Origin of the sequence: Flavobacterium sp. JAS, assembly GCF_020991455.1 — a bacterium.
Taxonomy (GTDB): domain Bacteria; phylum Bacteroidota; class Bacteroidia; order Flavobacteriales; family Flavobacteriaceae; genus Flavobacterium.
Map to the genome: position 1 here is coordinate 115344 of NZ_JAJMOX010000002.1, position 230686 is coordinate 346029.

A 230686-nucleotide genomic window follows, 5' to 3' on the forward strand; every position below is an offset into this window, starting at 1 on the left:
CCAATTCGGCATAATCCCAGCCTTTAACTCTAAAAATGTCATAACCTTTAGCGTCTTCGTCGCGTTGGTATCCTTTTAGAATTTCAGAGATGTTTTCTTTAGTAGTTTGATGTTTAGCGTGAACCGAAATTCCGTATTCATCATCCCAAACACTCATAACCATCGGAACTTGTAAAACTCCGGCAGCATTTATGGTTTCAAAAAACAAACCTTCAGAGGTACTTGCGTTTCCTATAGTTCCCCAGGCAACTTCATTTCCATTTACAGAGAATTTGTCTTTGGTTGTGATACCATCAACATTTCTGTAAATTTTTGAAGCCTGAGCCAATCCCAATAATCTTGGCATTTGTCCTGCTGTTGGAGATATATCTGCGCTTGAATTTTTTTGTTTTGTTAGGTCTTTCCAGGATCCGTCTTGGTTTAAACTGTGCGTTACAAAGTGTCCGCCCATTTGTCTTCCTGCAGACATTGGATCAAAATCTAAATCAGTATGACCGTATAAACCTGCGAAAAATTGTTTTGGAGTCAATTCGCCAATTGCCATCATAAAAGTTTGATCGCGATAGTATCCGGAACGGAAATCTCCGTTTTTAAAGGCCTTTGCCATAGCAAGCTGTGGCACCTCTTTTCCGTCTCCAAATATTCCAAATTTGGCTTTCCCGGTTAATACTTCTTTACGACCTAATAAACTACATTCGCGGCTTGTCACTGCAATTCTGTAGTCATTCAATACCTCAGTTTTGAAATCTTCAAATGTTAATGTAGTATTGTTTTTTTCTTTTATCATAATCTTGAAGAGTCATGTTTAGACTGCGAAATTACTTAAAAACAATCAATAATCATAATTCTTTAAAATAAATATAATTCAATTATTTGTATTTAAATTCAAAAAACTACGTACTTTTTTTATGGTATTTTTATATAAAATTTGATTTTAATGATAATTACGCATGTTTTTATTTAAAATTCATTCGATTAGAACCATTTTCTGGTGAAAAGATTGACTAATGTTTTTGGTGATAAAGTCATTACGAATCGTATTTTTTCGTCATAATTTTTTTGCGAAATCTCCCAACCATTATTTGAATAAACCGGAAAATAGAGTTCAAAGTAGTCAGGAACCAGATTTAAACGTATACCACTATCATAAACAAATTTCTCACTTTGATGTTTATTTTTCATAAAACCAATATCACCATACAATTCAATCCAATTCCAGATCGAATAACTTGCATTCAAAGTTGTCATCCATTGATTGGCATATCCTGGTGCTATTTTTGACTTAAAACCTCCTTCGGCCATAATAAATTGCTGACTAAAGAAACCGGTACTTTCGGATCTTCCATAAAAATTATGATCAAACAAATAATCCGTTGGTCTGTCCAGGCTAAAACTAAAATAATCTGAGTTTGTTGTGTTGTATAAAAAGCTTCCGGCGTATAATCTTAAATTTAATTTATGATTGTTCTCAAACAATCTTCTGTATTCAATTTCTCCAGCTAGTTTTCCAAAATCTCCTGCAAACTGAACTTCATTCATATAACTAAAATGATTGATTAATTCGGTTTTTGTATTAGAATAACGTGCATTGAAAACCGAATAATTTGGTTTTGAATTATCTGTTATATATGTACTCGCTTCACGATTTACAATAACCTGACGAAACATGATCAACTGTTTTCTATTGTCTCTAAAGTTTTCTTCACGAATTCGAAACTGAACCATTGGGTTTAATCTCAAATAAGTGGCATCAGGAGCATAGTGAAAATAATTTTGACTTATTGAATATCTTACATTATACAAAGTGCTGTTTCTATAATATTCGCTCCACGAAAATGCTGAAGAACCAGAAAATGTTCCCGCATTTATAGAATAAGCAGGCGTAATATCGAACGTAAAAGGTTTGTCGAGAATGGTTTTATTGTGAAAACGAATTCCCGGTGTTAAACCGTCGTATAAATTATAAGTAAGTGTAGGAATGTATAAAATCTGATTGTAATATGGATCTTCTAAATCTTTGGCAAAATTAAATTTTATCGGACGATTTGTTATCACTAAACTTTTCAATGATTTCCAGTTGTTTCTCTGGTTGTATTCCGGAACTTCATTATCGTAGTTTATAACTATTTTGTCAGCATTTTTTCGATCAAATTTATAAATCGAGTCATTATTTTTTGGTTCAATCCATTTTTTGAATACGACTTCATTTTTCTTAATTCCGTAAATCGGAATCGGAACAAAATTATCCGTTTTATTTTTTACTTGAAACTGTACACTGTCTTTAGTTCTTGAAACATTCGTGAACTTATAATCGATAATATCGCGCGAATCTATAATAGTATTGAAAAACCAATCAATCTTTTTCGGACTATTTTTGATCAGTATTTTTTCAAAATCACATCGATTCGTTTGTTCTTTTTTGTTCAGATTATAGAATTCCTGCACACTTTTGGGAACAATATTATGGTTTAAATAATCATCCAGATAACTCAAACTTAAACCAGCGCGATATTTGCTGGCAATTTGTTCGTTGAATTTTATCAAAGTATTTTTTGGGTCACCAAGTGGCTGATCCAGATTTTTTCTGGCCATTAACATATAATAATAGCTGTATTGCTCGTTAAAAGTCAGATTGGTAATGTTATAACTGTCAAAGAGTTTCATCTCTGAAAGTCGTCCAAGCATCTTTTGATCCAAATGATTTTCTTCCATGTATTTCATCATGGCATAAATCTGAATTCCGTCATAAACCCAATTGTCTTTTCGGGGATCTAAACGCAAACTGGTCTTTAGATAATTGTTCAGATACGTTTTCAAAAAGGTAATTTCGAATATAAAATCATCAGAAAACGGACTTATAAACGACGGTAATTGGTTTAATCCATAAAAAGGATTCCTGTCATAATCTGCCTGAGAAACCGTTATTCTTTCATGCGGATATTTCCCGATGAAATCATCTGCAAAATTAGAAACTCTATTGATGATAAGTGCTCTTTGAATCTCGTCCAGTTTCTTGGTTTTTAAATCCGAAAGCACTTCTACAACGCCATTAGTATAGCTTCTGAAACTGTTTTGCTTTTCGATAAAAAAGTTAAAATCTGTTCTGTTATTTCCAGCAAAAAAATAAGTGCTAAAAGTAGTATTAGAACTATCTTTTGAAACCGAATTTAAATCGGTTGTAATTGCGTAATTGCTCGGGATTTTTACCTCGACTTCATAATCAGTGCCTGCATTGGCAATATCATCCAGATTGAAATTGTTGTTTTTTATAAAGCTGTGATTTTCAAATCTCGAAGGGCTTAAAAACCAATTTTTTAAACTCATTCCGCCATTTTGATCATAGCCATAATGCGTGAATTTATTGCTCGGAATTTTAGAGATATAAGTAATATGCAAGTCTGTTTTTTCGCCTGGAAGTAATTTACGACTTAGTTTAACCACAATAAAATCAGGGTTTTTATCGGTTCTTTCCCATTCGAGCGCCATATTATCAGAATCTGTAAGATTCAAAATCGTAGTATTTCCTCTTTCTGCAGGTTTAGCCAAATGAAAACCTCTATAGAATTCATCCGAAAAACGTTTGGCCAGCGGCGTATTTTTATCCGAGAAAGCATTATTCCAATCGTTCAGAACAATCGAATTCAATGTATCGTTTGAGGTATTGTAATATACGATATCCTGTTTAACATTCAAGGTTTTAAGTTCGAGATTAACCGCCACTTCCATCTTAGATTGATGTTGTGCGTATTGTTTTATCGAGCTTAATAAAACGAAAACAAATAATATAATTCTATAAATTGATTTCAAGGATATTTCAGATGTTTATGGATATAACTTAAGTTACGAGCTTATACTTGTTTTGGTTTTTTGTAAAAATAGCATAAAAAAAGCTGTTTTAAAAACAGCTTTCAATTTTTACGGTATTTAGTACAATTTAGCCATATAACAAATAAAAGAAAATTTCAACTTTTAATCCCGAAGCCTCGGGACCAAATTCCAAAAAATCCGTTTTTATCAGCGTTTTTGCTTTAACAAATCAGTTTAATCTGCGTCAACTTATATTTTCTTATATAATTTATATGGTGAAAAATATATTAGAAATTCGGACTTAAATCGTATTTTTTGTAGAATTTATCCAGAACATCAACGACTTCATCCTCAGTGTCTACTATTTTAAATAAGTTCAGATCTTCAGGACTTACTGTGTGCATTTTTTCAACCAAAACAGTTTTTACCCAGTCGATCAATCCAGACCAAAATTCAACACCAACCAGAATAATTGGGAATTTTCCAATTTTCTTAGTCTGAATCAAAGTAATCGCCTCAAACATTTCGTCTAGCGTTCCAAAACCTCCAGGCATAACCACAAAACCTTGCGAATATTTAACGAACATTACTTTTCTCACAAAGAAATAATCGAAATTCAGGTTTTTATCGTGATCGATATAAGGGTTAAAATGCTGCTCAAATGGCAATTCGATATTCAATCCAACCGAAGTTCCGCCACCTAAATGCGCACCTTTATTACCAGCTTCCATAATTCCGGGACCACCTCCTGTGATTACACCGTAACCTGCCTTACTGATTTTATAGGCAATTTTTTCAGCCAATAAATAATATTTATCCTCTGGTTTTGTTCTTGCCGAACCAAAAATAGATACACACGGACCAATACGTCCCATGCTTTCATATCCATTTACAAATTCAGCCATGATTTTAAAAATCGCCCAGCTGTCATTGGTTCTGATTTCATTCCACGTTTTTTGTTTTAAACGGTCCTGAATTACTTTGTCCTCATCATTATCAAAATCTTCTAATCTCATTTTAGGTATTTTAATTATTTATATTTTTATTTCTAGCTGTGTCGTTTTAATTATTGTCATCCTTATTATAGTTAAAATAAGGAGCTATTTCCTGCTGTCCACTATATCTTTTATGGTGAACCCCACCATAAAAGGATGCCGTTTCCATCAGGGCTAGGGCATCAGTTTCCAATTGAATCATTATTTCTCGCCCAAAAAAGCATTGTCAAAGTTTGAAATTTTGACAAAAAGGCTAGCTAAATTAAGGCTTTTTTTGAGAATTGTTACAAAAATGCTGATTTATTAATTTAATTGTAACGTTTAAAATAGAAGTATTCTTGTGTTGTTATTCATTATCAACAGATTGGGAGTGTGTAATGAATTGTTTTATTTTCGAACGGAATAATTAGTCACTTTATATTTTTTGAATATTCTTATTTCTTAGTTAAAATGTATAAAATCAGTGTATCTATTTATATTATATTTTGTTTTAAATTTTTGTAATTCTGTATAATCCAATAATGGTATAATTATACTTTCATCTTTAATTCTCTTGGATACATATAATTTTGGTAAAATTATTTTTTCAAAATAATCCCATAATAAATTAAACTCTTTAGGAGTATCAATGTAAAATAGATGTTTATGAGTTACGTCTTGAAAAGCAAATGATATATAATTTTCAATTCCGTGATATTTACCATCTTCATCCTTCCATTTACCCTTAAATGCAATTATGTTTATTTTTATGTTTTCTAAATCATTCCAATTGTATGAAACATATTCTTCATCTTCCCAAATTTCTACTTCATGCTCACTAAAACATATGAATTTGTTTTTTTGAATTATTTTTAAGGTTGTGAATTTATAATCTGTAAAATGATTAAATGTCATCATTCCAAAAAAACCGAATGGTAGACTTAGGCAATAGAATCCTTGTGAGGTGAAAATACCGTAAGAAAATGGAATAAAGATAAAAGCAATTAAAAACAAGCTTAAAAACTGTTCTGATTTTGTTGGATTTGCATGAATTACAAGTGGAAACGTTAATTTATCAGTCATTAAAAAATCTGTTTTTTATTTCTTCATTTTTATGCGTTTCAAATCTTTGTCAAAGTTTTAAACTTTGATAAAGATGTTCTGATTCTAATTCTCTAGTTCCTTTTTCAAAAACTTAGCTGTATAGCTTTTTTTGTTTTTTGCTACTTCTTCAGGAGTTCCTTTGGCGATTAATTGTCCTCCGCCTTTTCCGCCTTCAGGACCAATATCTATAATATAATCGGCAAGTTTAATCACGTCCATATTATGTTCGATAACTAAGATTGTATTTCCTTTATCGACCAATTTGTTAATTACATCCATTAAAACTCTGATATCTTCAAAATGCAGTCCGGTTGTAGGTTCATCTAAGATATAAAACGTATTTCCGGTATCTTTTTTAGACAATTCTCCTGCAAGTTTAATACGTTGCGCTTCGCCACCGGAAAGCGTTGTGCTTTGCTGACCAAGTGTAATATAGCCTAAACCAACATCCTGAATAGTTTTTACTTTTCTGTAGATCTTCGGAATCATTTCAAAAAACGGAACCGCTTCATCAACGGTCATATTCAATACATCCGAAATTGATTTTCCTTTGTAACGAATCTCTAAAGTTTCTCTGTTAAAACGTTTTCCCTGACAAGTTTCGCATTCAACGTAAACATCCGGTAAAAAGTTCATTTCAATAGTTCTAACACCAGAACCTTCGCAGGTTTCGCAACGTCCGCCTTTTACATTGAAGCTAAAACGTCCCGCTTTATAACCACGAATCATACTTTCAGAAGTCATTGTAAACAGGTTTCTAATTTCGGTGAAAACCTCCGTATAAGTCGCCGGATTTGAACGAGGCGTTCTTCCAATCGGACTTTGGTCAATATCAATTACTTTGTCAATATGTTCTAAACCTTCAATCTTTTTATAAGGCTGTGGTTTTTTTACGCCATTAAAATAATAAGCATTCAAAATAGGGTAGAGCGTTTCGTTTATCAAAGTCGATTTTCCACTTCCTGAAACTCCTGTAACGCAAATCAATTGTCCTAAAGGCAATTCGATCGAAACATTTTTTAAGTTGTTTCCTGTTGCTCCAGTAAGTTTTAAGAATTTTTGATTTCCCTTACGGCGCTCTTTTGGAATCTCTAATTTCATTGTACCGTTTAAATATTGAGCGGTAATTGTGTTAGATTTTAGAGTTTCTGCCGGAGTTCCAATACTGATGATTTCTCCGCCATATTTCCCCGCTTTCGGACCTATATCAATTACATAATCGGCGCGTTCGATCATGTCTTTGTCGTGTTCAACGACAATAACCGAGTTTCCTATATCACGTAGTTGCTCTAAAGAATGAATTAGTTTTTCATTGTCTCTTTGGTGCAAACCAATACTTGGCTCATCCAGAATATATAAAACACCCACTAATTGCGAACCAATTTGTGTGGCTAAACGAATACGCTGTGCTTCACCGCCCGAAAGTGATTTTGAACTTCGGCTTAAAGCCAAATAATTCAAACCAACATTCATCAGGAAGTTCAAACGGTCTTTTATTTCTTTAACCACTTCTGATGCAATCAAAAGTTGTTTGTCTGTTAAATGCGAATTTAAATCCTGAAACCAAGTTGTTAAATCAGAAATATCCATATCACATAATTCGGTGATATTTTTTCCATTTACTCTAAAAAACTGAGCTTCTTTTTTCAAACGGGAACCTTCGCAAACCGGACAGTTAATCTCGTCCATAAAATCTTTTGCCCAACGTTTTATGGTTGTTGATGCACTTTCGTCATATTGATTTTTGATGAAATGTGAAATCCCTTCAAAATCTATTTTATAGTCGCGCGTAACGCCTAAATCTTTTGAGTTTACAGTAAATTTTTCTTTTCCACCATGTAAAATCATGTTCATGGCTTCTTCGGGAATCTTCTCGATTGGATCTGTCAGTTTGAAGCCGAATTTCTCTCCAATAACTTCTAATTGTTTAAAAATCCAAGACGATTTATATTCGCCAAGTGGAGCAAAACCGCCTGCCTTTATCGATAATTTAGGATTCGGAATAATCTTTTTGACATTGATTTCATGAACCGTTCCTAATCCATTACAATGCGGGCAAGCTCCTTTTGGAGAGTTGAAAGAGAATAAATTAGGTTCTGGATTTTGATAGGAAATTCCCGTTGTAGGACACATTAAATTTCTACTGAAATAACGTACTTCGTTTGTATCCTGATCTAAAATCATCAAAACATTTTCGCCATGATGCATTGCTGTATTGATACTTTCGGCCAATCGTTTTTGATTGTCTTCGGTATTTTCGATCAGCATTCTGTCAACTACAATTTCAATGTCGTGAGTTTTGTAACGGTCTAATTTCATTCCTGAAACTAAATCCTGAACTTCGCCATTCACACGAACTTTCAAAAATCCTTGTTTGGTAATTTGTTGGAATAACTCGGCATAATGCCCTTTTCTGGCTCTAATAATTGGAGCCAAAATATTGATACGTTTTCCGTTGAAATCCTGAATAATCAAATCTTTAATTTGATCATCAGAATAAGAAACCATTTTCTCGCCGGTGTTGTAACTGTAAGCATCGGCACCACGAGCGTAAAGAAGTCTCAGGAAATCATATATTTCAGTAATAGTTCCAACGGTAGAACGCGGACTTTTACTGGTTGTTTTTTGTTCAATTGCGATAACAGGTGAGAGTCCGTCAATTTTGTCGACATCGGGACGTTCTAAACCGCCAAGAAACTGTCTGGCATAAGCAGAGAAAGTTTCCACATAACGACGTTGTCCTTCGGCATAAATGGTATCAAACGCCAACGATGATTTTCCCGAACCTGAAAGACCGGTAATTACAACCAGTTTTTCACGCGGAATGGAAATATCGATATTTTTCAGATTATGAACTCTTGCACCAAGAACTTCAATAGTATTGTCTTTTTCTAACATAAATTCGAGCAAAACGCAAAGTTACCACTTTGATTTGTTCTTTTAGTACTAGAGAACAAAACTTTATGTTACAAATAGTAACAAATTTTTAGTTTGAATTAAGATGATTTACTTTTAAAATTTCATTAAATTTTTCCTCTTTTCCATTCTTTTTCATATCAGCATAAATCATCTGAATTATTTTTTCGGCATCAGTTCTATAGGGAGATTTTTGTTCAACATACAAGTTATAAGCTTTGCACATGTTGTCAAGTCCTTTTTCGTTATCATTTAAATGAAGTGCATAGATTTGTCCAATTCCGTAAAAAACTTCTGGATTATTAGGTTCTATTTTTGCTATTTTTTCATAAGTTTTTACCGCGTTTTTATATTCTTTTTTATAAGAATAAACAACTGCAATATTTTGCAATGGCATTAATCCATTGGGGTCTATTTTAAGTGACTTCTCGTAAGATTCAAGTGCTAAATCGTATTGTTCCAAACGTCTGTAACATATTCCCATATTATCATATGCAAATGCAAAATTTGGATCAATTTTGACTGCCTTTTTGTAATATTCTATAGCTCCTTTATAATTTTCTTTTTTAGTTTCATCAATAGCTGAATTGTAATAATCTAATGCTTTTTTATTGGATGACATTGAATTGTTATTTACCAGATTATTGGCTGCAACTTTATCCTTTAAAACAGAACAATTATCCATTAGGTATTTCTCCATTTTATAGTATATGTCTTTGTATTCTTTTGAATTTTTGTCAAAATTCATCGTAATTTTGATCTCTTTTTTTTCGTCTGTTGGATTTGATAAATCAATACTGGTAAATTTTTCGGCTAATTGGTAAGCTCCAACTTTATCATCAATACATGAGCTAATATTAGCGGTGATAGAATCTTTAATTCGATCGTAAGTTGGTATTGAATCAATACATGAGCAAGCCTGATCAGTTAGTTCTTTGAATAATTTTTTAGTGTCAATTTTTTCGTTAGTAGTATCTGACCCTTGTGAGTGAATTTTTGTAAATCCTAAAATTAGCAATAGACTAAAAAAAAAATTTTTTTTCATTTTTTGGGTTTGGTTTATTGGTTGGTAGTATCTAAGATAATAATTTACTAATTACTAAGCTTACTCAATTGTCATAGAACGCAACTTAGTTCTATAGGCTTCAAGTGCTATAGATTTTGAAATGAAACCGTAATATTTATCATTTCGGATAACCGGTAGAAAGGCTGTTTTTGATTTTTCGAATTTACTCATTACAATTTCCATACTATCAAAAGAAGAAATAGTGGCAGCGGGAGTTTTCATGACATCTTTGATCACCGTATATTTTACACGATAAGTGTTAAAAATAATTTCGCGGATATCATTAAAATGAACTATACCAACCAATTCTTTTTCATTGTTTACGACAGCAAAAACAACTTGATTGGAGTGCGAAATCAAATCGACTAACTTGCTTAAATTATCATCAGGATGTACCGTTAAATAATCGCATTGAATTATGGTATCGATATCTAATGTAGAGAGAATGTTTGAATCTTTATTGCTTGTAAAAGCATGACCTTTTTTAGCCAGACCTTTTACATCGAGAGAATATTTTTCGAAACGTTTAGAAATTGCAAAACTTATAGAGGAAACAATCATAAGCGGAATCATCAGACTGTAACCTCCGGTAATTTCGGCAATTAAGAAGATTGCAGTAAGTGGCGCATGAAATAATCCGCTCAAAATACCAGCCATTCCCACCATTGTGAAGTTAGTTATTGGCAATTTTGCTAAACCAATTAGTGTGATGAATTTCGAGAAGAAGTATCCCAAATAAGATCCTAAAAATAGGGAAGGAGCAAAGTTACCTCCGTTTCCGCCACTTCCAATTGTTAGCCCCGAAGCAAATACTTTTACCATCATGGTACAACCCACAAAAAGTAGTAAAACCCATTGATTGTTTCTGAAATCTCCAAACAAAGTATTGTCTAAGATTTTCCCCGGATCTGATTCAGATAAGGTTTTGATACTTTCATAACCTTCCCCAAAAAGCGTTGGAAAAATAAAAATCAGCAATGCTAATAATGAAGAACCAATTAAAGCTTTTTTGTAGGCTCCCATTTTCAGATTAGCAAAATAATGTTCTATTCTTTGAAAGTTGCGGGCATAATAAACGGCCATAAAACCGGTTAATAATCCTAGAAGCACGTAAAATGGAATATTGTGATAATTAAAAGCTTCTTGTTTTTTGAAGGATAATAAAATCGTTTCGTCCAGAACAATAGCAGAAACCAAAGCTCCGGTGGCTGCCGAAATCATAATAGGAGTAAAGGCAGAAATACTAACATCTACCAATAAAACTTCAATAGCAAATAGAACTCCGGCAATTGGTGCGTTAAAAGCTGCGGAAATTCCTGCCGCAACACCACAACCAATAAGTAAAGTTCGGTCTTTATAAGGTAATTTATAATTTTGAGCAAAGTTTGATCCAAATGCGGCTCCTGTAACCACAATTGGGCTTTCCAAACCTGCAGAACCTCCTAAACCAACAGTTAAGGAACTCGTTACAATTTGAGCATACATTTGTTTTCTCGGAATGATACTGGCTTTTTTTGCAACAGCATATAAAATTTGAGAAGTTCCTTTTTCTATACTTCCGTTTAAAACTCTTTTGATGACAAAAACAGTAAGTGTAATACCAATAATTGGTAAAATACTGTTGATGAAACTTAATTTTAAGATTGCATTAATAGATGTTGCAAAAGAGAAAACACTATGGGCAAAAGTTTTCAAAACAATTACAGCCAAAGAACAAGAAATACCAATTAAAACACTTGATAAAAAAATAAATTGCTTTGGTGTCATCAATGATTGTCCCAAAGCGATAACGCTTTCTAGTTTTCTAAAATATTTTTTTAGCATTCTGTTTGTAAAAAGTTAGGGAAACTACAAATTTAGCTCATAGTATTCGATTTTGTGTTGTTTTTACAGAAAAATCTGTTTTTAATTTAAAATCCAACTGCTGTGTCATCTCCACGAAAATCGGCACCGCCTTCAAGATTTTTGTTTGGCAGAACCAAAATACAATCTAATTTACCAATAACCGGTGTCGTTTTTTCGTTGATTAAATATCCTTTTGTTTTTAGCTTATCAATAGTAGTAGTGTCAAAAGCATTTGGCTCAAAAGTAATTAAATCAGGCAGCCATTGGTGGTGAAAACGTGGTGCATTTACCGCTTCCTGCATGCTTAAATTGTACTCGTAAACATTTAGAATTGCCTGTAAAACAGTTGTGATAATAGTTGAACCTCCAGGAGAACCTACAACCATAAACAAGTTTCCGTTTTTCTCCACAATAGTTGGAGTCATTGAACTTAACATTCTCTTTTTTGGAGCAATACTGTTGGCTTCATTTCCTACTAAACCAAACATATTTGGAGATCCCGGTTTTGCACTAAAATCGTCCATTTCGTTGTTTAAAAAGAAACCCAATTCATCACAATAATATTTAGATCCAAAACCGTCATTTATTGTCGTCGTTGCCGCAACAGCATTCCCTTGTGCGTCGACGATCGAATAATGTGTAGTTTCGGTGCTTTCATTATAAGTTACTTTTCCTTCTTTTATATCCGATGATAAACTGGCTTTGTTTACATCAAAACTTGACATTCTCTCTTTTAAATAAGAATCGGCCAATAAAGCGTTGATCGGAATTTTTACAAAATCAGGATCGCCTAAAAACTGACTTCTGTCGGCGTAAGCTCTTCTTTCTGCTTCAACAATTACCTGAATCGATTCTTCAGAATTATGTCCCATTTTTGATAAATCATAAGGAGCAATCATTTTCATGATTTGCGCCAGACAGATTCCGCCACTGCTTGGAGGCGACATCGAAGTTATTTTTAAATCTTTATAATTAAACTGTAATGGTTTTCTCCATTTCGCTTCATAAGTAGCTAAATCTTTAAGGGTAATAATTCCGCCTCTTTTTTGAAGATAATCTACTAAAATTTTAGCTGTTTTACCTTTATAGAACTCGTCTTGTCCGTTTTTTAGAATACGTTTCAAAGTATTGGCTAAAGCGGGATATTTAATAGTGTCATTTTCTTTAAATTTTCCAGCCATAAGCGTATTTGGTCCGTTGGCTTTGACAATAGCATCATGATAATTTTCGAGTTGCTTTTGTTGTTTTTGAGTCACAATTACACCTCTTTCCGCAAGAGCGATAACGGGTTTTAAAATTTCGGACATTGGTAATGAACCTAGTTTTTTATGAACAGCAAAAACTCCGGCCACAGTTCCCGGAACGCCAATTGCCAAAGGTGTTTCGGTGCTTTTTCCTTTTATTACATTTCCGTCTTTATCCAGAAACATGTCTTTTGTTGCTGCCAACGGAGCTTTCTCACGATAGTCTAAAGAGCCAACTTCACCATTAGCTTTTCGGTAGACCATAAATCCGCCGCCGCCAATATTTCCTGCATACGGAAAAGCAACTGCAAGTGCCAATTCGGTGGCAACCATAGCGTCAAAAGCATTTCCGCCTTTTTTCATAATGTCGGCTCCAATTTTTGAAGCTTCCTGACGTGCCGAAACGACCATGGCTTTTGTTGCGACTAAACCAGTTGGTTTAACAACTTGCTGAGCAGAACAATAAAAAGAAATAAAGCTGAGTAAAAGGGTAATTTTTTTCATAAGAGAGTATTGTAGTATTATTTTATAGAATCTGTAAGATCCTATAATGAAAGTAATTTTTGATTGGCTTGCTGTTTTATATCTTCAAAGAAAAGACCAAATTCGTGTTCAAATTCCGGATAGAATTCTTTGAGTTCCTGAGTGGCAAATTGCATTTTGGATTGATTTTTTGATCTTCGGTCCATTTGTGTTAAAATATGCTGAATGCCGTCTACACTATGATAACTCCAAAGCCAGTTTTCCCGAATCATAGTTGGCATTAAGTCCTGTGTTCTTTCTGTAAGAATTGAATAGTTTTCATGCAAAGCTCTGTAAAATCGATTAACAAAACGATCCAATTTTTCATCGGAATATTTTTCCCAGTTTTTGGCTAAAAAGTGGTCATACAGAATATCTACAATTACACCGGCATAATGATGGTATTTGTCATGTAAACGCTTGGTACTTTGTCTAAAAATATCATGAGAATCGGTATAAGTATCAATAAAACGATGTAAAACAATTCCTTTTTGGACATCTTCAGGAAAATGTTCAAATTGTTTTCCGCGAATTCCATCGGCCATAAAATTGCCAATTTTTATCAGATCATTTTCACCGGAAAGATATATATGGGCTAGGAAATTCATTTTTTTTGTGAGTTGCTAAGGTTCTTTTTTTAGAGGTGCTAAGTATCTGAGATGCTAAGTAGCTAAGTTTTTTAGTTATTATACCTAAGCTTTTGACCTAAGTTTCTAAGTTCTCTCTTGTAAAAGTATGAAAACTTTTTTAGATGAGTTTTACAATAAGACTTTGCAGTATAAACTTAACATTTTAGTTTATTTAAAATCTTAGAACCTTAGGAACTTAGCCACTCAGTAACTTTTTTTAAAATTCTTAGCAACTTAGCAACTTAGAACCTCAGTAACTTTTTTATATTTGTAACTGGTAACCATAACTCACAAAAATGACTTTAATAAAATCAATTTCAGGTATACGAGGAACAATCGGTGGAAAAGTAGGAGATAACCTGACTCCAGTTGATGCTGTAAAATTTGCATCGGCATATGGTACTTTTCTGAAAAACAATACTTCAAAAGAAAAATTAACGGTTGTAATTGGTCGCGATGCCAGAATCTCCGGACCAATGATTCACAATCTTGTTGTAAATACTTTAGTAGGTTTAGGAATTAATGTAATTGATCTTGGACTTTCTACAACACCAACTGTTGAAGTTGCTGTGCCTTTGGAAAAAGCAGATGGCGGAATTATCTTGACTGCTTCTCACAATCCAAAACAATGGAATGCTTTGAAGTTGCTAAATGAAAAAGGGGAGTTTTTAAGCGGTGCAGAAGGAGCAAAAATTCTTGAAATTGCAGAAGCTGAAGCTTTCGATTTCTCTGATGTGGATAGTTTAGGCGAAATCACGATAAATGATGCTTATATGGATATTCATATCGACGAGGTTTTAAATTTACCTTTAGTAGATGTTGAAGCTGTAAAAGCGGCGAAATTTAAAGTTGTTGTTGATGGTGTAAATTCTTCTGGAGGAATTATTATTCCAAAATTATTAGAATTAATGGGCGTTGAAGTAGTAAAATTATATTGCGAACCAAACGGACATTTTCCTCACAATCCAGAACCTTTAAAAGAACATTTAACGGACATTTCAGAATTGGTTGTTAAAGAAAAAGCGCACTTAGGAGTTGTTGTTGATCCGGATGTTGATCGTTTGGCTTTTATTTGCGAAGACGGAGAAATGTTTGGCGAAGAGTATACTTTGGTGGCTTGCGCCGATTATGTTTTGAGTAAAACTCCAGGAAATACAGTTTCGAATATGTCATCGTCTCGTGCTTTGCGTGATGTAACTGTTGCTCACGGCGGGAAATACGAAGCAAGCGCAGTTGGAGAAGTGAATGTTGTGGAGTTAATGAAAAAAAATAACGCTATTATTGGTGGTGAAGGAAACGGTGGAATTATTTATCCGGAATCTCATTACGGACGTGATAGTTTAGTGGGAGTTGCTTTATTTCTAACGCATTTGGCAAATAAAAAAATGTCAGTTTCGGCATTGAGAGCTTCATATCCTGAATATTATATGAGCAAAAACAAAATTGAATTAACGCCTCAAATTGATGTTGATGCGATTTTGGTTGCAATGACTGAAAAGTATAAAAACGAAGATATTACAACTATTGATGGTGTAAAAATTGATTTTGCTACAGAATGGGTTCATTTAAGAAAATCAAACACAGAACCAATTATCCGAATCTATACGGAAGCTCCTTCTCAGGAAAAAGCAGATGTTTTGGCTCTTCGAATTATTGATGAAATAAAAGCAATTGCTGGAATTTAACTTTTAGCAATTTAGCATAAAAAAACACCTTTTTCATTTATTTGAAAAAGGTGTTTTTTATTTAAAACGGTCTTAATATTTAACCGCAAAGTGCACAAAGGTTTATTATTTTGGATTGCGCATAGTAAACGCAAAGTTCACAAAGCTTTGTGCACTTTGTGGTAAAATTTAAATCTTAATTTTTAATAATCTTAATTGATTTTTTAATTGAACCATAAGTAGCAGTTACGATATAAACTCCACTCGAAAGTTTGTCTCCAATTTTAATATCTTCATTGGTATAATAAGAATCTGAAGAAAAGCAAATTGTTCCTTTCATGTCGACAATTTTTAATGTCAACGGTTCTGTATCTGCAGATTTTATATGAAGTACAGATTGGCTTTTAATAGGATTAGGATAAACTGTGAAGAAATCTTTTTCGAGCTTTGGATCGTTTACGCCCAAATTCGCTGCAGTAACATCAATATAATTAAAATTCATATCGTTTGATTTGAATTTAATCTTCAAATAAACTTCTCCCTGAGGCAATGTGACTCCGTTTACTGTTTTATCAGCAAAGGTTTGATATCCGCCAGTTGCAGGAAAAGTTTCGTCAGTTTTTACAATTACATCATTTACAAGAATATCAAATTTCCCTGGATTTGTAGGCGACGCTACTCTAAAAGTCAGATTATAAGTTCCGGCATTAGCAACATTTAGCAGGAACTCGTTCCAATCTCCATTGTCTATAAGAGATACATTTTGAGCGGTTCCAGAGTCTGTTGTGTTTTGTAAACCTGTACCTTTTCTGCGATAATGTTTGTTGGCAGTAATTCTTCCAGGTACATTTATTTTTTTAGAAGTATAAGAAACATTTATATATTCAGTACCAATTGGTTTTAAAACACCGCTTTTAGGATCTAATAATTGTCCTTCAAGCATATCTGTCCATGTAGGATTGACTCTTCCAGTAAACCATGAATAGCGATAAATGTCCGGATCGTTTTCAAAACTAGTTACAATGTCTTTCATAAACGCTGTTTTTTCGGCAGCAGTCTGAATCACTCTGTTTGCAAATTCAGTTACCCAAATTGGGCGATTGTATTTTTTTAAAAGTCCTGTTACACCAATAACAGAACCTGAAGAGCTATCATAAGTATGAAAAGCAATATAGTCGACTTTGCAATTTGGGCATAAGGCAAAAAACTGATCATGCCACGCGGTCGGGCTGCTATAACCACCATAATTATTGTTCGGGTCATTAAAAGCAGGTGATGCACTAACTATTTCTAAATTTTTGGCTGCTGCTATTTTTTCAATATTTTTCCATGCGTTTACGACTTCCTGAGGTGTTAATCTGGCACCATCGTTAAAGTTAGGTTCATTAAAAGCCAGTAAATATTTAGCGCCGGGTTTTATCCTGTTTATAAAAGCTTGTACATCTGCATCGTTTACCTGATTCCACGCCATCGGAACATATTCTACGCTAATAGATTCATAATTTGTATTTGTATCATTTTCGGGCAAAGAACCCCAGTTGTACCACCATGAAACTCCGGGTTTTAAAGCTAATAAATCTGCCGTTGAGTTATTGCCGTAAGCAATTCCACGTTTTGGACTCTGGGCAAAGGAGACATTTGTGAGGTGTAATATTAAAAAAGTAAAAAGTAGGTTTTTTATCATAACAGATGATTTTGTGTGGGGTTTTGGGAGATAAATTTGTTAACTCCAAATTTATACTGTTTGTGTAATTTTTCATTTTGATTGCATCAGAAAAAAATATTACAAAAACCCATCAAAATCAGTTTTTAGGAGATAAAATAGCGTGTTTAATAGTTTTGAAAGCTTTTCTAAATAAAAAGTCCAAAGAAGTATGTTACTTTTTTGGACTTTAATCTTTTATTATAGAATTATTATTGAACGCGATGTTTCCATCTTTTATGCGTCCACAAATAATACTCCGGAGCTTCAAGAATTTGTTTTTCTACTTCTCTTAAGTATATTTCGGTAATTTCAAAATTCTCGTATTCTTTAGGATTGTCTGCAATAGGTACAATTGTAGCTTCATAGTAACCACGTCCAACCTTTTTTACTTTTATAAAAATAACACTTAGGTCGTATTTTTTAGCAAGCATTTCGGCTCCTGTGTGTACAGGAACTTCAATTCCCATGAATTTCATTGAGTGAAAAATTCGATCTAATTTAGGCGACTGATCACTGGCCAACCCGTAAAGGCTTAAAATTCCGTTACGCTGATTTTGCGCCATCAACGGAATCGCTTTTCTGGTCTCCACCAATTCGGCGTCGTATTTACCTCTAATTCTTCGAACTAATTTATCAAAATAAGGATTTGCAATCTTTTTATAAACCCCCACACCATTAAATAACATTCTTTTGTTAAGAGTCAAAAGCCATTCCCAGCTTGCATAATGCGAAGCGACCAAAATTACACTCTTGCCTTTTCTTTCATATTCATGAAAAAGATCCATATTAGTAATGGTAAATCTTCTTTCCATTTCTTCCGGCGAAATACTCATGGTTTTAATCATTTCCAGGAACATATCACACATGTGCTGATAGAATTTCTTTTCGATATCTTTTCTTTCAGCATCACTTAAATGTGGCAAAGTAAGAGCTAAGTTCTGGCGAACCACTTTTTTGCGGTAACCTACAACGCGATAAATTAGAAAATATACGAAATCGGAAAACCAATAAAACAATCGAAACGGAAGTATAGAGATAAGCCAAAGAAACGGGTAGGCTAATATATAAGCGAGAAATTGCATGTAACTTTTTTTTGCAAATATAAAGTAAAAATGGATAACCAGTGATATTTTGGATTGGCGCTAACATATGTTTAAGAATGACTATATTTACAATTCACAATAAATGTTTTTTATGAATACCATTTTGATTGGAATTATAGTTGCCAATGTTTTGATTAGTTACAAAGGTTTTAATGATCTTTCTTTTTTTAGAAAATACGAATTTCATGTAGGAAGTATTCGTTCAGGAGAGCAAATCAGAATGCTTTCGTCAGGGTTTTTGCATGTAGATATGATGCACTTGATCTTTAATATGCTGACACTGTGGTTTTTTGCGCCGGTTGTAATGCAATGGTTGGGAGTTTTTTCTTTCGTTTTGGTTTATTTTGGAAGTTTAATCTTCGGGAGTTTACTAACAATGTTGTTTCATAAAAATGATTATAGCTATCGTGCAGTTGGAGCTTCGGGAGCGGTTACAGGAGTTTTATACTCTGCAATATTGCTTCAACCGGATATGATGTTGGGAATTTTCTTTGTGATTCCAATACCGGCCTATTTATTCGGAATTTTATATTTATTGTATTCAATTTATGGAATGCGTGCCAAAAACGATAATATTGGACATACGGCACATTTTGGAGGTGCTATGGGTGGTTATTTGATAACTTTGTTAAAAGAACCTTCATTATTTGTTGATCATACTTTAATGGTTATTCTTTTAGCAATTCCTATTTTTATACTTTTTGTAATGGCAAAATTGGGGAAGCTGTAATACTGGCACAACTTTTGAAAAGTCATTATCAAATAACTTAAATATAACAAAAATGAAGAAAGTAGTATTATTTTTAACAATCATGTTTATGACTATGTCTTACGCTCAAGAAACCAAACAAATTCCTCAAATCAATGTAAATGGTGAAGGAAAAGTAAAAGTAGCACCTGATCAAGTTTGTATTTCGGCAACTGTTGAAACAAAAGGGAATAATGCTAAAGATGTAAAAAAGCAAAATGACGAAAAAATGGATGCTGTTTTAAAATTCATTAAAAAAATGAATGTTCCTACAGCAGACTTTAAAACGAAACAAGTTGCTCTTAATCCACAATACGATTACGAAAAAAAGAAAACCAGTTACAACGCTACTCAAACTGTTGAAATCGTATTAAAAGATTTATCTAAATACGATGAATTAATGGAAGGTTTGGTTCAACAAGGAATCAATCGTATCGATAGAGTTTCTTTTGAAACTTCTAAATTAGCTCAACTTGAGACAGAAGCTCGCAAATTGGCTATTAAAGATGCTAAATTAAAAGCAGAAGATTACGTTTCAGTTTTGGGACAAAAAGTTGGTAAAGCTTATACAATTTCTGATAATACTCAGGTTTATCACCCACAACCAATGTATGCTGGTATGAAATCTATGGCGATGGATTCAGCCGGAGCTTCAAACGAAACTTTAGCAATTGGTGAGATCGAAGTTACAGCAAACGTAAGTGTTAGTTTTATTTTAGACTAAATACCCGATAAATTTCAATATTAAAAATTCCAAATTCCAATTTCACGATTGGGATTTGGATTTTTTTGTTTTGTTATTTTAGTAAAAAGCGAAATAATGCTGATTATAATGACTTAAGTTTTGTAGTAAACTTCGTTTGGGTAATGATTCGTAAAAATGAAATAAAAAAGATAGTTTTAAATTTTACATATTGATTGATTTCTTAAATTTGTATATGCACCAAAAACCTTTTTATCATGCCTATAATTGAACAATCAGAATATGATTTGCCTTCTATTATTCATCGCAACAGGCATATTTCTACTATTTATGCTGCTTTGTTTAAAAGGTTTGACGCTCCGGGATACACGAGAGAGAAAATCGAGTTAAGTGACGGAGATTTTATCAATATCGATTTTATTCTAAATGATTCTAAAAAGGCAGTTATTTTATGTCATGGTTTAGAAGGAGATTCCCGCAGAACCTACAATAATAGCTGTGCGGCTTATTTTCAGCAGAAAGGTTTTTCAGTTTTTGCCTGGAATAATCGCACTTGCGGAGGAGAAATGAACCGTCTTCCCAGGCTTTATCATCACGGTGCAGTTGATGATCTGGAGGCAGTAGTGCAGTTTGTTTTGCAAAAAGGATTCAAAGATGTTTATATGATTGGATATTCAATGGGAGGAGTTCAGCTATTGAATTATTTAGGCTGGACAAAAATCGATAAGCGCATAAAGGCAGCAGTCTCGATTTCAACACCAACCCATATCGCCACAAGTGCAGCGGTACTTAAACAAGGCTTTAACAGAGTTTATTTAAAGAATTTTACAATAGATATTAAAAAAAAGCTGAAATACAAAGCGGCGCAGTTTCCTGATTTTATAAACCGTGATCTGATTGATGAAATTACATCTTTTGATGAAGTTGATCAGTATTTTACAGCACCATTGCATGGCTTTGCCAGCCGGGATGACTATTATCAACGCGTCTCTCCGGAATTTTCTCTTAAAGATATTACCACTCCTGTTTTAATTATTAATTCTCTTGATGATCCTTTTTTAAGTGAAAGATGTTATCCCAGAGCGATAGCGCAAGACAGCGAGTATGTTTATCTGGAAACTCCAATGTATGGTGGACACTGCGCTTTTCCGTTGCGCAATTCAATGCATTCCTATGCAGAGAAAAGAGCTTATAAGTTTTTTAAATCCTATAGTTCTGTAGAGATTTTTAAGGTTTAGTAATTGAATATGGAATTTTCAATACTAATGAACACAGAAAAAAGGGTAAATTAGAAAAAACTTATCACATGAGAAAGATCTCGATAATGAAAGTTAAAGATATTTTTTTTAATTTGAAGAATTTAAAATTCGTTGTTTTACCTGATCCATATAAGATCTGCCAATGGCGTATCTAAGACCTTCAATTTCTATACTATTTCCTTCAACAGCGTCAATCTTATCAATGGCTATAGTATAGGATCTATGTATTCTTAGGAAGTTTTTTTCAGGCAGTAAATCTGTAAAGCTTGATAATGTGCTATGTATAATGTATTTGCCCGTTAGGGTGCTTATTTTTAAATAATCTTTTAGGCTTTCTATGACAAGAATTTCATTTAAGAAAACCTTCTTCATTCTTTTTTTGTCAATTTTTATAAAAATAAAAGGATTTTCTGTACTGCTTTCCTGAGATGAATTGTTTTTATTTTCAAGCCTTTTACTTACCTTATTTAGCGTTTTCATCAGCCTCGGAAATTCGATAGGTTTTACCAGATAATCTAAAACATCTAATTCGTAAGTCTGTATTGCAAATTCGCTGTATGCGCTGGTAATAATAACTAAAGGTGGATTTTCGAGACTTTTTATAAAATTGATTCCATCAAGAACAGGCATGTTAATGTCAAGAAAAATTACATCAACATTGTTGCTTTTTAAAAATAGTAATCCTTCTATTGGATTCGTAAAAGTGTTTATTACCTCAAAATTTTCAATTGGCTCTAAAAATTTTTTAATAACATTGATTGCCAATGGCTCATCATCTATAATCAAACAAGTTGTTTTCATTTTGTAATTATTATTTTTTGAGCGAAATAATTTAGTGGCAAATCAAAAAAAAGATAAGTTATATTAAGAAACTTTAATCACAAGCTTAGCCACAAAAATATTCTTTTTATTTTTAAAAGAAAGATTGTAGTCCTTTTTATTGTAACCTAACTCAAGTCTTTTTTTAACGTTTTCTATACCTATGCCACTTGACTTGTTAAAATTGTCTTTGTGGTCTGTAATTTCTGGCGTTGGGTTTGACACCGTAAAATGAAGAAAATCATCTTTTACCTTAAAACTAATATTGATGATAACTTTTCCGGTGTTTTTGTTTACGCCATGTTTAAACGCATTTTCAATAAATGTCAATAATATTATAGGAGATATTTCCTTATCATGAATATCTCCGGAAATAGACATATTAATTTCTAAGCGATCATTATTTCTGATTCTCTCAAGATCAAGATAATTCTCAATGCAGAGTATTTCGTTTTCTAAAGTTTGTCTTTTATTTTTTGTTTCATATAGCATGTAACGCATTAATTCAGAAAGTTTTAGAACAACTTTTGGTGTTTTGTTTGATTTCTCTACAGATAAAGAATAAATATTATTGAGTGTATTAAAGAGAAAATGCGGAGAAATTTGAGATTTTAAGAAAAGCAATTCTGTTTCTAATTGAGATTTTTCAAGATCAGTTACTCTTTTTTGTTCTTTCAGGAAATCTAAAGTTATCTTAATTGCGGTAACAAAAGTGATCACATAAAGCTCACCGATCATCATATCGATGGTATAGTTTAGTGTTAGTTTATCGATGGTTTGAGGTCCTTCAGGCCAAACCTTATGACTGATCAATAAGTAAGTAAGATTGAATTTAATGATAACCATTATAAATATCGACGATAAAACAGCGAGTATGTATAGAAGATATTTTTTTCGATAAACCAGATAGGGCATAAACACCAAAATATTTAAATAACATAATGTCATGTGAATCGGAAAACCTAATAGATTAGTTTTGAGTGAATAACCATAATCATTAAAATAGATTCCCCAACGAAATGTGTTAAATAAAAAGTAAGTAAGCCAAAAAAAGATATGATACTGTAATGGTACACGATAAAGTTTGCCAGAATTGAAATTCATAATAATAGTGTTTTTTGTGACTTTTTTTGATGTTTATCTTAGTTTATATGTCGTCTGTCTAAATTAGTTTTAATAAAAATCAAATTTGTTTAAGTTTAAAGCTAAATTAAGGTTGTTTAATGAGGAGAATTTTAGCTTTTTTATTTCACTAGCAATTCTGATTGCAAGTTGTAAAATAAAAAGGTATGAAAATAATAGTCAGCAAGATTTTTTAAGACCAAAAAACAACTTCTTGAAATTAATTTTCAAACAAAATAAATTATGTTAACAAAAAAACAATATCAGATTATAAATAAGTTTTTCTTGAAAATTCTAAAATCAATTTAGGATTTACGTCATCATAAACTAGCAGCTTTTCCTTAATATACACTGGTAAAAATTAGGAATAGCATTCTGTATTTATCGATTTTGACTTTGTTATTGACCGAAACAAAGCGCTGAAAACAGAAATTACAATTTAACTAACCAATAAATAAATAATAAAATTAATGAATATCATTGACGTATCAATCATCGTAGTTTATATTCTACTATCAGTAGGTATTGGAATCTGGATTTCAAGAAAAGCATCAAAAGGATTAGATGATTATTTCCTTGGCGGAAAAACAATCAAATGGTATTTTTTAGGTTTGAGCAACGGATCAGGAATGTTTGATGTTTCGGGAACTTCCTGGATGATTGGAGTGCTGTTTTTATACGGAGTAAAAAGTTTCATGTTTATGTGGCTTTGGCCTATTTGGAATCAGATTTTTGTGATGATGTTCCTGGCCGTCTGGATCAGAAGATCAAAAGTAATGACAGGTTCTGAATGGATTTTAACCCGTTTTGGAAATGACAAAGCCGGAAGAGCATCTCATATTATTGTAGCAATTTTTGCTATTATTTCCACAATTGGTTTTATTGCCTATTTTTTTGAAGGAATTGGGAAATTTATAACCATCATTCTTCCCTGGGATTTAACGCTTCATTACGGAGATTTAATTTTACTGACCTCTGAGCGATCTTATGCTTTAATAATCATATTTTTAACTACAATTTATACAGTCAAAGGAGGTATGTTTTCTGTTGTTGCGACAGAGGTTGTACAATATTTGATCATGATTGTAGCCAGCGTTCTAATTGCCGGTTATGCGTTTATAAATTATACCGATATTCAGATTAATGCTGTAATTACCGAAGAATGGAAAAATGTTTTCTTCGGATGGCAATTTGAAACCCAATGGAGCGAAAAGTTTCAGACCTTCAATAATTTAATTGATTCTGAAGGTTACAAAATGTTTGGCGCTTTTATAGGAATGACATTATTCAAAGGTTTCTTCGCCAGTGTTGCAGGCCCAACGCCGAGTTATGATTTGCAAAGAATTCTTTCTACAAAATCAGTAAAAGAAGCCGCATACATGAGTGGTTTTACCAACCTGATTTTGTTCATTCCAAGATATTTATTAATTACAGGAATTGTCGTAATTGCTTTGGTAAATATAGCACCGGAACTGAATGCCAATACAGGTTTAACAGGAGCCGATTTAGAATTGTTAATGCCCAAGGTGGTTAATTTATATCTTCCCGTTGGGATAAAAGGGCTTTTACTGGCAGGTTTATTGGCGGCATTTATGTCCGGATTCTCCGCTTTTGTAAACGCGGGACCAGCCTATATTGTAAATGATATTTATAAAAAATACTTCAAACCGGTTGCAACAAATGCACATTATATAAAAGTTAGTCAGATTTCATCTTTTGTGGTTGTTGGTTTGGGTGTTTTTATGGGATTCTTTGCAGATTCCATTAATTCCTTAACCTTATGGATTACAAGTGCCTTGTACGGCGGTTATGTCGCTGCCAATTTTTTAAAATGGATTTGGTGGAGATTTAACGGTTGGGGTTATTTTTGGGGAATGTTTGCCGGATTAATTGTGGCTTCATTACAATTTATTTTAGGGCAAAATAAAGGAAACTTAACAGAAGGATCATTTTTATATGAGTTATCACAAGTGCAGGCAATTTATCTGTTTCCTGTAATATTTGGTTTTTCAATTTTGGGATGTCTTTTGGGAACTTTCTTAAGTAAACCAACAGATATAGAAGTTTTAAAATCCTTTTATGCAAACGTAAGACCTTGGGGTTGGTGGAAACCAGTTGCCAATTTATTAAAAGCAGAAGATCAAACTTTCGAAAAAAATAATGATTTCTGGAAAGATATGTTAAATTGTGCAATCGGAATTGTATGGCAGTCCAGTATGATTTTGCTTCCGATATTTTTTGTCATCAGAGATTATCCAAAGGCAATTATAGCTTTAATCGTCTTTTTAGTGACAACAACAATATTGAAATTTACCTGGTTAGATAAAGTTCGAAAAATAGAAGATTAATTAGATAATTTGTCAATTAGAAAATTAGATAATAGAAAAATATTAAACGCATAGGACATAGATTTCAATTGTTAAAAGAAACTAGTTTCCCACACATAGCTATGTTTTTTTGAACAAGTTAAACACCTTTTTAGGTTTTCAACAACTATGTTTCTATGTGTTTTTTTTTTTTTAAACAAAAAAACAAAAAATAATAAAAAACATGACTACAATTCCTTGGCAAGACAGACCCGTAAATAGTAATGATGTAATGTGGAGATATTCTGAAAATCCTATTATAGAAAGATACGCTATACCATCGTCAAACAGTATTTTTAACAGTGCTGTTGTTCCACTTGGCGATGGATTTGCGGGCGTTTTCAGATGTGATAACAAAGCGGTTCAAATGAATATTTTTGCCGGTTTTAGTAAAAACGGAATCGATTGGGACATTAATCATGAGCCAATTGTAATGCAGTCGGGCAATACCGAAATGATCGAATCAGCATACAAATATGATCCTCGCGTTGTTTTTATCGAAGATCGTTATTGGATTACTTGGTGTAATGGTTATAATGGACCAACAATTGGTATTGGTTACACATTTGATTTTAAGGAATTTTTTCAATGCGAAAATGCCTTTTTACCTTTCAATAGAAATGGAGTTTTATTTCCAGAGAAAATAAACGGAAAATACGCGATGTTAAGCCGTCCAAGTGATAATGGTCATACGCCTTTTGGAGATATTTGGATCAGTTATAGTCCGGATATGAAATATTGGGGAGAACATCGTTTAGTAATGAAACCAACTCCTTTTGAAGACAGTGCCTGGCAATGTACCAAAATTGGAGCAGGACCAATTCCGATTCTTACAGACGAAGGCTGGTTAATGTTATATCACGGTGTAATTAATACTTGTAATGGTTTCCGTTATGCAATGGGAGCAGCTATTCTGGATACAGCTGCGCCAGATCAGGTAAAATACAGAACACAGCCTTATTTATTAGGCCCGGCAGAACTTTACGAGCAAGTAGGAGATGTACCAAATGTGGTTTTCCCTTGTGCTGCTTTACATAGTATTGAAGAAGATAAATTAGCCGTTTATTATGGCGCGGCCGATACAGTTGTGGCTATAGCATTTGGGAAATTAAGTGAAGTAGTTCAGTTTACAAAAGATAATAGTTTATAGAAAAGATGAGTTTAAAATTAAAAGGATTAACAGTCGCTTTAGGATTTCTGTCAATAATAGGATATTCACAATCAAAAAATACGATTGTGCCTAAAACTTATGTGGCCGCTAAAACTACAACGCCAATTGTAATTGATGGAGATCAATCTGACGTTTCCTGGAATAAAGTAGATTGGACTGATCTTTTTGAAGATATCGAAAATGATGTAAAACCCAAATATGCAACCAAAGTAAAAATGCTCTGGGATGAAAACAATTTTTATATATTGGCAAAAATGGAAGAGCCGCATGTTTGGGCAAATTTAAAACAACGCGATACCATTATTTTTTATAACAATGACTTTGAAGTTTTTATAGATCCCGACAGCGATACTTTTAACTATTACGAATTAGAAATAAACGCCTTGAACACTGCTTGGGATCTATTCTTATCAAAACCGTATAGAGAAGAGGATAAAGTTGTTTTAAATGACTGGAATATTCCGGGTCTAAAATCGGCTGTAAAAATCAACGGAACACTAAACAATCCTAATGATACTGATGAAGGCTGGGTATTAGAAATGGCGATTCCGTGGGCATCTTATAAAACATCTTATTTTGACCAAAATGTTCCCGTAGATAAATTCTGGAGGGTCAATTTTTCGAGAGTAAACTGGCAGCACGATATTAAAAATGGCAGTTACGAACGTAAAAAAGATGCGCAAGGAAAGTTTTTGCCGGAGTACAATTGGGTTTGGTCGCCAATGGGCGTAATCGATATGCATGAGCCTGAAAAATGGGGGTATGTTTATTTTTCTTCTAAAGAAGGAAAAGACAGTTTTACAATTCCACAGGATGAAAAAGTAAAATGGGAATTGTACAGTCTTTACAGAGCGCAAAAAGGATATTATCAGAAAAATAAAAAATGGGCAAAATCTATAACAGATCTTACCAAGAAACCAATTAATGTTGAGGGTAAAATTTTAAATCCAATAGTAGAAAACCACTCGTCAGGATATAATATTTCAGTAAAAAGTCCTTTTTCTAATCAAACCTTTATTATAAGGCAAGACGGTAAAATAATATCAAAATAAACCACTATGAAACTACCAAAACTATTACTTTTTTTACTTGCATTTAGTATTTTTTCATGTAGTAAAAAAGAAGGACAAACCACTTTTAAATTTGGAGTATGGACAACGGCCGATGCTAAAAAGTCGGATGCAGATTATACAAAAGAATTCAAAAAATATAAAGACGGAGGAATCGATGAGGTATTAATAAATACGGGAACAGATCCAAAACTTTTAAAAAGACTAGTTCCTTTAGCCACAAAAGAAGGTTTAAAAGTGCATGCCTGGATTATGGCCATGAACAGACCCGGAGATTCAATTGCTTTACAGCATCCGGATTGGTATCAGGTGAGTAAAGAGGGAAAATCTTGCTTTGATAATCGACCTTATGTAGATTATTATCAGTGGTTATGTCCCACAAGAAAAGAGTCTAGAAATCACGTTTTAGGTTTGGTTGAAGAATTGGCAAAAGTAGAGGGAATCGAAAGTGTTCATTTAGATTATATTCGTTTCCCGGACATTTTTTTACCAATAAGTTTATTGCCAAAATACAATTTAGTTCAGGACGTAGAATTGCCTCAATTCGACTTTTGTTATTGTGACGAATGTGTTAAAGCGTTCGAGAAAATCCATCATAAAAATCCAAAAACAAGCCACAATACTTCTATCGATATGGAGTGGAAAAACTTCAGACTAAATGCGATACAAGCCGTAGTTAATGATGCTTATAAAATTGCGCACAAACACAATAAACAACTTACAGCAGCAGTATTTCCTTATCCTGAAATGGCAGATCACATGGTGCGCCAGCGTTGGGATAAATGGAATATTGATGAGGTATATCCAATGATTTATCACAGTTTTTATGATGAAGAAATTGACTGGGTTGGTTACGCTACAAAACAAGGTGTTGCTGATTTAGAAGGAAAACAAACTAAAATAAATACCGGTATTTATGTTCCGGGATTAAAATCAGATAAAGAATTAAAAGAAGCTATTTTATTGGCAAAAGAAAATGGAGCTGTTGGAGTTTCTTTTTTTGATGGAAATGCGTTGTCTGAAAGTAATTTAAAAACAATTAGAGAAACAAAAGCCAGTTTAAAGTAGAGCAAATATCTCTTATAAGATTCAACTATCCAGGAGTGGTTATTACAAATATTAATCTGGATTGAGAAAGAAAAGTAACTTTAAATACTTCGAATATAAACCATAATACTATTATGGTTTTGTTTGTTTTTGGTAAGTTATACCAATCAATAGTTGAAACGTGCCGTTAGACACTAAATATTGGTAGAAAACCAAAGCGATCATTAGCAATTTAAAATTTTATCATTTTTAAAATAATAAAGCATGAGAATACTAAAACCAATTGTTATCGTACTTTTTTTGACTGTTTTAAGTAATGTTTACAGCCAAAAAGGATATACAGAAAAGGATATTCAAATAATTCCCAAACCAAAGCAATTAGTTATTAAACCAGGAAAATTTCAGTTTTCTGCAGCGACCGTATTTGTTGTAAATGGTGATTCCCAAAAAGAAATTGCTACAGTTTTAATACACAAATTTGAAACCGCAGCTGGATTTCGCCCTGAAATTTCAAGTAAGATTCCGAAAAAGAATTATATCCAATTTAAAGCCGATCCAACTTTAAATAAAGAAGCTTATATAGTAGATGTAAATGAAAAAAACATCACAATTATGGCAAAAGGAAATGCAGGTTTTATTTACGCCTTAGAAAGCATCCGACAATTACTTCCTGAAGCTATTGAAAGTAAAAGTATGATAACATCTGCAAAATGGGAGATTCCCAATGTTACCATTACTGATGAACCTCGTTTTCAATGGAGAGGATTAATGTTGGATTTATCGCGTCATTTTTTTGATAAAAACTACGTAATCGAAACCATCGATCGTTTGGCAATGCTTAAAATGAATGTTTTGCATTTGCATTTGGTTGATGATCAGGGTTGGAGGATAGTGATAAAAAAACACCCAAAACTTACCGAAGTTGGAGCCTGGAGAGTAGATCAGGAAAATGCGGCCTGGAATGCAAGACTTGTTACAAATCCAGATGAAAAAGGAACTTACGGAGGTTTTTTAACTCAGGAAGAATTAAAAGAAATAGTAAAATATGCAGCAGCAAAAAACATAGAAATTATTCCCGAAATCGAAATGCCGGCGCACGTAAGTTCTGCCATTGCAGCTTATCCTGAACTGGCTTGTTTTAATCAGAGAATTGGAGTTCCGTCAGGCGGATTATGGCCAATTACAGATATTTATTGTGCCGGAAAAGAAACTACTTTTGAGTTTTTGCAGAATGTAATAGATGAAGTCATCACTATTTTTCCTTCAAAATACATTCATATTGGTGGCGATGAAGCAACCAAAACCAATTGGGAAAAATGCCCTAATTGCCAAAAAAGAATGAAAGATGAAGGACTGAAAGATGCACATGAATTACAGAGTTATTTTGTGAAAAGAATGGAGAAATACATCAACTCCAAAGGCAAGAAAATAATTGGCTGGGACGAAATACTCGAAGGCGGTTTAGCTCCCGATGCCACTGTCATGAGCTGGAGAGGAACAAAAGGCGGAACTGAGGCAGCAAAGCAAGGTCATGACGTAATCATGTCGCCGGAATCTCCTTGTTATTTTAATTTTTATCAAGGGCCGCAAAACGAAGAACCATTGGCTTTTGATGCTTATAATCCATTAAATAAAGTTTACGAATTTGATCCTGTTGTAGATACAATGACGCCAGAGGAAGCCAAGCATGTTTTAGGCGGACAAGCAAATTTATGGGCAGAACATATTGCAAATCCAAAAGCATCAGAGTATATGATTTTTCCAAGATTAGCGGCTTTATCTGAAGTTTTATGGAGTTCAAAAGAAAATCGCAATTGGAATAATTTTACCACCAGATTACCTTCTTTATTGAAACGTTACGATTATTTAGGCATCAATTATGCCAAAAGCGCTTATTTGGTTATGGCTTCTGCTGTGGCCGATTTAGACAAAAAAGTGATTAATGTGACTCTTAAAAATGAATTTCAAAATCCTGATATTCGTTATGTTTTAGGAGATAAAAACATAGATCATCAAGCAATAAAATATGTAAATCCTATTCCGTTTAAGGAGACAACAATTCTAAAAGCTTCTTTGTTTCAAAATGATAAACCTGTTGGAAAAACATTTACAGATACAATTGTATTTCATAAAGCAGTTGGACATAAGGTGAGTTATTTAACGCCATATAGCGAGAGTTATAAAGGGGATGGTCCTTTTGGAATGGTAAATACAATTAGAGGTTCTAAAAATTTTCATGATGGTCAATGGCAGGCATGGCTGGTCAATGATATGGAAATTGTTATCGATCTTGAAAAAGAACAAAGTATAGAAAAAATAACCATTGGAACTTTAGAAAGTCAGGGGGCAGGGATTTATTTTCCAACACAACTAAAAGTTTTAGTATCTAAGGATAGTATTAATTATAAAGAAGTTGGAAAAATTATGCGTCCATTTGCTGGTAATGTAAATTCTGAGTTGAAAGAATTTAAAATCAATTTCGAAAAACGAGATGCAAGATTTATAAAAGTAATCGCAACTAATTTAAGAAAGAGCCCAAGAGGTGACAGTTCGTGGTTGTTTGTAGACGAGATTTTAGTGAATTAAACCAATTGAGTGAACTTTGTCAAAGTTCTAAATTTTGACAAAGTTTGGCGCATGTATATTATAACCAAAAACCAAAAAAAGAGTAAATATGAAAAGAGGAATATTTATAATCGCAATTTTATTTTCAGTTCAAATGTTTTCTCAAGCCATTTATGAAGATGAGCGCTATGTACCGGAAACAGATCCATTAGTGCTGAAAAATTTGGAAGAATGGCAAGGTAAAAAGTTTGGTTTATTAATGCATTGGGGAACTTATAGTCAATGGGGAATTGTAGAATCCTGGTCAATTTGTCCGGAAGATTATGGATGGTGCGAACGCAAAAAAGGAAGCAATCCGGGTAATTACAATCAATATGTAAAAGAATACGAAGGCTTGAAAAAAACGTTCAATCCAGTAAATTTTGATCCTGAAAAATGGGCAAAAGCGGCAAAAGCAGCCGGAATGAAATACATGGTTTTTACCACAAAACATCATGACGGATTTTCTATGTTCGATTCAAAATACACAGATTATAAGGTAACAGATAAGGAATGTGCTTTTAGTACTAATCCGAAAGCCAATATTGCAAAAGAAGTTTTTAATGCTTTTAGAAAAGAAAATTTATCAGTAGGTGCTTATTTTTCTAAACCAGACTGGCATAACGAAAACTATTGGGATCCTTATTTTCCTCCTTTTGACAGAAATGTAAATTATGATCCGTCATTATATCCTGAAAAATGGCAGAAGTATGTTGATTTTACACAGAACCAAATTTTAGAATTATTGACAGATTATGGTAAAGTTGATATTCTATGGTTAGATGGTGGATGGGTAAAGAAAAGAGATCAACAAAATATTAATGAGAATTATAAAGAGAAGTTTGCCGAGAACGTATCTAAAAACGGGTTTATAAAACATAGAGTTGTTGACCAGGATATTAAAATGGATGAATTGGTTGTAAAAGCACGTCAAAAACAACCTGGATTAATAGTTGTCGACAGAGCAGTTCACGGGAAAAACCAAAATTATTTAACTCCTGAAAACCGTGTTCCTGAGAAAACATTGCCTTATCCTTGGGAGTCTTGTATTACTTCAGGCGGTGGATGGTCTTATACTCCTGATGCTAAATATTTGACAGGCAGAGAAGGTATTCACATGCTTATTGATGTTGTAGCCAAAGGCGGAAATCTATTATTGAATGTTGCTCCAAGTCCTGAAGGAGATTGGCAACAAGGAGCTTATGATTTATTGGCAGCTTATGGCGATTGGATGAAAGTAAATAGTACAGCGATTTATAATACAAAACCAATTGCTCCTTACAAAGAAAATAATATTTGTATGACTCAAAATAAAGCAGGAAACGTATTTTTGTTTTATTTAGCAAAACAAGGAGAAGATAAAATAGCATCAGAGATTATTGTAAAATCTATTACTCCTAAAAAAGGAACAAAAATTACGATATTAGGTTCCAAAACACAATTGAAATGGACTAAATTTGCACAAGGATTTAAAGTGACAATTCCGGAAAGCTTAAGAAATAATTTGCCATGTAAGGAAGCCTGGACTTTAAAGATTGAAGCCATTAAAACATAGGAAATTAATTATGATTTTTAATATGAGAATAACATTACAAACAGCATGTATTTTTTGCATGCTGTTTTTTAGCATAAATACTTTTGCACAACAGCCCGCAGATTTTGTAAATCCATTTATTGGGACTTCAAATTATGGTGCTGCCTTTCCGGGGCCAATTGCACCAAGAGGGATGGCAAGTATTAGTCCGTTTAATGTAGCGGGACCTCAAAATCGGCCTTTAGAAAAAGACAGCCAATGGTTGTCTAATCCTTATGTAAATGAAAATACATTTTTAACAGGATTTAGTCAGGTGAATTTAAGTGGTGTTGGCTGTCCTGATTTAGGCGTGATTTTACTAATGCCAACAACCGGAGAGGTCGAAACCAATCATTTAAAATATGGTTCAACTTATTCTAAAGAAGTTGCCAAAACAGCTTATTACAGCGTAGATATTGATAAATATAAAGTTAAGGGAGAATTTACGGCTTCGAAGCGAGTAGGAGTAAGCAGATTCACTTTTCCTAAAGGAAAATCTAATATTTTATTGAATCTTGGTTTAGGATTAACAAACGAAGAAGGCGCTATGGTAAAAGTAGTTTCTTCAACAGAAATAGAAGGAATGCGTTCTGTGGGTTCGTTTTGTTATAATAGCCCTGAAGATGCTTATCCGGTTTATTTTGTAGCAAAATTTTCTAAACCGGCAGATCATTATGGAGTTTGGAAAAAAACACCAAAATACGAAGGCGTAGAAGCACAATGGATGGGCTACAATGGTAAAACCAGAATGATGAAAAATACCATTAAAACAGTCGTTGGAGATAGCATCGGAACTTATTTTACCTACCAATTTAATAAAAAAGAAACAGTTGAGGTTAAAATTGGAGTTTCGTATGTAAGTATCGAAAATGCCCGTGAGAATTTAGAAAAAGAAACAGGAGATAAACCATTTGACACCGTTTATAAAGAAACGTATGACGAATGGAACAAGGAGCTTTCTAAAATTTTAGTCGAAGGTGGCTCCTATCAGGATAAAGTTATTTTTTATACAGCATTGTATCATACTTTAATTCATCCTAATACTTTAAATGATATTAATGGAGAATATCCCCGAATAAAAAGAACCAAGATCGGAAAAACCGCAGACACGCGTTATACGGTATTTTCTTTGTGGGACACGTACCGAAACATGCATCCTTTAACGTCTTTGGTTTATCCTAAGCAACAATCGGATATGATAAAAAGCATGTTGGAAATGTATGATGAAAACAGCTGGTTGCCAAAATGGGAATTGAATTCGACAGAAACATTTACAATGGTTGGAGATCCTGCAAGTATAGTTATTGTAGATGCCTGTTTAAAAGGAATTCAGGATTTTGATATTTACAAAGCCTACCATGCAATGTTAAAAGGTGCAGATCAAGTTGAGGATAATCCATTGCGTCCAGGACTTAAAGAATATCTCGACAAAGGATATTTATCAACCAATTACCCTGGACCTGTTTCTACAACGTTAGAATATAATACTTCAGATTATGCGATTTCACTTTTAGCCAAGGCTTTGGGTGAAAAAGAAGATTATAAGCGTTTTACCAAACGTTCCTTATCGTACCGAAAATTATATGACAAAGATTTAAAATTACTTCGACCAAGAACAGCTACCGACAATTGGTACGAACCTTTTGATCCTATAGCAGGAGCTAATTTTCAGGCAAATGTTGGGTTTATCGAAGGAAATGCGTGGCAATATGCTTTTATGGTTCCACATGATATCAGGGGATTGATAAAATTAATGGGGGGTGATAAACCTTTCTCTGATCAATTGCAAAAAGTTTTTGACATCAAACAGTTTGATATGGCAAACGAGCCGGATATTGCTTATCCTTATTTATTCAATTATATAAAAGGTGAGGAGTGGAAGAGTCAGGAAATGGTGAAGAAATTAGTGAGAGAACATTTCAAAAATGAACCAAAGGGATTACCAGGAAATGATGATACAGGAACCATGTCGGCCTGGCTGGTGTATTCTATGATGGGATTTTATCCAATATCACCTGGAGATCCAATTTATACCATTACAACACCAATGTTTGATAAAATAACGATTCAATTAGATCCAAGATATTACAAGAAAGAAAATATCGTAATTCAACGAGAAATCAATACTGACGGGAAAATCAAAGACATTCAGTTAAATGGGAAAAGCCTGAATAGTTTCTTTATGTCACATGATGATTTTGTAAACGGAACAACGCTGAAAGTGATTCAGGAATAGGAAGAATAGAGAGAAAAGAGTAAAGATTATAGAGAAAAGACAATAAAAAAAATGCCATTCGCTGCAGCGAATGGCATTTTTTTTATTGTAATCTATCTGAAAAAAGACAGGATTATTTTGTTTTTACCCCAATTTCAGCAACAGAAATATATCTTCCATCCACACTGGTTTTCCCAACAAATTTAAGATATCTGGCTTTCGCCGATGTTCTTAATGTGATGTTTTGCTCAACAGGATTACTTTTTATATTGGCAAATTCACCTTCGGCAACAGTTCTCCAGTTTATACCGTCAGTACTTATTTCCCATTGGTAGTTTTTCACAATTCCGCCCGTTCCGTTATGACGTGGCAAATAGGATAAAGATGTGATTTCCATTTCTTGCCCCATATCAATAACCATGAATTGTGGTAAAGGTGTTAAGGATGTATTATCAGCGGTACTCCAAAAAGTTTCGGCATTTTCATCAATAGCATTTATGGCTTGTTCCTTTTGTTCATTTTCAAAAGAGGCGGTAACTATTTTCCAGTTTTTTTTGTAAAGATTGAAGGATTGAATTGCAGTTTCACCAGATTTCATATCTGTTCCAAAAGATTTGACTCTTAGATCACCTGAGGTTAAAAATGGAAATGGGTTTACATAAATTGGAGATGTTACAGTAGGTTCTGTTCCGTCAATTGTATAGCGAATTTGATTTACAGTTGTTTCGGTAGTGATCGAAATATTTCCGTCTTTGTCTCTTTTAATTTTTGGAATTGGCAATAGTTCTGGCTCGCTAAAAACACCAACATCGCTTAAAGCAATACAAACGGGAGATTCTTTAATAGAAATTCTCAATTTTGAAGTTGTGATATAATTTGGCAAACGTATTAATCGGTTAGCGCCAATACTGGTTGCTTCGCCTACTTTTTTCCATATTCCAGCGATAAAAGCATCAATTTCGATTTTTTCAATGCGCTGGCCTAATTTGATATTTTCTCTTAAACGAATGATATTAAAGGTTTGTTCCTTATGCCATTCTAAAGTTAGGGCCGCTTTTTTTACTTCATCACTGGTTGCCCAGTACGAATAGCGATCATTATCAGTAAGATTTTTAGTTCCGAAAAATATTTGATTTTCACCTCGAACTTCCGAAGCAGTAATCACGGCCGATTGTGCAAGATTATCAGCAAACAGTTTTTTTAAAAAAGCGCCAAAATCTTTCAAAGACTTAACATCATTTTGGTGCAATAAACCCTCTGTATTTGGTGCAATTCCAATATCCATACCAGCGCCTCTTCCAACAGATTTCAAGTAAATTTCAAATAACTCCGAAACTGATTTTACATTATTGTCTTCATTGGCATGATAAAACCAGCCATTTCTAAGAGGTACATCGCATTCAGCCGGTTTCCAGAATTTACCATTTCGTGTTCCGCTCTGAGCTTTATCCGAATCAGTTTCTCCGGGAACAGCTATCGTTTTGCCCGCTATTGGTTCTGGTGTAAAAGTTTCCCAAGAAGTTTCATTTGCAAAACCTCTTTCATTTCCTACCCAGCGTACATCACCATTATCAGCAAAAATAGCAGCTCCGGGTTGTAGTTCGCGAGATATTCCCCAAGTAGTATCCCAGCCGTAATAGGTAGATCGGTCTATATTTCTTTTTTCATTTTTACCACCATAATAACCATCTCCGCCATTTGCACCATCAAACCAGGTAATGAATAGATTGCCATAATTAGAATACAATTCTTTTAACTGATTGCGGTATTTTTCTACATATTCAGGTTTTCCATAATCTTCATTATTTCGATCCCAAGGCGAACAATAAAGACCGAATTTCATTCCGGCCTTGCGCGCAGCAACTTCAAATTCTTTCACCATATCGCCTTTTCCATCACGAAAAGGACTTGCGCTAATGTTGTAAGAAGTTGTTTTGGTTGGCCATAAACAAAATCCGTCATGATGTTTGGCCACAAAAATTACCCCTTTAAAACCGCCATCTTTAGCAGCATTCACAATTTGACTCGCATCAAATTTCGCAGGATTGAAAATTTTAGGATTGGCATCTCCATATCCCCATTCTTTATTCTGAAAAGTCGTTGGCGTAAAATGCACCAAAACATATTGTTCCAATTCCTGCCACTGCAATTGCGGTTCAGTTGGTAAAGCTCCATAAGGAGCTGGTGGACCAATTTTCTGCGCCGTCATTGACAAAAAGATGAAACATCCTAAAATGGTTAATAATTGTTTTTTCATTGTTTATTAGAATGAATTATTTACTTAATTTAATTACCACCGCTTCCTGATTGGCTAGAGAAGTTCTCAGCTCTTGTGGAATGGTAACGATAATTCCGCCGTCTGTTTTTTTACTGGTCAATTTTTGTTTATTGGCTAATAAAGTGACTTTTAAATTGTCTTTTGTGTTGGTTTTGATGATTATTTCGGCAGGCAATTCTTTTTCGTCTTTTGCAGGCATGTAAATTCCGTAAATTGCATTTCCTTTTTGAGTATAACCCACTTTTCCATCTAAATATGGAGCAACAGGTTTAGTGTCATAAATAGCTTCGCCGTTTACAGATAACCATTTCCCTACGTTGGCTAAAGTTGTTTCAATTTTAGGATCAAATTCTCCTTTAGCATCGGGTCCAACTCCCAGTAATAGGTTTCCGCCTTTTACCACAATATTAGTCATTAATTGTATTACTTCTTTAGATGATTTATAGTGATCATTTGGTACCCATCCCCAAGCTCCGCCAAGAGTAATACAACTTTCCCAAGGCACGGCTAAAGGTTTTTCAGGTGTTTTTTGCTCAGGCGTCAAATAATTTTCATATTCGCTGGGAACCCAACGATCTACAACCAACATTCCAGGTTGTTTTTTGCGAGCCGTTTCCGAAATTAATTTCATATTGATATCCATATCATAAGGATATTTGCAAAATTCTTCTACTTTTTTGTTAATGGTAGAAAGCGGTCGTACCCAACATCCGTCAAGCCAAAGAATATCAACTTTTCCGTAATTGGTAGTCAGTTCGTTCAACTGATCTTGTGTGTATTGTACATAACTTTGCCATCTCTCTGGAAATTTTTTGATGTCATAAGTAGGGTTTCTGTCTTTTGGCGGATAATAAGACCACCAAAAGGTTTCTGTACTCCAGTCTGGTTTTGAGTAATAAACACCCACTGCCAATCCTTCTTTTCTTGAAGCATCTAAGACGTCTTTTAATACATCCGCTTTTGGATTTTTAGCATAAGGCAATTCCGGATTGGTAATTTTAAAATCGGTATATTTTGAATCATACATGCAGAATCCATCATGATGTTTAGAGGTGAAAATCATATATTTTGCACCCGCATTTTTGAACATTTTCGCCCATTTTTCAGAATTCAGATTCGTAGGATTCAATTTGTATTTTGTATTTCTATAATCAGTAGCGTATTTATAATAATCGTCGTAACCGTCTCTGGTTACCCAATCCTCCGGAGCCAACCCCCACGATTCTACGGTTCCCAACTGCGTATAAAGTCCCATATGGATTAATACACCAAATTTGTAACCTTGCCATTTTTCAAGATTTGCTTTTACCAATGGATCTTTTGGTGCAACATAGCCAGCTTCTTCTGATTTGTTAGCTTCCATGCTAAAATCACCTTGTGCATGAGCAGAAAACGTAACGATGCAGACAAATGTCGTAAATATTAACTTGAATTTATTTTTCATTTTGGTTTTTTGTTAAGTCCTTTTTTTGCTTTAGTGATCAACTATTTTATATAAAACTCAGGATTAATCAATCTGTTTCCGGTTTGGTCATAAACAGCATAGTTAAAACCGCTCTGAACACAATAAGAACCATAATCGCCTTTTTTATTTAAAGCAATAAATCCAACCTGAATATCTTTTAAATTTTTATTTCTGTTTTTCATCAGTTTCACGACTCTCAAAACAGCTTCTTCACACGCTTTTTGAGGAGATTTCCCTTGACGCATCAATTCAACAACCAAGTGACTTCCTGAGATTCTAATTACTTCTTCACCATGACCAGTTGCGGTTGCGGCTCCAATTTCGTTGTCAACATACAAACCAGCGCCGATTATTGGAGAATCTCCTAAACGTCCGTGCATTTTGAACGCCATTCCACTTGTAGTACAAGCTCCAGAAAGATTTCCATCAGCATCTAAAGCGATCATTCCGATAGTGTCGTGATTTTCGATATTAGCAATTGGTTTATATTCAGAAGTTTTTAACCATTCTTTCCACTCTTTTTCAGAATCAGGAACCAGTAGATTTTCTTTTGGAAAACCTTGTGATAACGCAAATTGAAGCGCTCCATCGCCAACTAACATAACGTGAGGCGTTTTTTCCATCACAGCACGCGCAACAGAAATAGGGTGTTTAATAAATTCAAGACAACCCACAGAACCAATATTTGACATTTCGTCCATGATGCAAGCATCTAATGTTACCCGGCCGTCTCTATCGGGTCTTCCGCCATAACCTACACTTCTTTCTGTTGGATCACCTTCCGGGATTTTTACTCCTGCCTCTACAGCATCTAAGGCACGACCTCCTTTTTTCAATACTTCCCAGGCAGCTTCATTGGCCTTCAGACCAAAATTCCAGGTAGAAAGCACAATAGGTTTTCTTATTTTTCCATCAGAAAGGTTGTCAACATGATCTTCATTCTCTTCTGGTTTCCCAGTGAAAGAACTTAATGCTACAGCAACCGAGGCCATTGCAGTTGTTTTTAGAAAATTTCTACGATTTGTCATATCCTTTTTATTTTAAATCGATTCTTATATTTTTAAACTATTTCATTGTTAAGCCTTGTAAAGTAAGCTGGCAGCTCCTAATAAAGCAGTAGTTTCATTGTCAGTTGAGATTACCAGTTCAATTTCAATTCCTGCATTTTTTACTTTTTCTCTAAAAATATTCAGAAATAAGTCTTCTGCGTTTGATACTTTTCCTCCAATAAACAACATATTAGCATTAAAGCTTTTTAACCACGGAAGTACAATCTCGGCCAGATCTTCTCCAAATTTATGAAAAGCTTGTATTGCTTTTTGATCTCCATCAATTGCCAAAAGGTATAATTCAAGACCGTTGTTCAATTGAATACCGCTTAATTTTTGATAATTAGAAAGTAATCCTCTTAGTGATACAGAATCTTCAGCCATACCATTTTTGTAGGGAAGATTCCAGATTTCACCATTTTCAGGAACATTATTGCCAGTGCTTACAATTTTTCCATTTTCGATAAAACAAGCACCAAGGCCTGTTCCTAAGGTAATTGCCATTACTTTTTTAGGAAGGTTTTTTATGTTTTTGTAAAGTTCACCTTTTCCAAAACTTTTAGCATCATTTTCGAAAACAATAGGGAAGTCCAGATCAAAATCGAAACGCTCTCTTAGTAGATCTTTTATATTCAGTCCATAAAAATTATCGTATTTATCCTGATCTTTAATCCAGCAGGTTCCATTTTCGTAATCAAATGGTCCGGGAACAGCCAAGGCGATTCCGGATAATTTTTCCACTTGAGATTTCCCCCATAAAGTACGAATAGCATTTTCCCAATAATCCATTACCTCTTTACAAGGTAAATTAGAATCGAAAGAAACCTTAAAAAAGGAGTTTTCAAAAACTTTCATCTCACTTAGATCAACAATTGCGGTCGTAATATGCGAACCTCCAACATCCATTGCTATTGCAAATCTTTTTTCCATCTTTTTATTATTTATCCTTTTATTATTTTTTATGTTGTAGCCTAATTATGATTGTAGCTAAAAGAATATGTTTTATTTATTAAACTAATGTTATTTGTTTTATCGTTTTTACTTTTGATGTTAAAAGTATGTGTTTTTGTTTAATTGCTAAATCGTATTAGTAATTTAATATCGACCACTCTGTTTTGAGTAAAAAAGGATGATTTTTAGTCTTTATAGCTGTTTTTTGCTCAATTATAGACGATTTTTTGCTTTTTAAGGATAAAAATTCTAATGTTTTGGTAGTTCAGTCATTAGCAAATAAATGACTTATTTCCCACTTTTTTTAGCTATTTTGATCTTAATAAAACGATTTAGTTCCCTGCTAAACATTTTTTGTTATTTTTGTTTTTTTAGGAAATATAAAATTATATTTAAATCAATTTAGTAATTACTTCAATTTTATCATTATTTAATTATTAATTATCATTAGTATTCTTAAAATGAAAATTGTAAAAACAAATATCGCTTCTTACACGAATACATCACTGTCTATATTTTCTCGTGAAGAATCTTTCTTTCAATCTCCTTTTCATTCGCATCCGGAATTTGAGTTGGTTTATATTTTAGAGAGTCATGGAAAACGAATTATCGGAAATTCAGTCGAATCGTTTGAGGCTGGTGATATGGTTTTTCTTGGAGATAATATTCCGCATGTTTGGCTTAATGATGAAATTTTTTACAAAGGAATTAATAGTTTAAAAGCTAAGGCGATGGTGATTTATTTTAGCAGAGATCTTTTTGGAAACTCGTTTTTTGAGTTACCGGAAGCTCAGGAGGTTAAAAAATTTCTTGCTCAGGCCGTAAAAGGAGTGTCGATTAGCGGGCAGACAAACGCATTGGTTTCGAAAAAAATGGAAAAATTGCTCAAAAAGAAAGGTTTTGAAGTTATCATGGGACTCATTGAAATTTTGTTTCTTTTGTCGAAAAGCAAAGACCTGAGGTATATTAATGATGACTCGTATGTCTCAGTTAGTGAGGATAATAAAAACGACCGACTTGCTGAGGTTTTTCAATATGTGAAGTCGAATTATAAAGAGGAAATATCGCTTGATGAAATCTCTAAAATTGCGAATCTGACACCTACATCTTTTTGTAGAATGTTTAAAGCTAAAACCAAAAAACCTTTTGTAGAATATCTCAATGAAATCAGAGTGTCAAATGCTTGTAAGTATCTTATTGAAACTGATTTGGGTATTTCGGAAATTGCCTATGAATGTGGCTATAAAACAGCTTCAAACTTCAATAAGCTGTTCAAAAAATTAATGGGAACAACTCCTAAAGAATATAGAAAAAAAGCTATAGTGTAAACTTTGTGCTTCTTTTTTGCAAATTAATATTTGCTGTGACTACCAATATTTAGTGCCTGGCGGTATATTTCGATTCTTGATTGGGATATATCACTAATATTATTAATAGTATAAAAGCTGTGATTTGGAACTTTTTTTTATTGAATCTGTTTTATTTCTTATAAATTACAGCTAAGTTTTTTAGAGTCTTTATTCTATAAATTAGATTTATTTTTTATAATTGATTAAAATAATACTAAAATAGCTACTTATTTTGTTATTTTTTGTGAAATTATATGTAAAGATAATAAATGCTTAATTAATGATAATTTTGAACTAAAATAAAACGTAATAATGCAATAATTTTATTTTTTTAAGATTGTATTAAAAAAGTGTACTCGTCAACATAAAACGATTTAGTAAAAGTGCCTGTTTTAATTAAAGTTAAGAGGTATTGAGTTCTTAATAATGAGGTATTATATAAAAGCAGAAAACGAAAAGATATCAATAGTTTCATCTGAGTCTTTAGTTTGAATTGTTTTTTAATTGATAATCAATAGTTTTAGGTTTTTAAATCTAAAACTTTAAATAAAATAATATGGTAACTCAAAAATATTGTCTTGCATTAGATTTGAATGAAGACCCAATATTAATGGCTGAGTACAAGAAATATCATGAAAAGATTTGGCCGGAAATCACAGAAAGTATTACCAATTCGGGGATTGAAAATCTTGATATTTATTGTATTGGTAATAGAATGTTTATGATTATCGAGGCCAATGAAACTTTTACTTTTCAAAGAAAAGGAGAGATGGATGCTAATAATCTAGTGGTTCAGAAATGGGAAGAACTGATGTGGAAATATCAAAAAGCGCTTCCTTGGGCAAAAGAGGGTGAAAAATGGATGCTGATGGATAAAATATTTGATTTACATGAAAATAGATAGCCATCAACATTTTTGGAAATATCATCCTGTAAAAGATGCCTGGATCAATGAAGAAATGAAAGTGATCAAACGAGATTTTTTGCCCTCGGATTTAGAACCATTATTATTAGAAAATCATTTTGAAGGATGTGTAGCTGTTCAGGCGGATCAGAGTGAAGATGAAACTCACTTTCTTTTGGATTTAGCCAAAGACAATAATTTCATCAAAGGTATTGTAGGTTGGGTTGATTTGTGTGCTGAAAATATCGAAGATCGTTTGGAATATTATAACAAATATGAAAAGCTAAAAGGATTCAGACATATCATTCAGGCAGAAGCGGGTATTGATTTTATGTTGATGGAAAATTTTCAGAACGGAATTTCAAAATTAGGAAAATACAATTTCACGTATGATATTTTGGTTTTTCCAAAACATTTAGAGAATGTAGCAAAACTAGTGGCAAAATTTCCGGAACAAAAATTTGTTATAGATCATTTGGCGAAACCGGATTTCAAAAATAAGGATTTCAGCGAGTGGGAAAGAGGGATTAGAACCATTGCACAATATCCTAACGTCATGTGTAAGGTTTCCGGTTTAGCCACCGAAGCCGACTGGAATAATTGGACAGCTACTGATTTTACCTATTGTTTAGATGTGGTTACTGAGGTATTTGGAATTGATCGACTAATGTTTGGCAGTGATTGGCCAGTGAGTTTACTCGCAGCATCTTATGCCGAATCATGTGAGATTGTAGAGCAGTATTTTTCGAAATTTTTAAAAGTAGATCAAGATAAATTCTGGAGTAAAAATGCAAGTAATTTTTATCATTTAAAAGAGTAATTATTAAACTCATCTGTGTTTTAGAAAAAAAATAACTATCCAACTTAAATAGAGAGCAAATGAATCTTAACCTTAATGACAAAATAATTATCGTAACCGGTGGAGCAAAAGGAATAGGACTTGGGATCTGTAAAGTTTTGGCCTCTGAAGGAGCAATTCCTGTGATTGTAGGAAGAGCTGATGCCGATAATCAAATTGCAATTAAAGAAATAGAAGCTGAAGGAGGAAAAGCATTATCAGTCGTGGCCGAATTGACTAATCCAGAGGCTTGCAAAATTGCCGTAAATCAAGTAATTGAGCTTTGTGGTCGTATAGATGGATTAATCAATAATGCGGGTGTCAATGATGGTGTTGGACTAGAAAGTGGGGATTACGAAAAATTTATGGCATCGATTCATAAAAATTTAGTTCATTATTATTTAATGGCCCAATATGCTTTGCCTGAGTTGAAAAAAACAAAAGGTGCAATTGTAAATATTGGTTCAAAAACTGCCGATACCGGACAAGGAAACACTTCGGCTTATGCAGCTTCAAACGGTGGACGTAATGCTTTAACCCGCGAATGGGCTGTTGAATTATTGAAATACGGAATACGTGTAAATTCGGTTATAGTGGCAGAATGTTACACGCCATTATATGATGTCTGGATTAAAACACTCGAAAATCCAGAGCAAAAATTAAAAGAAATCACGGCCAGAATTCCGTTCGAAAATAGAATGACAACTGCAGAGGAAATCGCCAATATGGCTGTCTTTTTATTGTCTGACAAATCAAGTCATACAACAGGTCAGTTGATTTATGTAGATGGAGGATATACACATTTAGACCGTTCCCTGTAGTTAAACAGAAGCTGAAATTCAGAATCATGATGTTCAAAATAACCAAGGAACAAATTAAAATAGTAATAAATAGAGATGAATATTGAATAAAAGATAATTGACCGCAATGCCGTTCGTTTTGCGAACAGAACCAAACCAAACCAAACCAGAATAATTACATAAGATGAACCAGAATAAAAAGATATTTTCACTGAACAATAGACTTGTTTTACTATTCTTCTTTTTGATGATTGGACTATCTGCATTTTCGCAGAATACGGCCATAGTGAGAATGGGCTCGACCGATACTCAGTCATTTGATGATAATTGGCTTTTTTCAAGATACGGATCTCAGGCTGATGGATTGGTTAAAGAAGAGCCGAAAAACTTAGAAGCTGTTTCTATAAGTGAAGCCAATTGGGAAAAATTAAATTTACCACATGATTGGGCTATCAAAGGGCCTTTTAGAATTGAATTAAGAGGAGAAACCGGGAAATTACCATGGAAAGGAATAGGTTGGTACCGCAAACATTTTACTGTTCCCGCTTCAGACTCTGGCAAAGAGATTTTTGTTGATTTTGATGGTGCTATGGCCAATGCCAAAATTTATTTGAATGGAAATTATGTGGGAACCTGGCCTTATGGTTACAATTCTTTCCGAATGAATTTGACTCCATTTTTAAAATTTGGACAGGAAAATATTTTAGCCGTTCGTTTAGATACTGAAAACTGGGATTCTCGTTGGTATCCCGGAGCAGGAATCTATCGCCATGTTTGGTTGGTAAAAACCAATTCGGTACATGTTGGGCATTGGGGAACTTATGTAACAACTCCAAATGTTACCAAAGAAACAGCTAATATCAGAGTATTGGTAAAAGTTGACAATGCAACAAATAAAAACGTAAAAGCAGTTGTTACAACCGACTTATACGAAATGGACATCAATAACACGCCCAAAGTAAAAGTAGGTTCCTTAATTCCTTCAACTATTGAAATCAAAGCCAACGGAACGGAAGAAGCAGAAACACATTCGGTTTTAAACAATCCTAAATTATGGGATTTAAAAACGCCAAATCGTTATGTGGCGCAAACTAAAGTTAGTGTTGACGGAAAAGTAGTGGATACTTATAACACTCCTTTTGGTGTTCGAACTATCGAATTTACACCAAGAAACGGATTTCTTTTAAACGGAAAAAGAGTCGAAATCTTCGGGACTTGTAACCATCATGATTTAGGTGCTTTAGGAGCTGCTATCAATACTTCGGCATTGAAAAGGCAATTGGTGATGCTAAAAGAAATGGGGTGTAATTCTTTGCGTACTTCTCATAATCCTCCTGCTCCGGAATTGTTAGAATTGGCAGATAAAATGGGATTCCTGGTTTGGGATGAAGCTTTCGACGCATGGAAAATTGGTAAGAAAAAATTAGATTACAACGTGATTTTTGATGAGTGGCATGAAAAAGATTTAGCAGCATTAGTACATAGAGACAGAAATAATCCTTCGGTATTTATTTGGTCCATTGGGAATGAAGTTCCAGATCAGCAAAACGTAAAACTGACCAAAGAATTGGCATATATTATGCGTCGGGAAGATCCAACACGCCCAGTTTCAAATGGATATAATGATCCAGATGGAGGAAGAGGCTCTGGAGCGGCCGTTGCACTGGATATTATGGGAGTGAATTACTTTTTCGACCAACAGCCAAAATGGGATGTTGATCCAAGATATGCAAATAAACCAACACTTGGCAGTGAAACAGCTTCAACTGTAAGTTCTCGAGGAGAATATTTCTTTGACGATAAATACAACAAAATGTCTTGGCAAATTTCGTCTTACGATGATGCATTCCCGGGATGGGGTTGTTCGCCTGATACGCAATTTCGTACCAATGCAAAGTATCCGCATTTATTAGGAGAATATGTTTGGACAGGTTTTGACTATTTAGGAGAACCAACACCTTACAATTCAGATGAAACAAACTTATTGAATTTTAGAACTGATCCTTCAAAACAAGCAGAATTAGAAGCGAAATTGGCAGAATTGCAAAAAAGTAATCCACCATCAAGAAGTAGTTATTTCGGAATTATCGATTTGGCTGGTTTCCCCAAAGACCGCTATTATATTTACAAATCACATTGGAGACCAGATGTTCCAACAGCTCATATTTTGCCACATTGGAATTGGAGCGAACGTGTTGGGAAAATAGTTCCGGTACACGTTTACACTTCGGGAGATGAGGGAGAGTTGTTTCTTAACGGAAAAAGTCTCGGAAGAAAGAAAATGACAGCAGGAAAAGATTTCCGTTTGACTTGGGATGATGTGATTTATACTCCCGGCGAACTAAAAGTTGTCTGTTACAAAAATGGTAAAAATTGGGCGACTGATATTGTTAAAACTACTGGAACGGCAACAAAATTAAAAATGTCAGCAGATAGAACAGAAGCCCTTGCAGACGATGTTGATTTGGTTTTTGTAACGGTTGATGTTACTGATTCTAATGGTTTGATGGTTCCTCGTGCAAACCCATTAGTTAAATTTTCGATTGAAGGTGCTGGAGAAATCGTAGCAACTGATAATGGAGATGCAACGAGTTTTGTGCCTTTTCAAAGTGCCGAAAGACCTGCTTATAACGGAAAAGTTTTAGTAATAGTTAAAGCGAAAAAAGGAGAAAAAGGACAATTTACGGTAAAAGCGCAAAGTGAAGGATTACAATCGGCAGCAACGACGATCAGAATAAAATAATAAATATTAAAAAAAACAGAAATGATTAAGAAAATAATTTTAGCAGCTTTAGTCGTTGGAACTACTATCACAGGTTTTGCGCAGAACAAAATTGCTGCAAAAGATATCGCTGAAAAAATGAAATGGTTTGAAGATGCTAAATTAGGAATCTTCATTCATGCGGGAATTTATTCAGTTGCTGATGTTTCTGAATCCTGGAGTTTTCACAACGGAAAAATTTCTGTTGAGGATTATATGAAACAACAAAAAAGCTATACTTTGAGTAAATATGATCCTGCTGCTTGGGCAGATATGATCAAAGATTCAGGGGCAAAATATGCGGTAATTACAACAAAACATCATGATGGTGTGGCGATGTATGATACCAAATTAGGAAAATTGAGTTCGGTAAAAACCTGTGCAGCTAAAAAAGATATGGTGAAACCCTTTTTTGAAGAATTGCGTAAAAGAGATATTAAATGTGGCGCTTATTTTTCCTTAATCGACTGGACACACAATGATTATCCCGGTTTTTTGAAAGATAAATCACGTTATGATATCAAAAAAGAACCAGCTCGTTGGGAACGTTTCCAAAAGTTTTACCAAGGACAAATCAAAGAAATTTCAGATTGGTATAATCCGGATTTGTGGTGGTTCGATGGGGATTGGGAGCATAGTGCAGAGGAATGGCAAGCCGAAAAAACACGTAAGATATTGTTAGACAGAAACCCAAATACAATTATCAACGGACGTTTGCAAGGATATGGAGATTATGATACTCCTGAACAAAATTTTCCTGTGGTGCGTCCTGCGTTCAAATGGTGGGAGTTATGTATGACGATGAACGAAAACTGGGGATATCGTGTGAGTGATACGAATTGGAAAACACCTTATGAAATCATCACAATTTTTGTGGATGCGGTTTCAAACGGAGGAAATTTATTATTAGACATAGGACCTAAACCTGACGGAACATATCCTGAAACCGTTGTTTCTACCCTGAAAGAGCTTGGTGATTGGAACAGAAGAAACGGTGAAGGGATTTTTGGAACTATTCCGGGAATTCCATTGGGACATTTCTATGGGCCAACTACACTTTCTAAAGATTCAAAAACGCTTTATTTATTTGTTCATGGAAAAACTTCCGGAGAACTGATGCTAAAAGGGCTTGATAATAAAATTACGGATATTACTGTTTTGGGATCAAATACAAAGCTGACTCATAAAGTAGTTGGGAAGATTTCCTGGAGTGCTGTTCCGGGACTAGTTTACATTAATTTACCAGAGAATGTTGCAGATAAATATGTGACTTGTATTAAAGTTACATTAGACGCGCCAATTAAATTATACAGAGGCCAGGGTGGTTTTCTGACTAACTAATTGAGCTTAAAAATATCATTTTAAAGTCTTTATTCTGATACGTTATTTTAAAAACTAAAGAAAAACTAAAGAAAAATTAGATAAATAATTAGTCAGCTTTTGTTTTTTTTTGTTGCGAAAAAAATAATTGTAAAAAAACAATTACATTTTTCAAAATTGATAAAAAAACGTGTAATAGAAGTGAAAATGATTTGTCTAATGAGTTTCAAAATAAAGAAAAAATAAGAAATGATTCTTGATGGAAATTTTGAAACGAAACGGAAAGATAATTTATTAGATAAATTTTAGTTAACATATATTTATGTTAAACTTATGGTAGTTTTTAAGGTTTTTGAGTGTCTTTTTTTACGATTTTAATTTTTCTCAAATTTAGAGCTGTTTTTGCTGTTTGACAGAAAAACATTACTCATTTATTTGGGGCTATCTATTTTGTTTACAGACTATTGTGTGGAAATTTTGCGTTATTATTTTTAACTGTTAAAAATAATAATTGTTGCTAAAAAAAACACTAAAACGTTTTTGTAAATCGTTTTATTAAATATATATTTGTCAATAACAAATTAACTTAATTTTAAGATTATATTAACTTTTAATGAAAAAAAAGATCACTATTAAAGATATCGCCAAAGCAGCAAATGTATCGGTTACTACCGTTTCGTTTGTTTTGAATGATAAAGGGGAGAAGATGGGGATCAGTAAAGAAGTGATCAAGAAAGTTTTCAAGGTTACTGAAGAAATGAAGTTCAAACTTAATATGATCGCGAGTAGTTTGAGGACTGGTAAAACAAGATCTATAGGGCTTATTGTTGAAGATATTTCAAATCATTTTTTTGCTGATTTGGCAAGAGTAATTGAGAGAGAGGCAATAGGTTTAAATTATAGAGTATTTTATTGTAGTACTGGCGGAAATGATGATCGGGCGGTTGAGTTAGTTAATAGTTTATTACAGGCTAATGTTGATGGTTTTATTATAACGCCTACTGAGAATATGAAAACAACTATCGATCGATTGTTAGAGCTTCAATGTCCGGTTGTTTTACTTGATAGGTATTTTGAAGGACAAGAAGTGAGCCATGTAGTTCTGGATAATTTTGAAGCAGCACAAAGGGCTACTAATTATTTTTTGGAAAAAGGATTCAAAAAAATTGCATTCGTGACAAATGCCTCGCAGTTGATTCAGATGGATTTGAGAAAACAAGGATACATTAGTTTGTTGAAAGAAAAAGGGCTGTATGATGAGACTAAAATTCTTGATTTGGAATATAAAATCAGTGAAGAGCAACGAATAGAAAAGATCTCTGAATTCTTGAGCAGTAATGCAGAAATTGACGCTGTTTTGTTTGGAGCAAATTATTTATTGCTTGCAGGCTTGCAGTCATTTAGAAGATTAGGGCTAAAAATTCCTAGTGATAAAGCAGTAATTAGTTTTGATGATCATGACAGTTTTAGGTTGCATTCTCCTTCTATAACTGTTTTATCTCAGCCAATTGAAGAGATAGGAAAAAAAACTGTACTGTTATTGATGAAGCAAATGAATGACGGGACTAACTATAAAATTGAGAAAGAAAAGAAAAAAGGCAGTCTAACTATAAGAGAATCAGTATAGGAATTTTATTCCTTTTTTTTCAAACAAAACACTAAAACGATATAGTTGAATTTTAAAATACCCCAGAGAATTAAACAAATTATTAAATAAATAAAAAAGCTTATGATGTAAAAGAAATAGAGAGATGTTAAACGGGAAACTTAACTATTACCGAATCCTTGATAAGGGAAATTAGGTAATAAAAAATAAAGGTTTTAGTATTCATTTTTTTAAGAAATCAAACCTTTTATTTAAACAAATTACAAACCAAACCAAACCAATATTAATTATGAGAAAGCTGTTATATGAATCGCTGTTAGTTTTTCTAACAGTATTGTGCTTCCAAGGTGTGAATGCGCAAGAAAAAACAATCTCCGGAGTAATTACAGATAATGCAAATATGCCTGTTCCATCTGTTATTGTTAAAGAAAAAGGAACAAAACAAGAAACTGCTACAGATGAAAATGGAGCATTTACGATTTCGGTGAGAGAAGGAGCTACCCTTGTCGTAAGTTCGATAGGGTTTAAAACAACAGAACTGAAAGCTGTTGATGGAATGAAAGTAAAATTAGCAAGTGCTACTAACGAACTTGATGGTGTTACAGTTACTGCTTTGGGACAATCTAAAAAGAACAAATCAATTGGGTACGCTACAAGTATAATCAAATCAGATGCATTAGTCAAAACGGCTTCGCCTACTATTGCTAATGGTTTGTACGGTAAAGCACCGGGTGTACGTATTTCTTCTACTCCAGGTGGAGCCGGAGCAATCAATATCCAGATTCGTGGTATAAACTCGATAACGGGTAGAAATCAGCCGCTTATTATTTTGGATGGTGTGCCTATTCGTGATGGAGAGGTTAACAATAATGATTATTGGAACCAACAACGTGTAAAAAATAATGGTTTAGCTGATATTAACCCTGAAGATATTGAGAATATTTCGATTCTTAAAGGAGCTTCTGCTGCTGCATTATATGGTTCTGAGGCTGTAAATGGAGTTGTATTGATTACTTCTAAATCTGGTAGAGGAAAAAAAGGTTTAGGTATTGATTTTAGTACGAGTTACTCAGGAAATCAAATTGCATACTTGCCAAGATTTCAGTACGAAAGAGGACCGGGTTGGACAAATGCTAATTATTCAACAGGATATTTAGCTCCAGACGGTTTTGCTCATTATGATGTAGATGGTGATGGTACTAATGAAACCAGAGGAGTTTCAAATAGTGGTAATAACTTTGGTCCTTGGTTTGACGGTAAGCCTGTTATGACTTGGGATGGAGTAATTCGTCCGTATTCTGCTCAAAGAGATGGATACAAAAATATGTTCCAAAATTCATGGGACTCGACAACAAACTTTGCGCTTACAAATAGTACTGAAAACAGTAGTATTCGTTTTTCTTACACACGTATTGAATCAGAAGCATTAAGTATGGGTAACAATAACAAAAAGAATAATTTTAACGTAAATGCCTCATTCAAAACAGGTAAGTTGAAAACAGATGTTATTGTGAGTTATATGAATCAAAATTTACAAAACCGTACTTTTGCTATGGATCGTTTGGTAAATAACTTTACTGGTATGCTTAGCCCATTTGATAATGGTGATTGGTACAAAGCTAAATACAAAACTAGTTTAGGATACAAATACGTTATTGGTAAAGATACTCAAAGCTTAACTCCTGGTGAAAATATTTACCGTAATGGTTTCAGATCAGATATTGCTGATTATTTTTGGAACACAGGTGCTAAACAGCAAGACGAGATTACAAACCGTTTAATAGCAAGTGTTACTGAAACGCTTTCGATCACCAAAGATTTAACATTACGTGGTCGTGTTTCGACTGATTTAACTGCAGTAAATATTGAAAATAAAAATCCGGTAGAAGTACCTTTGATTTATGAATTTGGGAACGAGGGAGATCGTTCAGGTTCTTTTATGATGGAGGGGCAGGATTATAATATTCTTTATGGTGATTTATTAGCGACTTACAACAAAAAAATCAATGAGGATTTCGGCGTAAATGCTGTTCTTGGTTATTCTGGTACAAAAGAAACTTATAGAACATTATCTCGTTCTACTAGAGGTGGTTTAAGTGTTGAAGGATGGTACGATATGAAATCGTCTATAGGTATAGCGACTAGTGACTCAAAAAGAGAAGAGACTATAAAAGATGCTGTTTTTGGAACTTTAAGTGGTAGCTTCAGAAATTATTTGTTCGTTGAAGGAACTATCAGAAGAGACCGTACTTCTACAATGAACCCAAATAATAATGCCTTTACTTATCCGTCAGTAAATTCAAGTTTTGTATTATCAGATGCGGTAAAATTGCCAGAGTTTATCAGTTATGCAAAAATGCGTGGTTCTTGGGGTATCGTGGGTAACTATCCGGATCGTTACAGAGCAAATGTGGCATTCATACAAAACACATTGGGAACTCAGGGAACTTCAAATCCAGTGTTGATTACAAATTCTCAAGACAAGTATGGAAATGAAGGAATCAAGCCTGAAATGAAAAATGAATACGAGCTTGGTTTCGAAACTAAATTCTTCGACAGAAGATTAGGATTAGATTTTTCTTATTATAACGCAAAAGTTAAAGATCAAATTCTTGATTTGACCTTGGCACCAACTACAGGAGCAAGTCAAATATTAGCTAACGTGGGAGAATTGAGTAATAAAGGATTTGAAGTTGCTTTGACAGGTTCTCCTTTTAGAACAGAGAATTTTTCTTGGGATGTAACTTTAAACTGGGCAAAAAACATCAACAAAATTGTAAAATTGGCTAACGGTGCAAGTGAATTATTGCATGCTGACTATGATGGATCTGCTGCTCAATTAAAATCTGTAGTAGGTGATCCAATGGGAGGCATTTATGCGCACCCTGTTAAAACTGATGCTAGTGGTAAGGATATGGTTGACTCTGATGGATTCTTAATGCTTGATGGAGATAAATGGGTAAAATACGGAAGTGCTATGCCTAAAGGTGTGGGAGGTTTATTGAATTCATTTACATATAAAAGTTTCACATTAGATGTAAATATCGATTATTCTTATGGAGGTTATTTGATGCCAACAGGGATTAACTGGATGAAAGCAAGAGGATTGACAGAAGAAACATTGAATTATAGTACAAATGAGCGTGGTGGTTTAACGTATTACATGGAAAATGGTAAAGGAGTTCAGGTTCCTAATACTGCAACTGCCGGACCAGGAGGCCAAACATTATACCGCGATGGTATGTTAATGAACGGTGTAACTGCAGATGGCGCGCCAAATACAAATGTGATTTCTCAGGCAGGTTATTATAACATGACTTACAACTGGGGAGGTCCTCAATACAGCAGCTCACGTTATGAATTGTATATTCAGAAAAATGACTATGTTAAATTGAGAGAGGTATCTCTTGCGTTTAATGTGCCAGCGGCATATGCCAGTAAATTAGGAGCTACTAAATTGAGTTTGTCTTTCTTCGGTCGTAATTTGTTTTATATCTACAGAACAATTAAAGATATGGATGCTGAGGCAACAACTTCAGGATCCAGATGGGATAAAAACGTAAACAATGCTGGATTAGCTCCATCAACAAGAAGTTACGGAGTAATGTTGAGAGCATCTTTCTAATTGGATAAATTATAATTAAAAAACAGACAACATGAGAAAATTATTATATATATCATTTGCGACGGCAGCAATTTTTTTAGGCTCTTGTTCAGAGAGTGATTTTGCAGATGCATATAGAGATCCAGAAACAGTAACAACTACAACTGTACCTAAACAGTTTGCTGGTTTCATGAAAATTAACTTTGAGGATGTAATCCCATCGTATTGGAATTATTTTACCGTAATAAGAACGACTTCTTTAAGTTATACTCAGGCTCATGGGTTTGTCAATTCGGCAGGTCGTTATGTTGTCGGAGAAGCTGGAAAAGACAGATGGAACAGGTATTACAAATTTATTGCCCAATATAGAGAGTTGGAAAAAGTGATGGCTACTTTATCTCCTGCTGACCAGGCAGCGAATAGAATCTACACAATCACTTCAACGATTTATTTGTATGATCATACGGCAAAAATGATTGATAACTTTGGAGATATTCCTTTCTCTGAAGCAGGTAAAATTAGTTTCACAGGTGGTAATTATGGAGAAGCAGCAGCTAAGTATGATAATCAAACAGAGCTTTACATTAAAATGTTAGACGATTTGAAAGCTTTTTCTACTGAATTGAATTCAATTACTTTGGCTACCGGAGTAGAAACAGTATTTAAAAATCAAGACCTGATTAATAAAGGAAACCTGGAAAGTTGGAAGAACTATTGTAATTCTTTGCGTTTAAAATTATTGAACAGAGTTTCTGCAGTTTCTACTTTTTCAGCAAGAGCCAATACAGAAATGGCAGAAATCATTGCCGGAGGAAAAATTGTAGATGAAAATTCAGAGAATATTGCATTCAGAGTATATACTCAGGATGTTGATTTAGATACTTCAGGTTTCTTTGATGCTTTAGAATCAGGAAACAACAACATTGCTCCAAAACCAATGATTGATCACATGAATGCCAATAGTGATCCACGTGAACCTTGGTTGTTTGAAAAAGGAGCAAGTGCAACAGCTTATGTGGGACTTGATCCGGCACTGTCTTCTGGAGTTCAGGATCAACTAATTGCTGATACTGAAATAGCAATTTATAATAGATCTGTAATTAGTAAAAACAAATGGTTGCCAGGAACATTGATAAATGCTGCCGAAGTAAACCTAATTCTTGCAGAGTACTATTCAAGAAATGGAAGTGCTGCTACAGCAAAAGTATATTTCGAGAAAGCAATCAGACAATCTATTGAATATTATGTAAGATTAGGAGATAAAGCTGATGTTTTAACATGGAAACCAACTACAGAGCCAACAACTGCTGAAATTGAGGCTTATATCCTTAAAATTAACTTTGCCGGAGCTGTAACAGCTGCTGATCAATTGAAGTTAATTGCTTTCCAAAAGTATATTCACTATAATGTAATGCAGGCTGATGAAACGTGGGCCGAACAAAGAAGATTAAAACTTCCAGCATTTAATTTCATGGATGATGAGACAAGCTCTATTAGAAAGACTCCACCAACACGTTGGACATATCCAAATTCAGAAAGAGTTTATAATACCGATAATTACAATGCGGTGAAGGATAAAGACGACCTGGGTACTAAAATTTTCTGGGACGTAAAATAATTTCATTTTTAAGTTAAATTTTGGTTAGTAATGAGAAAACCCCAAAGTCAATGTATAGTTGGCGATGGGGTTTTCTTTATAATAAATGGACGTGCTAGTTATTTATGCAATGAAGAGTTGAAATGTGCCGTTAGGTACTAAATATTGATAGAAATTTCATTTTTAATATTTTGTTAGTAAGGAGAAAACCTTAAAGTCGATATATAATTGACGATGGGGTTTTCTTTATAATAAATGGATGTGCTAGTTATTTATGCAATGAAGAATTGAAATGTGCCTTTAGGCACTAAATATCGGTAGTCATATCGGTTCGAAATTCGTTGGCGTGCCATAGGTACGTAACAAAATGATAACTATTGCGTACCTACGGCACGCTAAATTTATTCTAAATCATGTTTTCTACCAATATTTAGTGCCTAACGGCACAAATTGCTTTCAACTCTTGATTGGTATTATTTGTTATATAGTATAAAAAAATCGGCAAGCTTGCAGTTAATTTTACCGCAGTCTGCCGATTTTTATTTTAAAAGAGATTTTCAATAATTGCTCAAAACAGCTATTAGAAATAATCTTAAAGTATTTTAGTTTTGCTTGATAAAAGTTAAGGACTGATCATAGTTAGCAATAGAGGTTAAAGCATTGTAAATATATCGACAAACCATAACAGCTCCTTCACTGTTAATCAAAGACGTATCGTCTTCAGGTGTATGGTATTGAGGATGTCCGCCAGTGTGTAATCCTATAACCGAAATGTCGTTTTTGTAAAATGTAACATGATCAGAACCACCAACATCTCCAGCAAAAACAAGTGGATTTAGCCCGCTGCCTTCGCCTAATTTTTTCATCAGCTCAACTCCTCCCGGAAAAGTACCGGCACCACCCATATACAGTTCTTTTTTATCATTTAATCTTCCTACCATATCCATGTTGATCATTACTTTAACAGCATTTTTATCTACAGGCAGGTGACTGACAAAATATTTTGAACCCAATAAACCTTCTTCTTCACCGCTGAAAGAAATAAAAATAATGCTTCTTTTAGGAGCAATTTTATGATGATGAAGTTCTTCCAAAATAGACAAAAGAGCCGAAACCCCCGAGGCATTATCATCAGCTCCGTTATGAATTGCAATGGTGTATTTTTCCTTGCTGCCAGAACCTTTTCCGCCCCATCCCCAATGGTCATAATGTGCTCCAATTACAATGAATTCTTTTTTTAGATTTTCATCAGAACCCTCTATGTAACCTACAACGTTTTGAGTCGATACACTGTCCGATTTCATTTTGTTGATATCCGGTTTTATAAATATTTTAAAGGGCTGATAATAATTGTTGTTAAATTTTTTCAACCCGAATTTTTTAAAATATTTTTTGATGTAAGCTGCTGCTTCGTTATTTCCTTTTGTTCCTGCAAGACGGCCTTCTAATTTATCGGATGCTAAATAAGTATCGTGTTTAAGGAATTTTTCGGCTGAAAATGTCGATTGCGCGTTTCCTTGTTCACAAGTAATAAAAGCAACAAAAGAGAGGAAAAGAATTTTATGAAACATATTATAGATAATTAATTTATGATATTTACTGTATTTGCATTTCAATTATAGTATCGATTGAATCTAATTTGATGCCATCCAAATACACAAAAGTTCCTTCGGGTTGTTGTTTGAATTTTAGTTCTTTTTTGCTGTCCATCAAATAGCATTTTTTGATTTTTTGTTTCATCTCAGGGATAAAAATATAATTGTTCTCTTTTGGTGTTTTGATGATGTGTGCAAACCAGGTTTTGTCTTTAGCAGTAAATACCCCCCAATTTTGCTGCGGCATTACATTCCCTCTTGTCCCGTAAATGCTGTTTCCGTTTTGATCCATCCAAGTCCCCATTTCTTTCAAAGTTTGAACAAATTCCGGTTGGATTGATCCGTTAGCCATTGGACCAACATTCAAAAGGAAATTAGCATTCAAACTAGCCGCATTAATCATGTAATGAAGCAAATCTTTGGTCGATTTGTAATTTCTGTCATTGATATTAAATCCCCATGAATTGTTCATCGTTTCGCAGGTTTCCAAAGGCAATTGAGAAACAGATTGACCTCCAAATCCAGAAGTATTTCCACCGGGTAAATCTTTTTCAAAAGCTTGAAAATCTTCGCCTTGAATAGGTGTCAGATGATGATTGTTTGAAATCAGGCAATTGGGTTGAAGTGAGTGAATCAATTTGTAAATTTCATCGTAATGCCAATTTACTTTTGATGTCAATGTTTTATCAGTATCGTTGTCCAATTGATCCCAATGTCCGTCAAACCAAATTCCTCCAATTTCTCCGTAATTGGTCAGCAATTCGGTTAATTGTCCTTTCATAAAACGAATATAGCTGTCCCAATCGCTTTTTTGTGTTCTGCCTGTTCCTTTTCCTGTTTTCCCTGTCTCGTATTGATAATCGGTTCTTGTCCAGTCTAAAAGGGAATAATAGCAGAATAATTTGATTCCTTCTTTATGACATTCATCTGCCAATTCTTTTAATAAATCTCTTTTAAAATGTGTATTTGTAATTTTCCAATCGGATAATTTGGTGTCAAAATTGCTAAAACCATCGTGGTGACGCGTGGTAAAAGTGATGTATTTCATTCCGGCAGCTTTCGCAATTCCAACCCATTTCTTGGCATCAAAATCTTGCGGATTAAATACATTAATCAATCTTCCGTATTCGGTTACTTTAATGTTTTGGTTGTTCATAATCCATTCGCCATTACCAAGAACACTATAAGGCCCAAAGTGAATGAACATCCCAAATTTGTCATCTTGAAACTCTTTTCTGTTTTTTAGATTTCCTTCAGTAGGGGTGTAGGTTTGCGCTATTATTGCTGTGTAGCTCATCGCGAAAAACAGCAGGAAAAGTGTGGTTTTTTTCATGTTTTTTTAAGTTAGGTGGTTTGATAGTAAAGTTTTAATAGTGAAAATCAAAACTAAATAAGGATTTAGAATAATGACAATATATTTAGTAAAAGCCATAATTCATTTGCACTTAAATAGTTTACGTTTTTTTTAATTTTTAAATATATAAAGACTTCCGTTTAATCAATAAGTCGATATTATCTAAGTTTAACTATCAATTACCTTTCTCCAATCAAAAATCCTGAAACATTCCACGCACTGCTGCTGGTTCCTTCTGGTTTTCCAAGAGGAATTGCTACACGAATGGTATGTTTTCCAGACGAAAGATTTCCTAAATCAATAAGATTTGGATTGGTCGTTGTTCCCGGACACCAGTTAGAACGACTTAAATCTGATGAGGATAATCCATTGCCAAAATTCCCCGATGCAGGATTACTCAATCGGTATGAACCGCAATCAGTGCGCCACGGTGTGAATCCAAAAACTTCTTTTCCGTCAATAAAAATGGTATTCTTTTTTTGTAAAAATTCATCGCCGTTTTTCCAGCCTCCGTGTCCGGTTGTAGTGTAACTCAATTTGAAATTTTTATAACCTTCGGGTACTTCAAAAGTCATTTCCAGACCTTTTTCGTTATCAAACATGGTTGCGTATTCCTGTCCGGCCATTTCCATAACATTGACCGTATTGAAAAGAGGTAGAATAAAATCGCCTTTCGGATTGTTATCTTCACCTTCGTGAATCGAAATATTCAAACTGGCCTTATGTCCACCCGCATCATAATTACCAATAAACATTCCTATATATACTTCTTGATTACTTAGTTTAGGCTGTAGTAATGAAATGTCCTGACGGTAGAAAACACTATCCTGCCAAACCTTATTTTTTAGTTGTAAATAGTTGAAATGCTTCACGCCAAAAGGAGTGAAAAAGCGCATCATTTCCAGCAAAGGAGTATATTCGTTGGTTGCCACAACACCTTGGTATTTTTTACCATTTCCGTTTTCATAAACAGGTAACTTTTGAACTCCATTTTTTAATCCGTCCAGAAAAGAAGTTTTTTTATCAGTTGGAATCATAAAAACCGAACCCGTTCTATCGTAAGCATCACCATTGGATTGTTGGGTAACATCGACATAAATACCACTTCCTTTTTTTATTTCAGGAAATTTTACTTTTCGCACAATTATAGTTCCGCTGGCAAATCTGAAAATGCTATCATTTGATTTTGCATCGCCTGCAAAATGAATTTGTTCTTTATTGAAAACTGAGATATTCACAAAACGACTTTTCCATAAACGATCTTTATAAGTCAATTGATCAACTTCAGGAACTTTTGGTAATGCTAAAATTGTCGGGATTGTTTTTAAAATCTCAACTTTTGTAGCTGTTAAAGCGCTGTTCCCGTTACGAATCGTTTCTAAAACTAAACCTAAGTCTTGTCCCAAAACACTTGGTCCGCCTTTGATTCCTAATTCATTGGTGTACCAAATTTCTATTTTATTTGAGTTTACGATCGTTATTGCTTTTTTGCAGGTGAAATTCAGGATTTTTTTGGTTTCATCGGTGAATTCAATTTTTTGTTTTCCTAAAGCCTCAGCATCGTGAGTGAGAATCGATTTGTTTGCCTTTAAGTTGGCCAATTGCGAAATGGTTTTAGAATTAAAATCAACAAAAGTCTGCTCGAAGGGAAAATCTGCTTTTTGCTGCATGATTTTATCCGTTGTGATCAAACTCAAATCCTTAGAAGCATATAAAAATAAAGGATCCTGGTTCGGGATTACTTTTCCGTTAGAACTTCTTTGGTAGGTAACTTTAATGGCTTTAGGTGTCATTTGAGCAAAAGACAAAGAGATTATACAAAAGGTAAAGAATGTAAATAAGGTTTTTTTCATGTTGTGGTATTTTTTGGTTGATCAGCACTTCGGTTGTAATCTTGACAATGCTGACAAGTAGTTAGTTAGGTAAACTAAAAATTAGAGGTTAATTTACTAAATCGATTTTGTAAAAAACAAATATAGCTAATTAACACTGAATTTGAAAGTCTCAGAAAGTAACAAATTAAGATTTTTTTTTGAAAGACAACAGGAACATACTAAAGTTTTTTAGTGGATAAAACATCTTTTTTTTGCTTCATTGTCTGATAATCAGTCAATTTGCTATATCGTTTTAGTAAGAAATATTATCAACTAAAAATGTTTAGTAATCAGTATGTTACATTTTTTTTTGAAATAATTTTGTTCGTAAAAAAAAACGATTACATTTGTCATATGTATGAACATATGAACAAAATACCGTTATTAGATCACGACAGTAAAATTCCCTTGCACAAACAAGTAGAGGAATTATTACGTGAACTAATCAAACATCCTGATTTTAAAAGCGGGGAGTTATTTCCAAAAGAAGTTGATTTGGCCAAGCGTTGGGGAATTTCCCGTAACACATTGCGTCAGGCGATTGCCATTTTGGTAAACGAAAAATTATTAGTTCGAAAGAAAGGTTCCGGAACAAGAGTTTCTCAAAGTAGAATCACAACCAATCTGAACAATTGGATGAGTTTTACTCACGAAATGGAAGATATGGGATTGGAATTTAAAAATCTTTCGCTAAACGTAGAAATGGTTCAGGCCAGCGCTAAAATAGCCAAGCATTTGCAAATTAATGAAGGAGATCAAGTGCTGCTTTTACAACGTACACGAAGTATTGACGATAGTCCGATGGTGTATTTTGAATCTTATTTTCATCCGCGAATAGGTCTTTCTATCGATGAAAATTTTGAGGCTCCTTTATACGAAATCCTGGGTAATAAGTACAATGTAGTTCCGGTGTATTCTCAGGAAGAACTTAAAGCCATTGCTGCGAGTAAACGTATTGCTGGTCTTTTGAAAATCGAAAAAGACCAACCTGTTCTGGAAAGAAAGAGGGTAGTTCTTGATACGGCAAGAAAACCAATTGAGTACAACATTTGTTATTACAGAAATGACTGGTTTACGTACACAATAGAGATAAAACGCACCATTTAAAAAATGAAAAAAATAGGAATTGATGTAGGCGGAAGTCATGTTACGGTAAGTGTTATAGAAAATAATAATATCGAAAGACAACCGCAGTTAATGTTAAGAAAAGAAATCAATTCTGAAGAAAAACCGACCGTTATTGTTGCGGCAATTGCGAGTTGTATAAACGAAATTTTAAACAGCGGCGATATTGTTGATGCCGTGGGAATTGCTTTTCCGGGACCTTTTAATTATGAGAAAGGAGTTAGCCAAATCTTGAATGTTGGCGGAAAGTTTGAAACTACTTTTGGTCTGCATATCCAACAAGCACTGAAAAATTCTACAGGTTTGAATAACGTTCCTTTTGTTTTTGCTAATGATGCAGATTGCTTTGCAGAAGGCGCCTATTTTCGTCACAAATTAAATAGCAAGAGAACCGTTTTCCTGACTTTAGGAACCGGATTTGGATCGGCTTTTATGGTAGATGGCGATTTGGTTAAAAGTCATTTGGATATTCCGGAAACGGATGTTTTTTACAATCAGCCTTTTTTAGACACAATTGCCGATGAGTGTTTTTCGACCCGTTGGCTCTTAGCAGAATACAAACGTATTTCAGGGAAAAGTATCCAATCAGTAAAAGCAATCGCTGATTTAAACAACGAGATATCGAGAGCAGTTTTTATCAATTTTGGAACTAATATGGGAACATTTCTTTTTCCCTGGTTAGAAAAATTTGGTTGTGAAGAACTGGTAATCGGAGGAAATATTTCAAGAGCCAAAGCTTTATTTATGCCCCCTTTAACAGAGAAATTAAATGCATTAAAAACAAAATTAAATATTGTTTTCTGTGATAATGCTGAACAAAGTATTTTGAAAGGAGCAACAATTATTGCAGGAAAAAAACACAAATTACAAATGGAGAAAACAATTGAATCTAAAAGAAAAACCACACAACCTTTATTGCCGGTAAATGCAGTTGTAAAAGCCAATGCAGAATATAATGTTTTCCCGTCTTTAAAGACTAATTCTGAAATTTTCGTTGGATTTAAATCTTTGGGAAATGCTATTGCAAAACAAAAAACGGTAATTATAGATGGCTTTGGCGGTGTTCTTTGGGAAAATTTTAGAAATCATTTGAATTTGGTTTTAACCGAGAAAAAACTGAATGTGCTTTGGTATGATATCGATTCTTGTTTGAAATCATCTTTAGAAATTGAAGCAATGATTAAACCAAATCTAAACGGAGATGATCCGGTTTTTGGTAAAAGATATTTGGGTGAACTTTCTGATTTTTTCGATACGGATAAATTGAATTTATTACAACCGGACACTACTGCTGATATTTGTATTGTTTATGGGACAGGAGCATCTCTAGCCAATTGGACAGGAAAATTGATTTATGTAGATGTTCCAAAAAATGAAATTCAATACAGAATGAGAGCGGGTTCGACCAAAAATATTGGTTGTACTGATCCTTTGGTATATTCGCAGATTTATAAAAGAATGTATTTTATCGAATGGCCGGTTCTAAATGCACACAAAGAACTTTTGTTGCCAAAAATAGATTTTATTGTAGATGAACAGCGTATAGATGAAATTACCTGGATGCAGGGAAGTGATTTTAGAAGCGCATTAGATTTGATGCTAGAAAGTCCGTTGCGTGCCCGTCCTTGGTTTGAAGCCGGGGTTTGGGGTGGTCAATGGATGAAGGAACATATCAATGATTTGAATCAGGACGAAGTTAATTATGCCTGGTCTTTTGAATTAATTACACCTGAGAACGGAATTGTCTTGGAAGGAAATAATCACTTATTAGAAGTTTCTTTTGATTATTTAATGTTTCAGGACAACAAGAAAGTATTAGGAAAAGCGGCTAATCGTTTCGGAAATGATTTTCCAATTCGTTTTGACTATTTGGATACTTTCGATGGAGGAAATCTTTCTGTGCAATGTCATCCGCGTCCGGAGTATATCAAAGAAAATTTTGGTGAAAAATTTACTCAGGATGAAACCTATTATATTTTAGATTGTGCTGATGATGCCGATGTTTATTTAGGATTTACAGAAGACATCAATCCAGAAGAATTTAAAAATGCTTTGATCGAATCTCAAGAGAAATCAGAAGCCATAGATATTGAAAAATATGTGTTAAAACACAAAGCTAAAAAACATGATTTATTCCTGATTCCAAACGGAACCATTCATGCATCAGGAATCAATAATATGGTTTTAGAAATAAGCAGTACACCTTATATTTTTACTTTCAAAATGTACGATTGGGTTCGCCCGGGATTAGATGGAAAACCACGTCCGATCAATGTAGAACACGGATTCAAGAATGTTCATTTTGACAGAAAAGGAGAAAGAATTGTAGAAGAATTCATTTCAAAACAAACCGTTGTGAAAGAATTTGAAAACGGTAGAAAAGTAAGTTTACCCACGCATGAAGATCATTTTTATGCCGTTGATCGTTACGAATTTACAGGCGAGATCGAAATTGAAACCCTCGGGCAATGTCATATTTGTATGTTAGTTGAAGGTGATATTGCACAAGTAGCCGCAGGGCAAAATAGTCAAAAGTTCAAATATGCTGAAACTTTTGTAATTCCGGCAAATATTCCCAAATACAAAATCAATCACAAAATCAATAAAAAAGCATTTGTTGTGGTTTCGTATGTAAAAGATAGCTGGTGTTAAAACCATAAAAGCAACAAATTAAATGAACCACCCATGTTGCCTTTAACCTTGTGCAAACCCCAATATAGATTTGCATGTACTATTAAAAACTAAAAACTATTATGAAAAGAAAAGGAACAAAATATTTTATATTTCTCATAACGCTTATAGCAGCGTTGGGAGGTTTTTTATTCGGTTTTGATATGGCCGTTGTAAGCGGAATTATCGAACCATTAAAATTACAATACGGATTATCAGCTGCACAGGAAGGATTATTTGTTTCTTGTGCTTTATTAGGTTGTATTGTTGGTGTTGGTTTTTCAGGTTATCTCAGTGATAAAATCGGAAGAAAAAAAGTATTGGCAATCTCGGCTGTATTATTTTTAATAAGTGCCATAGGTTTTGCATTTTCTGAGGCCTATCCTGTATTGATTTTATTTCGTGTTTTGGCAGGTATGGGCGTTGGTGTGGCTTCAAATGTGTCACCGCTTTATATCTCAGAAGTTGCTCCTTCGCATAAGCGCGGACAATTAGTAGTGTTTTATCAACTTGCCATTACCATAGGTATTTTAGCGGCTTATATCAGTAATTTATTTTTACAAAGATATGCTTCCTCACATGCAGGAGAAGGAAATGGATTGATACATTGGTTGTTTGTCGAAAATGTTTGGCGTGGGATGTTTCTCGTAGGTGTTATTCCGGCAGCGGGATTCTGTTTGTTATTAATGATAGTTCCAGAGAGTCCGCGTTGGTTGGTACAATACGGAAAAAATGAAGAAGCTTTAGGTATTCTTACCAAAATAAACGGAGAAGATGCAGCAAGATTAGAGCTGGATTCTATTAAAGAAATGGCCAGTCAAAAATCGGGTGGTTATAAAGAATTATTGCGTTTGCCACTGCGTAAATTATTGACATTGGCCATGGTACTTACTGCTTTGTCGCAATTTAGCGGTATTAATGGTGTTATTTTTTATGGCCCAACTATTTTAAAATCGGCAGGTATTGTTACTAGTGATGCATTGTTTTATCAGGTAATATTAGGGTCGGCAAATATGCTTTTTACCTTTATAGCAATCTTTAAAGTTGATAGTTGGGGGCGTAGACCTTTGTATTTAATAGGTTCCTTGTGTGCCGCTTTTGCATTGGCATTGACAGGCTTTTGCTTCCTGATGAATATAACAGGCTGGTTCATGTTATTTAGCATCATTTTATTTCTTTTATTTTTTGCCTTTTCACTTGGCCCATTAAAATTTGTAATCTCAACAGAAATATTCCCAACACATATTAGAGGAACAGCTTTGTCAATGTGTATCATGACGATGTGGGTTTCTGATTGGGTTGTGAACTTGTTGTTTCCCATCTTGAGAGACGGATTAGGAATTGCAGCTACCTTCTTTATTTTCTCTTTCTTTTGTATCCTTTCTTTTGGATATGCTAAAAAGAAATTGTTTGAAACTAAAGGAAAAAGTTTAGAAGAAATCGAAAGAGCCTGGAATTTGGATCTAAAGTCAAACCCCGGTAAATTATAGAATATGAATTTAATAAAACGAAACATCAAACAGTTATCCTTAGTCTTTTTGCTGATCTTGTTAACACAATCAAGTTTTGCTCAAAAGGAAGTTCCTTATTTTGGAAAAATCAATTGGATTAATGGTTTTGCAAAAGAAATTACGGGTGAAAATATTACGTATAATTCGGCTTTTCAGGATTATGCGACGGTGGCACTTCTAACCAGAAATACAGACGGAAATAAGACAATAGAGTGGGAAACATCTCTTGTTCCTAATAAAATAAAAGGGGATTATGTTTATTTCAGTTGGGTGGCAGGACATTCTACCGGATCAAGCAGTGGCGATCGAAATTACGATTTGTACGTTGACGGAAAAAAGATTCTGGCTTTTACAACGTTACCTAAAAATCAAAATCCAAACTGGATCTTCAAAGCAGATGACGGATCAGCATTAGCATTTCAACAAATTAAGCTTGATGGTGCAAATGATTCACAAGGGTATGCTTTTTTGCGTCTTCCGGTGAGTAAAGTAAAATCAGGACAGGCAATTCGAATCAAAATCGTTGGTCAAAAACAAAACAGTAATGATTGGTTTATGACTTTCAAATTTGCATTTGAAGAAAATGTAAAAGTTGTTCCGATGCCTTTTCTTCTAAAAAATGGAACGCAGCCTATTGTTGTTACTGTTTTACATTTTGGAAAAGACGAACCGGTAAAAGTAAAAATCAATGGTAAACAAGAATATAGTTATATCGCCAAAGACGGAATGAACAGTTTTGATGTTCCAATTGCGGCAGTTAATAAAGAAGAAAAAATTAAAGTTGAAGCAAGTGTAAACAATAAAATTTTTGTTGATGATTATTTTGTTGTAAAACCGGTTGTCTATAGAGAACTTCACTTATTGCATCATTCTCATACTGATATTGGATATTCTGATTTACAGCCTGAGATTCTGAAAATTCACAATAAAAATATTGATGATGCTCTTGCCATGATTGAAAAAACAAAATCATATCCCGAAGAAGCAAAATTCAAATGGAATATTGAGTCTATTTGGGCAGTTGAAAATTATCTAAAAGTAGCTTCTCCAACGCAAAAAGAGAAGTTTGTTGTAGCTGTAAAAAATGGAGATATTTTTCTTTCGGCTTTGTATGTAAATATGCTTACAGGAATGAGTCAGGCCGAAGAAATGTTTCATTACACAGATTATGCAGCCAAACTGCGCAAGGAATTTGGTTTTAAGATTAATAGTGCCATGATTTCAGATGTGCCTGGTTTTGCGTGGTCTACGGTAACGGCACTTTCAAAAGGAGGCGTAAAATATTTCTCAATTGGTTCTAATTTTATGGGACTAGACCATCCTTACAGAGGAGACAGAGCAGGGCATTTTCTGAAAAATTGGGGAGACAAACCAGTTTGGTGGACATCACCTTCAGGAGAGGAAAAAATCTTATTTTGGGCTGGAGCCAAAGGGTATTCGTCATGGCATGGAATGCAAGCGGGCAACATTTATGAAAGAGGACCAAAAAAGATTGCAGATTATTTAAACGAATTAACGGAGAATAATTATCCATATGACATGGTACAATGGCGTTTTAACATTGTGGCGGACAATGGCCCGATTGAACCTAATAGTTCTGATTTTGTAAAAAACTGGAATGAAAAATATGCTTCTCCAAAACTGATTCTCAATACTACAGAGAAAATGTTTGAAGCTTTTGAGAAAAAATATGGCGATAAAATCCCAACTGTAAAAGGAGATTTGACTCCGTATTGGGAAGATGGCGCACTTTCGACTGCTAAAGAAGAAGGGCAAAACAGAGTAAATAGTTTGCGTCTGCAACAATTGACTACGCTTTACACGATGTTGAATCCTAAAGAGTACAACGAACAAAATTTCTACGAGGCTTGGAGAAATATCATCATGTTTCACGAACATACCTGGGGAGCGCACAATAGCATTACAGCTCCTGATGCTCCTTTTGTAACAGAACAATGGCGTATTAAAAGACAATTTATGCTCGATGCAGATACTCAGATTAATGCATTAGAGAAAGATTTGTTTGAAAAGATGAGCAATTCTCAATCTAAAAAAATAGCTGTTTTTAATACTTCTTCCTGGAAAAGAACCGGACTAGTGACTTTTCAAACAAATCTTGAGGGAAAGTCAATTAAAGATGCAAGCGGGAATATTTTGCCTTTGCAAAAATTGAGTAACGGAAAGTATGCATTTATAGCAAAAGAAGTTCCTGCTTTTGGAACTGCTATTTATGAAATAACAAACAAAGTGGCGCCAGTTTTGACAAGCAAATTTGTTTTGGGTGAAAATTCTTTATCAAACGGAAAAATTGAATTTAGCTGGGACAAAAACAATGGAAGTATCACGAATCTGAAAGCTATTTCGGATTTTAATTACGCTGGAGATTTTAAGAAACAAGGGCTAAACAGTTATTGGTACGTACCGGGATTAAATCCTGAAGAAGTACAAACCAATGGAAACGTTGGGGTTAAAATTATCGAAAAAGGCCCGGTTATGACAACAGTTTCGATTACTTCTGATGCGCCTGGAGCCAATAAATTAGAGCGTATTCTTTCGCTTTACAACGGAAGTGATGAAGTATTAATTCAGAATGTTTTAGATAAAAAAGCCATTAGAACAAAAGAAGGTGTTCATTTTGGATATCCATTTAGTGCACAATTTACCAAAACGACTCTTGATGCGGGTTATGGCTCGATGGAATTTTTGAAAGACCAATTGGCAGGATCAAATATGGATTATTTGTACGGAAGAAGATGGGTTGATGTTTCTGCCGGAGACAAAGGAATTCAGTGGATGTTATTGGAATCACCTTTGGTTGAACCAAACAGTCTCATCGATGAGCGAAAAGAAGTTGTACCGAACCATAAAGAATGGAAAAAATCAGAGAAACCAACGGCGACCTGGTTCAGTTATGCGATGAACAATTATTGGCATACCAATTATAAAGCGGATCAGGAAGGAATTGTAAATTTCAAATACGCACTTCGTCCACATGCTCGAGTAAATGATGTTGATATGGAAAAAGCAGCAGCCGAGTTTACACAACCTTTGATTGGAATGACTATTAATGAAGATGTAAAATTGCCTTCAAATCTTTTTGAATTGACCAATTCTAAAATTGTGGTCACAAGTTTGACACCAAATGAAGATGGGACAATATTGATGCGTTTATTCAATCCGGAGAAATCTGTAGAACAAACTAAATTTATTTGGAAATCTTTAATTCCACAATCTATTATTGACGTATCAACAGGCGATAAAAAATCAAATTCATCTGAAATCAATATGGTTGGAAGTGGAGTTTCGGAGTTTTTATTGAAAATGTAAAAATTGATTAAAACAGAAAAAATTAATCTTAAACAGCATAAACAGCTATATGAAAACCATTTTTAAAATAGTATTACTTTTTATAATGTCGATTTTACTTTTTTCTTGTTCAGAGAAAAAAGACGATTTCAATCCTGCTTCTTGGGTCGATCCGCAAATTGGTTCGGTACACGGGCGTTGGTTTTTTTACACGCCGGCTTCTTTGCCTTTTGGTATGGCAAAATTGGCTCCGCATACCAATGCTTATGGAAGTATGGGAAGTTGGGGACCCTGTGGATACGACGATCGTCATAACTCGATTGAAGGTTTTGGACATTTTCATGAATTTCAAATTGGAGGTTTGGTAGCCATGCCGGTAACAGGAAAATTGCAAACAATACCGGGAACTTTAGAAAAACCAGAAACAGGTTACCGATCTACTTTTGACAAAAAAGACGAACACGCTGAACCGGGTTATTATTCTGTTTTCTTAAAAGAATATGGAATTAAAGCTGAGTTGACAGCCACTGAAAGAGTTGGTTTTCACCGATACACTTTTCCAGAGTCTGCTGCATCACGTATTATTTTCGACATCGGACATCGTCAGGGCGAAAGCAGTGGTGTGACTGATGCTACAATGAAACTTTCAGGAAAAAATACTTTAGAAGGAAGTATAGAAACTTATCCGGAGTATTTAAAATTCTGTGATCCTGACAAACGTGTGAAAATGTATTTTGTAATTCAATTGGGTAAAACGCCAAAATCGTATGGTTCATTTATAGACGATAAAACTTCCGATAATCAAGCAGAAACTAAAGGAATCGGAAACGGAATGTACGTGAATTTTGATACTAAAAAAGGGGAAGTTCTCGAAATGCAAGTGGGACTTTCTTATACGAGTATCGAAAATGCAAAACTGAATTTGAAAACCGAAGCAACCGGACAAACTTTTGACGCAGTAAAAGAAACCGCTCACAAAAAATGGAATGAGAAATTAGGACGAATTAAAGTCGAAACCAAAGACAGTATCAACAAAGTAAAATTCTACACAGGCTTATATCATGCGCTTTTAGGACGCGGATTAGCGAGCGATGCTAACGGAAGTTATCCCAGACACGATGGTAAAATTGGTCATATTCCATTGAATGAAAATGGAAAACCAAAATACAATCATTATAACACAGATGGAATTTGGGGCGGATTCTGGAATTTGAGTCAACTTTGGGCCTTGGCTTACCCGGATTATTTGAGCGAATATATTCAGTCGAATATTGATTTTGCCAAAGAAACAGGTTGGTTACACGACGGAGTAGCTGCAGGAGCACATTCTAATGGTGTACAAACCAATTGTTTTGGTTTAATGATTGCTTCGACTTATAACTGTGGTATTCGTGATTTTAATGTAGAAGAAGCCTACCAGATTGCCTATAAAAATGAAACGGGGTATAGCAATCGACCGTTTGGCTCAGGAAAATACGATTTGGCATACTTTGTAAAAGAAGGCTATATTCCTTCTAAAGATACGCTGCTGGCTAATGGATGGACGTTTAATTTTGGTGCCTCGCATACGCTGGAATTTGCTTATACATCTTATGGTGTTTCTCAATTTGCCAAAGCTTTAGGTAAAAAGAAGGATTATGAAAAACTGATCAAACAGGCTGGAAATTGGAAAAATATATTTGATCCGGAAACCAAATTCATTCGTCCGAGATATGAAAACGGCAAATTCATCGAAAATTTTAATCCAATGCAAGCCTGGAGAGGATTTCAGGAGGCAAATGGTTATCAATATACCTGGTATGTTCCTCAAGATCCTGCGGGATTAATCAAAGTTTTAGGCTTGGATTTGTTCAACAAACGTTTGGAAACCACATTTGAAGAAAGCCAAAAATCGACTTTTGGCGGTGGAAAAGGAATTGATAGTTTCTCTGGATTAGAAATGCTTTATAATCATGGAAATCAGCCCTGTTTGCATCATGCGTTCTTGTTTAATTATTCTGGAAAACCATGGTTAACGCAAAAATGGTCGCGTGCGATTTGCGATGAATTCTACGGTGCAGAACCACTTCATGGCTACGGATTTGGTCAGGATGAAGATCAGGGACAATTGGGAGCTTGGTTTGTGATGGCCTCAATGGGATTGTTCGATGTTCAGGGACATGCGGCCATGAATCCAACTTTTCAATTTGGAAGCCCATTGTTTGATAAAGTGACCATCAAATTGAATAAAAAATATTATAAAGGGGATGAATTAGTGATTGAAACCAAAAACAATTCGAAGAAAAACAAATATATCCAAGCAGCTTCTTTCAACGGAGAAAAAATTGAAAATGCCTGGATTGATCGCAAAAAACTAACCAACGGAGGAACTTTAATTTTTGATATGGGAGCAAATCCAAACAAAAAATGGGGCATAAAAACACCACCACCATCGATGAGTACAAACAAATAAATTGATATCGGATCTGTTGGGTTTTTATAATCTTTCTGATAGCTATAAAAGGTTAAAAATTAAATCGGAGTCAATTTACAGATTTCAAAAAAAATAATATTTATCTACAGATGAGAAAAATTCTTTCTTCAATAGCGGCTCTTGTATTTGCATGTACTGCTATAGCGCAACAAAAAACAGTAATTGACAAAAAATTATCGGAGCAAATTAAAAATGATCAGTACATGCCTTTTGTGAAAAACAAGGCTTTAGCAGTAATGAAAACCGGTGTTAATGCCGGAGATGGTTATCGCGAAGTATGGATTCGCGATTATAATACCTTTATTGAGCTAGCGGCACAAGTTTCTAAAAAAGAAGATATAAAAGAGAATCTTTTAGTGTTTTTTAGAATGCAGGGCGAGGATGGAAACATTATTGATGGGTACACGCCTAAAGAACAAATTGGAGCAGGAGAAACTGATTTCTCTTATTCAAAATTAGAACCAAGATATGCCGCTCATAAAAATACGGTAGAAACAGATCAGGAAACTTCATTAGTACAAGCGGTTTATAAATACATTCAATTAACAGGTGATAAATCTATTTTGGCAGAAAAAGTAGGAGATAAAACCGTTGCAAAAAGACTAGAATGGGCAATGGATTTCCTGATGAAAAATCGCTTCAGTCAGAAATATGGTTTAATTACCGGAGCAACAACTGCAGATTGGGGAGATGTGCAACCAGAGGAAGGTTACGGTGTAGATGTTGATGGAAATACACATGTTGCCTGCGATATTTATGACAATGCCATGTTTATTGTAGCTTTGAATAACATAATGGAAATGATTCCGGCGACTAAAACGAAATGGAATAAAATTAAAACAGATGTAGCAAAAAATACCCGCACTTACCTTTGGGATGCTAAAAATCAAAAATATATTCCGCACTTGTATTTGAACGGATCGCCTTTTCCAGCTGATTTTGACGAGAATAATATTTTCTATTTTGGAGGTACAACCGTTGCAATGGAAGCTGGATTGTTGACTAAAAAAGAAGTAAAAGCTTCGTTAGACGAGATGGTAAAAAGAGTAAAAGAGGCCGGAGCACCTTCTATTGGTTTAACGCTTTACCCTCCTTATCCTAATGGTTTTTTTATAAACAAAATCATGAATCCAATTTACAGTTATCAAAACGGAGGAGACTGGACCTGGTTTGGAGCCAGAACGATTCAGCAATTAATTAAATACGGTTATGTTGAAGAAGCTTACAGAGAAGTACAACCAATGTTGAAACGTGTGAAAGATAATAATGGTTTCTTCGAATGGTATTCTGTAAAAAATGAACCAAGAGGTTCAGGCACTTTCAGAGGCGAAGCAGGTGTTTTATATACTGCGATTGTAATGTTCGAAAATTTCAATAAATAACAGCATTTAAATAGAGGTGAAGTTGATTAAATAGTAAATCAACTTCGCTTTTTTATAACAAAGATTTGGTTTTTAGAATACTGTAACTTTATATTATATCCTTTGAATCCTGGTAAAATTTTGATGGGGATAGTATTTGTAGAAAAACCAATGTTTTTTCTTTCCCATACAGGAGATGTTTCATAAGAAGCGTCTTTTTTTTTTAGAAGCTAGGGAAAGGCAATTAATAATTAAATAAAGATAATATCGAAGTAATATATAAACGCAAGTCATTATATCTTTCAATTTCTAAAAAGAATACGAATTTGATAGAAAATAGGCAAGAATGACTTTTGTCTGTTTAAGAATAGTTATTTTTAAAGTCTTGCTATTTTTTAGTTTTAATAGTAAGCTATTTTAGTGATAATCTAATTAAAATGCATCAGTAATGAATTGTTTAAGAAGCTACAGGTTTGTAATAATTTTTTGTTTTGGCGTGAGCATGCTGCAAGGCCAGCAAAAAGCACTTCCTTATAAAAATCAAAATCTATCAATCGATAAAAGAGTAGAGGATTTATTGAAACAATTGACTACCGAGGAGAAAATTTCCTTGTTAGGATTTGAAAGCAAAGCTGTGAAACGATTGGATATCCCACAATACAATTGGTGGAATGAATCTTTGCACGGAGTAGCAAGAGCAGGAAAAGCGACTGTTTTTCCGCAAGCTATTGCAATGGCAGCTTCTTTTAATGATAATTTATTGAATGAAGTAGCCAATTCCATTTCTACCGAAGCCAGAGCCAAGAATAATATGGCTATTGCCAAAGATCGCCGTTTGCAATATATGGGATTGAATTTTTGGTCACCAAATATCAATATTTTCAGAGATCCTCGTTGGGGAAGAGGGCAGGAAACTTATGGTGAAGACCCTTTTCTTACCGGAAAAATGGGAACGGCTTATGTCAAAGGATTACAGGGAACCGATCCAAGATATATGAAAACTGCAGCTTGCGCCAAACATTTTGCCGTGCATAGCGGACCCGAGAAAACAAGACATTCTATTGATGTTATTGTAGATGAAAAAGATCTCAGAGAAACCTATTTATACGCTTTCAAAAAACTTGTTGATGCTAAAGTTGAAACAGTAATGTGCGCTTACAATAGAGTAAACTCAGAGCCTTGTTGCACTGGAAAAACATTATTAACCGATATTTTACGTAAAGAATGGAAATTCGGAGGGCATGTTGTTACTGATTGTTGGGCATTACAAGATATTTACGACAGTCATAAAACCTTACCAAACAGTGTAACTGTTGCCGCAGCCGCAATCAAAGGTGGCGTGAATATGGATTGCAGCGGATTGTTGCAAAAAGATGCCATCAATGCCCTGAATCAGAAATTGATTACTACTAAAGATATCGATAATGCATTGGCTCCAACATTGCGCACACAGTTCAAATTAGGATTTTATGATAAAGCCGAGGATAATCCGTATCGCAAATATGGGATAGACAGTATAGCGAATACATATCACAGAAGTCTTAGCCGAAAAATGGCAGAGCAAAGTATGGTTTTATTGAAAAATGGAGAAGTAGGTGAGAATAAAACAAAGTTACTGCCTTTGAAAAAAGAGAATTATAAATCGCTGATGGTGGTGGGACCAAACGCTGCTTCATTAGATGCCTTGTTAGGGAATTACCACGGAATTACAGATAAAGCTGTAAATTTTGTTGAAGGAATTGCCGGCGCTGTTGATCCCGACACTCGTATAGAATACGATATGGGCTGCGATTTTACCGATACAACCAATTTTGGTGGGGTCTGGGCAGCTTCTATGGCCGATTTGACCATTGCTGTAATTGGTTTTACACCCGTTTATGAAGGTGAAGAAGGTGATGCTTTTCTCGCTGATGGTAAAGGTGATAGAAAAAATATGGATTTACCCGCTTCGCATATTGCGTACATCAAGGCACTTCGAAAAGGAAGTAAAAACCCTATTGTAGCGGTAATTACCGGCGGTAGTGCCGTTGATATTTCGGCAATTGAACCTTATGTTGATGCGATTGTTTTTGCCTGGTATCCAGGTGAACAAGGCGGAACGGCTTTGGCCAATCTTCTTTTTGGAAAAGTATCTCCCTCAGGACATTTACCAGTTAGTTTTTATAAATCTTTCAGCGATTTGCCAGATTACAGTAGTTATGCAATGGCCGGGAGAACCTACCGCTATTTTGATAAAGAAGTACAATATCCTTTTGGTTTTGGATTAAGCTATACCACTTTTGGATACAATTGGATTCAAAAACCAGAGAATATCAAATCGACTTCTGATAAAATTTCAATGCAAATTAAAATCGAAAACACAGGAAATTATGATGGTGATGAAGTGGCTCAGGTGTATGTTGAATATCCAAATGTAGACAGAATGCCGTTGAAAGAATTGAAGGCTTTTAAACGTGTGTCAATTTCAAAAGGAAATTCTCAAACTCTTACTTTGGAAATTCCATTAACAGAACTTCAAAAATGGGATGATACTAAAAAACAGTTTAAAATCTACGAAGGAAAATACAACCTGAAAATTGGTTCGAATTCGAGAGATACTATGTTGGAAACGAGTTTTGAAATTGTGAAGTAGGAGAATTGAGAATAAAAATAGAATAAAGAGGCAAGAGGCAAGATTTTATCGCTTTGCTCTTTTATAAAATAATAGAAGAAAATGAATAAAAAATTTAAATCAGCATTTTTTGCAATTTTAGGGGTTTGTACGCTGCAATTACATAGTCAGGTTTCTAAGCAAAATTTGACGCAATATGTAGATCCTTTTATTGGGACGGGATTTCACGGACATGTCTTCATGGGAGCAAATGTGCCTTTTGGAGCGGTTCAATTAGGGCCTGTCAATATTTCACAAGGTTGGGATTGGTGCTCGGGTTATCATTATTCTGATCCAACTATTATTGGATTCTCGCACACGCATTTAAGCGGAACCGGAATTGGTGATCTTGGCGATTTTCTTTTTATGCCCGCAGTTGGTAAAATCAATTTGAAAAAAGGAAGTGCCAAAGACATGGAAAACGGATATATTTCAGGTTTTGATCATAAAGATGAAGTGGCAAAACCAGGGTATTATTCGGTTATTTTGAAGAAAAACGGAATCAAAGCCGAAATGACTGCTTCTGAAAGAGTGGGTTTCCAGAAATATACTTTTCCGGCTTCAGATAAATCACATATCATCTTAGATTTGGTTGAAGGAATCGGTTGGGATAAAGCCGTAGATACTTACATCAGAGTAAAAAATGATACTTTGATAGAAGGCTATCGTTTTTCGAAAGGTTGGGCTGCTGATCAAAGAATTTATTTTGCAGCGATTTTGTCAAAACCAGCTAAGAAAATCCAATTGTATAACAATACCAAAGAGATGATTAATAAAGTCGTTTTGGGTGATAGTGCAAAAGCGGTACTTCAGTTTTCGACTTCAAAAGATGAGGTAATTAAAATTAAAGTAGGAATTTCGGCAGTAAGTACTGAGAATGCTTTAATGAATATCAAAAAAGAAATTCCAGGTTGGAACTTCGAAAAAGTAGTAACAGAGGCAGATGAAAAATGGAATAAAGAGTTGAATAAGATTTCGGTAAAATCGAGTGATTTTGCCAAAATGAAAACTTTCTACACTGCTTTATATCATACAATGATTGCGCCTTCTACTTATAATGACAGCAATGGCGATTATTATGGTTCGGATAAACAAGTGCATAAAGCAGCTGGATTTACGAATTTGACTACTTTTTCATTATGGGATACTTATAGAGGTGCAAATCCTTTGTTTAGCTTGACACAAACCGAAAAAGTTTCAGATATTATCAATTCAATGTTGGCGATTTATCAGGAAACAGGACATCTTCCGGTTTGGCATTTAATGGGCAATGAGACCTATTGCATGCCTGGAAACAGTGCCATTCAGATTGTTGCCGATGCGTATTTAAAAGGTATTAAAGGAATTGACGGTGAATTGGCTTTCGAAGCTGTAAAAGCAACTGCCATGCAGGACGATCGCGGATTAAATTTCGTAAAAAAAATAGGCTACATTCCGGCAGATAGTTTGAGAGAATCAGTAGCAATTGGGATGGAATATGCAATCTCTGATGGTGCAATTGCGATGATGGCTAAGAAAATGGGTAAAGCTGAAGATTATAATTATTTCTATAACCGCTCAAAAGCTTATCAGAAATATTACGACGCTTCGACCACTTTTGTGCGTGGAAAAGTGAGCGATACACAATGGAGAACACCTTTTGATCCGTTTAAATCGGCGCACATGAAAGATGATTTTGCCGAAGGAAATGCATGGCAATATACCTGGTTAGTGCCTCATGATGTTGAAGGATTGATTGCAATGTTAGGAGGAGAAAAACCTTTTACAAAAAAACTGGATAATTTGTTTGTTGTGAAAGGCGATATGGGAGCTGAGGCTTCAAGTGATATTACAGGTTTGATTGGGCAGTATGCGCATGGAAACGAGCCAAGTCATCATATTACATATCTATATAATTTCGTTGGACAACCTTGGAAAACTGCTGAAAAAGTACGCTATATCGTAGATAATTTATATAGTGACAAACCAGACGGATTATGCGGAAACGAAGACGTAGGACAAATGTCGGCTTGGTATGTTTGGAGCGCAATGGGAATGTATTGTGTAAATCCATTCAATGGGATTTATGTTTTTGGCAGTCCAACTATGGATGAATCAGTATTGAATTTGGTTGATGGAAAAAGCTTTACGGTGAAAGCTGTAAACAATAGCCAGAAAAACATTTATATCCAAAAAGCAACTTTAAATGGAAAAGCGTATGCCAAAAGTTATATCCTTCATTCAGACATTATGAAAGGCGGAGAATTGATTTTTACAATGGGAGAAAAACCGTCTAAAACCTGGGGAGTTTCTCCTAAAGACAGACCATATTCTGTAAAATAATTTTTCTAATCACAAAACCATAAAATGAAAAGAAGAGAATTATTAAAATATATTGGTTTAACTGCAGGAACGGTCGCTTTGAGCGGTTCGGCATCTATAATCACTGCTGCTAAAAAAAACACTAAATCTAAAAGAGTGTTACGTATTGCACATATCACCGATGTACACATCCGACCGGAAGAAAACGCACCGGATCGATTTGAAAAATGTTTAGAGGAAATAAAGAAACACAAAGTCGATTTTTTTCTAAATGGAGGAGATACCATTTTTGCGGCAGACTACGATAATATTACAAGAGACAGAGTAAATGAATTATGGAAAGTCTGGAGCGAAACAACCAAAGCAATAAGCGATTTTGAAATGCACAGCTGTCTTGGAAATCATGATATGTGGTGGGCAGCTCCGGATAAACAGGATTCAATGTATGGAAAAGATTATGTAGTGAAGCAACTCGGGATTCCAAATCGATATTACAGTTTTGACAAAAAAGGATGGCATTTTGTAATATTAGACAGTAATAACGGTGGAGGTTCATTAGACGAAGAACAACGTTTGTGGTTAGAAAAAGATTTGCAGGCTATTGCTGCAGGTACACCGGTTGTTTGTATGAGTCATTTCCCTATTCTGGCCGTATGTACGCATGTTGATGGAGGAAACCACACCGATTCTAAATACATCAGCGACCTTTTCTATAAACATAAAGACAAAAAAATCACTTGTATAAGTGGGCACATTCATTTGCTTGACGAGGCTGTATATAATAATGTACATTATTACTGCAATGGCGCATTGAGCGGTTTTTGGTGGGAGCCGGGTGATAAAGACTCTGCAGGAAAAAGCTTTTATAAGCAAACGCCTCCAGGTTATGCCATTATAGATTTGTTTGAAGACGGTTCTGTTAAGAATCAATATTTCCCCCATTCTTTTTAAATAACATAGAACTCGGAATTTTTAATCATTACCAGGCTGGATTTATATATTTAATTCAAGTTGCCAATTTAAAATATAAATAATGAAAAATACGATTGTACTTTTATCCTTGCTTTTCATTGTAAGTAAGGGACTATCCCAAAAATTGCCTGGAAGTGATCAGGCTATTAAGACCTCTACAGTTTTTAAAATAGGAGAAAATGATTTTCTGTTAAATGGAAAACCATATGTAATTAGATGTGGTGAAATGCATTTTGCGCGTATTGCTAAAGAATATTGGGTACATCGTTTGAAGATGGCCAAAGCAATGGGGTTGAATACCGTTTGTGCTTATTTGTTTTGGAATACTCATGAACCAGAACCAGGGCAATTTAATTGGTCTGGAATGGCTGATGCAGCTGAGTTTTGTAAGCTGGCTCAAAAGGAAGGTCTTTTTGTAATCCTTCGCCCTGGGCCATATTCTTGCGCAGAATGGGAGTTTGGAGGTTTTCCATGGTGGTTGCTTAAAAAGAAAGATATAAAGTTACGTACACAAGATCCGTATTATTTAGAACGTTGTCGTTTATACCTCAATCAGGTAGGGAAAGTTTTAGCACCTTTACAAGTGACCAACGGAGGCCCAATTATTATGACTCAAGTAGAGAATGAATATGGTTCTTATGGAGATGACAAGGAGTATATTGGTAAGATTCGCGATTATTTGGTCGAAGCTGGTTTTAATGTTCCTCTTTTTACTTGCGATGGACCTTCTCAATTAAAAAAAGATGTTCGCGAGGATATTTTTAGCGTGGTGAATTTTGGAGGTAATCCTGAATCTGGTTTTAAAGCACTACGGGATATCCGCCCAAAAGGACCTTTGATGTGTGGAGAATATTATCCGGGTTGGTTTGATTCATGGGGGACTAAACATCATACGGGTTCTGTTGACCATGTGGTAAAAGAAATCGGGTATATGTTAGACCAAAAAGCATCTTTTAGTATCTATATGGCGCACGGTGGTACTACTTTTGGACAATGGACAGGAGCTAATAGTCCGCCTTATTTGCCACAAACCTCTAGTTATGATTATGATGCGCCAATTAGCGAAGCAGGCTGGGATACCGATAAATTTTATGCGCTTCGAAAACTTTTTTCGGGCTATTTACAAGAAGGTGAAACCTTACCAGCAGTGCCAGCAAGAAATAAAGTAATAAAGATTCCAGCATTTTCTACTACAGAAATCGCCCCATTATTCTCTAATTTGCCTGCATTTGTTTCTGATACAAAGGTGAAAAATATGGAAGAATATGATCAGGGATATGGAAGTATTCTCTATCGTACAAAATTATCAGCAGCAGCGGCATCAACTTTAAATATCAAAGAAGTGCATGATTTTGCTTTGGTATTTATAAATGGAAAAAAAATTGCCACACTTGATCGAAGAAAAAATGAAAATAGTTGCAAGTTACCGGCTACAAAAGCAGGTGATGTTTTAGATATTTTGATAGAGGCCATGGGGCGTGTGAATTACGGAGAGGGAATGCACGACCGAAAAGGAATAACGGATAAAGTCATAATTAGTGATTCTAATGGAAAATCAACAGAATTAATCAATTGGCAAGTGTATCCAATGGCATTGAGTAATGATGGACCTCCTCAATATCTGAAATTTAAATCAGGTAAAACCAATATGCCTTCTTATTACAAAGGAGTATTTACTGTTAAAGAAATTGGAGATACTTTTTTGGATGTAAGTACTTGGGGTAAAGGTCTTGTTTGGATAAACGGACATTGTTTAGGCAGATTTTGGAATATTGGACCTACTCAAACAATGTATGTTCCGGCGCCTTGGTTGAAAAAAGGTTCTAATGAAATTACTATTCTGGACTATGTAGGGCCTGCAAAAAATAGTTTGATGGGATTAGAACTGCCTAAATTGGATGATTTAGCTATAAAAATGAAAATTGAAAAACACCGCAAGGAAAATCAGACGCTGCAATTAGGGGATAATATTCTTGTATATCAAGGTGGATTTAAAGATGGAATCGAATGGCAAACGGTTAAATTTAACAGTACTAAAGGAAGGTATTTTTGTATAGAAAGTTTGAGTTCACAAAAAAAAGATGATCCTTATACTACTATAGCCGAGTTATATCTTTTAGATGAAAAAGGAAAAGAGTTACCTCGTAATAAATGGAAAATTCTTTATGCAGATAGTGAAGAGATAGATGGCGATGATGGAAAAGCAGATAATGTTTTTGATCTTCAGAGTACTTCTATTTGGCATACAGAATGGAGCGAGAATTCCCCCAAACATCCTCATCAATTGGTGATCGATCTTGGAGAATCAGTAAATTGCAGTGGTTTGAAATATCTGCCTCGCCAAGATAATGCTAATGGAAGAATCAAAGATTTTAAATTGTATTTGAGTGGAAAAGCTTTTTCGGGTTTATAAATCGTTAAAAAGGTTGGGATCAGATCCAAAGAATAGAAAACAGAGATAAAATGATCTGACTAAGATGAACTTTACCTTTTGTAGTTGGTTTTGGGTGATACTATCAATAGAGTATTTTAATTAGTTTCTTGTCTTTAGGAACTTTAGCCAAGATTTATAATACGGAATCTACTTTTAGGGCTTTCAGTTTTTTTAAAACTGGAAGCTTTATTGCTTTAATAAAAACGATAAAGCACTATATTTAATTCGATAGCAACAACTTCAATTTTGATAAAGCGTTGTTTTCATAATTTATATTATTTTAAACAAAGATAATTACTAATTAAACAAGGGTAATATTGAATTAATAAATATATTTTAAGCTTTGTATTTTTATAATCGTAAAAAAGCATGAATTTAATAAAAAACATATGGCATTAACAACTCAAATAGATATCCAAAAGAATGTTAGTTCTAAAGAAAATAAAAAGTGGCTGTTTCCCTTTATATTGGTGACCAGTTTGTTTTTTTTCTGGGGATTTGTACACAATTTAGATCCAATACTTATTCCGCATTTAAGAAAAGCATTTAATCTTACCGATCTGGAATCTTCTTTGATTGACTCATCTGTTTTTATAGCCTATTTTGTTATGGCTTTGCCAGCGGGTTATATCATGAGAAAGTATGGTTATAAATCGGGTATCATGATAGGATTAGTGCTGTTTGGTATTGGTTCAATTTTGTTTGTGCCAGCTGCCAATTCATTACAATATATTTATTTTTTGGGTGCTTTGTTTGTTATAGCCTGTGGACTTACTTTTTTAGAAACGGCTGCCAATCCTTATGTAACCATATTGGGGCCATCTGAAACAGCGACCAAAAGACTAAACTTTTCACAATCGTTTAATGGACTGGCGGCTTTTATTGCCCCTGCATACATTGGTCCGATGATTTTATCGGGAAAAAATTTAACTCAGGCTCAAATGGATGCAATGACGCCTGCTGCATTACACGCTCATATTTTAGAAGAAGCGGCAAGTGTAAAAATGCCTTATTTGATATTAGGACTGATTATTTTATCAGTAGCTGTAGTTTTTTATTTTACCAATATGCCCGATGTAAAAGACGAAGATAAAGAAGGGGCAGACGGAGCTAGTTTTGCCGGAGCTTTGAAATCAATGCGATTGCGATGGGGAATTTTAGCACAATTCTTTTATGTTGGAGCGCAGGTTTGCGTGGGAAGTTTTTTTATCAAAATGGCCACTACTTCGGCAGGTTTAGATGAAGATATCGCTGCCAAATATTTAGGTTTTTATGGTCTTGCATTTATGCTGGGTCGTTTCGCAGGAACATTCTTCATGCAATATGTACAACCAAGAAAATTATTAATCATTTATGCAATGATAAATATTCTATTGTCAATATTAGCGATAGTAGGGACAGGAATGCTAGTGGTCTATACCTTAATAGCAATTGCATTTTTTATGAGTATCATGTTTCCAACTATTTTTTCAATGGGAATTGACGGACTTGGACATAATACCAAAATAGGATCTTCATTGATCGTAATGTCAATAGTTGGAGGAGCTTTACTTCCTCCGGTTTTAGGATTTATTTCAGATGTTACAGGAAGTATTCAAAATGGTTATGTAGTTCCTCTGACTTGTTTTTCAGTAATACTATTGTTCGCATTTAATGGACATAAAACAAATAAAGCATAATTCTATTTATATAAGATGTTAGAAAACGCAGTTAAAAGATTGGTGATAAAAATGCACCCGCAAGATAATGTACTGGTAGCTTTAGCCGATTTACCAAAAGGAGAAAGTGTAATTTTTGAAAAAGAGAATTATATCCTGCAAGATACCATTAAGGCAAAACATAAATTTTATATTGATGATTTGAAAGCGGGAGCTGAGATAATCATGTATGGTGTTCTGGTTGGAAAAGTGCAAAATGATGTTGCAAAAGGCAGCCTAATGACAACAGATAATCTTAAACATGCAGCAGAACCGTATCAGTATCGTGATGTTGATTTTGAATGGAAAGCACCAGATGTTTCAAAGTATAAAGACAGAACTTTTAAAGGATATAAAAGAAGCGATGGTCGTTTTGGAACTGCCAATTATTGGCTGTTTGTACCAACAGTATTTTGTGAGAACAGAAATCTTGATGTAATACGTGAAGCCCTGCATAATGAATTAGGGTATTCCGTGAGTGATAAATACACCCAATATACTCATAGTTTACTTGAAGCATTTAAAAAAGGAGAAAATCTGGACACCATAAATGTTCAATTGACTCCAGATGCAATTGCGAACCGCATCTTTAAAAATGTAGACGGGATTAAATTCCTAAATCATCAAGGAGGTTGTGGAGGCACGCGTCAGGATGCTTCTACATTGAGCGCTTTATTGGCTTCGTACGCAAATCATCCAAATGTGGCGGGTATAACAGTTTTGAGTTTAGGATGCCAACATTTGCAAGTACAGGATTTTACAAATGATGTCAAAAAACAAGATCCATCTTTTGATAAACCGATATTTATTTTTGAGCAACAACAGTCAAAAAGTGAAGAACAATTGATTGCCGATGCCATTAAAAAGACATTTGAAGGATTAATTGAAATAAACAAACAAGAAAGAATTCCGGCACCATTAAGCGAATTATGTCTGGGAGTTAAATGCGGAGGAAGTGATGGTTTTAGCGGGGTTTCGGCTAATCCGGCTGTAGGTTATACTTCAGATTTATTGGTAGCTTTGGGAGGTAAAGTATTACTGGCAGAATTTCCGGAATTATGCGGAGTAGAACAAAATTTAATTGATCGTTGTATATCAGAACCAGTTGCCCAAAAATTTATTGATTTAATGCAGTCTTATGATGCTTTGGCTCATAAAGTAGGTTCAGGATTTCACATGAATCCATCGCCGGGAAATATCAAAGACGGATTAATAACCGATGCTATAAAAAGCGCCGGAGCAGCTAAAAAAGGAGGGACAGCACCAGTAGTTGATGTATTAGATTATACAGAACCGGCAACAAAAGCAGGTTTGAGTTTGGTTTGTACACCAGGAAATGATGTGGAAGCAACAACAGGTAAAGCGGCATCCGGAGCAACCTTAATATTGTTTACCACGGGATTAGGAACTCCAACAGGTAACCCGGTTTGTCCTGTTATTAAAGTGGCTACAAATTCTATTTTGGCAAAAAAAATGAGCGATATTATTGATATCGACTGTGGTCCGATTATTAGCGGTGAAAAGTCAATCGAAGAAATGGGTGAAGATATTTTGGAATATTGCATTAAAGCAGCCAGTGGAGAAATTATTCCAAAAGCAGTTTTATTAAACCAAGATGATTTTATTCCGTGGAAACGAGGCGTTTCTCTATAATTTTAAAATTTTAAACAAAAACAGATGTTTTCATTACAAAATAAAAAAGCGGTTGTTACCGGTGGTGGCAGCGGAATTGGGAAAGCCATTTCGGTTTTATTTGCCAAACAAGGAGCTGAGGTACATATTATTGAATTAACCCAAGAAAGCGCCCAAAGGGCTGTTGAAGAAATAAAAGCAAATGGAGGAAAAGTATTTTCGCATGCTTGTAATGTTGCCAATCAACAAGAAGTATTGTCTACATTTGAAAAAATTGGAAATATTAATATTTTGGTAAACAATGCAGGAATTGCTCATGTTGGAAAAGTAGATACTACTCCTGAAGCAGATTTTGACCGAATTATGAATGTGAATGTAAAAGGAGTTTACAATTGTTTACATGCTTCTATACCACATTTTAGAAATACAGGCGGAGGAGTTATTTTAAATATGGCCTCGATTGCTGCATGGGTGGGGATTCCTGATCGATTTGCTTATTCTACGGCAAAAGGAGCTGTAATGGCAATGACATTATCGATAGCAAGAGATTATATGATCGAAAATATCCGTTGTAATTCTGTTTCTCCAGCGCGTGTGCATACACCTTTTGTAGATGGATTCATTGCCAAGAATTATCCGGGTCAGGAAGCAGAAATGTTCGAAAAATTATCAAAGTCACAACCTATCGGACGTATGGCAAAACCAGATGAAGTTGCAGCTTTGGCTTTGTTTTTATGCAGCGATGAATCTGGTTTTGTTACCGGTTGCGATTATCCTATTGATGGAGGTTTTATTAAATTAAATAACTAATTTATAATGAAGGTTGCCTTATTCATACCCTGCTATATAGACCAGTTTTACCCTAATGTGGGTATTGCTACCTTGCAGGTATTAGAAAAGTTAGGTTGCGATGTCACTTTTCCCCTGCAGCAAACTTGCTGTGGTCAGCCTATGGCTAATAGTGGTTTTGCAAGTTTGAGTAAGGGTTGCGATATAAATTTTGTTAAAAATTTCTCTGGATTTGATTATATAGTTGCGCCTTCAGGGAGTTGCGTTTTGCATGTAAAAGAGCATTTGCAGGATGATAAAAATCCGCAAGAAGCATTACAGATTCGTAGTACTATTTATGAACTCACCGAATTTTTAACCGATATCTTAAAAGTAAAAAGTATTAAAGCCAGTTTTCCTTATAAAGTCGGGATGCACAATAGTTGCCACGGACAAAGAGGATTGCATCTTTCTTCAATGACAGAAACAATGCTGCCTGAATTCTCTAAGCCGGAACAATTATTAAAAATGGTCGAAGGTATTGAGTTGAGTAAACCAAAACGAAATGATGAATGTTGTGGTTTTGGAGGTACCTTTTGCGTGTTTGAAGAGGCAGTAAGCGTAAAAATGGGTAAGGACAGAATAAAAGAGCACGACAATAACGAGGTAGATTATATTACCGCAGGAGATACCAGTTGCCTGATGCATCTTGAGGGTATATTAAAACGACAAGGAAGTAAAGTAAAGACCATTCATATTGCTGAAATATTGAATAGTTTATTATAAAAAAATGCAATTAGTCTTTAGTAAAGAGTAGAATAAATTTAAAAGCATGAAGGTAAAACACGCTGCATTAGCGCAAAAGTTTATAGCTGACGAGCCTAGAACCGACTGGCACGACGAAACTTTGTGGTTTGTTCGTGAGAAGCGCGATAAGGCCGCTCATGGTTTACCGGAATGGGAGCAATTAAGAGAATGGGCTTCGCAGATAAAGAACAACACACTTTCAAATCTTTCTAATTATTTAAAAGAATTTGAAGAAAAAGCTACAGCAAATGGCATAAAAGTGCATTGGGCTTCAGACGCTAAAGAACACAATGAGATAATTCATAAAATTATCAAAAAACACGGGATTCAGAAAATTGTCAAGAGCAAGAGTATGTTAACCGAAGAGTGTCATTTGAATGAATATTTACAGCATAACGCAATAGAAGTGGTTGATACTGATCTGGGAGAACGTATTGTTCAATTCAGAAAAGAACCGCCAAGTCATATTGTGTTGCCGGCCATTCACTTAAAAAAAGAAGATGTAAGTGCTACTTTTCATGAGCATTTGCAAACTGAAAAAGGAAATAATGATCCACAATATTTAACCGAAGCTGCAAGACAACACCTGCGTAACAAGTTTATAGAGTCAGAGTTAGCCATTACCGGAGTCAATTTTGCCATTGCTGAAACGGGAGGTTTTGTAGTTTGTACCAATGAAGGAAATGCCGATATGGGAGCTCATACAGCGCCTGTACACATTGCTTGTATGGGCTTTGAAAAATTAATTCCAAAAGCAGAGCATTTAGCTGTCTTTTTGAGATTATTGGCCAGAAGCGCCACAGGTCAGCCTATTACAACCTACTCGAGTCATTTTCATAAACCAAGATCAAATCAGGAAATGCATATTGTGATTGTAGATAATGGCCGCAGCAAACAATTGGGAAGGGAAGATTTTAGAAATTCATTAAAATGCATCCGTTGCGCGGCATGTTTTAACACTTGTCCGGTATACCGAAGAAGTGGCGGACATAGTTATCATACTGCTGTTGCGGGACCAATTGGTTCTATTTTAAATCCAAATTTAGATATGAAAGCCAATGCCGATTTGCCTTTTGCATCGACCCTGTGTGGTAGTTGCAGCAATGTATGTCCGGTTAAAATCAATATTCATGAGCAGTTATGGAAATGGAGACAAGTAATTGTTGCTGAAGGGTATGTAACAGCCAGTAAAAAAATAGGCATGAAGGGAATGAGTTTCGTATTCTCGAATCCTAAAGTGTATCGTGCGATGGGAAAAATGGGAAAAGGTGTGATGCATTTGTTTCCTTTTATGGTAAATAATAAATTAAATCTTTGGTTCAAACAAAGAGAAATGCCAGTAGCTCCCAAGGAATCTTTCAGGGATTGGTATTTAAAGAATGGGAAAAACCAAAAATAAAACATTGGCTAATAAGAGAATATGAGTGCAAGAGAAAATATATTGAATGCCATAGCAATGAATCAGCCTGAACTGGTCGAGCTTCCTGTTATAGATATTGCAGCTGTTATTGACTATGATAATGCTTATGCGCAGTTTAAAACGGTATTGGAAAGCATTGGCGGTAAAGTAGAATTGATCTCGGATATAGCTGTACTAAAAGAGCAATTAATCGGGGATAAAACAAACGGAAGTTTTGTAATAAATACTATAGCCGCACTTGGAGATGTAGATAAACAAGTAGCTTTTTTGCCAGCATTTGAATTAGAAAAAGTTGAAAAAGCGTATGTTGAAGGTGCCCTTGGAGTGGCAGAAAATGGCGCCGTTTGGGTTTATGAAAGCCAAATGATAAATAGACTTGTTCCTTTTATATGCCAGCATTTGATTTTGGTGATTGAGAAAAAAAACATTGTAAATACGTTACATCAGGCGTATGAAAAACTAGAGGTATCAAGAGAAGGATTTGGAGCTTTTATAGCCGGACCTTCTAAAACTGCCGATATAGAACAGTCATTGGTAATAGGAGCACATGGGGCAAGAAGTGCTACAATTTATGTAATTGAATAAGCGACAAGGATAATGTTGTCTGAAAAAATAAGAGAAGTATAATATAATAAAAGTAATAAAATGAAACTAATACGATTTGGAGAAGCCGGTAAAGAAAAGCCAGGTATTTTAATAGGAGAAAAAAGATTTGATGTCTCTTCAATAGTAACGGATTATAACGAAACATTTTTTGAAGAAAACGGATTAGAGAAATTAAAAAAAGCATTAGAAAGCAATCCAACTTTACCTGAAGTTGATTCGAATGTACGTTTAGGTTCTCCCGTGGCCAGACCTTCAAAAATAATTTGCATTGGTTTAAATTATGTAGATCATTGTTTAGAAACCAATGCACCAATTCCGGCCGAGCCAATTATCTTTTTTAAATCAACTACATCTTTATGTGGCCCAAATGATGATTTGATAATCCCTAAGAACAGTGAAAAAACAGATTGGGAAATCGAGTTGGCTTTTATAGTGGGTAAAAAAGCAAGTTATGTAGAAGAAGCTGATGCTTTAGATTATGTTGCCGGGTATGCTTTACTTAATGATTATAGCGAAAGAGCTTTTCAAATAGAACGCGGAGGACAATGGGCAAAAGGAAAAGGATGTGATACATTCGCTCCGCTTGGACCTTTTTTGGCTACTCAGGATGAAATTGCAGATGTGAACAATATACCAATGTGGTTAACAGTAAACGGGAAAAAATTTCAAAACAGTAATACCTCTAATTTGGTATTCAAAATTCCTTTTTTAGTGCATTATTTAAGCCAGTTTATGACTTTGCTTCCAGGTGATATCATCAGCACAGGAACTCCTCCGGGTGTTGGTTTAGGAATTAAACCAGAGCCTATTTACATCAAAGCAGGAGATGTAATCGAATTAGGAATGGATGGTTTAGGCAGCAGTAAACAACATGCAGTAGCTTACACAAAATAGATTAAGATACTACAGGAAATATTGAATATAAAGTTTAACAATAATGTTATAACCAATAAATCTCCCGCAAAGGCGTGAAGTCGCAAAGCATAAACACAATTATTGTCTTCTTTGTGGAAATGACAAAACATTCGTGCCTCTGCGAGATTAATTTTATAAAAAGCTTAACTTAATAACATCAAGTTTCAGAAATATGTTTTTAAGTAAATCTGTTACGAATTTTTCTTAAAGTGTTATCGTACACATTGTATTTTTTTTTAGTTTTAACAATAATTAATAAAATAGTAAACATGATAAAGTCATTTTTCTTTTCACTTCTTTTATGCAGTACATTGTCGTTTGCGCAGGAAGTAAATATCATTCCCCAGCCAGTAGAAGTGGTTAGAAACACCGGAAATTTTGTAATTAATTCACAAACAAGCCTGGTTGTTACCAATAAAGAGGATAATGCTACGGCTGCTTTTTTGAATGGTTATTTGTTTAATTATTATGGATTTAAATTGGCTGTTGTAAAAAAAGCAGATAAAAATTCCATTAAATTAATAAGTCAAAAGAATATTGATGGACTTAAAGGTGAAGGCTATAGGTTCAAATCAGATAAAAATGGTGTTGAAATTAATGGTAATTCTCCCATGGGAACTTTTTACGGAATGCAAACTCTTATTCAATTATTGCCTGTAGAAAAAAGTAATAGTCTTGCAATTGCAGCTGTAGCTATAAAAGATCAACCCCGTTTTGCTTACAGAGGAGCAATGTTGGATGTTGGGCGTCATTTTTTCTCGGTTGAATTTGTTAAAAAATACATCGATTATTTAGCCTTGCATAAAATGAATTATTTTCATTGGCATTTAACAGAAGATCAAGGTTGGAGAATTGAGATCAAAAAATACCCAAAACTTACTGAAATTGGTTCTAAAAGAAATGGAAGCATTATTGGCAGTTATCCTGGTAAAGGAAGCGATAATACACCAGAAGGAGGTTTTTATACTCAGGAAGAAGTAAAAGATATTGTAAAATATGCCTCGGATCGTTTTATAACGGTTATTCCGGAAATTGAAATGCCAGGACACAGCAGCGCCGCTATTGCTGCTTATCCGCAGTTGAGTTGTTTTCCAGAGGAGAAAACGAATCTTCCCGATAATATGATCTCTGATAAGAGCAAGCAGGAAATGGCAAAGGGAAGAAATAAAATTGTTCAGGAAACCTGGGGAGTTCATACCGATGTGTTTGTTCCATCAGAATATACTTTTAAATTTCTGGAGGATGTTCTCGATGAGGTGATCGCTTTATTTCCATCAAAATACATTCATGTGGGTGGAGACGAATCTCCTAAAGATGCTTGGAAAAGAAGTGCGTTTTGTCAGCAAATGATAAAAGATAAAAATTTGAAGGATGAACATGGTCTTCAAAGTTATTTCATCCAGCGCATGGAAAAATATATTAATAAAAAAGGAAGAACCTTAATAGGTTGGGACGAAATATTAGAAGGAGGTCTTGCACCAAATGCTATTGTGATGAGCTGGAGAGGCGAAGAAGGAGGCATTGCGGCCGCAAAGGAAAATCATCAGGTAATTATGACTCCGGGAAGTCATGTTTATTTAGATCATTCTCAAACTAAGAACGAAAAAGAAGTTACAATTGGAGGTTATTTGCCAATAGAAACAGTGTATAGTTATGAGCCAATTCCTAAAGAGCTGAATGAGCAGCAAGCAAAATATGTATTGGGAGCTCAAGGTAATGTTTGGACAGAATATATGGCTAATCCTGCCAAAGTAGAATATATGATATTCCCTCGTCTCAGTGCTTTAAGCGAAGTATTGTGGTCTTCAAAAGAAAGTAAGAACTGGACTGAATTTCAAACAAAAATTGAAACGATGAAAAAGCGATATACGATTTGGGGAGCTAACTATTTTACTGGGCAATAATTGGTAATCAGAACTTTTATTATTGCATAAAGGTGATTTACAAAAATTATATAACAAATAATTCTGTAGGGAAGAGGTTGGTCGAAAATAATAGAAAAATTTTAACATGATACAAAAAAAAGAATCGAAGACCTATTAATTGATTCTAACTAGCTGTTTTTGAGTTGTAAAGAAGTAACTTTATGTTTTAATAATTTAAAATGTAAAACTTATGAAAGCTAAAGATTTGACCATTATTCTGGTTCACGGTGCTTGGGGTGATGGTTCGCATTGGCAACATGTTATTCCTGCATTGGTAAAAGAAGGTTACAAAGTACGTAGCGTTCAAAACCCTTTAACCTCTTTGCAAGATGATATAACAAAAACAAAAGATTTAATTGATGCGCAAGACGGGAAAGTTCTATTAGTAGGACATTCTTATGGAGGGGCGGTAATTTCAGGGGCAGGACAACATGAAAAAGTTGTAGGCTTAGTATTCATTGCTGCATTTGCACCCGATACAGGCGAGAGCCTAGGGGCTCTTTTAGGGCGTAGAGCAGGTTCAGGTGGGGCTAGTATTTATCCGGATTCAAAAGGTTTTTTATGGATTAAGTACGATGAGTTCCACAAATCATTCTGCCAGGATTTAGACGAAAATAGTGCCTTGATAATGTCTTTATCTCAAAGGCCTATACATGGACAATGTTTTGGAGATCAAGCAGGTGAACCCGCATGGAAAACACAGCCAAGTTGGTACCAGATTTCGAATCAGGATAATATGATTCCTCCAGAAACGCAGAAAGAAATGGCAGAGAGAATGAGTCCCAAGAAAATTATTCAATTCGATTCCGGTCATGCCTCTTTGGCATCACATCCAAAAGAAGTAACAGCATTAATTTTAGAAGCAGCTGCAACTCTTTAAAATATTTTAAAACCGCTGATACTTTCGTTAGCGGTTTTTTTTAGTCTTTTGTTTTGCATTACAATTTTAAGGTTTAATTATTAAAATATTTGTGCTTTATTTTTCTTACAATTGTAAAAAAAGGAAAATATTTACAAAGATGGTCACTATTGGTAGTTGTAGGTATTTAGTGTGTTCGAACACATATTTTAATGTGTTCGAACACACTTTTTTTGTTTTCCCTTTTTTTATTAATAAAAAATTATATAGTTTAGTAATATAATTGTTGCTAATTGTGTTATTTTATTTAATTAAATATGGTTTTAGTGTTGTTTTGTTGATGTTTTTTAATTGTTTTAAGAAAAAAACTAGTGATTAAGTGTTGTTGGTTTTTTGTTACTCTTAAAATAGAAGCATAAATAGGCATCTATCATACTGAATGTACTAACTATATTTTTAAATTATTTGAGTCTAATGAATATGAATTTATCATTAGCGTGGTTGGCTATGTCCTGGCTAGAAATTAAAACTTTGAGAATTAGTTATTGCTGGTACGTTAAAATACAGGAACATAGAAAAAAACATCTTGAATGTCAGTTTGTTATATTAATTTTCAGATGGTTGATTTAGTGAAAGTTAATAAAATATATTTTTTGTCATGTGCTTAAAGAATAATATTAATAATTAACAAATTTTAAAACTATGAGATCAACTACTTTTTTTTCTTGGCCTTTAAGGGCTATGTTTTTCTTTTTATCCATTCTTATATCTTGTCAGGATGATACCATTACCCAAAGCCCACAATTGTCTGAATCGGCTATAAAGTTAGCCAAGACCGCTAAGGTAAGCGGAGAAAACGCAGCCCCATCAGAACACATCTTTTTTTCTTTTCCATCTGATGCCATTGTTAAACTACACAGAATAAAAATTACCCAATCGGCCAACGCAGAATATTTCTCGGTGCACAATTATTCAGGAGGTTATGCAGGCTTGCAACAAACACCCGACACCTCTTTTGGAACACCTAATATCCTGATTTCTTCCTTATGGGATCCTAATACTGCCGGAGGAGTTTTCTCTGAAGTAGCCTATACCGGCACTGGTACTATAAGTAGTAGATTTGGTGGTGAAGGTGATGGATACAAAACCATTAATCCTTACCAATGGACACTTAACACTTGGTATAATATAGCTTTAAGAGCGTGGAAATTAAATGGAAAACTATACATCGGTACTTTTATCCAAAATCAAACTACCGGAATTTGGTTTCATACCTCCACACTAGCCGTCCCTGATAGAACCACTTTCTTAGGCTCAGGTAATGATGCCTTTTTAGAAAACTGGACAGGAGCTGATACTGCTTATGATGGCAGATATATTAGAAAAGCCTTTTTTAAAGATTGTTGGAATTTAAGCACAAACAATACATGGGAAAAGCACACCAGCAGAAATTTCAGTGCTAATGCCGGTGATGAAGGCAGAAACGGAATATACGACAGGGCTTTTAATTCTGGCTATGATGCTACAGAAGATGCTTATTTTATGGAGCATGGTGGTAATGTTCAGCCTAGTGCCGGATTTGGCACAGGACGTACATTGGCGCTTCCAGCACAAAGCAATCAAGGTACTGCCCCTAGTTTAACCATTGCCGAGGTTCAATCTGCCACAGCCACTAGCAGCGGTAGTGCAGTAACTGTAAACTGGACAAACAATCAAACTAAAAGCCCACAGTTTTCTTCGAAAATAGAATTACTTGATCCATCAGGAGCCGTTGTGAGTACCGTAAACGAAGTGCTACCTCAAAAAAGGTCTGCCACTATTGCCAGTACACTAGGTACAGGAACTTACTCGGTAAAAATTACCATTACAGATATTTTCAATCAAAACTCTACTCCTTTAATCGTACCGGTTACGGCTAATTCTGGCCCAATAGCAGGTACATGGTATAAAATTAAAAACGCTTCGAGTGGTCTTTATCTGGCTCTTGAGAATAACAGTACTGCCAACAGTGCTTTTCTTGTGCAAAGTACCAGCGCCACAGGAAATGGACAAAAGTGGAAATTTAATACGCAGGGAACTGCTTATGTAATTATTAATGCCAATAGTAACAAGGCGCTTGATATATCAGGCGGCACACAAACATTAGGTGGAAATATAATTCAATATACCATCACAAATGGCACAAATCAGCAATGGAACCTGATTCCGGCCGGATCCAACAAATATGTAATTCAAAGTAATTTATCGAATCATTATGTACTGGATAATCCCGGAAGCAGTACCACAAGCGGTACCAAGATTGTTCAATACAGCATTAATGGCGCTACAGGAACTCTAAATCAACAATGGATACTGGAAGCTCAATAAATCAAAAAAAGCAAAAGAGATGGCCTATAACCATCTCTTTTGTTTTTAGCAATCTTTATGTGATATAATAGGAGGTACTTTATTTAGTTGATTGGAAATTCAGACCTGAAAGCTGCCCATTTGCAACTCCTTTTTTTTGTATGAGTACTTTGAATTTCTGCCCCATATCCATTAGCAGGGTATGGGTTAGTAAAATTTCTTTTCTGATTGAGTCCTGATCAAAAGAGACAGATTTTCTAAGAAGTTCTTTAAATCCCAGTGCCAATAGAAAATCAGCATGATTTGTGAGTCCGCAACATACAAGCCCATTTTTTAAGCCCCAGTGACAAAGTGCTGAAAAATTAACATGTGATGTGATATCTTGATTTCCAATGTCCCGGTAAGGATTCTCATTTATCGTATGCTTGTTATAACATACAATGGTGCCACAACTTTTTTCTTTACCATATAAACCCGATGATAGATTACCATAATCGATAGTAATGATAAAGCCTTTCTTTAAAGCCGAAGCAATCTCTTGTATCCACTCAGTGGCTTGCAAGTTTATTTCTGTGCGAAATCCTTTTGGCAATACCACACCCAGTTCATCGAGATAATCCCTGAGTTCTTTTGTGGCAGGTTTAAGCAATTCTATAAAACCATCTTTATAATCCACAAAAATTTCCTTTAGTTCCTCTTGCATGAGTACTTGATGTACAGCAAAATTATCTATCAATTCATTAGAGAGGATACAGCCAGTAAATTTAGGGATATCACTGATGGAATTATACCAATTTACTTTTTCATGTAGGTACGCTTTTTCTTTTTGGCGCATCTGAGGGCTTTTTTCTATAATGCAGTATTGCAGCTTGTCATAAAACCCGGGATTGTTTTTAAGATAATCCAGGATGTCATGGCAAAGTTTTCCCGTGCCGGCCCCATATTCAACAATGGTAAATGCTTCTTTTTGTGTTATTTCCCACATTTCTTCAAGTTGGCGCCCTATGATAGCTCCAAAGAGAGGGGTAAGGTTGGAGCTTGTATAATAATCGCCTTCGGTTCCTATTTTATCCCTTTGAGAAGTGTAATATCCCAACTTGGGGTAATAAAGTGCCATTTCCATGAAATCACAGAAAGAAATAGGGCCTTTATTTCGAATTTTTTCTACTATGATTTCTCTTAGTTGCATCTTATTAAAATGATTTATCGATCCTTAGGGTAAAACGAATATTAAAGCTATAAAAAAGAGATTATGGGAGTTTACATCTTATTATAATTTTTTTTATAATATTATAACGTGATTTTGTTTGTAACTGTTGTGTAATGAGTGTTTTATTAGTAATTTTGTTAATAATATTGTCCTGAACTTAATTGTTTCAATCAACCTTCAATATCCTTTTTCATTCAAATGAGAAAGCTCAATATTTACTGAAACTATCGCCGAGATTATTTTTGAATTAATAATGGAAATTTTATAATCTTATAATGGAATAGTAGAATTTTTGATCTCCATTTTTATTTAACTTAATACAAATTAAAAAAGGGCTGTCATGAAAATACCTAAAGAACTAATTAACGGATTTTATATCTTTTTGGGAATCGCTGTTTTCTTTTTATTAATGGAATTTTTAGGTCTTTCTCATCTATTTTATCTACGATTGTTAAACGTACTTTTCATTTTGTACGGTGCCAACAGAACCTTAAAAATGAATATTGCAGAGGGCAAAACCATTTTTGTTTCCAATGCAGTATCTGCAACGGTAACTTCTTTTTCGGGGGTTGTCTTTAGTATAATAGGACTGATTATTTATAGTTATGCAAAAGGCGGGGATGCCTATGTTAAAACATTATCAAGAACTTTTATGTTTGGAGGAAATCCCTCTGTACCCACTTATGCGATTTGCTTGTTTTTTGAAGGAATAGTTTCTTGCGTAATTGTCACGTTGTTATTGATGCTAGGTTTGAATAGCAAATTCAAAGCTGATTAAATACAAGCTGTTTTTATAAATATTGAAAGTACCGTAAAACAAAAAACAGCTTCTACTATTTTTGAAGTAAAATTTTAAATTAATTTGTTTAAAATTAATGCTGTAATTTATGTTTTAAATAATCAAAGTTTTATGATTTATCAATAAAACAAACTGGATCTAATATTTTTTAGACCCGGTTTGTTTAAATGGTTTTATTTATATTTAATGTTAATGCTAATAATATCAGATGTCATATTGGTAGTTCTGGTATAATGGCCATAACGAATTTCTAAGGTATTCCAGTGTTTCAGGCCAAAAACGCCATTAAGAGGCGTAAATTTCATTCCCATTCCAAAGAAACTGCTGTCAAACTTAGATAAATCATAGTTACTGGTGTAATATTGATCAGCAGCAGTATGCTCTTGGTATGGTTTAAAGTATTTTGTTCCTGTTTGGGTATAATACCTGTAAAATGGACTCAATGAGAATGCCTGGGTTAATTTTACCGGTATTTCAAGATCAGCAGTATGTGCTTTTAGACTCCAGTCATCAGTATAATATCTGTAATAAGCTCTAATAATTATATTGTCTCCTAAAAAGTAGCTGGCCCTGATTCCTAGTGGAATTTTTAGTCTGGTATCCGGCATTTTTTCCTGATGTACTGATCCATCAGCAAAATAAACCCTGTGAAAAGGAAGACTTAAATAACCATTTTGGCTGATAACATCTCCTACAAGCATTACTTGCAGATTTTTGTTTATAACCTGAGAGTAACTTAAGGTTCCTGCAAAAGTATTTCGGTTGGCACTGCCGTAGCCTTCCTGACCTGGCGGGCGAAGTTCAACGGGCTCTATTAATTTTAATTGATCAATAAAGGTTTGAAACCTGGCAGTAAATTCACCATTTTTATTTTTTGTTTTCTGAGAGAAACTAAGATTCCCTCCAAAAGATTGATAATCGAACTCGGTTGATGATGAAACGCCAATTCCCAGTGTTCTGCCTTTTTCTTCATTTTCTCTAAAATAAGTCAGAGACGGATAAAAGCGATTGTCTGAAGAGGAAGCAGACGAATTGGCACTAAGATCAATCATATCTGAAGATGCAGAAGTATAATGGTCAATACCAGCCTCGATATCAAAAGTATGTTTGATTCCTGTTTGGCCATATTTTACCAGTTTAACATCTATGGTATTGGCAATATCTGTCAAATGCTCAGAACCAATTCCTCCGGTAACAGCAGAGTTATTTCCATCCTGACTGTAGTAACTTGAGACTAAATTTACTTCTTCGAGTTTTAATTTTTTGCTTTTGTAACTGGTTGAATCAGTAGGAACATTTTGTGCTCTTACCTGAAATAGTGCCAATAAAGCAAATCCTGTAATGAATATTCTTTTCATTTTATAATCTGATGAAAATTAATTGCAACCACAGCCACCGCCGCTTTTTCCTGCATTTGCTCCGGAAGCTCCTTCTCGGTAGGATTGAAAACTTAGTTCTGTCTTTTCTATTTTTCTGTTAGAAAGTACCATTTCAGAATCATTGATTTTTCCTTTTTGGTATTCTTTAACCGAAGTGCATGAGGTGAGCATAATGCCTGTAAAAGCAATGCTGCCTAACAGTACGAGATTTTGATGCTTTGGCTTTTTCATTTCAGACGAATGTTTTTTGAAGTGTAAATTTTGTTGTTGTCGTCAATTATAATACAATATAAATCGGGTATTTGATCTATTAAATACAAACCTGCCTTGATTCCCATTACAGCAATTGGAGTTGCCATGGCATCGGCAAATTCGGCATTTGAGGCTATGATAGTCACGCTTTTAATGCCTGTTATAGGCAGTCCTGTTTTTGGATCGATGGTATGCGAATATTTTTTTTCGTTTATTGTGACGAATTTCTCGTAATTTCCCGAAGTAGCCACGGCCTTGTTGGATATTTCCATATAAGAGAATGCTGCATTTGGAGAGTCCGGATCAGCCACACCAATGGTCCATTTTGTACCATTTGGCTGTAATCCCCAAGCCGAAAGATCGCCACTGGCATTAATAATACCACTTTGTACATTATTTTTTAGCAGTAGTTGTTTTGCCATTTCCGCTGCATATCCTTTTCCTATTCCGCCAAAACCAATTCGCATTCCTTTTTCCTTTAAAAATATAGTAGTATCTTCTTTGTCCAGAATAATGTTTCTATAGTCAATTAAATGAACCATTTTTTTTGCTGTGAGTGCATCAGGAAGACTGGTCATTGTTTTGTCGAAATTCCAAAGACTTTTGTCAAGACTTCCATAAGAAATGTCAAATGCTCCCTGAGTGATTCTTGAAATTCCAATGCATCTTTCAATGAGACTAAAAACTTCCTTATCTACTTTTACAGGTTTAATACCAGCATTTTCATTAATTAGATTAGTTTGACTGTCTTCTTTATAAGTAGTAAGCAGTTTTTCGATTCTTCTGATTTCTTCAATGGCAAGATTGATATTCTCATTTCCTAGTTTCTCATTGTGGGCCACAACTGTAATGGTAAAGTTGTTTCCCATGAGTTTAAGGGATTGCGAATATTTCTGAGTCTTAAGTATGTTATTTTTGGCTTTCACAAATTGCTTTGATTTCTGCCGTCCACTCTTCAGGTGTAGTTTCGGGTCTTCCATGCCAGGTTTTGAGTACTTTTCCCTTGGCATCCAGAAGAAGGGTAAGCGGAAAACTTCCTTCTTTGTTATAAATTTCGGCTAAATCTTCATTACGTTTTACCTGCTGGGGTGTACCAATGTTTTTCTTTTTTCTTGGAAAATCAGCATTTACCAGAATTAAATTTGAGTTGGCCATATCAGCGAATACCTGACTTTCCAAATAATCCCTGCGAAGAACAATACAAGGACCACACCAATCTGAACCGGAGAAGTTCAGTAGAATTAATTCGTGTTTTTCCTTTGCAATTTTTTTTGCATTGTTAAAGTCAGATTCCCAATTTATAGGAAGTACTGTCAATAAAAGGAACAAAGTAATTAGTTTCATTTTTAAAGTCCTGTTTTTAGATCTTTACGAAATAACGAATTGTTGTTTGTCTTATTTTTTTAATTTGCTTAAGATTACATTAATTTTTTTATCGAATGAAAAACAAATTAGCTCTTAGTTAGTTTGAACTCCAAAGAGATAACCTACAAGTGCAGAAGCCCCCATTGCAAAGGTTCCCCAAATACAAATTCGCAATACCGCTTTTATTGTATGTGAACCTCCGGCTTTAGCGGCCAATACTCCGGAGAGAGCCAAAAAGAGAATCGAAAAACCATATTGGAAAAATATCATTTCTTTTATGGGGGCGAAAATAGCTACCAAAAGAGGCAGTAAACCTCCAATAATAAATGATGTAGCTGATGCAAAAGCAGCCGTTAGAGGATTGGCCTGTGTAATTTCATTAATGCCTAATTCATCTCGTGCATGAGTTTCCAGCGCATTATGTGCTGTTAATTGGGTAGCAACTTCTTTGGCCAGTTCACGATTTAGTCCTCTTTGAATATAAATATCGATTAATTCTTCTAGTTCCTCATCAGGCATGTTATCAAGGGCATAGCTTTCTCTTTTTAAATCAGCTGACTCTATATCAGACTGAGAGCTCACTGATACATATTCACCGGCAGCCATAGATAAGGCGCCCGCGACCAGGCCAGCTACTGCAGCTAGTAAAATAGGCTCTCTGGAAGTACTTGCTGCGGCAACTCCAATAACTAAACTTGTGGTGGATAGAATTCCATCGTTTGCCCCTAATACTGCGGCCCTTAGCCATCCGCTTCTGTTTATATAATGCTTTTCGATTTCCATACGCGTATCCTAAAAGTTTCAAAGAATGCTGTTGTTTTTAATTATTGAACCTATCAGTTTTTCTATCTAGGTCTTTAAGAATCGCTTTAAAAGTCTTACATACATATAAAATTACTTCAAAATATCATAAGTAATCAATATGAAGGTATTAGAATGATTCTAAATTTTATAGTATTTAATTTTTTTGGGGTTTATTTGAAAATCAGGTAGTAAAATTTTGGACAAATGATAAAATAATCTCGTTGAAATGCAATAACTATCGTTTAAAAGTAGATATGTAGGATTTTTTTTGTAGTTTGGTAGGAGTAAAAACTTAAATGGCTGAAGATGAAATCATTTAAAATTTTCTTAGTTGAAGACGACCCTTTTTTTGGAGAGACTTTAAAATACCACTTAAAATTAAATCCTGATTTTGAAGTGTTTTTATTTAAGAATGGGAAGGAATGTTTGGACAACCTGTTTGAGAATCCCAATATCATTTGTTTGGATTTTGGTCTGCCGGATATAACCGGCGATTTGTTGCTTAAAAAAATCCATCAGACAAATAATAAAATTCCAATTATTGTTATAAGCGGTCAGGAAGAAATTGAGGTGGCTGTCAATTTTTTGAAATCAGGAGCCAGAGATTATATTGTAAAGAATACTTATACCAAAGAGTTGCTTTGGAATTCGATTATTAAAATCAGGGAAAATTTAAGTCTTATTGATGAGGTAGAGGAATTAAAAGAAAAGTTAGAGCAGAAATTTAGCTTTGAGAAGACCATATTAGGGCAAAGTGCGGCAATAAAAGCTGTTTTAAATAAAATTAATAAATCATTAACCACAAACATAAATGTGTCTATTACCGGAGAGACTGGTACCGGTAAAGAAATGGTAGCTAAGGCTATACATTATAACTCTGATCGAAAACACAAACCATTTGTAGCTTTAAATATGGCGGCCATTCCAAAGGAATTGATTGAGAGTGAGTTTTTTGGTCATGAAAAGGGAGCTTTCACCGGAGCGATTCAAAGATTGATTGGTAAATTTGAACAGGCAGATGGAGGCACAATTTTTCTGGACGAAATTGCTGAACTGGATTTAAACCTTCAAAGTAAATTGCTTCGGGCATTGCAAGAAAGAGAAGTTACAAGACTTGGAGGAAAAGGAGTTATTAAGTTTAATGTACGGCTGATAATTGCCACTCACAAAGATTTAAAAGAAGAGGTAAAAAAAGGAACCTTCAGAGAAGATCTTTATTATAGAATTGTAGGACTTCCTATAGAACTGCCGCCTTTAAGAGAAAGAGGTCACGATGTTTTACTCCTTGCAAAGCATTTTATTGATCTTTTTACAAAAGAAAACAAATTGAAAACAATTAGTATTTCAAAAGAGGCTAAAGATAAATTACTCAAGTACAAATTTCCCGGAAATATAAGAGAGCTTAAATCCATCATAGAGCTAGCTTGTGTAATGTGCGAGAACAATGAAATTGGTGTTGAAGATTTAACTTTTGCCAGTATAAAAGACAGTGATTTTTTCTTGTCTGAGGATAAAACTTTAAAAGAGTTTACCTCTGAAATTATATTGCATTACTTAAGAAAAAATAATGAAGACGTTATCAAAACAGCCAAGCAATTAGACATTGGAAAATCTACGATTTATAACTTAATTCAATCGAGTCAAACTAAAAAAAATGATTTAAATGAAAGTAGCTACAGTTTTATTTGAAAACAATTCTTTTGTGCGAGAATTCAATAATGATAATTTAGATTTCAATGATTTGGACTTAGTTTTAGGTTTTGGTTCAAGAGATTTATTATCAGATCAGAAGGTTTTTGATCAGTTAAAAAAGAAATTTCCAGATGCACAGTTGATTTTGTGCTCTTCAGCGGGTGAGATTTATGAAAATGAAGTTTTAGATAATACGATATCTCTCACTGCAATTAAATTTTCTTCAACTCTAATCAAAACTTACGAGGTTGATATAACTGCTTTTGAGGATAGTTTTCAGGCGGGGTCTTCTCTAATTGGTAAATTTGATCAGGAGAATTTAAAATTGGTTCTAATACTCTCAGATGGTGGCAAAGTAAACGGAAGTGAGTTAGTCAATGGAATGAATGCGGTTAAAAAAGAAGAGGTATTAATTGTGGGAGGGCTCGCTGGTGACGGCTCACGATTTGAAAAAACTGTTGTAGGATTGAATACAGCTCCAATACAGGGTAAAATTATAGGTATTGGTTTTTATGGCGAAAAATTACTTGTATCTCATGGATCTTTAGGAGGGTGGGAAAGTTTTGGATTAGAGCGAATAGTGACCAAATCTGAAAGCAATGTTTTATACGAAATTGATGGAAAGAATGTATTGGATCTCTATAAAATTTATTTAGGAAAATATGCTGAAGAATTGCCGGGCTCTGCATTACTTTTTCCCTTGTCAATTAAGATTGACGGAGTTGACGAGCCAATTGTAAGAACCATTTTATCAATAGATGAAACGAATCAAACCATGACCTTTGCAGGTGATGTGCCAAAAGGCAGTAAGGTGCGTTTTATGAAAGCCAATTTTGACAGATTAATAGATGCCGCAAGCGGAGCAGCATCCTCTTGTTTAGAGGTAAATAGTTTTAATCCAAAACTGGCTCTTTTAATTAGTTGTGTTGGACGAAAATTAATCCTGGGAACCAGAATAGACGAGGAAGTGGAAGCTGTTTCTTATATTTTTGGTGACAAAACAATTCTTTCTGGTTTTTACTCCTATGGAGAGATCTCACCCCTCAAACCATTTGGCGATTGTATCCTTCACAACCAAACAATGACTATTACCTGTATTAATGAAATCGATTAGTTATGGATATTCATAAACTTTTGCAAAGACAAATTACTAAAAATATACCTCTGAGTCTTCAGGATGATCCTTCATTTCAATTGTTTATAAAAACGGTTAATGACTCTTATTTATCCTTTGAGAGAGACAAGGATTTAATGGATCATTCATTTAAAGAGAGTGAAAAAGAATACAACGAGGTTAATGAGAATTTAAAAAAAGAATATGAATTAAAACAACAGTCTATTTTAAATCTCTATGAAAGTCTTACAGAGTTAGATCATGGTTATGGATCAATAAACGAAGAGGAAAAAAATGATCTTCTTTTTATCTCAAAATATGTAGGGGAACAAATTACCAAAAGAAAAGAAACTGAAAAAAAATTATTTGAAACCGTCCAATTCTTAAAGACATTATTAGGGAATTTACAATCAGGAATTTTAGTTGTAGACAATAACGATACTATTTTATTTGTTAATCAGTATTTATGCGATATACGCAATATCAATGCTTCTCCAGATGAAATGATTGGTAAAAAAACAAATGAATATATAAATGAGGCTAAAGCATTGTTTAAAGACAGTTCTACTTATAAAAAAAGGATAAATGAAGTTTTATTAAAAAAAGAAATTGTAATTGGTGAAGTACTTGAAACGGTAGATAATCGTTTTTTTGAAAGAGATTATATTCCTATTTTTGTTGAAAATCAATGTATTGGACATCTTTGGAAATCTACGGATGTGACACAAAGAATTAAAAGTAAAAATCTATTAAAACAAAGTGAAGAGCGTAATCGTATTATAATGAATTCTTCATTTAATGCTATTATCACCATTGATATTACCGGAAAAATAACTTTTTGGAATAAACAGGCCGAAATTATTTTTGGCTGGAGAAAGGAAGAGGTTTTGGGTAAAACATTAAATGAAACTATAATTCCTAAACGACATCAAAAAGGACATCGGGAAGGGCTTGAATATTATACAGAGACGGGCAGGGGTAGAGGGCCTGTTTTAAACAAGCAAATAGAGCTCCCGGCAGTTAATAATATGGGACATGAATTTCCTGTGGAAATTTCAATTATACCCATAGAACAAAATGGGGAAGTATTTTTTTGCTCCTTTATTCAGGATATTTCAGAGCGAAAAAAAGTTGAAACTAAACTAAGGTTTCAGGAAGAAAAATATCGAAATATTATTGCCAACATGAATTTAGGACTTATCGAAGTGGATAAGAATGAAATAATTCGATACGCAAATCAAAGTTTTGCCAATATCTCAGGATTTGAAATTGATGAACTCATTGGCTCGAATCCTTCCAAGACCTTTGTACTTGGAAAAAATATCGAAAAGTTAAAAGCTAAGAATAAATTGCGTGAGCAGGGAATTTCTGATGTGTATCAAATGCCTGTTAAAAATAAAAGAGGGGAGTTAAGATGGTGGGCTATTGGAGGAGCACCCAATTATGATGATAAAGGGAATCTGGTTGGTTCTATTGGGATTCATCTTGATATTACCGAGCAGAAACAGATGGAGGAAGAACTGGAGAATGAGAAAATTAAGGCTCAGCAAGCCTCAAAAGCTAAAGAGATTTTTTTAGCCAATATGAGTCATGAAATACGTACGCCACTTAATGGTATAATTGGTTTCTTGCGCGAATTGGAAAGACAGCAACTTACTGATTTGCAAAAAAAGTATGTAGAGAATAGTACCGTAGCTTCAAAACATTTACTATCGATCATTAATAATATACTGGATATATCTAAAATTGAGGCTGGGGAGATGTCTCTTGAAGAAGAAGATTTTATTTTTAAAGACGTAATTAATAATGTAGTTGCAGTTCTTGAGCCCCTTGCCAAGAAAAAAGGCCTAAAGCTTATCTCGCAGATCTCACAAGATATTAATGCTGTTTTAAAAGGAGATTTTTTAAGATTAGAGCAAGTTTTATTTAATCTGGTTGGTAATTCTTTGAAGTTTACAAATAAAGGAAAAATATATTTGAAATGTGAAATTGTAAAAGATACCAAAACCTTTCAGAGACTGCAAATTTCTGTACTGGATACCGGAATTGGAATGGAGCAAGGTTTTGCAGATATTATCTTTAATAAATTTTCTCAAGAGGATAAAGCCATAACCAGAAAATTTGGAGGCACAGGCTTAGGAATGGCCATTACTCGGGAATTGATTCAATTGATGAAAGGTGAGATTAAGGTTCAGAGCGAGAAAGGCGTGGGGACCACAGTTAGTTTTATATTAAACTTTGAAAAAGGAGATATCAATAATGTTAAAAAAGTTCAAGATGAGATTAATGTTGATATCTCAGGAATTACTGTTTTATTAGTAGAAGATAATATTATCAACAGGATGGTTGCTATTAATTCTCTGAATTATTTTAATTGTCAGGTAACTGAAGCTACAAACGGTTTAGAAGCGATTGAAATTTTAAAAAACAAGAAATTTGATATTATCCTGATGGATGTTCAAATGCCTGAAATGGGCGGTATTGAAGCCACTATAAAAATACGGGAAGAGTTGCAACTACAAACGCCAATAATTGCCCTTACTGCCAATGCCTTTAAAAGTGAAGTAGAAAAATGTAAAAATGCCGGTATGGATGATTATATTACCAAACCTTTTGAAGAATTTGATTTGGTAGAAACCATTTCAAGATTTACCAATAAAGAATTTAATAATATAGATAAGCCTGTTCTTCAGAGCAATGAGAAACTCTACGATTTAGAGATCTTGCAAAAAATTAGTAGAGGCAATTCAGAATTTGTATCAAAAATGATTCTAATTTTTATCGATCAGATACAGGAAATACTTCCAAAGGCCGAAGCAGCGATGCGTTCAGATAATTTTTTATTGGTGAATCAACTTATTCATAAGATCAAGCCGAGTATCGAAAGCATGGGAATAGTAGGTATTAAAGATGAAATTAATATTCTGGAGAAAATCACAAAAGAAGCACCTGTTAAGGAAAAGATCACCCATTTATTTTTTCAAATAAAACAAACCTTGCTTATAGTTGTTGAGCAGTTGCAAGAAGAAATTTTAGATTAATTTTCCAAAAAATGGAAAACTTTCTACTTTTTGGAAAATCACACTTATTTGTAAAGGTGTAAGTTGTTTGTTTATAGGTGTTTGTTTTTTTGGCTCGACTATGGATTACCTGTTATCAGATATAAATAGGATAATATGGATAATCAACCTCAATTTAAATTTTTCATAGTAGATGAGGATATTTTTTGTGCTAATGTATACAAACAATACCTGATGAATATGAACTTTACGGATATTACCTATTATACAAATACTAGAGATTGTATTGATAATTTACATCAAAATCCGGATATCATTTTTCTGTATCATAACCTAGAGGATATTAATGGATTTGAAGTGCTTAAAAAAATCAAGCAATATAATCCTGATATATATGTGATTATAATCTCTGGAGGAGAAAACACTAAAACTACAGTTGACGCTTTAAGGTTTGGCGCTTTTGATTATGTAATAAAAGCAAATGATATTTATGAAAAAATAGGCTTAATTATAGAAAAAATAATTAGTGTCAAGGAACAATTAAAGACAAATTATCCGGGATTTATTAAACGTTTACTGTTGATTTTTTGATCAAATTAGCCAAAGAGAATTCCTGTTGTTTAACTTCATTGTTATTATATTTAAGGATTAATATTAATTAATTTTTACTTTTTTACAAACTCTAACGCTTTTTCAAGAATTTCATCTCTTCCTTCCTGAATGCCTTTAATAGTGGGATGAACAACAACGTCAACTTTTATTCCCACTCTTTGAGTTTCACCTCCGTCTGGATAAAACACACCTAATCCGGTGATCAATGATTTATAGCCCAAAAATTCATTATAGGAAACATTACCATCCGCTCCGGAAGTCTGACAGCCTATTGTCGTTACATTATCACCTGTCTGTAATAACATAGTTGCATATTCTGATGCACTTTGAGTACTTTCATTAACTAAAACAACAACTTTACCAGCATAATAGTGATTTTTTTTAGGCGGAATTGTCTCGGTTGGTTCCCAAATAAACCTTCCAGGATAAGAAAGATCTGGTTTTATAATTTTTGCGTACTCTTTTTTAGTTTGAATCAATCTTCTTGCTATCATAAAGGGGGTAAACTTCATATATTCTCTATAATCAATAATAATTGCTTTTGTTGATTTAAGATCTAACATCATTTTATCAACGTCCTTCATTTCCAAATAACTCATATCAACATATGCGATATTATTATCTAAAATTTTATATTTTTCCTTATTTTTAGGGAATTCACCTCTTAAAACTTTTATCTCATAGCGTCCAAAGTTTTTAATAATCTCGTTATCCCCACGTTTAATAGTTAATTTTATAGAATCTGTTACTCCAGTCGTTACAAAAAAGCCACTGTGAGAATCCTTCACCTTATTATTAGATCCTCTAATATACATTTGATTAGCTGTAATTATTTTTTTCACATCTATTCCTTCTGCTTTTTCTATAACATCTCCAATTTTTAAATCATTTTGTTTTGCTAATGAATCTTTAAAAAAGCTAGTAATTACTAATTTATTTTCCACCATATTGAAAAATGCCGGACTATATTTTCTTCCAAAAAAATCAGAAATAGGATCTGTGTAAAAAGTTGCATGAGAGTCGTCAAGCTTGACAGTCGTTTCCAGCATTGCTAAATGATATTCAGTCGTATTTTTGGCATTCTTAAACTTTGGGATCATCTCACTTAGAACTTCATCCCAATTTTTATCAGTTTTATATTTATAGGGATAAAAATATTCAACAACATTCCAATATCTAAACAAACTTAACAATCGATGATTTTCATCTGGAAACTCAAAATTTTCATATTTTGGTTCATTGATTATTTCTACATTATCAGCTTTTCCGGTAGAGACATAATGATTTTTCCCTTGAAATCTATTGTCTTCTATTTGTTTTAATTTTTTTGAAAGTTCATTAGAAAATACTTCAGTATTTTGTGTCCAGGAAAGATTGAAATTTTTATCAAAATATTCTTTAGACTTAACATCTTTGCAGGAACGACATGTTTTGATTTCTCCCAGAGAGTCAATCCAGTCTATGTAGATTTTAGATATAGCTTCGTTACTTGTTGCTTTTTCAATTTTAAGAATAATAGTCAGTAATTGTTCATCCCAATTAAAATTTCCTTTAGCGACATTAGGATGATAGTATTTAAGAAATCCCCATACTTTACAAAGATTAGATAAGTTTTTTATTTCATTTTTATCTAACGTTGAAGACACGATATCTTGGCTATATACTAATTGCAAATTGCAAATCAGGACAGATAATAATAGGATATATTTTTTATTTAATAATCCGTAACTTGTTTTAACATTAATCATACTGATTTAGTTTATACTTGTAAAAATGAACATTTTTTCCCCAAAAGTATGAGGTACGTATCTAAAAACTTAGATAAAAATACGCAAGTTTTAGTATTAAATTACCTTAATATTATTACTGAAAGTGTATTAGTGTTTAATGACGATTTTGCTCCGTTCAAGTTGTTTTCAATAGAAATGAGTGTCGAGAACAGACAAATTAGATCTAAAAAACTATCTCACAATTAAGAGATAATTCTTTTGATTCTAACATATGATTTATTCATTTGAAATGTAATTTAGAGGTATTTCACCATAATATCTTAATAACATAGCAGAATAAGATCATCGTTTTATAAGGTGGAGGATTTTAAATGGTTTAGGTTTTAAAAATTTTGAATCTGCAAAGAGAACTCTAAGCGGTATCGAGGTTGTTCATATATTGCAAAAGAACCTAAAATAATAAATAAGCTTTTTTTTGTGAAATTATAAGCTAAATATTTATAAAATTAGCTTATAATTGTGATTTCTTCTAAAAACTAAAACGAATTTTATTTTGAAGTATTTTATTCTCTATTTTATATTGGTATTTGGTTTTCCTGCCATTGGTTATTCGCAAGATTATCCAATTAAATTTCTTAATATGTCCAATGGGTTATCTAATAATTCTGTAAACTCAGTATTTCAGGATAGCGACGGTTATATGTGGTTTGGTACCTATGATGGACTAAATAGATATGATGGATATGATTTTAAAGTGTATCGAAATAGACCTAATGATAAAAAATCATTGTTGTTTAATACGATTTCTAATATCGAAGGAGATTCAAAAAAAAATATTTGGGTTGGAGGGGCAAACGGAGTTTGCATTTATGATAAGACCAATGCCACGTTTCATCCGGTTGAGTATGTTTTATCTAATAATAAGCCAAAAGTATTAAGAGATATTATTCGTCAGATACAAGCTGTTTCTAATGATCGAGTATTGGTTGCTTCGCAAAACTTAGGTTTGATTGTTTTCGAAAATGGATTCTTTACAGGCAAAAGTATACCTCTGGCAGGGTTGAATAATAATGTGATTAAGTATAATTATGATGCAGCAGTTCTTGAAGATGCCGTTGCAAAAGGGTTTTGCTGGGTATATGTAAGAAATGTTGGGATTTGTAAATACAGTTATGATTCAAAAAGATTAAAGGTTGTGTTTCCTTTATCGATAGAGGTTAAATGTATGAAGCTTTCTTTAGATGGTGATCTTTGGATGGGAACAGATGAAGGTTTTTATTTGTTTGATACTAAATCTGGTTTGCTTTCAGATAATTATTTTTTAGACAAATGTACCGTTACTCATATTTTTATAGATCAAAAAAAGGAGCTGTGGTTAACTACAGATGGTTGTGGTATTTATAAAGTTGTTGGAAAAAGTAAAAAAGCCATTGCCTATAATTCTACAAGAGATAATGAGCTGCTAAAAAGTAATTCAATCATGAGTTTGTATCAAGATGCAGCCGGAAACAAATGGATTGGTACTTTGCGTGGAGGAATCAGTATGATTGGCGGCAATCTTAATTACTTTAAGCATATTAAATACAAGGCCAAGGGTAATGATCCTGCAGAAAATTTTATTTTGTCATTTTGTGAAGATGAAAAGAAAAATATATGGGTTGGTACTGATGGCGCAGGACTGAAGTATTGGGACAGAAAAAATAATAAGTATACAATCTATAGTAGTACTGCTAACACAGCAAATAAAATTTCTAATAATTTTATTACAAGTATAATTAGAGATACTAATAATGAAATTTGGTTATCAACCTGGGCTGGTGGTGTAGATCGCATTAATCCGGCAAACAACACAATAAAACATTTTTCATGTTTTAATCCGCTTACAAAGCAAATAGAGAAAAATATATGGTTTGTTTATAAGGATTCTCAAGGAGATATATGGGCGAGTGCTACTAACGAGGGATTCTTGTATCTTTTTGATAGAGCTACTAATGCTTTTGTGCTCTTTAATAAAGGAATTGATAATTTGCAATGTCTTACACAGACCAGTGATGGTAAACTTTGGGGAGGCAATTATACCTCATTGTTTGTGATAGAAAAAGACACTAGAAGATATCATAAGATGAGTATTGGAAGGCCTATTAGGTGTGTACTTGAGGATAAAAATAAAAACCTGTGGGTAGGCACTCAAGAAGGGGGATTATTATTGTTTGATCGAAAAACAAACACCTATAAGAGACTCACTACTGATGATGGTTTGCCTTCGAATACGATTTTAAGATTGCTCGAAGATAAAGAGGGGAATTTATGGATGAGTACTTACAATGGTATTTGCAAATTTGATAGTAAAAGAAAAATATTCAGGAATTATTCTGTAAACGATGGGCTACAAAGCAATCAGTTTAGTTTTAATGCGGGATTGAAATTATCCACTGGAGAATTTCTCTTTGGAGGAATAAACGGATTTAATATTTTTTTTCCTGAAGCAATTAAAGATTCTGATCACAAGAATAATCTATTGCTGACGAATCTTTACCTAAACAATCAACCTATTGAAGAAAGTAAAAATGAATTGATTACAGAATGGGATTCAGGTAAAATTAAAAAGATAAAACTGCCTTACGATCAAACCACTTTGTCAATAGAATTTGTGGCATTGGATTATAATAATGCCGATAAAATTAAATATGCTTACTATCTGGATGGTTGGGACAATCGATGGAATTATGTTGGGCAGGTACGAAAAGCAAATTATTCGAGATTGCCGGAAGGAAAATACATTTTTAAAGTAAAAACTACCAATTTTAAAGGCGGCTGGAATAAAGAAGAAACTCTTATTACTGTTGTGGTTCTTCCACCTTGGTACAGAACTTGGTGGGCCTACACTTTGTATTTGTTAGCAGGTATCGGAGTTGTTTTTGCTTATATAAGGTATAATAAAAACAAGGAAGAACTAAAGTATAAAGTAAAAATTGCTGAATTAGAAGGTAAGAAAGAAAAGGAAATTGCTGAGAAGCAATCTTCAATGTTTACTTATATCTCGCATGAGTTCCGTACACCGCTTTCCCTTATTATAAATCCGCTAAAAAAAGCAGTTCAAAAAGAAAGTGTCCAAAATGGCTCTTCAGGGAGCGATTTAGCGATTGCACATAGAAATGCACGAAGACTTCTGAGTTTGGTAGATCAGTTATTGCTTTTTCGTAAAGCCGAAAATGGCGCGGATTCCCTTAGATTGTCAACTATTAATGTAAATAGTCTTTGTAATGAGGTGTATCAATGTTTTGTAACTCAAGCAAAAGATAAGAACATCAAGTACGATTTTAGTGTGCCCGATTATACCATTGAAATCATTGGAGATTATGAGAAAATTGAAATTTCCTTATTTAATTTAATGTCTAATGCTTTTAAGTATACTTCAAAAGGAGGCGAAATTAAGCTAAAACTTACCGAAAATGATTCTGAAGTTGTCCTTGAAATTGCTGATAATGGTAAGGGAATCGAAGAAAAAAACATGGAGGTTATATTCGAAAAATTCAAGCAAATAAATTCCAAAGTATCTGTCGGAACTGGTTTTGGAATTGGACTTTACATTGTAAAGTATTTTGTTGAAAAACATAAAGGAACTGTAAGTTGTACTAGTGAAATTGGAAAAGGAAGTGTATTTAAATTGACATTCTTAAAAGGAGGAAATCATTTTGAAGATGCTGAAATTACCAATACCGCTCCTAAAAGAAGTCAATTACTTAATGAGCTACTTGCTGATGAAATGGATGAGGATAATAATTCGTTTTCAGCTACTGTTTCAGAAAATGATTTTCAGAAAATAATGCTTACGGATAAGCGTACCGTTTTAATTATTGATGATAATGCTGAAATAAGAAACTATTTGATCAAATTGTTTTCTGATGTCTATATCGTTTATAGCGCAGAAAATGGAGAAGAAGGTCTAAAATTGACTAAAATACACATGCCGGATCTAGTAATCAGTGATATTGCGATGGAGGAATTAGATGGTTTGGAGTTGTGTAGAAAAATAAAAGAAAATAATGCATTGTCTCATATTCCGGTTATTTTATTAACGGCATCAAAAAATCCCGAAACACATCTTCAGGGAATAAGCGATGGAGCTGATGATTATATTACCAAACCATTTGACGACGATATGCTTGTGGCGCGCGTAGAATCTTTATTAAAGAATAGAAGTAATCTGCGTAAATACTTTCTAGACAGTATAACACTTAAAGAAAACAATCAGAAAGTTCCGGTTGAATATCAGGAAATGTTAAAGAAATGCATTGATATTGTGGAGTCAAATATTCATAAAAGAGATTTTAAAATCAAAAATTTTGCACTCGAAATGGGAATGAGCCACAGTATGTTGTATACTAAAATCAAAATCATTTCCGGACAAACCTTAAACTCCTTTATTCGTTCTGTTCGCCTTAGAAGAGCAGCGATGTTGATGCTAACAAAAGATATTAATATTACTCAGGCAAGTGCCGAAGTTGGTTTTGAAGATCCTAAGTATTTCAGGCAGCAATTTGTAAAGCTTTTTGGAATGACACCTTCTGAATACATTAAAAAATACAAGAATTCTTTTAATGCTGATACCAATATTGTCAAATAACTTTTCGTGTATTCTGCTTTCATGCGTATTTATCGTCATTTTAGGAATTATGTCTATATAATCACTGATGCAATACTGCCCCTATTTAAGCGAGTATTTATTACATTCAAATACAGAGTCTTCAATTTAATTCCAGCAATTATTTCTATTGTTTTTTTTGGATCATTCCTCCTTAGGAAGGTTTCGCTGTATGAATTGAGTCTGTTGTTAAATTCCAAGTCTACTTTTGGTTTTTGTTAAATGAATTTGTGCGGTTTATATGTTTTTAATGGAAATAAAGTGTTTGAATTGTTTATTTGATAATTATTAGTAATGTAAAAAAATCGAAGTATTTTTCTGTAGTCTTGATTTTTTTTGCTTAAAAAAGAATAATCACGAATTTAACCTCCTTTTTTCTTGAATTTACCCCCCTTAAATGCTTTTGACTCAACATTACTTTGCACTTATAAATACAACGGATACAATTGAAAAAACACTTTTAGAAAAGCAATAGAAAAGAGTGTCTTATAAGTGTAATTTATTTCACAATGAAGTATAAACGTTTTTTATAACATGGAAATAGTACTAAAAAGAGATAATGATGAGAATCATTAATTGTGCAAACTTCCTTTAAATGATTACCCGTAATTCACTTGATAAATGAAATAAAATAAAGTGCAATTTAGATGAATTAAAACCCTCAATGTAATTCATCATCAAAAGGACCACTGTTTTTTTTCTTTATACAGAGAATGATATAATAACTATTAACCAAACCAATTTTTAAACTATGAATTTATGAAAAAAAAGAATGTAAATCGAATGAAAAACTTAAGGTCTTTCATTAAATCTAAGCTCGCTTTGTCGATTTTTACCTTGATTGCATGTGCAAGTATGCAAGCACAAAATGTAATTACAGGAACACTTCGAGACAGTAAAACAGCACAAAAAATCCCTGGTGTTACAGTGACAGTGAAAGGAACTGCGAACGCAACTATAACCGATTTTGATGGGACTTATAAATTAAATGTAACCAATCCAAAAGAAAAATTAGTTTTCTCATACATTGGCTATACGACCATTGAGGAAGCAATAAATGGCAGAGCTGTTATAGATGTTTCATTAAATGAAGAAAGTAATGCATTAAATGAAGTTGTTATAATCGGGTATGGTACTGTGAAAAAAAGCAGTACTACCGGTGCTATAAGCAGTTTAAAAGCAAAACAACTAGATGCTCAGAGTAATACTAACCTGGGTAGTGCTATTCAGGGTAAGGTTGCCGGAGTTTCTGTAGAATCAGCTGGAGGAAGTCCAGGTGCTGGTACCAGAATTCAAATAAGGGGAGCGGGTTCATTAAACAATAATACGCCATTGATTTTGGTAGATGATATTCAAGTGGCGTCAATGAACAGCTTAAGTCCAAATGATATTGAATCAATTGAAGTTTTAAAAGATGCTGCTGCTGCCGCAATTTATGGTTCAAGAGCTGCAAATGGGGTTGTTATTATTACAACTAAGAGCGGGAAAAAAGGAGATATCAAGGTTTCTTTGGATGTATTTGGAGGTTATGCTACTGTAGCAAAACAATTAAATTTATTGAATCAGGAAGAGTGGTCAAAAGTAAGTAATGCAGCATATGCAGCAGCTGGAAAAGCCCCGTTACCTATTTCTCTTAATCCTGAAGTTGGTGGAGCAGGAGTAAATTATCAAGATGCAATCTACAGAGCTGCACCTATTCAAAATTACTCTTTAGGATTTTCTGGAGGATCAGATAATTTAAAATATAGTATGTCTTTAAATTACTTTAATCAAGATGGTGTCGTAAAAGAAACAAATTACGACCGTTTTAACATGAGAGTAAAATCTGATTATAAAAAAGGGATCTTTAAAATTGGAGAAACAATTTTGTTAACCAAAGAAAAAAGAAAAGAATTACCAGGTGTACCTGGACAAGGAAGTAATGTTGTTGGATCTGCTATTACAATGATTCCTGGTTTTGCAGTTTATAACCAAGATGCTGTTGGAGGATATGGTGGAGCTTCTGGTCCTGTAACGGATATCTTTAACCCAATAGCTGCATTGAATCTTCTTGACGTAACAAGTGATACGTATCAAGCCTTAATAAACACGTATCTTGAAGCTAACTTTTTTGATGGTTTAAAATACAAGTTAAGTATTGGAGCAACTGTATCAGATTACGTAAGAGATAATTATACACCACGTTATGAGGTAGGTGGCTTCTTTAAAAACTTAGATAACGATTTAACTCATTTGGATCAATTTAATCTGTACACTCAGGTAGAAAACACATTGAATTATACAAAAACTTTTGGAAAACATTATGTAAATGCTTTGGCGGGATATACGGTATATAATAATACTTTCAAATCGGTAACGAGTTCTGTTAGCGGAATACCTGATGGTATCCATACACTTTCAGGAGCAGTTCAACCGGCAGCAAGTGGTTTTAATACAGAAAACAATTTGGTTTCTTATTTAGGGCGTGTAATATACTCTTATGATAGTAAATATACTTTGTCAGCTACCATCAGACGTGACGGATCATCTCGATTTAGTGAACACAACAAGTGGGGTAATTTCCCTTCTGTTTCAGGAGCGTGGAGCATCGGTAAAGAGACGTTTTTCACTAATCTAAAAACGCCAATAACTGACTTGAAATTACGTGCAAGTTATGGTGTGTTAGGAAATCAGGAAATTGGAGATTATCAATACTTAGGATTAATTACTTCAGGAATCAGTTATGGCGCAGGAGAGCCAAATACATTATGGAGTGGTAATATTCAGACAAATTATCCGGCAGTTGGGTTAAAATGGGAATCAACAGCAACATCAGATTTTGGTTTAGATCTGGATTTATGGAACGGAAAGGTGCAATATACATTTGACTATTTCAAAAAACAAACATCAGATTTGCTTTTAAGAGTTCCAATTCCACTATCTGTTGGATCAAGTGATAACCCTTATACGAATGCTGGAAACGTATCGAATAAAGGATATGAAATGAGTTTAACGTACAATGATAAAATTGGAGATTTCAACTTCAATATAACAGGTAATTTCTCAAGTATTAAAAATAATGTAGATGAGCTTAGCACAGGAAGTCAGGTAATCGAAGGTGGTAAAGGTTCTTTTCACGGTGCTCCGGTAACATATAGTAAGGTCGGGTATCCAATTTATTCCTTTTTTCTAGTGGATAGTGATGGATTATTTAGATCTCAGGCAGAAATTGATGCTTACAAAAAAGATGGAAAACCTATTCAGCCAAATGCACAAGTTGGAGATGTTAGATATGTAGATTATAATGGTGATGGTGAAATTAACGGAGAGGATAGACAATACAAAGGAAGCGCTTTTCCTAAGTTTGAGTATGGAATGAGATTGCAGGGAGATTGGAAAGGAATTGACTTTACTCTTGCTCTACAAGGAACTCATGGAAACAAACTTTATAATGGGAATAGAACAGATCTTGAAACAGTAAGAGCTAATATTAACTATTCTAGCGCCACATTAGATTCTTATACTTTTAATCCAAATTCAAATTTCCCAAGATTAGATATTGATGACAAAAACAATAATGGAGCAGATTATTCTGATCGCTTTCTTGAAGACGGGTCTTATCTTAGAATCAAAACTGTTCAGGTTGGATATACAATACCAAATAGCATAACAAAACAAGTATCTATCGATAGATGTAGAATTTACTTTGCAGGAGATAACCTTTATACTTTTACTAAATATACAGGTTATAACCCAGATGTATCTGCAGACGCATTGGGAGGAAGAGGAATTGATTATAAATCATATCCATTAAGCAAGACTATACTTTTTGGTCTGCAAATTAACTTTTAAATCGATAAAAATGAAAAAGAAATCTATCCTATTATATTTAGTGACGGGACTTGCAATGCTAAGTTCATGTGATACTAATCTTGACTTAGAAAACCCAAGTCAATTAACAACGACATCTTTTTGGAAAACTCCTGAAGATCTTGAATCTGGATTAGCAACAGTTTACAATACCCTTGTAGACAATAATAATGCAGGTTATTGGGAAATACAAGCCATGCAACTTAAAGAGAACAGAACAGAAAATTTTGTTGCAAGAAATGATGTGCAGGATCGTTATGCAGTTTCTATGTATAAAAATGATGCCGGTACGAATCTTACGGGAGATATATTTAAAGCCCTTTATATTGGGATTTTCCGTGCCAATCAAGTAATTACTTATGCACCACAAATTAAAAACATTACTGAAGTTAAAAGAGAGCAATTAGTGGCAGAAGCTACGTTTCTAAGAGGTTTGAATTATTTCAATTTGGTTAATGAGTACGGAAGTGTGCCTATAACAACAGATCTGGTACAAACTCAATCAGATTATTTTAAGTCAAAATCTACTGAAGCCGAAGTTTGGAATCAAGTAATAGCTGACTTTCAATTTGCAGCCAATAGTGCTTTGCCAGAAAATTATCCTGCAACCCTTAAAGGGAGAGTGACAAAAAATGCGGCAATTGCCTTTTTGGGTAAAACCTATTTGTACATGAAAGATTGGGCAAAAGCCGAAGAGCAATTTAGTAAATTAGTAAGTAATGAAGGTACAAATGGGTATGGACTACTTGATAATTATTCTGAATTATTTGATGGTAAACATGAAAATAGCAAGGAATCTGTTTTTGAAATTCAGTTTAGCAAAGTAGGAGGTTCTACTATTTGGGGAGGAACACCAGCAGAAAGAACCAGAGCAACAACTATGGCACAGGAATGTGCCCCTGGTGAAGTAGGTGGATGGAATGAATTATTACCTACCACGGTATTGTTAAATGCAATGACGCAGGAGAAGACCGTAAGTGGTGAATTTGACCCAAGAGCTCTGGCAACTTTAGCCTGGAATTATCCTGGTTGTATTTATTATAATTCAGATTTTGCATCGAAGTTTGGAGCAAATGCTATTTGGATTAGAAAAAATCAAAATTGGTGGAATAATGATGAAGGGGATTGGAAATCTGAATTGAATGAATATGCAATGCGTTATGCAGATGTTCTTTTAATGCTTGCAGAAGCCAAAACAATGCAAGGAAAAGTTCCTGAGGCTATACCACTGGTGAAAAGAATTAGAGATCGAGCAAAATTGCCTGATATCTCGATGACAGGCTGGACTCAAGATCAAATGATGGCCGAAATTATGCACCAAAGAAATGTTGAATTTGCTCGCGAAGGGCTACACTTCTTCGATTTAAGAAGATGGGGAACTTTAGAAACAGTAATCAAAACAAGTCAGGTAGGCGGATACCAGCTTTTTACACCTAAATTCTCGTATTATCCAATTCCACAAAGCGAATTGAATAATAACCCCAATATGACCCAAAATGCACCTTGGTAAGTGATTTTTGTTTAATTAGTTAGTTTTTGTAAGTGTTTGACAAATGATTGATGGTTAGCAATCATTTGTCATCACTTATAATTTATTAGAATAGATTTTATATGAAAAAAAATAAATTTTTAGCCTTTATTGCCGTGGTTTCGTCATTAGTTGTCAATGCGCAAACACCAACAAGTAATGATTGGGAAAACCCGGCTATATTTCAAATAAATCGAGAACCTGCCCGAGCAGCATTCTTGCCGTATGCCGATGAAGCTTCTGCTATTGCAGATGACTATACTCGCTCTCCCTGGTTTTTAACTTTAGATGGGAAATGGAAATTTAATTGGTCGCCTACACCGGATCAAAGACCAAAAGATTTCTTTAAAACCGACTTTAATACCACCAACTGGAAAGAAATTACGGTTCCTTCCAACTGGGAATTAATGGGGTATGGAATTCCTATTTACACCAATATCATCTATCCATTTGTCAAAAATCCGCCTTTTATTGCTCATACAGATAATCCTGTGGGGTCTTACCGACGTACTTTCGAATTGCCGGAAAATTGGAACGAACGACGTGTTTATCTTCACTTTGAAGCAGGAACTTCGGCGATGTATATTTGGGTAAATGGAGAAAAAGTTGGCTATAGCGAGAATACTAAAAGTCCAACTGAGTTTGATATTACAAAATACGTAAAAGCGGGTAAAAATCAGGTAGCTGTTGAGGTGTATCGTTGGAGCGATGGTTCGTATTTAGAAGATCAGGATTTTTGGCGTTTGTCCGGGATTGATCGCGATGTCTACCTTTATAGCACCTCTAATACTCGTATAGCAGATTTCTTTGCACGTCCTGATCTTGATGCATCTTATAAAAACGGAAGTTTGTCAGTGGATGTTAAGTTAAAGAATATGAATAATGTGGCTAAAAACAATCAGTCAGTTGAAGCTAAATTAGTTGATGCAACAGGAAAGGAAGTCTTTAGAAAAACCATAAAAATAAATTTAGGAGCTAATTCAATTGAATCAGGAACAGTTACCCAAAATGTTACTGCACCTAAATTATGGAGTAATGAAAAGCCAAATTTATATACTTTACTATTGACATTAAAGGATGAAAACGGAAAGTTTATTGAAACCGTTTCTACACAAATCGGGTTTAGAAAAGTAGAATTAAAAAATGGTCAGTTATTGGTAAATGGCATTCGAATTATGGTTCATGGAGTAAACATTCACGAACATAATTCTAAGACGGGACATTATCAGGATAAAGAAACCATGATGAAGGATATCAGGTTAATGAAACAATTGAACATTAATGCAGTACGCTGTAGTCATTATCCAAATAACTTATTATGGGTAAAATTATGTAATAAATATGGTTTGTTTTTAGTCGATGAGGCTAATATTGAATCGCACGCGATGGGAGCTGAATTACAAGGTTCTTTTGATAAGACAAAACATCCTGCTTATCTCCCGGAGTGGAAAGCAGCCCATCTGGATCGTATTTACAGCTTAGTGGAACGGGATAAAAATCAGCCTTCGGTTATTCTTTGGTCTTTAGGGAATGAATGTGGAAACGGACCTGTTTTTCATGAGGCTTATAAATGGGTAAAAAATAGAGATAAAACCCGATTGGTTCAATTTGAGCAAGCTGGTGAGCAGGAGAATACAGATGTAGTTTGTCCGATGTATCCAAGTATAGATTACATGAAAGAATATGCCAGTCGAAAGGATGTAAAACGCCCCTTTATTATGTGTGAATACGCGCACTCTATGGGAAATGGAAATGGTAATTTTCAAGAATATTGGGATATTATACATGGCAGTAGTAATATGCAAGGAGGATTTATCTGGGATTGGGTTGATCAAGGTTTTGAAATGACAGATGAAGTGGGGCGAAAATATTGGGCCTTTGGTGGCGATATGGGAAGTCAAAATTATACAAATGATGAAAATGGTTGCAGTGATGGATTAGTTTGGCCAGATCGTACGCCTCATCCAGGTGCTTTTGAAGTAAAAAAAGTTTATCAGGACATTCTCTTTAAAGCTATTGATTTGAATAAAGGAATTATCCAGGTAGAAAATGGATTTGGTTACACAAATCTTGATAAGTATCTTTTTAGATATGAAGTTTTAGAAAACGGATCGATTGTCAAAACAGGAACTGTAGCTATAGATCTAAAACCACTATCGAAGAAAAACATTCAACTTGGATTACCAAAATTAGAATCAAAAGACGGAGTTGAATATCTATTGAATATTTATGCTTACACCACTGAAGGTACTGAAGTTTTGCCGCAAAATTTTGAAGTAGCCCGAGAACAGTTTTCCCTTAGTGAGAGTAAATATTTTGTGAAAGCAGCGGACAAAGGAACAAAATCTATTGTTAAAGAAAATAAAGATACTATTGTACTTAACGCAGCTGGTGTTGAGGTAACGATAAATAAGAACACTGGATTAATTCAAGATTATAAGTCTAATGGAGAACGTTATTTTAATGAATTACCAATTCCTAATTTTTGGCGTGCACCAACTGATAATGACTTTGGAAATAACATGCCGGTGATAAGTAATGTGTGGAGAACTACAGGAAGAGTTAGTAGTTTGAATTCTATTGAAGTTAAAGAAGAGGCAGGCAAAACAATTGTGATAGCAAATCTTTTTCTAAAAGATGTTTCGTCAACTTATACCATTACATACACGATGAATTCAGATGGGAGTTTAACGATGCTAAACTCATTTAAAGCGGGAAATAATCCATTGCCTGAAATGCCTCGTTTTGGAATGATATTTACTCTAAAAAATGAACTGGATAATTTTAATTATTATGGAAGAGGACCTTGGGAAAACTATCAGGATAGAAACACATCTTCTTTCAAAGGAATTTACCAAAGTAAAGTGGCAGATCAATATGTTCCCTATACACGTCCTCAGGAAAACGGATACAAAACCGATGTTCGTTGGTTAACACTTACAGATAATTCAGGAAACGGAATTGAAATAGAAGGGTTACAGGCTTTAAGTGTGAGTGTGTTACAGAATTATCCTGAAGATTTTGATCCGGGTTTGACAAAAAAGTACCGTCATATTAGTGATATTACACCACGAAATGAAGTTGTAGTTTGCGTTGATTTAGCCCAAAGAGGTGTTGGTGGAGATACTAGTTGGGGTGCTTTACCACACGAGCAATATCAATTGAAGAACAAAGAATATAGTTATGGTTTTGTTATTAAACCTAAAAAGAAATAAAAGTAATTTAAACATTTCACTTCTATTTTTACAAAGCTAGAAATAGGAGTGAAATAAATAAGAGGATTTAAGTATAAACTGTTTAGTACGGAAAATCCCAGATTATAAATTAACAAGAATAACAAAAGAAATTAATTATGAGAAAAATGTGGTTCAATAATATGCTATTGGTTTTAGTATTAATTATTAGTAGCTGTAAAAATGTTTCGATTGAAAAAGGAGAATTGTGTTCTGTGAAAGTGTCAGGAGTTGAGTTTACGAAATCGCTTAATGATGCTAAGGCTACTGCAACTGTTGAGGATGGTAAATTGGTACTTAAAAGCAATGCGAAATGTGATAATTTTAACGATCCTAACGGGAAATTATCAAACAATACAGCACCTGTATTACTGACAAAAGTGCAGAATTACAAGCCGTTTACATTTTCGGCTAAAGTTACTCCCGCTTTTAAAGATAAATACGATGCCGGAACTATGTACATTTATTTAAACCAAAATTGTTGGTTTAAATTTGCCTTTGAAAGGGATGAGCGCTCGCGTACTCGTGCCGTTACTGTGCGAACCAATGAGACATCAGATGACAACAATCATGATATAATTGATAAAACAAGTATTTATATGAAGATTTCATCAGACACAAAGACTGTTGGGTTTTATTATTCAGTTGATAAAAAAAACTGGCAATTAGTACGTGTATTTCGTAATGACTATCCTGCAGAATTATGGTTAGGTTTTAGTACTCAATCACCAGTAGGTAAAGGAACGACTGCAACTTTTGAAGATTGTTCTTTGACCCAAAGTAGTGTTACGGATTTTAGAATGGGAATTTGATAAAGCCCAGTTAAAAAAATAATGCTTGCATAAATAGTTTTATTAAGGTTGAATTTTATTTCATAAACTTCGAAAATCAAGTGCCTTTCTTTTTAGACCTTTATCAAGTTAGGATTCATCAAAAGAGGTTGTTTTCAATATTGAAAACAACCTCTTTTTCTTTAGTGTAGTCGAATAGTAAATAAGCTCATAATTATTTATCTTATTTAGGATGCGCCATAATGTGTTTACTTAATCAAGTTTGCTAAAATTTTCCAGTAATTAGTAGAATAATAAAAAGTGTAATGAAATGAATGTGTTTCTATTCGATGATTTGTTTTGAGGTAAGTTTAAAACCTACAATGATAAGCCATATAAATCCGATGAATCGTGTAAGTGGAATGAAAAACAGGAGTTTCATTGATAGTAAACTCAACGAGCTCAGCAGTCCACATAATGCTAATGCTAAGCCCCAATATACTAACCACTTTGGTAAAAGTTTAGTGAACAAAGCAGTTATTGAAACACCTGCGAAGAAAATCCCAAGAGGTAGTGAATAACCAACTCCACCTATTGCATAGGTTAGATAATACAATACACGAATGATTGACGCATCTTGTGCTATATCAGGATAAGCCATTACCCAAAGAATGAGAGAAGATAAAAAAATATTTGCCGTTGCAATCAGACCACCCAATAGGGCAATGTAAGGTCCGGTTGTTTTTACTCCATGAAAAAGAAGTCGGCTTACAACACTTACCACATAAAGCCCTAAGGGAACTGCTGCAATAAATTGAAAAAATGCACACATTTGCACGGCATGAGGATAACCGCGAAAATATGCCGTTATGATTTCAGCAGTTTCCCAAGGAGCTGGGAAATGTGGGATTTTGGGCGAAAATGAAATTACAAATGATAGTCCAGCAATGAATTGAATCGTAAATGCAATTGCCATAATTATTAATGGAGGACTTTTGTGATTGAGTTGTTTGATATTTTCCATTGTGATTTTGTTTTGATAAATTAATTTTATTTTTTACTTGTTGTAGGATGTCAAAATAGCTTCACATTCTGATTTTCCCCATCTTGGAAATGTTGTTGTTGATGGTTTGTTTTCCAATTGTTTCATTGCCAAATCAAGGAACACTTTTGCTTTGTCTTTGTCACCTCCCCACAATTTTGGGGTATAATATTTCTCCCATGCTGCCAAATAATTTGCTCTGGGATTTTCGGAATTAAATTGTAGTGCTTTTTGAATGTATTCTTTTGCAATAGGCCCGTACTTTTTCCCGTTTGACATAGGGCTGATAAAAACCCTTGCACGATTTACCATACTTAACACACAATACACTTCGGATAATTCAATTTTATTTTTTGCCATGTCTAGCATTGCTTCTGTTTTTTTAATTTGTTGCTCAGCAAGGTTTGCAAATGGTTCTATTTTATCAGCGTTTTGTTGATAGAGCCAACTGATTTTTGCATTGCAAAATGCGGCGTAATAATACGGTAGCCATTCTGTTTTTTTAGAATCAGCAAGTCGGGTAAAATCGTTTGCTAATACCTGATAGTCACCTACTGCTTTAGCGTTGTCTAACTTAGAAACATTAGTTTCCATCTGTTTTGTAAAAGTGCTATCCTGTGCGATAGCTGCAAATTGCACGGATGTAACTGTTGCGATAATTAAGAGTAATTTTTTCATTTTTTTTAATTTAGTTTATTTATTATAGATTATAGATTATAGATTTTCGTTGATGAAATCTTTGGTTCGGTTGACTCCGAAGCTCATGAAGATACCTATGAAATAAGTTCGTGTTGCAGGGAGTGTTATCGGAATTTTGTTGTTTCCGGTGTAACTGTAGTTGTAACCGAGCACTGGATTTGAACCCAGAATATTATTGATGCTGGCAGAAATAACAGTGAAGTCGCGGTTTTTGCCTTTCTTGAAAAAAGAAGTGAGGTATGCGATGCTAAGATTTAATGATTGATAAGGGTCGGTTGTGCCTCGATCAAAAATTTTAGGTTGGTGGGAAGTGTTCTCGTAACGAATGTTATAATATGGTCTGCCCGTTGCAACTGAATACGCTAGATTGAAGCTTGTATTTAATTTTTCGAAAAATCTTTTTGTAACAATGGAAACTGTATGGGGTGTTGTAAAGTTTGGATTGATGGAAGAGGGATAATTGAGAAACTCTCTTTTGGTATCAAGAAAAGTGTAGGTAATCCAATAGTCAAAATCTTTGAAAGTTTTTTTATCTCTGAAAAATAATTCAATTCCTCTGGCGTAACCTGTACCGTCATTGTTTAAAATGGGATATGTTTTTACTAATTTATCATACACTTTGTAATATGCTTCTACACGGAACAAACGGTTATTTGCTTTCTTTGTGTAGTTAATAATGTAATGCGTGGCAAGAGTGAAATCAAGTTTTTTGTATTGCTCAAAAAATATTGCAGTGCTTAAAGGAGCGATTTGATTTTGAAATAAAATTCTGTAATCGGATTTTTGATAGAAAAGGCCGTAGGCGAAATTTATTTGCCCTTGATCATTAAACCTGTAAGCAACACTTAATCTTGGTGCAATGCTTGATTTGTTGAATAAAGAACAATACTCATATCGCATACCAATTTTTGCTGCAATATTTTTTGCTAAATAAATATCGCCTTCTGCAAATACTGCCGTGAGATTGTCAACAATGTTTTTTGTGGTGTCGCTATAAGTGAATTTATCATGGAGATAAAATTGCTCTGCACCAAAACGTAACGCCTGATTGTGAGGGAAAAATTTTGTCAAAACAATTTTGCCATTTGCAAAATGTGATAACACCTCTATAGTATTGTTCTTATAGTTGTAAGGAAATCTGGGGATGAAAATTTGTTGGTTACTGCTGTTTAAAAGTTTATTGATAATGTTGTCGTTACTGAAATTGTAGGTTGCTCCAACATTGATTTTCCAACCATTAGTTAAGGGTGTTCGAAAACTTAAATTGTTGAAACTGTTTTTTGCTTTTATCTGAAAACTTGTTTTCAGGTTTGTACTGTCAATGTCGGTGTTTCGCAAACCAACATTGTTGAGAGTGTAGTTGGAATAAAATTTCAGCATCCCTTCTTTGCCGATTTTCATTCTGAAATTTGCATCGCCACTGATGTATTCAGGTCCGTGGAAATAGTCGGGCTTCTGTGTGATTAATCTTGTATAAGCAAAATAGTTGACATACCGCGAATTGATGCCGTAACTAACTTTATTGTTTTTAGAAAGTTGCTGAAATCCAGCCACACCCAAGATTGGTGATGCGCCAATTATAGAAGATGATTGTTCAGGTAAATCAACACTTTCTAAAATCAATGCTCCACTTAATGCCTCACCATATAATGCAGAGTAGCCACCTGTACTGAAATTAATTCCTTTGAATAAGAAAGGTGAAAGGCGAGCTGGTTGAATGATTCCAGGGACACTTGAAAAGTTTGGGTTCTTGAAGAGTGTTCCATCAATAAATTGTTTTGTTTCATCGCTTGTTCCCCCACGAACAAATAAACCCTCTTGTTCGGCAACTTGCTGTGTGCCGGGCAAAGTCCGCAATGCGTTTGCAATATCACCATTGTTTCCTGCGGTAGTTACCACATCGATGGGATTTAGTTTTGCTCCTTTTGCTTTGTCACTTGCCTCAAAAGTTCCTGCCGAAACAACCACTTCTTCCAATGTGGTTTGGTCAACTTCCAAAATAATATAGAGAGTGATTTTAGTATTTTCAATGGTGATGGGTTGTTGGTAGGTTTTGAAATTGATGTAGGAGGCAGAAAAAATCTGCGAACCTTTTTCAGAGGTTATGAAACTGAAATTGCCTAATGAATCTGTTGAACTTCCGCTTGCTGTTTCTTTAAGAAACACACTTGCGAATTCAATGGGCTCACCATTTTTACTTTTTACAGTTCCTGAAATGGTTACTTGTGAAAAAGTTTGTGCGGTGAAAAACAAGAATAAAGTAGGGAGTAATAAAATTATACTTTTATTCTTTAATATTGTTTGTGATACAAACCAAATGGATAAAAAATATATTCCTGTCATAGATGCAAGTATTTTTTTATTGTTTCAACATATTGTTCAAATGCTTTTTCCCCTTTTGCAGTGAGTTTGCAAATGGTTTGAGGATAGTTCCCCTTGTATGTTTTTTCCACTTCAATATATTCAGCTTCGCTCAATTTTTTTATTTGATGGCTTAAATTTCCTTGAGTTGTTTTTGTGATTTCCATTAAATGTTTAAAGTCGGCCTGCTTTACTTTAATCAATGCAGAAACAATTGCCAAGCGGACAGGAACATTTAATATGGAGTCAAGTTCATTATACATTTTACGCCTTATGATTTTGTGAATTTTAATAAATACCCAGGGATTATATACCCAAAAATGATTGCCACACCGTGAAGTAAAACTTTGTAATCTTCTGCAATAAAAACACTGGCAACTGATGCGACAAAAAATAAAATGCCGCCAATAATTAAGGGTTGAAATTTCATTACAAGCCCTGATACCAATGTTCCGATAGCCGCAATGAGTAAAGTGTATGTGAATGGTGGATTGAATTGGTAAACATTAATGAACACTACTGTAAAAAAGGAGAGGCCTAATACCATCCACATTTTATAAAGAAAGTTGCTTAGATAAGATATGGTAGTGTTGGAAACATTTTTACGGTAATAGATAATTGTTGTGATAATTCCTATTATTGCTAAAAATGGAAATGGTAAAAAATAATACTTGCTTGATGTGTATTGATGCAAAAAGAAAAAAGAAAAACTTGCGATGGAGATCAGCCAACCCCAAAGCAGAAAAGGAAAACTGTTTTGTTTTATATTTTCTTTTGTCATTGCAATTGCCTCTGAGATGAGTTGCAAGCTTTCTTGTGGCGTTAGTGATTTTTCTTGTGTTATCATAATAACTTTTTTAGAATGGACTTGACAAATTTAATATAGTTTGCAATACAAACCAAATTTTAATGAAAATATTTGCTAATGTGTCAGATATGTTGGTGGTCAATTATTCTATCTAACATTTACAGATAATTTGTTAGTACCTGCGATGCTGATTCAGCCTTTTGTTGAAAATGCAATAATTCGTGGTATGGGTAATTATACTGATAAGGGCTTTATAAAACTCGAAATTGTTTTGAAGAAAAACCAATTGCTTGTAAAAATTACAGCTAATGGGAAAGGTTATCAAAATACCTCAAATACAGATGGCAATCATCAATTTTTATCGGGGTTATAGCCTAAGAGCGTTTGGAGATTTTAGCGCGGAAAAATAAGATAAAAACCAACATAGAAATTTTTGTAATGAGAGCGGAACCATCATTTTACTTAGACTTTCTGTAAAAAACCTTGGTATTAAAACGAATTTATAAAAGATCTTTACGAATATCAAATTATTTCTGGCTAATTTATATCTGCTTAAACTCACATTATCTTTTTTTTTAAATTTGTATTATAACATATGGCTGATGGAAGTGCAGAATTCAACGGCAGTTTTTCAATTGAACCTTAGTCATACTATTATCAACTTTTGTATTTCGATTTGAATTGATAGAATTAGTGTTTCCCGCCCAAAGTCAAAGCACCCAAATGTTCCCACAAACTCTAAAGCCAAGATTTCAAAATGAAATATATAATACTATTACTTTGTGTTTTATTTTTTACATGTAGTGAAAAATCGAAAAAGCAACCTATAGAATTTAATGAAAAAGTGATAGATTTCGCTATTGAAAATTGCAATGATCAATTTATTGAACTTCCAAATTTATACGATTCGTTGCCGAGAGGAATTGTACCAGAAGAGGAAGATGAAAAACTCATATTGGCTCAGATTCTGAAAAGAAAAGGCTTTGAAATTACAAATTGGGGACGCGGAAATCATCCATTGGGGCCAAGAATAGTTGTATTTAATTTCAAGAAAGATCACTGTAAATGTGAAGTCCAGAAGATATATTATTCGACTGATGCTTTGCCTTTAGAAATTTATAAAATAACGGAAAGAATTAAATGTAAAAAGCAACCAAAGACAAACTAAAACAGACTTATTTTTTTTAATTTTTATCATTTGATATATCAGGCTAACCCAAATTACGATGAAATATACAGCCCTTTTATTCAGCCTTGTTTTTTGCCTATTTCCCTTCAAAGATTTCGACATACAATGGGTTGAGAATCTTGATGGCGATTTTTCTTTTTCACCAAAACAGAGCCTAAAATGTGAAGCTTGGTGCTATGAGTACGCAGGTGCTACCGCAATCAACGCAAAACGATGGAGTAAAGACACTATTGAATGTTATACTCTGGCAAATACTGCTACCCATTGTACGTTAAATTTTTATATTATCAATAATGTCATCAGCAATCCAAGAATTGAATTAAATAGCATTGCAAGTGGAAAACGAATCTATATCTGTAATGAAGGAAATATAAAAATTGACAAAAAAGCGATGCAAAAAGGAATTTTAAAAGCCGAATTCGATATGAAATTTGATCATCTGGAAAATCCAGATAAATTAATGTTTTGGAAGGGAAAAATCTATACCAAAATAAAATAATCACAAATCAGAAAATGAAAAATATTTTAGTTCTACTTTTTCTTTTAATTGTACTTTTAATACAAAAAAACATTGGTGATATATCCGATTGTGGCGTGAACTATAAGCGTTATTTCAAAGAAGACAACAAACAAGAAAAGTTTCTGGATGAACTATATAATGAACTTAAAAAGATTAATTTTAAATAAATGAAAAAACTAGTATTACCACTTGCAATTTTACCGTTTATGATTTCTTGCAAGGGACAAGAAAAAATAGATTTATCAAAATTAAATCTAAACGAACCAACAGAGAAAGTAATAAATTATGATGAGGATTTGCTTGTTGGAGTTGAAACTATAGAATATCCGTTTTGCCTATTATTAGAGGTTGAAAATTCTGAGAAATATAGTTTTGAAGGAATTGATTTGAAAGGACAAAAAATCATTTTCCAAATCAACGCTGAAAAACTCAAAACAGATAGTATCTCGAGATTTGGGGGTGCTCATATTGATTTAAAGCCAGTCAAAAATGAAAAGGAATTGAAGAGCACTTTAAGAAGTTTTAATGCAGAGAATAAAATTTATGGGATAAGAATAGAAATGAAAACCCCAGGCTTAAAATCGGAGATTTTAAAGAAAATTGAATTAAAATTTGGTAAGGGTACAAAAAATCCAAATACAGATAAGGGGTTATATTGGAACCTGAAAAAGCAAAACAGATATATTTTCTTCTCACCCGATTATGACAGACTTATTATTCTAAACAGCACCAATTTATCGAAAACTTGTTATTGGGACACTTTCAACGGGCTTATTGATCTTGGAGGTTGTGATAATGAAAAATACACGCAAGAATTGATAAAAAACGCGACAAAGCCAGAAGATGTTAAAGATAAGCCAATCCTGAAAATTGATAAAAACTGGAATGTAAACCATTTTATTGTTGGAAAATCAACTGAAGAAGATTTTGTAGAATCTCAAACCAACAAAAATTTTGAACGAATGGAAGAAATTAATGGAAGTACTGGAGATATAAATCAAATTATGTATCAAAATGAATATCACGATTTTTATTTTTATTTATCCGCTAATAAAATTAGTCCTGAAAATAGAAAAGAAAATATAATTGTAGCCTATGCAATAAACGACTTTAGAAAAGTGGAGATTTCATTTGAAAATGGTTTGAAAGTAGGTATGAAATTCGAGGATGTGGTCAAATTATTCGACAAGAAATCAATCATTGACTATGAAGATTTAAAATTCGCAAACTATATTGAAATAAAAAATGGACTTTATAAAACAACTTTGAACTTTGACGAGAAAAGGCTGTTTTCAGGAATGTTTGTAAAATAATATAAATCAGGTATCAAAATTGTTTCTCTTGGTAAGTGGGATGTGATTGTTTTGTTTAGAGTTTAGGTAAAAAACCAGATTTATTAATACAGATTTAAAAAAGAGTTACACGAATATCTAATTATCTCGGGCGAATTTATATCAACTTGAATTCATATCTTTTTTTTATTAAAATTTGTATGGGGAAGATTTAATTCGTCAGGCAAAAAATATTTGGTAAAAACAGCTCCTAGAGGTTCACAGTTTTCTATAATTTTAAAAATAAAACCGAGCTAAGATCAGCAATTTTGCCCAACGATAAGGGGTATGAAATAAATGGAAAAATTCAGAAAAAATAGTATATTCAAATTCAAGAGAAATTTAATGGGTATTGTATCATGCCTATTATTGCTTACGGCCTGTTCTAAAAAATTACTGACCTATAATCCGGAACCTGAGTCCGAGGTTTATCAGATTAACAATAAAGAAGAGGCTACATTGGTATTTTTTGATTCTGGAAAAACTGGTGGGCTAGAAAAACATTTAGCTATATACAACCGATTTGCAGAAGCTTTTGATACAATTCAAGAGGTACATATACTGCGTATTGATCAAAAGTATGTTATCGAATTTAAAAACTATGGTTATTACTATTTTAATAACAAGGGCACCAAACCCAAATCCGGAATGATATTATCCAATGGTGTTGATAAACCCATTATTGAATCCAATCCAGATAATTATATCAAAGCCTACCAGTCTTATTTTAAAGTTCCATTTAATGATAAAGTATATTATTCTAAATTAAGAAAAACTGAGATCGCAGAACGTCAGAAAGAATCACAAAAAAAATTAAAAGCAAGATTTAAAATTGATCAGAACTATGCCGATAATTTGATAAAGAATTCGAACATTTCCTATTACCCCAGAAAACCGGCCTCTTTAAGCTGTACAAACGGAAAGGTAATTGCCACCATTTTTGAAGATACTCTAAAAACTAAAAAAAGTATTATGCAGGAGGAAAGCATCTATGACCAAAGAGGATTAATAAAAAAATATGCCACTTTTATAAACGAAGCATTATTTTCAGAAGATGAATATTTTAGAAATTCAAATGGTTTGATTGATAGTATTGTACGAAGAAATGAAAAAGGAATGAAGTCCAAAGATGTTTTTAAGTATGCAAAAAATCATTTTAATATCATTTCTGTAGATCAAAAAAGCACAATGGTTTCAAACGTTTATCATTTAAACGATAAATTTCAGTGCATAGAGATAGAAACAATAAACCAGAGTGGAGATGTAGTTTTAACTTCTGTTTTAAAGTACGATGATTTGGGGCGAATTATTAAAGAAACTTCAAAGGATCAAACCATTGAATATGAGTACAAAAATCAAAAAGAAGATTTTTATTCCACAATGAAAATTTACAATACTACAGAGAATAAACTATTTAGTGAGAATATAAGATACGAAGAGGGAAATAAAATCATTTTTATATCAAAAAATAAAGATACAGTTTTGTCCAAAACGATTTCATTAAATAATTCTAATGGCTGTACAAAGAGGGTTTGCAATTATGATTCGAATAACAAATTGATTAATGTCTTTGAATATTTTTATGAGAATTAATTCTTTGCAATCCGGGCAATCAACCAGAATAAGGAGCTTACAATTGAAGCTTTTTTTAAACGATTTAACCAATCTAATGGTGATAATGTTGTTGTTTTTATTGACAAGTTGCTCAGAGATTAACACCACAAATACAAAAGAAATTTATAAATATTGGGCAGGAAAAAATCCACCGTCTGACATTAAACTATTGCAAGGACACTATTGGGAATCCGGTCACTGGTCGGGTGAATACATCATGTACCTTAAATTCAAATCAACCGATAAGTGGTGGAATACATTTATAAAGAAAAACCACCTGTTAATCGACAAAACCAATTGGATTATGCCAACTGATGCGCCAAGTTGGTTTAAACCTTCAGCCAATTTAGATAGGTATAACAATGATGATGATTTTGACCAAGGTTCAAGATATTTTCGCGATCCACTGACCCAAGTTTGCTACGTTTATGAAATTCAATTATAAAATAAACCAATTATGAGGCTTCTGTTTTTTATGCTTCTTGCCTTTACTTCCTTAAGAGGTGTGGGACAAGATAAAATCCAAAAAGAAATCAATTATATCCACAGTTTACGCAAAGAACCCGATAGAATTATAGTCGAATTAGGCAACAAGCCACAATTGTGTTTTATACCTGTGAAAAATAATCCTAATTATGCCAAATACAACGCATTAGTACAACCCTATAACAAAAAGGAAAATTTATTCGAGATAGGAATCCAAGAGCTTACCGGTACTATAAAATCACTTAAGGTTTTAAGTAAAAATGAGGCCACAGAATACGAATTTCTTAAACCTTATTTCCCTGTTGGCGTTGCAGCAGTTTCAGCCAGTGAGATGCCTGGGAAGTATTATGATACTGCTCTTGAACTTTATAACCAACAGCAATACCAAGAGGCCATTTCAACCATCGATAAGGCAATAGTAATAAACACTCAAGATCCGCAATATCATCAATTAAAAGCCCTTTGCCTGTCTCATTTGATGCAATATAAGGAATCCTCAGATGAAGTAAGGTATGCCCTTGAAATGGATAGAGCCAATGCTGAGCTGTATGAGATAATGGCAAATAATTATTATTTTTTGAAAGACAATGAAAATGCGGTTAAGAACTATGAAAAAGCAATTGAATATGAAAGAGAAAACATTTCGAGGATTTATCACAATTATATAAGATGTTTAATTGAAATACCCAATGCGCAAAGAGCTATAAAAGTTTACAAACTCTATCAATACCGAAGCTATAATTTGACTCAATATGCAGATGCTACAGGGAATTTAGAAAACGACTTAGAATTTTACGCCGCACAGGCTTATCAGCAAATAGAAGATTGGAAAACGGCTCTTGAAATTTACGACAGGTTAATTGTCATAAGTCCTGATGTTTATGGTTATCGCGCACAAAGAGGAAGACTTTACCAGCAAAAAGGAGATTTTTTACCAGCAATCAAAGATTTTGAAATAGCACTAAAACTAGATGCAAACCAGACTATTTTATGGACCAATCTGGCACAAATATATCAGGAACTTGGTGAATATAAAAAGGCAGAAACTGCCTATAATGAATATCTAAGCAAAAACACTCATGATGCTGTACAACTCAGTAATTATGGCTACCTATTATTGGATGAAGAACATTACAAAGAGGCGCAGGCCAAATTTGAAGCCTCTTTTAAAATAGATGAAAAAAGCTTAGATACCCACATCGGACGGATACTTGTAGCTCATCTGCTGGGCAATGCCAAAGAAAAGAAACAGCTTATTGCCAATGCAAAATCACAATTTCCCCAAGTTAAGATCAATACAGCAACCTTAAAGACACTCATGAAAACGGGGAATTATTACTATTCTGAAAAAATGATAACCATTTGGGAAGATGCAATTGATTAAGGTTACTCTACATTTATTTATGCTTTTAGCTTTCTCTAATGTCTATTTTTCAGGAGATATGCCACGATTTTGCCAAAGAAGTGGAATTATCGTTTTCGAGCTATTTAATCTTTTTTGTCTACTTCAAAATTTGCTAATTCTTTGTTGATCTCTTCTAGTAATTGCTGTTCAGTTGGAAGATATAAATGATACTGGCTTGCAATAATACTTTTGTTGCTTTCTGGTAATGTGAATTTAACTACACCATCATTTTTATTAGCACAAAGTAGTATTCCAATTGTAGGATTTTCATTTTCATTTTTCTCGATTCGATCATAGTAGTTAACATACATCTGTAGCTGACCGATATCCTGGTGAGTAAGCTTATGTGTTTTGATTTCTATTAAAACAAAACATTGGAGTAATCTATTATAAAAAACCAAATCTACAAAAAACTCATCTCCATCGATATGAATTCTTTTTTGCCTTGCAACAAAGGAAAAGCCGTTCCCAATTTCTAATAAGAATTCTTGAAGATGCGTTATAATGGCCTGTTCAAGATCTTTTTCATAATAAGCAGCTTCACGCTTTAAGCCTAAGAATTCCAAATACATTGGGTCTTTTATAATCTCTCGTGCATCTGAAGGTAATTTTTCTTTTTTAGCAACAGCCAGTACACTTTCTTTATCACTGCTCATTAAAAGGCGTTCATATAAACTGCTGTTTATTTGACGTTCCAATTGTCTGGATGTCCAATTATTTTTTACACTTTCAGCGATATAGAATTCTCTTTTTTCTTGGGTATCAATTGACAATAAGAGTTTATACTGTGTCCAGCTCAATTGCGTCCGCAGTGCGGACGCAATTGGAAAAGTTCTGTAAAATTGACGATACCGCTCCAATTGTCTGACTGAAAATCCACTGCCATACTCAGGTTGTAATTCTTCTGCGAGATATCTAATTAAGTAAACTCCGTAATCAGCTCTCTCTTTTCCATGCTGTTCTTCCTCAAAAATACGTTTTCCAATTGTCCAATACATTTTGGTTCTTTCATTATCAACAGCCCTAATTGCGCGCTCTTTAGAGGTCGCAATTATTGCCTTTATATCAGGAATTATGGATTGGTTTTGTAGCATTTTAAAAATGTAAGAATGTTAGCTTTATGATATATACAAACATACAAAAAGTAATAAAAAATATGATAGAGCAAATCAAGGAGAACCGATAAGAAGGTCGCAGAACCTATTTTGTAACAGGATGCTGATTTTGAAATTCTTCGATTGTGAGATTTCCCAGGGTTGAATGTCTTCTATGAATGTTATAAAAATTTTCTATATACTCAAAAAGAGGATCTTTTGCTTGTTCTTTTGTTTCATATTTATTCCAATAAATTAACTCTGCTTTCAATGTTTTGAAAAAAATTGCGAGTGTTCTTATAAAGATTGATAAGTACTGTAAAGTAAAAAAATATAAATCCTTGGGATTTTATTTCGACAGCTATAGAGGTTGAATTTTGGGCATAAAAAAAGTCCTAATTTTCATTAGGACTTTTAGTGGGGAGAGCAGGATTCGGACCTTAAGCTAGGAACCCGCGTATATACTGCATTTTATTTTTTTTTACCTAGTGCGCCACGATGTTGCCACGAAAATAAAAACGTCATTTTTTTGAATTCACAAACTGTGTAAATTGTTGTATGTCAAGTGTTTGTGATTTGTTTTGTTGAGTTTTATAATTCATTTTGATCAATAAATCAAAATTACTCTATTTTTTGATAAAAATAACTGCTTTTTTGATAATTATCAGATTTTTTTAAGCCAAGTAATGCTTAGATTTTGAAGTTGCTTTTTTGTCTGTTCAATCTACTTGTATTCTATCTCGAAATAATTGAGAATTGATTTATAATTATCCTGTGCAGTAAGACAGGTATCCATCAAATATTCCTTTACGTTACTCCACTCCTGAAGTCCTCTATAATAAAAAAGTTTAAGCTGTTCATCAATGATAAAAGGAACAATATTGTTTGCAAGACATTCCTTGAAAATAATTAACCGTCCCACACGACCGTTTCCATCTTGAAAGGGATGTATGATTTCAAATTTATGATGAAAATCAATGATGTCTTCTATAGTTTTATTTTTAATAGTATGATAAGTATGGATAAGTTCTTTCATTTTTTGAGCAACTTGACCAGGGGGACAAGTCTCATTACCTCCAACTTCATTCGGCATTTTTTTGTATTCACCAACATTAAACCAATCTTTTGCACTATCTGAAGTACCAGATTTTAATAAAAAATGAAGTTCTTTAATAATGGTGTCGTTAAGCTTAGTATTTGCCTTTTCAATGATAAAATCTATGCAGCGAAAATGATTTGAGGTTTCAATAATGTCATCTATATTTACACTTTCTTTAGAAGCACCAATTGTATTGGTTTCAAAAATATATCTTGTCTGATCATGTGTAAGTCTACTTCCTTCAATTTTATTTGAATTATAGGTTAAATCAATCTGAGTACGGTGATAGATACCACCTTTCAATTTCATATCCTTTTGCTCTTTCAAACTGTTCAGTAAAATATTCTTACTTACTTTTTTATTTCCTTTTCGAGGAATTACTGCATCTTCAGGAATATTCCAAGTTTTACCCGTTAGGAAAGCTCCTTTTAATTTACCCAATGCACAATAATTGCGAACCGTCCTTTCCGACAGTTCCAGTTTTTTTGCAAATTCTACTACTGAAAGATATTTCATGGTTTAAATAAGGTTCCGTTATCGGCAAATGTATGTAAAAAATTAACATAAAAATGATTAGTTTGCCGATAACGAAAAAGTGAAATTAAATCATTTAAATATTTGAATATGATTTTTTAATATTGTCAAGATAGAGTACTTTAAGTTTTTGTGGCAAATAAGAGGGCAATTCCACCCCCAAATGTGCCACGATTCTGCCACAAATTTCAAATTGTTATTTTTTTTAACTCGTAATTCATTGTTTAATAACGTGTTGTAATCTGTGGTTAATTGCATAGCAAATACAAATTTTTATGACATCACTAACAAAACATTTTTAAGTTATTTATGTGATGAAGAAATTTAAGATTAACCTTTGAATATAGATTGGTTTTTACCAATTTTTAAAGCTAATCAATCCTAAATTAGCTAGTGAACACAAATTTTTCCATTTTTAAGGTGCTTATTATACAAATTTTTAAAGCTAATCAGCACTACAATAACTACTCCACACAAATTTTTGCATTTATAAAGCGCTTATTTTACAAAAAATTAAACACTATATGGCTTATTTTAGGATTTGTTCTTCCACATTTATTTGTTTATTATGCCTTTTCTTGTGTCAAGTAAAAGTTGGAAAAAACTTGACAATTGATGTATAATTGCATATCTTTGCAGTTATTATGACAGTAGCAGATAAAATAGAACGTAAAGTAAAACAGATTGCGCCGGGAGAGGTATTTGGATATGCTGCACTTGGTCTTTCTGCTGATGAATTAATGGCAGGAGCAAAAGCGCTTGGCAGACTGACTTCTAGAGGTATAGTTAAAAGAGCAAGAAAGGGATATTATTATAAACCCAAAATAAGTGTGTTCGGCGAACAGAAACCCAGGGAAGAAGCGCTGCTGGGATTGTATTTGTATGAGGACAGTAGACAGACTGCTTATGTTACGGGCACAAGGCTTTATAATAGGTTGGGGCTGACTACACAGGTTACAAATGCAGTGCGTGTTGCCTCTCAGAGCAGGCAGATAAAAGGACGTGCTGGGAGTATGGCTGTAAAACCTGCGAAGAGTTATGTTAAGGTTACACCTGATAAGATTCGTTATCTTGAGATTCTGGATGTTATGAAAGATTTTAATTCTATTCCAGATATGCAGGCCAAAGACGGACTTACCTATTTAAAAAAAGAAATAGGTCGTTTAAAAAATGATGAGATTAAAAAGCTGGTTTCTTACGGGATTTCATATCCTCCAAAAGTAAGAGCGCTGCTTGGAGCGGTGCTGGAAGATATAAAGGATTTCGGAGACTTAAAGAAGCTAAAGGCATCAATTAATCCAGCAAGCCGTTACCAGTATGGGATTACTGCGGAATTACTGCCTACTATTAATTACTGGAACATAGGATAATGAATTTACATTTAGATAAAGACAGTTTTGAAGGAGCCATTGTAATTGCGGCGGAGATTTTAAAGTTTCAGAGATTTTAATAGAGAAAGATTACTGGGTTACATATGCACTGAAAGAGCTGTTTTCGTCTGCAGTAAAAGACAATATTGTTTTTAAAGGCGGAACATCCCTTTCCAAATGTTATAAAATTATTCACAGGTTCTCTGAAGACATTGATCTCATAATTATAAAAGAGCCTGGTGATTCTGGCAACGCATTAAAAAATAAACTAAAAGAAGTAACGAATATAACAGATGATTCGATATTAAATCCTGTTGAGGATCATCCCGGTACAAATAAAAAAGGGAGCATTCGTAAAATAGTATATTCTTTTCCCAAGCTGGGCATGCAAGGGCAGTATGGTGAGGTTGGAGAATTTATTGCGGTTGAGGTTTCTCATATGGGAAGTTCTGAGCCCCGCCAGACCACATATATCTGCAGCTTGATAGCAGAATATATTAAACAAAGCCAGACTCCTGAACTTATTGAAAGATTCGGGCTTGAGGATTTTCAAGTTACGGCGCTGGGAATTGAACGCACGTTCTGCGAAAAAATTATCAGTCTGGTACGTTTTTCACATACGGAAAACCCCATTGAAGAATTGTCTAAAAAGGTGCGCCACACTTATGATCTTCATCTGCTGTTAAAGCAGGACAAAATTAAAGAATTCACTGCTTCAAAAGAATTTGACCAAATGCTGCTGCAGGTCGGACTCGATGATGATAAGGCCATTCCTAACAATAAAGACTGGCTATATGTGCACCTTGGAGACGCACTATTATTTAAAAGTACTGCAGCTGTTTGGGAACAATTAAAGAAAATTTATACTTCTTCGTTTAAAGAAATGGTGACTGGTGAACTTCCAAAGGAGGGTGAAGTTTTGGAGACTCTGATGTTTCTATCTGGGAGAATTCAGAAAATGGATTGGCCGATAACAAAAGAATATTTCAGAAAAAATTAAGCGCTGGCAAACATTTATTATTCAAAGATTTGAAAAAAATGAATTGTCTGAGTGATTTATTTTAAACAAAAAAACTAAACTGATTTACTTTAAAAAGGTAAAAAACCTTATTTGTTAGAAATGATATTGAATCTCTAAATTTCATATTTTCAAATTGACTCAAGTTTAAGTTTTGCAAACCACAAGATTTTATCGTAAAATTAATTGGTGTACCCACAATTTTAAAATCTAGCGAAGGAACATTGTCTCCTGTAGATTCGTAATAAATAGGCGGTTCAGCTAGTTTCGCTTTAATTTCAATTAAGTCTTTACTTTCAATTATGTTGGGTTTAGCAAAAATGAAATATGTATATCCCAAATAGAATAATACCATAAATATCCACGAAAAAGTTGCTTTATTATTTTTTTTCATTCGTTTTTTACACGATTTTTGTCCTTATGCTCGCTAACGTCAGTTTGTCTCAAAACCTCCATTTTTTATTATTTTGAACGTAAATATAGCTGATTTAAACTACAAAAATAACTTCCTGTAAAAACTCAATCTGTTGATTGTTTTGAACGAGTACCCTTTTACTTGTATAAACTAAATCAAAGCGTTTGCAATGTGGCTTTTTAGATACTTACTACTTAATAAAACGTATTAAGAACCTTTTTTTTATTAGCCCGCGTTACAAACGCTACAATTATCTTTTAAATATTATGTAGGCACTCGTTGCATACGAGCACCAGAGGGAATAAAAAAATCACTAACCGAATACTCCGTTGATCTGCGATAACACCCAACTGAAACCTCCGCCTGCCAAATTCACATAACAGGTTTGTCCACTGAATGCAATAATAGTTCTACCCGCAGGAGCAGTCACCTGAAAATTTTGTGGATCAACTACATTGGGATTAATGGTGGCGGGATAACTTGTGCCGTTGATGGTGATTTGAACTACCACATTTTGTCCGTACCAGTATCCTGTTACGTAACTGAAAGCGGTGAGGCCATTTGTGAGATTGATCGGATTATTCCCATTGCCGCCATCACCACCGTGTTGTAATAGTTGTACCACATACGAGCCGTCGCTGCTGGCATTGGTACATTGGATGGCATCCACAACATCTCCGCTACGGATAACGATACTTTGGATAATAGTAGGAGTAGTTTGCGCATTCAAGATGGCTCCATCGTCGAACACAACCACATCCGGTTGGCCGGTCAGGTATGGCCGCATCAATAGTTGTTGACTTTGCTCGAAAGGCCAGTTGGAAGAATCAAGCCGCCAACTCATCATAGTTTGGTAGGGGTATTGCTTACTCTGGTACTGAATCCCAGCAGCGTATTGCTGAGAAGCATAAAGCGCAGTGACACCACTTTCTAAATAAGCACCGAATCCCAATAGATCGGCATTGATACCGTGTGCAATAAATACGCTAGGATCGCTAACCCAGTAACTTTGCAAATTGAACACATCCACATTGGCATTCACAGCATCCGCATTCAGGTTGTTGACATTACCGGACTGGTTAGAACTCGCCGAAATGGCCAGATAATAGGTATCCCCGAAAGCCTTACCCAATGCGTTGAGCCAGTGGCCACATTGCTTATGAGAGAGTTGGCTCGTGGGCTGTTCCCAATCAATGTCGAAACCATTGAGGTCATTGTTAGCCAGAAAGTTGGCAACATTGGTCGCAAAAGTGGTCAGCAGGGCGGGGTTGTTGATGATCGTTTGGAGATCGTTGGTGATTTCTTGGGTATAGGCCAGTAAAGCAAATATGGTGATGTCCGGGTTTTGTGCACGGGCATCTAAAACCTGTTGTGCAAGATATGTGTTACTGGTTTGCAGGGTGGGACTGCTAGGGTTACTCATATCCACGCCAAACCAGCCGATGCTCAGGTAATCAAGGGTGCTGTATATCCTGTTGAGCTTAATAGAACTAAAATTGCTGTTGGGTGAGCTGTAGGTCGCGTTTGCTGGATGTAGCTCATTAGTCAGCCACGCACCGATGGCGCCGGTAAAGTTTTTTTTGCTTTTCATGTGATTAGAATTTTAGAGTTTTCTACCTAGTTTTTAATTTCTTTATTAAAAATACCAACTAATAGGCTTTTATAATGTAAAAAATGTAATGAGTACGATTTTCTAATGTATGAGTAAGCATAATCTTGGAATAAGATGCAGTCAATTATTGTAAACGATTTAGAAGAAGAATTAAAGGTTAAGAATCAAAACACAAAATTAGATTATAAAATAAACACAAATTTGTCTTATGGATTTTTAAAAAACCGAATTTTAGAATTGCTTTTAAAGAAGGGTTCTGTCGCATCTAAAGCTAAGTTTTATCTTTGCCTTTTTAAATTCTTAAACTCATGAATACTAAAGGTCATTGCTATCCGAAGTCTATTATACTGCAGGCCGTATATTTTAAGCTTAGGTTTACATTAAGCTATCGGGATCTTGAAGAGATCATGAAAAAGCGAGGAGTTTCTGCTCGTCATGCCACCATTGAGCGCTGGGTTTATAAGTTTACACCTTTGCTTGAGTCAGAGATGAAGAAGAGAAAAGTCAGAGTGGGGGCGAGTTGGAGATTGGATGAAACCTATATCAAAGTAAAAGGTATTTGGTGTTATTTATATCGAGCGGTAGATAAATTAGGCAATACAGTAGACTTTCTTTTGACCAGAAAAAAACAGAGAATGAGTGCTCAGTCATTTCTAATTAAAGCAATTAGTAATAACTACAAGCCAAGAGTAATAAATATTGATAAAAGTGGTTCTAATAATGCCGCTATCAAAGTCTATAACAAGCGTTCATTCTCAAAGGTTAAAATTCGGCAGTGTAAATATCTCAACAATATTGTAGAACAGGACCATCGATTTATAAAATGGAGGATACAAAACGGGTTAGGCTTTAAAAGCTTTGAATCAGCACGACGAACATTGAGTGGAATTGAAGTTGTGCATATGCTGAGAAAGAATCAGATGATTGGACATGGTACAACTATGTTTAAATCATTCTGTAAATTGGCGGGCTAACTTTTAAATTACTTCAATTCTTATATTTGATTCTGGCATATGCGACAGAACCCAAAAGTACGTTTTTATAACATGCAATGACAAATTTTGAATTCGTTAATTGATGGGGGCTGGACAAAAGCTTTATTGAATCCGGTTAAAAATATATTTTTTGTTTCTGAAAAGAATATATCTCGGGAGGATTAAATAATTGCTCTTTTCTGTCTGTGTTTTTAATTAGACGAACTTTATCCTTGTTAGTGTGAGTCGCTATCTAATATCCGTATCTCGTGTCAATGGTGAGTTTTTAGTTTTGTCTATGTTTTATCTCACTCACATAAAGTTAATCATATTCGCAGATTTCTGCTTTGTCGGTAAACTGCTTTAAAATGTTTTCAAATTCTTTTAAATTATGAAATTCATTGGTTTCATAAGCATTGTATAACATATAGTTTATACTTTCCTTCTCAATATAAGATGCTAAAGCTATATACCTTTCTAGGGTAAAAGTTTCTACCAATTTAATATGTTTAATGGTTGTCCAATATCTTAATTTGTCTCCAAGTATTTCGATTCCGTCGACATTTATTTTTATCAACGGCTTTTCCTTTTCTATGTTAATTAAATTTACAATTCTTGTCCATATTCCCCAAGCAAAAAAAATACTGAGTAATAAAAGCACTATAAAAAACCAGAGATTTTCAGATGTCCAATAATCATAAGATTCAAAATAAAGACCCATTGCCCAGATTGTAGGGACGCAAAAAAACAGAAACCTGACAAAAATAGAAAAATACAGAGATGTTGCTGCGGGCTTGTCTTTATATATAATTATACTATTGTCAACTTTTTTATTCAATTTATTACTTGCATTTAGTGTTTTAATTGGAAAAATTGGTAAGACAGACCATATACTTCCGGTAAAATTTGACCAGTAGTTTCGCAATGTATTGACCAACATTCTTTAATTTTGATCGATCATAATAATTTGGCATTAATTAAAGTCTCATTTGTTATTAGTGAGTCTCTAATGTTTTTGTTTGTCATAGTATGAAGTTCTACCAAATATACGATAAATTTAAATCGAATTATTATGGCCACTTGATTTGACAGATAATGGTCAACGATACTGAGATTTCCAATTGATATCTAAACCTTATTAAGTAGTACCAAAAAAACATAAAAAGCCAATTTCTTAAGAAATGGGCTTTTTAGCATTAGCCGCTTATTTTATATCTGTTACATTCATAATCCAATTTGTTATTAAATCTTTTACTTGTTCTATTTATTGGAATTTATTTCCAAACATATTAATTCCTTTGATTCCCCATCCATGATCTCCCTGAGGAAATATAAATAAACTTGAATCTATCCCTTTGTTTCTAAGTGCTTCATAATACATTATGCTATTAATGGGAGAAACAATGGTATCATCATTACTTGTCAATATAAATGTAGGTGGCGTATTTACAGATACTTGGTTTTTACAAGAAAGGGCTTCGATATCCTGGACAGATGGTTGATTGCCTAAAAGATTTTCCCTAGTATTTATCTGTGTATTGTTGCCCATGGTAATAACTGGATAAAAGAAAATGGAGAAGCCTAAGAGTATAGTATTTATATGGAAAAAGTTAGTGAATTAGTTTCACTATAGGGTGAAATATTTCTAAAAAACCGCCTTAACTTTTTGTGGCAAAAAAGGTATCCACTCCAAATATCATGTGCCACGAATTTGCTATCAAAATTTTCACTGTTTTAAAAATATTGAAAGTTTAACTTGTTTTAAAAAGGTGTTATAATTCTTTATTGTTTCAAATATAAAATACAATTTTTTTATAAAATAATGATAAAGTATAAAATTGAAATTGTTTAAATGGCTTTGAGTAATTTGAAAGAATTTTGCAATAATCTTTTATAGTACTTGTTATTTGGTCATAAGAAAAATTGGTTTCAAGTTCTAATATGAAACAAAGTTTTAAATTACAAGTCATCAAATAGCTTTAATTTTAGATTATCTTATGGATTAGCATATTATAAAATTAATTAGTTACTTTTTTATGCTTAAATGAGCCGGAAAAATGTTAAAAAATTATGCCAAAAACAGAATGCACTAACGAAATTGTTTTTAATTATTTAAAATTTGAATTATTATGAAAAAGATTCTTCCCTTTTTATTTATTATTTTTTTAATGACAATAGCTTGTAAAAAAGAGCAGTCTATTGAAAAAGCAGATGCGAAAACAGCTAATATTTCTGCAGATTCAGTCACAGCAATTGTTAAAGAAGCGTGGATATATGGTTATCCTATGTTTTATAATTATAAAACTATCTATGCGAATGCTATAGATAAAAATGCAAAAGAATTTGTTGGCGGTTTTAATAAATTTAGAAGTGTTGCAATGAGTGCAACTCCTGCAGATACTTTAGTAGTAACCATAAATAATGATACACCATATTCTATGGCTACACTTAATGTGTCAGATGAGCCGGTTATTCTTCAGGTGCCAAAAATTGAAAATGACAGATATTATGTAATGCAGTTTATAGATCTTTACACTTTTAATTTTGAATATATAGGTTCCCGTGCAACTGGGAATGAACCAGGTAAATATCTTATCGCTGGTCCAGACTGGAAAGGTAATACTCCGAAAGGGATTGATAAAGTTTTACATTCCGAAACAAACTTAATTTTTTTGGTAGGACGGACACAACTTCATAACCCGCAAGATGTGCCAAATCTTAAAAAAATACAAGCGCAATACAAACTAATTCCATTGCACAATTATACACAGCAAGCTTCTCCACCAGCAAAAAAATATAATATGCCACTTCCTGTCTGGAAAGAAGATGACTATAATTCTCCTGAATTTATTAATGTTTTAAATGCTTTATTACAATATACAAGTGAAGACAGTAGTGAAAAACAGCTAAGAGAGCGTTTTGCAAAAATTGGTATTGTGCCAGGAGTGCCCTACGATAGTTCTAGATATTCACCAGAAACAATAAAGGCAATTGAAAAAGGAATTGCCGAAGCTAAAAATGAGCTAGAATCTGAGGTTGATAAAGTAACAGACGCCGGAAGTCTTTTTGGTACACGTGCTTCCCTTAAAAACAACTATCTCAATCGTGCTATAGCTGCTGCTGCAGGGCTTTATGGAAACACAAAAGAAGAGGCTGTATATACTGGCAGTTCTACTGATAAAGATAATCAGCCATTGTTAGGAAGTAATAAGTATATATTGCGTTTTTCTAAAAATCAACTTCCTAAGGCAAAATACTTTTGGAGTATAACTATGTATAATCTGCCAAAACGTTTTCTAGTACCAAATCCCATTGCAAGATATTCTATTGGAAATAAAACACAGGGACTAAAATATGAATCAAATGGAGATTTGATTTTTTACTTACAGGCATCTTCGCCTGGAAAAAGTAAAGAAAGCAATTGGCTTCCAACTCCAAAAAGTGAAAAATTTATGTTTGTAATGAGAATCTATGGACCCCAGCCAGATGTAATTAATAACTCATGGAAAATACCTTTAGTGGAAAAAATAAAGTAGTAAACATTGGGCTACACGATCTACGCGTTTATACTGGTTGCTAAATAGGGGGGAGCTTACGACAAAATCCAAAGTACAAATTATATTGATGGTGTTGACCAGACTTCTTTTTTACTTTCTTATTAATGGAATATCTAATAAAAATGCTGTATTTATGTATTCTGAAAGCTGTATAGCTTTGCGCCGGTAGGAATATAAACTGCATATGAAAGTATTTAACACTTCGGTACCAAGAAAATATGGGTCAAAGTGTAGTTGAAAATGTCGGCATGAGTCCATGGATATATAATTTGTATAATTCTCCAAAAGAAGATTTGAGTTCCGAACATCGTTATTTTTGATGAGGACTGCCGGGCATGATGGACTTATTAATGCACAGATGTCTTCTTATCAAAAATATACAATGAAATATATTGGTTTGAAAAAACCTGGCTCTGAATAATTATTTTATTGAAAGTTTTCTTAAAATAATGTATCAAATGATTCGTAAGCAGATTCTTTAGGAACTATAATTATAAAAACCTTGAAAGTCAATTAGCTTTTGAGGTTTTTTTATTCAATAAAAGTGAATGATCTTGCTGGCTTCTAAAAGTTTCGAACCTAAATTCGTTAGACCTTGATTTTGCTAAATTCCCAGTTTTAAAAAATACCATGTGCCACGATTCTGCCACAAAACTTATCTTTAAAAACCGCCTTAAACTTTAGTGGCAAAAAAGGTATCCACTCCAAACCTTGTGTGCCATGATTTTGCCACGAAACTTAAACGGCCAGTTTTTTACTATTTTTAAGCTAACTTGTTTGAAATTAATACTGTAATTCTTGTTTTCAATAGTCAAACTTAACTAATTTAGTAATAAAATTAAAAACTTATTTCAATATTTTAGCAGTTTAAAGATAATGGTCATAAGTTTAATTTAAAAGCATTCGTAAAAAATAGGAGATTTAGAATACATTATTTTTTTAATTTTTCTGATATATTTTTAAGATAGAAAACATTAACTTTTTGCAGTAAGTAGATAGTAGCTTAAGCCTCAAAATAATTATTTTTTGAGAGTGTATTTCGGTCAAAACCAAAGTTTGAATCTGGTTGTTATTTAATTGTCAAATGATATATATAATATGATGGAGTGCTTTTCTGATAGCAAAACAACTAATTCGAACAACCGATTGTGTGAGAAAGAAACTTTCAGACAAAGAAATATCTTCTAAGAAATGTTTGAAAAATAATTGATTATTAAAAGAGGTTAAATGTTTATGATATACTAAATGCGCGGAGAATCAATTGTAATATAATTAAAATAATTACATTTACTTATTATACGATAGTAAGTAATGGAAGAACATAAACACGTAACGATATATGATATTGCCGAGAAGCTTAATCTTGCGACATCGACAATTTCTAGAGCTTTAAAAGATCATCATACTATTAGTGATAAGACAATTAAAAAAGTAAAGCAAACAGCCAAGGAAATGGGTTTTGTCCCAAATACTCTGGCTGCGGGTTTAAGGGGGAATAAATCAAGAACTATTGGTGTTTTAATCCCAACGATAACCCAACCCTTTTTGTCTTCTTTGATTAGTGGTATTGAAATTGCGGCTCAAAAATCTGAATATTCGGTACTTATTATGCAATCGCATGATTCATACGAGACAGAGGTAGATTTGGCTAAATCCTTATACAGTAATAGGGTAAGTGGAGTTATCTGTTCTCTGGCAATGGAAACGAAGGATACTTCTCATTTTCAGCAATTTTCCAATAATAATATTCCTCTTGTATTTGTTGATAGGGTTCCAAGAGATTATGATACTTTTCGTGTTGTAATTAATAATTACCTGGCGGGTTACAAGGCAACAAAACACCTGATAGAGCAAGGGTGCAGGAGAATTGCACACTTAACTGCCGGATCTGAATTTGGGACTCTTTACAATGAGCGAAAAAGAGGGTATGTTGATGCTTTATTAGAGCATGAACTTTTAGTAGACGAAGATCTGATTATAAGCCTAAAAGAAATGACTTATGAAGATGGGGTAAAGGCTTGTAATAAATTATTTGATTTAAAATCCCGTCCTGATGGTCTTTTTGCACCCGGAGATATTCTTGCTGTAAGCGCAGTTCAAACGGCTAAAAAAAGAGGCATTAAAATACCTGAAGATTTTGCAGTAATAGGATTTAATAATGATCCAATCTCGGAAATCATTGAGCCTAATATCTCTACTATCACGCATCCTGCCGAGAAAATGGGTAAAGCAGCTGCTGAATTAATTATTAAAAATTTAAAATCTGCTAAAGAAGAAGTGGATGCTAAAGAAATAACATTTTTAAATACACAAGTCCTTATACGTGAATCTTCCAAGCGGATTTAGGATTTATTTAAAACTATTTTATAACCTGTTAATGTTAGTATTAACAGGTTATTTTTTGCTGTAAAATCCTGTATCTAATTCTCTATTGATAATTCAATGACTGAATTGAAAGAACGAAATATGAAAATAAATCGTTTTTTATTTTTTTATTGGCATATTTTTGTATTTTAGCACAACCGATTGCAATTTGTTTAATATTCTTAATAGTATAATTTTTTAGCATTTTTTTTGCTAAATAATAATATTTTTAGCTTAATCTACAATTTGCATTTGAAAAATAAAATTTAAAAATCGCAGCTAATAAAATGACGCAAATAGAAAAGACTTTTTTCAAATCCATTTTACTCCTTTTTGCAGTTTGTTGGTCCGGTTCGGCTCAAAAGGATTATAAATTATGGTTGCAATACAATATAATTACTGACCCAGACTTAGCGAGAGAATACCTTTCCAATATTCAGGGAATTGTTTCTTTTGGCAATTCAGAGACTATAAAAATTGCCTGTGCAGAATTACAATTAGGTTTGGGTGAGATCTTAGGGAAGAAATTTGAAAACAAACCAATAACTGAGGAAGGTCGTAATATTATTATCGGTTCTAAAGAGTCGCTTGGTCCGGAAATTCAAAAAGAAATCGGGAGTTTTGATCTAATAAATAAAGAAGGTTTCATTATTAAATCAGTTTCCTTAAAAAATAAGAAACAAATTATTATTACCGGAAAAAGTGATGTTGGGGTTTTATACGGCGTTTACAGCTTTCTGAGGTTAATTCAAATCAATAAATCGATTGAAAATTTGAATATTATTGATTCACCAAAGATAAATATCAGAATATTAAATCATTGGGATAATTTGGACAGAACTGTTGAGCGTGGTTATGCTGGTTTTTCGTTATGGAATTGGCAAAAGTTACCTGGTTTTATCGATCAGCGATATATAGATTATGCCAGAGCAAATGCCTCAATCGGGATTAACGGAACAGTTTTGACCAACGTAAATGCAAATGCGTTGATCTTAACTTCGCAATATTTAGAGAAGGTAGAAGCTTTAGCTAATGTATTTCGTCCTTATGGAATAAAAGTATATTTAACTGCCCGTTTTTCGGCACCTATAGAAATTGGCGGTTTAAAAACAGCCGATCCAAAAGACGTCCAAGTAGCCAATTGGTGGAAAGAGAAAGCAAAAGAGATTTATAAAAGAATTCCGGATTTTGGAGGATTTCTGGTAAAAGCAAATTCTGAAGGACAACCCGGACCTCAAAATTACGGAAGAGATCATGTTGACGGAGCCAATATGTTAGCCGATGCCGTAGCGCCTTTTGGAGGTGTAATTATGTGGAGAGCATTTGTATATTCTGAACATGATGTAAATGACAGGGCTAAACAAGCTTACGCTGAATTTCAGCCGTATGACGGGAAATTTAAAGACAATGTAATTGTTCAGGTAAAAAATGGCGCAATAGATTTTCAGCCCAGAGAACCTTTTCATCCTTTATTTGGCGCAATGCCAAAAACGCCGATAATGATGGAATTTCAAATCACGCAGGAATATTTAGGTTTTAGTACACACTTGGTTTTTCTGCCAAAATTATTTCAGGAAGTTTTAGAATCAGATACCTATCAAAAGGGGAAAGGTTCAACGGTTGCCCAAGTAATTGACGGATCTTTAAGTCCCAGGAAACTTACCGGAATTGCTGGGGTTTCAAATATAGGCAATGATCTCAACTGGACCGGACATCCTTTTGCACAGGCAAATTGGTACGGCTTTGGGAGATTAGCATGGGATCCGTACTTAGATTCGGATGTAATTGCTGATGAATGGTTGCGATGTACTTTTTCGAACAATGAAAACTTGATTAAACCAGTTAAGGAAATAATGATGAAGTCAAGAGAAGCGGTTGTAAATTATATGACGCCACTTGGGTTACATCATATTATGGACACAGGGCATCATTATGGTCCGGGACCTTGGGTTTCTAATTTATCCAGACCAGAATGGAATCCAACTTATTATCACAAAGCTGATAAAAACGGAATTGGTTTTGACAGATCAAAAACAGGAACAAATGCCACAAGTCAATATGCATCAGAAGTAGAGAAGGTTTTTGATAATCTCGAAACGTGCCCTGAACAGGATTTATTATGGTTTCACCATGTTTCGTGGGATTACAAATTAAAAAATGGTCAGACACTCTGGAACGGTTTGGCTTTAAAATACCAAGAAGGTGTAAATCAGGTTCAGGAAATGCAAAATACCTGGAATAAAACAGAAAAATATCTTGACAGCGAACGTTTTAAAGAAGTGCAAATGTTACTGGAAATTCAATACAAAGAAGCAAAATGGTGGCGAGATGCCTGCTTGCTATATTTTCAGCAATATTCGGGTAAAGAATTACCGGTTGGAGTAGAAAAACCAACGCAAACTTTAGAGTATTTCAAATCATTAAAATTTCCGTTTGCACCTGGAAATTAATTATATAAAAGAAAGTAATATGAACACAAAAACCGCAATTGTAACCGGAGGAAATTCAGGTTTGGGTTTTGCAACAGCGAAGAAATTATGTGATAGCGGAATCACAACGTATATCATTGGAAGATCAAAAGAAAAGACAGAAGAAGCTTGTGCAGAAATTGGTCCAAATGCAATTCCGGTTTTATTTGATTTGAATGATATCGCGGGAATTCCTGCCATCATTACAAGCATAACAAAAAATAATCCAATCGATATTTTGGTGAATAATGCTGGAATTAATTTAAAGAAAGAGTTTTTGGATGTAACCGATGAAGATTTTCTATCGATAATCCATACTAATTTGCTGAGTGTTTTTGCTGTGAGTAAAGCTGTAGTAAAAAACATGAAAGAAAATAATGGAGGAAATATTGTCAATATTAGTTCAATGGCGTCGCAATACGGAATCCCAAAAGTAATTGCGTATTCGGCAAGTAAAGGCGCAATAGAATCTATGACAAGAGCGATGGCTGTAGAATTGGCTCCCTTTGGCATTCGTGTCAATTGTGTGGCTCCGGGTTTTATCAAAACAAAAATGTCGGCAAAAGCTTTAGACAGTGATCCCGAACGAAAAAATAAAGTGCTCTCGCGAACTCCAATGGGAATTTTAGGAGAACCTTCGGATATTGCAGATGCAGTTTTTTATTTTGCGTCAAGCGAATCTAAATTTACAACCGGAACTATTTTGCCGGTTGATGGCGGAAATAGTATTGGTTTTTAATCAAAAACAATACATATCATGATAAAAATGCAACAAACCATGCGTTGGTTTGGTCCTCAGGATTCTGTAAAATTAATAGATATTAAACAAGCCGGAGCAATGGGAATTGTAACGGCTTTGCATCAAATTCCGGTTGGAGCTATTTGGACAATTGCCGATATTAAAGAAAGACAGGGAATCATTAAAAAGGCAGGATTGGAATGGACAGTTGTAGAGAGTTTACCGGTTCACGAAGAGATTAAAAGAGCAAGCGGAAACTATTTGCAATACATCGAAAATTATAAAATCAGTATAAAGAATCTTTCGGATTGTGGCATTAAAGTAATCACCTATAATTTTATGCCCATTTTAGATTGGGTTCGAACAGATCATGATTTTGTAAATGAAGATGGAAGTAAAGCTTTGTTATACAATCAGGAAGCGTTTACTTACTTTGATGTTTATCTTTTAAAAAGACCAAATGCTGAAAACGATTATGCTGAAGTTGAGAAGGAAAATGCACTGAGATTTGGTAACAAACTTTCTGAAGATGAAAAAGCATTATTGTTCAAAAATGTGTTATTAGGACTTCCGGGAAGTAAAATCAATTTTACGGCAGAACAAATTCTTTCGTTATTAGATAATTATGCTGATATAAGTAATGAAAAACTAAGAGAAAACCTGATTTATTTTTTATCAGAAGTAGCTCCAATTGCGCAGGAATTAGGTTCAAAATTAGCGATTCATCCTGACGATCCTCCATTTTCGGTTTTGGGATTGCCAAGAATTGTTTCTACGGAAAATGATATTAAAGCAATTTTTGAAGCAGTTCCTTTACACTCAAATGGATTGTGTTATTGTACCGGTTCTTTAGGCGCAAATCCTGAAAATAATCTGGAAAAAATTATAGATAATCATGGAGACCGAATTCACTTTTTGCATCTTCGAAATACTTTGCGCGAAAGTGAAACTATTTTCAGGGAATCGGAACATTTAAAAGGTGATACAAAAATGGAAGTTATTGTAGAAAAACTACTTGTTTTAATGAACAAAACAAAAGTGAGTTTACCCATGCGTCCCGATCACGGTTTTTTGCATGCTGTTGATGAAACAAAAGAAACTTATCCTGGCTATTCTCTGATAGGAAGATTAAAAGGATTAGCCGAATTAAGAGGTCTCGAAATTGGAATTGCTTATAAGCTGAAAGAGTTGCTGCAAAACGATTAAATAGAGTAATAAAAATAAACTATTAACCTTATAACCAGAAAAATGAAATTAATTAATCACCATCTGTTGCTTTTGTCTGTCATAATTTTAAGCAGCTGTAATGCAAAAAAAGAAGTAAAAGCCATTTCCTTAAAAGACAGCTATAAAAATGATTTCTATATAGGAACAGCTTTAAGTAAAGATCAGATTGAAGAAAAAAACACCAAGGAAGATTCTTTGATTAAAAAGGAGTTTAATGCGATAACGGCAGAGAATATTATGAAATCGATGTTTATACATCCTGCAAAAGACAAATACGATTTTACATTATCGGATAAGTTTGTAGCCTACGGCGAGAAGAATAAAATGTTTATTCACGGTCACACCTTGATCTGGCACAGCCAATTGGCACCTTGGATGGGAAAAATTAAAGATAGTACCGAAATGAAAGCTTTTATGAAAGATCATATCACCACAATTGTATCTAAATACAAAGGTAGAGTTGATTCCTGGGATGTGGTTAATGAGGCTTTAAATGAAGACGGAACTTTAAGAAAATCGATTTTTTTAAATACACTTGGAGAAAAATACCTTGTTGATGCTTTCAAATTAGCCGCCGCCGCAGATCCAAAAGTTGATTTATATTACAATGATTATAATAATGAAGAGCCGGCAAAAAGAGAAGGAAATATTAATTTAATCAAAAAGATCAAAGCAGGTGGAGGAAAAATTGACGGAGTAGGTATTCAGGCACATTGGAAATTGAATTATCCATCATTAGATGAAATTGAGAAAAGTATTTTAGCCTATTCTGCCCTTGGTGTTAAAGTTGCATTCACGGAACTTGATATTTCGGTATTGCCAAATCCAAAAGATTTAAATGGCGCTGATGTTAATCAGAATTTTGAAGGGGATACTAAAATGAACCCTTATCCTAAAATACTTCCGGATTCTGTGCAGGTTAAACTAGCGGAACGTTATGTTTCAATCTTTAAATTATTTTTAAAACACAAAGACAAAATTAGCCGTGTAACATTTTGGGGAGTTCATGATGGGCAATCATGGTTAAACGACTGGCCTATAAAAGGCAGAACAAATTATCCGTTATTGTTCGATAAAGACCTGAAACCCAAGAAAGCGTACTACGACGTAATAAAGCAGAATGATATAAAATAATAAAAAATGATGCTTAAAAACGTTTTTTATTAATAAATACACAACCGAATGTGTTAATTGATTATATTCATTTAATAGTTTATAACGCAGTTGTTTATTCTGATTTTTTGTATAATTTTACACAACCGATTGTTTAAAGAAATATTCGATTTTTTAGTACTAATTATCTATTCCGAATTTAGAAAAACAAAATCTAATTTCAAGCCAAAATAACCACATAAATAATGAATTACATTTCACAAAAATTATCCATTAAAGAAAAAATCGGCTATAGTTTAGGAGACCTTGCTGCAAATTTAGTTTTCCAGACTTTGATGACCTATCTGGCTTATTTCTATACTGATATTTATGGATTGTCTCCCACGCATTCTTCTATTATTATGCTCGTTGTAGGACTAATTGCAGCTTTCATTTTTAATCCTATTATTGGTATACTGGCAGACAGGACCATTACAAAATGGGGAAAATTCAGACCATGGATATTAATAACAGCCATACCACTAGGTGTTATTGCATTACTGGCTTTTACAACACCAAATTTCTCTTATCAGGGAAAAGTAATTTATGCCGTTGTAACCTATACTTTATTACTGCTTTTTTATGCCAGTAACAATTTACCCTATTCGGCTTTAAGCGGAGTAATTACGGGCGATATGAAAGAAAGAAACAGTTTGTCTTCTTATCGTTTTGTAGCGGTAATGTTTGCCCAATTTTTTGTTCAGGTTTTCATGCTCGGAATTATCAAAAGTGCCGGAAACGGAGACAAGGCTATTGGTATCGAAAAAGTAATGACCGTTTTAGCAATCATTGGTACAATTATGCTGCTCATCACATTTTTAACAACAAAAGAGCGCATTATTCCAAAACCGGAGCAAAAATCCAGTGTTCGTGAAGACCTGAGTGATTTAATGAAAAACAAGCCTTGGGTAATCATGCTAAGTCTTACAACATTAGTATTTATCACTTTGGCCATGAAAGGAGGATCTTATGTGTACTATTTTGAAAATTATGTAGATAAAAAACAGCTGGCACTTTTTATACAGCCCATCTTAGAAGTGCTGTCGAAAATAGGATTAAATCATTTTGGGAATGATCCCGTTTCTGCAGGTTTTGGATTGTTTAATGCAGGCGGAATTATCTTTATGATCGTCGGAATTACTTTGTCTAAAAACCTGGCTGATAAATATGGCAAGAGAAATATATTTGGTTTGTTTTTATTCATTTCGACCTTATTTATTCTCGCCTTTTATTTCTTTTCGCCAAGAGCCATTGGCTTTATCTTTTTCTCTCAGATTTTACACGGATTTTTCTACGGAATCACAATTCCGCTTCTCTGGGCAATGATTGCAGATGTTGCTGATTATTCAGAATGGCTGAATAAGCGTCGCGCTACAGCCATTATTTTTTCGGCTATGATGGTAGGTTTAAAAGCGGGTTTAAGTATTGGCGGTTCATTGACAACCTTGTTTTTAGGATATTTTCACTATGTGCCAAATTCTCTAATCCAAACAGATTTTGCTATAAACGGAATCAAATTATTGGTCAGCGTTTTTCCTGCAATACCTTTTTTAACTGGTGTTGCCCTGTTATTTTTCTATAAAATTGATAAAAAAACAGAAGTACAAATAGAGGCCGATTTAAAAGAAAGAAGAACTTAATTATTTTATATAAAACAAAAAAAAGACTATGCCTGAAGATAGTATTGAAGAAATTAATTTCGAGCAAATTAATAAAGAAGCCATTTCACAACCCTTAGTATCCCATATTTATACAGCAGATCCATCTGCACATGTATTTAATGGTAAAATTTATATTTACCCATCACACGACATCGATGCCGGTATTCCTTTTAATGATAATGGAGATCATTTTGGTATGGAAGATTATCATGTGTTTTCAATGGAAAATATCAATTCAGAAACTTTGGACAATGGTGTGGCATTGCATGTAAACGATGTGCCGTGGGCAGAAAAACAAATGTGGGCACCTGACGCAGCTTGTAAAAACGGAAAATATTATTTGTATTTTCCTGCCAAACGTGCTGACGGAATTTTCCAGATTGGAGTGGCAAGCAGCGATTCACCTATTGGCCCTTTTTTACCGGAGTCTGAGCCTATTAAAGGAAGTTATAGTATTGATCCTGCTGTTTTTGAGGACGATAACGGAGAGCATTATATTTATTTTGGAGGTATTTGGGGAGGACAACTTCAAAAATACAGAAACAATAAGTATGATAAGAATTATGAAGAACCAACGGATAATGAGCCTGCTTTAGGCCCAATAGTAGCGTTATTGACGCAGGATATGTTGGGATTTGCCGAAGAGCCAAAAGAAATTAAAATTTTGGATGAAAACGGTGAGGTACTAATGGCTGGAAATAATGCCAAACGTTTTTTTGAAGCTTCCTGGGTACATAAGTATAACGGGAAATATTATTTTTCATATTCTACAGGCGACACTCATTTTATTTGTTACGCCACAGGAGATAGTCCATATGGGCCGTTTACTTATCAGGGCCGAATCTTAAATCCGGTAGTTGGCTGGACTTCGCATCATTCTATTTGTAAAGTGGAGGAGGAGTGGTATTTATTTTATCATGATTCGAGTTTGTCAAAAGGGATAACTCATTTAAGGAGTATGAAAGTAACCAAAATCGATTATCGCGAAGATGGAAAAATTGTTACCATAGATCCCTATGGAATACGAAGAGCAATAGACTAAGGTCTTTGTCAATTGAAAACAATAATAGTTTAAAATTTATTTTCTATGGAAAAGGGAGATGAAAGAGCTAAAAAAATCACTAAACAATATAGTACTAAAAAAATCGAAATTGATTGCGTAATATTTAATTTTGATCATAACAGTCTTGAGGTTTTATTAGTAAAGCAGGAAGATAATGAAGGAGTTGTAACTTGGGGACTGACCAGTGATTACATAAAAAAAGGGGAAACAATATTGAGTACAGCTCATAATATTTTGAAGAATTATACAGGCGGTGATCATTTTTTCTTAGAGCAGTTAAAAGCGTTTAGTTATAAGCCATCACCTTCATTACAAGAAGATATTTCGATTGCCTATTATGCCTTGGTAAAGCAGGATAATCAGATCAAGGATTCCTATAATTCTGATGTCAAGTGGATTGGTATTAATGAAATTATCGGTTTAAACGACAAGCATAAAATAATATTAGATTTTAGTTTAAAAGAATTGCGGGCAAGTATTTGCAAAAGCGCCATAGGATTTAATTTACTGCCGGAGAAATTTACGTTACTACAGGTCATAAATCTTTATGAAGAGATTTTGGGAATCGAAATAAACAAATCAAATTTTAGAAGAAAGCTTTTGCAGACAGGAATCGTACATGATTCAAACGAAAAAGAAGAAGATGTTTCGCACAGAGCGGCAAGGTTTTACAGTCTGAATTTGCAGAATCATGAATTATTATCGTACAATGAATTCAATTTTAATTTTTAAAGTATTGTTTATGATTGCGATATTCTTCTGCAAAAATAGTGTTTTGTCGGGTTTATAGTAACGATTGCGTGAGGGGATAGAAGTCAATGTGATTAAGTTAAGCTTTTATAAACTAAAATTTAATCTCGCAAAGACGCAAATCGCAAAGCTTAAACACAATATTGTCATTTCTGTAATGACAAAATCTTTGCCAAATTATTACAATTTCAATTGTATTATATGGTGTTATTTGCCTACAAATTTAATTTAAGAAAATCATTATAAGTTATGTATTATATAGGATATGATATAGGGAGCTCTTCGGTCAAGGTTGCCTTGGTTGAAGCTGCTACAGGAAAAAAAATAATCGTTTTGCACGAACCGCAAAACGAAATGGAAATTGTGTCATTGCATCCGGACTGGGCAGAACAGGATCCTGAAATTTGGTGGCAGTACATTTGCGTGGCAACAAAAAGAGCGATTCGGGAAGCTAATATCGAAGCGTCTAAAATTCAGGGAATTGGTATTTCTTATCAAATGCACGGATTGGTTATTGTGGATAAAGACGGAAATGCACTTAGAAATTCTATTATTTGGTGCGACAGTCGTGCCGTTGAAATTGGTAATACGGCTTTCGCCGAAATTGGACCCGAAAAATGCTCAGAGCACTTGTTGAACTCTCCGGGAAATTTTACGGCTTCAAAACTCAAATGGGTAAAAGAAAACGAACCTGAAATTTATAATCAGGTATATAAATATATGCTGCCGGGAGATTATATCGCATATAAACTTACGGGAGATATTACAACGACAAAAAATGGTTTGTCCGAGGGAATGCTTTGGGATTATAAAGAAAACAAAGTGGCCAACTGGCTGTTGGATTATTACGGAATCGATCAATCATTGACGCCGGATATTGTGGAGAATTTTACCAATCAAGGCGTTTTAAACGAAAAAGCATCAAAAGAAACAGGACTTCCTGTAGGTATTTCTGTGGTATACAGAGCGGGAGATCAGCCTAATAATGCTTTGTCATTAAATGTATTGAATCCTGGTGAAGTTGCTGCAACGGGCGGAACTTCGGGAGTTTTTTATGCTGTAAGCGATATGTCTACGGGTAATAAAACAAATAGAGTAAACAATTTTGTTCACGTTAATTACGAATTGGAAACACCAAGAATTGGAAAATTATTAAATATTAACGGAGCCGGAATTCAGTACCGTTGGCTGCGAAACAATATGGGTGATGAAACCTATGAATCAATGAACCGAAAAGCATCTAAAATTGCCATTGGATCTGATGGAGTGGTGGTGATTCCCTTTGGAAATGGTTCCGAGCGTATGTTTAACAATAAAAACATTGGAACACACTTTTTAAATCTCAACTTGAATATTCACAATAGTATGCATTTGTTCAGGGCTTCTCTTGAAGGAATTGCTTTTTCGTTTGTGTATGGAATGGAATGTTTGAAAGAGGACAATGCGACAATAAATGTAATTAGAGCCGGAAATGATAATTTATTCCGCTCTGAGATTTTCTCTAATACAGTGGCAACATTAATTGGTCATGAAATCGAAATTTACAATACAACCGGAGCCGTTGGCGCAGCAAGAGCAGTTGGTTTAAAAGATGGTGATTACAATAAATTTGGATCAAGTATTACAACTAACGATCACGTAATGACTTTTTTACCATTAAAAAACAAAGAGCCTTATGACAAGGCGTATCAAAAATGGAAACAAGAATTAGAATTTATATTAACACGTAAAAAATAAAAAAATGATAGTTTTAGGAAATAAAGAATACTACAAAGGTATTGGTCAAATTAAATTTGAAGGCAAGGAATCTGATAATCCATTAGCATTTAAATATTACAATCCGGATCAGGTTGTTGCCGGAAAAACAATGCGTGAGCATTTTAGATTTGCTATTGCATACTGGCATACTTTCTGCGGACAAGGGAGTGATCCGTTTGGTCCGGGAACGCAAAATTTTGCCTGGGATCAATCTTCAGATCCAATTCAGGCAGCGAAAGATAAAGCTGATGCCGCTTTTGAGTTTATCAGCAAAATGGGATTTGATTATTTCTGTTTTCACGATTATGATTTAGTAGCCGAAGGACCAACGTTTGCAGAATCGGAAAGACGTTTGGCAACCATTACCGAATATCTAAAACAGAAAAAAACAGCCTCTGGAATTAAATTGCTTTGGGGAACATCAAACTGTTTTTCGAATCCAAGATTTATGAATGGTGCAGCTACAAATCCTGATTTTAATGTAGTGGCAAGAGCCGGAGGTCAGGTAAAATTGGCTTTGGACGCAACGATTGCTTTAGATGGGGAAAATTACGTATTCTGGGGTGGACGTGAAGGTTATATGTCTTTATTGAACACAGATATGGGAAGAGAATTAGATCATATGGCACAATTTTTAACCATGTCCAGAGATTATGCAAGATCGCAAGGTTTTAAAGGAACTTTTTTCATTGAGCCAAAACCAATGGAACCATCAAAACATCAATACGATTTTGATTCGGCAACAGCAATTGGATTCTTAAAAGAATATGGTTTAGATAAAGATTTCAAAATCAATATCGAAGTAAACCACGCAACATTGGCGCAACATACTTTTCAGCATGAACTGGAAGTGGCTGCAAAAGCCGGAATGTTAGGGAGTATTGATGCCAACAGAGGAGATTATCAAAACGGTTGGGATACAGACCAATTCCCAAATAACATTCAGGAAACTACAGAAGCGATGCTGGTTTTCTTGAAAGCTGGCGGATTACAAGGCGGAGGGGTAAACTTCGATGCTAAAATCAGAAGAAATTCTACAGATATCGAAGATGTTTTCCTGGCTCACATTGGTGGTGCTGATACTTTTGCAAGAGCATTATTGACTGCAGATAAAATTATTACTTCTTCTGCGTATGAAAAATTAAGAAAAGAAAGATACAGTTCATTTGATGCAGGAAAAGGAAAAGACTTTGCTGATGGGAAATTAAACCTTAAAGATTTGTATGATATTGCCAACCAAAATGGGGAGTTATCATTGCAAAGCGGTAAACAGGAATTGTTTGAGAATATTATCAATCAGTATATTTAATAATAGATATGTGATAGTTGTAGAAAGTTAATTTCTGAAACAACTATCTGATAAACATTTTGCGCACATCTTTGTCAAAGTTTAAAACTTTGACAAAGATGTGCGCAATAATTAACCAAATTAAAACCCAAAAGCATGAAATTTTTTATAGATACTGCCAATTTACAAGACATTAAAGAAGCACAGGAATTAGGCGTTTTAGATGGTGTAACAACAAACCCATCCTTAATGGCAAAAGAAGGTATTACTGGAAAAGATAATATTTTGAAACATTATCTGGATATTTGTACTATTGTAGACGGAGATGTTTCGGCAGAAGTTGTTTCAACAGATTTTGAAGGAATGGTAAGAGAAGGTGAAGAACTCGCTGCATTACATCTGCAAATTGTGGTTAAGTTACCCATGATTGCAGATGGAGTAAAGGCTTGTAAATATTTTTCGTCAAAAGGAATCAAAACCAATGTAACATTGGTTTTTTCGGCGGGGCAAGCCTTACTGGCAGCCAAAGCAGGGGCAACTTATGTTTCTCCTTTTTTAGGAAGACTAGACGATATCTCAACTGACGGAATGCATCTAATTGAGGAGATTAGGGAAATTTATGATAACTATGAATACAAAACCCAAATTCTCTCCGCTTCGATAAGACATACCATGCATATTGTAAATTGTGCAAAAGTAGGTTCAGATGTTATGACCGGACCGCTTTCTGCAATTAAAGGGCTGCTAAAACATCCATTAACCGATATTGGGCTTAATCAATTTATTGAAGATGCCAAAAAAATGAAGCTATAATATTCTTATTATTAGTTTAATAAATCAAGGTTACTGGTTTTTAAATCATTTTTATAACTGCAAAAGCTTCTTTTAAATTCAATTTAAAAGAAGCTTTTCTGTTTTTAATAACAACCGATTGTTTTATGACTTTTTTGGTTGTTTTTTTTACAAAAGAAAGCAAGGTTAAATGCTTATTAATGGCATATATAAGGCTTTGTTATCCTGTTTATCTCTTTTTTAACAATATTTTTACTTTAAAAAAGAACTATTTTGTGATAACAGCTTATTCAGTTTTATTTTTATGTTTTTTTTAATTAAATGTAAATAATACCTCAGAATTACTAAAATTGCAATTAAAATTAATTCAGTTGATAGGTATTGTTTACTATTTTAAGTTATTAATTGCGCAAAATATTTTTTAAAGTACTTTTTTTTATGAAATATTTAAAATAATAATAAACAACCGATTGTGTATTAACTCCTTTTTTTTATATTTGTTATAAATACACTTATTAACTAAACCAAAATTAAATTTTAACTATCTAACATTAATTTTTATGACTAACTTTTTTGTTACAAGTAAAACGAAGCATCTAAAAGGCTTTTGTTTTTTGATATTAATGTTTGCGATATCACTCCATTTGAGTGCGCAGACAAAAGTTACCGGAACTGTATCGGATGCCAATGGCCCAATTCCGGGAGCTAACATAAATTTAAAAGGAACAAAAAATGGTGTAAGTACAAGTTTTGACGGTACTTATTCTATGAATGTGCCTTCTAATGGAGTTCTTGTTTTCAGCTTTATAGGTTTAAAAAACAAAGAAATAAACGTAAACGGACAAACCCAGATTAATGTAAAACTCGAAGAAGATACAGGTACTCTAAAAGAAGTAGTTGTTATTGGGTATGGAACGCAAAGAAAAGAAGCCGTAACAGGATCTGTAGCATCTATTGGAGGCAAGGAATTAAATGAAGTACCTGCTGCCAACGTAACTCAGGCATTACAAGGAAGACTTGCCGGTGTAGATTTAACACAAACTTCTACAAAACCGGGAGCAGCAATGCAGATACGCATACGCGGAACCAGATCTTTAACCGGAAGCAATGATCCTTTAATTGTTTTGGATGGAGTTCCGTTTGCAGGTTCTATAGGAGATATAAATCCTGTTGATATCAAATCTGTCGATGTTTTAAAAGATGCTTCTGCAACTGCTATTTATGGTTCGCGTGGTGCAAATGGGGTAATATTAATTACAAGTAATAAAGGACGTAAAAATCAAAAAGCTACATTTAATTATAATGGATTCAGTGGTATCAAGCAAGTTTTTGGTAAATACGATATGATGGATGGTGCTAAGTTTGCAGCACTTCGTGATTATTCAACTTTATATACAGATGGAATTGATGAATCAAGAGGCACAAATACAGACTGGCAGAATTCGCTTTACGGAGCAGGTGAAATGATTAGTCATGACGTTAGTGTTTCCGGAGGAACGGAGAACGGAGCTTATAATGCAGGTTTAGGTTATTACAAAGAAGAGTCTGTACTGCCGGGCCAAAAATATGAACGCTTTAGTATTAGAGCAGGTTTAGATCAGCAGTTGGGAGGTGCTTTTCGTATAGGATTTAATACAAATAGTAACTATGCTGTGACCAATGGAGATAACATAGGTACAGGGACTATTCTGGCAACCTCTCCATTAGCCAATCCTTATAATCCGGATGGATCTTTAAAAAGAACCGTTAGAATGGGAGCAGATGAGAACTGGGTTTACACCAGAGAGTCCATTAATAATTTAGGAGAATCCTATGTTAATCAAACCAGAGCTTTTAGTTCTTATAATAATATTTTTGCCGAGGTGAAAATACCAGGAGTACAAGGTTTGAAATATCGTATGAACACTGGGTTAAATTTACGTTTGTCTAATAGTGGGTATTATGAAGGACAAGGAGTATTTGATGTAAATCCTACTACGATCTCTAATGCATCCATTAGTAACACATTATCAACACAATGGCTTATTGAAAACCTGATAACATACGATAAAACTTTTGCAGAAAAACATACTTTAAATTTTGTTGGATTATATTCAAACGAGCAGTTTACAGGAAATACTTCGCAAGTATCAAGAAACGGAATTACTTCGGATGCATTTCAATTTTACAACTTAGGACAAAGTGAAGAGGAAGCTGTTATAAATCCTGCAAATCAGGATTATACACAATGGGGTTTAAGTTCTTATATGGCCAGAGCAATGTACTCATACGATAATAAATATTTTATTTCGGGAACAATTCGTTCAGATGGTTCATCAAGATTAGCAAAAGGAAATAAATGGGTAACGTATCCGGCTGTTTCTGCGGGATGGACAATTTCAAATGAATCCTTTGTAAAAAAACTTTCATGGATTAATTTACTAAAAGTACGTGCAGGATATGGAGAAACTTCTAATCAGGCTGTAGATCCGTATCAAACTTTGGGAGCTTTAAGTACAAGACCTTATAATTTTGGAACTACAAATTCTACAGGCGTATATGTTACAACATTGCCTAATCCTAATTTAGGATGGGAATATTCGACAACATGGAATTACGGATTGGATTTTGCATTTCTTAATAATCGTTTATCAGGTACGATCGAATATTACAAAACAAATACAAAAGATTTACTGCAAAGAGTAGGCTTACCGGCAACATCAGGAGTGAGCAGTTATGTTGCCAATGTTGGTGAGACTGAAAACAAGGGATATGAAATATCTTTGAACGGTGTTATTCTCGATAATCCAAAAGGATTGAGCTGGACAGTTGGAGTTAATTTATATGCTAACCAAAATAAGTTAGTTAAACTTGCCTCGGGATCTCAAAGAGATGAAGCCAACTCTTGGTTTGTAGGTTACAATATCAATTCTATTTATGATTATCAAAAAGTAGGCATCTGGCAAGAAGGTGATCCATACATGTCTACATATGAACCTGGACCAACAGGTATCAACCAGCAGGGAACAGTAGTAGGATCTATCAAAGTTAAATATACAGGAGATTACAATCCGGATGGTTCACCAACACGTGCCATTAATGCAAGTGACAGACAAATAATAGAAACTGATCCGGACTTTCAAGGAGGCTTTAATACCAGTTTAACCTATAAAGGTTTCGATTTTTCTGCTGTTGGAGCATTTAAAAGCGGAGGGATATTAGTCAGTACACTTTATGGAGGTAATAGTTATTTAAATCTTCTAAATGGTAGAAGAAGTAATGTCGATGTAGATTACTGGACACCGGATAACAGAGATGCGGAATTTCCAAATCCACGAGGTATCAGAAGCGGAGATAACCCAAAATATATGTCAACAATGGGCTATTTTGATGCATCTTACGTAAAAATCAGAGCCTTAACACTTGGATACACTTTAGATCAGCAATTCATGAAAAGTTTAGGTATTGAAAAACTAAGACTTTATTTTACGGCTCAGAATCCTTTTGTATTCTTTTCTCCTTATCACAAAAAGTCTGGAATGGATCCTGAAACAAATTCTTTTGGAGATGAAAATCAGGCAGTAAATTCATACCAACGCAGGTTTTTGGTTATTGGAACAAATACACCTTCGACCAGAAATTTTTTATTCGGACTTAATTTAACATTTTAATCAAGAAGAACTATGAAACGATATATTTTTAAAAATTTAATTATAGGATCAGTAGTTTTGTTCTCCTTTGCAGGCTGCTCTGATATTTTAGAAGAAAAACCACATGATTTTTATGAACCTGGCTATTTTAAAACAGAACAGGGAGTTTTACAGGGCTTAACCTCGCATTATGCTCATTTACGTTGGATATATGGGCAGGCTTATTATTACAATTCTGTTCAGACAGGTACAGATGAAAATACTTATGGACAACAAGCCGACGGAAATTTCAAAGATCATGATTTATCCGGAGTTGGAGTCATTAATGCCACCTCGAGCAGAGCCGATGTAGTATGGAACAATTCATATAACGATATCAATACCGCAAGCGGAATTATCGAAAATGGCGCAGCAGTAGGTGTAGCAAGTAGTTTAATTGCCGAATCTAAATTTTTCAGGGCTTTTGATTATTTTTTATTAGTACAGAATTTTGGAGGTGTTCCTTTAGATTTAGGAACAGGAGACCTGAAATTTAATAGTAAACCGTCAAGATCTTCAAAACGAAATACGGTAACAGAGGTATACACAAAAGCTATTTTTCCGGATTTAGTAGCAGCAGTAAATGAATTGCCTAATACTCCAAGATTAACAGGTACGGCAACTAAAACTTTAGCCCGTTTAATCTTATCAAAAGCTTATCTGACATATGCATGGTGGTTAGAAAATCCAAACAATATCCCTACATATCCTGATACGCCAAGAACAGATCCTGACGGACACAATGCACAATGGTATTTTCAACAGGCGTATAATATAGCTTTAGAGGGAATTAATAATCCGGGATCGTATGCATTATTGCCTTATTATTATGATGTAAACTTAGGATCTAATGATCGTAATAAAGAATTAATGCTTTATGCAGATCATACAGAGGAAAGCGAATATTATAATGGAGCAAGTCTTACTTACGGCAGCGGAGGATCACCGGATAACTTTGCAGGCTGGATGGGAACATGGAATTATACGGCTATAAGAAGTAAAAATGCTTCCGGAGCTGCGGTTTCTACTGTGCAGCGTGCGGCTGATCAATTCTTAGGACGTCCGTGGGTAAGAATGGTACCGCCTATTGAAGTTTTTACAAACACTTTTGCAGACAAAGCAAACGATTCAAGATATGACGGAACATTTGCAACTGTTTATCGTGGAAACTGGAATTTACTTGGAACAGGATTAACCGACGTAGCAACATTGTATAATGCTAACGGATTACCGGTAAAACCAGGCGATGCTATTGTAACTTTTCTTAATGATGAACCCGCAACACCAATTACATATCCTGCCGGAGCAGGCGATAACGGTGTGGGTGCCGGAGTTTTACCAGGCAGATCTGATTATGTAATTTCTCCATCGGGAATAAGCAGGATAGTATATCCTGGTTTATGGAAACAAGGGCCATACCGTACTGATAATGCCGGAGGATTAGGACAGCCAAATGCAGGAAGTACAAGACCATATCCGGTGGCTAAATTTTCAGAACTTTATTTTGTTGCGGCAGAAGCTGCAGTAAAAGGAGCAACCGGGGCTGTATCAGCAAGAGATCTTATCAATGTGATAAGAGCCCGTGCAGGAAAATGGCGCTGGGATAATAATGGTAAAGTGGCAAAAACGGCAGACAATAGCGCTTTGTTAACAAGTACAACTCCTGCCATAATTGATATCAATTACATTCTGGCAGAACGTTCCCGTGAATACTATGGCGAGGGTTATCGTTGGTATGATTTAGTAAGAACTCAAAAATGGAATGAACTTGCCGGAAAATATACAATTGGCGGATCAAATTACGGACAGCATACACCACAGGTGGTTACAAGAACTATAGAACCCCATCATTATCTGCGCCCTATTCCGCAAGGACAATTAGACGGTATGGAAATGTCAGATGCAGATAAGAAAGCCTACCAGAATCCGGGCTATTAATCTTTTTTCAAAAGCAAATTTGATCCTATTATAAGTGTTGATTTTACAGAGTAGCCTTATAAGTTGGTTTTTTCACGTTTGCTTAGTTTGAAGCCGAGGGGTAATTCCTTCGGCTTTTAAATATTTTAAATTATAACCTAACATTTTCAAAGAGATGTTAATAATAAATGAGCTAGTACAAATGAAATATCGACAACTATTTTTTTTATTACCATTATTATTCCTTTTTTCGTTTAAAGGAACACAGGTTAAAGATAGCCTTATAAAAAGGCAAACTCAAAAAGCACCTGTTTTTTCTAATGTTGTTTATCAGGGAGATGATAATATTTATAAAAATAATCCATTAAAACCAGATGAGTTTTATTCTCCGGTTTTACAGGGATGTTATCCTGATCCTGCAATTACCAGAAAAGGAGACGATTATTTTATGGTATGTTCTTCATTTGCCATGTTTCCGGGAGTGCCCATTTTTCATTCTAAAGATTTAGTGAATTGGACAGACCTTGGCGGGGTATTAAATAAAGTTTCCGAATTTAATCCGCATGATACAGGAATTAGCGCCGGAGTTTACGCACCAGGTATAACCTATAATCCTCACAATGACACTTTCTACATGATTGTAACAGCATTTTCAGGAGGTCTGGGCAATATTATAGTAAAAACAAAAGATCCTATGAAAGGTTGGGGAAGCCCAATAAAATTAGGTTTTGAAGGAATTGATCCATGTATATTTTTTGATGATAACGGAAAAGGATATATAGTTCATAATGATGCTCCGGATAACGGAAAAGAACTGTATCAGGGACACCGTGTTATTAAAATTTGGGAATATGATCTTGTAAAAGATCAGGTAATTCAGGGTACGGATAAAATTATAGTAGATGCAGGTGTAGATCTTTCTAAAAAACCAATCTGGATAGAAGCGCCTCATTTATATAAAAAAGACGGTCATTATTATCTAATGTGTGCCGAAGGAGGTACTGGAGGAAATCATAGTGAAGTTATTTTTATCAGTGACAATCCCAAAGGGCCTTTTAAGCCGGCATCAAATAACCCGATTCTTACTCAAAGATATTTTCCTCAAAACAGAACCAATAAAGTAGATTGGGCCGGGCATGCAGATTTAGTTCAGGGACCTGATAATAAATATTACGGAGTATTTCTGGGTGTCCGTCCTAATGATAAAGACAGAGTAAATACAGGCCGTGAAACTTTTATGCTGCCTGTAGACTGGTCAGGAACTTTTCCGGTGTTTGAAAACGGATTAGTGCCTTTGGAGCCAAAAATAAAAATGCCAAAAGGAGTTAGTGAAAACAAAACGGGTAAAGACGGCTTTTTTCCAAATGGTAATTTTACGTTTACTGAAAATTTTACCTCTGATAAATTAGATTACAGATGGATAGGACTTAGAGGACCAAGAGAAAACTTTATTACTGTAACTAAAAAAGGACTTCAGATTAATCCTTTCGAAGTAAATATTAAAGAAGTCAAACCCACTTCGACACTTTTTTACAGACAAATGCACAACACGTTTTCTTTTGCATCAACAATAGATTATAAACCCGAATCTGAAAAGGATCTGGCTGGAATTGTATGCTTGCAGAACGAGCGTTTTAATTATGTTTTTGGTATAACAAAAAAAGGAAAAGATACCTACATCCTGTTGGAAAGAACAGAAAAAGGACAATCAAAAATCATTGCAAGTGCCAAAATTGAAATCAAAAAGCCAGTGCGTTTACAGGTAAAAGCAGTGGGAGACAGTTACGAATTTAGTTATGCGCTAAACGATGCTGATTTTAAAAATTTAGGCGAAAGCGTTTCAGGAGATATACTTTCAACAAATATGGCAGGAGGTTTTACAGGAGCATTGGTAGGATTGTATGCAACTGCAGCAAATGATGCCCAGCCACAATAATAAGTTGCAGCATAAAATACCAAGTAGTCAATAATTATTAAAACGTTAAACATGCAAAAGCAATATTTTAAAGGACTGTTTTTTATGCACCTCTTCTTTTTGGGATGTATATTTAATCAGTCATCCCTAATAGCACAAAGCAAATCAAACAATGAGAATTGGGTTGGTACATGGGCTTGTGCGCAGATGCAGGTAGAACCAAATAATATGCCTCCTGCCCCGGGTCTTTCAGAAAACACACTTCGGCAAATTATTAGAGTTTCTATAGGAGGAAAACATATAAGATTGCGTTTTTCTAATATCTTTAGTGATCAGCCAACAGTTTTGAAATCGGTTAGCGTTGCAAATGTTGTCAATGCGCCAATTATTGATCTAAAAACTCAAAAAACACTTAGCTTTAATGGAAATTCTGAAATAACAATAAATCCGGAGCAAGAAGTATTTTCGGATGCTTTTGCTTTTGATTTGCAGCCAGGTCAGCTTCTGGCGATTACAATTCATTATGGAGCGACTTCAGTAAAAACATCCGGACATCCGGGCTCACGTACCACTTCTTACATTCTTCAGGGAGATAATATCCAAAATGAAACTTTTGATGGCGCCATAAAAACAGATCACTGGTATTCGATTATGGGATTAGATGTCATTGCCAATAAATCTTCTGCGACAATAGTTTGTTTAGGAAACTCCATTACAGACGGTCGGGGATCTGGCACTAATAAACAAAATCGATGGACAGATATCTTATCTGCAAGATTATTGGCAAATAAAAAAACACAACATATAGGAGTTTTGAATCTAGGAATTGGAGGAAATTGCGTTGTAAAAGGCGGATTAGGTCCTACTGCATTGAATCGTTTTGATAGAGATGCGCTTTCGCAAAAAGGCGTAAAATGGCTTGTAATTCTGGAAGGAATCAATGATATTGGAGGTATTAAAAATCCTGAAGATGTGCCTGTTAAAGCTCAGGGACTTATTGAAGCTTACAAAGTGATGATCGATAAAGCACATGCAAAAGGAATTAAAGTGTACGGTTGTACTATTTTACCCTTTGAGAAATCATTTTATGATGCACCACACAAACAAGAAGCCCGTGATATTGTAAATGCATGGATTCGAAACAGTAAAGCCTTTGATGCTGTAATTGATTTTGATAAAGCAATGGTTTCAGAAGAAGGTTCAAAAACTATTTTGTCAAACATGCATGATGGTGATTTTTTGCATCCAAACGAAGCAGGTTATCTCAGAATGGGAGAAGCGATAGATCTCAGTTTATTTAAATAATAGTTTCCTTTTTTTAATTGTTTACCTGTTTCAATCCAGATTTTAAATGATTTTTTGATAATAAAAATAACGATAAAATGAAATCAATAATTAAGTTTTTCGCATTTATTTTTCTTCTTTCAATAGTGCAAAAAGGGTATTCTCAAGATGCTGATTTTCATATTTATTTGAGCCTTGGCCAATCAAATATGGAAGGATATGCTAAAATAGAACCACAGGATAAAGTGGGTGTCGATGATAGGTTTCAGGTTTTACAAGCAGTCAATTGTCCTGAACTTAAACGCACAATGGGAACTTGGTATACTGCCATACCGCCCTTATGCCGCTGTAATACCGGACTAACACCAGTGGATTATTTTGGACGTAATATGGTTGCCAATCTTCCAAAAAATATAAAAGTGGGCGTTATCAATGTAGCGGTTGGAGGCTGTAAAATTGAACTTTTTGATAAAGACAAGTCAGCAGAATATATTGCAACAGCACCAGACTGGATGAAAGGCATACTTAAAGAATACAACGAAAATCCATATCAACGACTTGTGGAGTTGGCAAAAATAGCACAAAAGAAAGGAATCATTAAAGGAATTCTGCTGCATCAGGGAGAATCGAATACTGGCGACACACTTTGGCCAAAAAAGGTGAAAATTGTGTATGATAATTTAATGAAAGATCTGAATCTGGATCCTAAAAAAGTGCCCTTACTTTCAGGAGAAACCGTAAACGAAGACCAAAACGGTAAATGTGGAAGCATGAATAAAATTATTGCCACACTGCCAAAAACAATAGAAAATACGTATGTAATTTCATCTAAAGGATGCACTGCCGAACCTGATTTTTTACATTTTAATGCACCAGGTTACAGAGAATTAGGAAGACGTTATGCCGGGAAAATGCTTTCTCTTTTGGGATATAAATTCTCAGAAGGCAAAGCGCCTTTCATAGTACAGGCTCCGCTTGGTTTTGATCAATTAAATACTAGTATACCAGCAGGAAAAATAGAAAGCATTAGTTATGAATCTAAAACAGTAGGGACGATTAGAAAAGTTACTGTTTATACGCCTCCGGGATTCAATAAAAAGAAAAAATATCCTGTATTATATCTTTTACACGGAATAGGCGGAGATGAAAAAGAATGGCTCAACGGCGGAAGTCCACAGATTATTTTAGATAATCTTTATGCCGAAGGAAAAATTGAACCCATGATTGTTGTAATGCCAAACGGCAGGGCAATGAAAGATGACAGTGCAACCGGAAACATAATGGCACCGGATAAAGTACAGGCATTTGCTACTTTCGAAAAAGATTTATTAAATGATCTGATTCCTTTTATAGAAAAAAAATATCCAATTTACAAAGACAGGGAACACCGTGCCATTGCCGGTTTGTCTATGGGCGGCGGACAATCCCTAAATTTTGGATTAGGGAATTTAGACAAATTTGCATGGGTAGGTGCTTTCTCGGCTGCACCAAATACTAAGGAGCCCGAAGAACTGCTTCATAATCCTGAAGAAGCAAAAAAGAAATTAAAACTGCTTTGGATTTCCTGTGGAGATAATGACTGGCTTATTGAGAACAGTAAAAGAACTCACGATTATTTATACAAAAATGATGTGCCGCATATTTATTACATCGAACCCGGAGTTCATGATTTTAAAGTGTGGAAAAACGGTTTATATATGTTTTCACAGTTTTTATTTAAAACAGTTGATCAGTCTGTTTTTTCGGCGTACACGCTTTTAGGCAATCCTGCACAAACCAATATCCGTAATGCAAAATATCCTCAAATATTACCCGATAACAGAGTAATTTTTAAAGTCACAACTCCCCAAGCTTCAAAAGTGCAAATCGATTTGGGCAGGAAATATGATCTGACTAGAGACTCAGAAGGATTTTGGACTGTAACTACAGATGTGATAAACAAAGGATTTAATTATTATTCCCTGCTGATTGATGGCGTAGCTGTTGCTGATCCTGCCAGCCAAACTTTCTATGGAATGGGGCGTATGGCAAGCGGTATTGAAATTCCAAATAAAGAAGGAGATTTTTATGCTTTAAAAGATGTTCCGCATGGTGAGATTCGAATAAATAAATATTTTTCAAAGGCAACTAATTCGTGGCGTGAAATGTATGTTTACACACCACCGGGTTATGAAAATTCTACAGAAAAATATCCGGTTTTATATCTGTTACATGGCGGAGGTGAAGATCAAACCGGTTGGGCAACTCAGGGGAAGGCTAATTTAATTTTAGACAATTTAATTGCCGAAAATAAAGCAAATCCAATGATAATTGCCATGCTTGACGGCAATATGGGAAATACAGGAGGAGTTGCTGGTTTTAATGAAAATGCACTTAAAGCTTTTGAAAACGAATTAAAAACAGGAGCAATACCTTTTGTAGAAAACCATTTTAAAGTTGCGAAAGATTCTAAAAACAGAGCTTTAGCCGGATTATCAATGGGAGGATTGCAAACACTTTATACCGGTGTCAAAAATTCAGATATGTTTTCTTATATCGGTGTATTTAGTTCAGGGTGGTGGGCAAATAATCCCGTTTTATCAGAACCTCAGTACGAGTTTATGAAAAATAATGTTGCGACGATCAATTCTAATATCAAAGAATTTTGGATTTCGATGGGTGGTAAAGAAGATATTGCTTTTGAAAATTGTAAAATAATGCGGAGCAAGTTTGACCAATTTGGAATAAAATATAAATACAGTGAATATTCAGGCGGACATACCTGGCCGGTTTGGCGACACGATTTATTTATGTTCGCGCCATTATTGTTTCAGCAGAAATAAAGATTTTAAAATAGTAATTGAATTTCATAATAAATAAAGTTCATGAATACATTTTCAAAATATATCCTCACATTTCTTATCGCTTTTAGTTGTACTTTTTTAAAAGCGCAGTCGTTTATTACAACTCAAAAAGGGGACAATGTTGTTGTCCTGAAAGAGAAATCTTTCCATCTTTCCTTTTTGGTTAGTGACGGAACAGATGCAGGTATTTTACGAGCAATTGGTAATTTACAAACTGATTTTGAGAAAGTAACGGGCGAGAAACCTGTTGTTTTTAATCAGAAACCAAATTCTTCGGAACCGCTTATTATCATTGGAACAATTGGAACCAATTCTGTAGTTGATGATTTAATAAAAGAAAATAAAATCGATGGAAAATTGCTCAAAGGCAAAAATGAAAAATTTATTATTCAGAACATAAAAAATCCCTTTAAAGGAGTTGAAGAAGCTATTGTTATTGCCGGAAGTGACAAACGCGGAACAATTTATGGAATTTACGAATTATCCAAACAAATTGGTGTTTCACCCTGGTATTATTGGGCTGATGTTCCTGTAGAAAAAAAAGAGAGTATTTATTTTGTAAAAGGAATATACACTGAGGGAGAACCTGCAGTGCAATACAGAGGAATTTTTATCAACGACGAAGCTCCCGCATTAAGCGGTTGGGCAAAAGCAACATTTGGCGGATTTAACAGTAAATTTTATGAAAAAGTTTTTGAATTACTGCTTCGGCTAAAAGCCAATTATATCTGGCCGGCGATGTGGGGAAATGCTTTTTATGATGATGATTCGGCGAGTGGACCTTTGGCGAATGAAATGGGAATTGTAATCGGTACATCACATCACGAACCAATGGCTTTGGCACAAACAGACTGGCATCGGTATATTAAAAAAAATAACCTCCCTAATGTTTGGGATTATTCTAAGAATAAAACTGTTTTAGATGCATTTTGGAAAGGCGGAATTGAACGCAGTAAAAATTGGGAAAAAGTCGTAACCGTAGGAATGCGCGGCGACGGCGATGAAGCCATGAGCGAAGGAACCAACATAAGTCTGCTGGAAAATATCGTAAAAGAACAACGCAAAATTATTGCTGCCGTAACCAAAAAAAAACCTGAAAAAACACCTCAGGTTTGGGCTTTGTATAAAGAAGTGCAGGATTATTACGATCAGGGAATGCGTGTTCCTGATGATGTTATTTTATTGTTCTGCGATGACAATTGGGGAAATGTGCGTAAACTTCCGAACCTTTCGAAACCCTTTCATAAAGGCGGTTACGGAATGTATTATCACTTTGATTATGTTGGAGGACCAAGAAATTCGAAGTGGATTAATATTAGTCCCATGCAAAGAGTTTGGGAACAGATGAATCTGAGCTACGAACATGGTGTCGATAAAATCTGGATTGTCAATGTGGGAGATCTAAAACCAATGGAATTCCCCATTAGTTTCTTTCTGGAAATGGCATGGAATCCTAACGAGTTCAATTCGCAGAATCTTTTTGAGTTTACCCAGAAATGGGCAACGGATCAATTTGGAACAAAACACGCCAAAGAGATTGCGAGATTATTAAATACCTATCCAAAATTCAACCGAAGAGTTACACCCGAAATGCTGGACAGTAAAACCTACAGTCTTGAAAATTACAATGAATTTCAAACCGTAGTCAATGATTACAAGAACCTGGCACTTGATGCGTATCGAATTTACAATGATCTTCCCGAACAATACAAAGATGCCTATTTTCAATTGGTTTTATATCCTATAGATGCCTGCAGCAATCTTTATGAAATGTATTTTGCACAGGCAAATAACAAAAAACTGGCTTCAGAAAAAAACATTTTAGCCAATGGTTTTGCAGATCAGGTAAAAAGCAATTTTGCAAGAGATTCCATTCTTCAAAATAAATACAATAATGAAATTTCGGGCGGAAAATGGACTCATATAATGGATCAGATGAGAATTGGATATAAAGCCTGGCACGATACTCCTAAAAACATTTTACCGGAAATTAGTTATGTGTCAGATAAAGATCAGATCATAAAAAAGGTATTCGCAGAAAAAGAAGGTTATGTCGCCATCGAAGCAGAGCATTTTTTGAAGTTAAATAACTCAAAGAATATTCATTGGCAGGTAATTCCTGATTTTGGAAAAACAAAAAGCGGTATCACCACTTTTCCGCAAAATAAATCTCCGGACCAGAATGAGAATATTTATGTTGAATATGAAATTGATTTTGTTTCCACAGGAGAATTTGATGTGGAACTGCTTTTGGCTCCTACACTTAATTTTAACGGCAACAAGGGACTTCGTTATGAAATTTCTTTTGATGGAGAAAAACCGCAAACCATAAATTTTAACGGACAATACCGTGGCGAATTAGGAAAATGGCAGGCAGAACACCTGATACATTCCACTACAAAACTTACGATTTCGAAAGCAGGAAAACATGTCTTACGTTTGCGTGTTTTAGATCCCGGAATTGTGTTGCAAAAGATTTTGATTAATACAGGAGGATTAAAACCTTCTTATTTAGGACCACCGGAAAGTCAAATGAGTACAGAGTAGAATCTTAAATAACCATAATGAAAATATACTTAATTAACATATTGCTATTTCTGGGATTTGCATTATCGGCACAGGAAAATAAGGCGCAGAATCCAATCATTTTTGCCGATGTTCCGGATATGTCTATCATTCGGGTAAATGATAGTTATTATATGACCAGCACGACAATGCACATGAATCCGGGTGTTCCAATTATGAAATCTAAGGATTTAGTCAATTGGAAAATAATCAATTATGCCTATCAAACATTAGAAAATGATAATGAGAAACTAAATCTGGACAATGGAAAAAATGATTACGGAAGAGGTTCATGGGCGAGCAGTCTGCGGTATCACAATGGTATTTATTATGTAAGCACTTTTTCGGGCACAACGAACAAAACCTATATTTTTTCTACAAAAGATATTGAAAAAGGGGACTGGAAAAAGACCGTTTTAAACAATTCGTATCACGATCATTCTATCTTTTTTGATGATGACGGAAAAGCTTATATGGTTTGGGGAGCAGGAAAACTACAGATTGTAGAGTTAAAAGCAGATTTATCAGATGTAAAAGAAGAAACAAAAAGAGTTTTAATAGAAAATGCGAGCGCTCCTGCCGGAAACAATATCATGCTGCAGTCAGAAGGTTCACAGCTTTTTAAAATTAAAGGAAAATATTATCTGTTTAATATCCTCTGGCCAAAAGACGGAATGCGTACTGTAATTATACACAGAGCCGATAAAATTTCGGGCCCGTGGGAAGGAAAAATTGGGTTGCAGGATTTGGGCGTGGCACAAGGAGGATTAATTGACATGCTAGATGGAAAATGGTTTTCGTATCTGTTCAGGGATTTTGGTGGCGTAGGACGAATCCCTTATTTAATTCCGGTTAAATGGGAAAATGACTGGCCAATATTAGGCGAAAATGGTAAAGTAACCGAATATCTGGATTTACCGCAAAGCAAAGGTATAATCCCGGGAATTGTAAACTCAGATGATTTTAATCGGAAGAAAAACGACAGAGATTTGCCTTTAGTCTGGCAATGGAATCATAATCCTGATAATTCGCTTTGGTCTTTAAAAGAAAGAAAAGGCTATTTGAGATTAAAAACAGGAAGAATAGACAGTAGTTTTCTTCAGGCGAAAAATACTTTAACACAAAGAACCTTTGGCCCTGAAAGTACAGGAACTATCCTAATTGACGTATCTAAAATGAAAGAAGGCGATTTTGCAGGACTTTCGTTATTACAAAAACAGTATGGACTTGTAGGCGTAAAAGCGGAAAGGGATTCGAAAAAAATTGTAATGATTGAAGCTCTTAAGGATATTCCAACAGAAATAGAAAGTATTCCTTTAATGCAGGATAAAGTGTATTTCAAGGCAGAATGCAATTTTAAAGACAAAGCCGATACTGGAAGATTTTTTTACAGCCTTGATGGTAAAAAATGGAATAAAATAGGAAACGCAATACAACTACCGTATACGCTTCCCCATTTTATGGGGTATCGATTTGGCTTGTTTAATTATGCAACAAAAAATGTGGGAGGTTTTGTTGATTTCGATTATTTGCATATTGAGGATCAAATTTCAAAAAATAATTAGTTTACGATTTTATCGTTGCAAAATATTCATCATATATCAATTCAGAAAAATCATGAAAAATAGTTATCTGTTTATAATAAGTTTAATTACTATATGGAGTGTAAACGCACAGCAATATCGTTTTAAAGATGCATCTCTGAGTTCAAAAGAACGTGCTGAAGATTTAATTTCACGATTAACGCTTGAAGAAAAAGCAGCATTAATGTGTGACCAAAGTGATCCGATACCCAGACTTGGAATTAAGAAATTCAATTGGTGGAGTGAAGCTTTGCATGGTTATGCCAACAATGATAATGTTACTGTTTTTCCTGAACCCATAGGCATGGCAGCATCATTTGACGATCAGTTGTTATACACTGTTTTTAATGCCGTTTCTGATGAAGCCCGCGCTAAATACAATCAATGGATTAAAAATGGTAATGAAAACAAGCGATTTTTGAGTCTTTCGGTCTGGACACCTAACGTCAATATTTTCAGAGATCCGCGTTGGGGACGAGGTCAGGAAACGTATGGAGAAGATCCTTACCTGACTTCCAGAATGGGAATCTCAGTTGTTAAAGGACTTCAAGGTCCTGCTGATGCTAAATACCGCAAACTTTTAGCCTGTGCCAAACATTTTGCCGTTCATTCGGGACCGGAATGGAGCAGACACGAATTGAATTTGAACAATGTAGATCCCCGTGAATTATACGAAACCTACCTGCCGGCCTTTAAAGCATTAGTGCAGGATGCTGATGTGCGTCAGGTTATGTGTGCTTATCAGCGATTGGATGATGAACCTTGCTGCAGTAATACGAGATTATTACAACGTATTTTGCGTGAGGAGTGGGGGTATAAATATATGGTGGTTTCAGATTGTGGAGCCGTTACAGATTTTTATACCACACATAAAGTTTCGTCAGATGCAACACATGCAGCATCAAAAGCCGTCCTTGCAGGAACCGATGTGGAATGTGTCTGGGAAAAATATCCTTTTAAAAATTTACCCCAAGCCGTTGAGAAAGACCTGATAAAAGAAGCCGATATTAATAAAAGCCTGCTCCGTGTTTTAACCGGACGTTTTGATTTAGGCGAAATGGATGACGACGCCATTGTGCCTTGGGCTCAAATTCCGGCATCGGTGCTTAATAGTAAGGAACATCAGCAATTAGCACTCGAAATGGCTCAAAAGTCTATGACGCTTTTGCAAAATAAAAACAACATTCTTCCTTTAAATAAAAACATAAACAAGGTCGCAGTTATAGGTCCAAATGCAGATAATGAACCAATGTTATGGGGAAATTATAACGGAACACCGGTTAAAACAATTACCATAAAAAGCGGTATACAATCAAAAATTGCCGAAAATAAAATGGTTTATGACAAAGCCTGCGATTTGGTCGAAGATAAAGTAAATCAAAGTTATTTTGACCAGATTTCATTTGAAGGCAAAAAAGGAATGAAAGCCACGTATTGGAATAATCCAAACAGAGAAGGGAATAGTGTTGTAACGCAGCAAATTTTAAATCCGATAAAGATGACTACTGCCGGACAGCACGAATTTGCTTCGGGAGTGAAACTGGAAGGATTTTCGGCAAAATATGAAACTGAATTTCTGGCGAAAGAAAACGACAGTCTTGTTTTTAAAACCGGAGCCACAGGAGCTTTTGAATTATTAGTTAACGGAAAATCCATAGCAAAATATACCAACTGGCGCACTGTTCCGGGAAAAATTGCTTTTGCAGTTGAGGCTGGTAAAAAATATCAAATTGAAATCCTCTATGCACAGTCAAACAATTGGCAGGCCAATCTTGAATTCGATTTTGGAAAAGAACACGATATAAATTTCGGAGCATTAATTCAAAAATTAAAAGGCATCGATACTGTCGTTTTCGTTGGCGGACTTTCGACACTTCTTGAAGGAGAAGAAATGCCGGTTTCTTTTCCAGGTTTTAAAGGCGGCGACAGAACCAATATTGAACTTCCTACCGTTCAGAGAAAATGTTTGCAGGAACTGAAAGCAGCAGGAAAAAAAGTAGTTTTTGTAAACTGCTCCGGTTCTGCAATTGCGTTAACGCCAGAAACAGCAAGTTGTGATGCCATTTTGCAAGCGTGGTATCCGGGAGAATCCGGAGGTCAGGCTGTCGCCGATGTTCTTTTTGGAGATTACAATCCTGGGGGAAAATTGCCGGTTTCATTTTATAAAAACTCAGACATCTTAGGAGATTTTGAAGATTATTCGATGAAAGGGCGTACATATAGATATACAACCAATGTTTTGTTTTCGTTTGGTTTTGGTTTAAGCTATTCTAAATTCCAAATTGGTACAGCAAATCTGAGTAAGACGAAGATAAAATCGAATGAAAATACACAACTAAATTTTCTAATAAAGAACATCAGCAATCGAGAAGGAACAGAGATCGTGCAGGTATATGTTCGAAAAGTTAATGATAAAGATGGTCCTTTAAAATCATTGAAAGCTTTTAAACGAATCAATTTAAAAGCGGGCGAAAAGCAGGATGTAACTATTGATTTACCTGCCGCTTCATTTGAATTTTACGATGCCAGTAGAAGAGGAATAAATATAACTTCGGGTGAATATGAAGTGTATTACGGTACCAGTTCAGATGCAAAAGATTTAAAAATGACGAAGGTATTTGTGCAATAATTTTTATGACAGTCCGCTAAGGATACCAAGTATGTTTTTTTGCCACAAATTACACGAATTTTTATTTTGAAACTACTTCATAGATTTACATAGATTTTTTAATCTGTACAATCAAATAATTCGGGGTAATTCGAGAAATTAGTGGCAAACCTTTTTATCATAGATTTTCATTGGTATTATTTAAGAAATCTGTGACTAGTTTTTTGCTTGGTATTAGCCACGGATAGTCATGATAATTATTTCATCTTTTACAAATAAAAACAAACCAATTAACCTAAGTCTGTTATGAATTTTAAATATATAATATGTTTATGTCTGTTTAGTTTTTTTAAACTTAATGCACAATCAATTGTAAATAGTCCTGATGGAAAACTTAAAGTTTCTGTTTCGATTTCAGGCGGAATGCCTTTCTACAGTATTTCATACAATGAAAAAAAGTTTCTGGAAAATTCTCCGCTTGGTTTAAAAACCAATGCAGGGGATTTTACAACAGGATTAAATTTAAAACCTGATGTGGCTCAAAATAAAATTGAGGAACAATATGAGCTTCCTAATATCAAGCAGCGCAATGTGCATTATAAGGCTAATGAAGCCGTGTTTTCTTTTATCAAAGAAAATAAACCTGCTATTGATGTAGTATTTTGGGTGAGTAATAACAATGTCGCTTTTAAATATAAAATACATCCACAAAACGAAACCCGCTCCTGTGTAGTACAGGAAGAAGCATCTGGTTTTATTCTGCCGGAGGGAACAACTACATTTCTTTGTCCGCAAAGCAAGCCAATGACGGGATTTGCCAGAACTGCCCCAAGTTATGAAACATCCTATACATTAGATGGTTCAATGAGCAAAAATGGTATGGGAGAAGGCTATACATTTCCGTGTCTTTTTAAAGTAAATAATAATGTCTGGGTTTTAATATCAGAGACAGGCGTAGATGGTAATTATTGTGGCAGCAGACTGATTGGTCATGAAAAAGGATTATATACGATTGGTTTTCCAATGGCGGGAGAAAATAATGGAAACGGAACAACCGCTCCCGGAATATCGCTTCCCGGCGAAACGCCATGGCGAACTATTACAGTAGGCGAAACACTGGCTCCGGTTGTAGCAACCACAATTCCGTTTGATTTGGTTAAACCAAAATTCAAAGCTTCACAAGAATATAAATATACCAAAGGTTCCTGGAGCTGGATTATAAAAATGGACAACAACACTACTTTTCCGGTACAAAAACAATACATCGATTTTAGTGCTGCAATGGGATATGAAACCATTTTGGTTGATGCACTTTGGGATACACAAATAGGCAAAGATAAAATTGGAGAACTGGCTGAATATGGTGCTGGAAAAGGCGTTGGATTGTATTTGTGGTACAACTCTAATGGCTATTGGAATGATGCGCCTCAGGGCCCAAGAGGAATGATGGACAATTCAACAATTCGTCGTCAGGAAATGGCGTGGATGAAAAGCATTGGTGTAAAAGGAATAAAAGTAGATTTTTTTGGCGGAGACAAACAAGTCACCATGAAGTTGTATGAAGATATCCTGAGAGATGCGAATGATTTTGGGTTAATGGTTATTTTTCACGGTTGTACATTACCAAGAGGATGGGAACGTATGTATCCAAATTTTGCCGCTAGTGAGGCTGTTTTGGCAAGCGAAAATATGCATTTTGGTCAAGGAAGCTGTGACAACGAAGCCACTAATGCCGCGACACATACTTTTATTAGAAACGCGGTAGGAAGTATGGATTTTGGCGGAAGCGCCTTGAATAAATTTTATAATAGTGATAATATTCCCAATAAAGGTTCAAAACGAATGACCTCTGATGTTTTTGCTTTAGCGACAGCGGTACTTTTTCAAAGCGGTGTACAGCATTTTGCATTGGCACCCAATAATTTAACCGATGCTCCGGCATGGGCGATCGATTTTATGAAAAAAGTTCCAACTACCTGGGATGAAGTTCGGTTTTTAGAAGGTTATCCGGGTAAATACGCAGTAATTGCCCGTCGAAAAGGAACAAAGTGGTATATAGCAGGCGTGAATGCACAAAAAGAAACACTGAAAATTAAAACGAAATTGTCAATGATTGCTTCAGGAACTGCAGTAAAATGTTACTCTGATGATGAACATTTAAACGGAAAAACAGAAACAATAAAACTTAAAAATAATCAGGAAATTGAGATTAAAATTCCCTGCAACGGCGGAATAGTTTTATTGAATGAATAGCAAAATAAGTTTCGATTAAAAGAGCATATATTTATTTTAATTTACTAACCATTGTAGAATGTCCCCAAAAAAATATCTTAGAGTTCTTGTTATCTTATTTTTTACAATAAATAGTTTGTTTTCTCAAAATACATTTGAAGACTATCAATTTAGGCTATTAAATAAGGAGACTTCAAAAAGTGGCATATATACCATTACACAGGATCAGTCAGGTTTTTTGTGGATTGGTACCAATGGTGCAGGTTTATTTAAATACGATGGAATAAGTTATGTGGCTTATGAGCAAAATTCTAAACTCCCTAATTCGATCAATAGTAATCTTATTTATGTTACTTATGTAGACACTCACAATAGGTTATGGATAGGTACAGATGAAGGATTATGTCTTTACAATCGAAATTTAAATACTTTTGAAAGTATTGACATTCAGAAAAAAATAAAAAAAGAAACTGTAATTTCTGTAAAGAGTATTATAGAAGACAACAATGGGAATCTTTTTTTGGGAACGTTTAATAGTGATTTGCTGAAACTAAATATTAAATCCCGTGAAATTACCAAGATTAAGACAAATGTTTCAAATACAGAAAATTACCTTGTCAATTGCCTGGTAAAAGATAAAAAAGGGACTATTTATCTGGGGACTAACTTTGGTCTAAAAGCAGTTGATCCTATAAAAAATGAGATTAAAGAATTAAACATTGGCAAAAACAATGAAATACTTTCTTTAAATATTGTTTCCATGTTTATAGACAGCACGCAAAATCTCTGGATTGGCAATGGATTTAAAGGACTTGTAAAGGTCGATTTAAATTCTAAAGTTAAAGAAGCTGCATACTATCCTATTACCAGAAAAAGAATTATGTCAATACTGGCAACAGATTATAAGACAATTCTTTGCGCCACAGAAAATGATGGTTTAATCATTGTAAACGATCAGGGTATTGTTCAAAAAAAATACGCAAACAGTAAATACAATAATCGAAGTTTAGGTTCAAATTCTGTTTGGTCTTTATTTTTAGATAAAGAAAATAGAATTTGGCTGGGGTATTACAATAAAGGCTTAGGTGTTTTTGATAAAATAAACAGCAAAGTAAGTATTATCGAGAGTTTGCCCGGAAATTCACAGTCCTTACAAACCAATTGTGTTACCGGTATTGCCAAAGATCATCAAGATCAGTTGTGGATTTCTATGGAAGGCGGAGGAGTTGATGTTTACAATACAATAACTAAAAGTTTTAAGCATATTACCAAGTCTGACCCAAGTTTTTATTGGGGATTAACCAATGATAATATAACAAATGTATTTATTGATAAAAAGCAAAACATCTGGTTATCAAGCTGGAATGAAGGAGTTTTTATTTTAAAAAAAGGTAGCAATAAGTTTATTAACTACAGCACAAAAAACACTCCCGGTTTGGCATCAGACAATATCATGAGTATTGCTGAAGATTCCAGAGGTGTAATCTGGATTGGGACTTTTTCAAAAGGACTGCATTATTACACTGCTTCAGATGGTCAATTTCATCATTGTAATTCTAAACCATTTTATGAAAGTGGAATAATAAATTCAGACATTAGAAAGGTAATGACAGATTCAGATGATGCTGTCTGGGTGGGTTCAACAACAGGTTTGTACAAGGTTAATACAAAAGATTTTCTTTCTTTTTCAGTAACATCTTTTCGGGATAAAATGTCTGAAAAGCTTAAAAATCATAAAAGTATACATACTATCAATACCTTATATGAGTCCAAAAACAAAGAAATTTGGATTGGTACTGATGGAGCCGGATTATTTAGCTATAATAAAAAAACAGCCAACATAAAATGGTATATAAACTTCAAAGGTCTGAACGAAAAGTCCATTTCATCTATTGTAGAATCAAATGACGGATGTATTTGGTTAAGCGGAAAAAAAGGAATTACCAAACTTGATTTAAAAAACAATACTACTGCAAATTACTCTATCTACGACGGTTTATTGGGAAATGATTTTAATAACAATGCTGTCCTGAAAGACGAAAAAGGATTGCTTTATTTTGGAAGTTATGAAGGTTTAAATTATTTTAATCCTCCCAGTTTGGTTAAAAGTAAAAAACAGCTGCCGGTTTACTTAACAGATCTGAAACTTTTTAATAAATCAGTAGGTCCGCTTGAAAAAAACTCACCCTTAATAAAAGTAATATCACAGACAAAAAAGATAATTCTTAAGCATGATCAGTCTGTATTTACAATTGATTTTATTGCTGTAAATTATTCTTTTCCTGCCAGAAATGAATTTGCTTATTACTTAGAAGGATTTGAAGATTCATGGAATTACGTGGGCAGTAAACGGTCGGCGACCTATACTAACTTAGCACCGGGAAAGTATGTCTTTAAGCTGAAAGCTTCCGAAAAAAATGGAGTCTGGAATCAAAATCCGCTGGAATTAGAAATTGAAATTTTACCACCTTGGTGGAAAACACCTTTTGCTTATCTGTTTTATTCTCTGTTACTATTAGCGGCAATTTATTTTGCCAATCAATACTATCAAAATCGTTTTAAACAAAAACAAATGATAGAATTTGAACAGAAAAAAGCAATTCAAATTGAAAAATTAAACAATAAAAAATTACAATTTTTCACCAATATCTCGCATGAATTCAGAACGCCGCTTACTTTAATTTTAAACCCGTTAGGTGATATATTGAAGAACAATAATCTGGATTTACCAGAGAATGTATTGAGTAAATTACAGACTATTCAAAAAAGTTCAGACAGACTTTCAAGATTAATCAATGAGCTGATGGATTTCAATCAGCTGCAATTTAATAAAATGCCTTTAAAAGTACAACTGATTGAAGTAGTAGGTTTTACAAAGGAAATTGTTAGTTATTTTGATGAAGAAGCCTTAAGTCGGGGAATTCAATTGCATTATGAATCAAATAAAAAAACATTAAAAGATTGGGTTGACCCTAAAATGTTCGAGAAAATTATTTTTAACGTCATTTCAAATGCCTTTAAGGTTACTCCTGATAAGGGAAAAATAACAATAAAAATTGCGGTCAACGAAGAATTAGTTCATTTCCCTTTGATAAATTCAACCAATACAAATCCTTCTTTTGAAGTTATTGTTGAAGATACAGGTTCGGGATTGGATAAAAAGGATATTAAGAAAATTTTTGACCGTTTTTATCAGGTAAATAATTTGAATAAAGCCTATTATGGAAGTACCGGAATAGGATTGGAGGTTGTTCGCGGATTTGTAGAATTGCACAAAGGAAAGATTGAAGTAGAGAGTCAATTGGGGGTTGGAACTACTTTTAAACTGCTATTTCCACTAGGAAAGGAATTCTTTAATGAAAACGAAGTAATGCCGGAGGAATTTAAAAAGGAGAAAAAAATAAGTTTCACACCAATTGCCGAAAAATCTGTCATTGAACCATCAGATGATGAGGAGAAACAAGATAGAGTTTATACTATTTTGATTGTTGAAGATAATGCTGAATTGCGAAATTATTTAAAAAATGAACTCAAAAAAGAGTACAAAGTTTTAACAGCAGAAAATGGTCAGGTGGGTTTGGAATTAGCTTTACAAAAACTGCCTGATTTGATTTTAACAGATGTTATTATGCCAGTTATGAATGGATTAGAACTGTGTGCAAGTATTAAAGCAGATTTAAAAACCAGTCATATTCCGTTGATGATGTTGTCTGCAAAAGCATTGATAAATGACAGATTAGAAGGTATTGATTCTGGTGCAGATATGTATTTGAGCAAACCGTTTGATATGGATATTCTACGATCCAGCTTAATTCAGCTCATAAAAAGCAGACAGATTATGTTTAATAAATTTTATAACGGAATTACTCCAAAAGCAAAAGAAAAAACAACGACTTTGGATAATGAATTTATAAAAAATGTTCTGAATTACATTAATCAAAACATTAGTGAATATGAGTTGAGTGTTGAGGTTCTGGCTTCAAACGTGTTTTTAAGCAGAAGCCAATTATACCGAAAAATAAAAACACTAACAGGGGTAACCGTAAATGAATTTATACGTAATGTTCGTTTAGAAAAAGCAAAAGAGCTAATAGAGTTAGGGAATGATAATATGTCTGAGATTAGTATTAAAGTTGGTTTTAGTTCACCTTCTTATTTTACAAAATGTTATAAAGAAAAATTCGGATATCTGCCCACACACAATAAAAAGCAATAGTGCTATTGAAAAGTCCTTGAGAATTGAATATTAGAGTTTCAGTTTGAGAGCGTCTGAATAAAAAAAACAGAAAAGAGGCTGTTTCACTTACTGGTGAGACGGCCTCTTTTTTTTGTTTTAATAAATAATCGATTTCAGAAATACAGTCAGGATCAAATTATTGAAAATAGAATGAATTAACATTAAAAATCACTTTTAGATAATTATTAAAAAGCTATAAATCATGTTTTTTTTTATTTCATACTCAAAAAACCGACAGCAATATTAGGAATCCCTTATTTGGGTGTTTTGTGTTTAAATATTTGATAAATAAGTAATTATGTGTTTTTTGAAGGTTTCGTGCTACAAATTTGATAGTTTTTGCAACATTTTTAATATGTAAAATTTATGTTAACCTTATATTTTTGGATTCAAAGAAAATCAAATAATCTAAGAAGTAAGTATTAACATTTTTTAAAAAATTACCGCATGAAATGAAAACTAAAATTATTTATTGTATGCCTTTTTTAATTCAATTGAAAGGATCGAAAATAGCCTTTAAGCTAATTTGAGAATCAAAACGATAAATAAACTTTACAACCAAACAACTATTTAAACTAATCAAAAAACCACTAAAAATGATTTTAAAATTTAGAATTGCAATAATCACATTGCTAATAATCTGCAGTCAGAATTTGATTGCACAAACAAAGACGGTACAGGGGGTAATTACCGATCCTTCAGGATTTCCTTTGCCCGGTGCCAGCGTTAATGTAGAAGGTTCAAAAAACAGTGCATCAACAGATTTTGACGGTAAATACTCTTTAAAAGGAGTTAACGCTACAGATAAAATAACGTTCTCTTATGTAGGCTTGGTTCCGCAAACAATTACTGTTGGTACCAGAGAAAGAATTGATGTTGTATTAGCACTGTCTACACAAAGCTTAAATGAAGTTGTAGTAGCTTATGGTACTCAAAAAAGAACCAAGGTTACGGGAGCAATTTCGACCGTAAGTTCAAAAGATATTGCTGCGGTTCCTATTACTAATGCAGAATCGGCTTTGCAAGGACGTGCGGCAGGTGTTACTGTTGTAAATGGTGCGCCGGGTTCAAGTCCTACTGTTAGTATTCGTGGTTTATCTACAATGGGTAACAGTGCTCCATTATACGTAATTGATGGGGTTTTAACAGGTAATCTTTCAGGTTTAAGTCCTAATGATATTGAGAGTATTTCAGTTTTAAAAGATGCTTCTACTACGGCATTATACGGTTCAAAAGCTTTTAATGGGGTTATTGTGGTTACTACTAAAAAAGGAAAAAAAGGTCCGGGGCAGCTAAATTTTAGTACATATGTAGGTGGACAAACGGTTACAAAAAGATATGATGTATTAAATACACAGCAATATTTGCAATATGCCAAAGACTTAGGAAGTGATTTAACAGCAAGAGCTGCTGAATTTGGAAATATAAATACCAACTGGCAGGATCAGATTTTTCAAACCGGTCTAATGCAGGATTATAATTTAAGTTTTTCAAATGGTACAGAGACTTCTACAAGCCGTTATTCTGCTGAATATATGAAACAAGAAGGTGCTATTGTTAACACTGGTTTTGAACGTTATTCTTTTAGATCTAATAATACGCAGGATATTGGAAAACTAAGAGTTGGAAGCAATATAGGTGTATCTTTTAGCACTACTAATCCGGAGCGTAGTTCAGGAGGTAGAACATTATTAGAGCATGCTATTAAAATGGCGCCTTATTTCCCTATTTACAATTCAAATAATTTAGGCGGATACCAAGGCCCTAGTGCAATTGATGGTAACGATGCCGAAAATCCTGTACGTGTAGCCAATTTGGGTTATCAAAAAATTAATGGATTATCTATAATTGGAAACATCTTTGCAGAATTGGAACTTTACAAAGGTTTAAAATTCAGATCACAAGTTTCCTTAGATTATTATACAAGTAAGGATCACACTTTTGTTCCAAGTTTTCAGGATGGTTCTTATCATAAACAAGCATTTTCGACAACAAATGAAACAAATGGACAAGGCCAGACTATTGTCTTTGATAACAGTTTAACCTATAAAACTACTATTGCAGGAAAACATAATCTTGAGGTATTAGGAGTTATTACTAAAATTGATGGAAAATCGCAAACTCTTGCAGCAGGAAGCCGTTACAGTATTTCAGACGAAATCGATCAGTTGCGATATAATGAAGGTAGTTTAGGTTCAGCCAATTATGTAGAAAAAAATATTGGTTATATCGCTCGTATCAATTATGATTATAATGATAAATATTTGCTTGCGGTTTCAGGACGTAGAGACGCGTCGTCTCGTTTTGGAGCCAATAACCGTTGGGGTAATTTCTACTCAGTTGCTGTAGGTTGGAACATAGCCAAAGAAGATTTTATGGCAAATTCTATTTTCAGTACATTAAAACTTAGAGCAAGTACAGGAACAACAGGAAATGACAGGATAGATAACTATCAATATAGTGCAACATTAATTGCAAATTATAATTATCCAATTGGCGGAGCAAATGCACCAGGTGTATCTTTAGGAGTTGCTTCAAATCCAGATTTGAAATGGGAGTCAAAACTAGACAGAAATATAGGTGTAGATTTTGCTTTATTTGACGATAAATTCACAGGTACTTTAGAATATTTCAACAATAAAAGTAGCGATATTCTTTTTGCGGTGCCCCTTCCTGCTTCTGTAGGATCGGCTGGTGGCGGAACTCAAATTCAAAATGTTGCTGATGTAAAAGTACACGGATTCGAAATATCATTAGGTTACAATGACAGAAAAGGAGATTTTACATGGTCTGCAGTAGCTAATTTAGGAACAAGTAAAAACGAAGTAACCGGTTTAGCACCGGGAGTAACAAGTGTTTTAGGTGGTCCAACAGCCAGAGCAGGTCTTGAAAGCTTTTCGAGATTAGAAGTAGGTCAGCCGTTATTCTATTTTTATGGATATCAAACCAATGGAATTTATCAAAATCAGGCAGAAGTTGATGCTGTTTTCGGACCAGGTCAAACAACGATCAAACCGGGAGATATTAAAATTGTTGACCGCGATGGCAATAAGATAATTAATTCAGATGATAAAACAAATATTGGGAATCCATATCCGGATTTTACTTATGGTTTAAATCTTAGTGCAGCTTACAAAAATTTCGATTTTAACTGCTTTATATCAGGAGTTCAAGGAAACGATATTTACAACGCAAATACTTTTGATCTAGTTGGTATGAATCGTTTGTTTAATGCCAGTACTGCTGTATTAGACAGAGCAATTGTTGTAAATGGTGTTGTCACAAATCCATCTGCTACTTTACCAAGAGCGCAAGGTGCAGATATCAACTGGTCGTCTGCAAACCAGCGTTATATTGAAGATGGATCGTATACAAGACTAAAAAATATAGCCTTAGGTTATACATTTTCCGGAGATGCATTTAAGACTTATTTCTCAAAAATAAGATTCTATGTAAGCGGGCAAAACTTAATTACAGTTACAAAATATGACGGTTTAGACCCTGAGATCGCACGTGCAGACGCTAATGCAAATTCTGCAGGTATTGATTTAGGAAGATATCCACAACCAAAATCTGTGATTTTTGGACTTGATGTTACATTTTAATTTATAAAAGATAATGAGAAAAATAAAATATATACTTATAGTGCTGTCCGGAGTTTTAACTATAACTTCATGTGACACTGGTGAATTAGAATTGACTAATCCCAACACTTTATCGCCTGAAACTTTCTTTAAAAGTGAAGCACAGGTGCAGTCCTCTATAAATGCATCCTATGCAGGTCTACAGACAAGAGGACTTTACGGAAGAAATTTTTCTTTTGCAATGGATCTTATGGCTCATGATGCTTTAGGAAACCCACAATTAGAAGGAAACAAAAAGCCATTCCAGGATTTTTCTTTTAATGGAGGAAATGATATTATTCAATATTATTGGGAAGCCTGTTACATAGGGATATCCAGAGCTAATTTTGTGCTGGATAATGAGCCGAAAATAAATGCTCTTCCAAATTCTGTTTTATCGCAAGAGAAAAAGAACAAATATTTAGGGGAAGCTCATTTTTTAAGAGCCTATTATTATTTTCTTTTAGTGAAACGATTTGGAGATCTACCAATTTATAAAACAGGGACTATTATTGGCAAAGGAAGAAGCCCTAAGGCAGAAGTTTATGCCTTGATTGAAGAGGATCTTGTATTTGCGTCTAAAAATCTTTTGCCTAGAGCAACAGAAGCAGCAGGGAGAGCTAATAAAGAAGCAGCTTACGCTTATCTCGGAAAAGTATTGTTATACGAAAAAAAATATGATGAGGCCTTGGTTGCTTTTAATAGCGTTACCGGATTCAGCCTTGAAGATAAAGGCAGTTTTTACAACAACTTTATGGCAGAAACAGAACACGGTAAAGAATCCATTTTTGAAATTGAATTTGACGAGAAAAACGGAACAGGTGATCAATGGGGTGCAGTTGGTGATAGCCAGGGAACTGGTTTTGAAGAGTCTACGCTTAGAGGACAGGAATACGGTAACCTAAGCTGGTATAACGTGTATCCGTCAGACGATTTATTAGATTCGTATGAAGTAGGCGATGACCGTTTCGGAGATACTTTTTATGTACCAGGTTCAACTTATTTAAAAGGAACCAAGGTAATGATAGCAAGTAATTTTACGACCTCTGCAGGTATTAGAAGAGCGGGCTGGAAAAAATATCAAAACTATTACATTAGAGAAGATGAAGCGACACGTTCAAGTATTAATTTCAAAGTGATGCGTTACGCAGATGTACTGCTTATGAAAGCCGAATGTGAAAACCAAAGAGCAGGAGGATCACAAACTACAGCAATTGCATATATTAAAGAAGTTAGAGACAGAGCCAATTTAGCAACTAACATTACGGCTACAAAAGATGCTGTTTTTAAAGCAATTGTTCATGAACGTAAAGTAGAGTTTGCTGGTGAGCAAAGCCGTTTTGATGATATTATGAGATGGGGTAACGCCAGTACTGAATTAGCAGGTACTGGTTTTCAAGCTGGTAAAAGTGAGTTATGGCCAATACCAAATAGAGAAACATCATCTAATCCTAATATAAAACCAAGTGATAATAATCCTGGTTACTAAAAAATTAAATTTTGGTAGTTTGAGTTAAGTTAGTAATTTGGCAAACAGCGCATTTTTAATGCGCTGTTTGTTGTTTTAGTAAGTACAGAATCCTTTCTTTTTCACAAGTCGTATCTACATTCTAAAGATTAAAGTCTACATTCTAAAATCGATAATCTACAATCTACAATCCACAATCCCTTAGCATTCTCTTCTTTCCTTTAAATCTGTTTCAATCTGAATTTCCATTTTTTTATCTATGCTGTAAAAACACAATAAAACTGCACTGATAATGAATATAAAGCCAGGATAAATACTTACCGAAAGTTTGATTCCTTCTACGGCTGCCGGTATCTGACTGACTTCTTCGGCTACATAGCCATATTTAGATAAAAAAGCCGCACCTAATGCGCCACCAATGCTTATCCCTATTTTCAGCCCGAAAATCATTACCGAAAAAACAGTTGCAGTCGCTCTACGGTTGTTTATCCATTCACTGTAATCCGCCACATCCGCAATCATAGTCCACAATAAAGGAATCGTTATTCCGTAAATAAACCCATGTAGTAGTTGGGTCAAAAAAACAAGTGCAATAGCTGTTCTATTATAAAAATTAAATAGCAGCAGACTTAGAGCAGATAGAAAAATAAAAGTGATGTAAATATTTCTTTTACCAAAGGAATCTGCAAGAAGCTTTGAAAACATAATTCCAAAAATCATAAAAATAATACCTCCGGCATTGAAAAGACTAAATGCAGAAGTGGGAGCATCTTTTGGCCATTGGAAACTGACAAATCCCATCGATGTCAATAAACTATTCAGATGATCAATAAATGCAGTAAACCCAATATCATTCAAAAAAATAGTTTGTGCAACAGGATCTAAATAATACTTAAAATAGAAAACATACATTCCCCCTTTTAAAGACAAGGTTATAAATACCAGAACGGTAACCAGCAACATAACCAGCCAGGGTCCGTTTTTCGATAAATCAATAAAATCCTGCTTAACGGAAGATTCCTGATTCTTTGCGGGTATAATTCTTTCCTTGGTAGTAAAAAAAGTGATTAATAAACAAATAACTCCCGTAATAGCAAATAAAATCATTGTATTTTGAAATCCAACTGCTTTATCACCATGTCCCAGTATTAAAACAAATGGCAATAGAAGTGATTGAATTATAAATTGAGCAATCATTACCGCTACAAAACGATAGGAAGAAAGGCTGTTTCTCTCTTTCATATTACCCGTTAAAACACCACCTAAGGCAACATATGGCAAATTGTTTGCCGAATAAATGAGCACCAGAAAAAAGTAAGTCAGCAAAGCATAAATTGTTTTGCCGTTTTGGCTAAAATTTGGAGTTAAAAAAGAGATAACAGCAGCAATTCCAAAAGGCACTGCCGTCCATAATATCCATGGTCTGAATTTTCCCCATTGAGTTTGGGTTCTATCAGCAATTACCCCCATAATAATATTAAAAAAGGCTCCAATAAAACCACCGGTAAAGATAATAACACTTGCTGTGCCGGCAGGGATTTTATAGACATCCGTGTAAAAAAAAGCAAGGAAAGTCAACAGAGTCTGGAAAATCAGATTTGCAGCAAAATCACCTAAACCATAACCTATTTTTTCTACTATAGAAAGCTTTTGCGATGTATTGCTTATAAATATACCTGCTGTTTTTTCTTTACTTTTTACCATCGTGCTTATTGAGAATTATTTTTTAGAGCTCTTTTATCAAAAAGCCAGTAATTCTCTTGGCTTCCTGTTTTCAATAAAAATGCTAAAGGTAAAAATAGCTCGAAAGTTGAAATAATGATTGTCAATTTTGAAGCTATTAATAACATATTTGAAGCATCGTTTTTTGTTTCAGTCGTTGTCAGGAGAAGCGTTCATGTCTTAAAAAGTGGTTTTTATTTTTTTATTGGTTACCACTTGTTTTAATATATAGTTAAGCAACCAGTTGTTTTGTATGTCTATTTTATTAGTCTATATTGGGGATGTTTGAAAGTAAATAACACTCATTATTTGTGATAATTGTAAAACTAATTCTATGTTCTTTTTCGATTGTTTTATAAAATTCGGAACTATATATTTTTTAAAATTCTTATTTTTAGTTGTATAAAAAGTTTTTTAGTGATTTTGATTATTTTTTGGCTCTAAATATATGTATAATCTATTTTATTGGGATTATATTTTATAATTAATAAAATAAATAACACAATCGGTTGTTTTTTTAATTGTTTTTATTGTTAAATTAGCAGTAAAAAACCTACTCAAAGTGAGATAGGATATTTATTAATTAAACTATTTAACCATTAAACCATTTAACTTATGAAAAGAATTCAAAAATTACTTATTCTATTTTTAGTGTTTATTCCCCTGGTACAATTATTTGCATGGCCAGGAATGCCATTGCCTCCTCTGCATATTGAAGGCAAAAATTTAAAGGATCCTTGCGGAAAAAACGTTTTGCTACATGGTGTTGCCATTACTCCCAGTCCCTGGTTTAATGGTTGCTCTTATAATCAATGTCGTTGGGATAATTATAATGTTCAAGGTTGTCTAAATTATAATAATGCCGTTATGGATGCGCTCACGGATACAAATAACGGATGGAAATTAAATTATATAAGACTTCATATTGACCCTTATTGGACCAATACACCAGGTTGCTCAGCAGCAGAAAATGATATCTCATGCTTTGATTACAATAGATTGGTAACTTATGTAAATCAAGTTATAGTCCCTTTAATTAATCATGCCAGAAGCAGAGGACTCTATGTTGTTCTTCGTCCTCCTGGCGTATGTCCTAATCGAATTGCTTATGGGGACAATTACCATATTTATTTAAGAAAGGTATGGCAATATCTGTCGAACCATCCAAATTTAAAGAATGTAGATAATGTTATGTTCGAAATAGCCAATGAACCTGTAGAGATACTTGGGACAAATGGAAATTGGGGTGCAACGGGTGATGAGCATTTTGCCGCTTTACACAATTACTTTCAGGATTTAGTAAATATAATTAAGGGGAATGGCGCAAATAATGTTTGCTGGATACCAGGAACAGGATATCAATCTCATTACCAGGGATATCCAAACCATTTGATAACAGGAGGTAATATAGGTTATGCTGTTCATGTTTATCCGGGATATTGGGGTGCTAATGCAGAAAACACCACTAGTTTTAACAATGCGTGGAATGCTAACGTACAGCCAATTGCTAACGTAGCACCTATTATGATAACAGAAACAGATTGGTCTCCTACTGGTGCCGAAACATGGGGTACCGGTACGACAAGCGGTTTTGGTCTTAATCTGAAAGGCAGAATTGACGCTGCCGGAAATTGTAGTTGGAATTTACTTGCACCGGAAGGATTGATAACCAAAGCAGATCCATATAATGTTACAACTGCTTTCAATAACGATTGGGAGTCTTGTGGTGCACCAGTTAAGCAGTGGTTCTCTGCATATGCAAATAGTAATATACCATCACAAATCTGTAGTAGTGCTTCACTGGTAAACAATGGTGTTTATGAAATTGAATTTAAAACAAATTCAAATAAAGTAATAGATCTTAAATATGGGACTAATGCAAATGGCACTGTAATTCGCCCTTGGGATAGATCAGGGGCAACAGCACAACAATGGATCGCTATTGATGCCGGAAATGGCTATTGGCGTTTTAAATCAAATGCAAGTTCTACAGGACGTGTAATAGATCTTGATAGCGCAGATCCAACAAATGGAAAATCAATAAGACTTTGGGATAGTTATAGTAATGATGCTCAAAAATGGTTAGTAACCGATATGGGTAATGGTTATTATAGCATAAAATCAGCCATAGATACATCAAAAGGATGGGACATTTCTAATTGTAATATGGATGGTACAGCAAATCTTCAACTTTGGGATTATTACGGGACTTCATGCCAATTATTTAAGTTCAATAAAATAGGAAATACTTCAAAAAGTGTAGATGAGAAAAATATTTTAACAAATAATGTTGAAATAGGTACCGGTGTCCAAGTATATCCTAATCCATCAAAGGGTGGAGAGTTTAATATTTATTTCGCTTCACAATCAGATGAAAATTATTCTCTAACGATATACTCAATAGGCGGCGAGGTATTATATGAAACAAAAAATCTAAAATCTAATACTAATCAAGTTATTAGAACTAAACTTGCCAGAGGTATATATATGGCAATGATTTCTCAAAATTCAACTACAACAACCAAAAAGATAGTAATTGAATAGCCTATTCTAAAATAATACATATAGATGTTTAGATTAACTTTATAATTTTATTGATCATTATTTATTCATTGCAAAACCACTACTTTAAATTAAAGTAGTGGTTTTATTTTTCACTCCAAACTTAACAACCAGCCTGTAACTTTACAGTCAAACAGGTTAAGATACACTTAGCCTTTCTTAGGGCAAATCATTAATTTAACAAATAGAATGACATATGGTGATGAATTGTTTTTATTTCTAAACATAGCTCTTAAACAATTCATCAGCTCAGATGCTGGTTGCTTGGCTTAATGTATTAAATCTAAATTATGCATACATTCTTTGAAAGTCTATTTTTATTTTAATCATCCATATTTCTGTCTTCTCTTTATTAAGAATTTTTTCGCCATAAACCCAGATAATTTAGATGATATATCGATTTTAATTTGATCAATGCAACAAATGAGTTAGTTCTTTGATACAAATGAGTACTATGATAAAATCAAGTTTTAAGGACATTTACAGGGATAATTTTTTATTGCATGACTGAAGCTGAACACTATTTTTTAATGGAAGTCTTATTGAGATCAATTAGTTTTCTATTCTCAAATTGAATCTGGTTACAATACTACCTGAGGAGAAGAAAGTAAGCAGGATAAAAGTTTTCAGCAGCTGAAGGCAAGTTTGTAGATAAAGACATTCCTATTCTTTTAGGCGAATATGGAGCCTACAGTAGAAAAAGGGACACCCCCATGTTCCGCATAATATTTTACTTTTAAATAAAAAGATACTAACCAATAACCAATAATTCACATGAAAAAACTCTTTTTACTAAGCTGTATTTTTATTGTTTGTCAGAATGTTTCTTCACAAAATAAAGCTACAGAAGTAACATTGGTAAAAACAGAAAATAAAACTATTATCAATAAGCATATTTATGGTCATTTTGCAGAACATTTAGGCAAATGTATTTACGGAGGACTTTATGTTGGAGAAGACAGTAATATTTCGAATACAAAAGGAGTTCGTAATTATATATTTAGCCATAACTATACACGTAATAAAACAGTTAAAGCAAGGGAAAATACTTTCAGTTTCTTAATTATAATGGAATAACAGTTTTAAAAAACAAAAAAATATAAATCAATTAAATTATTATAAATGAAAAAAGTATTTATGATGTTTGTATTGCTAATGCTGTCTATAGGCACATTTGCACAGTCTTTTCAAAAGACGCCACTGGGAATAAAAACTTCTTTAAATGGTAATGATGTAGAATTACAATTTTATTCACCTTCCATCGTCAGGGTTATTAAAGTTCCTAAAGGCAAAGTATTTTTAAAAGAAAGTCTTTCAGTTGTATTGTCGCCTTCAAAAACGACATTTGAAACGCAGCAAAAAGGTAGTGTAGTCACATTAAAGTCTAATAAAATAAATGTTACGCTGGATATTACAAACGGTACCGTTGTGTTTTCTACAGTTTCTGGACAGAATCTGTTAAAAGAAAAGAGTAATGGAACAAAATTTACGCCATTTGATGATACGGGCATACCCAGTTATAATGTTTACCAGTCTTTTATTCTTGATCATGATGAGCCTATTTACGGACTTGGGCAACATCAGGGTGGAATCCTAAATCAAAGAAATCACCAATACCATCTTGAGCAGGGTAATGTAGAAGATGCCGTACCATTTTTTCAGTCTGTAAAAGGCTACGGACTTTTCTGGGATAATTATTCTCCAACAGAATTTACTGATAATGTTAATGATACTTCCTTTAAATCACAGGTTGGTGATGGTGTAGATTACTATTTTATGTATGGTGGCAGTGCTGATGGGGTAATAACTGATATGCGTGAACTTACTGGAAAGGTTCCTATGTTTCCCTTGTGGACATATGGTTTTTGGCAAAGTAAGGAACGATACAAAAGTCAGGATGAACTTGTAAGTGTCGTAAAAAAATATCGTGAATTGGGTGTGCCACTTGACGGAATTATTCAGGACTGGCAATATTGGGGCAATAATTATCTGTGGAATGCCATGGATTTTTTAAACTCCGAGTTTCCTGATGGTAAAAAAATGGTAGAGGATGTACATGCACAAAATGCACATCTGATAATTTCGATTTGGGCTTCTTTTGGTCCAAAATCTAAGCCTTATCTTGATATGGATAAAAAAGGTATGCTCTTTAATATTACCACCTGGCCGGAATCAGGTTTAGAAAAGTGGCCTCCCAATATGGATTATCCTTCCGGGGTTCGGGTATATGATGCCTACAATCCTGAAGCGCGCAATATTTACTGGAAATATGCCAACGAAGGATTATTTAGCAAAGGTATAGACGGCTGGTGGATGGATTCTACAGAACCTGACCATCTAAGTATTAAACCTGAGGATTATGATACCAAAACATTTCTGGGTTCTTTTCGTAAAGTACGTAATGCTTTCCCCTTGATGACTGTTGGAGGAGTTTACGACCACCAGCGTATGACCACATCAGACAAGCGTGTATTTATTCTTACCCGATCTGCATTTGCAGGGCAGCAGCGTTATGGTGCTAATACATGGTCCGGTGATACAGGATCCAGCTGGGAAACGCTGCAAAATCAGATACCTGCCGGATTAAATTTTTCTCTAACGGGTATACCGCATTGGAACTCTGACATTGGAGGTTTTTTTGCAGGAGCTTATAATAAAGGTAAATATCAGGGGTTTGGTGCTAAAAATCCGCAGTTTCAGGAATTGTATGTCCGTTGGATTCAGTTCGGGACTTTTAATCCAATGATGCGCTCACATGGAACAGATATTCCAAGAGAAATCTATCAGTTTGGAAAAAAAGGTGAACCTGTATTTGATGCCATTGATAAATTTATAAATCTCCGATACACATTGCTTCCTTATATCTATTCTGCTTCCTGGGATGTAAGTGCAAACCAGTCTACTTTTATGCGTGCTCTGTTTATGGATTTTGTAAACGATAAAAAAAGTTGGAATATCAATAACGAATATATGTTCGGAAAGTCTATTTTGGTAGCGCCCGTGGTAAAACCTCAATATACTTCCGAAACCTTAGTAAAAGTCAATGAACAAAGCGGATGGAACAAACAGGACGAAAAAGTTGGAGGAAATGAAATTGCGCCAGACTTTAGTGCTGAAAAATCGGCACAGGTATATCTCCCGTCTGGAACTTCGTGGTATGACTTTTGGACCAATGAAAAACTTAACGGAGGACAGGAAATTAAAAAGAAAACTACTATTGATATTATGCCGCTCTACATTAGGGAGGGAACTATACTGCCTGTAGGTCCCAAGGTTCAATATGCGACTGAAAAAAAATGGGATAACCTGGAAATACGAATATATCCTGGTGCTGATGGTGTATTTGTACTGTACGAAGATGAGCTTGATAACTACAACTATGAAAAGGGGAAATACACAGAAATAGAGTTTTTATGGAATGATACTACAAAAAAACTTACGATCGCTAATCGTAAGGGCGCTTATTCAGGAATGCTACAAAACAGAAAATTTAATATTGTATTACCTTCTGGTATAAGTAAGAGTGTCTCATATAATGGCAAAAAAATAGAAATAAAACTTTAAATAAAAAAAATAGGTATACTATAAAACGAATCTAAAAGCCTGTAAATATAGGTTTTTAGATTCGTTTTTTCTGATTTTCATTTTTCATGCTTCGCACGCAACGAAACCCTTCTATTATGCCCTTTTATTTGCCCAAATTAGAGATGAACGCCGTTTGATTTTTTTTAGTAACGCTGTAGATTTCAGCTTTTTGTTCTGGTAAGGCGTGATTTATTAAACAATAACAATTATGAATAGATCAATACTATTATTGACAGTCTCTTTATCTTTTTTGAGTACTTTGGCTCAAAATAAGGTTGAAAAATGGCGTATTTATGAGATCATATTTAATAGTGACTCAAAAGGTAATCCTTTCACTGATGTACAACTAAGTGCTAAATTTACAAATGGTGAGAATATAAAAATAGTTTCAGGTTTTTATGATGGAAATGGGATATATAAAATTCGTTTTATGCCACAAGCCACAGGTGCCTGGACTTATATCACATCAAGTAATTTAAAGTCACTTAATAATAAAAAAGGTAAATTTAAATGTTTTTCAAACACCGATAGCAATCACGGACAAGTAGTAGTGAAAGATACTTTTAATTTTGCTTACTCAGACAATAAACCATATTATCCTTTTGGTACGACCTGTTATGCATGGGTTCATCAAGGAGATAGTCTCGCCAAATCAACATTGAAAACCCTTGCTAATGGATATTTCAACAAAATGCGTATGTGTATTTTTTCTAAAGACTACGATTGGAATAAAAATGAGCCACTCTTGTATCCTTTTAAAGGAAAGTCGTTAACTGATTGGGATTACACGAAATTTAACCCTGCGTATTTTCAGAATATCGAGAAAAGGATAACGCAATTGGATTCACTTGGTATTGAAGCCGATTTAATTGTTTTTCATCCTTACGACCGTTGGGGGTTTCAAAAAATGGACAGAAAAACCGATGATTTATATATCAATTATATTATTGCCCGCTTTGCTGCCTATAAAAACGTATGGTGGAGTCTGGCTAATGAATATGATTATGTGAAATCCAAGAAGACAGACGATTGGAATCATTTTATTCAGTTATTTGCCGAAAAAGACCCATACAATCACTTGCGTTCAATACACAATGGATCTAATCTCTATGACCACGAAAACCCCTTGATCACACATGTGAGCATACAAAATGAAGACACCTATAAAGCAAAGGAATTAAGAACAAAATATAAAAAAACCAATAATTTACGATGAATGCCGGTACGAAGGAAATATTAATTGGCCGTGGGGGAATTTATCAGCTCAGGAGATGGTGAACAAATTTTGGCGTGGCGTTATAAATGGTGGCTTTGTTGGGCATGGAGTATTTTTTCCTTGTTTTTACCATACTCATAAAGTTAGTGAGTATTAATTTTTTGTCTCAAATCAGGTAATACATATTATAACTTTCCTCTGAACTTCAAGTTAGACCGCCTTAACTTTTTGTGGCAAATTTGGAGGCAACTCCAAAAAAAAACATTCCGACTTATCAAGTGAAATTAATTCAAAAGCAAAGGACGGGGTGAAATTGTTTCTATATCATTAAATGAATAGAAATTAAAATGTTAGTATATTCTAAAGAACGACTTAAAACTTTAAAAAAAATAAATCATTTTATTATGTGAAGTATTTTAATTTAGAAGAATTTTAGAATCCTGATATACCTTTTGGAATTACTTTTTTGATGTTTCCTTTGCGGTCAAAATTTAAACTGTCTATGCAAAGTTGTCTTAAAACATAATCCTTTTTTTGCGGAAATATGCGATGGTATAATATATAATCCTGACTTTTTACATTAAATACGGTATGATGTCCTGGTCCAATTGTCGTACTATCTTTTGAAGTTGTTAAAATTGGGCTGTTGACACCTTCTTTCCATGGACCAAAAGGAGTTTTACCAGTTGAATATCGTACTTTATAAGTTGCATTTGTTGCTTTTCCTTCAGAATACATTAAGTAATAAGTATTGTTTTTCTTTAACATAAAAGGAGCTTCAAAATAATTTGGCGGCGTAATATCTTGTGGAGTACCATCAAAAGTTACACCGTCATTTTTTAGCTTTACCATGAAGCATTTTCCGTTTACCCAATTCAGTCCAGAACCCCAGTACAAATAAATCTGACCATTGTCGTCTATGAAACATTCGGCATCGATCATATGATAGCCTTCAAAAAGATTTTTTTTAATTAAAGGAGAATTATCTGCTTTTGCATTCTTCCAGGGACCAAGAGGATTATCTGCAACACCTGCCCAAACTTCGCTTCCCACCGAGACATACATAAAATATTTTCCGTTTTTAGTTTTAACTACAGATGGCGCCCAGACCATTGCATCGCCGGAAGTAGCACTTGTACAAGCTATTTTTGTAGGCCAGTTGAGGTGTTTTTGATCGAATGTCTTAAAATCTTTGGTAGCTAAAACGGCCAATTCAGTACTTCCCCACGGATCTATTGTAGCATAAATATAAAAAGTATCTTTAACTCTAACAATACTTGGATCTGCAAAATAACCCTCACTTATTGGATTTGATAATAAAGATTTTACTTTTTTTTGAGCTAAAAACGGATTAGAAAATAAGAGTAAAAAGAAGAAAATTAGTGCTTTCATATACTGTTTTTTTTGATTGTTTTTGTCAAAATTATGTCTGTTATAAACGGAATAGAATTAGAATACCGGGTATTATTTGGCTTAAGAATATTTTTTTTTCAGTTTTAAAAGTACTAATAAAATCTATATTTTACTTTTTATTCTTCTAATCAATGACAAACAAAAGTCATTTTGAAAGTAAAATTTCCGTTTTATACTGTATTTGCAGGAAAGGTTAATATGTCTATGGTTTTGAATGATGCGTCCATTTGAACAGTACGTTATTTAGATACTTTTGTGTATTATAATAAGCTTGTTTTTTGTTTTTAAAATTTGATTGGGCACTTCTAAATAAGTTGAATATTAGTATTTGCTTATGATAGGAAAGTGCTCAATTGATCATTATAGAATTTAGAAAGAAGCCTGATAAAATACATTTACTAACCACAAACGAACCATTAAAATGAGTAGTAAGAACAAAAATATTAGTTGTATTAAGGAATTAAAACAGCATACAAAATGATAAAGGAGATCTTTAATAATAGAATAATAAAAAGGGTAGTTTCTATTGTTCTTTTCTTGCTCTTTGTAACAAACGGATATTGTAAAAACGAGACAGATACCCAAACCGTATCAAGAGTACTGGAAAGGCTTATTGGAAAACGAGCGAATGAGTTTGACTTTTTTATTGTTGAAAAGAAAGAGATAAATGAAGCTGATTGGTTTGAAGTAGAATCTACAGAAAATCATGTAAAAATTAAAGCGACCTCTAATACGGCGCTTTGTTATGCAACGTATAGTTTTCTAAAAGAAATAGGAGCAGTTTTAGTCAGTTGGGAAGGAAACAGAATTGATTTACCTAAAAGTTGGCCAAAGTATTCAAAAAAGGAATCAACACCATTTAAATATAGAGAATATTTAAATGCTTGTACTTTTGGTTATACCACTCCTTGGTGGGATTGGAAACGATGGGAACAAGAAATTGACTGGATGGCACTTCATGGTATTAATCTGCCAACGGCAATGGAAGGACAAGAAGCGGTTTGGCAGGAATTATGGAAAGAATATGGATTGACTCGCAGTCAATTAGAAGCTCACTTTACAGGACCAGCTTTTTTGCCATGGCAGAGAATGGGAAATATAAATAGTCTGGAGGGACCTTTGCCTCAGGAATGGATTACTAAAAAGAGTACTATTCAAAAACAAATATTGCAACGAATGAAAGCTTTGGGTATGCATCCTGTAGTACCTGCTTTTAGTGGTTACGTACCTAAAGTATTTGCGGAGCAACACCCTAATTCAAAAATAACAGAATTGAAATCCTGGTCCGGAGGAGGTTTTGAGAGTACCTATTTGTTAGATTCAAAAGATCCATTGTTTAAAGAATTAGGAAAACGTTTTATAGAAATTTATACTAAATTTTACGGACCAGCTGATTTTTATTTAGCCGATTCTTTTAACGAAATAACCCCGCCAGTTTCTAAAGATCACAAATATGAAGAACTTTCAGATTATGGCAATACAATATTCGAAACTATTAATGAGGCCTCACCCGGAGCCACCTGGGTTATGCAGGGTTGGCTTTTTGGAGATAATAAAGAATTTTGGACAAAAGAAGCAACTAAAGCATTTTTAAGTAAAGTGCCTGACGACAGAATGATAATTCAGGATTATGCAAATGACAGGTATAAAGTATGGGAAAACCAGGAAGCCTTTTACGGAAAACAATGGACTTATGGTTATGTACATAATTATGGAGGATCAAATCCGGTTTATGGAGATTTGAATTTCTACAAAAATGAATTGACGAGTTTATTAAAAAATAACAACAAAGGAAATGTTGTGGGGTACGGAGTAATGCCTGAGGGCTTAAACAATAACTCGATTGTTTACGAATACATTTATGATCTTGCGTGGACACAAGGAAAAGAACCTGTAAACGATTGGCTCCAGAAATATTTGAATGCCAGATACGGAAAAACAACAACTGTAGCTGTATTTCAAGCCTGGCAATTGCTTATTGAATCAGTATATAGCACTAAATATTGGGAAACTCGTTGGTGGAATGATAAAGCCGGAGCTTATTTGTTTTTTAAACGGCCTACATTAAAAATAACAGAGTTTAAAGGAAATCCCGGAGACAAAGAAAAACTAAAACAGGCTATAGACATTTTGAATAGAGAATCTAAAAATTTTGACAAGAAGAGTCTTTACTTTTATGATTTACTAGACGTTTCCAGACATTATTACTCACTTTGTATTGATGATTTATTGACAGAGTGCGTTAGCGCTTATCAGTTAAAAGACATCAAAAAAGGAGATGAACTATTTAAAACAATAGAAAAACAGGCTTTAGACATAGACAATATAATTTCCGGACAACCTTTAAATAATTTGAGTTATTGGCTAAAATCGGCTTGGGATTATGGAAGTTCTGCTGATGAATCAAAATTGTATTTAAAAAATGCAAAAATGTTAATAACGCTTTGGGGCGGAGAAGGTCATTTGAATGATTATGCGTCCAGATCATGGCGCGGTATGTACAAAGGATTCTATTGGCCAAGATGGAAAATGTTTTTAGAAGCACAACGAGAATCAGCAATCAATAATACTCCTTTTGATGAATTGAAAGTAACAGGATCAATAAAGCAATGGGAAATAAAATGGTGTGAAAGTAAAGAATTGCAGTAGAGCAAAGCATATATTAAATTTCGGGTAGTATCTCACTAACTGAATAAGTAAAAAACGATGAGGATTTGAAACTTCATCGTTTTTTTGTTTTAAACCTTATATGATCTTACAAAGAAAGAAGAATTATTAGCAGATGAATTCTTAAAGCAATACAAAACAATTGGAACAGTGTTATTTTATATTTAACATTAAAAGAATATCACGGATAGTCATATAAAGCAAATAAACAAGGAATGGGTAAATGCTAATCTATAATCCGAAATTAAACCTCAACAAGTTCTTAACAATATCCTAAAAAAGAGATCAGTTTTAATTTAAAATTCAAATCATATTGTTTTTAAACCACGAACTTTTTAAAATAGTGTCAGGTTTTTAGGATATAAAAACATGAAAATAATTTTTTAATGCCTTGTATTTATTGGGTTTATTCAAAAAATCCATGTTTCTGAATAACCTGTCCATTTCTTAACATTTCTTTAATATTATTTTCGCTTTACTATATTAACCAATTAACCAAATTATAATTATGGAAAAACTTAAGCTTTTATTACTAATCTTTTTTCTTAGCCTCTCAATTAACTCGTGGGCACAAAAAACAGAAATATCAGGTGTTATTTTGGATGAAAAAGGTATGCCGTTACCTGCGGCCAATGTACTTGAAAGTGGTACTTCGAACAATGTTGTAACAGATTTTGATGGAAAATTCAAAATGAACGTTTCAAACAAAAATGCTGTATTGATAGCTTCATACCTAGGTTTTGATGAACAACGTATTAAATTAGATGGCTCTAAAACGAATTACACTATTAAATTAACTTCAGGTTCTACAAATCTGGAACAAGTTGTAGTGGTAGGTTATGGAAAAGGCTCTCGTAAAAATTTAACAACCGCAGTCGCTTCTATAAAAGGAGATCAATTGAACAGAGGGGTAATTAGTGATGTTGGTCAAATGCTGCAAGGTAAAGTCTCGGGTCTTAATGTCTCAACAAGTGGAGATCCAACGAAACAATCTTCGGTAGTTTTACGTGGAGTATCGACATTAAATAGCTCGCAAGGACCATTTTATGTGGTAGATGGTATTCCGGGCGTTGATATTTCGGTTATTGCTTCAGATGATATTCTTACTATCGATGTTTTAAAAGATGCTGCTGCAACAGCCATTTATGGTAACCGTGCTGCAAATGGAGTAATTATGGTTACTACAAAAAAAGGAAGTAAAGACAGAACTCAAATTACGTATAGCAATTATTTTGGTATTGAGAATGTTTCCAGACAGCTTAACATGATGGATTCAAATCAATTAAGAGCATTCACAGCCAAGAATAATCTAAGTTTTGCTCCTGAAAATGATAAAGGAGCAAATACAGATTGGCAAAAAGCAATTCTTAGAAATTCAGGAGCACAATCAAGCAGTCATAACCTTTCGTTAAGCGGGGGTGGTGAACATGGTAATTATTTTGCAAGTGTAACAGCTGTAAACAAAGAAGGAGTTCTTTTGAGCAGTGATTTTTCAAGAATAATTGCACGTTTAGCCATTGAGCAATTTGCTTTTGATGATCACTTAAAAATTGGTATTAATGTAACGAACTCTAATAGTAAGTATACGAATGTTCCGCAGCGTAACACGGCACTTTTACAGTCGGTTAGTCATCTTCCTGTTTCTCCGGTTACAAACCCGGACGGATCTTATTTTGAAAACTTTATTCAAACCACTTATTTCAATCCCGTTGCTTTGATTAATCATGGAGATGATGATACGAAAACCAATAATTTTGTGGGTAGCATTACGGCAGAATTAAAACTTCCTTACGGATTCTCTTATAATTTAAATTTATCGTATCAACAATTAAATTCATTACACGGAGAGTTTTATGATAGTTATTATCAAAAATACAATAGTGCCACTTTCTACAATAATCCAGATCCACCTCTTACAAAACAATTAGTAAATTTTGGTGTAAACGGATCAGCATTAAGAAATTCTTACCAAAACAGTAATACCATAGTAGAGAGTTTTTTAAACTGGGATAAAACTTTTGGCAATCACAAAATTAAGGCAGTAATTGGTTATTCATGGCAGGAAGATGTTCTTGGAGACGGATTTCAGGCTACGGCGACTAATTTTCCTGTAGATAATGTGAGTTATAATAACCTTGCGTTAAGTAATTATACTTCTGTTAATGGTTATGTTGTGAATTTTGGTGACAGTAAAGCCTATCAAAAAAGACGTTTGATTTCTCAATTTGCACGTTTAAATTACAACTACAAAGACAAATACCTTTTGCAGGGAACAATTAGAAGAGACGGAGGTTCAGTATTTGGAACTAATAATCAATGGGGATACTTTCCTTCAGTAGGTGGTGCCTGGAGAATTGATAAAGAAGAATTTATGAAAAATCAAAATGTTTTTACCGATTTAAAACTTCGTGGAAGTTGGGGACAAACAGGGAACTCTTCTGGATTTAATGCTTACACATCTCAAATTATTTCGGGAAGCCTTGGAACATTCTATTATAACGGACAACAAATTGGAGCTTATGGACCAAATCAGGCGGCTAACCCGGATTTGAAATGGGAAAAAACAGCTACTGCCAATCTAGGGGTTGATTTTACCATATTAAAAGGAAGAGTATCTGGTTCTGTTGATGTATATGAAAAGAAAACAACAGATATGATTTTTAACTATGCCGTTAATCCGGTATTAGTACCAGTAGGAACAATTGTCGCCAATGGCGGAAATATGTCAAACCGCGGTGTTGAAGCTTCTTTGATTATTAATGCTATTAAAACTAAAAATTTCAGCTGGTCAACTACTTTGAACGGGTCAACAAACAAGAATGAAATAACAAAATTAAGAAACCCATTATTTATTGGAGGAGATTCAATACGCAGAGTGCAGCCAGATGGTGGAGGTCAGACAGGAAGTACATTACAAATTTTTAAAGAAGGCAAACCACTAGGACAATTCTTTACACTTCAATATGCTGGAAAAAATGCAAACGGGGTTTCTCAATACGTTGCTAAAGACGGAAGTTTAACAACTAATCCTGCGATTGGTACTGACTATCATTATGCAGGAAGTGCACAGCCTAAATTTCTGTTAGGATGGGATAATAATTTTACATACAAGAATTTTGATTTGAACATCTTTTTCAGAGGTGTATTTGGAAACAAAATTTTCAACGCTACCCGTGCAGATTTATTCAGACCGAGTACCGCAATGACAACCAATATTCTGGTAGATGCTCAAAATGAATCGCCCAATGATTTAAATGCCTATAAATATTCAACGCGTTTTATAGAAGATGGAAGTTACATTCGACTGGACAACTTGACGTTAGGTTATAATTTTGGAAAAGTGGGTAAATACATCAAAAAGATTCGTATTTACGAAACAGTAAATAATCTGTTTGTAATTACTAAATATACAGGGATTGATCCGGAAGTAGAACAAGGAGGAACTGCACCAGGTGTAGATTCAAATAACTTTTACCCAAAAACCAGAACCTTTTTGTTTGGTTTAAATGTGATATTCTAAAATTAAATTATAAAAAATTATGAAAAATATAGTAAAATATTTAGGACTCCCAATACTTATGGTTGGTTTTTTGTGGTCTTGTGACAATCTTGATGTGCCTATTACAACGCAGCTTACACCAGATGTTTTTCCTCAAAATTCAACACAATATATCCAGACAGCAGGTCCGGTGTATGCCGCTTTTCGCGGAGAATTTTCATTCTCTTACTGGTTTACACAATCGTTAAGTACAGATGAATCTATTATGCCGGCAAGAGGAGGTAACTGGTACGATAACCAGGGTTATAGAATGCTGCATTACCATGACTGGACAGCAGATAATGGTAATATTTCAAGTCTTTGGGATTGGTCATCAAAAGTGATAGGAACAAGTAATCAGGCAGTTTCTATTTTAGAAAAAACAATGCCCGAAGGTGCTGATAAAGCTACAATGATTGCAGAATTAAAAACCATGCGCGCTATCTCTTATTTTATTATGATGGACAGCTACGGAAATGTGCCATTGGATACCGTTTACGGAGATTTTTCTGCTCATCCTAAATCAGATCGAAAAGTTGTTTTCAATTTTATCGAAAGAGAATTAAAAAAAGCGCTTCCTAATTTAAATCCAGCCGCTGGAATTACAACTTACGGAAGACCAAATAAGCAAACAGCAAATGCTTTACTTGCAAAATTGTATTTGAATGCTGATGTTTATACCGGAACTCCACGTTACAATGATTGTATTGCAGCTTGCGACGGTGTTATTAATTCCGGATTGTACGCCATTGAACCAAGAACTACATATCTTCAGATGTTTTATCCCACAAACGGACCACTAATGAAAGAGTTTATTTTTGCGGTTCCTTACGATCCTTCGGCAGTGACTGTTGGGTATAATGGTCAAATGTATCATGCTCGTTATGATGTTCCGCGTTCTGAAAGAGCCAAGTTTGGTATTCCTTTTACGCCAAGTGCACCCAGAAGTACCTTGCCTGAATTCTATGCCTATTTTGATGATGTAAATGATATTCGTAACAAGCAATGGTTAACAGGTTTGCAATTTATGAATGATGGTGTTACTCCTGTAATGGTTAACACAACCAAAAAAGGATACGATCAGTTCTACACAGGATCAGACGGTAGCGCAGCTTACTCGTATCAGGTAAATTTAACACCGAATATTGTTCTTCGTCAGAACCCTGCTTTATTTGATTGTGGAAATGATGAAATTGCATGGAACATGGGATATAGAAATATTAAATTTTATCCTGATGCCACTTCAACAAGCCGTAATCAAAATAATGACGTGCCATTTTTACGTTATTCAGATGTGATCCTGATGAAAGCAGAAGCAATTCTTCGCGGAGGAAATGAAACTTTAGGACAATCAGCCTTATCATTGGTAAATATGGTTCGTGCTAACAGATCAACTTCTGCTCCTTGGAGTGGTGTAACGCTGGAAGATCTTTATAAAGAAAGAGCTCGCGAATTTGCTCAAGAAGCATGGCATAGAAATGATATGATCCGATTTGGTAAATACGAAGGACAATGGGGATTCAAAACAAATTCAGATGTCTATCGTCGTATTTTTCCAATTCCAACCAACGCTTTGGTTCTAAATCCTGCTCTAACCCAGAATGACGGATACTAGAAAAAGCAAATTGTAAATAGATTTTAATTTTAAAAAGGAGAAGAAGATTAAAATTTCTTCTCCTTTTTATCTAAAAGTTGATTTTGATTTTCAAGTCAATTTTCAACTCACGTATTTACACTTTTACATGTTAGAATAAACAAGTATATATCCCTGCCAATAAATAGAATAAAATGAAACTGGATAAAATTTATAAAATAGGACGTATCGGAATAAGTCTTTTTCTTATTTTTTTAGTGTCGTGTAAAACCGAAAAAAATACTTCTGTAAAAAAGAAGACATTAGTAGATATGGTGTATCCTTTACTTGATACCGAAAATTCAAGATGGTTTTTCTTTTCATCGGCAAGTCGTCCGTTTGGTATGGTAAATTTAAGTCCGGATACAGAAATTAATGGTGATTGGGGAGGCGGATACAAGTATAATACAGATACAATAAAAGGTTTTAGCCATATTCATGAATGGCAAATGTCTGGACTTTCTGTAATGCCTTTAACAATTTCTAAAGAAAATAAAGAAAAAATTTTCACAGATTTTTATTCTAAATTCAGTCATGAAACCGAAAAAATAACACCTGGTTATCATAGTCTAATATTAGACAGATATCAAATAACATCTGAATTAACCAGTACAAAAAGAGTAGGATTTCATAGATATACCTTTCCGAAAAACGCACAAAAAGCAATCCTTTTTAACCTAAATACAATTTTAGGTCCCTGCGATAATACAAAAGGAGTTCTGGAAAAAAATAACGATTATGAACTTTCAGGATCATTAGTCCTGAGTACTAATTTCCGACGTCCAAAACCATTAACGGTATTTTTTAAAATTAAGCTAAATGAACCCATTACTTCACTAGAACGCAATAATGCTACAGGCAATTATTTAGTAAATTTGGGTAAAACAGATAAAAAAGTATTGATGAAAGTGGGTATTTCGTATACATCTGTAGAAAATGCTTCTGTTAATATGCAAGAGGAATTACCCCATTGGGATTTTGATCAAATAGTTACCCAGTCAAAAACCGAATGGAATAATTTGTTGGGCAGAATAAAAATAGAAGGAGGAACCGAAACAGATCAAAGACGATTTTACACAGATCTTTGGCACGCTTTGCAAGGAAGAAAAATGATTAGTGATGCAAATGGCGCCTATCCTGATAACACAGGAGAAAAATTTAGAATAGGACAATTACCCCTAAAGGCAGATGGAAAATCAAAATTCAATCAATACAACTCGGACTCGTTTTGGGGAGCCCAGTGGACGATAAATACACTTTGGGGTCTTGTTTATCCGGAGATAATGGAAGAATTTGTAAATTCATTAATGCAATATTATAAAGATGGAGGCATGATTCCGCGTGGACCATCCGGAGGCAATGATACCTTTGTGATGACCGGAGCTTCGACCACACCTTTTATCGTTACAGCCATTCAAAAAGGAATAGTAAAAGATGATTTAGAATTTATTTATACAGCCCTTAAAAAAAACCATGTTTTAAATGGTATTATGGGAAAAGCAGGCTATGAACACAATACAAATAGCGGAGGAGGATTAAAATATTATTTAGAAAAAGGTTATGTACCTTATCCGCTTCCTGAAGGTGAATTTGGAAGTCATCAGGATGGTGCCAGTCAAACACTGGAATATGCTTATCAGGATTGGACTTTAGCACAGTTGGCCAAGAAATTAAATCATATAGAAGATTATAACTATTTTATGGGAAGGTCTAAAAATTATCAAAATATTTTTGACAAAACAACCGGATGGATGCGCCCTAAAAACGTAGATGGAAAATGGCTTGAAAACTTTGATCCCTATAAATATGAAAATGGTTTTATAGAATCTAATGGTGCACAGTCAACATGGTTTGTGCCTCATGATATCGATGGTTTAGTAGAGTTAATTGGCGGAAAAGAAAAAGCAGCAGCAAAATTAAATACGCAATTTGAAACGGCTCAAAAATTAAAATTTACTTCAGGAACTTCACATGATGCCGAATTACATCCTGAGTTCAGCCGTATTCCCATAAATTTTGGCAATCAGCCTTCTATACAAACATCTTATATTTTTAATGTATTAGACAGACCGGATTTAACACAGTATTGGACCAGAAATGTAGTGAAAGAAACCTTTAGTGGGTTATCTACAAATACAGGTTACAACGGAGACGAAGATCAGGGTTTAATGGGAAGTTTGAATGTATTACTAAAAATTGGGTTATTTCAAATGAATGGAGGTACAGATGAAAATCCTCAATATCAGATAGGAAGCCCTTTATTCAATAAAATCTCAATTCAGTTAAATTCAAAGTATTATAAAGGCAAAAATTTTGTTATAAATGCTCATAATAACAGTGCAGAAAATATTTATATAAACGAAATAAAATACAACAATACCGCAGTACAAAATTTTATTATTTCGCATCAAGATATTACAGACGGCGGAGAATTAAATTTAGAAATGTCTAGTGTGCCAAAGCATTAAAAATGTTTTCTAAAAAATAAAAAATGCAAATGAGAATACATAATAAGGTTATCATATTTTTAGGAATAGCATTATTTACTATTAAAAATAATGCGCAAAGTGAGCTTCATAAGTACGTAGATCCAATGATTGGTTCAGAGGGCGTTGGCAGAGTTTTTATTGGTCCTTCGTGTCCCTACGGAATGGTAAAACCAAGTCCGGACTGTACATCAAGTCCCAATAGCGGTTGGCTGCCAGTACCAAAAGAAGTTACCGGATTTAGTCAGGTTCATGTAAGCGGAACCGGAGGCGGACCTAAATACGGAAACATTCAGATTATGCCCTTTTCCGGAACTTTAGATAAATTAGATCAAACATCGTATCGAGCAGAAGAAAACGTAAAATTGGGGTATTATGAAACCATTTTCAAAGAGAATAATATTAAAACTGAAATAACAACAGGTGAAAAAGTTTCTTTTTATCGTATTACATATCCCAAAAATACCTCAAAAGAGTTAAAGATTGATCCGGGTTTTTTCTTAGGAGAAGAAGCAATACCAAACGCCAGAGAAGCCCAGCAATTTGTAGGTTCTCAAATAGAAATTGTATCCGATACCGAAGTTCGTGGCTATAGCAGAATTAGAGGCGGATGGAATAACGGTCGTGCTTATACCGTTTATTTTTGGGCAGTTTTTGATCAGCCAATTGCGAAATATGTTACTTATAAAGACGGAAAATTTTACAACAATCAGTCTTCTCAATTTGATTCAGGAAAAAAAACAGCAGCCTTACTTTCTTTCGGAAAAGACGGCAAACAGGAATTAAATATTAAAATTGGAATCTCTTTTTTAAGTGAATTAAAAGCAAAAAATAATATCGAAGCAGAAATTCCGCATTGGGATTTTAATACCGTTTTAGCTTCCCTGGAAAATAAATGGGAACAATTATTAAGCCGCATAAAACTTTCTGCGGATACATCAGATGAGTATCAAAAAATGTTTTATACCGGTTTGTATCACACCATGATTATGCCCGTAAACCGAACAGGAGAAAATCCGTTATGGACAAATGACGAACCATATTATGACGATTTTTATTGTATTTGGGATACATTTAGAAGTTCAAGTCCTTTGATTACATTAATAGATCCTAAACGTCAGGTCGAAATTGTTAATGCGTTATTAAACATTTACAAAAATGAAGGGTATTTGCCCGAAGGCCGAAGCGGTAATGATAACGGACGTACACAAGGCGGTTCTAATGCTTCTGTCGTACTTGCCGATGCTTTTGTAAAAAATCTAAAAGGGATAGATTATGAAGTGGCTTTACGAGCTATGATTAAAGATGCCACAGTGCCTCCCGGCGGAAATGAAGAGAAAGAGGGCAGAGGTGGATTAATGGAATATTTACGATTAGGCTATGTGCCGTATGGTATAGATCGCGCAGGAAACAGAACCATTGATTATTCGTATAACGATTATAATATTGCCACTTTAGCCAAAGGATTGAATCATATAGAGATATACAATCAATACATAAAACAAGCCGACAACTGGCAAAATTTATGGCGCTCTGATTATGAAAATACGGGTTCTAAAGGATTTATTATGCCAAAAGATGCAGCAGGAAATTGGCTGGATGATGTTGTTTTTGGAGAATCAAAAATTCAGAAACCAACCTTTAAATATACGCCTGTTATTATTGAATCTCCTTGGTATGTCTGCCATTGGTGCGTGTTTTTTTATGAAGGAAATTCTTGGGAGTATTCATTAAGTATTCCTCATGATGTTCCGGAGTTGGTTCGTAAATCAGGAGGAGAAGTCGCTTTTAAAAACAGACTGGATACTTTTTTTGACACCAAATTATATAACGTAGCTAACGAACCTTCTTTTTTAACGCCTTGTTTGTACCATTGGATAGGAAAACCTTATTTAAGCAGTGACAGAATCAAAGCCATTATTAAAGATAATTTCAATACCTCGCATGAAGGTTTACCCGGTAATGATGATTCAGGAGCAATGTCTTCCTGGCTGACGTTTCACATGATGGGATTGTACCCAAATGCCGGACAGCCATATTATTTATTAAATACACCCTTAATTAAAGAAACTACTTTGCAGTTACAAGAAGGTAAAATTTTTAAGATTACCATAAAAAAAGGGAGTGATAAAAACAAATATATAAAATCAGCATTATTAAACGGAAAACCATACAATAAAGCCTGGATTTTACATGATGATATTGCTAAAGGCGGCGAATTGATTTTTGAAATGGATTCAAAACCTTCGGCTTGGGGAACAACTATTTTACCACCAACAAAATAAATATACAACAGATGAAAAAGGCACTATTAATTCTTCTTTTGTTTACCATACATCAAATAGGAATAGCACAAAACTACATTCCATTGATTAAAAATAATACAGAATTAAGTTATATCTGTAAACTGCACGGGCAGACAAGAACGCTAAGGCTTACCACTAAAATGGCTGGCGATACACTGGTGTTAAATTTAGATACAAGAGGAGTAAAAAGCAGCATTCGAACGTTGCCGGAAGCATTAAAAAACGGAACAGCATTAAGTTACAATCAGGGAGAATATGCGCCGGTTTTAAACTTGAAACCAACAGAAACTTTTTTTATGATTTCGCAGTCAGCTTATCGCGATTTACTAAAAAACAACAAGTTTATTTACAACAATACAACGTATGTTTTAGATAAAAATGCCCCTAAAAATAGTGTTGAATTGGAAGGGAAATTACTAGATACTTTGCACGTGATTGCTCAAATTGATGAAACAGAAATGTGGATTATAAAAAATCCGGATTTTCCTTTAATCTGTAAAATGACTAAAAACCCATTAGGAATAAATTTTACATTAGTAAAAGTAGTCGACAAGTAATTTATTGTTATAATAAAAGGAGCAATTGGCATATAGTTTTTTATAAATAAACCTTTTATCAGGTTGAATTCGTTAAGAAATAACAGTATGAAAAAGCAAATTAGCCGTGGAGAATTTATTAGATTATCAGGTTTAACATTGGCAGGAGCTTTAGTTAGTGATGCCATTTTTGCCAATGATTTATTTTTAAAGAACAATACTTCTAAAGAGGATATTCAATTAATGAAAAAGCTCATTTTAAACAATGATGCCACTGTTAGAAAAATCCTCAACAAAGTACCTCTTGACCCCACAATCAGACTGAGCAGTTTTCGCGATATAGCCAATTCCATTGCAACAATGACGGCTTCGATAGCTAATTCCGGATCTGAATATTATAAATCGAAAGTTTTGGCTGAAAAACTGAATCAGGCAATAGATATTTTATTAAAAGAACAATATAGCGATGGCACATTAGATGCTGGGGGCAACAGACAATCTCCTCCCGATACTGCTTTTGTCTTAGAATATATTTGTGTTGCAGCTTTTATTTTAAAAAATAACAAACAAAGCGATTTAGCGTCTTTGAAAGATAAATTTAAAAAGTTTATTTTGAATGCGGGCGAGGCTATGGTAACAGGAGGTGTTCATACTCCAAATCACAGATGGGTTATTTGTGCGGCATTAGCCAATATTAATTCCCTGTATCCGGATACCAGATATGTTAAAAGAATTGATCAATGGCTGGCAGAAGGTATTTATATTAATAAAGATGGACATTATTCTGAACGAAGCGGGATTTACTCTGCCGTAATTGACAGAGCATTAATTACGATGGCAAGAACACTCAATAGACCGGAATTATTAGATCTAGTGTACCAAAATCTAACCACTTATCTTTATTATACAGAGCAAAATGGGGATTTGGTTACAGTTGATTCTAAAAGACAGGATCAGTTTATGACTTTAAAAGTAACGAAGTTTTATTTACAGTATCGATACATGGCAATCCGTACCAATAGTGCAATGTTTGCGTATATGGTCAATCTCATTGAAAATCTACCGGATTTTACAACCGATATCTTATCAGATTCGTTAGCTTTTTTTATGGAAAATGAAGAACTTCAGAAACAAATTCCTGTTGAAGGTAAAGTTGAAAATGATTTTGAAAAGTTTTTTGCAGCCTCCAATCTGGCAAGAATCAGGCGCGGAAAAACTTCTGTAACACTATTTGGAGGTAACGATCAGCCGGTTCAGATTGTTTCCGGAAGATCTTCAAATCCTAATTTTCTAATGTATAGAAAACAAGATGCTATACTGAAATACATGCGACTGTCTACTTCCTTTTTTAGAATGGGATATTTTAGCAGCGATGGTATTGTAAAAGAAGGAAATAAATACATCCTCAAGGAAACCAAAGAAGCAGATTATTATCAGCCGCTTGCCGAAGAATTTCGCAGATCAGATGGGAATTATAAATTATCTGAATCGCCAGACGGTCGATTTTGGAATAAAATGGATTTTGATTCGAGAACCAAAAGCAATGTAAAAAAGCAAATTACCATAATTGAAATCACGGAAGAAAATGGAGCGCTGAGTTTAGATTTTAAAGTGGACGGTCCTCCCAATGTTGAAGTAACAATTGAAATGTGTTTTAATGAAGAAAGCATCGTTAAAGGAGCAGAAATAGAAGAAAAAAAGAACTATTTTCTTAGATCTGGATTCGGAGAAGTTGCTACGGGAGAAGATACCATACAATTTGGACCTGGAAAGTGCGAACATCTAAACATAGAAAATTTAGATAGTGAAGAATACACCTACCACAAAGGCAGCTTGCATACAAACGGTGTACATGTTTATATTACAGGATTTACACCCTTTACGCATAAAATGACTATTGGTTAACTGTAATTAATTCTAGTACATACCACAACAAAAAATAATTATTTACCGGATTCTATGCCATTAAAAAATAATCTTTATCTGCTACTTTTAGTAATGCTGGTTTCTTGTAAAACAGAGCAGCAACCTGTTGCAAAAAAAGTACAAATTGCTTTTATTGCCGATGTTCATTTACAGGATATTTTCGGAAAATTTCATGATAATAATTACAAAGGCATCAAAAATCCGGTAACGGGTGAGTATGCTAATATTAGAACGATGAGTTCTCAATTACACTCTACCAGAATTTTCAACGAAAATTATTTTGCCTTTTTAGAAGCTTTAAATGACATCTCAAAAAGAGGAATTAAACAAGTCGTACTTCCGGGTGATTTTAGTGATGACGGACAACCGGTTCATGTCAGGGGATTAAAAAAAATACTTAACAAATACACAAAGAAACACGGCATATCGTTTTTTGTAACGACTGGAAATCATGATGTAGTAAGACCTTTTTCTCAAGAAGCCATTAAAACAGATTTTTTAGGCAAAGGAGGTAAAGAACAAATTATTAGCAGTTCTAAAAATAATCTGCCCGAAGACAAAGATCAATTAGAACCCATAATCACATCCGATATAAAAAACTGGGGTTATAAAGAGACCTTAAATGAAATGGCTGGTTTCGGGTTTTTTCCAAAGAAAAATGATTTGTATTGGGAAACTCCTTTTTCGACCTATACTTACGAAAGCTATAATTTTGACAAAGCTTTAAAAGAGTCCGGATTACAAAATAGAACGTATGCTGTTGTAAACACCAATTTATCACTTCCGGACGCTAGTTATTTGGTTGAACCCATCAAAGGCGTTTGGCTTTTGGCAATAGACGCCAATGTATATGTTCCTAACAAAAAATTATCTGGAGCACAGGACAATCCTAATGATTTTTCCGGAGCCAGCATTGGTTACAACAATGTGCTTATTTATAAAAAACATTTAATAGACTGGATAAAAAAGGTTTCGGCAGAAGCCAGACAAAAAGGAAAAATATTAATTGCTTTTAGTCATTATCCAATGGTTGATTTTAATAATGATGCCTCACCGGAATTAAAATTGCTGTTTGGTCCCCATAAAATGCAATTAGACAGAGTGCCGGATGAAGAAGTTGCGCGGACATTTGCCGATGCAGGAATTCAAATTCATTTTGGCGGACACATGCATATTAACGATACAGGAGTAAGAATTACAGCAAGTGGTAATACTTTGTTTAATATTCAAACACCTTCATTGGCTGCCTATAAGCCAGCATATAAAATACTGACGATTCGTTCTAATTCAGAAGTTGAGGTAGAAACGATCGTAGTGGGTTCCGTTTCAAAGTTTAACAGCTTGTTTCCTTTTTATGAAGAAGAATACGCTCATTTACAAGATATAAAAAGCCCTGATATTTGGAACAAAGATATTTTGAAAGCTAAAGATTATGAAGATTTTACACGATGGCATTTAAAAGAACTAGTTCGTCTGCGTTTTTTGCCTGAAGATTTTCCGGTTCAATTTTTGGCGGCTATTATAAAACTTTCCGGTAAAGATTTAGTACAAATCAATGCGAACATTCCAGAAGTCGAACAAGAGCTATTGTCGAATCATTTAACGATTCAGGATTTTGAATCCTGGACTGGTTTTGATATGATATTCGATTTTTACAGATTAAAAAACGCAGATGAATTAGCCATTCCGGAAATAGGTAAAAACAGATTAAAACAATATGAAATGGTCTGTAAACAATTGCAAAAATCGAGTAATAAGAATTTAGTCCTTTGGTCAGAAATAGTATTGAAAACGATGAATGGGCAACCGGCAAATCATTTTAAAATTAACTTAAATACCAATCAGATTGATCGAATAGAACCTTAAAAAGATAATAATTATTTAATCAAAAACAGTACATTGCAGTTATAATTCATTTTATGAAACAAAATCCTTTTATAGTATTCCTTTGTTTAGCCACATTTTATTATTCACATTCACAGAATATAAAATTTACGCATTATAATGACAACAACGGTTTGTCACATAACTCTGTGAGGCATATTGTGCAGGATAAAAAAGGATTTTTATGGTTTGGTACTTTTTTTGGATTGAATCGTTTTGACGGGTATCAGTTTAAAAACTACATGAGTTCGTCTCCCGGTAATAATAAATTGTACAATGATGATATTACTGCATTAGAATTAGATGAATCATCAAATCAGTTATGGATAGGTACCAGAAAAGGTTTGACGCTTTTTAAAATGGATACGCATGTTTTTGTCACTTTTTTGCCTAAAAAAAATGACCAGAACAGTTTGCCCGAAGGAGAAATCAGATCGGTATATGTTGATAAATTCAAAAGAGTTTGGGTAGGGACTAAAAATCAGGGAGTTTATATGTTTTTTTTGAAAGAAAACAGATTCGAAAAAATTCCGATTAAAGGTTTTGATTATGTAAAAGAAATTTTTGAAGACAGAAAAGGAAATATTTGGGTAGGCAGTTATGATAAAGGATCAGTTGCCAAAATAACCTTAGACAGTAAAGGAACAATCGTAAAAATGAATAATTATACGCTTTCTGTTCCTTATTCTAACGAAAAAAACCCATACATTAATTTTATTTATGAAGATGCTAAAGCCGATATTTTTGTAGGAACACGCAGAGGGCTTTACAAATTAGATACAAAAAAGGATGAATTTGTAAATTTATATATCGAAAACAAAGAAATCAGAGGCAATTTGGGGCCGTACTTTTTATCAGTTGCTCAGGCTCCAGATGGTAAATACTGGGTTGGAACTCTTGGTGGATTATTGGTTTGTAAGCAATTGGAAGACATTCAAAAAGGAGATTACAAATGGTATTATTCAGTACTTTCAGATGACACTTCGATCGTTGATAATTTGATTTCGGCTTTATACTTTGATCGTGCAGGAGTTTTATGGATTGGGACAGAAGACGGCCTTGACAAGTTTGATCCGTACGAAAACCAATTTGTACTCAATAAAGACATCTCTCGTTACATAGGCAATCAGGCACCACGTATAAGGGGATTTTCTAAAACATACGACGGAAAAGTAATTGTGGCGACTAGTCATAACGGACTTTTTATTTCAAGCGCAAAAGGTTTTGTGCCGTTGTACAATAAATCGATTGATATATCGAGTATCTATTCTGAAGATGGTAAAATTTTTTATTGCGGACTTTGGGATGGTAAAATGATGGTGTATAACTACAGCGCTAACTCATCAAAAGAAATTAATCTGGGTTTTGATACATCGCCAATATTTGCTTTTAATAAAATTGGTGAGCAATCGATGATGATAGGTTCATTTGGAGAAGGAGCCGTTATATTAAACACAAAAACGTTAGAAGTACAGGCTTCGAAAGGAAAATTATTACCGGGCTTTCAGATAAATGCCATAGAAAAAGATACTCAAAACAATGTATGGTTTGCTACAGAAACAGGTGTTGTGAAATATAATGCGGGATCAGGTAAAATAGAAACTTACAAATCACTTTCAAAAAAAGAAAATGGTATACCTAATGAGGATAATGTTAGTGATATCATGATCGACAAAAAAGGTAAAATATGGGCGTCTACGCGTTTTGGATTATGCTTGTTCGATTCTAAAAAGAACACTTTTTCAACCATAAAAAACTTCAAAGAAATCTCCGGTACATGGATTACCGATATGCTATCAGACGCAAACGGAAATTTATGGCTAAATATCAATAATAATAGTATTGCCTGGGTAAAATCAGATTTAAAAGATATTAATATTTACCATGTAAACAGTGGTAATAGACTGGATGTTTTTAGTTCAAGCGGTTTCTTTAATTTTAATAATTCAACTATTTTTCTTGGAGGTAAAAATGGTATTATTTCTTTTTCTCCACAAACAATGAAAAGAAATAATTGGTCGCCTGAACCGGTTATTTCCGAATTTAAAATTCAGAATGAAGAAATATTTCCTGAAATGGAAATTAATGGAGATATTCCGCTTTCAAAGGATCTGAACTATGGAAAAAAGGTAGAACTCAACTATAAAAACCGAAATTTTTCACTACAGTTTTCGACTCCGTCATTTGCTAACGAAAAACTGAATAAGTTTCAGTATATGCTGGAAGGCTTTGATAAAAATTGGATTACAGCCAATAGTAACTCAAGAACTGTTCAGTATACCAATCTTTTTCCGGGCAATTATGTATTCAAAATAAAATCCAGCAATAGCGACGGTCATTGGAGCAAGGTGGTTTCTTATCAAATAAAAATCCTTCCGCCTTTTTGGTTAACACCACTATCATTTTTATTATTCTTTGCACTTCTTGTTCTTATTTTTTATTTTATCAGAAGAGAAATTAAAAACCGTATCCGCTTAAAACAGGAATTGCTTACCGAAAAAGTAAACAGGGAACATGATATTAAGCTAAATAATGAAAAACTGCGATTTTTTACGAATATTTCGCATGAGTTAAGGACTCCGTTGACACTTATTTTAGGTCCCGCCAAGCAATTATTGGATGAAAATAATAATGCAACCGATTATGAAAAAAGCAGGTACAATCTAATCTATCAAAACGCCAGCAGGCTTTTAAATCTGGTAAATCAGGTACTCGATTTTAGAAAAGCACAGTCAGGAGAATTAAAACTTAAAGTTTCAAAAACAGATATTCTGACCTATTCTAAAAACATTTTTGATTCCTTTAAGGAAATGGCGTACAACAAGAAAATTAAATTGAATTTTATTGCTGAGGTTGAAGATATTAAGGGCTGGGTAGATAATGATAAATATGATAAAATTCTTTACAATCTCTTGTCTAATGCGTTGAAGTTTACCAACAAATATGGTAATGTAGATTTATTTATCAGATTAAAAAACAGTACTGAAGAAATTTTAATTCTGGAAGTTATCGATGACGGAATTGGAATTCCTTTGAAAAGTCAGGAAAAAATCTTCAAACGCTTTTATCAGGCGACCAATAGTAAAGCAAATAACACAGGATCAGGTATTGGTTTGTCCTTAGTAAAATCGTTAGTTGCGCTTCATAAAGGATCTATATCCGTAGAAAGTACATTGGGTAAAGGAAGTACATTTACGGTTGAAATTCCTATAGACCGCATTTCTTACGAGAGTAAGGAAGTATTTGAATATGCTTTAAAAAATGACAATTTAAGCATGCTAATTCCGGAAAAACCGGTAAAAAAAATAATTCAGAGCATAGATTTAAAAGAGAAAATATTGGTTATTGAAGATAATATTGAACTCAGAAAATATTTGGTCGATTATCTATCCGATTATTATAAAGTTTACGATGCCGAAAATGGAGAAGAAGGTCTGAAAATTTGCCGACAAATTAAACCAATCTTATGTATTGCAGATGTTATGATGCCGGTCATGGACGGACTCGAATTTTGTAAAGAACTAAAAAGCGATGAGTTTATTAGCCATATACCTGTTGTTTTATTAACGGCACTTGCAGAAAACGTCGATAAGGTTAAAGGATATGAAACAGGAGCCGACGGTTATTTAGTAAAACCCTTTGAACCTTCGTTATTAAAAACGGTAATTGAAAATATTATTAAATCAAGATCAGATTTAAAATTAAAATTCTCTGGTGAAGTAGAAAGTAAAATAAGTTTACTGACCCATTCTCCAATTGATGAGGAATTCATGGAAAAAATAACCGGTTTAATAAATGATAATCTGGGCGAGTTAGATTTATCGACAGAATTCTTATGTGATAAACTAGGCGTGAGTTCTTCTAAATTATACAGAAAAATTAAAGAACTAACAGATTTGGCTCCTAATGAATTTATTAGAACTATACGTTTAAAAAAATCAGCAGAACTTTTAAAAACCAAAAAATATAATGTTTCTGAAGTTACTAATCTGGTAGGATTCAATGATCCCTTATATTTTAGCAGATGTTTTAAAAAACAATTTGGTTTTCCTCCAAGTAAGCTCATTAATTAAATTCCAATAAAAAAATCCCAAATTCCAATTGTTCAAAGAGTTGGAATTTGGGATTTTTTTATTGGAATTTATACTTTACGATTATTTGTTGTAAAAATCATATTAAATTAAGATTTATCCATGTTTTTGATGTATTAATCCATTTTGATTTCTATATGTAATTCTATTTTTGTCTTATAACTTTTAATTTTAAATCTAATGAAAAAGCCAATAGACACTGATAATCCATTACATAATTTGGATGAATGGGAAGATGATTTATTACTACGATATCCAGACCCATCTGAACCTGTAAAAGAAAAAGAAGAGTTTAGAAATTATGTCGATTCAGAAAGAGTAGAAACCGTTAAAGAGTTTTATAGAATCAATCATACCTATCAAACCTATGATTTTGTATGCAGTAAAGAAGAAGAATTTCTACAATTTAATAAAAAAGAAATGTCAATTTGGGAAGCAGTTGACTTTTTAAATACCCTTGTTGATGATAGTGATCCGGATATCGATTTAGACCAAACTCAGCATCTTTTGCAAACTTCTGAAGCAATTAGAGCAGATGGTCATCCTGATTGGTTTGTGTTAACAGGTTTTATACACGATCTGGGAAAAATTTTATGTTTGTTTGGAGAACCACAGTGGGCAGTTGTCGGTGATACTTTTCCTGTTGGCTGTTCGTATTCAGATCAAATAGTATATTCAGAATTTTTTAAAGAAAATCCGGATTATACAGATGAGAGATTCAACACGAAACTTGGTGTTTATACTCAAAATTGTGGGCTCGATAAAGTAAAAATGAGTTGGGGACATGACGAATATCTGTATCAAATCATGAAAGACTACTTACCGGAACCGGCTTTGTATATGATCAGATATCATTCGTTTTACTCCCAACATAAAGAGAATGCCTACGCACATTTAATGAATGAAAAAGACATAGAAATGTTTGACTGGGTAAGAAAATTTAATCCTTATGATTTATATACAAAAGCACCTGTTAAGCCAGATGTCAAAGCGTTACTGCCGTATTATAAAGAATTAGTCGCCAAATATTTACCGGAAAAATTGAAGTTTTAAATAGAGCTTCTTTTGATTTGTACTTCTTTCTTTATGAAAGAGAATTAAACTAAAAATAAATGCAGAAAATCAAAACCAGAAAATTTTTATTGTTCCTCTTCCTAATCTGTGGTATAACTGTTTTAGGACAAGAAAAAACAGATAAGAATGATTGGGAAAATCCACAGGTTTTCCAGATTAATAGAGAACCCACACGAGCAGCATTTCTTCCTTATGCAGATGAAAAGTCGGCAATAAGTGATAATTATGCGAACTCACCCTGGTATTTTTCTTTGAATGGAAAATGGAAATTTTCCTGGTCTCCAACACCGGATCAGCGACCAAAGGATTTTTATAAAGCAGATTACAGTACTTTGAATTGGAAAGAATTACAAGTGCCATCAAACTGGGAATTGAATGGTTATGGTATTCCAATTTATACCAACATTACGTATCCTTTCGAAAGGAATCCGCCTTTTATCAATCATTCAGATAATCCGGTGGGATCTTATAAAAGAGATTTTGTTTTACCGGAAAATTGGAATAATCGTCATGTCTATCTTCATTTTGAAGCAGGAACATCAGCGATGTATATCTGGGTAAACGGAGTAAAAGTAGGGTACACAGAGAACACGAAAAGTCCGGCAGAATTTGATATTACAAAATATGTAAAATCGGGAAAAAATGATGTTGCTGTAGAGGTTTACAGATGGAGTGATGGTTCTTATCTTGAAGATCAGGATATGTGGAGACTTTCCGGGATTGATAGAAATGTTTATTTGTATAGTACTAATGATATTCGTATTGCGGATTTTTTTGCAAAACCTGATTTAGATTCAAAATACAAAAACGGAAGCCTGAATGTAGAAGTTAATTTAAAAAATCTGACTTCAGTTGCTATAAACAATCAAACAGTAGAAGCAAAACTGGTTGATTCTTTTGGAAAAAATGTTTTTACTAAAGACTTAAAAGTAAATTTTGAAGCCAATAAAACCCAAACCATCAATTTTACCCAAAATGTTTCCAGTCCGAAATTATGGAGCAGCGAAACCCCTAATCTCTATATTTTGCTTTTGACTTTAAAAAATGAAAAAGGGGTTATAATAGAAAGCGTTTCTACTCAAATTGGGTTCAGAAAAGTAGAGTTAAAAGGCGGACAATTATTGGTAAACGGAGTACGACTAATGGTTCATGGCGTAAACATTCACGAGCATAATCCAGTAACGGGACATTATCAGGACGAAGCAACCATGATGAAAGACATCAAGATGATGAAACAGCTGAATATCAATTCGGTACGTTGCAGTCATTATCCCAATAATATCTTATGGGTAAAATTGTGTAATAAATATGGTTTGTTTTTGGTTGATGAAGCCAATATAGAAAGTCACGGAATGGGAGTTGAGGGACAGCCTCTTATTTATATGAATCCAAAAACTAATCCGGGTCATCTTCTGGAATGGAGAGAAGCACATCTGGACAGAATTTATAGTCTTGTTGAAAGAGATAAAAATGCTCCATCGGTAATTCTTTGGTCATTAGGTAATGAAAGTGCCAACGGACCTGTTTTTCATGATGCTTACAAATGGATCAAAAAGAGAGACAACACCCGATTGGTGCAGTTTGAGCAGGCAAAAGAAAACGAAAATACAGATATCGTTTGCCCTATGTATCCAACGATTGCTTACATGAAAGAATATGCGGCACGCAAAGAAGTGGCACGTCCATTTATAATGTGTGAGTACTCGCATGCAATGGGAAACAGCAGCGGCAACTTTCAGGAATATTGGGATATTATTCGCGGCAGCAAAAATATGCAGGGTGGTTTTATTTGGGATTGGGTAGATCAGGGATTTGAAATAAAAGATGAAGCAGGCCGTAAATATTGGTCTTATGGAGGCGACATGGGAAGTCAGAATTATACAAATGATGAAAATTTTTGCCATAACGGATTGGTTTGGCCAGACAGAACTCCGCATCCAGGTGCTTTTGAAGTAAAAAAAGTATATCAGGATATTTTGTTTGAAGCTATCGATGCTAAAAATGGAATTATCGAAATCATAAACGATTTTGGATTTACAAATTTAAATCAATACAACTTTAAATATCAGGTTTTAGAAAACGGAAAAAGTATAAAAGAAGGAACAATTGAGGTTAATTTAAATCCGAAATCAAAAAAACAATTCAAACTTGATTTGCCAAAATTACAGTCAAAACCAGGAGTAGAATATTTATTGAATGTTTTTGCCTATACCAAAACCGGATCAGAATTACTACCCCAGAATTTTGAAATCGCCAAAGAACAATTTGTTTTAGAGAGCGACAATTATTTTGAGAAAACGGCATCTTCTTCATCCAATATTCAGGACGAAAAAGACGAATTTATTTGGAGTGCTGCCAAAGTAACAGTCAAGATAAGTAAGACGACCGGGCTAATTACTTATTATAGTTTAAACGGAGAAGAATGCTTCAAACAATACCCGGAACCAAATTTTTGGAGAGCGCCAACAGATAATGATTTTGGAAATAAAATGCAGATTAAATCTAATGTTTGGAGAACGGCAGGTAAAAATAGCACTTTAGAAAATATTCAGACAATTGATGAAAATGGCAAGAAATATATTGTTGCAAAACTGAAACTTAACGATGTTTTTTCGGATTACACCATTAAGTATTCTTTGAGTAATGACGGGGCTTTAGAGATTATTCCATCCTATAAAAAAGGGAATAATCCAGTGCCGGAAATGCCTCGTTTTGGAATGATTTTCGTTCTTAAAAATACATTGGAGAATCTTGACTATTACGGAAGAGGGCCATTAGAAAATTATCCGGATAGAAATACAGCTGCTTTAAAAGGAATTTATAAAAGTACAGTAGCAGACCAATATGTTCCTTATACACGTCCGCAGGAAAATGGGTATAAAACAGATGTTCGTTGGTTTAAACTTTCAGATAATGGAGGTAAAGGACTTGAAATAAAAGGATTGCAGCCTTTAGGAATAAGTGCGCTGAACAATTATCCAGGTGATTTTGATCCCGGATTATCAAAAAAGAATATGCACCTGAGCGATATTACACCCAGAAAAGAAGTTGTTGTTTGTGTTGATTTAACCCAACGAGGACTTGGCGGCGATAATAGTTGGGGATTACCACCGCATGAGCAATATCTATTGAAACAAAGCGAATACAGTTATGGATTTGTCATAAAACCAATCGAATAGGATAACCTTAAAAATTTAACACATAGAAACATAGTTTTAGTAAACTTAAAAAAGACGTTTCACTCATTAAAGTTCACATAGCAACTATGTGTGAAGAAACGAGTTTCTTTTTTATTCTCTTTTAGGAAAAAGTAAAATCTATGTTTCTATGTGTTAAATAATTATACACGCTAAAAAGTTTCAAATAAAAAATATCATTTATAATTATTGATACTCTTCTGGAGAAATCAATAACTGAATATGCTTTTAAATAAGTGCAATTATGAGTAATACGACTGAAAATGGAAGATTAATTTCTTTGGATGTGCTAAGAGGGTTTGTTATGTTTTGGATTATGAGCGGCGAACATATCATACATGCATTGGCTAAAGCCGCACCAATTCCTGTTTTTATATGGATGTCATCACAATTGCATCATACAGACTGGAATGGCATTACGTTTTATGATATGATATTTCCTGTATTTCTATTTGTTGCAGGGGTTTCGATGCCTTATTCTTTCGATAAAAAAATGATTAATGCCGGTGTAAAAACCCCAATGGAATTACCAGCCAAGGAAAAACAAAAAATATACCTCTCAATGCTAAAAAGAACGTGTATTTTACTATTTCTGGGACTGGTTGTAAATGGATTATTACGGTTTGATGGCTATGATCAAACTCGTTTTGCCAGTGTATTGGGACGTATAGGACTTGCCTGTTTTTTTGCAGGCATGATCTATTTAAATTTTGATTTAAAAAAACAGCTGCTTTGGTTTGCAGGTATTTTGTTTGGTTATTACTTAGTTTTGAAGTTAGTGCCAGTTCCTAATTTTGGAGCTGGTATTTTAACTAAAGAAGGATCCTTTACGAGTTATATTGACCAACAATTTTTGCCAGGAAGATTGCACAGTAAAGTATATGATCCCGAAGGTTTGTTTTCGACTATACCGGCTATTGCTACAGCTTTGCTAGGCGTGTTTCTGGGAACTTTTTTGAAACACAGGGTAAATGATTCGATAAAGAGCAAAATAATAATTATGATCATTTCAGCAATTGTTTTGATAGGCATAGGAATGATCTGGAATTATGATTTCCCTATCAATAAACGCTTGTGGTCAAGCTCTTTTGTTTGTTATGTGGGAGGATTCAGTATTTTGTTATTTACCTTTTTTTATTTGATAATCGATGTATTGGGTTTTCGGGAATGGGCATTTCCATTAATTATAATTGGTTCAAATTCAATTTTGATTTATATGGCTTCTGAGGGTTTGGTAAATTTTGGCTATACCGCAACATTTGTATTTGGAGGCATCATTAAATTATTTCCAGTCCTTTGGCAACCTGTTTTTACCGCTTTATCAGTAACGCTCATACAACTGCTTTTACTTTATTTTCTATACAAAAGAAGATGGTTTTTGAAAATTTAAGAGCAGCCTGACTAAACATTTTAACTTACTAACTAACCACAAAACCAACCCAATTATGAACACACTACAAACGGCAGATTATGTTGTTTTTCTTATTTACTTTATTATAGTTGCATCATATGGAATGTACATTTACAGAAGTAAGAAAAATGCAACGACCAGTTCTAACGAATATTTTTTAGCCGAAGGTTCGCTTACCTGGTGGGCAATTGGAGCATCATTGATAGCCTCTAATATTTCAGCAGAACATTTTATTGGCATGAGTGGTTCAGGTTTTGCTATCGGACTTGCTATTGCTTCTTATGAATGGATGTCTGCTGCTACCTTAATTATAGTGGCCATGTTTATTTTACCTATTTATCTTAAAAACAAGATATTTACAATGCCACAATTTTTGGCAAAAAGATATAATGATACCGTAAGTACTATAATGGCAATAATTTGGTTGCTGATATATGTATTTGTAAATCTTACTTCTATTATTTATTTGGGTGCTTTGGCTATTTCTTCGATAGCCCCCATTAGCTTTCAATTTTGTGTTATAGGACTGAGTTTGTTTTCTATTATTGTCACTTTAGGCGGCATGAAAGTAATAGGATATACAGATATGTTTCAGGTTATAGTATTGATTCTTGGAGGTTTGGTCACAACTTATTTGTCCTTGACCTTATTATCAGAACATTTTGGTTTTGGCAAAGATATCCTTAAAGGCTTGTCGATTTTAAAAGATGAAGCACCTGGTCATCTGAAAATGATACTTGATAAATCGAACCCGCATTATGCTGAACTACCGGGAATGTCTGTTATAATAGGTGGTATGCTGATCAATAATCTGGCATATTGGGGCTGCAATCAGTACATTGTTCAAAGAGCTTTAGGGGCTGATTTAAAAACAGCTCGTAAAGGAATTTTGTTTGCTGCATTTTTAAAACTATTAGTTCCTATAATTGCAGTTCTACCAGGTATTGCCATGTACGTCATGCATCAAAACGGAATGTTTCAGCATGAAATGGTCGATGCAACCGGAGTTTTAAAACCGGATCATGCCTATCCAACCTTGATGAATTTGTTACCCGCAGGATTAAAAGGAGTTGCGTTAGCGGCTTTAACAGCAGCAATTGTAGCCTCATTGGCAGGTAAAGCCAATAGTATTTCTACAATTTTTTCTTTAGACATTTATAAAAAATACTTTAACAAAAAGGCAACAGAAAGAAAATTGGTACTTACCGGAAGATGGTGTGTCATAGTTGCAGTGTTTATTGCTGCTCTTGTAGCACCGGCATTAAAATCATTAGACCAGGCATATCAGTTCATACAAGAATATGTTGGTTTCTTTTCGCCGGGAGTTTTGGCTATTTTTTTATTGGGAATGTTTTGGAAAAAGACAACTCCCTCAGCCGGACTTGCGGGTGCATTGCTAACAGTACCTATTGCAGCAGTATTAAAATTCCTGCCTGTCTGGACAAATGGCACTTTTCCTGATTATCCATTTTTAGACAGAATGACCATTGCTTTCTTTTTAATTGTATTTATGATGATCGCAATAAGCCTCTTAAAACCTGAATCTCAACAAGAGCAGGAAACCTTAAAAATCGAAGTCGATACATCAATGTTCAAAGTTTCCTCAGAGTTTATTATTGGATCATTTATTATTAGCGGCATATTAATAGCGCTATATACTGTCTTTTGGTAATTTTTAATTAATAAGCAAATACGATTATGAATAATAATAACAACAAAATTTCAAAGTGTAGTATCATTTTATTTTTTCTTTTACAGCTAAGTTTTAATGTTGAAATGTATGCCGGTAAACGAAAAGATTATCAGGTTACTGCTTTTGGAGCTGTGGCTGATGGCAAAACATTAAACACAATAGCAATTCAAAAAGCAATAGATGCAGCCAATAAAAATAAGGGGGGAAGAGTTATTTTTTCAAAAGGGAAATTTTTATCAGGAAGTATTGTATTAAAAACGGATGTAACATTATTCTTTGAAGAAGGAGCAGTATTGTTAGGTAGTACAAACCCTGATGATTATCCTAAGTATGAAGGAATCAGAGCATTGGTTTTGGCCCATTCCTCAAAAAATATTGCTATAACCGGAAAAGGAGCCATAGACGGTCAGGGAAGAGAACTCGCACTCGCCATAGATAGTTTGCATCATACCGGAGTAAAAATTGATCCTAGCTACAATTACAGGAGACTAAGACCAAATGACGGAAGAGGAAAATTAGTTTCATTCGTGAAATGTGATTCTATCACAATGACCGATTTTACACTAAAAAACAGCTCAGGCTGGGTGCAGTGTTTTGAGCAATGCAGCAATATTATAATCGATTATGTAAAAGTAGATAGCAGAGCTTACTGGAACAATGACGGAATTGACATTGATGGATGTGAAAATGTGAGAATAACAAATTGTGATATCAATTCTGCTGATGATGGTATTTGTTTAAAATCAGAATCTCCGGGATTGCAAAACAATAATATTTATATCGCAAACTGCACCGTTAGATCAAGTGCTAATGCTGTTAAGTTTGGTACAGGTTCATACGGAAGTTTCAAAAATGTAACAATAGAAAATATTAAGGTTTTTGATACTTTCAGATCAGCAATTGCGATAGAATCTGTAGATGGAGCCGAAATTGAAAACATTACTGTTTCGAATATAATAGCTGTCAATACTGGAAATGCAATCCTAATTCGGTTAGGTCATAGAAATGGCGA

144 protein-coding genes (2 of these 144 only partly in view) are annotated in these 230686 nt (G+C 34.1%); 103 read left to right on the top strand and 41 right to left on the bottom strand.

Annotation, left to right across the window (positions count from 1 at the left end):
- From LPB88_RS02790 to LPB88_RS02830, 9 genes are all read right to left on the bottom strand, one after another.
- Positions 1-787: the start of a thiamine pyrophosphate-dependent enzyme gene (locus LPB88_RS02790; protein ID WP_230712270.1), read on the bottom strand. 1625 nt of this gene lie to the left of the window's left edge; only the first 787 of its 2412 coding nucleotides appear in the window; its start codon is at positions 785-787; the stop codon falls past the left edge of the window.
- Between the two features lie 188 nt (positions 788-975).
- The gene (locus LPB88_RS02795) at positions 976-3726 is read right to left on the bottom strand and encodes an aminopeptidase (protein ID WP_230712717.1); all 2751 of its coding nucleotides are present in this window, start codon (positions 3724-3726) and stop codon (positions 976-978) included.
- A gap of 368 nt (positions 3727-4094) precedes the next feature.
- Complete coding sequence (locus LPB88_RS02800; protein ID WP_230712271.1) at positions 4095-4823, bottom strand: TIGR00730 family Rossman fold protein; 729 nt, start codon at positions 4821-4823, stop codon at positions 4095-4097.
- Between the two features lie 420 nt (positions 4824-5243).
- Positions 5244-5864 carry a hypothetical protein gene (locus tag LPB88_RS02805; RefSeq protein WP_230712272.1) on the bottom strand — a complete coding sequence of 207 codons (621 nt, stop codon included), beginning with the start codon at positions 5862-5864 and terminating at the stop codon, positions 5244-5246.
- A gap of 84 nt (positions 5865-5948) precedes the next feature.
- Positions 5949-8783, bottom strand: a complete 2835-nt coding sequence (gene uvrA, locus LPB88_RS02810; protein WP_230712273.1) for an excinuclease ABC subunit UvrA — start codon at positions 8781-8783, stop codon at positions 5949-5951.
- An 88-nt stretch (positions 8784-8871) separates the two neighbouring features.
- Positions 8872-9846, bottom strand: coding sequence for a tetratricopeptide repeat protein (locus LPB88_RS02815; RefSeq protein WP_230712274.1), 975 nt, complete (start codon positions 9844-9846; stop codon positions 8872-8874).
- A gap of 60 nt (positions 9847-9906) precedes the next feature.
- Entirely contained in the window at positions 9907-11691 is a 1785-nt protein-coding gene (locus tag LPB88_RS02820) for a chloride channel protein (protein WP_230712275.1), read from the bottom strand.
- Between the two features lie 86 nt (positions 11692-11777).
- Positions 11778-13460, bottom strand: coding sequence for a gamma-glutamyltransferase (gene ggt, locus LPB88_RS02825; RefSeq protein WP_230712276.1), 1683 nt, complete (start codon positions 13458-13460; stop codon positions 11778-11780).
- A 41-nt stretch (positions 13461-13501) separates the two neighbouring features.
- The gene (locus LPB88_RS02830) at positions 13502-14086 is read right to left on the bottom strand and encodes an ACP phosphodiesterase (RefSeq protein ID WP_230712277.1); all 585 of its coding nucleotides are present in this window, start codon (positions 14084-14086) and stop codon (positions 13502-13504) included.
- A gap of 317 nt (positions 14087-14403) precedes the next feature.
- On the opposite strand from LPB88_RS02830, the gene glmM reads away from it, so the two are divergent.
- Entirely contained in the window at positions 14404-15792 is a 1389-nt protein-coding gene (gene glmM, locus LPB88_RS02835; protein WP_230712278.1) for a phosphoglucosamine mutase, read from the top strand.
- 175 nt (positions 15793-15967) lie between these two features.
- On the opposite strand, the gene LPB88_RS02840 is transcribed toward glmM, so the two are convergent.
- A complete protein-coding gene (locus tag LPB88_RS02840; RefSeq protein ID WP_230712279.1) occupies positions 15968-17455 on the bottom strand; it encodes a cellulase family glycosylhydrolase in 1488 nt (495 codons plus the stop codon).
- Positions 17456-17685: 230 nt separating this feature from the next.
- On the bottom strand, positions 17686-18558 hold the full coding sequence (locus LPB88_RS02845) for a lysophospholipid acyltransferase family protein (RefSeq protein ID WP_230712280.1): 873 nt from the start codon (positions 18556-18558) through the stop codon (positions 17686-17688).
- Positions 18559-18670: 112 nt separating this feature from the next.
- Between LPB88_RS02845 and LPB88_RS02850 the strand changes: the two genes are divergently transcribed.
- The 3 genes from LPB88_RS02850 to LPB88_RS02860 all read left to right on the top strand — a co-directional run bounded on the left by LPB88_RS02850 (position 18671) and on the right by LPB88_RS02860 (position 21268).
- Positions 18671-19309 carry a rhomboid family intramembrane serine protease gene (locus LPB88_RS02850; protein ID WP_230712281.1) on the top strand — a complete coding sequence of 213 codons (639 nt, stop codon included), beginning with the start codon at positions 18671-18673 and terminating at the stop codon, positions 19307-19309.
- A gap of 52 nt (positions 19310-19361) precedes the next feature.
- Positions 19362-20051, top strand: coding sequence for an SIMPL domain-containing protein (locus LPB88_RS02855; protein ID WP_230712282.1), 690 nt, complete (start codon positions 19362-19364; stop codon positions 20049-20051).
- Between the two features lie 236 nt (positions 20052-20287).
- The gene (locus tag LPB88_RS02860; RefSeq protein ID WP_230712283.1) at positions 20288-21268 is read left to right on the top strand and encodes a YheT family hydrolase; all 981 of its coding nucleotides are present in this window, start codon (positions 20288-20290) and stop codon (positions 21266-21268) included.
- Between the two features lie 108 nt (positions 21269-21376).
- On the opposite strand, the gene LPB88_RS02865 is transcribed toward LPB88_RS02860, so the two are convergent.
- Positions 21377-22090, bottom strand: a complete 714-nt coding sequence (locus tag LPB88_RS02865; protein WP_230712284.1) for a LytTR family DNA-binding domain-containing protein — start codon at positions 22088-22090, stop codon at positions 21377-21379.
- A gap of 63 nt (positions 22091-22153) precedes the next feature.
- A complete protein-coding gene (locus tag LPB88_RS02870) occupies positions 22154-23212 on the bottom strand; it encodes a sensor histidine kinase (protein ID WP_230712285.1) in 1059 nt (352 codons plus the stop codon).
- A gap of 488 nt (positions 23213-23700) precedes the next feature.
- Here LPB88_RS02870 and LPB88_RS02875 point away from each other — a divergent pair, with 488 nt between their 5' ends.
- The 7 genes from LPB88_RS02875 to LPB88_RS02905 all read left to right on the top strand — a co-directional run bounded on the left by LPB88_RS02875 (position 23701) and on the right by LPB88_RS02905 (position 35297).
- Positions 23701-25578 carry a sodium:solute symporter family protein gene (locus tag LPB88_RS02875; RefSeq protein WP_230712286.1) on the top strand — a complete coding sequence of 626 codons (1878 nt, stop codon included), beginning with the start codon at positions 23701-23703 and terminating at the stop codon, positions 25576-25578.
- 202 nt (positions 25579-25780) lie between these two features.
- Complete coding sequence (locus LPB88_RS02880) at positions 25781-26746, top strand: glycoside hydrolase family 130 protein (RefSeq protein ID WP_230712287.1); 966 nt, start codon at positions 25781-25783, stop codon at positions 26744-26746.
- Positions 26747-26751: 5 nt separating this feature from the next.
- Positions 26752-27819, top strand: coding sequence for a carbohydrate-binding family 9-like protein (locus LPB88_RS02885; RefSeq protein WP_230712288.1), 1068 nt, complete (start codon positions 26752-26754; stop codon positions 27817-27819).
- 6 nt (positions 27820-27825) lie between these two features.
- Positions 27826-28905: a putative glycoside hydrolase gene (locus LPB88_RS02890; protein WP_230712289.1), complete on the top strand. Its 1080-nt coding sequence runs from the start codon at positions 27826-27828 to the stop codon at positions 28903-28905.
- A gap of 243 nt (positions 28906-29148) precedes the next feature.
- Positions 29149-31470, top strand: coding sequence for a beta-N-acetylhexosaminidase (locus LPB88_RS02895; protein ID WP_230712290.1), 2322 nt, complete (start codon positions 29149-29151; stop codon positions 31468-31470).
- Between the two features lie 88 nt (positions 31471-31558).
- Positions 31559-33043 carry an alpha-L-fucosidase gene (locus LPB88_RS02900; RefSeq protein ID WP_230712291.1) on the top strand — a complete coding sequence of 495 codons (1485 nt, stop codon included), beginning with the start codon at positions 31559-31561 and terminating at the stop codon, positions 33041-33043.
- A 22-nt stretch (positions 33044-33065) separates the two neighbouring features.
- Positions 33066-35297 (top strand): GH92 family glycosyl hydrolase, encoded by a 2232-nt coding sequence (locus tag LPB88_RS02905; RefSeq protein ID WP_230712292.1) that lies wholly within the window; start codon positions 33066-33068, stop codon positions 35295-35297.
- Positions 35298-35409: 112 nt separating this feature from the next.
- Here the strand turns inward: LPB88_RS02905 and LPB88_RS02910 are convergent, their stop codons facing one another.
- From LPB88_RS02910 to LPB88_RS02925, 4 genes are read right to left on the bottom strand one after another with little or no spacing between them, the layout of a single operon-like run.
- A complete protein-coding gene (locus tag LPB88_RS02910) occupies positions 35410-37533 on the bottom strand; it encodes an alpha-L-fucosidase (RefSeq protein WP_230712293.1) in 2124 nt (707 codons plus the stop codon).
- Between the two features lie 16 nt (positions 37534-37549).
- Positions 37550-38998, bottom strand: coding sequence for an alpha-L-fucosidase (locus LPB88_RS02915; protein ID WP_230712294.1), 1449 nt, complete (start codon positions 38996-38998; stop codon positions 37550-37552).
- A gap of 41 nt (positions 38999-39039) precedes the next feature.
- On the bottom strand, positions 39040-40047 hold the full coding sequence (locus LPB88_RS02920) for an isoaspartyl peptidase/L-asparaginase (protein WP_230712295.1): 1008 nt from the start codon (positions 40045-40047) through the stop codon (positions 39040-39042).
- A 48-nt stretch (positions 40048-40095) separates the two neighbouring features.
- Positions 40096-40998 (bottom strand): ROK family protein, encoded by a 903-nt coding sequence (locus tag LPB88_RS02925; RefSeq protein WP_230712296.1) that lies wholly within the window; start codon positions 40996-40998, stop codon positions 40096-40098.
- A 482-nt stretch (positions 40999-41480) separates the two neighbouring features.
- Between LPB88_RS02925 and LPB88_RS02930 the strand changes: the two genes are divergently transcribed.
- The 9 genes from LPB88_RS02930 to LPB88_RS02970 all read left to right on the top strand — a co-directional run bounded on the left by LPB88_RS02930 (position 41481) and on the right by LPB88_RS02970 (position 55819).
- Complete coding sequence (locus LPB88_RS02930) at positions 41481-42347, top strand: AraC family transcriptional regulator (RefSeq protein ID WP_230712297.1); 867 nt, start codon at positions 41481-41483, stop codon at positions 42345-42347.
- A gap of 577 nt (positions 42348-42924) precedes the next feature.
- Positions 42925-43272 (top strand): L-rhamnose mutarotase, encoded by a 348-nt coding sequence (locus LPB88_RS02935; RefSeq protein WP_230712298.1) that lies wholly within the window; start codon positions 42925-42927, stop codon positions 43270-43272.
- On the top strand, positions 43259-44092 hold the full coding sequence (locus tag LPB88_RS02940) for an amidohydrolase (RefSeq protein WP_230712299.1): 834 nt from the start codon (positions 43259-43261) through the stop codon (positions 44090-44092). Before LPB88_RS02935 ends, LPB88_RS02940 begins: the two co-directional genes overlap by 14 nt.
- 59 nt (positions 44093-44151) lie before the next feature.
- Complete coding sequence (locus LPB88_RS02945) at positions 44152-44931, top strand: SDR family oxidoreductase (RefSeq protein ID WP_230712300.1); 780 nt, start codon at positions 44152-44154, stop codon at positions 44929-44931.
- A 163-nt stretch (positions 44932-45094) separates the two neighbouring features.
- Positions 45095-47653: a beta-galactosidase GalB gene (gene galB, locus LPB88_RS02950; RefSeq protein WP_230712301.1), complete on the top strand. Its 2559-nt coding sequence runs from the start codon at positions 45095-45097 to the stop codon at positions 47651-47653.
- 21 nt (positions 47654-47674) lie between these two features.
- Entirely contained in the window at positions 47675-49012 is a 1338-nt protein-coding gene (locus LPB88_RS02955) for an alpha-L-fucosidase (protein ID WP_230712302.1), read from the top strand.
- 592 nt (positions 49013-49604) lie between these two features.
- Positions 49605-50618 (top strand): LacI family DNA-binding transcriptional regulator, encoded by a 1014-nt coding sequence (locus tag LPB88_RS02960; protein WP_230712303.1) that lies wholly within the window; start codon positions 49605-49607, stop codon positions 50616-50618.
- A gap of 268 nt (positions 50619-50886) precedes the next feature.
- The gene (locus tag LPB88_RS02965; RefSeq protein WP_230712304.1) at positions 50887-54222 is read left to right on the top strand and encodes a SusC/RagA family TonB-linked outer membrane protein; all 3336 of its coding nucleotides are present in this window, start codon (positions 50887-50889) and stop codon (positions 54220-54222) included.
- Between the two features lie 31 nt (positions 54223-54253).
- Positions 54254-55819, top strand: a complete 1566-nt coding sequence (locus LPB88_RS02970) for a SusD/RagB family nutrient-binding outer membrane lipoprotein (protein WP_230712305.1) — start codon at positions 54254-54256, stop codon at positions 55817-55819.
- 581 nt (positions 55820-56400) lie between these two features.
- Here LPB88_RS02970 and LPB88_RS02975 read toward each other — a convergent pair.
- The 3 genes from LPB88_RS02975 to LPB88_RS02985 form a co-directional block, all read right to left on the bottom strand.
- The gene (locus tag LPB88_RS02975) at positions 56401-57369 is read right to left on the bottom strand and encodes a M20/M25/M40 family metallo-hydrolase (protein WP_230712306.1); all 969 of its coding nucleotides are present in this window, start codon (positions 57367-57369) and stop codon (positions 56401-56403) included.
- A 25-nt stretch (positions 57370-57394) separates the two neighbouring features.
- Positions 57395-58726, bottom strand: a complete 1332-nt coding sequence (locus LPB88_RS02980) for an alpha-L-fucosidase (RefSeq protein WP_230712307.1) — start codon at positions 58724-58726, stop codon at positions 57395-57397.
- Between the two features lie 200 nt (positions 58727-58926).
- Positions 58927-60600: a PNGase F N-terminal domain-containing protein gene (locus LPB88_RS02985; RefSeq protein ID WP_230712308.1), complete on the bottom strand. Its 1674-nt coding sequence runs from the start codon at positions 60598-60600 to the stop codon at positions 58927-58929.
- Between the two features lie 387 nt (positions 60601-60987).
- Here LPB88_RS02985 and LPB88_RS02990 point away from each other — a divergent pair, with 387 nt between their 5' ends.
- The 20 genes from LPB88_RS02990 (at position 60988) to LPB88_RS03085 (ending at position 94420) form a co-directional block, all read left to right on the top strand.
- Positions 60988-61728, top strand: coding sequence for a GntR family transcriptional regulator (locus LPB88_RS02990; protein ID WP_230712309.1), 741 nt, complete (start codon positions 60988-60990; stop codon positions 61726-61728).
- Between the two features lie 3 nt (positions 61729-61731).
- Positions 61732-64398: an ROK family protein gene (locus LPB88_RS02995; RefSeq protein ID WP_230712310.1), complete on the top strand. Its 2667-nt coding sequence runs from the start codon at positions 61732-61734 to the stop codon at positions 64396-64398.
- Between the two features lie 101 nt (positions 64399-64499).
- On the top strand, positions 64500-65906 hold the full coding sequence (locus LPB88_RS03000; RefSeq protein WP_230712311.1) for a sugar porter family MFS transporter: 1407 nt from the start codon (positions 64500-64502) through the stop codon (positions 65904-65906).
- Positions 65907-65909: 3 nt separating this feature from the next.
- Complete coding sequence (locus LPB88_RS03005) at positions 65910-69254, top strand: glycoside hydrolase (RefSeq protein ID WP_230712312.1); 3345 nt, start codon at positions 65910-65912, stop codon at positions 69252-69254.
- Positions 69255-69303: 49 nt separating this feature from the next.
- On the top strand, positions 69304-71685 hold the full coding sequence (locus LPB88_RS03010) for a GH92 family glycosyl hydrolase (RefSeq protein ID WP_230712313.1): 2382 nt from the start codon (positions 69304-69306) through the stop codon (positions 71683-71685).
- A 110-nt stretch (positions 71686-71795) separates the two neighbouring features.
- On the top strand, positions 71796-73088 hold the full coding sequence (locus tag LPB88_RS03015) for a hypothetical protein (RefSeq protein WP_230712314.1): 1293 nt from the start codon (positions 71796-71798) through the stop codon (positions 73086-73088).
- A 427-nt stretch (positions 73089-73515) separates the two neighbouring features.
- Entirely contained in the window at positions 73516-75699 is a 2184-nt protein-coding gene (locus LPB88_RS03020; protein ID WP_230712315.1) for a glycoside hydrolase family 3 protein, read from the top strand.
- Between the two features lie 81 nt (positions 75700-75780).
- Positions 75781-78039 (top strand): GH92 family glycosyl hydrolase, encoded by a 2259-nt coding sequence (locus tag LPB88_RS03025; RefSeq protein ID WP_230712316.1) that lies wholly within the window; start codon positions 75781-75783, stop codon positions 78037-78039.
- Positions 78040-78063: 24 nt separating this feature from the next.
- Positions 78064-78969 carry a metallophosphoesterase gene (locus tag LPB88_RS03030; RefSeq protein WP_230712317.1) on the top strand — a complete coding sequence of 302 codons (906 nt, stop codon included), beginning with the start codon at positions 78064-78066 and terminating at the stop codon, positions 78967-78969.
- 82 nt (positions 78970-79051) lie between these two features.
- Complete coding sequence (locus tag LPB88_RS03035; protein ID WP_230712318.1) at positions 79052-81403, top strand: beta-galactosidase; 2352 nt, start codon at positions 79052-79054, stop codon at positions 81401-81403.
- Between the two features lie 410 nt (positions 81404-81813).
- A complete protein-coding gene (fucP, locus tag LPB88_RS03040) occupies positions 81814-83103 on the top strand; it encodes an L-fucose:H+ symporter permease (protein WP_230712319.1) in 1290 nt (429 codons plus the stop codon).
- Positions 83104-83154: 51 nt separating this feature from the next.
- Positions 83155-84774, top strand: coding sequence for a UxaA family hydrolase (locus LPB88_RS03045; RefSeq protein WP_230712320.1), 1620 nt, complete (start codon positions 83155-83157; stop codon positions 84772-84774).
- A gap of 24 nt (positions 84775-84798) precedes the next feature.
- Entirely contained in the window at positions 84799-85563 is a 765-nt protein-coding gene (locus tag LPB88_RS03050; protein WP_230712321.1) for an SDR family NAD(P)-dependent oxidoreductase, read from the top strand.
- Between the two features lie 6 nt (positions 85564-85569).
- The gene (locus LPB88_RS03055; RefSeq protein WP_230712322.1) at positions 85570-86307 is read left to right on the top strand and encodes a (Fe-S)-binding protein; all 738 of its coding nucleotides are present in this window, start codon (positions 85570-85572) and stop codon (positions 86305-86307) included.
- 46 nt (positions 86308-86353) lie between these two features.
- Positions 86354-87727: a lactate utilization protein B gene (locus tag LPB88_RS03060; RefSeq protein ID WP_230712323.1), complete on the top strand. Its 1374-nt coding sequence runs from the start codon at positions 86354-86356 to the stop codon at positions 87725-87727.
- 21 nt (positions 87728-87748) lie between these two features.
- Positions 87749-88333, top strand: a complete 585-nt coding sequence (locus LPB88_RS03065) for an LUD domain-containing protein (protein ID WP_230712324.1) — start codon at positions 87749-87751, stop codon at positions 88331-88333.
- Between the two features lie 60 nt (positions 88334-88393).
- Entirely contained in the window at positions 88394-89248 is an 855-nt protein-coding gene (locus LPB88_RS03070; RefSeq protein ID WP_230712325.1) for a fumarylacetoacetate hydrolase family protein, read from the top strand.
- Between the two features lie 290 nt (positions 89249-89538).
- Positions 89539-91173: a beta-N-acetylhexosaminidase gene (locus LPB88_RS03075; RefSeq protein WP_230712326.1), complete on the top strand. Its 1635-nt coding sequence runs from the start codon at positions 89539-89541 to the stop codon at positions 91171-91173.
- A gap of 211 nt (positions 91174-91384) precedes the next feature.
- Positions 91385-92074 carry an alpha/beta hydrolase gene (locus LPB88_RS03080; RefSeq protein WP_230712327.1) on the top strand — a complete coding sequence of 230 codons (690 nt, stop codon included), beginning with the start codon at positions 91385-91387 and terminating at the stop codon, positions 92072-92074.
- Between the two features lie 681 nt (positions 92075-92755).
- Positions 92756-94420 (top strand): RICIN domain-containing protein, encoded by a 1665-nt coding sequence (locus tag LPB88_RS03085; RefSeq protein ID WP_230712328.1) that lies wholly within the window; start codon positions 92756-92758, stop codon positions 94418-94420.
- A 79-nt stretch (positions 94421-94499) separates the two neighbouring features.
- Here LPB88_RS03085 and LPB88_RS03090 read toward each other — a convergent pair whose 3' ends face one another.
- Positions 94500-95588, bottom strand: a complete 1089-nt coding sequence (locus tag LPB88_RS03090) for a class I SAM-dependent methyltransferase (protein ID WP_230712329.1) — start codon at positions 95586-95588, stop codon at positions 94500-94502.
- 361 nt (positions 95589-95949) lie between these two features.
- Between LPB88_RS03090 and LPB88_RS03095 the strand changes: the two genes are divergently transcribed.
- Complete coding sequence (locus LPB88_RS03095; protein WP_230712330.1) at positions 95950-96387, top strand: hypothetical protein; 438 nt, start codon at positions 95950-95952, stop codon at positions 96385-96387.
- 194 nt (positions 96388-96581) lie between these two features.
- On the opposite strand, the gene LPB88_RS03100 is transcribed toward LPB88_RS03095, so the two are convergent.
- From LPB88_RS03100 to LPB88_RS03120, 5 genes are all read right to left on the bottom strand, one after another.
- On the bottom strand, positions 96582-97766 hold the full coding sequence (locus tag LPB88_RS03100) for a DUF3570 domain-containing protein (RefSeq protein WP_230712331.1): 1185 nt from the start codon (positions 97764-97766) through the stop codon (positions 96582-96584).
- Between the two features lie 18 nt (positions 97767-97784).
- A complete protein-coding gene (locus tag LPB88_RS03105; RefSeq protein ID WP_370635814.1) occupies positions 97785-97958 on the bottom strand; it encodes a DUF4266 domain-containing protein in 174 nt (57 codons plus the stop codon).
- 56 nt (positions 97959-98014) lie between these two features.
- Entirely contained in the window at positions 98015-98908 is an 894-nt protein-coding gene (locus LPB88_RS03110; protein ID WP_230712333.1) for an FAD:protein FMN transferase, read from the bottom strand.
- Between the two features lie 40 nt (positions 98909-98948).
- Positions 98949-99383 (bottom strand): thioredoxin family protein, encoded by a 435-nt coding sequence (locus LPB88_RS03115; RefSeq protein WP_230712334.1) that lies wholly within the window; start codon positions 99381-99383, stop codon positions 98949-98951.
- A 114-nt stretch (positions 99384-99497) separates the two neighbouring features.
- Positions 99498-100187: a VIT family protein gene (locus LPB88_RS03120; protein WP_230712335.1), complete on the bottom strand. Its 690-nt coding sequence runs from the start codon at positions 100185-100187 to the stop codon at positions 99498-99500.
- Positions 100188-100514: 327 nt separating this feature from the next.
- On the opposite strand from LPB88_RS03120, the gene LPB88_RS03125 reads away from it, so the two are divergent.
- The 4 genes from LPB88_RS03125 to LPB88_RS03140 all read left to right on the top strand — a co-directional run bounded on the left by LPB88_RS03125 (position 100515) and on the right by LPB88_RS03140 (position 106625).
- A complete protein-coding gene (locus LPB88_RS03125; protein WP_230712336.1) occupies positions 100515-101897 on the top strand; it encodes a sigma-54 dependent transcriptional regulator in 1383 nt (460 codons plus the stop codon).
- Positions 101872-103014 (top strand): FIST signal transduction protein, encoded by a 1143-nt coding sequence (locus LPB88_RS03130; protein ID WP_230712337.1) that lies wholly within the window; start codon positions 101872-101874, stop codon positions 103012-103014. The genes LPB88_RS03125 and LPB88_RS03130 overlap by 26 nt, the downstream gene beginning before the upstream one ends.
- 2 nt (positions 103015-103016) lie before the next feature.
- Positions 103017-106055 (top strand): PAS domain S-box protein, encoded by a 3039-nt coding sequence (locus LPB88_RS03135; protein ID WP_230712338.1) that lies wholly within the window; start codon positions 103017-103019, stop codon positions 106053-106055.
- A gap of 135 nt (positions 106056-106190) precedes the next feature.
- Entirely contained in the window at positions 106191-106625 is a 435-nt protein-coding gene (locus tag LPB88_RS03140) for a response regulator (protein WP_230712339.1), read from the top strand.
- Positions 106626-106699: 74 nt separating this feature from the next.
- Here the strand turns inward: LPB88_RS03140 and LPB88_RS03145 are convergent, their stop codons facing one another.
- Complete coding sequence (locus tag LPB88_RS03145) at positions 106700-108394, bottom strand: S41 family peptidase (protein ID WP_230712340.1); 1695 nt, start codon at positions 108392-108394, stop codon at positions 106700-106702.
- Between the two features lie 48 nt (positions 108395-108442).
- On the opposite strand from LPB88_RS03145, the gene LPB88_RS03150 reads away from it, so the two are divergent.
- The 6 genes from LPB88_RS03150 (at position 108443) to LPB88_RS03175 (ending at position 122443) form a co-directional block, all read left to right on the top strand.
- Positions 108443-108622 (top strand): hypothetical protein, encoded by a 180-nt coding sequence (locus LPB88_RS03150; RefSeq protein WP_230712341.1) that lies wholly within the window; start codon positions 108443-108445, stop codon positions 108620-108622.
- A 307-nt stretch (positions 108623-108929) separates the two neighbouring features.
- Positions 108930-113003 carry a two-component regulator propeller domain-containing protein gene (locus LPB88_RS03155; protein ID WP_230712342.1) on the top strand — a complete coding sequence of 1358 codons (4074 nt, stop codon included), beginning with the start codon at positions 108930-108932 and terminating at the stop codon, positions 113001-113003.
- A 777-nt stretch (positions 113004-113780) separates the two neighbouring features.
- Entirely contained in the window at positions 113781-116852 is a 3072-nt protein-coding gene (locus LPB88_RS03160; RefSeq protein WP_230712343.1) for a TonB-dependent receptor, read from the top strand.
- 10 nt (positions 116853-116862) lie between these two features.
- A complete protein-coding gene (locus LPB88_RS03165) occupies positions 116863-118380 on the top strand; it encodes a RagB/SusD family nutrient uptake outer membrane protein (protein WP_230712344.1) in 1518 nt (505 codons plus the stop codon).
- Between the two features lie 101 nt (positions 118381-118481).
- Positions 118482-121613, top strand: coding sequence for a glycoside hydrolase family 2 TIM barrel-domain containing protein (locus tag LPB88_RS03170; protein ID WP_230712345.1), 3132 nt, complete (start codon positions 118482-118484; stop codon positions 121611-121613).
- Positions 121614-121750: 137 nt separating this feature from the next.
- The gene (locus LPB88_RS03175; RefSeq protein WP_230712346.1) at positions 121751-122443 is read left to right on the top strand and encodes a DUF1349 domain-containing protein; all 693 of its coding nucleotides are present in this window, start codon (positions 121751-121753) and stop codon (positions 122441-122443) included.
- A 301-nt stretch (positions 122444-122744) separates the two neighbouring features.
- On the opposite strand, the gene LPB88_RS03180 is transcribed toward LPB88_RS03175, so the two are convergent.
- Genes LPB88_RS03180 through LPB88_RS03200 form a run of 5 tightly spaced genes read right to left on the bottom strand, consistent with a single transcriptional unit; the run spans position 122745 to position 127350 of the window.
- Positions 122745-123425, bottom strand: coding sequence for a hypothetical protein (locus LPB88_RS03180; RefSeq protein ID WP_230712347.1), 681 nt, complete (start codon positions 123423-123425; stop codon positions 122745-122747).
- 33 nt (positions 123426-123458) lie between these two features.
- Complete coding sequence (locus tag LPB88_RS03185; RefSeq protein ID WP_230712348.1) at positions 123459-124121, bottom strand: hypothetical protein; 663 nt, start codon at positions 124119-124121, stop codon at positions 123459-123461.
- A 36-nt stretch (positions 124122-124157) separates the two neighbouring features.
- On the bottom strand, positions 124158-126485 hold the full coding sequence (locus LPB88_RS03190) for a TonB-dependent receptor (protein WP_230712349.1): 2328 nt from the start codon (positions 126483-126485) through the stop codon (positions 124158-124160).
- The gene (locus LPB88_RS03195) at positions 126482-126766 is read right to left on the bottom strand and encodes a transcriptional regulator (protein WP_230712350.1); all 285 of its coding nucleotides are present in this window, start codon (positions 126764-126766) and stop codon (positions 126482-126484) included. The genes LPB88_RS03190 and LPB88_RS03195 overlap by 4 nt, the downstream gene beginning before the upstream one ends.
- 8 nt (positions 126767-126774) lie before the next feature.
- Complete coding sequence (locus LPB88_RS03200; protein ID WP_230712351.1) at positions 126775-127350, bottom strand: hypothetical protein; 576 nt, start codon at positions 127348-127350, stop codon at positions 126775-126777.
- 130 nt (positions 127351-127480) lie between these two features.
- Here LPB88_RS03200 and LPB88_RS03205 point away from each other — a divergent pair, with 130 nt between their 5' ends.
- The 7 genes from LPB88_RS03205 to LPB88_RS03235 all read left to right on the top strand — a co-directional run bounded on the left by LPB88_RS03205 (position 127481) and on the right by LPB88_RS03235 (position 133835).
- Positions 127481-127684 carry a hypothetical protein gene (locus tag LPB88_RS03205; RefSeq protein ID WP_230712352.1) on the top strand — a complete coding sequence of 68 codons (204 nt, stop codon included), beginning with the start codon at positions 127481-127483 and terminating at the stop codon, positions 127682-127684.
- Between the two features lie 384 nt (positions 127685-128068).
- Entirely contained in the window at positions 128069-128479 is a 411-nt protein-coding gene (locus tag LPB88_RS03210; RefSeq protein ID WP_230712353.1) for a hypothetical protein, read from the top strand.
- 58 nt (positions 128480-128537) lie between these two features.
- Positions 128538-128999, top strand: a complete 462-nt coding sequence (locus tag LPB88_RS03215; RefSeq protein WP_230712354.1) for a hypothetical protein — start codon at positions 128538-128540, stop codon at positions 128997-128999.
- A gap of 188 nt (positions 129000-129187) precedes the next feature.
- Positions 129188-130333: a hypothetical protein gene (locus LPB88_RS03220; RefSeq protein WP_230712355.1), complete on the top strand. Its 1146-nt coding sequence runs from the start codon at positions 129188-129190 to the stop codon at positions 130331-130333.
- A 315-nt stretch (positions 130334-130648) separates the two neighbouring features.
- Positions 130649-131944, top strand: a complete 1296-nt coding sequence (locus LPB88_RS03225; protein ID WP_230712356.1) for a hypothetical protein — start codon at positions 130649-130651, stop codon at positions 131942-131944.
- Positions 131934-132410 (top strand): hypothetical protein, encoded by a 477-nt coding sequence (locus tag LPB88_RS03230; protein WP_230712357.1) that lies wholly within the window; start codon positions 131934-131936, stop codon positions 132408-132410. The genes LPB88_RS03225 and LPB88_RS03230 overlap by 11 nt, the downstream gene beginning before the upstream one ends.
- A gap of 12 nt (positions 132411-132422) precedes the next feature.
- On the top strand, positions 132423-133835 hold the full coding sequence (locus LPB88_RS03235; RefSeq protein ID WP_230712358.1) for a lipopolysaccharide assembly protein LapB: 1413 nt from the start codon (positions 132423-132425) through the stop codon (positions 133833-133835).
- Between the two features lie 104 nt (positions 133836-133939).
- On the opposite strand, the gene LPB88_RS03240 is transcribed toward LPB88_RS03235, so the two are convergent.
- The 3 genes from LPB88_RS03240 to LPB88_RS03250 all read right to left on the bottom strand — a co-directional run bounded on the left by LPB88_RS03240 (position 133940) and on the right by LPB88_RS03250 (position 136565).
- Entirely contained in the window at positions 133940-134950 is a 1011-nt protein-coding gene (locus LPB88_RS03240; RefSeq protein ID WP_230712359.1) for a YhcG family protein, read from the bottom strand.
- 106 nt (positions 134951-135056) lie between these two features.
- The gene (locus LPB88_RS03245) at positions 135057-135221 is read right to left on the bottom strand and encodes an IS3 family transposase (protein ID WP_230712360.1); all 165 of its coding nucleotides are present in this window, start codon (positions 135219-135221) and stop codon (positions 135057-135059) included.
- Between the two features lie 453 nt (positions 135222-135674).
- Positions 135675-136565 carry a DNA-binding protein gene (locus tag LPB88_RS03250; RefSeq protein ID WP_230712361.1) on the bottom strand — a complete coding sequence of 297 codons (891 nt, stop codon included), beginning with the start codon at positions 136563-136565 and terminating at the stop codon, positions 135675-135677.
- A gap of 662 nt (positions 136566-137227) precedes the next feature.
- Here LPB88_RS03250 and LPB88_RS03255 point away from each other — a divergent pair.
- Both LPB88_RS03255 and LPB88_RS03260 read left to right on the top strand, forming a co-directional pair.
- Positions 137228-137953: a DUF6088 family protein gene (locus tag LPB88_RS03255; RefSeq protein WP_230712362.1), complete on the top strand. Its 726-nt coding sequence runs from the start codon at positions 137228-137230 to the stop codon at positions 137951-137953.
- Positions 137954-138098: 145 nt separating this feature from the next.
- Positions 138099-138953 carry a nucleotidyl transferase AbiEii/AbiGii toxin family protein gene (locus LPB88_RS03260; RefSeq protein ID WP_230712719.1) on the top strand — a complete coding sequence of 285 codons (855 nt, stop codon included), beginning with the start codon at positions 138099-138101 and terminating at the stop codon, positions 138951-138953.
- 61 nt (positions 138954-139014) lie between these two features.
- Here LPB88_RS03260 and LPB88_RS03265 read toward each other — a convergent pair whose 3' ends face one another.
- Positions 139015-139365, bottom strand: a complete 351-nt coding sequence (locus LPB88_RS03265; RefSeq protein ID WP_230712363.1) for a hypothetical protein — start codon at positions 139363-139365, stop codon at positions 139015-139017.
- Between the two features lie 334 nt (positions 139366-139699).
- Positions 139700-140977 carry a glycosyl hydrolase family 18 protein gene (locus LPB88_RS03270; RefSeq protein ID WP_230712364.1) on the bottom strand — a complete coding sequence of 426 codons (1278 nt, stop codon included), beginning with the start codon at positions 140975-140977 and terminating at the stop codon, positions 139700-139702.
- A gap of 329 nt (positions 140978-141306) precedes the next feature.
- Here LPB88_RS03270 and LPB88_RS03275 point away from each other — a divergent pair, with 329 nt between their 5' ends.
- The gene (locus tag LPB88_RS03275) at positions 141307-141972 is read left to right on the top strand and encodes an IS6 family transposase (RefSeq protein ID WP_230712365.1); all 666 of its coding nucleotides are present in this window, start codon (positions 141307-141309) and stop codon (positions 141970-141972) included.
- Positions 141973-142294: 322 nt separating this feature from the next.
- On the opposite strand, the gene LPB88_RS03280 is transcribed toward LPB88_RS03275, so the two are convergent.
- Positions 142295-142693, bottom strand: a complete 399-nt coding sequence (locus LPB88_RS03280) for a hypothetical protein (protein WP_230712366.1) — start codon at positions 142691-142693, stop codon at positions 142295-142297.
- A 543-nt stretch (positions 142694-143236) separates the two neighbouring features.
- On the bottom strand, positions 143237-143521 hold the full coding sequence (locus tag LPB88_RS03285) for an alpha/beta hydrolase (RefSeq protein WP_230712367.1): 285 nt from the start codon (positions 143519-143521) through the stop codon (positions 143237-143239).
- A 580-nt stretch (positions 143522-144101) separates the two neighbouring features.
- On the opposite strand from LPB88_RS03285, the gene LPB88_RS03290 reads away from it, so the two are divergent.
- The 24 genes from LPB88_RS03290 to LPB88_RS03405 all read left to right on the top strand — a co-directional run bounded on the left by LPB88_RS03290 (position 144102) and on the right by LPB88_RS03405 (position 190755).
- Positions 144102-145508: a DUF1254 domain-containing protein gene (locus LPB88_RS03290; protein ID WP_230712369.1), complete on the top strand. Its 1407-nt coding sequence runs from the start codon at positions 144102-144104 to the stop codon at positions 145506-145508.
- A gap of 1332 nt (positions 145509-146840) precedes the next feature.
- Complete coding sequence (locus LPB88_RS03295; protein ID WP_230712370.1) at positions 146841-147875, top strand: LacI family DNA-binding transcriptional regulator; 1035 nt, start codon at positions 146841-146843, stop codon at positions 147873-147875.
- A gap of 305 nt (positions 147876-148180) precedes the next feature.
- A complete protein-coding gene (locus LPB88_RS03300) occupies positions 148181-150343 on the top strand; it encodes an alpha-glucuronidase family glycosyl hydrolase (RefSeq protein ID WP_230712372.1) in 2163 nt (720 codons plus the stop codon).
- A 19-nt stretch (positions 150344-150362) separates the two neighbouring features.
- The gene (locus tag LPB88_RS03305; protein WP_230712374.1) at positions 150363-151100 is read left to right on the top strand and encodes an SDR family NAD(P)-dependent oxidoreductase; all 738 of its coding nucleotides are present in this window, start codon (positions 150363-150365) and stop codon (positions 151098-151100) included.
- 18 nt (positions 151101-151118) lie between these two features.
- The gene (uxuA, locus tag LPB88_RS03310) at positions 151119-152306 is read left to right on the top strand and encodes a mannonate dehydratase (protein ID WP_370635809.1); all 1188 of its coding nucleotides are present in this window, start codon (positions 151119-151121) and stop codon (positions 152304-152306) included.
- Positions 152307-152348: 42 nt separating this feature from the next.
- Positions 152349-153461 (top strand): endo-1,4-beta-xylanase, encoded by a 1113-nt coding sequence (locus tag LPB88_RS03315; protein ID WP_230712375.1) that lies wholly within the window; start codon positions 152349-152351, stop codon positions 153459-153461.
- Between the two features lie 224 nt (positions 153462-153685).
- Complete coding sequence (locus LPB88_RS03320) at positions 153686-155119, top strand: MFS transporter (RefSeq protein WP_230712376.1); 1434 nt, start codon at positions 153686-153688, stop codon at positions 155117-155119.
- A gap of 28 nt (positions 155120-155147) precedes the next feature.
- Complete coding sequence (locus tag LPB88_RS03325; protein ID WP_230712377.1) at positions 155148-156182, top strand: glycoside hydrolase family 43 protein; 1035 nt, start codon at positions 155148-155150, stop codon at positions 156180-156182.
- A 45-nt stretch (positions 156183-156227) separates the two neighbouring features.
- Positions 156228-156935 (top strand): NUDIX domain-containing protein, encoded by a 708-nt coding sequence (locus LPB88_RS03330; protein ID WP_089350373.1) that lies wholly within the window; start codon positions 156228-156230, stop codon positions 156933-156935.
- 267 nt (positions 156936-157202) lie between these two features.
- The gene (locus LPB88_RS03335; RefSeq protein ID WP_230712378.1) at positions 157203-158690 is read left to right on the top strand and encodes a xylulokinase; all 1488 of its coding nucleotides are present in this window, start codon (positions 157203-157205) and stop codon (positions 158688-158690) included.
- Between the two features lie 4 nt (positions 158691-158694).
- Positions 158695-160020 carry a xylose isomerase gene (gene xylA / locus LPB88_RS03340; RefSeq protein WP_230712380.1) on the top strand — a complete coding sequence of 442 codons (1326 nt, stop codon included), beginning with the start codon at positions 158695-158697 and terminating at the stop codon, positions 160018-160020.
- Positions 160021-160155: 135 nt separating this feature from the next.
- A complete protein-coding gene (fsa, locus tag LPB88_RS03345; RefSeq protein ID WP_230712381.1) occupies positions 160156-160812 on the top strand; it encodes a fructose-6-phosphate aldolase in 657 nt (218 codons plus the stop codon).
- A 539-nt stretch (positions 160813-161351) separates the two neighbouring features.
- Complete coding sequence (locus LPB88_RS03350; protein WP_230712382.1) at positions 161352-164441, top strand: TonB-dependent receptor; 3090 nt, start codon at positions 161352-161354, stop codon at positions 164439-164441.
- A gap of 12 nt (positions 164442-164453) precedes the next feature.
- Entirely contained in the window at positions 164454-166397 is a 1944-nt protein-coding gene (locus tag LPB88_RS03355; RefSeq protein ID WP_230712383.1) for a RagB/SusD family nutrient uptake outer membrane protein, read from the top strand.
- A 181-nt stretch (positions 166398-166578) separates the two neighbouring features.
- Entirely contained in the window at positions 166579-168312 is a 1734-nt protein-coding gene (locus tag LPB88_RS03360) for a glycoside hydrolase family 43 protein (protein WP_230712385.1), read from the top strand.
- Positions 168313-168363: 51 nt separating this feature from the next.
- Positions 168364-169596, top strand: a complete 1233-nt coding sequence (locus tag LPB88_RS03365; RefSeq protein WP_230712387.1) for an SGNH/GDSL hydrolase family protein — start codon at positions 168364-168366, stop codon at positions 169594-169596.
- Between the two features lie 77 nt (positions 169597-169673).
- Positions 169674-172397 (top strand): alpha/beta hydrolase-fold protein, encoded by a 2724-nt coding sequence (locus tag LPB88_RS03370; RefSeq protein ID WP_230712389.1) that lies wholly within the window; start codon positions 169674-169676, stop codon positions 172395-172397.
- Between the two features lie 42 nt (positions 172398-172439).
- Entirely contained in the window at positions 172440-174965 is a 2526-nt protein-coding gene (locus LPB88_RS03375; RefSeq protein ID WP_230712391.1) for a glycosyl hydrolase 115 family protein, read from the top strand.
- A 17-nt stretch (positions 174966-174982) separates the two neighbouring features.
- On the top strand, positions 174983-176548 hold the full coding sequence (locus LPB88_RS03380; protein WP_230712393.1) for a glycoside hydrolase 43 family protein: 1566 nt from the start codon (positions 174983-174985) through the stop codon (positions 176546-176548).
- Between the two features lie 52 nt (positions 176549-176600).
- Positions 176601-179195, top strand: a complete 2595-nt coding sequence (gene xyl3A, locus LPB88_RS03385; RefSeq protein WP_230712396.1) for a xylan 1,4-beta-xylosidase — start codon at positions 176601-176603, stop codon at positions 179193-179195.
- Positions 179196-179480: 285 nt separating this feature from the next.
- Entirely contained in the window at positions 179481-181427 is a 1947-nt protein-coding gene (locus LPB88_RS03390; RefSeq protein WP_230712399.1) for a glycoside hydrolase family 97 protein, read from the top strand.
- Positions 181428-181485: 58 nt separating this feature from the next.
- The gene (locus LPB88_RS03395; protein ID WP_230712401.1) at positions 181486-185622 is read left to right on the top strand and encodes a two-component regulator propeller domain-containing protein; all 4137 of its coding nucleotides are present in this window, start codon (positions 181486-181488) and stop codon (positions 185620-185622) included.
- Between the two features lie 617 nt (positions 185623-186239).
- Complete coding sequence (locus tag LPB88_RS03400; protein WP_230712404.1) at positions 186240-189248, top strand: TonB-dependent receptor; 3009 nt, start codon at positions 186240-186242, stop codon at positions 189246-189248.
- A 13-nt stretch (positions 189249-189261) separates the two neighbouring features.
- Entirely contained in the window at positions 189262-190755 is a 1494-nt protein-coding gene (locus LPB88_RS03405; protein WP_230712406.1) for a RagB/SusD family nutrient uptake outer membrane protein, read from the top strand.
- Positions 190756-190935: 180 nt separating this feature from the next.
- Here LPB88_RS03405 and LPB88_RS03410 read toward each other — a convergent pair whose 3' ends face one another.
- Positions 190936-192438 carry an MFS transporter gene (locus LPB88_RS03410; protein ID WP_230712408.1) on the bottom strand — a complete coding sequence of 501 codons (1503 nt, stop codon included), beginning with the start codon at positions 192436-192438 and terminating at the stop codon, positions 190936-190938.
- 633 nt (positions 192439-193071) lie between these two features.
- On the opposite strand from LPB88_RS03410, the gene LPB88_RS03415 reads away from it, so the two are divergent.
- The 4 genes from LPB88_RS03415 to LPB88_RS03430 all read left to right on the top strand — a co-directional run bounded on the left by LPB88_RS03415 (position 193072) and on the right by LPB88_RS03430 (position 199819).
- Entirely contained in the window at positions 193072-195000 is a 1929-nt protein-coding gene (locus tag LPB88_RS03415) for an RICIN domain-containing protein (RefSeq protein WP_230712410.1), read from the top strand.
- 792 nt (positions 195001-195792) lie between these two features.
- Entirely contained in the window at positions 195793-196095 is a 303-nt protein-coding gene (locus tag LPB88_RS03420) for a hypothetical protein (RefSeq protein WP_230712412.1), read from the top strand.
- Between the two features lie 45 nt (positions 196096-196140).
- Positions 196141-198582 (top strand): TIM-barrel domain-containing protein, encoded by a 2442-nt coding sequence (locus LPB88_RS03425; RefSeq protein ID WP_230712414.1) that lies wholly within the window; start codon positions 196141-196143, stop codon positions 198580-198582.
- Positions 198583-198811: 229 nt separating this feature from the next.
- On the top strand, positions 198812-199819 hold the full coding sequence (locus LPB88_RS03430) for a DUF5060 domain-containing protein (protein WP_230712417.1): 1008 nt from the start codon (positions 198812-198814) through the stop codon (positions 199817-199819).
- A gap of 432 nt (positions 199820-200251) precedes the next feature.
- Here LPB88_RS03430 and LPB88_RS03435 read toward each other — a convergent pair whose 3' ends face one another.
- A complete protein-coding gene (locus tag LPB88_RS03435) occupies positions 200252-201211 on the bottom strand; it encodes a family 43 glycosylhydrolase (protein ID WP_230712418.1) in 960 nt (319 codons plus the stop codon).
- Positions 201212-201709: 498 nt separating this feature from the next.
- Here LPB88_RS03435 and LPB88_RS03440 point away from each other — a divergent pair, with 498 nt between their 5' ends.
- The 14 genes from LPB88_RS03440 to LPB88_RS03505 form a co-directional block, all read left to right on the top strand.
- A complete protein-coding gene (locus tag LPB88_RS03440) occupies positions 201710-203881 on the top strand; it encodes an alpha-N-acetylglucosaminidase (protein ID WP_230712422.1) in 2172 nt (723 codons plus the stop codon).
- 526 nt (positions 203882-204407) lie between these two features.
- On the top strand, positions 204408-207419 hold the full coding sequence (locus tag LPB88_RS03445; protein WP_230712426.1) for a TonB-dependent receptor: 3012 nt from the start codon (positions 204408-204410) through the stop codon (positions 207417-207419).
- 19 nt (positions 207420-207438) lie between these two features.
- Positions 207439-209052, top strand: a complete 1614-nt coding sequence (locus LPB88_RS03450; protein WP_230712429.1) for a RagB/SusD family nutrient uptake outer membrane protein — start codon at positions 207439-207441, stop codon at positions 209050-209052.
- Positions 209053-209225: 173 nt separating this feature from the next.
- The gene (locus LPB88_RS03455) at positions 209226-211538 is read left to right on the top strand and encodes a GH92 family glycosyl hydrolase (protein ID WP_230712432.1); all 2313 of its coding nucleotides are present in this window, start codon (positions 209226-209228) and stop codon (positions 211536-211538) included.
- Positions 211539-211561: 23 nt separating this feature from the next.
- Positions 211562-213841 (top strand): GH92 family glycosyl hydrolase, encoded by a 2280-nt coding sequence (locus LPB88_RS03460; protein WP_230712435.1) that lies wholly within the window; start codon positions 211562-211564, stop codon positions 213839-213841.
- Positions 213842-213852: 11 nt separating this feature from the next.
- The gene (locus LPB88_RS03465) at positions 213853-214419 is read left to right on the top strand and encodes a hypothetical protein (protein WP_230712437.1); all 567 of its coding nucleotides are present in this window, start codon (positions 213853-213855) and stop codon (positions 214417-214419) included.
- 87 nt (positions 214420-214506) lie between these two features.
- Positions 214507-216303 carry a hypothetical protein gene (locus LPB88_RS03470; protein ID WP_230712441.1) on the top strand — a complete coding sequence of 599 codons (1797 nt, stop codon included), beginning with the start codon at positions 214507-214509 and terminating at the stop codon, positions 216301-216303.
- A gap of 54 nt (positions 216304-216357) precedes the next feature.
- Positions 216358-218190 (top strand): metallophosphoesterase, encoded by a 1833-nt coding sequence (locus LPB88_RS03475; RefSeq protein WP_230712443.1) that lies wholly within the window; start codon positions 216358-216360, stop codon positions 218188-218190.
- Between the two features lie 53 nt (positions 218191-218243).
- Positions 218244-222281, top strand: a complete 4038-nt coding sequence (locus LPB88_RS03480) for a hybrid sensor histidine kinase/response regulator transcription factor (RefSeq protein ID WP_230712446.1) — start codon at positions 218244-218246, stop codon at positions 222279-222281.
- 198 nt (positions 222282-222479) lie between these two features.
- Complete coding sequence (locus LPB88_RS03485) at positions 222480-223352, top strand: inositol oxygenase (protein WP_230712448.1); 873 nt, start codon at positions 222480-222482, stop codon at positions 223350-223352.
- Between the two features lie 59 nt (positions 223353-223411).
- On the top strand, positions 223412-226552 hold the full coding sequence (locus tag LPB88_RS03490; RefSeq protein ID WP_230712450.1) for a glycoside hydrolase family 2 TIM barrel-domain containing protein: 3141 nt from the start codon (positions 223412-223414) through the stop codon (positions 226550-226552).
- A 262-nt stretch (positions 226553-226814) separates the two neighbouring features.
- Positions 226815-227960 carry an acyltransferase family protein gene (locus LPB88_RS03495; RefSeq protein WP_230712452.1) on the top strand — a complete coding sequence of 382 codons (1146 nt, stop codon included), beginning with the start codon at positions 226815-226817 and terminating at the stop codon, positions 227958-227960.
- 55 nt (positions 227961-228015) lie between these two features.
- Complete coding sequence (locus LPB88_RS03500; protein WP_230712454.1) at positions 228016-229653, top strand: sodium/solute symporter; 1638 nt, start codon at positions 228016-228018, stop codon at positions 229651-229653.
- Between the two features lie 26 nt (positions 229654-229679).
- Positions 229680-230686, top strand: partial view of a glycoside hydrolase family 28 protein gene (locus tag LPB88_RS03505; RefSeq protein ID WP_230712455.1) — the 5' portion only. 556 nt of this gene lie beyond the right edge of the window; 1007 of the gene's 1563 nt are visible here — the first part of the coding sequence; it begins with the start codon at positions 229680-229682; its stop codon lies off the right edge, out of view.

Coding starts and splice junctions, on each gene's coding strand:
- LPB88_RS03120 (WP_230712335.1), bottom strand. CDS start 100,187: ATGGAAATCGAAAAGCATTATATAAACAGAAGCGGATGGCTAAGGGCC.
- LPB88_RS03425 (WP_230712414.1), top strand. CDS start 196,141: ATGAAAAAAGTATTTATGATGTTTGTATTGCTAATGCTGTCTATAGGC.
- LPB88_RS03170 (WP_230712345.1), top strand. CDS start 118,482: ATGAAAAAAAATAAATTTTTAGCCTTTATTGCCGTGGTTTCGTCATTA.
- fucP (WP_230712319.1), top strand. CDS start 81,814: ATGGCATTAACAACTCAAATAGATATCCAAAAGAATGTTAGTTCTAAA.
- LPB88_RS02830 (WP_230712277.1), bottom strand. CDS start 14,086: ATGAATTTCCTAGCCCATATATATCTTTCCGGTGAAAATGATCTGATA.
- fsa (WP_230712381.1), top strand. CDS start 160,156: ATGAAATTTTTTATAGATACTGCCAATTTACAAGACATTAAAGAAGCA.
- LPB88_RS02805 (WP_230712272.1), bottom strand. CDS start 5,864: ATGACTGATAAATTAACGTTTCCACTTGTAATTCATGCAAATCCAACA.
- LPB88_RS03250 (WP_230712361.1), bottom strand. CDS start 136,565: ATGAAATATCTTTCAGTAGTAGAATTTGCAAAAAAACTGGAACTGTCG.
- LPB88_RS02975 (WP_230712306.1), bottom strand. CDS start 57,369: ATGTTTCATAAAATTCTTTTCCTCTCTTTTGTTGCTTTTATTACTTGT.
- LPB88_RS03115 (WP_230712334.1), bottom strand. CDS start 99,383: ATGAAACTAATTACTTTGTTCCTTTTATTGACAGTACTTCCTATAAAT.
- LPB88_RS03150 (WP_230712341.1), top strand. CDS start 108,443: ATGAGGTACGTATCTAAAAACTTAGATAAAAATACGCAAGTTTTAGTA.
- LPB88_RS03200 (WP_230712351.1), bottom strand. CDS start 127,350: ATGATAACACAAGAAAAATCACTAACGCCACAAGAAAGCTTGCAACTC.
- LPB88_RS02900 (WP_230712291.1), top strand. CDS start 31,559: ATGAAAAGAGGAATATTTATAATCGCAATTTTATTTTCAGTTCAAATG.
- LPB88_RS03125 (WP_230712336.1), top strand. CDS start 100,515: ATGAAATCATTTAAAATTTTCTTAGTTGAAGACGACCCTTTTTTTGGA.
- LPB88_RS03475 (WP_230712443.1), top strand. CDS start 216,358: ATGCCATTAAAAAATAATCTTTATCTGCTACTTTTAGTAATGCTGGTT.
- LPB88_RS02940 (WP_230712299.1), top strand. CDS start 43,259: ATGAAAATAGATAGCCATCAACATTTTTGGAAATATCATCCTGTAAAA.
- LPB88_RS02865 (WP_230712284.1), bottom strand. CDS start 22,090: ATGAAAACAACTTGTTTGATTATAGATGATGAGCCATTGGCAATCAAT.
- LPB88_RS02840 (WP_230712279.1), bottom strand. CDS start 17,455: ATGATAAAAAACCTACTTTTTACTTTTTTAATATTACACCTCACAAAT.
- LPB88_RS03500 (WP_230712454.1), top strand. CDS start 228,016: ATGAACACACTACAAACGGCAGATTATGTTGTTTTTCTTATTTACTTT.
- LPB88_RS03400 (WP_230712404.1), top strand. CDS start 186,240: ATGATTTTAAAATTTAGAATTGCAATAATCACATTGCTAATAATCTGC.
- xyl3A (WP_230712396.1), top strand. CDS start 176,601: ATGAAAAATAGTTATCTGTTTATAATAAGTTTAATTACTATATGGAGT.
- LPB88_RS03460 (WP_230712435.1), top strand. CDS start 211,562: ATGCAAATGAGAATACATAATAAGGTTATCATATTTTTAGGAATAGCA.
- LPB88_RS03440 (WP_230712422.1), top strand. CDS start 201,710: ATGATAAAGGAGATCTTTAATAATAGAATAATAAAAAGGGTAGTTTCT.
- LPB88_RS03195 (WP_230712350.1), bottom strand. CDS start 126,766: ATGTATAATGAACTTGACTCCATATTAAATGTTCCTGTCCGCTTGGCA.
- LPB88_RS03420 (WP_230712412.1), top strand. CDS start 195,793: ATGAAAAAACTCTTTTTACTAAGCTGTATTTTTATTGTTTGTCAGAAT.
- LPB88_RS03180 (WP_230712347.1), bottom strand. CDS start 123,425: ATGGAAAATATCAAACAACTCAATCACAAAAGTCCTCCATTAATAATT.
- LPB88_RS02855 (WP_230712282.1), top strand. CDS start 19,362: ATGAAGAAAGTAGTATTATTTTTAACAATCATGTTTATGACTATGTCT.
- LPB88_RS03165 (WP_230712344.1), top strand. CDS start 116,863: ATGAAAAAGAAATCTATCCTATTATATTTAGTGACGGGACTTGCAATG.
- LPB88_RS02795 (WP_230712717.1), bottom strand. CDS start 3,726: ATGGAAGTGGCGGTTAATCTCGAACTTAAAACCTTGAATGTTAAACAG.
- LPB88_RS03210 (WP_230712353.1), top strand. CDS start 128,069: ATGAAATATATAATACTATTACTTTGTGTTTTATTTTTTACATGTAGT.
- LPB88_RS03295 (WP_230712370.1), top strand. CDS start 146,841: ATGGAAGAACATAAACACGTAACGATATATGATATTGCCGAGAAGCTT.
- LPB88_RS03405 (WP_230712406.1), top strand. CDS start 189,262: ATGAGAAAAATAAAATATATACTTATAGTGCTGTCCGGAGTTTTAACT.
- LPB88_RS03430 (WP_230712417.1), top strand. CDS start 198,812: ATGAATAGATCAATACTATTATTGACAGTCTCTTTATCTTTTTTGAGT.
- LPB88_RS02880 (WP_230712287.1), top strand. CDS start 25,781: ATGACTACAATTCCTTGGCAAGACAGACCCGTAAATAGTAATGATGTA.
- LPB88_RS03220 (WP_230712355.1), top strand. CDS start 129,188: ATGAAAAAACTAGTATTACCACTTGCAATTTTACCGTTTATGATTTCT.
- LPB88_RS02995 (WP_230712310.1), top strand. CDS start 61,732: ATGAAAAAAATAGGAATTGATGTAGGCGGAAGTCATGTTACGGTAAGT.
- LPB88_RS03410 (WP_230712408.1), bottom strand. CDS start 192,438: ATGGTAAAAAGTAAAGAAAAAACAGCAGGTATATTTATAAGCAATACA.
- LPB88_RS03445 (WP_230712426.1), top strand. CDS start 204,408: ATGGAAAAACTTAAGCTTTTATTACTAATCTTTTTTCTTAGCCTCTCA.
- LPB88_RS02915 (WP_230712294.1), bottom strand. CDS start 38,998: ATGAAAAATAAATTCAAGTTAATATTTACGACATTTGTCTGCATCGTT.
- uvrA (WP_230712273.1), bottom strand. CDS start 8,783: ATGTTAGAAAAAGACAATACTATTGAAGTTCTTGGTGCAAGAGTTCAT.
- LPB88_RS03235 (WP_230712358.1), top strand. CDS start 132,423: ATGAGGCTTCTGTTTTTTATGCTTCTTGCCTTTACTTCCTTAAGAGGT.
- LPB88_RS02850 (WP_230712281.1), top strand. CDS start 18,671: ATGAATACCATTTTGATTGGAATTATAGTTGCCAATGTTTTGATTAGT.
- LPB88_RS03320 (WP_230712376.1), top strand. CDS start 153,686: ATGAATTACATTTCACAAAAATTATCCATTAAAGAAAAAATCGGCTAT.
- LPB88_RS02935 (WP_230712298.1), top strand. CDS start 42,925: ATGGTAACTCAAAAATATTGTCTTGCATTAGATTTGAATGAAGACCCA.
- LPB88_RS03015 (WP_230712314.1), top strand. CDS start 71,796: ATGAGAAAAATTCTTTCTTCAATAGCGGCTCTTGTATTTGCATGTACT.
- LPB88_RS02885 (WP_230712288.1), top strand. CDS start 26,752: ATGAGTTTAAAATTAAAAGGATTAACAGTCGCTTTAGGATTTCTGTCA.
- LPB88_RS03020 (WP_230712315.1), top strand. CDS start 73,516: ATGAATTGTTTAAGAAGCTACAGGTTTGTAATAATTTTTTGTTTTGGC.
- uxuA (WP_370635809.1), top strand. CDS start 151,119: ATGATAAAAATGCAACAAACCATGCGTTGGTTTGGTCCTCAGGATTCT.
- LPB88_RS02965 (WP_230712304.1), top strand. CDS start 50,887: ATGAGAAAGCTGTTATATGAATCGCTGTTAGTTTTTCTAACAGTATTG.
- xylA (WP_230712380.1), top strand. CDS start 158,695: ATGATAGTTTTAGGAAATAAAGAATACTACAAAGGTATTGGTCAAATT.
- LPB88_RS03000 (WP_230712311.1), top strand. CDS start 64,500: ATGAAAAGAAAAGGAACAAAATATTTTATATTTCTCATAACGCTTATA.
- LPB88_RS03470 (WP_230712441.1), top strand. CDS start 214,507: ATGAAAAAGCAAATTAGCCGTGGAGAATTTATTAGATTATCAGGTTTA.
- LPB88_RS03270 (WP_230712364.1), bottom strand. CDS start 140,977: ATGAAAAGCAAAAAAAACTTTACCGGCGCCATCGGTGCGTGGCTGACT.
- LPB88_RS03485 (WP_230712448.1), top strand. CDS start 222,480: ATGAAAAAGCCAATAGACACTGATAATCCATTACATAATTTGGATGAA.
- LPB88_RS02890 (WP_230712289.1), top strand. CDS start 27,826: ATGAAACTACCAAAACTATTACTTTTTTTACTTGCATTTAGTATTTTT.
- LPB88_RS03140 (WP_230712339.1), top strand. CDS start 106,191: ATGGATAATCAACCTCAATTTAAATTTTTCATAGTAGATGAGGATATT.
- LPB88_RS02820 (WP_230712275.1), bottom strand. CDS start 11,691: ATGCTAAAAAAATATTTTAGAAAACTAGAAAGCGTTATCGCTTTGGGA.
- LPB88_RS03005 (WP_230712312.1), top strand. CDS start 65,910: ATGAATTTAATAAAACGAAACATCAAACAGTTATCCTTAGTCTTTTTG.
- LPB88_RS03415 (WP_230712410.1), top strand. CDS start 193,072: ATGAAAAGAATTCAAAAATTACTTATTCTATTTTTAGTGTTTATTCCC.
- LPB88_RS02800 (WP_230712271.1), bottom strand. CDS start 4,823: ATGAGATTAGAAGATTTTGATAATGATGAGGACAAAGTAATTCAGGAC.
- LPB88_RS03290 (WP_230712369.1), top strand. CDS start 144,102: ATGAAAAAGATTCTTCCCTTTTTATTTATTATTTTTTTAATGACAATA.
- LPB88_RS03360 (WP_230712385.1), top strand. CDS start 166,579: ATGAAATATCGACAACTATTTTTTTTATTACCATTATTATTCCTTTTT.
- LPB88_RS03075 (WP_230712326.1), top strand. CDS start 89,539: ATGATAAAGTCATTTTTCTTTTCACTTCTTTTATGCAGTACATTGTCG.
- LPB88_RS03130 (WP_230712337.1), top strand. CDS start 101,872: ATGAAAGTAGCTACAGTTTTATTTGAAAACAATTCTTTTGTGCGAGAA.
- ggt (WP_230712276.1), bottom strand. CDS start 13,460: ATGAAAAAAATTACCCTTTTACTCAGCTTTATTTCTTTTTATTGTTCT.
- LPB88_RS03255 (WP_230712362.1), top strand. CDS start 137,228: ATGACAGTAGCAGATAAAATAGAACGTAAAGTAAAACAGATTGCGCCG.
- LPB88_RS02815 (WP_230712274.1), bottom strand. CDS start 9,846: ATGAAAAAAAATTTTTTTTTTAGTCTATTGCTAATTTTAGGATTTACA.
- LPB88_RS03450 (WP_230712429.1), top strand. CDS start 207,439: ATGAAAAATATAGTAAAATATTTAGGACTCCCAATACTTATGGTTGGT.
- LPB88_RS03435 (WP_230712418.1), bottom strand. CDS start 201,211: ATGAAAGCACTAATTTTCTTCTTTTTACTCTTATTTTCTAATCCGTTT.
- LPB88_RS02945 (WP_230712300.1), top strand. CDS start 44,152: ATGAATCTTAACCTTAATGACAAAATAATTATCGTAACCGGTGGAGCA.
- LPB88_RS03230 (WP_230712357.1), top strand. CDS start 131,934: ATGAGAATTAATTCTTTGCAATCCGGGCAATCAACCAGAATAAGGAGC.
- LPB88_RS03145 (WP_230712340.1), bottom strand. CDS start 108,394: ATGATTAATGTTAAAACAAGTTACGGATTATTAAATAAAAAATATATC.
- LPB88_RS02920 (WP_230712295.1), bottom strand. CDS start 40,047: ATGACAAATCGTAGAAATTTTCTAAAAACAACTGCAATGGCCTCGGTT.
- LPB88_RS03095 (WP_230712330.1), top strand. CDS start 95,950: ATGAAAATACCTAAAGAACTAATTAACGGATTTTATATCTTTTTGGGA.
- LPB88_RS02845 (WP_230712280.1), bottom strand. CDS start 18,558: ATGCAATTTCTCGCTTATATATTAGCCTACCCGTTTCTTTGGCTTATC.
- LPB88_RS03395 (WP_230712401.1), top strand. CDS start 181,486: ATGTCCCCAAAAAAATATCTTAGAGTTCTTGTTATCTTATTTTTTACA.
- LPB88_RS03335 (WP_230712378.1), top strand. CDS start 157,203: ATGTATTATATAGGATATGATATAGGGAGCTCTTCGGTCAAGGTTGCC.
- LPB88_RS02870 (WP_230712285.1), bottom strand. CDS start 23,212: ATGAATTTCAATTCTGGCAAACTTTATCGTGTACCATTACAGTATCAT.
- LPB88_RS03055 (WP_230712322.1), top strand. CDS start 85,570: ATGAAGGTTGCCTTATTCATACCCTGCTATATAGACCAGTTTTACCCT.
- LPB88_RS03090 (WP_230712329.1), bottom strand. CDS start 95,588: ATGCAACTAAGAGAAATCATAGTAGAAAAAATTCGAAATAAAGGCCCT.
- LPB88_RS03300 (WP_230712372.1), top strand. CDS start 148,181: ATGACGCAAATAGAAAAGACTTTTTTCAAATCCATTTTACTCCTTTTT.
- LPB88_RS03025 (WP_230712316.1), top strand. CDS start 75,781: ATGAATAAAAAATTTAAATCAGCATTTTTTGCAATTTTAGGGGTTTGT.
- LPB88_RS02955 (WP_230712302.1), top strand. CDS start 47,675: ATGATTAAGAAAATAATTTTAGCAGCTTTAGTCGTTGGAACTACTATC.
- LPB88_RS03030 (WP_230712317.1), top strand. CDS start 78,064: ATGAAAAGAAGAGAATTATTAAAATATATTGGTTTAACTGCAGGAACG.
- LPB88_RS02970 (WP_230712305.1), top strand. CDS start 54,254: ATGAGAAAATTATTATATATATCATTTGCGACGGCAGCAATTTTTTTA.
- LPB88_RS03110 (WP_230712333.1), bottom strand. CDS start 98,908: ATGGGAAACAACTTTACCATTACAGTTGTGGCCCACAATGAGAAACTA.
- LPB88_RS03315 (WP_230712375.1), top strand. CDS start 152,349: ATGAAATTAATTAATCACCATCTGTTGCTTTTGTCTGTCATAATTTTA.
- LPB88_RS03305 (WP_230712374.1), top strand. CDS start 150,363: ATGAACACAAAAACCGCAATTGTAACCGGAGGAAATTCAGGTTTGGGT.
- LPB88_RS03010 (WP_230712313.1), top strand. CDS start 69,304: ATGAAAACCATTTTTAAAATAGTATTACTTTTTATAATGTCGATTTTA.
- LPB88_RS03495 (WP_230712452.1), top strand. CDS start 226,815: ATGAGTAATACGACTGAAAATGGAAGATTAATTTCTTTGGATGTGCTA.
- LPB88_RS03365 (WP_230712387.1), top strand. CDS start 168,364: ATGCAAAAGCAATATTTTAAAGGACTGTTTTTTATGCACCTCTTCTTT.
- LPB88_RS03035 (WP_230712318.1), top strand. CDS start 79,052: ATGAAAAATACGATTGTACTTTTATCCTTGCTTTTCATTGTAAGTAAG.
- LPB88_RS03050 (WP_230712321.1), top strand. CDS start 84,799: ATGTTTTCATTACAAAATAAAAAAGCGGTTGTTACCGGTGGTGGCAGC.
- LPB88_RS03045 (WP_230712320.1), top strand. CDS start 83,155: ATGCACCCGCAAGATAATGTACTGGTAGCTTTAGCCGATTTACCAAAA.
- LPB88_RS03225 (WP_230712356.1), top strand. CDS start 130,649: ATGGAAAAATTCAGAAAAAATAGTATATTCAAATTCAAGAGAAATTTA.
- LPB88_RS03455 (WP_230712432.1), top strand. CDS start 209,226: ATGAAACTGGATAAAATTTATAAAATAGGACGTATCGGAATAAGTCTT.
- LPB88_RS03135 (WP_230712338.1), top strand. CDS start 103,017: ATGGATATTCATAAACTTTTGCAAAGACAAATTACTAAAAATATACCT.
- LPB88_RS03080 (WP_230712327.1), top strand. CDS start 91,385: ATGAAAGCTAAAGATTTGACCATTATTCTGGTTCACGGTGCTTGGGGT.
- LPB88_RS03285 (WP_230712367.1), bottom strand. CDS start 143,521: ATGGGCAACAATACACAGATAAATACTAGGGAAAATCTTTTAGGCAAT.
- LPB88_RS03370 (WP_230712389.1), top strand. CDS start 169,674: ATGAAATCAATAATTAAGTTTTTCGCATTTATTTTTCTTCTTTCAATA.
- LPB88_RS02960 (WP_230712303.1), top strand. CDS start 49,605: ATGAAAAAAAAGATCACTATTAAAGATATCGCCAAAGCAGCAAATGTA.
- LPB88_RS03060 (WP_230712323.1), top strand. CDS start 86,354: ATGAAGGTAAAACACGCTGCATTAGCGCAAAAGTTTATAGCTGACGAG.
- LPB88_RS02990 (WP_230712309.1), top strand. CDS start 60,988: ATGAACAAAATACCGTTATTAGATCACGACAGTAAAATTCCCTTGCAC.
- glmM (WP_230712278.1), top strand. CDS start 14,404: ATGACTTTAATAAAATCAATTTCAGGTATACGAGGAACAATCGGTGGA.
- LPB88_RS03175 (WP_230712346.1), top strand. CDS start 121,751: ATGAGAAAAATGTGGTTCAATAATATGCTATTGGTTTTAGTATTAATT.
- LPB88_RS02875 (WP_230712286.1), top strand. CDS start 23,701: ATGAATATCATTGACGTATCAATCATCGTAGTTTATATTCTACTATCA.
- LPB88_RS02925 (WP_230712296.1), bottom strand. CDS start 40,998: ATGGAAAAAAGATTTGCAATAGCAATGGATGTTGGAGGTTCGCATATT.
- LPB88_RS02895 (WP_230712290.1), top strand. CDS start 29,149: ATGAGAATACTAAAACCAATTGTTATCGTACTTTTTTTGACTGTTTTA.
- LPB88_RS03355 (WP_230712383.1), top strand. CDS start 164,454: ATGAAACGATATATTTTTAAAAATTTAATTATAGGATCAGTAGTTTTG.
- LPB88_RS03275 (WP_230712365.1), top strand. CDS start 141,307: ATGAATACTAAAGGTCATTGCTATCCGAAGTCTATTATACTGCAGGCC.
- LPB88_RS03480 (WP_230712446.1), top strand. CDS start 218,244: ATGAAACAAAATCCTTTTATAGTATTCCTTTGTTTAGCCACATTTTAT.
- LPB88_RS03215 (WP_230712354.1), top strand. CDS start 128,538: ATGAAATATACAGCCCTTTTATTCAGCCTTGTTTTTTGCCTATTTCCC.
- LPB88_RS03105 (WP_370635814.1), bottom strand. CDS start 97,958: ATGCTCACCTCATGCACTTCGGTTAAAGAATACCAAAAAGGAAAAATC.
- LPB88_RS03160 (WP_230712343.1), top strand. CDS start 113,781: ATGAAAAAAAAGAATGTAAATCGAATGAAAAACTTAAGGTCTTTCATT.
- LPB88_RS02905 (WP_230712292.1), top strand. CDS start 33,066: ATGAGAATAACATTACAAACAGCATGTATTTTTTGCATGCTGTTTTTT.
- LPB88_RS03240 (WP_230712359.1), bottom strand. CDS start 134,950: ATGCTACAAAACCAATCCATAATTCCTGATATAAAGGCAATAATTGCG.
- LPB88_RS03390 (WP_230712399.1), top strand. CDS start 179,481: ATGAATTTTAAATATATAATATGTTTATGTCTGTTTAGTTTTTTTAAA.
- LPB88_RS03375 (WP_230712391.1), top strand. CDS start 172,440: ATGAATACATTTTCAAAATATATCCTCACATTTCTTATCGCTTTTAGT.
- LPB88_RS02930 (WP_230712297.1), top strand. CDS start 41,481: ATGAAAATTGTAAAAACAAATATCGCTTCTTACACGAATACATCACTG.
- galB (WP_230712301.1), top strand. CDS start 45,095: ATGAACCAGAATAAAAAGATATTTTCACTGAACAATAGACTTGTTTTA.
- LPB88_RS02910 (WP_230712293.1), bottom strand. CDS start 37,533: ATGAAAAAACAATTATTAACCATTTTAGGATGTTTCATCTTTTTGTCA.
- LPB88_RS03350 (WP_230712382.1), top strand. CDS start 161,352: ATGACTAACTTTTTTGTTACAAGTAAAACGAAGCATCTAAAAGGCTTT.
- LPB88_RS02985 (WP_230712308.1), bottom strand. CDS start 60,600: ATGAAAAAAACCTTATTTACATTCTTTACCTTTTGTATAATCTCTTTG.
- LPB88_RS03380 (WP_230712393.1), top strand. CDS start 174,983: ATGAAAATATACTTAATTAACATATTGCTATTTCTGGGATTTGCATTA.
- LPB88_RS03330 (WP_089350373.1), top strand. CDS start 156,228: ATGGAAAAGGGAGATGAAAGAGCTAAAAAAATCACTAAACAATATAGT.
- LPB88_RS02860 (WP_230712283.1), top strand. CDS start 20,288: ATGCCTATAATTGAACAATCAGAATATGATTTGCCTTCTATTATTCAT.
- LPB88_RS03190 (WP_230712349.1), bottom strand. CDS start 126,485: ATGACAGGAATATATTTTTTATCCATTTGGTTTGTATCACAAACAATA.
- LPB88_RS03465 (WP_230712437.1), top strand. CDS start 213,853: ATGAAAAAGGCACTATTAATTCTTCTTTTGTTTACCATACATCAAATA.
- LPB88_RS03490 (WP_230712450.1), top strand. CDS start 223,412: ATGCAGAAAATCAAAACCAGAAAATTTTTATTGTTCCTCTTCCTAATC.
- LPB88_RS03325 (WP_230712377.1), top strand. CDS start 155,148: ATGCCTGAAGATAGTATTGAAGAAATTAATTTCGAGCAAATTAATAAA.
- LPB88_RS02980 (WP_230712307.1), bottom strand. CDS start 58,726: ATGAAAAAAACCACACTTTTCCTGCTGTTTTTCGCGATGAGCTACACA.
- LPB88_RS03185 (WP_230712348.1), bottom strand. CDS start 124,121: ATGAAAAAATTACTCTTAATTATCGCAACAGTTACATCCGTGCAATTT.
- LPB88_RS03070 (WP_230712325.1), top strand. CDS start 88,394: ATGAAACTAATACGATTTGGAGAAGCCGGTAAAGAAAAGCCAGGTATT.
- LPB88_RS03100 (WP_230712331.1), bottom strand. CDS start 97,766: ATGAAAAGAATATTCATTACAGGATTTGCTTTATTGGCACTATTTCAG.
- LPB88_RS03265 (WP_230712363.1), bottom strand. CDS start 139,365: ATGAAAAAAAATAATAAAGCAACTTTTTCGTGGATATTTATGGTATTA.
- LPB88_RS03280 (WP_230712366.1), bottom strand. CDS start 142,693: ATGGGTCTTTATTTTGAATCTTATGATTATTGGACATCTGAAAATCTC.
- LPB88_RS03085 (WP_230712328.1), top strand. CDS start 92,756: ATGAGATCAACTACTTTTTTTTCTTGGCCTTTAAGGGCTATGTTTTTC.
- LPB88_RS03065 (WP_230712324.1), top strand. CDS start 87,749: ATGAGTGCAAGAGAAAATATATTGAATGCCATAGCAATGAATCAGCCT.